Annotated in this window: 153 protein-coding genes and 4 tRNA genes (1 of these 157 running past the window's edge); 95 read left to right on the top strand and 62 right to left on the bottom strand. The window is 45.6% G+C overall.

Annotation, left to right across the window (positions count from 1 at the left end; genetic code table 11):
• From BIW15_RS05630 to dinB, 8 genes are all read left to right on the top strand, one after another.
• A protein-coding gene (locus tag BIW15_RS05630) for a Na(+)-translocating NADH-quinone reductase subunit C (RefSeq protein ID WP_005456526.1) crosses the window boundary here: on the top strand, window positions 1–342 show its end. Its footprint begins 444 nt before the window's first position; the window shows 342 of its 786 coding nt (coding positions 445–786); its start codon lies beyond the left edge, outside the window; it ends in the stop codon at window positions 340–342.
• Window positions 342–974, top strand: coding sequence for an NADH:ubiquinone reductase (Na(+)-transporting) subunit D (locus tag BIW15_RS05635; protein ID WP_005456515.1), 633 nt, complete (start codon window positions 342–344; stop codon window positions 972–974). The genes BIW15_RS05630 and BIW15_RS05635 overlap by 1 nt, the downstream gene beginning before the upstream one ends.
• A 7-nt stretch (window positions 975–981) precedes the next feature.
• Window positions 982–1,578, top strand: coding sequence for an NADH:ubiquinone reductase (Na(+)-transporting) subunit E (gene nqrE, locus BIW15_RS05640; protein WP_005436652.1), 597 nt, complete (start codon window positions 982–984; stop codon window positions 1,576–1,578).
• Window positions 1,579–1,611: 33 nt separating this feature from the next.
• Complete coding sequence (gene nqrF / locus BIW15_RS05645; RefSeq protein ID WP_005456545.1) at window positions 1,612–2,835, top strand: NADH:ubiquinone reductase (Na(+)-transporting) subunit F; 1,224 nt, start codon at window positions 1,612–1,614, stop codon at window positions 2,833–2,835.
• Window positions 2,836–2,990: 155 nt separating this feature from the next.
• Complete coding sequence (locus tag BIW15_RS05650) at window positions 2,991–3,995, top strand: FAD:protein FMN transferase (RefSeq protein ID WP_005494217.1); 1,005 nt, start codon at window positions 2,991–2,993, stop codon at window positions 3,993–3,995.
• Between the two features lie 22 nt (window positions 3,996–4,017).
• Window positions 4,018–4,251 (top strand): (Na+)-NQR maturation NqrM, encoded by a 234-nt coding sequence (nqrM, locus tag BIW15_RS05655; RefSeq protein WP_005436655.1) that lies wholly within the window; start codon window positions 4,018–4,020, stop codon window positions 4,249–4,251.
• A 176-nt stretch (window positions 4,252–4,427) separates the two neighbouring features.
• A complete protein-coding gene (locus BIW15_RS05660) occupies window positions 4,428–4,661 on the top strand; it encodes a DUF2789 domain-containing protein (RefSeq protein WP_005456658.1) in 234 nt (77 codons plus the stop codon).
• A gap of 122 nt (window positions 4,662–4,783) precedes the next feature.
• The gene (gene dinB / locus BIW15_RS05665; RefSeq protein ID WP_020841182.1) at window positions 4,784–5,848 is read left to right on the top strand and encodes a DNA polymerase IV; all 1,065 of its coding nucleotides are present in this window, start codon (window positions 4,784–4,786) and stop codon (window positions 5,846–5,848) included.
• A gap of 1 nt (window position 5,849) precedes the next feature.
• On the opposite strand, the gene BIW15_RS05670 is transcribed toward dinB, so the two are convergent.
• The gene (locus tag BIW15_RS05670) at window positions 5,850–7,775 is read right to left on the bottom strand and encodes an ATP-dependent DNA helicase RecQ (protein ID WP_179115238.1); all 1,926 of its coding nucleotides are present in this window, start codon (window positions 7,773–7,775) and stop codon (window positions 5,850–5,852) included.
• 76 nt (window positions 7,776–7,851) lie between these two features.
• Here BIW15_RS05670 and BIW15_RS05675 point away from each other — a divergent pair, with 76 nt between their 5' ends.
• Both BIW15_RS05675 and BIW15_RS05680 read left to right on the top strand, forming a co-directional pair.
• Window positions 7,852–8,331, top strand: coding sequence for a GreA/GreB family elongation factor (locus BIW15_RS05675; protein ID WP_179115229.1), 480 nt, complete (start codon window positions 7,852–7,854; stop codon window positions 8,329–8,331).
• 61 nt (window positions 8,332–8,392) lie between these two features.
• Window positions 8,393–9,136, top strand: coding sequence for a YggN family protein (locus tag BIW15_RS05680; RefSeq protein WP_021449939.1), 744 nt, complete (start codon window positions 8,393–8,395; stop codon window positions 9,134–9,136).
• 141 nt (window positions 9,137–9,277) lie between these two features.
• Here the strand turns inward: BIW15_RS05680 and BIW15_RS05685 are convergent, their stop codons facing one another.
• A complete protein-coding gene (locus BIW15_RS05685; RefSeq protein WP_021449938.1) occupies window positions 9,278–11,824 on the bottom strand; it encodes an Ig-like domain-containing protein in 2,547 nt (848 codons plus the stop codon).
• Between the two features lie 388 nt (window positions 11,825–12,212).
• Between BIW15_RS05685 and BIW15_RS05690 the strand changes: the two genes are divergently transcribed.
• Window positions 12,213–13,577, top strand: a complete 1,365-nt coding sequence (locus BIW15_RS05690) for a sodium-dependent transporter (protein ID WP_021447683.1) — start codon at window positions 12,213–12,215, stop codon at window positions 13,575–13,577.
• A gap of 86 nt (window positions 13,578–13,663) precedes the next feature.
• Here BIW15_RS05690 and BIW15_RS05695 read toward each other — a convergent pair whose 3' ends face one another.
• From BIW15_RS05695 to tsaA, 5 genes are all read right to left on the bottom strand, one after another.
• Window positions 13,664–13,855 (bottom strand): DUF4250 domain-containing protein, encoded by a 192-nt coding sequence (locus BIW15_RS05695; protein ID WP_005456636.1) that lies wholly within the window; start codon window positions 13,853–13,855, stop codon window positions 13,664–13,666.
• The gene (locus BIW15_RS05700) at window positions 13,855–14,061 is read right to left on the bottom strand and encodes a YaeP family protein (RefSeq protein WP_005391765.1); all 207 of its coding nucleotides are present in this window, start codon (window positions 14,059–14,061) and stop codon (window positions 13,855–13,857) included. The genes BIW15_RS05695 and BIW15_RS05700 overlap by 1 nt, the downstream gene beginning before the upstream one ends.
• Before the next feature lie 111 nt (window positions 14,062–14,172).
• Window positions 14,173–14,841, bottom strand: a complete 669-nt coding sequence (locus tag BIW15_RS05705) for a tellurite resistance TerB family protein (RefSeq protein ID WP_021449937.1) — start codon at window positions 14,839–14,841, stop codon at window positions 14,173–14,175.
• A gap of 163 nt (window positions 14,842–15,004) precedes the next feature.
• Window positions 15,005–16,720, bottom strand: a complete 1,716-nt coding sequence (locus BIW15_RS05710) for a proline--tRNA ligase (protein WP_005479053.1) — start codon at window positions 16,718–16,720, stop codon at window positions 15,005–15,007.
• A gap of 111 nt (window positions 16,721–16,831) precedes the next feature.
• The gene (gene tsaA, locus BIW15_RS05715) at window positions 16,832–17,527 is read right to left on the bottom strand and encodes a tRNA (N6-threonylcarbamoyladenosine(37)-N6)-methyltransferase TrmO (protein WP_005456640.1); all 696 of its coding nucleotides are present in this window, start codon (window positions 17,525–17,527) and stop codon (window positions 16,832–16,834) included.
• Window positions 17,528–17,649: 122 nt separating this feature from the next.
• On the opposite strand from tsaA, the gene BIW15_RS05720 reads away from it, so the two are divergent.
• The 3 genes from BIW15_RS05720 (at window position 17,650) to BIW15_RS05735 (ending at window position 20,120) form a co-directional block, all read left to right on the top strand.
• On the top strand, window positions 17,650–17,910 hold the full coding sequence (locus BIW15_RS05720) for a type B 50S ribosomal protein L31 (RefSeq protein ID WP_005479047.1): 261 nt from the start codon (window positions 17,650–17,652) through the stop codon (window positions 17,908–17,910).
• Window positions 17,911–17,913: 3 nt separating this feature from the next.
• Window positions 17,914–18,039 (top strand): type B 50S ribosomal protein L36, encoded by a 126-nt coding sequence (ykgO, locus tag BIW15_RS05725; RefSeq protein WP_005380299.1) that lies wholly within the window; start codon window positions 17,914–17,916, stop codon window positions 18,037–18,039.
• Window positions 18,040–18,533: 494 nt separating this feature from the next.
• Window positions 18,534–20,120, top strand: coding sequence for an AbgT family transporter (locus BIW15_RS05735; protein ID WP_005484923.1), 1,587 nt, complete (start codon window positions 18,534–18,536; stop codon window positions 20,118–20,120).
• 130 nt (window positions 20,121–20,250) lie between these two features.
• Here the strand turns inward: BIW15_RS05735 and BIW15_RS05740 are convergent, their stop codons facing one another.
• Window positions 20,251–20,694, bottom strand: coding sequence for a YaiI/YqxD family protein (locus BIW15_RS05740; RefSeq protein WP_005456606.1), 444 nt, complete (start codon window positions 20,692–20,694; stop codon window positions 20,251–20,253).
• Between the two features lie 2 nt (window positions 20,695–20,696).
• The gene (locus BIW15_RS05745; protein ID WP_015297146.1) at window positions 20,697–20,984 is read right to left on the bottom strand and encodes a hypothetical protein; all 288 of its coding nucleotides are present in this window, start codon (window positions 20,982–20,984) and stop codon (window positions 20,697–20,699) included.
• A gap of 895 nt (window positions 20,985–21,879) precedes the next feature.
• On the opposite strand from BIW15_RS05745, the gene BIW15_RS05750 reads away from it, so the two are divergent.
• Window positions 21,880–22,365 carry a GNAT family N-acetyltransferase gene (locus BIW15_RS05750; RefSeq protein ID WP_021452994.1) on the top strand — a complete coding sequence of 162 codons (486 nt, stop codon included), beginning with the start codon at window positions 21,880–21,882 and terminating at the stop codon, window positions 22,363–22,365.
• On the opposite strand, the gene BIW15_RS05755 is transcribed toward BIW15_RS05750, so the two are convergent.
• The gene (locus BIW15_RS05755) at window positions 22,325–22,624 is read right to left on the bottom strand and encodes a DUF3301 domain-containing protein (RefSeq protein WP_005494258.1); all 300 of its coding nucleotides are present in this window, start codon (window positions 22,622–22,624) and stop codon (window positions 22,325–22,327) included. The two genes, BIW15_RS05750 and BIW15_RS05755, sit on opposite strands and share 41 nt — an antisense overlap.
• A gap of 13 nt (window positions 22,625–22,637) precedes the next feature.
• Entirely contained in the window at window positions 22,638–23,675 is a 1,038-nt protein-coding gene (locus BIW15_RS05760) for a DUF3549 family protein (RefSeq protein WP_029842165.1), read from the bottom strand.
• 79 nt (window positions 23,676–23,754) lie between these two features.
• On the opposite strand from BIW15_RS05760, the gene BIW15_RS05765 reads away from it, so the two are divergent.
• A complete protein-coding gene (locus BIW15_RS05765) occupies window positions 23,755–24,069 on the top strand; it encodes a YqcC family protein (protein ID WP_023584124.1) in 315 nt (104 codons plus the stop codon).
• 5 nt (window positions 24,070–24,074) lie between these two features.
• Window positions 24,075–24,842, top strand: a complete 768-nt coding sequence (truC, locus tag BIW15_RS05770) for a tRNA pseudouridine(65) synthase TruC (RefSeq protein WP_005456757.1) — start codon at window positions 24,075–24,077, stop codon at window positions 24,840–24,842.
• An 82-nt stretch (window positions 24,843–24,924) separates the two neighbouring features.
• On the opposite strand, the gene BIW15_RS05775 is transcribed toward truC, so the two are convergent.
• The 3 genes from BIW15_RS05775 to map form a co-directional block, all read right to left on the bottom strand.
• Window positions 24,925–25,308, bottom strand: a complete 384-nt coding sequence (locus BIW15_RS05775; RefSeq protein ID WP_005456756.1) for a DUF3461 family protein — start codon at window positions 25,306–25,308, stop codon at window positions 24,925–24,927.
• Between the two features lie 142 nt (window positions 25,309–25,450).
• Complete coding sequence (gene glnD / locus BIW15_RS05780; RefSeq protein ID WP_077280675.1) at window positions 25,451–28,075, bottom strand: bifunctional uridylyltransferase/uridylyl-removing protein GlnD; 2,625 nt, start codon at window positions 28,073–28,075, stop codon at window positions 25,451–25,453.
• Window positions 28,076–28,188: 113 nt separating this feature from the next.
• The gene (gene map, locus BIW15_RS05785) at window positions 28,189–29,067 is read right to left on the bottom strand and encodes a type I methionyl aminopeptidase (protein ID WP_005456732.1); all 879 of its coding nucleotides are present in this window, start codon (window positions 29,065–29,067) and stop codon (window positions 28,189–28,191) included.
• A 397-nt stretch (window positions 29,068–29,464) separates the two neighbouring features.
• Between map and rpsB the strand changes: the two genes are divergently transcribed.
• From rpsB to BIW15_RS05890, 21 genes are all read left to right on the top strand, one after another.
• The gene (rpsB, locus tag BIW15_RS05790) at window positions 29,465–30,193 is read left to right on the top strand and encodes a 30S ribosomal protein S2 (protein WP_005456727.1); all 729 of its coding nucleotides are present in this window, start codon (window positions 29,465–29,467) and stop codon (window positions 30,191–30,193) included.
• A gap of 131 nt (window positions 30,194–30,324) precedes the next feature.
• The gene (gene tsf / locus BIW15_RS05795) at window positions 30,325–31,170 is read left to right on the top strand and encodes a translation elongation factor Ts (RefSeq protein ID WP_005456729.1); all 846 of its coding nucleotides are present in this window, start codon (window positions 30,325–30,327) and stop codon (window positions 31,168–31,170) included.
• A 148-nt stretch (window positions 31,171–31,318) separates the two neighbouring features.
• Window positions 31,319–32,050, top strand: a complete 732-nt coding sequence (gene pyrH, locus BIW15_RS05800; RefSeq protein WP_077280676.1) for a UMP kinase — start codon at window positions 31,319–31,321, stop codon at window positions 32,048–32,050.
• Window positions 32,051–32,146: 96 nt separating this feature from the next.
• Window positions 32,147–32,704, top strand: a complete 558-nt coding sequence (gene frr, locus BIW15_RS05805; RefSeq protein WP_005456723.1) for a ribosome recycling factor — start codon at window positions 32,147–32,149, stop codon at window positions 32,702–32,704.
• A 96-nt stretch (window positions 32,705–32,800) separates the two neighbouring features.
• A complete protein-coding gene (locus BIW15_RS05810) occupies window positions 32,801–33,556 on the top strand; it encodes an isoprenyl transferase (RefSeq protein WP_005480970.1) in 756 nt (251 codons plus the stop codon).
• 12 nt (window positions 33,557–33,568) lie between these two features.
• Window positions 33,569–34,411 (top strand): phosphatidate cytidylyltransferase, encoded by an 843-nt coding sequence (locus tag BIW15_RS05815; RefSeq protein ID WP_005480977.1) that lies wholly within the window; start codon window positions 33,569–33,571, stop codon window positions 34,409–34,411.
• 51 nt (window positions 34,412–34,462) lie between these two features.
• Window positions 34,463–35,668, top strand: coding sequence for a 1-deoxy-D-xylulose-5-phosphate reductoisomerase (gene ispC, locus BIW15_RS05820; RefSeq protein ID WP_005456710.1), 1,206 nt, complete (start codon window positions 34,463–34,465; stop codon window positions 35,666–35,668).
• On the top strand, window positions 35,668–37,026 hold the full coding sequence (gene rseP, locus BIW15_RS05825; protein ID WP_005456697.1) for a sigma E protease regulator RseP: 1,359 nt from the start codon (window positions 35,668–35,670) through the stop codon (window positions 37,024–37,026). The genes ispC and rseP overlap by 1 nt, the downstream gene beginning before the upstream one ends.
• 44 nt (window positions 37,027–37,070) lie before the next feature.
• Entirely contained in the window at window positions 37,071–39,485 is a 2,415-nt protein-coding gene (bamA, locus tag BIW15_RS05830; protein ID WP_077280677.1) for an outer membrane protein assembly factor BamA, read from the top strand.
• A 13-nt stretch (window positions 39,486–39,498) separates the two neighbouring features.
• Window positions 39,499–40,008: an OmpH family outer membrane protein gene (locus BIW15_RS05835; RefSeq protein WP_005456715.1), complete on the top strand. Its 510-nt coding sequence runs from the start codon at window positions 39,499–39,501 to the stop codon at window positions 40,006–40,008.
• 6 nt (window positions 40,009–40,014) lie between these two features.
• On the top strand, window positions 40,015–41,046 hold the full coding sequence (gene lpxD, locus BIW15_RS05840; protein ID WP_015297139.1) for a UDP-3-O-(3-hydroxymyristoyl)glucosamine N-acyltransferase: 1,032 nt from the start codon (window positions 40,015–40,017) through the stop codon (window positions 41,044–41,046).
• A 171-nt stretch (window positions 41,047–41,217) separates the two neighbouring features.
• On the top strand, window positions 41,218–41,670 hold the full coding sequence (gene fabZ / locus BIW15_RS05845; RefSeq protein WP_005456699.1) for a 3-hydroxyacyl-ACP dehydratase FabZ: 453 nt from the start codon (window positions 41,218–41,220) through the stop codon (window positions 41,668–41,670).
• Between the two features lies 1 nt (window position 41,671).
• Window positions 41,672–42,460, top strand: coding sequence for an acyl-ACP--UDP-N-acetylglucosamine O-acyltransferase (gene lpxA, locus BIW15_RS05850; protein WP_005456706.1), 789 nt, complete (start codon window positions 41,672–41,674; stop codon window positions 42,458–42,460).
• 110 nt (window positions 42,461–42,570) lie between these two features.
• Window positions 42,571–43,710, top strand: a complete 1,140-nt coding sequence (gene lpxB, locus BIW15_RS05855) for a lipid-A-disaccharide synthase (protein WP_025524355.1) — start codon at window positions 42,571–42,573, stop codon at window positions 43,708–43,710.
• Between the two features lie 9 nt (window positions 43,711–43,719).
• On the top strand, window positions 43,720–44,355 hold the full coding sequence (gene rnhB / locus BIW15_RS05860; protein WP_005487228.1) for a ribonuclease HII: 636 nt from the start codon (window positions 43,720–43,722) through the stop codon (window positions 44,353–44,355).
• A gap of 82 nt (window positions 44,356–44,437) precedes the next feature.
• Window positions 44,438–47,917 carry a DNA polymerase III subunit alpha gene (gene dnaE / locus BIW15_RS05865; protein ID WP_005480973.1) on the top strand — a complete coding sequence of 1,160 codons (3,480 nt, stop codon included), beginning with the start codon at window positions 44,438–44,440 and terminating at the stop codon, window positions 47,915–47,917.
• Between the two features lie 47 nt (window positions 47,918–47,964).
• Window positions 47,965–48,924 (top strand): acetyl-CoA carboxylase carboxyl transferase subunit alpha, encoded by a 960-nt coding sequence (accA, locus tag BIW15_RS05870; RefSeq protein ID WP_005480969.1) that lies wholly within the window; start codon window positions 47,965–47,967, stop codon window positions 48,922–48,924.
• A 75-nt stretch (window positions 48,925–48,999) separates the two neighbouring features.
• Window positions 49,000–50,316 carry a tRNA lysidine(34) synthetase TilS gene (gene tilS, locus BIW15_RS05875; RefSeq protein WP_021449923.1) on the top strand — a complete coding sequence of 439 codons (1,317 nt, stop codon included), beginning with the start codon at window positions 49,000–49,002 and terminating at the stop codon, window positions 50,314–50,316.
• Between the two features lie 56 nt (window positions 50,317–50,372).
• Window positions 50,373–50,684, top strand: a complete 312-nt coding sequence (locus tag BIW15_RS05880; RefSeq protein ID WP_077280678.1) for a cytochrome c — start codon at window positions 50,373–50,375, stop codon at window positions 50,682–50,684.
• Window positions 50,685–50,873: 189 nt separating this feature from the next.
• Complete coding sequence (glnB, locus tag BIW15_RS05885; RefSeq protein WP_005436810.1) at window positions 50,874–51,212, top strand: nitrogen regulatory protein P-II; 339 nt, start codon at window positions 50,874–50,876, stop codon at window positions 51,210–51,212.
• Window positions 51,213–51,298: 86 nt separating this feature from the next.
• Window positions 51,299–52,144 carry an endonuclease/exonuclease/phosphatase family protein gene (locus BIW15_RS05890; RefSeq protein WP_021486826.1) on the top strand — a complete coding sequence of 282 codons (846 nt, stop codon included), beginning with the start codon at window positions 51,299–51,301 and terminating at the stop codon, window positions 52,142–52,144.
• Between the two features lie 11 nt (window positions 52,145–52,155).
• Here BIW15_RS05890 and BIW15_RS05895 read toward each other — a convergent pair whose 3' ends face one another.
• The 3 genes from BIW15_RS05895 to gloB form a co-directional block, all read right to left on the bottom strand.
• The gene (locus tag BIW15_RS05895) at window positions 52,156–52,842 is read right to left on the bottom strand and encodes a YIP1 family protein (protein ID WP_075984161.1); all 687 of its coding nucleotides are present in this window, start codon (window positions 52,840–52,842) and stop codon (window positions 52,156–52,158) included.
• Entirely contained in the window at window positions 52,839–54,425 is a 1,587-nt protein-coding gene (locus BIW15_RS05900; RefSeq protein WP_020838643.1) for a LysM peptidoglycan-binding domain-containing protein, read from the bottom strand. The genes BIW15_RS05895 and BIW15_RS05900 overlap by 4 nt, the downstream gene beginning before the upstream one ends.
• A gap of 258 nt (window positions 54,426–54,683) precedes the next feature.
• Window positions 54,684–55,442, bottom strand: coding sequence for a hydroxyacylglutathione hydrolase (gene gloB / locus BIW15_RS05905; RefSeq protein ID WP_005456739.1), 759 nt, complete (start codon window positions 55,440–55,442; stop codon window positions 54,684–54,686).
• 38 nt (window positions 55,443–55,480) lie between these two features.
• Between gloB and BIW15_RS05910 the strand changes: the two genes are divergently transcribed.
• On the top strand, window positions 55,481–56,236 hold the full coding sequence (locus BIW15_RS05910) for a class I SAM-dependent methyltransferase (RefSeq protein WP_005481108.1): 756 nt from the start codon (window positions 55,481–55,483) through the stop codon (window positions 56,234–56,236).
• 4 nt (window positions 56,237–56,240) lie between these two features.
• Here BIW15_RS05910 and rnhA read toward each other — a convergent pair whose 3' ends face one another.
• On the bottom strand, window positions 56,241–56,705 hold the full coding sequence (gene rnhA, locus BIW15_RS05915; protein ID WP_005484436.1) for a ribonuclease HI: 465 nt from the start codon (window positions 56,703–56,705) through the stop codon (window positions 56,241–56,243).
• 58 nt (window positions 56,706–56,763) lie between these two features.
• Here rnhA and dnaQ point away from each other — a divergent pair, with 58 nt between their 5' ends.
• From dnaQ to BIW15_RS05940, 5 genes are all read left to right on the top strand, one after another.
• On the top strand, window positions 56,764–57,486 hold the full coding sequence (dnaQ, locus tag BIW15_RS05920; protein WP_025788949.1) for a DNA polymerase III subunit epsilon: 723 nt from the start codon (window positions 56,764–56,766) through the stop codon (window positions 57,484–57,486).
• Between the two features lie 8 nt (window positions 57,487–57,494).
• Entirely contained in the window at window positions 57,495–58,745 is a 1,251-nt protein-coding gene (locus tag BIW15_RS05925; RefSeq protein WP_015297131.1) for a TIGR03503 family protein, read from the top strand.
• A 211-nt stretch (window positions 58,746–58,956) separates the two neighbouring features.
• Entirely contained in the window at window positions 58,957–59,508 is a 552-nt protein-coding gene (locus BIW15_RS05930; protein ID WP_042765537.1) for a hypothetical protein, read from the top strand.
• 46 nt (window positions 59,509–59,554) lie between these two features.
• Window positions 59,555–59,824 (top strand): hypothetical protein, encoded by a 270-nt coding sequence (locus BIW15_RS05935; RefSeq protein WP_238986442.1) that lies wholly within the window; start codon window positions 59,555–59,557, stop codon window positions 59,822–59,824.
• A gap of 209 nt (window positions 59,825–60,033) precedes the next feature.
• A complete protein-coding gene (locus BIW15_RS05940) occupies window positions 60,034–60,444 on the top strand; it encodes a GNAT family N-acetyltransferase (protein WP_021485203.1) in 411 nt (136 codons plus the stop codon).
• Between the two features lie 77 nt (window positions 60,445–60,521).
• Here BIW15_RS05940 and BIW15_RS05945 read toward each other — a convergent pair whose 3' ends face one another.
• Both BIW15_RS05945 and fadE read right to left on the bottom strand, forming a co-directional pair.
• Window positions 60,522–62,297 (bottom strand): SulP family inorganic anion transporter, encoded by a 1,776-nt coding sequence (locus BIW15_RS05945; protein ID WP_005457639.1) that lies wholly within the window; start codon window positions 62,295–62,297, stop codon window positions 60,522–60,524.
• A 213-nt stretch (window positions 62,298–62,510) separates the two neighbouring features.
• Window positions 62,511–64,955 (bottom strand): acyl-CoA dehydrogenase FadE, encoded by a 2,445-nt coding sequence (fadE, locus tag BIW15_RS05950; protein WP_025631478.1) that lies wholly within the window; start codon window positions 64,953–64,955, stop codon window positions 62,511–62,513.
• 356 nt (window positions 64,956–65,311) lie between these two features.
• Here fadE and lpcA point away from each other — a divergent pair, with 356 nt between their 5' ends.
• Together lpcA and BIW15_RS05960 are read left to right on the top strand one after the other, a co-directional pair.
• Entirely contained in the window at window positions 65,312–65,887 is a 576-nt protein-coding gene (lpcA, locus tag BIW15_RS05955; RefSeq protein WP_005494304.1) for a D-sedoheptulose 7-phosphate isomerase, read from the top strand.
• Between the two features lie 52 nt (window positions 65,888–65,939).
• Window positions 65,940–66,785, top strand: a complete 846-nt coding sequence (locus BIW15_RS05960; protein ID WP_005481076.1) for a class II glutamine amidotransferase — start codon at window positions 65,940–65,942, stop codon at window positions 66,783–66,785.
• Between the two features lie 153 nt (window positions 66,786–66,938).
• On the opposite strand, the gene znuB is transcribed toward BIW15_RS05960, so the two are convergent.
• Window positions 66,939–67,724: a zinc ABC transporter permease subunit ZnuB gene (gene znuB, locus BIW15_RS05965; protein ID WP_021823123.1), complete on the bottom strand. Its 786-nt coding sequence runs from the start codon at window positions 67,722–67,724 to the stop codon at window positions 66,939–66,941.
• Complete coding sequence (gene znuC / locus BIW15_RS05970) at window positions 67,717–68,505, bottom strand: zinc ABC transporter ATP-binding protein ZnuC (RefSeq protein WP_017448743.1); 789 nt, start codon at window positions 68,503–68,505, stop codon at window positions 67,717–67,719. Before znuC ends, znuB begins: the two co-directional genes overlap by 8 nt.
• Window positions 68,506–68,583: 78 nt before the next feature.
• Here znuC and znuA point away from each other — a divergent pair, with 78 nt between their 5' ends.
• From znuA to BIW15_RS06000, 5 genes are all read left to right on the top strand, one after another.
• Window positions 68,584–69,462, top strand: a complete 879-nt coding sequence (gene znuA, locus BIW15_RS05975) for a zinc ABC transporter substrate-binding protein ZnuA (protein ID WP_077280679.1) — start codon at window positions 68,584–68,586, stop codon at window positions 69,460–69,462.
• 210 nt (window positions 69,463–69,672) lie between these two features.
• Entirely contained in the window at window positions 69,673–73,044 is a 3,372-nt protein-coding gene (locus tag BIW15_RS05980) for an AraC family transcriptional regulator (RefSeq protein WP_179115230.1), read from the top strand.
• 878 nt (window positions 73,045–73,922) lie between these two features.
• Window positions 73,923–74,150 (top strand): FeoA family protein, encoded by a 228-nt coding sequence (locus BIW15_RS05990; protein WP_005455496.1) that lies wholly within the window; start codon window positions 73,923–73,925, stop codon window positions 74,148–74,150.
• Window positions 74,150–76,426, top strand: coding sequence for a Fe(2+) transporter permease subunit FeoB (gene feoB, locus BIW15_RS05995; protein WP_005486014.1), 2,277 nt, complete (start codon window positions 74,150–74,152; stop codon window positions 76,424–76,426). The genes BIW15_RS05990 and feoB overlap by 1 nt, the downstream gene beginning before the upstream one ends.
• Window positions 76,423–76,653 (top strand): FeoC-like transcriptional regulator, encoded by a 231-nt coding sequence (locus BIW15_RS06000; protein ID WP_077280681.1) that lies wholly within the window; start codon window positions 76,423–76,425, stop codon window positions 76,651–76,653. Before feoB ends, BIW15_RS06000 begins: the two co-directional genes overlap by 4 nt.
• Before the next feature lie 117 nt (window positions 76,654–76,770).
• Here the strand turns inward: BIW15_RS06000 and BIW15_RS06005 are convergent, their stop codons facing one another.
• Complete coding sequence (locus BIW15_RS06005) at window positions 76,771–77,199, bottom strand: HIT domain-containing protein (RefSeq protein WP_005455485.1); 429 nt, start codon at window positions 77,197–77,199, stop codon at window positions 76,771–76,773.
• 125 nt (window positions 77,200–77,324) lie between these two features.
• Entirely contained in the window at window positions 77,325–79,058 is a 1,734-nt protein-coding gene (gene argS / locus BIW15_RS06010) for an arginine--tRNA ligase (protein ID WP_025554393.1), read from the bottom strand.
• Between the two features lie 220 nt (window positions 79,059–79,278).
• Here argS and BIW15_RS06015 point away from each other — a divergent pair, with 220 nt between their 5' ends.
• A complete protein-coding gene (locus BIW15_RS06015; protein ID WP_025625776.1) occupies window positions 79,279–79,875 on the top strand; it encodes a VOC family protein in 597 nt (198 codons plus the stop codon).
• Between the two features lie 72 nt (window positions 79,876–79,947).
• Here BIW15_RS06015 and BIW15_RS06020 read toward each other — a convergent pair whose 3' ends face one another.
• The 3 genes from BIW15_RS06020 to purU form a co-directional block, all read right to left on the bottom strand.
• A complete protein-coding gene (locus BIW15_RS06020; RefSeq protein ID WP_025632307.1) occupies window positions 79,948–80,316 on the bottom strand; it encodes a hypothetical protein in 369 nt (122 codons plus the stop codon).
• Window positions 80,317–80,320: 4 nt separating this feature from the next.
• A complete protein-coding gene (locus tag BIW15_RS06025) occupies window positions 80,321–81,940 on the bottom strand; it encodes a trypsin-like serine protease (RefSeq protein WP_005382202.1) in 1,620 nt (539 codons plus the stop codon).
• Between the two features lie 206 nt (window positions 81,941–82,146).
• Window positions 82,147–82,980: a formyltetrahydrofolate deformylase gene (gene purU / locus BIW15_RS06030; RefSeq protein ID WP_005382206.1), complete on the bottom strand. Its 834-nt coding sequence runs from the start codon at window positions 82,978–82,980 to the stop codon at window positions 82,147–82,149.
• Between the two features lie 218 nt (window positions 82,981–83,198).
• Between purU and BIW15_RS06035 the strand changes: the two genes are divergently transcribed.
• From BIW15_RS06035 to rnd, 7 genes are all read left to right on the top strand, one after another.
• Entirely contained in the window at window positions 83,199–85,139 is a 1,941-nt protein-coding gene (locus BIW15_RS06035; RefSeq protein ID WP_005382210.1) for an ATP-dependent DNA helicase, read from the top strand.
• A gap of 29 nt (window positions 85,140–85,168) precedes the next feature.
• Window positions 85,169–85,870: a tRNA (adenosine(37)-N6)-threonylcarbamoyltransferase complex dimerization subunit type 1 TsaB gene (gene tsaB / locus BIW15_RS06040; protein ID WP_062907868.1), complete on the top strand. Its 702-nt coding sequence runs from the start codon at window positions 85,169–85,171 to the stop codon at window positions 85,868–85,870.
• Window positions 85,871–85,921: 51 nt separating this feature from the next.
• Window positions 85,922–86,227, top strand: a complete 306-nt coding sequence (locus BIW15_RS06045) for a hypothetical protein (RefSeq protein ID WP_062907867.1) — start codon at window positions 85,922–85,924, stop codon at window positions 86,225–86,227.
• 39 nt (window positions 86,228–86,266) lie between these two features.
• The gene (locus BIW15_RS06050) at window positions 86,267–86,824 is read left to right on the top strand and encodes a Slp family lipoprotein (protein ID WP_062907866.1); all 558 of its coding nucleotides are present in this window, start codon (window positions 86,267–86,269) and stop codon (window positions 86,822–86,824) included.
• 5 nt (window positions 86,825–86,829) lie between these two features.
• Window positions 86,830–87,684: an alpha/beta fold hydrolase gene (locus tag BIW15_RS06055; protein ID WP_062907865.1), complete on the top strand. Its 855-nt coding sequence runs from the start codon at window positions 86,830–86,832 to the stop codon at window positions 87,682–87,684.
• 106 nt (window positions 87,685–87,790) lie between these two features.
• Entirely contained in the window at window positions 87,791–89,482 is a 1,692-nt protein-coding gene (gene fadD / locus BIW15_RS06060) for a long-chain-fatty-acid--CoA ligase FadD (RefSeq protein ID WP_005455511.1), read from the top strand.
• 79 nt (window positions 89,483–89,561) lie between these two features.
• The gene (gene rnd / locus BIW15_RS06065) at window positions 89,562–90,680 is read left to right on the top strand and encodes a ribonuclease D (RefSeq protein ID WP_021447616.1); all 1,119 of its coding nucleotides are present in this window, start codon (window positions 89,562–89,564) and stop codon (window positions 90,678–90,680) included.
• 87 nt (window positions 90,681–90,767) lie between these two features.
• Here rnd and minE read toward each other — a convergent pair whose 3' ends face one another.
• Genes minE through minC form a run of 3 tightly spaced genes read right to left on the bottom strand, consistent with a single transcriptional unit; the run spans window position 90,768 to window position 92,526 of the window.
• Window positions 90,768–91,031: a cell division topological specificity factor MinE gene (minE, locus tag BIW15_RS06070; RefSeq protein WP_005458079.1), complete on the bottom strand. Its 264-nt coding sequence runs from the start codon at window positions 91,029–91,031 to the stop codon at window positions 90,768–90,770.
• A 2-nt stretch (window positions 91,032–91,033) separates the two neighbouring features.
• The gene (minD, locus tag BIW15_RS06075; protein ID WP_005458081.1) at window positions 91,034–91,846 is read right to left on the bottom strand and encodes a septum site-determining protein MinD; all 813 of its coding nucleotides are present in this window, start codon (window positions 91,844–91,846) and stop codon (window positions 91,034–91,036) included.
• Between the two features lie 17 nt (window positions 91,847–91,863).
• Window positions 91,864–92,526 carry a septum site-determining protein MinC gene (gene minC / locus BIW15_RS06080; protein ID WP_011105734.1) on the bottom strand — a complete coding sequence of 221 codons (663 nt, stop codon included), beginning with the start codon at window positions 92,524–92,526 and terminating at the stop codon, window positions 91,864–91,866.
• A gap of 197 nt (window positions 92,527–92,723) precedes the next feature.
• On the opposite strand from minC, the gene BIW15_RS06085 reads away from it, so the two are divergent.
• From BIW15_RS06085 to BIW15_RS06100, 4 genes are all read left to right on the top strand, one after another.
• Window positions 92,724–93,008 carry a YcgL domain-containing protein gene (locus BIW15_RS06085; protein WP_005460544.1) on the top strand — a complete coding sequence of 95 codons (285 nt, stop codon included), beginning with the start codon at window positions 92,724–92,726 and terminating at the stop codon, window positions 93,006–93,008.
• Window positions 93,009–93,052: 44 nt separating this feature from the next.
• Window positions 93,053–94,024 (top strand): lytic transglycosylase domain-containing protein, encoded by a 972-nt coding sequence (locus tag BIW15_RS06090; RefSeq protein WP_005479026.1) that lies wholly within the window; start codon window positions 93,053–93,055, stop codon window positions 94,022–94,024.
• A gap of 74 nt (window positions 94,025–94,098) precedes the next feature.
• On the top strand, window positions 94,099–95,043 hold the full coding sequence (locus BIW15_RS06095; RefSeq protein WP_005460577.1) for a LysR family transcriptional regulator: 945 nt from the start codon (window positions 94,099–94,101) through the stop codon (window positions 95,041–95,043).
• Window positions 95,044–95,348: 305 nt separating this feature from the next.
• Window positions 95,349–96,548: a NupC/NupG family nucleoside CNT transporter gene (locus tag BIW15_RS06100; RefSeq protein WP_005479028.1), complete on the top strand. Its 1,200-nt coding sequence runs from the start codon at window positions 95,349–95,351 to the stop codon at window positions 96,546–96,548.
• A 68-nt stretch (window positions 96,549–96,616) separates the two neighbouring features.
• On the opposite strand, the gene folD is transcribed toward BIW15_RS06100, so the two are convergent.
• Window positions 96,617–97,477: a bifunctional methylenetetrahydrofolate dehydrogenase/methenyltetrahydrofolate cyclohydrolase FolD gene (gene folD, locus BIW15_RS06105; RefSeq protein ID WP_005460545.1), complete on the bottom strand. Its 861-nt coding sequence runs from the start codon at window positions 97,475–97,477 to the stop codon at window positions 96,617–96,619.
• A gap of 203 nt (window positions 97,478–97,680) precedes the next feature.
• Here folD and BIW15_RS06110 point away from each other — a divergent pair.
• Window positions 97,681–97,757: transfer RNA gene (locus tag BIW15_RS06110), tRNA-Arg, on the top strand.
• A gap of 166 nt (window positions 97,758–97,923) precedes the next feature.
• The gene (locus BIW15_RS06115; RefSeq protein ID WP_077280682.1) at window positions 97,924–99,618 is read left to right on the top strand and encodes a class I SAM-dependent methyltransferase; all 1,695 of its coding nucleotides are present in this window, start codon (window positions 97,924–97,926) and stop codon (window positions 99,616–99,618) included.
• A gap of 84 nt (window positions 99,619–99,702) precedes the next feature.
• Here the strand turns inward: BIW15_RS06115 and BIW15_RS06120 are convergent, their stop codons facing one another.
• Genes BIW15_RS06120 through BIW15_RS06200 form a run of 17 tightly spaced genes read right to left on the bottom strand, consistent with a single transcriptional unit; the run spans window position 99,703 to window position 114,917 of the window.
• Window positions 99,703–100,926: a beta-ketoacyl-ACP synthase gene (locus BIW15_RS06120; RefSeq protein ID WP_077280683.1), complete on the bottom strand. Its 1,224-nt coding sequence runs from the start codon at window positions 100,924–100,926 to the stop codon at window positions 99,703–99,705.
• Complete coding sequence (gene fabG, locus BIW15_RS06125; protein WP_015296414.1) at window positions 100,923–101,648, bottom strand: 3-oxoacyl-ACP reductase FabG; 726 nt, start codon at window positions 101,646–101,648, stop codon at window positions 100,923–100,925. The genes BIW15_RS06120 and fabG overlap by 4 nt, the downstream gene beginning before the upstream one ends.
• A complete protein-coding gene (locus BIW15_RS06130; protein WP_077280684.1) occupies window positions 101,645–102,109 on the bottom strand; it encodes a hotdog family protein in 465 nt (154 codons plus the stop codon). The genes fabG and BIW15_RS06130 overlap by 4 nt, the downstream gene beginning before the upstream one ends.
• Window positions 102,102–103,289 carry a beta-ketoacyl-[acyl-carrier-protein] synthase family protein gene (locus tag BIW15_RS06135; RefSeq protein ID WP_077280685.1) on the bottom strand — a complete coding sequence of 396 codons (1,188 nt, stop codon included), beginning with the start codon at window positions 103,287–103,289 and terminating at the stop codon, window positions 102,102–102,104. The genes BIW15_RS06130 and BIW15_RS06135 overlap by 8 nt, the downstream gene beginning before the upstream one ends.
• A 20-nt stretch (window positions 103,290–103,309) precedes the next feature.
• The gene (locus BIW15_RS06140) at window positions 103,310–103,921 is read right to left on the bottom strand and encodes a DUF3261 domain-containing protein (RefSeq protein WP_005460563.1); all 612 of its coding nucleotides are present in this window, start codon (window positions 103,919–103,921) and stop codon (window positions 103,310–103,312) included.
• On the bottom strand, window positions 103,918–106,260 hold the full coding sequence (locus BIW15_RS06145; RefSeq protein ID WP_077280686.1) for an MMPL family transporter: 2,343 nt from the start codon (window positions 106,258–106,260) through the stop codon (window positions 103,918–103,920). Before BIW15_RS06145 ends, BIW15_RS06140 begins: the two co-directional genes overlap by 4 nt.
• A complete protein-coding gene (locus tag BIW15_RS06150) occupies window positions 106,232–106,852 on the bottom strand; it encodes an outer membrane lipoprotein carrier protein LolA (protein ID WP_025520460.1) in 621 nt (206 codons plus the stop codon). The genes BIW15_RS06145 and BIW15_RS06150 overlap by 29 nt, the downstream gene beginning before the upstream one ends.
• Window positions 106,852–107,298 (bottom strand): thioesterase family protein, encoded by a 447-nt coding sequence (locus BIW15_RS06155; protein WP_005460557.1) that lies wholly within the window; start codon window positions 107,296–107,298, stop codon window positions 106,852–106,854. Before BIW15_RS06155 ends, BIW15_RS06150 begins: the two co-directional genes overlap by 1 nt.
• On the bottom strand, window positions 107,298–108,851 hold the full coding sequence (gene hutH, locus BIW15_RS06160) for a histidine ammonia-lyase (RefSeq protein WP_017448720.1): 1,554 nt from the start codon (window positions 108,849–108,851) through the stop codon (window positions 107,298–107,300). Before hutH ends, BIW15_RS06155 begins: the two co-directional genes overlap by 1 nt.
• Entirely contained in the window at window positions 108,835–110,541 is a 1,707-nt protein-coding gene (locus BIW15_RS06165) for a glycosyltransferase (RefSeq protein WP_179115231.1), read from the bottom strand. The genes hutH and BIW15_RS06165 overlap by 17 nt, the downstream gene beginning before the upstream one ends.
• Window positions 110,534–110,902 (bottom strand): 3-hydroxyacyl-ACP dehydratase, encoded by a 369-nt coding sequence (locus BIW15_RS06170; RefSeq protein ID WP_005460551.1) that lies wholly within the window; start codon window positions 110,900–110,902, stop codon window positions 110,534–110,536. The genes BIW15_RS06165 and BIW15_RS06170 overlap by 8 nt, the downstream gene beginning before the upstream one ends.
• A gap of 10 nt (window positions 110,903–110,912) precedes the next feature.
• The gene (locus BIW15_RS06175) at window positions 110,913–112,313 is read right to left on the bottom strand and encodes an AMP-binding protein (protein ID WP_179115232.1); all 1,401 of its coding nucleotides are present in this window, start codon (window positions 112,311–112,313) and stop codon (window positions 110,913–110,915) included.
• Between the two features lie 4 nt (window positions 112,314–112,317).
• Window positions 112,318–112,878 (bottom strand): hypothetical protein, encoded by a 561-nt coding sequence (locus BIW15_RS06180; protein WP_005460553.1) that lies wholly within the window; start codon window positions 112,876–112,878, stop codon window positions 112,318–112,320.
• Window positions 112,878–113,135 (bottom strand): acyl carrier protein, encoded by a 258-nt coding sequence (locus BIW15_RS06185; RefSeq protein WP_005460583.1) that lies wholly within the window; start codon window positions 113,133–113,135, stop codon window positions 112,878–112,880. Before BIW15_RS06185 ends, BIW15_RS06180 begins: the two co-directional genes overlap by 1 nt.
• 15 nt (window positions 113,136–113,150) lie before the next feature.
• Window positions 113,151–113,411: a phosphopantetheine-binding protein gene (locus tag BIW15_RS06190; protein ID WP_005457487.1), complete on the bottom strand. Its 261-nt coding sequence runs from the start codon at window positions 113,409–113,411 to the stop codon at window positions 113,151–113,153.
• A gap of 13 nt (window positions 113,412–113,424) precedes the next feature.
• Window positions 113,425–114,192 (bottom strand): 1-acyl-sn-glycerol-3-phosphate acyltransferase, encoded by a 768-nt coding sequence (locus BIW15_RS06195; RefSeq protein WP_015296424.1) that lies wholly within the window; start codon window positions 114,190–114,192, stop codon window positions 113,425–113,427.
• Window positions 114,189–114,917: a beta-ketoacyl synthase chain length factor gene (locus tag BIW15_RS06200; RefSeq protein WP_015296425.1), complete on the bottom strand. Its 729-nt coding sequence runs from the start codon at window positions 114,915–114,917 to the stop codon at window positions 114,189–114,191. The genes BIW15_RS06195 and BIW15_RS06200 overlap by 4 nt, the downstream gene beginning before the upstream one ends.
• A 76-nt stretch (window positions 114,918–114,993) precedes the next feature.
• Between BIW15_RS06200 and BIW15_RS06205 the strand changes: the two genes are divergently transcribed.
• The 4 genes from BIW15_RS06205 to BIW15_RS06220 all read left to right on the top strand — a co-directional run bounded on the left by BIW15_RS06205 (window position 114,994) and on the right by BIW15_RS06220 (window position 118,673).
• A complete protein-coding gene (locus BIW15_RS06205; RefSeq protein WP_005460588.1) occupies window positions 114,994–115,392 on the top strand; it encodes a lipoprotein in 399 nt (132 codons plus the stop codon).
• Between the two features lie 10 nt (window positions 115,393–115,402).
• Entirely contained in the window at window positions 115,403–116,488 is a 1,086-nt protein-coding gene (locus BIW15_RS06210) for a methyltransferase (protein WP_011105739.1), read from the top strand.
• An 8-nt stretch (window positions 116,489–116,496) separates the two neighbouring features.
• Entirely contained in the window at window positions 116,497–117,741 is a 1,245-nt protein-coding gene (locus tag BIW15_RS06215; RefSeq protein WP_021453657.1) for an NAD(P)/FAD-dependent oxidoreductase, read from the top strand.
• Between the two features lie 191 nt (window positions 117,742–117,932).
• Entirely contained in the window at window positions 117,933–118,673 is a 741-nt protein-coding gene (locus BIW15_RS06220) for a transglycosylase SLT domain-containing protein (protein WP_077280688.1), read from the top strand.
• On the opposite strand, the gene BIW15_RS06225 is transcribed toward BIW15_RS06220, so the two are convergent.
• On the bottom strand, window positions 118,663–120,015 hold the full coding sequence (locus BIW15_RS06225; RefSeq protein WP_031821851.1) for a hemolysin family protein: 1,353 nt from the start codon (window positions 120,013–120,015) through the stop codon (window positions 118,663–118,665). The genes BIW15_RS06220 and BIW15_RS06225 overlap by 11 nt on opposite strands.
• A 184-nt stretch (window positions 120,016–120,199) precedes the next feature.
• On the opposite strand from BIW15_RS06225, the gene BIW15_RS06230 reads away from it, so the two are divergent.
• The 9 genes from BIW15_RS06230 to BIW15_RS06275 all read left to right on the top strand — a co-directional run bounded on the left by BIW15_RS06230 (window position 120,200) and on the right by BIW15_RS06275 (window position 132,958).
• Window positions 120,200–121,435, top strand: coding sequence for a DEAD/DEAH box helicase (locus tag BIW15_RS06230; RefSeq protein WP_077280689.1), 1,236 nt, complete (start codon window positions 120,200–120,202; stop codon window positions 121,433–121,435).
• A gap of 251 nt (window positions 121,436–121,686) precedes the next feature.
• A complete protein-coding gene (locus BIW15_RS06235; protein WP_005460581.1) occupies window positions 121,687–122,349 on the top strand; it encodes a TrkA family potassium uptake protein in 663 nt (220 codons plus the stop codon).
• Window positions 122,346–123,713, top strand: coding sequence for a TrkH family potassium uptake protein (locus BIW15_RS06240; protein ID WP_071651880.1), 1,368 nt, complete (start codon window positions 122,346–122,348; stop codon window positions 123,711–123,713). Before BIW15_RS06235 ends, BIW15_RS06240 begins: the two co-directional genes overlap by 4 nt.
• Window positions 123,714–124,008: 295 nt before the next feature.
• A complete protein-coding gene (locus tag BIW15_RS06250) occupies window positions 124,009–126,993 on the top strand; it encodes a M6 family metalloprotease domain-containing protein (protein ID WP_179115233.1) in 2,985 nt (994 codons plus the stop codon).
• A 175-nt stretch (window positions 126,994–127,168) separates the two neighbouring features.
• Entirely contained in the window at window positions 127,169–127,981 is an 813-nt protein-coding gene (locus BIW15_RS06255) for a hypothetical protein (RefSeq protein ID WP_020904057.1), read from the top strand.
• Window positions 127,982–128,159: 178 nt separating this feature from the next.
• Window positions 128,160–129,629 carry a protein adenylyltransferase SelO gene (locus BIW15_RS06260; protein WP_077280691.1) on the top strand — a complete coding sequence of 490 codons (1,470 nt, stop codon included), beginning with the start codon at window positions 128,160–128,162 and terminating at the stop codon, window positions 129,627–129,629.
• Between the two features lie 202 nt (window positions 129,630–129,831).
• Window positions 129,832–130,830, top strand: a complete 999-nt coding sequence (locus BIW15_RS06265) for a TRAP transporter substrate-binding protein (RefSeq protein ID WP_005479018.1) — start codon at window positions 129,832–129,834, stop codon at window positions 130,828–130,830.
• A gap of 88 nt (window positions 130,831–130,918) precedes the next feature.
• On the top strand, window positions 130,919–131,593 hold the full coding sequence (locus BIW15_RS06270; protein ID WP_025558003.1) for a TRAP transporter small permease: 675 nt from the start codon (window positions 130,919–130,921) through the stop codon (window positions 131,591–131,593).
• A 3-nt stretch (window positions 131,594–131,596) separates the two neighbouring features.
• Window positions 131,597–132,958 (top strand): TRAP transporter large permease, encoded by a 1,362-nt coding sequence (locus tag BIW15_RS06275; protein ID WP_005479029.1) that lies wholly within the window; start codon window positions 131,597–131,599, stop codon window positions 132,956–132,958.
• Window positions 132,959–133,005: 47 nt separating this feature from the next.
• Here BIW15_RS06275 and BIW15_RS25055 read toward each other — a convergent pair whose 3' ends face one another.
• The 3 genes from BIW15_RS25055 to BIW15_RS06290 form a co-directional block, all read right to left on the bottom strand.
• The gene (locus BIW15_RS25055) at window positions 133,006–133,188 is read right to left on the bottom strand and encodes a hypothetical protein (protein WP_021451574.1); all 183 of its coding nucleotides are present in this window, start codon (window positions 133,186–133,188) and stop codon (window positions 133,006–133,008) included.
• A gap of 76 nt (window positions 133,189–133,264) precedes the next feature.
• A complete protein-coding gene (locus tag BIW15_RS06285; protein ID WP_005487712.1) occupies window positions 133,265–134,602 on the bottom strand; it encodes a sigma-54 dependent transcriptional regulator in 1,338 nt (445 codons plus the stop codon).
• 4 nt (window positions 134,603–134,606) lie between these two features.
• On the bottom strand, window positions 134,607–136,409 hold the full coding sequence (locus tag BIW15_RS06290) for an ATP-binding protein (RefSeq protein WP_077280693.1): 1,803 nt from the start codon (window positions 136,407–136,409) through the stop codon (window positions 134,607–134,609).
• Window positions 136,410–136,455: 46 nt separating this feature from the next.
• Between BIW15_RS06290 and BIW15_RS25060 the strand changes: the two genes are divergently transcribed.
• The 8 genes from BIW15_RS25060 (at window position 136,456) to BIW15_RS06330 (ending at window position 145,765) form a co-directional block, all read left to right on the top strand.
• Entirely contained in the window at window positions 136,456–136,641 is a 186-nt protein-coding gene (locus tag BIW15_RS25060) for a hypothetical protein (protein ID WP_005482581.1), read from the top strand.
• A gap of 293 nt (window positions 136,642–136,934) precedes the next feature.
• Window positions 136,935–138,239 (top strand): trigger factor, encoded by a 1,305-nt coding sequence (tig, locus tag BIW15_RS06300; RefSeq protein ID WP_005460612.1) that lies wholly within the window; start codon window positions 136,935–136,937, stop codon window positions 138,237–138,239.
• Window positions 138,240–138,344: 105 nt separating this feature from the next.
• On the top strand, window positions 138,345–138,971 hold the full coding sequence (gene clpP, locus BIW15_RS06305; RefSeq protein ID WP_005460620.1) for an ATP-dependent Clp endopeptidase proteolytic subunit ClpP: 627 nt from the start codon (window positions 138,345–138,347) through the stop codon (window positions 138,969–138,971).
• A 71-nt stretch (window positions 138,972–139,042) separates the two neighbouring features.
• Window positions 139,043–140,323 (top strand): ATP-dependent protease ATP-binding subunit ClpX, encoded by a 1,281-nt coding sequence (gene clpX / locus BIW15_RS06310; protein ID WP_005460618.1) that lies wholly within the window; start codon window positions 139,043–139,045, stop codon window positions 140,321–140,323.
• 131 nt (window positions 140,324–140,454) lie between these two features.
• The gene (gene lon, locus BIW15_RS06315) at window positions 140,455–142,806 is read left to right on the top strand and encodes an endopeptidase La (RefSeq protein ID WP_005493728.1); all 2,352 of its coding nucleotides are present in this window, start codon (window positions 140,455–140,457) and stop codon (window positions 142,804–142,806) included.
• A gap of 192 nt (window positions 142,807–142,998) precedes the next feature.
• On the top strand, window positions 142,999–143,271 hold the full coding sequence (locus tag BIW15_RS06320) for an HU family DNA-binding protein (protein ID WP_005382341.1): 273 nt from the start codon (window positions 142,999–143,001) through the stop codon (window positions 143,269–143,271).
• 199 nt (window positions 143,272–143,470) lie between these two features.
• Window positions 143,471–145,330 carry a peptidylprolyl isomerase gene (ppiD, locus tag BIW15_RS06325; protein ID WP_005482527.1) on the top strand — a complete coding sequence of 620 codons (1,860 nt, stop codon included), beginning with the start codon at window positions 143,471–143,473 and terminating at the stop codon, window positions 145,328–145,330.
• 150 nt (window positions 145,331–145,480) lie between these two features.
• Window positions 145,481–145,765 carry a ComEA family DNA-binding protein gene (locus BIW15_RS06330; RefSeq protein ID WP_021449594.1) on the top strand — a complete coding sequence of 95 codons (285 nt, stop codon included), beginning with the start codon at window positions 145,481–145,483 and terminating at the stop codon, window positions 145,763–145,765.
• A gap of 90 nt (window positions 145,766–145,855) precedes the next feature.
• Here the strand turns inward: BIW15_RS06330 and rrtA are convergent, their stop codons facing one another.
• On the bottom strand, window positions 145,856–146,407 hold the full coding sequence (rrtA, locus tag BIW15_RS06335) for a rhombosortase (protein ID WP_005495980.1): 552 nt from the start codon (window positions 146,405–146,407) through the stop codon (window positions 145,856–145,858).
• A 3-nt stretch (window positions 146,408–146,410) separates the two neighbouring features.
• On the opposite strand from rrtA, the gene BIW15_RS06340 reads away from it, so the two are divergent.
• A complete protein-coding gene (locus tag BIW15_RS06340) occupies window positions 146,411–147,025 on the top strand; it encodes a tRNA-uridine aminocarboxypropyltransferase (RefSeq protein ID WP_005456903.1) in 615 nt (204 codons plus the stop codon).
• A 9-nt stretch (window positions 147,026–147,034) separates the two neighbouring features.
• On the opposite strand, the gene BIW15_RS06345 is transcribed toward BIW15_RS06340, so the two are convergent.
• The 3 genes from BIW15_RS06345 to BIW15_RS06355 form a co-directional block, all read right to left on the bottom strand.
• Window positions 147,035–148,369: an anti-phage deoxyguanosine triphosphatase gene (locus BIW15_RS06345; RefSeq protein WP_179115234.1), complete on the bottom strand. Its 1,335-nt coding sequence runs from the start codon at window positions 148,367–148,369 to the stop codon at window positions 147,035–147,037.
• Between the two features lie 12 nt (window positions 148,370–148,381).
• A complete protein-coding gene (gene yfbR, locus BIW15_RS06350) occupies window positions 148,382–148,966 on the bottom strand; it encodes a 5'-deoxynucleotidase (protein ID WP_005482513.1) in 585 nt (194 codons plus the stop codon).
• 91 nt (window positions 148,967–149,057) lie between these two features.
• The gene (locus BIW15_RS06355) at window positions 149,058–150,272 is read right to left on the bottom strand and encodes a pyridoxal phosphate-dependent aminotransferase (protein WP_005456922.1); all 1,215 of its coding nucleotides are present in this window, start codon (window positions 150,270–150,272) and stop codon (window positions 149,058–149,060) included.
• Window positions 150,273–150,488: 216 nt separating this feature from the next.
• On the opposite strand from BIW15_RS06355, the gene BIW15_RS06360 reads away from it, so the two are divergent.
• From BIW15_RS06360 to BIW15_RS25065, 7 genes are all read left to right on the top strand, one after another.
• The gene (locus BIW15_RS06360; protein ID WP_077280695.1) at window positions 150,489–151,796 is read left to right on the top strand and encodes an isochorismate synthase MenF; all 1,308 of its coding nucleotides are present in this window, start codon (window positions 150,489–150,491) and stop codon (window positions 151,794–151,796) included.
• The gene (gene menD, locus BIW15_RS06365; protein WP_077280696.1) at window positions 151,793–153,508 is read left to right on the top strand and encodes a 2-succinyl-5-enolpyruvyl-6-hydroxy-3-cyclohexene-1-carboxylic-acid synthase; all 1,716 of its coding nucleotides are present in this window, start codon (window positions 151,793–151,795) and stop codon (window positions 153,506–153,508) included. The genes BIW15_RS06360 and menD overlap by 4 nt, the downstream gene beginning before the upstream one ends.
• Complete coding sequence (menH, locus tag BIW15_RS06370; protein ID WP_077280697.1) at window positions 153,495–154,289, top strand: 2-succinyl-6-hydroxy-2,4-cyclohexadiene-1-carboxylate synthase; 795 nt, start codon at window positions 153,495–153,497, stop codon at window positions 154,287–154,289. Before menD ends, menH begins: the two co-directional genes overlap by 14 nt.
• Before the next feature lie 26 nt (window positions 154,290–154,315).
• Complete coding sequence (menB, locus tag BIW15_RS06375) at window positions 154,316–155,182, top strand: 1,4-dihydroxy-2-naphthoyl-CoA synthase (RefSeq protein ID WP_005482536.1); 867 nt, start codon at window positions 154,316–154,318, stop codon at window positions 155,180–155,182.
• 126 nt (window positions 155,183–155,308) lie between these two features.
• Entirely contained in the window at window positions 155,309–156,298 is a 990-nt protein-coding gene (menC, locus tag BIW15_RS06380) for an o-succinylbenzoate synthase (RefSeq protein ID WP_023624116.1), read from the top strand.
• Window positions 156,283–157,725 carry an o-succinylbenzoate--CoA ligase gene (menE, locus tag BIW15_RS06385; protein ID WP_077280698.1) on the top strand — a complete coding sequence of 481 codons (1,443 nt, stop codon included), beginning with the start codon at window positions 156,283–156,285 and terminating at the stop codon, window positions 157,723–157,725. The genes menC and menE overlap by 16 nt, the downstream gene beginning before the upstream one ends.
• Window positions 157,726–157,869: 144 nt before the next feature.
• On the top strand, window positions 157,870–158,058 hold the full coding sequence (locus tag BIW15_RS25065; RefSeq protein WP_025498671.1) for a hypothetical protein: 189 nt from the start codon (window positions 157,870–157,872) through the stop codon (window positions 158,056–158,058).
• Here the strand turns inward: BIW15_RS25065 and BIW15_RS06395 are convergent.
• From BIW15_RS06395 to BIW15_RS06405, 3 genes are all read right to left on the bottom strand, one after another.
• Window positions 158,051–158,983, bottom strand: coding sequence for a YeiH family protein (locus BIW15_RS06395; protein WP_017448694.1), 933 nt, complete (start codon window positions 158,981–158,983; stop codon window positions 158,051–158,053). The two genes, BIW15_RS25065 and BIW15_RS06395, sit on opposite strands and share 8 nt — an antisense overlap.
• A 128-nt stretch (window positions 158,984–159,111) precedes the next feature.
• A complete protein-coding gene (locus BIW15_RS06400; RefSeq protein WP_077280699.1) occupies window positions 159,112–160,986 on the bottom strand; it encodes an MFS transporter in 1,875 nt (624 codons plus the stop codon).
• A 17-nt stretch (window positions 160,987–161,003) separates the two neighbouring features.
• A complete protein-coding gene (locus tag BIW15_RS06405; RefSeq protein ID WP_005456899.1) occupies window positions 161,004–161,594 on the bottom strand; it encodes a TetR/AcrR family transcriptional regulator in 591 nt (196 codons plus the stop codon).
• A gap of 289 nt (window positions 161,595–161,883) precedes the next feature.
• Between BIW15_RS06405 and BIW15_RS06410 the strand changes: the two genes are divergently transcribed.
• Window positions 161,884–162,756 carry a Tim44 domain-containing protein gene (locus BIW15_RS06410; RefSeq protein ID WP_005495957.1) on the top strand — a complete coding sequence of 291 codons (873 nt, stop codon included), beginning with the start codon at window positions 161,884–161,886 and terminating at the stop codon, window positions 162,754–162,756.
• 473 nt (window positions 162,757–163,229) lie between these two features.
• Here the strand turns inward: BIW15_RS06410 and BIW15_RS06415 are convergent.
• The 3 genes from BIW15_RS06415 to BIW15_RS06425 form a co-directional block, all read right to left on the bottom strand.
• Window positions 163,230–163,314, bottom strand: a tRNA-Tyr gene (locus BIW15_RS06415).
• Between the two features lie 81 nt (window positions 163,315–163,395).
• A tRNA-Tyr gene (locus tag BIW15_RS06420) sits at window positions 163,396–163,480 on the bottom strand.
• Window positions 163,481–163,561: 81 nt separating this feature from the next.
• A tRNA-Tyr gene (locus tag BIW15_RS06425) sits at window positions 163,562–163,646 on the bottom strand.
• Between the last annotated feature and the right edge of the window lie 21 nt (window positions 163,647–163,667).

Here is a 163,667-nt window from a genome sequence, read left to right on the forward strand (position 1 = left end):
CTATGGTCGATGATGTACGCATTCGTTGCAGTTGAAACTGACGGTAACACTGTGTCTGGTATCACTTACTACGAGCAAGGTGAAACTCCTGGACTTGGTGGTGAAGTTGAGAACCCATCATGGCGTGCTCAATGGGTTGGTAAGAAACTGTTCGACGAAAACCACAAACCAGCAATCAAGGTTGTTAAAGGTGGTGCGCCAGCAGGTTCTGAACACGGCGTTGATGGCCTATCTGGTGCGACACTAACTGGTAACGGTGTTCAAGGTACATTCGACTTCTGGTTAGGTGACATGGGCTTTGGTCCTTTCCTAGCAAAAGTTCGTGACGGAGGTCTGAACTAATGTCTAGCGCACAAAACATTAAAAAGAGCATTATGGCGCCGGTGTTGGATAACAACCCGATCGCGCTACAAGTTCTTGGCGTATGTTCTGCTCTTGCAGTAACAACTAAACTAGAAACGGCGTTTGTAATGACACTAGCGGTAACATTCGTAACTGCTCTGTCTAACTTCTCTGTTTCTCTGATCCGTAACCACATTCCTAACAGTGTGCGTATCATCGTTCAAATGGCGATCATCGCATCTCTAGTAATAGTGGTAGACCAGGTGCTAAAAGCTTACCTATACGATATCTCTAAACAGCTATCAGTATTCGTTGGCCTGATCATCACCAACTGTATCGTAATGGGTCGTGCTGAAGCATTCGCAATGAAGTCTGCGCCAGTACCTTCTCTAATCGACGGTATTGGTAACGGTCTAGGTTACGGTTTCGTTCTTATCACTGTTGGTTTCTTCCGTGAGCTATTCGGCTCAGGCAAACTATTTGGTATGGAAGTACTACCTCTAGTGAGCAACGGTGGTTGGTACCAGCCTAACGGTCTAATGCTACTAGCACCATCTGCATTCTTCCTAATCGGCTTCCTGATCTGGGTAATCCGTGTGTTTAAACCAGAACAAGTAGAAGCGAAGGAGTAAGGGCGTCATGGAACATTACATCAGTCTGTTAGTTAAATCGATTTTCATCGAGAACATGGCACTGTCTTTCTTCCTAGGTATGTGTACTTTCCTTGCCGTATCTAAGAAAGTTAAGACCTCTTTCGGTCTAGGTGTTGCAGTTGTGGTAGTTTTGACTATCGCTGTTCCTGTGAACAACCTAGTTTACAACCTAGTTCTGAAAGAAAATGCGTTAGTTGAGGGCGTGGACCTTAGCTTCCTAAACTTCATCACCTTTATCGGTGTAATTGCAGCACTTGTACAGATCCTAGAGATGGTTCTTGACCGTTTCTTCCCACCTTTGTACAACGCGCTAGGCATCTTCCTACCGTTGATCACAGTAAACTGTGCGATCTTCGGTGGTGTATCTTTCATGGTACAACGTGACTACAACTTTGCTGAATCTGTTGTTTACGGTTTCGGTTCTGGTGTGGGTTGGATGCTAGCAATTGTTGCTCTTGCAGGTATCCGTGAGAAGATGAAGTACTCTGACGTACCTCCAGGTCTACGTGGTCTTGGCATCACATTCATCACTGTAGGTCTTATGGCGTTAGGCTTTATGTCTTTCTCTGGTGTTCAACTGTAAGTCGGGTAAACCGCAACAATTAAGGAATAGTCAATGGACATTATTCTTGGTGTAGTGATGTTTACTCTGATCGTACTTGCGCTAGTACTAGTGATTCTTTTCGCTAAGTCTAAGCTTGTACCAACAGGTGACATTACAATTTCTGTGAACGGTGACGCTGATAAAGCGATCGTTACACAACCAGGCGGTAAGCTACTGAGTGCTCTAGCTGGTGCTGGCGTATTCGTATCTTCTGCTTGTGGTGGCGGTGGCTCTTGTGGTCAGTGTCGCGTAAAAGTTAAATCTGGCGGTGGCGACATCCTACCAACTGAGCTTGATCACATCACGAAAGGTGAAGCTCGTGAAGGTGAGCGTCTAGCGTGTCAGGTGGCAGTGAAAACTGACATGGACATCGAACTACCAGAAGAAATCTTCGGCGTTAAGAAGTGGGAATGTACGGTTATCTCTAACGATAACAAAGCGACATTCATCAAAGAGCTTAAGCTGCAAATTCCAGATGGCGAATCAGTACCTTTCCGTGCTGGTGGTTACATCCAGATTGAAGCGCCAGCTCACCACGTTAAATACGCGGACTACGATATTCCTCAGGAATACCGTGAGGACTGGGAGAAGTTCAATCTTTTCCGTTACGAGTCTAAAGTTAATGAAGAAACAATTCGTGCATACTCAATGGCTAACTACCCTGAAGAGCACGGTATCATCATGCTTAACGTTCGTATCGCAACTCCGCCGCCGAACAACCCAGACGTACCACCGGGCATCATGTCTTCGTACATCTGGTCTTTGAAAGAAGGCGACAAGTGTACTATCTCTGGTCCATTTGGTGAGTTCTTCGCGAAAGACACTGACGCAGAAATGGTATTCATTGGTGGTGGTGCAGGTATGGCTCCAATGCGTTCTCATATCTTCGACCAGCTAAAACGTCTGCACTCTAAGCGTAAGATGTCATTCTGGTACGGCGCACGTTCTAAACGTGAAATGTTCTACGTTGAAGACTTCGATGGCCTAGCGGCTGAGAACGACAACTTCGTATGGCACTGTGCACTGTCAGATCCACTTCCAGAAGATAACTGGGATGGTTACACAGGCTTCATTCACAACGTTCTTTACGAGAACTACTTACGTGATCACGAAGCTCCAGAAGACTGTGAGTACTACATGTGTGGTCCACCTATGATGAACGCGGCTGTTATCGGCATGCTGAAAGACCTAGGTGTAGAGGATGAGAACATCCTACTAGATGACTTCGGTGGTTAATCCCTCCAAGTGATTGTATTTATGGCTAGCTCTCTAAGGGCTAGCCATTATTTTTTCTGAAATACAAAACCATATTCAACAGTTGCTATAGGAAATTGGATTGACGGACATGGTCCTATTTCCCATATCAATTCAACAACAATGGGAGTAAACAAGTGAAAAAGTGGCTTGTTGCATTCGCTTCTCTATTGATTTTGGCTGGTTGTGAACAGCCTGCTGATCAAATTCATCTAAGCGGTCCTACAATGGGGACTTCTTACAACATTAAATACATTGAGCAAGACGGCATTCCGACGCCGAAGGCTCTGCAAACGGAAATCGATCGACTGCTTGAAGAAGTCAACGATCAAATGTCGACTTACCGTGAAGACTCAGAGCTGAGTCGCTTTAACCAGCATCAAACAAGTGAGCCTTTCGAAGTGTCAGCGCAAACGGCAACCGTAGTAAAAGAAGCGGTTCGTCTCAATGGCCTAACTTTAGGTGCACTCGATGTAACGGTTGGTCCTCTGGTTAACCTTTGGGGCTTTGGCCCAGAAGCTCGCCCTGACGTAGTGCCTTCTGATGAAGAGTTAGCGGCTCGTAAGGCAAACACTGGGATTCACCACCTGACCGTTGATGGCAATAAACTGTCAAAGGACATTCCTAATTTGTATGTTGATCTGTCAACGATTGCAAAAGGTTGGGGGGTTGATGTGGTTGCTGATTACCTACAATCGGTAGGGATCAAAAACTACATGGTCGAAGTTGGTGGCGAAATGCGTTTGAAAGGTATCAACCGAGAAGGTGTGCCATGGCGAATCGCGATTGAGAAACCAACGGTTGATGAGCGATCTATTCAAGAGATCATCGAACCAGGTGACATGGCAATTGCAACAAGTGGTGACTACCGTAATTACTTTGAGAGCAATGGTGTGCGATACTCTCACATTATCAATCCGCAAACAGGCAAACCAATCCATCATAAAGTGGTGTCTGTGACAGTATTGGATAAATCGTCGATGACTGCTGACGGTCTAGCAACGGGTCTTATGGTGCTAGGCGAAGAAAAAGGCATGGAAATCGCGAACGAAAATAACATTCCTGTTTTCATGATTGTGAAAACGGAAGATGGTTTTAAAGAGCTGGCTTCGGAAGCATACAAGCCATTCATGAACAAATAACATCAGAAGTGAGCATGTTCTTATGAGTACATTTCTAATTACATTTGCAGTGTTTGTTGCGGTGATCGCAGCGATGGCAGTTGGCTACATCTTCCAGAAGAAAGTAGTGAAAGGCAGCTGTGGTGGTCTTGGCGCAGTCGGCATAGAGAAAGTATGTAACTGCCCAGAGCCATGTGACGCGCGCAAGAAGCGTGAAGCTCGCGAAGCTGCTCGTGCTGAAAAGCTAGCTGCGTGGGAAAAAGACCGTATCGCGTAACGCGCAAGCATAGAGTGCTTATCATTTTTCTATAACCCAGCTTCGGCTGGGTTATTTTTTGCGTGTATCAAAGCGCCGTGCTTTCTACATAGAGAGTGAAATATTAGTACTTTCACGGGCGCATAATTGGGTGAGGTATATACTCAAATAAAGGTTCATTCGAGTCGGAGGACACAATGGAATTACATCAACATGGCATGGCTGATCTTTTCAATCAGCTCGGGTTAGGGAGCTCTTCCAAAGAAATTAAAGATTTCGTCAATACGCATCGACATAAACGTGAATCAGCACCTTTACACGAAGCGAGTTTCTGGACACGTTCTCAGGCCGCATTTTTAAAACAAGCTATTGAAGAAGATGCTGATTGGGCTGAACTTGTGGATCAGCTCGATGTAATGTTGCGTGATTGAACCGCGATAAAAAAAAGATAATTCAACCCTTTAGAAAGTTCTCTGTGCGGTGGTTTTAATCTTTCATTTTCTTGCTTCGTTAATTGAATTATACTGTATTTTTAACCAGTATTTTGTCGGGTATGTCAGAGCGAATCAGAAAGATTATTCATGTCGATATGGATTGTTTTTATGCTGCCGTCGAGATGCGAGATAACCCAAATTATCGAGATATAGCGCTTGCGGTTGGCGGGCATGAAAAACAGCGCGGCGTCATTAGCACGTGTAACTACGAAGCACGCAAGTTTGGCGTACGTAGTGCCATGCCTACCGCTCGTGCGTTGCAGCTTTGCCCGCATTTGCTCGTTGTCCCCGGTCGAATGCATGTCTACAAACAAGTCTCACTGCAAATTCGAGCTATCTTCGAACGTTATACTTCCTTAATTGAACCTCTTTCTCTTGATGAGGCCTACCTAGATGTTACCGATGCGACAGCGTGCAGGGGCTCAGCAACCCTGATTGCGGAGTCTATCCGTAATGATATTCGAAACGAGTTGGGCCTGACGGCATCTGCTGGAATCGCGCCGATTAAGTTTCTCGCTAAAGTTGCTTCGGATATGAACAAACCCAATGGACAGTTTGTTATTCCTCCTGAGAAAGTTCAAGAAGTGGTCGATAAGCTACCACTAGAAAAAATCCCTGGAGTTGGTAAGGTCAGTCTAGAAAAGTTACATCAAGCGGGCTTTTATCTGTGTGAAGACATTAAAAATAGCGACTATCGAGAACTGTTACGCCAATTCGGTCGCCAAGGCGCATCATTGTGGAAACGCAGTCACGGTATCGATGATCGAGAAGTTGTAGTCGAGCGTGAGAGAAAGTCGGTTGGTGTTGAGCGAACGTTTAGCCAAAACATCTCTACTTATGATGAGTGCTGGCAAGTGATCGAAGAGAAACTTTATCCTGAACTGGAAAAGCGACTGGAGCGTGCCAGTCCAGATAAATCGATCATTAAGCAAGGCATTAAGGTAAAGTTCGCGGACTTCCAGCTCACTACCATTGAACACATTCATCCTCAGTTAGAACTTGAGGACTTTAAGTTGTTGCTAAAAGACATTCTAAAGCGTCAAAATGGTCGTGAAATTCGCCTCTTAGGCTTGAGCGTTATGCTCAAGCCAGAAGAGCAAGCTCGCCAACTCAGCTTCTTTTAATCTATTCCCGAACACTTTCAACTAATTGTAGTACCTGTTCGAAGGACACATTAGCCAATGCACCATACCCAGATAGCTTTGAGGCTTTAAGTTGGCTGATCAACGGCGTGCTGATGCCACATAAGAATCGGGCGATGGCTTCGTTACTGATTGCAGAAGGGGAAAGTTGGACAAACTCTGCAATCCAAGCGGAGGCGACTGCTGGTTCAGGTTGGTCGTAAATCCGAGGTGGGAACGCCGCTCTCTGTCCTCGACACACAGAACAATGACCGCAGTGAGCAGGGGCATTGTGGTCGGCAAAGTAACTGGCTAATTGATGACTTAAACAATCTGACGATTGGAACAATCCCAACATGGCGTGAATTCGGTCGATGTCTTTGCGCTCTTTAGACTGGAACAGCTCGTACAGATGCTGCGTGATGTCTTCGATATTCTGTGTCTCAGGTAAGACGGAATACACATCGGTTAGCTGCTTGCTTTCTAGTTCAACCCAACCATTCTGATGAAAGTAATCCAGAGCAGCGACAACGCGGCTACGTTCCGAGTGATAATGCATCCAAAGAGCATCGAGATCGACTTGGCACCATACTTTCGCTTTGGTCGAACAAGTGAAAATGGCTTCTACAAACTCGCGTCGTTCTCCTTGGAATTGGTTAACGATGAACTGCTGATCTTGTAGGAATTTGAATCGATATTCGGCAAAGTAGCTAAACTTAGCTTCGATCACTTTCGCAAGCTCTAAATACACCAACAGCGTCTTGAGTGGTAACTGGCGGATATTGCTCTCGCGAGACAAACGTAGTGGCACGACTTCCCACTGAGGTTGGTGCTCTTTGATTTGACCCAATACATAACTAATCGAAGAGCGCTCAGGCGTGTCGCCAAACACAAAGTTTTCTAATACAGTTAGCCCAGAAGTATTGCCAAGCAGAATGCATTCAGAGCGTTGTCCGTCGCGTCCTGCTCGACCTATTTCTTGTGCATAGTTTTCAATGGATTTAGGTAGATCAAAGTGAATTACTCGGCGAATGTCTGATTTGTCGACACCCATCCCAAAGGCAATCGTGGCCACAATGCAGTCAATTTGGCTCGCCATAAATTGCTGTTGTATTTGCTCACGAACTTCACTTTTCATTCCTGCATGATACGCATGAGCGTTAACGCCAATGTGGATCAATGACTTAGCCACTTGCTCTGCAGTTTGCTGTTGCGTTACGTAAACGATGGTTGGCAGTTTAGGGGCTGTGGCGACAATCGTGTTGAGTTGCGTTTGCTTTTCGGACTCTTCGCAAGGGATGACTGAAATATCGAGGTTCGAACGGTAAAAGCCAGTTACAGTAATGTGGTCACTCGCAATATCGAACTTATTTTTCATGTCCTCAATAACGGCGGGCGTTGCTGTGGCGGTCAGCAACAAGGTTTGGGGAATGTTCAGTTCTCGCTGATATTGCGGCAACTTGAGGTAATCCGGACGGAAGTTATGTCCCCACTCAGAGATACAGTGCGCTTCATCGACTACCATCAAAGAGATTGGCACTTGACGAATGAACTCGCGAAAGCGCTCGTTTTTGAGGCGTTCGACAGAAATCATCAAAATTTTGATTTCACCGTTTTTGACTCCAACCATTACGCGTTGCGCTTCTTCTCTGCTTTGGCTGCTATCGATAGAAGCGGCGGCGATCCCTTTGCTTTGCAAAAAGCTCAGCTGATCTTTCATTAGTGCCAGTAATGGCGAGATCACTAAAGTGAGGTTTGGCAGCATGGTGGCGGGGAGTTGATAACAAAGAGATTTGCCCGAGCCCGTTGGGAATATTGCTGCTGCAGAGTAACCATTCATGACCGATTCAATAACTGGTTGTTGGCCTTGGCGTAATGAGTCAAAACCAAACACGGATTGAAGCGTTTGTAGTAACTGGGTACTTTGCATGCTAGGGAAACCTTTCTTCGGTGATAGACTAGGGTACATTAACATATCCTGCCTACTGAGCGCGCCTTCAAAAAGTATGAACAAAGCTGAGTTAATCCAAATCATCATTCATCAATTGGAAGAAAAACTTCGAATTGCACACGCTTCCACCCAAAGAGCCATCGATGCCGCAACGGACGAAGAAACAGTGCCCGAGCATAAGTACGACACGCTTGCATTAGAGGCTTCTTATCTTGCTCACGGCCAAGCAATGCGAGTACGAGAGAGCGAGGACGAATTGCGTCAGTATCGCTCAATGGTTACTCGCGACTTTACGGATGCGCCAATAGGTGTAGGCGCGTATGTGGTTCTCGTCGATGAGAATAATATCGAAAAACGCTTTTTCATCGGTCCGTGCTCTGGTGGACTAACGGTGGCTTGGCAAGATCAGGAAGTCTTTGTCTTAACAGCGAAATCACCATTAGGACGAGCGTTACTTGGCAAAGAGGAAGGCGAAGAGTTTGAGATGAAAATTGGCGATAAAACAACTTGTTACGAAGTCGTGACGGTGTCCTGACATCAAATGTATAACTGAGTGTTATGTTTAACAGAAGTTATTTTGAAGATAAGAGAATGACATGAAGAAACTTTTTACACTTTCATTGCTGATGGTTAGTGCAACAGGCTATGCAGCGCAATGTCGTGTGGACATCCATAATGAAGTTCGTATGGATGGACAGAGTTTGGAAATTCGCCAGACTTCTGGTGATAAAGCCGTCGTGGACGAAGACAACAACTTGTTCATCAAAGGTGAGTTGATTGAACTCGATGCAGAGCAGAAAGCCGCGATTGAAGCATATCGCGAAAAAATGAATGCCTATATCCCTCAAGCTAAGCAGCTAGCGAGTGATGGCTTGGAACTCGCCAATGACATCATTGATGATGTGGCAGCGAGTTTGGATGCGCCGGGCGCGTTTGATAACGTAAAAGTTGCAGTTAAAGACTTCTTTGCTGATGTGCAATCTCGTTATTACAAAGATGGTGATTTTATTTTGCCTGCAGACAGCTTTGAATCGATGACGCAGGGCTGGACGAAAGATTTTGAAAAAGCGCAGGAGATTTTTAATAAAGAGTTTCTGGCTAGCGCGTTCGATGCTTTATCGAAAAAAATGAAAGAAGAGGGTGGTTTAAACCTGACAGCACTCTCTGAAAGCATGGCAGAATTAAGTGCGAAAGTTGAGCAGCGTCTGGCTGAACATTCGAAAGAGGTGGAGCAACAAGCGGAAGACTTATGTGAATCTCTGGACAATATGGCAGGGCAAGAAGACGATTTGTTGAAGAAAATTCCTGAGTTGAAAGACTATCGAGTCTTTACCATTTGATGAATCGCTTCGCGTAGAAACAACATCTAAAAATACAAAGAAAGAGAGCGCCGTTTGGCACTCTCTTTTCGTTTTAGTGGTTCCATCTTTTGGTCGAGTTGCGAGGGTTTGACCAAACGCACCTAACCGGCTTAAAGGCGCTTATTGCGCGTTCATCTGAGTTAACTTATCACCAACAGGTTTTGAGAAGTTAAAGCCATCATGCTGATCCCAGTTGATAGACCACGTCATTACACCAGCATAATTCGGGTAGTTAAACGCTGGTTTAACGGTGCCACAGGATGTGCCTTTCGTTAAACAGTCTAGTGCGTTGAGAATATTTTGTGTCGGAGCCTGACCTGAGTTTGCCGAGCTTGGGCCTGAAGGTAAACCGATCGCGACTTGATCATCACGCAATGGCGCAAACTGAGTGCCGTCGGCTAGTTCAAAACCTTCGATGAGCATCTTAGATTGAGCGACCATCATATCAACAGAGCCTTCTGGTGCAGAACCTGGTAGGTACGGGTTTGGTAGACCGCCGTTATTGTATAGCTGAACATGAAGCAAGTCGAGCGTGCTGCGAGTATCGTTGATCACGGGAATGTACGCTCCCCAAATTCCGCTGTAAGCGACGTAACCGCCTTGAACATAAGGGTGTTCAGGAGCCATGGTTAGGTACATATCGCTACCCATGTTTTGCTCAATTTTCAGCAAAGCACGACCAAGACGAGCTTGAATTTGTGAACCGTGTACTAGGTTAGATCCACTCTCTAAATCCACATCGAGACCATCAAAGCCCCATTCAGCGATAAGGCCAGTTAGACTAGAAACAAAGTTCGCTTCGTCTTGGTCAGTGTTTAGAGTGATAGTGCCTTCAGCGCCTCCAAGAGATAGAACGAACTTCTTACCTTTCGCCTGCAATGCTGCCATATCTTGTTTGAATTGCGTTGGGTCGAGTGCAGGACAATCACTGTAAATATCGCCAGAATACAGGTTGAAGTGCACTGTGCCATCGCTGTTTCGGTCGTTTTCAGCAAAGGCAATATCAATCACATCCCAAGCATCAGCCATGTCTGCCAGTCTGATTGGGCAACCCGCACCGTTCACGAAGTTGTGCCAGTAACCAATCAGTTTATGACGTTTTTCTGTCTGCTCTACAACTGTCACCGCTGCTGCGTCAGATAATGCGGTGCTTCCGGTAAGATCGACGGCTTGAGCGCTTACGGTAAACTGTCCGATTGCGGCTGGTGTCCAGTTCGCAGAGTAAGGTGCAGTCGTATCTGTGGCGACAACGGCGCCGTTGACCATAAAGTCAACTTGCTTAATGCCTGAAGTTAAAGACGTTGCATCGGCGCTTAATGCGAGATTTTTGCCTAAGCCAACCGTTTGACCTGCGCTAGGCGAAGTAAGAGAAATGACTAAATCTTTATCACTGACATTTACGTTCACAACAGATTCTGACGTATTGTTGTCGTTATCGGTTGCAACGGCTTTAAGCTGGTTAGCGCCAATAAGTGTGGCGTTCCAAGTTACGGAATATGGCGCTTGAGTAACGACACCTAAGCGATCGTTATTAGCGAAAAACTCCACTTGCGTAACCGTGCCATCTGAGTCGCTTGCGTTGGCTGTGATTTCGTTGTTGCTGCCTGCGAGCACGACTTGCCCATCAGTTGGGGCGGTAATGGTAACTTGAGGTGGTGTTGAGCACGCTCCTAGGCCAGTCCAAGCATCTTTCCAGTACAGGCCTTCACCTGGCTCGTAGGCCCATGTTGCGTCGGACGAACACCAACCTGCAACGTCACAACGATATTTTTGGTTAAGATTAGAAACCAGAGTACCTACTTCATAACGCGTGCCAGCAACGTAAGGTAGAGCATCAGCACACCCACCAGTGCCTGTTTCTGAATTCGTGACGACAAGCGCCACTTCTTGACTCATGGTAGAGAGATTAGAGTCATCTGTCGCTTGAGCTTTAAATGAGTGCGTGCCAACACTCGCTGTCCATTGGTATTCGTAAGGTGCACTGGTATCAATGGCGACAGATTGGTTGTTAACGAAGAACTCAACTTGAGTAACTACGCCATCAAAGTCATCAGCTTGAGCAGTGACGGTTAGGTTATCCCCCACACTCAGTGTTTCCGTACCTGTTGGGCTAGTGAGAGTAATGCTAGGTGGCGGCAGCTCTACTTGAGGCTGAACGACGATAGCAACCGTTGTGGAGGTTACTGCGCCTTCATTGTCTGTCGCAATCGCGGTGAGTTGAGAAACGCTTTGGGCTGCGGTCCAAGAAGCCTCAAATGGCGCTTGGGTGACGATAGCAACGGTTTGGTCACCCGCTAAAAACTCCACTTGTGTGACCTGTCCGTCCTCGTCGGACGCATTGGCTAACAGAGTAATGGCGCTGCCTTCAGGAATTTGCGCGTTGTTCGTTGGAGAAGAGAAGGACACCGTTGGCGACAGATTACTGTTTCCTCCATCACATTGACCTAATGCCTTCCACGCTTCCCATGAGCCTGAGTTGGTGACGGGGTCGTTACCTTGTGTCCAATAAGCGGCCTCATAGGCGGCGCCTTGAGTTTTCACTTGAGTGCCTGAGGTGTAGATCGCAGTGCTATCCCAATCAGGCAGGCTTTGACAGTTGTAGGCTTGAGCTTGATAGCTAACACTGAGTGCAGCAACCACAGCTCCGTGAAGTAGAGTGACCTTCATTTTTCTCTCCTTGAGTCATGGATATAAATGAGAACAGAGTAATAACTAGCTGATAAATAGACATAAGGGGGAAAAAGCGAAGAACAATATTCTGCTTTTCGACACAATATCACGAGGAACTATTCGCCTCTTACAGTCGAGCTCATTATTTTTCGGCTCACTTCACGATGAATGAATCAGTGGTTTTTGCGTGGTGATACAGTCGATTTGATGGCAAATAACGGTTTGATGATGGGATGATGAATATGAGATGTATGTAAAAATTTACAAACTGAATGTCTGCCATTTGTATCGTTTGTCGAGTATTTGACCTGCTTGCTCTTGTTGATTAGTTAATATTGCTATAGTGTACTAGTTAGCTAGTTCATTGATATTTTGTGTGAGTGGTATGACACAACAAACTTCTTCTCAGCCTCGCGAGCATTTTGGCTCTCGTCTCGGATTCATCTTAGCCGCCGCCGGCGCTGCGGTTGGTCTGGGTAATATTTGGGGCTTCCCAACACAAGCAGCAAGTAATGGTGGTGGAGCCTTCTTGCTGGTTTATTTAGTGATGATTCTTATCGTTGCTTTTCCTATGCTGGTGGTTGAAATGGCGATTGGTCGTCATGGTCAAGCCAACCCAGTAGACAGCATGCGTGCATTAACCAATCACCCGACTGGCAAAAAGCTTGGCGGTATTGTGGGCTGGATTGGTTTGAGTGTACCAAGTGCAGTCTTAGCGTTTTATTCCATTGTTGGCGGTTGGTTGATCTGCTTTTTGCTAGGTGCGGTTACCGACATCATGGGAATGGAAGCGGTGACTCAATGGTTAAAAGGTTTTAGTGTAGAGCGCAACTTGTTCGGTACGATTACATTTTATGTACTTACCATTTTGATCGTGCAAGGTGGCGTTAAACAAGGCATCGAGAAATGGTCAACACGTCTAATGCCTGCGTTGTTCGTGTTATTCGGTTTGTTGTTTGTTTACATCATGACGCAAAACGGCGCGATGGAAGGTCTGAAGCATTACTTGGTGCCTGATTTCGAGAAAGTATGGGACCGTAAACTAATTCTTGCTGCAATGGGGCAGGGCTTCTTCTCACTGACGATTGGTGGTTGTTCAATGCTGATCTACGGCTCTTACTTGAGCAAGAAAGAGAACCTTCCCAAGATGGCAATGAATGTGACCTTGGTCGATACGGCTGTTGCCTTTATTGCAGGGTTAGTGGTGATGCCAGCGATGTTTGTTGCGATGCAAAAAGGTGTCCAAATCTACGCTGAAGACGGTTCTCTACTGAGCTCAGACACCTTGGTATTTACCGTATTGCCACTGATGTTTGATAGCTTAGGTTTACTTGGCCAACTGTTCTCAATCGTGTTTTTCTTATTGCTGACGATTGCGGCGCTGACGTCTTCCATCTCAATGTTAGAGTGTCCTGTGGCGTTAGTGAGTGAACGTTTCAATACTAAGCGCAGTGCGACTAGCTGGGTGCTAGGTGGTCTTATTGCTCTGTTCAGCGTAGTGATTGTGTACAACTTTGGCGCGTTGTTTGGCATGGTTGCGACGGTTGCAACTCAGTATTTACAGCCAACGGCGGCACTACTGTTCTGCTTGTTTGGTGGTTGGGTATGGAATCGTAACTCTAAAATTAAAGAGCTTGAGCAGGGCTGTCCTGAATTCACACAAGGCTGGTTTGGTAAATTGTGGCCTGCGTATGTGAAGTTTGTGTGCCCTGTATTAGTTGCAACGGTGATCTGGGCTTCATTCGGTTAACAAGCAAAGATACAGCATAAACGAAAAGGGCTTGATGTATACATCAAGCCCTTTTTCATGAATTTCGTTGGGGGTTGCCGTCGTGATTAACGGAACTGACCTGCTTCGGGTAAGAAATCAAACCCTGCCGTAGCCAATTTTGCTTCAAGCGCCGCGCGGTCTATATCAAAAAAAGCAACCAGCTTATCCAGATCACCGCCGAAGTCGTCACGTAGCTTCATGTTGACGATGCTCATCAGCATGACTGGGTCCATCGATTCAAAGTTCGCTAAGTTCATTACTTGTCCTCAAAATCTGAAATCAGTAGGTTTGCAGCCGCAAACGCCGCTTTCTCACGTACTTCTTTTGGCAAAGATTCATCCGCCGCAACATCGTTTAGCGCTTTTACTGCACAAGAAATTGCTTGAGGGATGTAGGCTTGATCGCCGCTACCAATTTGAGCATAAAGCTCACGAACTAATTCACAACAGCCGTATACTTGCATGTTTTCTTTCCACTAAATGATAACTTATCTCAATATACACATAGCGGATTTGAAACTCAAAGCTGAGAGTTGTTTTGGCTCAAGTTGAAGTGCATCTTGGACAAGCTTTAATCACTGCATCTGCGCTTCTAATTGATACGTCACTTCAGGAGAAAGCTGAAGCTGCTTAGCCAGCTCTTGTAAGTAAGCTTTTTCCATGAAGTTTTGTTCATCGGCAACAATGAGTGACGCTAAATAGATCTCAGAAGCTTGCTGTGGTGTCGACGCTTGGCTTGCGATTTCTACTGGATCAAGTGGCTTATGCAACTCTTGCTGAACCAACTGACGAACGTGTTCATCTGCCCCCATTTCTGTAAGGGCTTGTTCAATTCGGGCCATTTCCACATCATCGACATGACCATCTGCTTTGGCTGCACCAATCATGGCTTTTAAAATTAATACGCTGTGTTTGCTATCTTGTGGATCGAAGGGTTCATGGACGCCTTGATCACTCTGATTAGCTTGCCAATCGTTATACACTTTGTAGGCAAGTGCACCGAGTGCTGCCGCTCCACCGACTTTAAGCGCGCCAGAACCCATTTTCTTCGCCATCTTTTTGCTTTTCTTTGAGCCCATAAGCATGCCAATCAATCCACCACCGATGGCTCCTGCGCCGAGAGTTTTGAACTGGCTAGAGCTGGATGATGATTTGATGTTTTGAGTTTGCTTACCCAGGGCGTCAGCACCTTGTTTGAGTAAATCAGAGTTGAGCGCTTGGTTTAGAAGACTTTTTAAATCCATAACTGACCTCCTGTAAATGTTGAGATCAGTGTACAAACAACAAGCTGAACCAAAGATTAACGAAATGAATAGTAAAGAAATTAGGGGCAGTGTCATTTCTGAGGACAATAGAAAAGGGTTGACCGAAGCCAACCCTTTTATTTAATCGAAACCTTTTAGGCGTTTATTTAAGTTGAGATTTAACGTGCTCAACAATATCCGCCATCGCTACTGGAGTTTTCTCGCCAGTACGACGGTTTTTGTATTCGAAGTTACCTTCATCCATGCTGCGATCGCCAATCACGATAGTGTGAGGGATACCGATCAACTCGATGTCAGAGAACATTACACCTGGGCGTTCTTTACGGTCATCAAATAGAACTTCGATGCCCATAGCAGTTAGTTCCGCGTATAGCTTCTCTGCTGCTTCTTTTACGCGCTCAGATTTGTGCATGTTCATTGGCACGATTGCTACTTGGAAAGGTGCAATTGCGTCTGGCCAAATGATTCCGTATTTGTCGTGGTTCTGTTCAATCGCAGAAGCAACAACACGCGATACACCGATGCCGTAACAACCCATCTCTAGGATTACGTTTTTACCGTCAGGGCCAAGAACGCTACAGTTCATTGCTTCTGAGTAAACGTTACCAAGTTGGAAGATATGACCAACTTCGATACCACGTTTCAGCATTAGCGTACCTTTACCACATGGGCTTGGATCGCCTTCTACTACGTTACGTAGATCTTCTACTTGACCCAGTTCAACGTCACGACCCCAGTTAATACCGAAGTAGTGTTTACCGTCGATGTTTGCGCCAGCGCCAAAGTCGCTCATGACTGCTACGCTGCGGTCAACGATGAATGGCAGTTCAAGGCCTACAGGGCCAAGAGAACCAGGGCCAGCACCGATCAGTTCACGAATTTCTTCTTCTGATGCCATCTCTAGTGGAGAAGCCACTTGAGGTAGGTTTTCTGCTTTCACTTCGTTTAGCTCGTGGTCACCACGAACGATCAACGCAATGATTGGTGCATCGATTTCGTCAGACGCCTTAACAAATAGCGTTTTAACGGTTTTCTCGATAGGTAGACCGTGTTGCTCAACCAACTCTGCGATTGTTTTCGCGTTTGGAGTATCAACTAGTGTCATTTCTTGAGTTGGTTCTGCGCGTTCTACCGCAGGCGCTAACGCTTCTGCTTTTTCGATGTTCGCTGCGTAATCAGACTCAGTAGAGAATGCAATTAGATCTTCGCCGCTGTCTGCAAGTACGTGGAACTCTTGAGAGCCGCTACCACCGATAGCGCCTGAGTCCGCAAGTACTGGACGGTACTCAAGACCCATACGGTCAAATGCTTTACAGTAAGCATCGTGCATTGCTTGGTAAGATTTCTCTAGACCTGCTTTGTCGATGTCGAAGCTGTATGCATCCATCATGCAGAATTCGCGTGCACGCATTACGCCGAAACGTGGACGACGTTCGTCACGGAATTTAGTTTGGATTTGGTACAGGTTTAGCGGAAGCTGTTTGTAAGAGCTCACTTCATTACGCACAAGGCTAGTGATCACTTCTTCAGCTGTTGGGCTAAGTACAAACGGACGAACATGACGGTCAGTAAAGCGAAGTAGCTCAGGACCCATCTTCTCGCTGCGGCCTGTCTCTTCCCATAGTTCAAACGGCTGAACAACGGGCATCAAAGTTTCGACTGCACCTGCATTGTCGATTTCTTGACGAACGATGTTTTCGACTTTACGCAGCACACGTAGACCAGTAGGCAGCCAGGTGTAAAGACCTGAAGCCAGCTTACGGATCATACCTGCACGTAGCATGAGCTGGTGGCTCACTACTTCTGCGTCGTTTGGAGTCTCCTTCAGAGTAGAAAGAAGATAATTACTGGTACGCATTAAATTTATCCGTTTATTAAAGTTAGTTACTCAAGCCAGAATGGACAGGAGTATGAAGGTCCCAAGAAGGGAAAATTGTTAGCCGTCTATAATATCAGCCAATTGGCTTTGTCAAAAGCTTTCAATCGCCGTAACTGTTATTAAGTTGCTATTCACGCTGAACTTAACGTTCAGATCGAACAAATTTACCGCATATTCCTTGGTATCCGGTTTGTTCTTCTTGTATGCAGGACGTGGATCCTGCGCCAGAACTTGTTCGATCACCGATTGTACATATTGAGTATCGGATCGCTTTGCTAGCATCGCCAATGCTTGAGACGAAAAGGTGACGTTCGATTTTTCAGGCTCCTCACCAGCGTAGCCGCCAATCGCTTCAGGAATGGCATCTGAGTAAGGAATATAAGGTTTGATGTCGACAATCGGTGTGCCATCGACCAAATCAACACTGCCAAGATCAATATATATTTGATCACCTTTCTTCGTGATGCCTTTCATTTCGACTGCCGACATTCCAATGCCATTTGGTCGAAAGGTAGAGCGTGAAGCAAACACGCCAATACGCTCATTGCCACCCAAACGAGGAGGCCGTACGGTTGGTTTCCATCCTGCCTCCAAATTTTGGTCAAACAGAAACAATAACCAGACGTGAGAGAACTGTTCTAATCCGCGCACCGCTTCTGGGCTATTTGCCTCGCCTAACAGTTTTACTCGCGCTTTAGCGGCTGGAATTAGGCGCGGTTGGCGAGGGACGGCAAACTTCTCTTTGTAAGGGGTTTCAATGATGCCAATCGGCTCAATCGAATACATAGCAAATTTCTTCAAGATTCATTTAAGTGAAAAAGTATCACAAATTTCTCTTGCATTTCTTATTGGGAATGATTATTAATTAAAATGTTATAACATAACAATTTAATTTGAAGGAAATTGAAATGAAACCAGGAATCCATCCTGACTATCGTCCAGTGGTGTTTCATGACACAAGTGTGGATGAATACTTTGTTGTCGGCTCAACATTGAAAACCGATCGCACCATTGAGTGGAAAGACGGAAAAACATACCCGTACTTCACATTGGATGTGTCGTCGTCTTCTCATCCGTTTTACACAGGTAAGCAACGCGTGGTTCAAGCGGAAGGGCGTATTGCTAACTTCAACCGTCGTTTTGGTCAATTTACTAGTGAGAAGGAATAAGTCATGAAAGTTGTGAAATCACTTAAAAGCGCGAAGAGCCGTCATCCTGACTGTCAGATAGTGAAAAGAAGAGGGCGCTTGTACGTTATTTGTAAGACAAATCCGAGGTTCAAAGCTGTACAAAAATAACAGTAGAAACGAACAACAAAGGGGTGTGTAGCGAAATTGAAGGTATTTTCGTCCATGACAACGGATGATTGCCTCAGCAGCTCTGAATCTACACGCCCACCTAATACTCGCCAAGTGCCAACGTTTATTCGCTCGTGCTTGGCATGGTTTTTACTGGCACGACTTCATCGTTATTCAAGTCAAAATTGAACGTTTGCCAGACTGCTCGGCTCTTTGAGCTTACACCACACACTATCTTTGCATTCGACTTTATATAGGGATTAGGCATTCCTGCATATCTAATGGTTATAGCTTTGTTTGATTTATAATGTTGGTTAATTTGTTTTATATGGATGAAATATCTACATTTATGCAAATAACTGGTTATAAATTTGCCATTGATTTACAATTTGTAACGTTTTTGGCTTTTAATTGACTCTTTACTCAAGTACCCTTCGCTCGCTTTGTGACATTTTTTTCACAATTGCACAGGAATAAAAACAAGGAGGGAACAGATGAGTTCATCTGCTTCAATTAAACAAAACTCACCTAAGAAGCCGTTGTTTACGCGCTTTTTGGATACTGTCGAATATTTGGGGAACCTGTTGCCCCACCCGATCACACTATTTGCCATTTTCTGTTTAGCCATTTTGGTGATGTCGGGTATAGCTGGTTACTTCGAAGTATCGGTTGTCGATCCTCGTCCTGAGGGAGCAAAAGGTCGTGCTGCAGACGGCATGATTCAAGTGGTCAGCTTACTTAACGCTGACGGTCTAGAGCTTATTGTTACCAATCTAGTGAAAAACTTTGTTGGTTTCGCACCGTTAGGCACGGTATTGGTTGCGATGCTTGGTGTTGCAATTGCGGAATACTCGGGCCTACTTTCAGCAGCAATGCGTGGCCTAGTAATGGGCGCGTCACAACGTATGGTGACGGTTACGGTTGTTTTTGCTGGTATCATTTCAAATACCGCTTCTGAGCTTGGCTACGTGGTTCTTATCCCACTTGCTGCAATGCTTTTCCATTCCCTTGGTCGTCATCCTCTTGCTGGTCTTGCGGCAGCATTTGCTGGTGTATCGGGCGGTTACTCAGCAAACCTTCTAATTGGTACGGTTGACCCACTGCTTTCAGGTATTACTGAGACAGCAGCTCAAATGATTGACCCGACTTACACTGTTGGACCAGAAGTAAACTGGTACTTCATGTTTGTGTCGACGTTCTTCATCGCGGGTATGGGTGCATTCGTTACAGAGAAAATCGTTGAGCCGAAACTTGGCAAGTACAACGAAGAAGAAGCGGCTGAAGATTTGTCTAACGACAAAATGGGCAACCTAACTGACCTTGAGAAGAAAGGTCTGAAAGTTGCTGGTCTTGCTGTGTTGGTTGTGTCTGCTTTGTTGGCCTGGACGATTGTTCCAGAAGACGGCATCCTACGTTCAGACGCTGGCACTGTTGCAGGATCCCCATTCCTGAAAAGTATCGTAGCTTTCATCTTCGTATTCTTTGCTATCCCTGGCTTTGTATACGGTAAAGTCGTTGGCACGATGAAAACCGACCGTGATGTTATCGATGCGATGTCTAAATCAATGTCTTCGATGGGCATGTACATCGTGTTGGTGTTCTTCGCTGCGCAGTTTGTTGCTTTCTTTAAGTGGACGAACTTTGGCCAAGTATTTGCCGTTGCAGGTGCTGACTTCCTGCAAAGTATCGGTCTGACTGGCCCTATGTTGTTCTTCGCATTCATTCTGATGTGTGGCTTCATTAACCTGATGATCGGTTCTGCATCGGCGCAGTGGGCCGTGACAGCTCCTATCTTCGTACCAATGCTAATGCTAGTGGGTTATGCTCCAGAAACCATTCAAGCGGCTTACCGTATCGGTGATTCAACCACGAACATCATCACACCGATGATGAGCTACTTTGGTTTGATTTTGGCGGTAGCGACTCGCTACATGAAGAATCTAGGTATCGGTACGCTGATCGCGACCATGCTGCCTTACTCAATCTGCTTTATCGTAGGTTGGAGCCTGCTGTTCTACCTATGGGTATTCGTATTTGGTCTACCAGTCGGCCCGGGCGCTGCAACGTATTACACACCGTAATACTTAGGGCACCTCACATAGCTCCAAAAAAAGCCTGCGATATTCGCAGGCTTTTTTGCATGTTTTAAGTACGAACTCTGTTGAGTCTTATTTCATCGATGGATCATTTCAATGCTTGAATGAAAGCCCTTTATCGCTTCGCGAGGATTCTATCCAGATGGTTTGCAAACTCTCGGCGTTCGGTTTGCGAAAGTGCCGCAGGCCCGCCAGTTTGAATACCGCTTGAGCGCATGGTTTCCATAAAGTCACGAATATTAAGACGCGCTTTGATGGTGTCTTTGGTGTAAAGCTCGCCACGAGAGCTCAACGCTAGAGCGCCTTTAGTGATGACTTCATCGGCAAGTGGGATATCGGATGTGATGACCAAATCATTTGGCTCCACACGACGAACAATTTCGTTGTCAGCAATATCAAAACCTGCAGGGACTTGAAGTGAGTGAATGTTGGCTCTTTTTGGCACTGGTACAACGTGATTAGCGACAAAGGTGCACTCTACACCGGTTCGTTCTGCGGCACGCACGATGGTCTCACGGATCACTTTAGGACAAGCGTCTGCATCTACCCATAACTTCATTCTTATTTCTCACCCAGTTTTGCTTCTAGCTCTTCAATACGAGCGGTTAATTTTGCGACTGTGTTTTCAAGTGCCGTTAGGCGATCTTCTTCTTTCGATAGTGGCGCAGTGACTTCTACTTTTGGGACATGATTCGCGCTCTTCCAGCTTTTGATAACAGTAATGAGTGCAGGCATTGGGACTGGTGTCTTCATACGTGCTTTCACTAGTGCAACCGTTGGCTCTTTCCCTTCTCGTTGCAGCTGCTCCATCACAGCTTCCAGCTCTTTCGTGACGTCTTGAGTTAACATTTTCAATCCTTAATAACGATATAGTTGTCATCATACTTTGAGAGGTGGGATTTAGCGAATAGCAATTTCGGTAGTGGGTTGTGAGAGATCTCTTACATAGCGTGTAAGAGAAAACGATTTCGTCATCAGTTTTACAGAAGGGATTCAATGTAAGCTTTTGATAATTAATGGTTTAACATTTTATTAACCGTTACGAATAAAAAAAATTGTTTTAGGGTAGATTGTGAAAGCTAAGGAAAAGCGTAAATTTAACCTTGTCAGCAGGAAGCAGACACGGAACAGGAAAGCACCAAGGATTTGGTTATCGTCAGGAAGACGATTTGGTTAATCAGGATGATTGATCAAGCATGGAGCGCAGGACATTGTAAGGAAACAATCATCAATAGGATGTTGATGACTAAGGATAGACAATGGACCCCTCATAGGATTGAGGTTATGGACAGCATCAGGAAGATGCAAGGGACACCGCTCAAGGAACAAGTGATGTGCGCTAACGGGGAATGTTAGCTATCAGGATGATAAGGACACCGCTAGGACGGCGACGTAAGGACTGAGCTGACGGAATCAGCCACTATTATGGATGATGCATGGAGCACTATTTAGTAGCCGGACTGCTGCGAGTAAGACCATGACCCCGATACATTCGTGTCGGGGTCTTTCTTATTTTCGATGGTAAAACCGTCAATATCACAAAATTTATAAAATCCTAATAACACTTAATAAAAAACAATCCAGATCAATATCCTTTCCAATCAGTTGGTTTAACTTTCGGCTTCTCTACAAGGCGTTATCTCCCGCAGTCACTTGGCAGGCTCAGCTTCGCTTAGCTTGTGATATGCGGATTAATTAAGTTTGCTGTAATCAAGGAACAGATGTGGCCATAGTAACCAGAAGAATGCTTCTTCTACCCTACAATGAGTCGTTGCAACTAGAATTCGTTATGCTTAATTGCTGCGCGAAAAACCGTGCCGAAATGAATGGTCCTCATACAGTAGCCTCTGCCAAACAATTGTTTGAGAAAATACTGGATGACGAAAATATTTATAGTATGGCGGTACTTGAGAGTACGAGCCGTGACTATATGGGGCATGTATTCATTTCCCATCTCGATTCCGAACCCGAGTTAGGTTTTATTTTTGATAAGGCGTATTGGGGTAAAGGGCTAGCGACAGAAGCGCTAAAAGCGTTTTTCCCTAAAGCGTGCCGCGAATTGGAACTACATAAGGTGAAAGCGAATGTAAACAGCAATCACCAAGCATCAATGGCGGTATTGGAAAAACTGGGATTTGTTAAAACAAGAGAAAGTAAGGACTTATTCGGCCCTTACTTTGAAATGGAATTTACAAGCGATGTGGCGGTAGGTGAAAGCTCTGCGGCCTGAATCCAACCATTGTCAATTGGCCTTGATAGCAGTCATCGCCAAGAGATGAAAACTCAAATTGATACACTGTATGCCAACGCCAGACTCCGTCTGGCGTTTTCAGTTTGTGTGCTCCAAAAGCGATGCTAACGAGCTGAAGATCTAATTGCTCGCATTTTCGTGAGATGGCAACTTTGGCTAACTCAGATTGACGTCGTTGTTGCCAAAATAGAAAACAGAAAAAGCACAGTCCAAGTATTGCCAGTAGATCTCCTATCATCCTTAATCCTTTCTTATCCCTTTGTGGCTTGCTGCAATTTGATGAGTGCAGTGGCTAGCTCTTCCGATGGGCTAGAGTGCAGCAAAGGTAGCAATACCATTCTTAGTTCTGGCAGCATAACTAAATCGGCAAATAATTGATTGAACAGGGTTTGATTGCCTGTTTGTGCGAGTCGCAGCAAAAATTGTTCAGCGATTTTTGCATCAGAAAGAAGATGCCATGCTCGTCCCGCAATACCGATCAGTACTTCTTGGTGACTTAAACGAGGGCTTTGCAAAATCGCTTCTAGTACTGGCAAAGAGATTTCAGTTGGAGCGCCTGCTAACGCTCGAGTTAATGCCGATAGCAAGAACAAATCTGGTTCTGTGCTGTGAATCTCTTGCTGCGCTTTTTCTGCGATACGCTGCGCTAGTCGTTCTTGTAAGTCGACATGCTCAAGAGTACCAAGCAGTGCGTATAGAGGCTCGTTAGGTAAATGATTGAGAGCTTTACGCAGAGTGACCGCATTTTGCTCTTTACCAAGGCGTGCGGCGATATCGGTGATTCCTTGCAGGCCAACCGTCTGCCAGTTTTCCCAGCCTAGGCCGCCTGTGAAGTAGTGCTGTGTATGTTCGTAATATTGGCTGGTGGGTAGACCCAAATTTGCTCGAACTTGGCTGTGGAATACCGCCATTTTGTCTTCAGAAGGTTTGAACGTGTATGGATTATTGGAGAGTTTTTGTTGTTGCTCTTCAGACATCTCTTCGCTTAGACGAGTGCCCATGGCTTCAACTACGTATTTAATGAAGTTGCCAATATCAGATTGCTTGAGTAAGCCGCGCTCATCCAGTTCAAACTTTAAAAACCAAATCCAAGGTTGTTTTTGTTCATTCCAATAAGCAATCGCTAAATGTGCTTTACGCTGCATTGGGTATGGGTAAGGGCACTGACCTTTTTCAACATCGGCGAACAATTGTGAATCGATCGTTTTGATGCGTCGGCCAAGGTCGAAGATTTGATATTCACAATGACTGTTTTTCAGTAACTGGGTGAGGGTTTGAATGTTTTCCATTAAATACGACGTCCTAACGTTCTTTTGACAAGAAATGGTATCATTCTCGGCTAATTCAAGGTTCGAGATGTAAAAGTTAATGACTACAAGCACAAAACTGGTGGAATTACTGTACCAACTTGAAGCACAACTTCAAAAGCACGAGCTATGGCAACAAACCATGCCGTCGCCAGAAGCGTTGCAAAGTGTGGAGCCTTTCGCGATAGATACGCTTGATCCACATGAATGGTTGCAGTGGATTTTTATTGCTCGAATGCACGCTTTAGTAGAAAGTAGCCAACCTTTGCCAAGAGGTTTCTCTATTGAACCTTATTTTGCAGAAGCGTGGAAGCAAGAGCCGCAGTACGCAGAGCTTTTGAACACGATTCGAACTATCGACGAACTATGTAAGTAACTTCAATGTCAGAACAAGAAACATCACAAACCGTGGCTCCAGTAGAGTTGGAGATTGTTTATCAAGATGAGTATTTTGTTGCGGTGAACAAGCCCGCCGGCATGTTGGTTCATCGCAGTTGGCTAGATAAACACGAAACTCAGTTTGTCATGCAGACTCTGCGAGACCAAATTGGTCAGCATGTCTTTCCGTTGCATCGCTTGGATCGTCCGACTTCTGGCGTTTTGGTGTTTGCGCTCTCCAGTGAAGTGGCTTCTCAAGTGATGCCTATGTTTGCTGAGCACAAAATGGAGAAGACCTATCACGCGATTGTCCGTGGTTGGATTGAGGAAGAGGGCGTTTTAGATTACGCGTTAAAAGTCGAATTAGACAAAATTGCAGATAAGTTCGCCTCACAAGAAAAAGAAGCTCAAGAGGCCGTAACCGCTTACAAACCACTGGCGAAAGTGGAAGTGCCTTATTCGACGGGCAAGTTCCCAACAACGCGCTACTGTTTGATGGAAATGAAGCCCAAGACTGGTCGCAAGCACCAATTGCGTCGTCACATGGCCCACCTACGTCACCCAATTGTGGGGGACACATCGCACGGTGATGGTAAACACAACAAATTGTTCCGTAACGAATTTGATTCACACCGCTTGCTGTTACATGCTTCGGAGCTGCGTTTTGTGCATCCGTTTACAAATGAAGAGCTGGTGATGAAAGCGAGTATCGACGATACGTGGCAGCAATTGTTTACTCGATTTGAGTGGGACGAAGAGCTCGTTAAGTAAAGAGGCTGTGCTCTCGCGAAGAGAAATAGAAAAGGGTTGGCATGTTTACCAACCCTTTTTGTTGTTTACCGATTCTTAAAGGCTATTTGAGTTTTTCTAGATCCGCTTCGATCTCGGCGATCTTGCTAGAAACGACTTTTTCTAAATGGCGAAGATCAGAAAGAATCTTTTGTTTTACATCCAATTCAGACACTTTCGCTGGTTTTGTGATCTTGTTGAGTTCGTCGATAACCAAAGTAAGGTTACGGTTGATTTCCGTTACTTCCTTGTATTTATGACTACCGCTATCAACTAAGACATTTTTTACTTGGCGTGGGTATTTGAATTTGACGCTTTTGGCAAAGAACTCGCCTTTTTGCTTATGGAAGTAGATTTTGAGCACGTCTTTATGTGCTTCTTGACGTAGGGAATAACGTTCAATCTGCTTGGGATCATGAATACCCAAACCAGTGAGGTGGGGATACATAGGCTACCTCTATTACATCTAATTGATATTGATATAACTGTAGCAGCCTATGTATGAGCTAGATAGCTGATATTTAGCCAAATTGCTCAACTTGTGGACAAGATCGCCCTCACTCTGAACCGGATGTTTTGGCAGTTTCGAATTAGGCAGTGACGGCGTCAGATAACTTCTCGATCAGTTTGTCTCTCAATTCATTTTGCTGTTCTTCGCTGAGTCTACCGCCAGCTTCGCTAGTGAGAATAAATAAGTCCTCTGCTCGTTCGCCGATGGTCGTGATCTTTGCGCCGTGGAGGTTGATATTTAAATCGGCAAAAGTACGTCCGACTTTGGCTAGTAGTCCCGGAGTATCAAGTGCTACAAACTCCATCAAGGTGTGTTTCTTCCCTTTTGTTGGTAAGAAATCGACTTTGGTTTTCACATTGAAGTGTTGAAGTTTATTTGGGGTGCGGCGCGTTTTAATCTTCGTCGGACGACCCGCTTCCAGTACGTGAGTGAGGTGTTTAATCACGGCTGCATGTCGAGATTCGTCAATGGCTTCTCCATGTTGATCGAGCACCATGAAGGTATCAATCACGTGGCCGTCTTTGCTGGTCATGATTTGGGCGTCATGAACGTTAAAGTTACGACGGTCGAGCTCCGCCACCACGGTAGCAAACAACGCTGGTTGATCTTTGGTGTAAACGAACACTTCTGTTCCACCGCGCGTAGCCTTTTTGCTGATAAGTACCAGCGGCTTGTTTGGATCATCCATACGCAGCAAATGCGCACAATGCCAAGCGATTTGAGTGTGAGTATGGCGCAAGAAATAGTCGGCTTTGAATCGTTGCCACAACACTTCGATTTGGCGCGCAGAAAACCCTTCTTTGCGCAGCAATGCGGAAGCCATCTGTTGGTTATGGCGAATACGCTCACGCACATCAACCGGATTTTCTAATCCGCGACGCAGTGCGCGTTGCGTTGAGTAGAAGAGCTCGGCAAGCAGCGTGCGTTTCCAAGCATTCCACAACTCTGGATTGGTTGCGCAAATATCCGCAACCGTGAGACACACTAAATACTCAAGAGATTCTTCGTCACGAACTTGTTTCGCAAACTCTGTAATGACGTCAGGATCGTAAATATCGCGTCGTTGTGCGGTGACTGACATGAGAAGGTGATGCCTCACCAGCCAGCCCACTAACTTAGCTTCTGGCTTCGACAGCCCGTGTTCAATACAGAAATCGTACGCTTCACCTTCACCAATCACTGAGTGATCACCACCGCGACCTTTACCAATATCATGGAAGATTGCTGCGATGATCAGCAGTTCTTTCTTTTGCATGCGAGGGTATATGTCGCAACAAATCGGATGCTTCGCGTGGTTGTCTGGATTGTTAAAGGTATTGATGTGTTTGAGTAGGCGAATGCTGTGCTCGTCGACCGTGTAAGCGTGGAACAGGTCGAACTGCATCTGACCAACAATCTGGCTCCATTGCGGTAAATATGCGGCCATGACCCCAAGTCTATGCATCAAACTGAACGCTTTATGAAGTGCATTTGGGTGTCGACATAACGCTAAGAATTTTTCACGAGCCGCTGGAATCGTGTGCAAAAATTTGTTTAAGCGGCGACGTGCAGTACGCAGTTGGCGCAGGGTTGGAGGGCTTACCCCCTCAATGGTTGAGTCGTTCGCGATATGCAAAAACATATCAAGAATAGTTTCAGGTCTGGCTTGGAATAGCGCGGGTTTTCTGGCTTCGATTAACGATCCACGGCGTTGAAAATCTGCATCCAAAATTTCTGCGTTTTCAGTCGCGCCACCATTGATGATGGCTTGATCAAACAGTTTGAGCAGCATTTTGTTTAATTCTGCGACGCGACGAAGTGTGCGATAAAACTCTTTCATCATCATCTCGACGCCGCGATTGCCTTCACCAACATAACCGAGGTTTTCGGCCACTTGTGCTTGATGTGCGAAGGTCAAACGGTTGTCGTATCGGCGAAGTTCAATGTGCAGTGCAAAGCGGATACGCCACAAGAAGTCCTGACACTCCACCAGTTCGCGGTATTCCGCATCGGTGAGAAAGCCGTAACGGCTCATCTCTAGCAGAGATGTGGCGCCAAAGTGACGACGCGCTACCCAGCTCAAAGTGTGAATATCGCGAAGACCTCCTGGGGTCGATTTGATATCGGGCTCTAAGTTATAGGTCGTATCGTGGTAGCGAGCATGACGTTCGCGTTGTTCTTGGATTTTTGCGCGGTAGAAGGTTTCGCTCGGCCAGAAAGAGTCGGATAGCACGACCTTTTTTAGAGCTTGGAATGTGTCTTCGCTGCCACAAAGCAGACGTGCTTCTTGTAGGTTAGTGGCAACCGTTAGATCGTCACGACCGATTTGTGCACATTCATTGACAGTGCGAACCGCATGGCCAACTTCCAGTTTTAAGTCCCATAGTAAGGTAATAAATTCGCTGATTTTCGCTTCTAACGCAGTCGGCAGTTTGTTGTTAGAAAGAACGAGAATGTCTATGTCGGACAACGGATGCAGTTCACCGCGACCATATCCGCCCACGGCCACTAATGAGATGTTGTAAATGTCATTAAAACCGAAGTATTGCCATAAACGCGTCAGCAACAAGTCCATGTACTCTGCGCGAGCCAATACTAAGCTGGTCACAGGGTGATGATTAAGAAACTCTTGTTTTTGGGTTGAGCTGAATTTTTCTAACTCTTGTTTTAGTTCGCCGATATTGATTTGTTCGTCGGAAAACGTAAGAGGGGACTGAAGTGGCATATTTGCTATCCGTGCAAGCTAAAAGTAAAGATCTACAAACCTTTCTAATTTAACAAATCTCGCGGAGATAAAAAATATCCCCGCATGAGCGGGGATATTGAAGTCATTCTTGGTTACGCATTTTTCATTAGGCGAGGAATCGTATCATCACTGCGTAGCGTTAATACTTCACAACCATCTTTGGTTACCACGATAGTGTGTTCCCATTGCGCTGAGTTTTTACCGTCACCTGTGTATACAGTCCAGTCGTCTTGTGCGTCAACAGTACAACCGAATTTACCTGCGTTGATCATTGGTTCAATAGTGAAACACATGCCTTCTTTAAGTACGCGGCGGTCTTTGTTCTTGTAGTGAACCACTTGTGGTTCTTCGTGGAACTCATCACCTATACCGTGACCACAGAAGTCTTTAACAATAGAGAACTTATTGCGAGGGTTGTTCTTATTGTTTTCTTTGATGTATTTCTCGATAGCTGTACCGATATCACCAACAGTTGAACCTGGTTTAACGGTACGCATACCGACATAAAGTGCTTCTTGAGCAACCATGCATAGACGTTTGTTGGCTGGTGAAACATCACCGACTAGGAACATTTTAGATGTGTCACCGTGGTAGCCTTGAGGGCGTACACTTAGGTCTGCATTCTCATCGTTCGGGATGATCACAGTGATATCAACGTTAAGAATGTCGCCATCTTTTAGTACCGCCGGCTTCATTTGGCCGTTGCTACCAATCTCGTCTTTTTCAGCAGGAATACCGTGACAAACAATATGGTTGATAGACGTACAAATCGACTTAGGGAAACCATGGTAATCAAGCGGTGCAGAGTATGCGCCTTTTTCTAGAGCGTATTCATGACAGATTTTGTTCAGTTCGTCTGTCGTAACTCCCACCTGAATATGTGGTTCGATCATTTCTAGAATTTCTGCGGCCAGCTTGCCCGCAATGCGCATGCGTTCGATTTCTTCAGCAGTTTTAATCTTGATTGACATTGGCTTTCTCTACTTATTCGTAAGCACGTAAACGTGCGAATGGCCGCATTCTATCAGACATCTGGCGGTTAACCCAAGCCAGTTAAGAATATGAGTCATTCTTACTTGAAGTGTAGTAATAGAATCTGGCCGAGAGTAGGGTAGCATTCCTGCTAATGTGACAAGTATAAGAAACAATTTTTACTAGCCATCTTGAGCTAAAATATGATATAAAGCGCGCCGGAATAGAGGACTGTTCTCTTCGCTCTGCAAAAGCTAAGCGGCGAAGCAAGCTTCATCCGATTAACCTTTTTATCTTTAAATCACACACATTCCGTCACATGTTCCGGGGTGCTGAGCAGAAGCTTGGTCGGAATTATGGGGGATGTGGAGGCCTAACCCCATAGAGGATTTTAAAATGGCAACTGTATCAATGCGCGATATGCTGAAAGCTGGTGTTCACTTCGGTCACCAAACTCGTTACTGGAACCCAAAAATGAAGCCATTCATCTTTGGTGCTCGTAACCGCGTTCACATCATCAACCTAGAAAAAACTGTACCAATGTTCAACGAAGCTCTAGCTGAACTAGCTAAAGTTGGCGAGAAAAAAGGTAAAGTTCTATTCGTAGGTACTAAGCGCGCTGCATCTGAAGCTGTTAAAGAAGCTGCAATCGCTAGCAACCAGTTCTACGTGAACAACCGCTGGTTGGGCGGTATGCTAACGAACTACAAAACTGTTCGTCAGTCAATCAAGCGTCTAAAAGAACTTGAGATTCAATCTCAAGACGGTACTTTCGACAAACTAACTAAGAAAGAAGCTCTAATGCGCACTCGTGAAATGGAGAAGCTAGAGAAATCTCTTGGTGGTATCAAAGACATGGGCGGCCTACCAGACGCTCTATTCGTAATCGACGCTGATCACGAACACATTGCAATCAAAGAAGCTAACAACCTAGGTATTCCAGTATACGCTGTGGTAGATACTAACTCTAACCCAGACGGCGTTGACTACATCATCCCAGGTAACGACGACGCGATCCGCGCAGTTCAACTATACCTAAACGCTGCTGCATCTGCAGTAACTGAAGGTCGCAACAAAGACGTTGCAGTAGTTGCTGAAAAAGACGGCTTCGTAGAAGCTGAATAATAGCGGCTCTGTGTCACACTTAGTTTATGTGAAACCTTGTTGTAGCATAGACTGAGTTATAGTTAGCATCGGGGGCCGACAATGTAGGCCCCTGTTTTTTACCTTATTTCGAATCAAACGAGGAATAGAGAATGGCAACTGTAACTGCTGCTCTAGTTAAAGAACTTCGCGAGCGCACTGGCGCTGGCATGATGGAATGTAAGAAAGCGCTTGTAGAAGCAAACGCTGACATCGAACTAGCAATTGAAAACATGCGTAAATCTGGCGCAGCGAAAGCAGCTAAGAAAGCTGGTAACGTTGCAGCTGAAGGTGCGATCATCATCAAAGAAGAAAACGGTTCAGCTGTTCTTCTTGAAGTTAACTGCCAAACTGACTTCGTTGCTAAAGACGGTAACTTCACTGCGTTTGCACAAGAAGTTGCAGCTGCAGCGCTAGCTTCAAAAGCTACAGTTGAAGAACTACAAGCGCAATTCGAAGAAGCTCGCGTTGCTCTAGTTGCTAAAATCGGCGAGAACATCAACATCCGTCGCGTACAATACGTTGAAGGTACTGCAATCGCTTCTTACCGTCACGGTGAGAAAATCGGTGTAGTTGTTGCTGGTGAAGGCGACGCTGAAACTCTTAAGCACGTAGCAATGCACGTTGCTGCTTCTAAGCCAGAGTACGTAAACCCAGAAGATGTACCAGCTGACGTAGTTGCTAAAGAGAAAGAAGTTCAAGTTGAAATCGCTATGAACGAAGGCAAGCCAGCTGAGATCGCTGAGAAGATGGTTGTTGGCCGCATGAAGAAATTCACAGGCGAAATCTCTCTAACTGGTCAAGCATTCATCATGGAACCTAAGAAAACTGTAGGTGAAATGCTGAAAGAAAAAGGTGCTTCAGTTGCTACATTCGTTCGCCTAGAAGTTGGTGAAGGTATCGAGAAAGCAGAAGGCCTAAGCTTCGCTGAAGAAGTTGCACTAGCTCAAAAAGGTTAATCCTTAGAGACTTGTGTAAAGATTAGACCGTGGCCTTGGCTGCGGTCTTTTTATGAGCAGTAGACGATTAGCCGTGATGAATAACCATAAGCAAGCTTGTGATTATTCATGACTGTTAATCAACAACTCTCTTTGGAAGGTAAACTCCATGACTACGAACCCTAAACCAGCGTATCAACGTATTCTATTAAAACTGAGTGGTGAAGCTCTTCAAGGTGAAGACGGTTTTGGTATTGATCCTGCGATCCTTGATCGTATGGCACAAGAAGTTAAAGAACTTGTTGAACTGGGTGTTCAGGTTGGTGTAGTTATCGGTGGCGGTAACCTGTTCCGTGGCGCTGGTCTTGCAGAAGCTGGTATGAACCGTGTAGTGGGTGACCACATGGGTATGCTTGCTACAGTAATGAACGGCCTTGCGATGCGTGACGCTCTTCACCGTGCATACGTAAATGCGCGCGTAATGTCTGCAATTCCTCTTAAAGGCGTATGTGATGACTACAATTGGGCTGATGCAATTCGCGAACTTCGTCAAGGCCGCGTTGTAATCTTCTCAGCAGGTACTGGTAACCCATTCTTCACAACAGACTCTGCTGCGTGTCTACGTGGTATCGAAATCGAAGCTGACGTAGTTCTAAAAGCAACGAAAGTTGATGGCGTATTTACTGCTGACCCAGTAGCAAACCCAGACGCAGAGCTGTATGATAAGCTATCTTACGCAGAAGTTCTGGATAAAGAGCTTAAAGTAATGGATTTGGCTGCGTTCACACTTGCTCGTGACCACAAAATGCCTATCCGCGTATTTAACATGAACAAGCCAGGCGCACTACGTCGCGTGGTGATGGGCGAAGCAGAAGGCACGCTGATCAACTCTAACGCATAATTCTAATACGCCATCCAAACAACGTTGGATGGCGTTTCGCTTTGCTCAACCCTTTTAAGCTTTCTTCAGGAAAGATGACATTTTTAAGGTGAAACCGTGATTAACGAAATCAAAAAAGACGCGCAAGAGCGCATGGACAAAAGCGTTGAAGCGCTAAAGAACAACCTTTCTAAAGTTCGTACTGGTCGTGCACACCCAAGCCTACTATCTGGTATCTCTGTTGAGTACTACGGTGCTGCTACTCCTCTTAATCAAGTAGCGAACGTTGTAGCTGAAGACGCACGTACACTAGCAATCACAGTTTTCGACAAAGAACTAACTCAAAAAGTTGAAAAAGCGATCATGATGTCTGACCTTGGTCTAAACCCAATGTCTGCTGGTACTATCATTCGCGTTCCACTTCCACCGCTAACAGAAGAGCGTCGTAAAGACCTAGTTAAGATCGTTCGTGGTGAAGCTGAAGGTGGTCGTGTTGCAGTACGTAACATCCGTCGTGACGCAAACAACGATCTAAAAGCGCTTCTAAAAGATAAAGAAATCTCTGAAGACGAAGATCGTAAAGCACAAGAAGAGATCCAAAAGCTGACTGACGTAGCAGTTAAGAAGATCGACGAAGTTCTTGCTGCAAAAGAAAAAGAGTTGATGGAAGTTTAATACTCCCACCTACATCACTGTTGGAAAACGCTGTGCTCACAGTGCAGCGTTTTTTTGTGTTAATCTATCCAACTGATGGAACTCAATTAACTCCCTATGCAAAATTCTCAAGCCTTCTCTGACTCCCTCCCTAAGCATATTGCCATCATAATGGACGGTAATGGTCGCTGGGCTAAGTCCAAAGGAAAACCTCGCGTATTTGGCCATAAAAAAGGCGTTAATGCCGTTCGTAAGACCGTTGCTGCGGCTTCCAAACTTGGCATTAAAGCGATGACATTATTTGCTTTTAGTAGTGAAAACTGGCGTCGTCCGGAGGAAGAAGTTGGTCTTTTGATGGAACTGTTCATCACAGTCCTGTCTAGTGAAGTAAAAAAGCTACATAAAAACAACTTACAGTTACGTGTTATTGGTGACACAAGCCGCTTTAGTGAGCGCCTACAAAAGAAAATTGTAGAAGCGGAAAATCTAACGGCAAGCAACACTGGTATGGTGATTAACATTGCGGCCAATTATGGTGGTAAATGGGACATCACAGAAGCGGCTAAAGCACTAGCGCTTAAAGCTCGTAACGGTGAAATTCGTGTAGAGGATATTAATGAGCAGTTAATCACTGAGCATTTGACCATGGCAGACCTACCAGAGGTGGATCTTTTGATCCGTACTAGTGGCGAATGCCGCATCAGCAACTTCATGCTGTGGCAAATGGCTTATGCTGAAATGTACTTTACGCCAGAGTTTTGGCCAGAGTTTGACGAAGACAGCTTAGTTGAAGCTGTGACGTGGTTTATTAACCGTGAGCGTCGTTTTGGCTGTACTGGTGAACAAGTAAAGGCATTGATGACGGCTCAATAAGGACTAATTAGTTTGAAACAGAGAATAATAACAGCACTAATTTTAGCTCCCCTGGTTATTTTAGGTATTTTTAAGTTACCCCTAATGGGCTTTATTATCGCGTTGACGGCGATAACTCTGTTAGGTTTTTGGGAGTGGACACAATTTACAGAAAGCAATTCTCGCATTGCTGCACTGATTCCGGCAGCCGTTGTTACCGGACTTAGTTTTCTCTTTATCTCACCTGACGCACATAGCTTAAACCATTTAAGTACACCTCATTATGTTGTGTTAGGGCTTGGTTTTGTGTGGTGGATTATTGCGAGCTTGATGGCAATTACTTACCCGAAAACCACAAAATCTTGGCAAGGCAATCTTGTTTTACGACATGTTTTTGGTTTTCTGACATTACTCCCTTTTCTTTGGAGTGTAATCATTCTAAGAGCCTCAGACATTTCGGTAGATCCATACCACGGTGCAAAGCTCGTAATGTACGTTTGCTTCTTGGTATGGGCTGCAGACAGCGGTGCTTACTTCGCTGGTAAAAGTTTAGGCAAGCGCAAGATGGCACCACATGTTAGCCCAAACAAAACGATTGAAGGTCTTATTGGCGGTATCATCGCGGCACTGATTGTTGGCTGGTTGTTCGCCGATTGGTTCAATATCCAGTTCACGAGCCCAATTCATATGATCATCATTACGTTGATCACGGTCGTGATTTCTGTATTAGGTGATTTAGTCGAAAGCATGTTTAAGCGTGTTTCTGGCATCAAAGACAGCAGTAACATCATTCCAGGCCACGGTGGCGTATTAGATCGCATCGATAGCCTGACTGCTGCATTTCCAGTCTTTGCTCTTCTATACTACGTATTCTAATTTATCGGGAGCGGCTTCATCGCTCCTGAATTTTTCTAACGGTCTTACATCATGCAAAAGTTAACGATTCTTGGTGCAACAGGCTCAATAGGTGCAAGCACCTTAAAAGTGGTTGAACAAAACCCAGAGCTGTTTTCTGTGGTCGCACTGGCGGCTGGCACTAACGTTGAAAAGATGGTGGCACTTTGTCGCCAATGGCAGCCTAAATTCGCGGTAATGGCGGATAAGGCTGCGGCTGTTGCTCTGCAATCAGAAATCCACACCATTTCACCAAATACAGAAGTGTTAGGTGGTGTTGATGCACTTTGTCATGTGGCTTCATTAGAAGAAGTAGATAGCGTAATGGCCGCCATCGTTGGTGCAGCGGGTTTGTTGCCAACCATGGCGGCCGTTAAAGCGGGCAAGCGCGTATTGCTGGCGAATAAAGAAGCGCTTGTCATGTCTGGGCAGTTGTTTATTGATGCCGTTGAACAATACGGGGCAGAGTTGCTGCCAGTAGACAGTGAACATAATGCTATTTTCCAGTGCCTACCACAGCAAGTTCAAACCAATCTTGGCCGCTGTAACTTAGATGAGCATGGCATTTCTAGTATTCTGTTAACCGGATCTGGCGGTCCATTCCGTTACGCTGACATTGCCGATCTCGACAGCGTAACGCCAGCACAGGCAATCGCGCACCCTAACTGGTCTATGGGGCCAAAGATTTCGGTCGATTCTGCGACTATGATGAATAAAGGTCTTGAGTACATTGAAGCAAAATGGCTATTCAATGCGGCTCGTGACCAGTTAAAAGTGATTATTCACCCGCAATCCGTGATCCATTCAATGGTTCAGTATCGTGATGGTTCGGTACTGGCGCAAATGGGAGAGCCAGATATGGCAACACCAATTGCGCTGACAATGTCTTATCCTTCTCGTGTTGATGCCGGTGTAAAACCGCTAGACTTTACTCAAGTAGGTGAATTGACATTCTTGCAACCAGACTTTGCTCGTTATCCTTGTTTGAAGCTTGCGATTGACGCGTGTTACGAAGGGCAACATGCGACTACTGCTCTAAATGCAGCCAATGAAGTTGCTGTTGATGCGTTTCTAAATAATCGCCTTGGTTTTACAGACATAGCTCGCATCAATGAATTGGTTTTGCATAAAATCACCGCAAGCTGCAAACCTGAGAATGCGAATAGCTTGGAAAGCTTGCTAGAGCTAGATAGAATGTCTCGAACTATCGCCCTAGAAATTATACGCGAGCGTAGCTAATGACTGGTATTTTGTGGAATCTTGTTTCTTTTATCGTTGCACTGGGCATTCTCGTTGCCGTGCATGAGTTTGGGCACTTTTGGGTTGCTCGTCGTTGTGGCGTGAAGGTTGAAAGATTTTCCATCGGTTTTGGTAAGTCTATTTGGCGAAAAGTTGGTCAAGATGGAACCGAATACACTATCTCAATGATTCCTCTTGGTGGATACGTCAAAATGGTAGATAGCCGTGTTGACGATGTGCCAGAAAGTGAAAAACATTTAGCCTTTGATCAAAAGCCGCTTTGGAAACGAACGTCTATTGTTGCAGCTGGCCCTATCTTTAATTTCTTATTTGCTATTTTTGCTTATTGGTTGGTTTTCCTGATTGGTGTACCAGCGGTAAAACCCGTAATTGGTGAAGTTACGCCCAATTCGATTGTTGCTGAGGCAGGAATTGAATCTGGAATGGAACTAAAAGCAGTATCAGGCATCAAAACTCCGGATTGGGAATCAGTTAATATGGGATTAATTTCTCATATTGGTGATGACGCTATGACGCTAACACTGACGTCAGACTCAGAAGTTGGCGCTGAAGTGACGAAAACGCTGGACCTTCGTGACTGGAAATTTGATCCAGAAACCGAATCTGCGATGCATTCACTTGGTTTTGCTCCATATACACCAGAAATCTATCGCGTTATTAAGCAAGTTTCTGAAGACGGTGCAGCCGCGAAAGCAGGTGTGCTTCCAGAAGATGAAATCATCGCGATTGGTGGTGAGCCTATCAATGACTGGAAACAAGTCGTAGATGCTGTACGCTCAAATCCAAATACTCCAATCGAGTTGACGGTATTACGCCGAGGCATTGAGCAATCACTAACATTAACACCAGACAGTCGTGAGCTGGCTAACAAACAAGTGGTTGGCTTCGCAGGTATCGCACCTGAAGTCGCAGAATGGCCAGAAAGTTATCGCTTCGAGCTGCAGTTTGGTGTATTCGAATCAATTGGTAAAGCGGTTGATAAGACAGGCCAAGTGATTGGTTTGACCGTCAGCATGTTGAAAAAACTGATTGTTGGTGATGTTGGTCTTAACAATCTGAGCGGCCCAATTTCGATTGCAAAAGGTGCGGGTGCGACGGCGGACTACGGTCTAGTTTACTTTTTAGGTTTTCTCGCTCTAATTAGTGTTAACCTAGGTATTATTAACCTCGTTCCGTTACCTATGTTGGATGGTGGTCATTTATTGTTCTTCGCAATTGAAGCCGTTATCCGACGCCCAGTCCCAGAAAAAGTACAGGAAATGGGCTTTAGAATTGGTGGTGCAATCATCTTCTCGCTCATGGCGTTAGCGCTATTTAATGATTTTACTCGTCTGTGATAGTTCAGAGACAAAAGCAGTAGCAAGGAATAATTAGAACAAGTATGGCGATTAAGCGAATTCTGTTTGCAAGTTTACTGGCGACCAGTGTATCTGCAAACGGAGCAGAGAACTTCGTAGTTCAAGATATTGAAATCGATGGATTGCAGCGTGTAGCACTTGGTGCGGCGTTGCTAAAAATGCCTGTACGTGTCGGTGATACCATTGACCAAGGCGATGTTGCAGAGATTATCCGCGCACTGTACGCATCTGGTAACTTCGAAGATGTAAAAGTGCTGCGTGATGGTGGCGTGTTGATGGTTCAAGTGAAAGAGCGTCCAACTATCGCAAGCATCTCATTCTCAGGCAACAAAGCGATCAAGGACGAGCAGCTACAAGAAAACCTGAATGCATCTGGCGTTCGTGAAGGTGAAGCGCTTGACCGTACTACGCTAAGTAACATCGAAAAAGGCTTGGAAGATTTTTACTACAGTGTTGGTAAGTACAACGCAACAGTGAAAGCGGTTGTGACTCCATTGCCACGTAACCGTTCTGACTTGAAATTTGTCTTCACGGAAGGCGTGTCGGCAAAAATTCAGCAAATCAACTTTATCGGTAATGAAGTCTTTTCGGATGAAGAACTTCTTTCTCGTTTCAACTTGAACGTTGATGTGCCTTGGTGGAATTTCCTCGCGGACGAAAAATACCAAAAGCAAGTGCTTGCTGGTGATATCGAAGCGCTGAAGTCATTCTATCTTGACCGCGGCTACCTGAAATTTAACGTTGATTCTACACAAGTTGCGATCTCTCCTGACAAGAAAGGGGTATACATTACTCTTGGCTTGGAAGAGGGCAAAGTGTACACCGTTAAAGATGTAAAATTCCGCGGTGACCTGATTGGTGAAGAAGCGACCTTCGAACGACTCGTTCCATTCGAAGACAATGAAACGTACAACGGTTCTCTTGTGACTTCGATGGAAGAAGGCATCAAGCGTGTGCTTGGTGAATCTGGCTACGCTTACCCTCAAGTAAACACCATCCCTGAATTTGACGATGAAAACAAACAAGTCTCCTTGGTTGTGAATGTTGATCCAGGTAATCGAATTTACGTTCGCGACATTCGTTTTACTGGTAATAACTCAACGAAAGATGAAGTGCTGCGTCGTGAAATGCGCCAAATGGAAGGCAGCTGGCTAAACTCCAAGTCGATTGAAACTGGTAAGACACGTCTTAACCGTCTTGGCTATTTTGAAAACGTAGAAGTACAAACGGTTCGTGTACCAGGTAGTGATGATCAAGTTGATCTGGTTTACTCGGTTAAAGAAGCGAACTCAGGCAGTGTAAACTTTGGTGTTGGCTACGGTACCGAATCGGGCGTCAGCTTCCAAGTTGGTCTGCAACAAGACAACTTCTTAGGTAGCGGTAACCGCGTTGGTATCAACGCTATGATGAACGACTATCAAAAGAACGTGAGCTTAGACTACCGCGACCCATACTGGAACCTTGATGGTGTAAGCTTGGGCGGTAAGATTTTCTACGATGAATTTGAAGCATCGGAAGCGGGTATCGTTGACTATACCAACCAAAGTTATGGTGCAAGTTTGACATGGGGTTTCCCATTTGACGAACTGAACCGTTTTGAATTCGGCGTTGGTTATACCCACAACAAGATCGGTAACTTGTCACCTTACTTGCAGGTAGAGCAATTCTTGCAAGCTCAAGCAGACAATATCGACTCAAGCGGTGCGTTAAACACCAACGACTTTGATTTCAACATCTCTTGGACTCGTAACAACCTGAACCGAGGTTATTTCCCGACAGCGGGTAACCACCAACGTGCATTCTACAAGATGACCGTACCTGGCTCTGACGTTCAATACTTCAAAATGCAGTACGATGTGCGTCAGTACGTGCCTTTGACTAAGAAGCATGAGTTCACGCTCTTGTTCCGTGGTCGCTTAGGTTATGGTAACGGTTACGGTCAGACGGATGGCAACGATAACTTGTTCCCATTCTACGAAAACTATTACGCAGGTGGCTTTACGACACTACGTGGTTTCGGCTCTAACAGCGTAGGTCCGAAAGCGGTTTATCGTGATTACTCTGGCTCGAACAATGGTGCTGATACTGCTACAGACGATTCTGTTGGTGGTAACGCAGTAGCGCTAGCAAGTATCGAGCTGATTGTTCCTACACCATTTGCGTCGGACGAAGTTCGCAACCAAATTCGAACCAGTATTTTCTTCGATATGGCAAGTATTTGGGATACCGAGTTTGACTATCGCGACTCTGGTGCAGAATATGGTGACCGTTACTACTACGATTACTCAGATCCAACCAACTACCGTTCATCTTATGGTGCGGCGTTGCAGTGGATGTCTCCAATGGGGCCTCTAGTCTTCTCACTAGCGAAACCAATTAAGAAATTTGATGGCGATGATGAAGAGTTCTTCACATTCACTATCGGTAGAACTTTCTAAAGAGGAAAATATTTTGAATAAAATGATCAAAGCGGCTGGGATTGGCCTTCTTGTACTGAGCTCTTCAATGTTTGCAAACGCAGCCGAAGCTGCACAGAAAATCGCTTACGTAAACACTGCTCAAGTTTTCCAAGCTCTTCCTCAACGTGAAGTCGTTCTACAAAAAATGCAGAAAGACTTTAAGAGCAAAGCTGATGAGCTGAAATCAATTCAAGCGCAAGCTAAAACCAAGATTGAAAAACTACAACGTGATGGTGAGCTTCTAGGTCAGGAAGAAATTGAGAAATTGCGTATCGACATCGCTAAGCTAGACAGCGAATACAAAGTAAAAGCTCAAGCTCTAGAGAAAGCAAGCGCTCGTCGTGAAGCAGAAGAGAAAGCGAAGCTATTCAAAACAATCCAAGATGCTGTGAAGAAAGTAGCAGACAAAAAAGGTTACGACCTAGTTATTGATATTTCTGCACTGCAATACGGCAAACCAGAATACAATATCTCAGAAGACGTAATTAAAGCTCTAAAATAAGAAGTTATGAAAAAATTGACATTAGCCGAGTTGGCGACAATTACCGGGGGTGAGCTATTTGGTGACGAGTCACTCGTCGTTGGCCGTGTAGCTCCAATGGATAAAGCGCAAGAAGGTGACGTGACTTTCTTGTCTAACCCAAAATACGCAAAGCATCTATCTGAATGTAAAGCAACAGTGGTGATGGTGAAGGCAGAGCATAAGGACCAGTGTGCAGGTAATGCACTCGTCGTTGCTGACCCTTATGTTGCATTCGCTCGTGTTGTTCAGGCTATGGATACCACACCAAAACCTGCTGAAGACATTGCACCGAGTGCAGTGATTGCATCCGATGTGAAGATGGGTGAAAACGTTGCAATTGGTGCAAACGCGGTTATTGAAACGGGGGTTGAACTGGGTGATAACGTTGTTATCGGCGCAGGTTGCTTTATCGGTAAAAACGCGAAGCTGGGGAACAACACCAAGCTTTGGGCTAATGTGACAATTTATCATGAAGTATCATTAGGCGATGACTGTCTGGTTCAATCTGGCACAGTCATTGGCTCTGACGGTTTTGGTTATGCGAACGATAAGGGCGAGTGGATTAAAATTCCTCAGCTTGGTTCTGTGCGCATTGGTAACCGCGTCGAGATTGGTGCATGTACTACGATTGACCGTGGCGCACTTGAAGACACCATTATTGAAGACAATGTGATTCTTGATAACCAACTTCAAATCGCACATAACGTGCAGATCGGATATGGTACCGTGATGCCAGGTGGTACTATTGTCGCCGGCAGTACTAAAATTGGTAAGTACTGTCAGATCGGCGGCGCGTCGGTTCTAAATGGCCACATCACTATCGCAGATGGTGTTGCCATCACCGGTATGGGCATGGTAATGCGCAGTATCGAAGAAAAGGGTCTTTATTCATCAGGTATCCCATTACAGACGAACCGAGAATGGCGCAAGACGGCAACTCGTGTTCACCGTATTGACGAGATGAACAAACGCTTGAAAGCTGTTGAAAAACAGCTGGAGCAGAAAGAAGAATCTTAGTTCCATATTCTGAACAAAGACTCGCGAAATGCGGGTCTTTTTCTTCTATAATGACGCGCTATTAGTAGATTTATTATCAAGCTGGTATACACTTTGCAGGCATTTCCCAGTTTGCGGCCTTTGCCGCTGCCTTGCCATCTTGGTTAAGAGAATTGATATAGGAAGACGACTTTGACTACTGAAAAGAAAACGATGAACATCTCTGAAATTCAAGAGCTACTACCTCATCGCTACCCATTCTTATTGATCGACCGAGTGATTGACTTCCAAGAAGCGAAGTACCTTCACGCAATTAAAAATGTGTCGGTTAACGAACCTCAGTTCACAGGTCACTTTCCTCAACTACCAGTATTCCCAGGTGTGTTGATTCTGGAAGCTATGGCTCAGGCTACTGGCCTACTAGCATTTAAATCATTTGGTGCACCGACAGAAAACGAGTTGTACTACTTTGCGAGTGTAGACGGCGCGAAATTCCGTAAACCTGTGGTTCCTGGTGACCAAATGGTTATTGAAGTTGAATTTCTAAAAGAGCGTCGTGGCATTGCTGCATTTAGCGGTGTAGCAAAAGTTGACGGCGAAGTAGTGTGTTCAGCAGAGCTGAAGTGTGCTCGTCGAGAGTTTTAATATGATTCATGAAACCGCTAAAATCCACCCAGCTGCGGTGGTAGAAGAAGGCGCAAAAATTGGCGCTAACGTGACGGTTGGTCCTTTTACCTACATCACCTCAACGGTGGAGATTGGTGAAGGTACTGAAGTCATGTCTCACGTAGTAATTAAAGGCCATACCAAAATTGGTAAAGATAACCGTATTTTCCCACATGCAGTGATTGGTGAAGAAAACCAAGACAAGAAGTATGGTGGCGAAGATACAACCGTGGTTATCGGTGACCGTAATGTGATTCGCGAAGCGGTTCAGGTTCATCGTGGTACTGTGCAAGACAAAGCGACAACAGTGATTGGCGACGACAACCTACTTTGCGTGAATGCGCACATCGCGCATGACGTCGTAGTAGGCAACCATACTCACATTGGTAACAATGCGATTTTGGGTGGCCATGTAACAGTAGAAGATCACGCTGGTGTAATGGCACTTTCTGCCATTCACCCATTCTGTACGGTAGGCGCTTATGCATACGTTGGTGGTTGTTCTGCGGTTGTTCAGGACGTACCTGCTTACGTACTTGCTCAAGGTAACCATGCTACGCCGTTTGGTTTGAACCTAGTTGGTTTGAAACGTAATGGTTTTGAGAAACCAGAAATTCGAGCACTACAAAAAGCGTACAAAGAAATTTACCGCTCTGGTAAAACGCTAGAAGAAGTGAAACCGATTCTTGCAGAAATGGCACAAGAATGGCCAGCGGTGAAGCGTTTTTCTGACATTCTAGAAACAACGGAACGTGGTATCATTCGTTAATTCGCGAATGAATCAATAAGTGGAAAAGATCGCGCCCAATTAGGGCTGCGGTCTTTTTGTGTTTTATGGATAAGGAATCCCTTATCCATAGTACATAGGGCGAAATCGATATGGAAAAACCATTACGTATTGGCATCATTGCTGGCGAGTTATCTGGTGACACGCTAGGGGAAGGCTTTATCAAGGCAGTGAAAGAACGATACCCGAATGCAGAGTTCGTTGGCATCGGTGGGCCAAAGATGATCGCGCAAGGCTGTGAATCTCTTTTTGATATGGAAGAGTTAGCTGTAATGGGTTTAGTTGAAGTGCTTGGACGATTACCTCGTTTGTTAAAAGTAAAAGCTGAGCTTGTTAAGTACTTCACCCAGAACCCGCCAGATGTTTTTGTCGGTATTGATGCGCCAGATTTTAACTTGCGTCTAGAGTTAGATTTAAAGCAAGCAGGCATTAAAACCGTGCACTACGTGAGCCCTTCAGTATGGGCGTGGCGTCAAAAGCGTATCTTCAAAATCGAGGCTGCGACCAACCTGGTACTGGCTTTTCTACCGTTTGAAAAGGCGTTTTACGATAAATTTAACGTGCCTTGTGAGTTTATCGGCCACACCTTAGCGGATGCTATTCCTTTGCAATCTGAGCAAGCGCCTGCGCGAGATCTGCTAGGACTTGAACAAGACAAAAAATGGTTAGCAGTTTTACCGGGTAGCCGTGGTAGTGAGCTCAAGATGCTCTCTCAACCATTCATTGAGACGTGCAAGCTTCTGCACCAAAAATACCCAGGTTTGGGCTTTGTAGTTGCGCTAGTTAATCAAAAACGTCGAGAGCAATTTGAGCAAGCGTGGAAAGAGCATGCTCCCGAGCTTGATTTCAAATTGGTGGATGATACGGCTCGCAATGTTATTACAGCCTCTGATGCGGTGATGCTAGCATCTGGAACGGTAGCGTTAGAGTGCATGTTGCTTAAGCGTCCTATGGTTGTTGGCTATCGCGTCAATGCCTTTACCGCCTTTCTGGCCAAGCGCCTATTGAAAACTAAGTACGTGTCACTACCCAATATTCTCGCAGATGACGAACTGGTTAAAGAGTATCTTCAAGACGATTGCACACCAGACAACTTGTTCAATGAAGTTTCTCGTTTGCTAGAGAGTGATAATAAGTCAATGCTTGATAAGTTCACCGAAATGCATCATTGGATTCGTAAAGACGCGGATCAACAAGCTGCGAATGCAGTATTGAAATTGATTGAAAAATAGAGAAGTACCATGGTCGCGAAAGCAAAAACGACAAAAGCAAAAGTAGAGCTCCTTCCGTTTGAATACCCTCAAGGTTACCAATTGATCGCCGGAGTCGATGAAGTTGGACGCGGCCCTTTGGTTGGAGATGTCGTCACCGCTGCAGTTATCCTCGATCCCAATAACCCAATCGAAGGCTTGAATGACTCTAAGAAGCTGAGCGAGAAAAAGCGTCTGGCACTGCTTCCTGAAATCAAAGAAAAAGCGCTAGCGTGGGCGGTAGGCCGTTGCTCTCCCGAAGAGATTGATGAACTGAATATTCTGCAAGCTACCATGGTTGCTATGCAACGTGCGATTGCGGGACTGAAGGTACAGCCAGATTTAGTGCTGATCGATGGTAATCGTTGCCCTGAGCTACCGATGGATTCTCAAGCTGTGGTGAAAGGCGATTTAAGAGTGGCTGAAATCAGTGCCGCTTCCATCATTGCTAAAGTTGTGCGCGACCAAGAGATGGAAGAGCTGGATAAACAATATCCGCAATTCGGCTTTGCGAAGCACAAAGGTTATCCAACCAAAGCGCACTTTGAAGCAATTGAGCAACATGGTGTGATAAGCGAGCACCGTAAGAGCTTCAAACCAGTAAAGAAAGCTTTAGGCTTAGATTAATAAATTGGGCGGATTGGTGTTATAAACCCAGCCCCCTTTAGGTTAGAATCCCAAACAAAATAGAGTTACACGGTACCTGTTAATGTCAGATCCCAAGTTCGTCCACCTTCGTATTCACAGCGATTTCTCGATGGTGGATGGTATCAATAAAGTTCCACCGATAGTCAAGAAAGTCGCCGAGCTTGGTATGCCTGCCATGGCTTTGACTGACTTCACCAACTTATGTGGTTTGGTGAAGTTTTATGGCACAGCGCATGGCTCCGGCGTTAAACCGATCATCGGTGCAGATTTCAAAATGCAATCTGATGAATTTGGTGAAGAACTGACCCAGCTGACAGTACTTGCTGCCGACAATGCAGGTTACAAGAACCTCACGTTACTGATTTCCAAAGCGTACTTACGTGGCCACGTTCAGCACCAACCTGTGATTGATAGGGCGTGGCTGGCCGAGATGTCAGAAGGCTTAATCGTTCTATCTGGTGCTAAAAATGGCGATATCGGCAAAGCGCTGCTTAAAGGTAACCGTAAACTGGTTGAAAGCTGTGTAGAGTTTTACAAACAGCATTTCCAGGACCGTTTCTATCTAGAATTGATTCGTACAGGCCGTCCGGATGAAGAGACGTACTTGCATTTTGCCATCGATCTCGCTGAGCAACATGACTTGCCCGTGGTCGCGACAAACGAAGTGGTTTTCCTAAGTGCAGACCTTTTCGATGCGCACGAGATTCGTGTTGCGATTCATGATGGTTACACATTAGAAGATCCACGCCGACCAAAAAATTACAGCCCGCAGCAGTACCTTCGCACTGAAGAGGAAATGTGTGAGCTGTTTGCTGATATTCCAGAAGCGCTAGAAAACAGTGTCGAGATCGCTAAGCGTTGTAACGTGACCGTTCGTTTGGGTGAATACTTCTTGCCAGCCTTCCCAACAGAAGGGATGGAAGAAACTGAATTCTTGGTCATGAAGTCGCGAGAAGGTTTGGAAGAGCGTCTAGAGTTCCTATTCCCTAATGAAGAAGAACGCAAAAAGCGCCGTCCAGAATACGACGAGCGTTTACAAATCGAACTCGACGTAATCAACCAAATGGGGTTCCCAGGCTACTTCTTGATCGTAATGGAGTTCATCCAGTGGTCGAAAGACAACGCGATTCCAGTCGGTCCTGGTCGTGGTTCGGGTGCCGGTTCTTTGGTGGCCTACGCGCTGAAAATCACCGATCTTGATCCGCTTGAATATGACTTGCTCTTCGAACGTTTCTTGAACCCAGAACGTGTATCCATGCCCGATTTCGACGTCGACTTTTGTATGGATAAGCGTGACCAAGTGATTGATCACGTTGCCGAAATGTACGGTCGCGATGCCGTATCTCAGATCATCACATTCGGTACGATGGCGGCGAAAGCGGTAATCCGTGACGTTGGTCGTGTTCTTGGTCACCCATTTGGTTTCGTTGACCGTATTTCGAAACTGGTTCCGCCAGATCCGGGTATGACGCTAGAAAAAGCGTTTAAAGCCGAGCCTGCTCTGCCTGAGCTTTATGAGGCCGATGAAGAAGTTAAAGAACTCATCGATATGTGTCGCCTATTAGAAGGTTGTACACGTAACGCCGGTAAGCACGCGGGTGGTGTTGTAATTTCACCAACCACGATTACAGACTTTGCGCCAATTTATGCGGATGCGGAAGGGCATTTCCCCGTAACTCAGTTTGATAAGAACGACGTAGAAACTGCTGGTCTGGTTAAGTTTGACTTCTTGGGCCTACGTACTCTAACCATTATCGACTGGGCATTAGGGTTGATTAACCCGCGCTTGGAGAAGGAAGGTAAACCTCCTGTTCGTATCGAGTCGATACCTTTGGAAGATCCGGCTTCGTTTCGTTTACTCCAAAACTCAGAGACCACTGCGGTATTCCAGCTTGAATCGCGTGGTATGAAAGAGCTGATCAAACGACTTCAGCCTGACTGTTTTGAAGACATCATCGCATTGGTGGCCTTGTTCCGTCCGGGTCCGTTGCAATCGGGCATGGTAGATAACTTTATCGACCGTAAACATGGCCGAGAAGCGATCTCTTACCCCGATGAAAAGTGGCAACACGAGTCACTAAAAGAAATCCTCGATCCGACGTACGGCATCATTCTGTATCAAGAACAGGTAATGCAGATTGCGCAGGTTTTGTCTGGCTACACCCTTGGTGGTGCGGACATGCTGCGTCGTGCGATGGGTAAGAAAAAGCCGGAAGAAATGGCCAAGCAGCGTGCAACCTTCGAAGAAGGGGCAGTGAAGAACGGTGTTGATGGCGAGTTGGCGATGAAAATCTTCGACTTGGTAGAAAAGTTCGCAGGTTACGGTTTTAACAAATCGCACTCAGCGGCTTACGCACTGGTGTCTTACCAAACGTTGTGGCTTAAAACGCACTATCCAGCTGAATTCATGGCGGCGGTAATGACTGCCGATATGGATAACACCGAAAAAGTAGTTGGTCTGGTGGACGAATGCTTCCGCATGAAACTCACCGTGTTGCCGCCAGACATCAACTCCGGTTTATACCGTTTCAACGTTGATGAAAACGGTGCGATTGTATACGGTATCGGCGCAATCAAAGGTGTGGGTGAAGGCCCTATCGATGCGATACTAGAAGCGCGAAACAAAGGTGGTCACTTTAAAGACCTATTTGATTTCTGTGCTCGTATCGATCTCAAACGTGTTAACAAACGCGTCATCGAAAAGCTGATTTATGCAGGTGCACTTGACCGACTTGGTCCTCATCGAGCGGCGATGATGGCGTCACTGAACGATGCCGTTAAAGCGGCCAGCCAACATCACCAAGCAGAGGCCTTTGGCCAAGGCGATATGTTTGGTGTGTTGACCGATGCACCAGAAGAAGTTGAGAATAAATACACGCAAGTGCCACCATGGCCAGAAAAGGTTTGGCTAGAGGGTGAGCGTGAAACACTCGGTTTATATTTGACCGGGCACCCCATTAACGCGTATTTAAAGGAACTAAACAAATACACCAGTTGTCGACTAAAAGACGCGACCCCAACACGTCGCGATCAATCGGTAACGGTAGCAGGTTTAGTGATTGCTGCGCGAGTGATGACAACCAAGCGAGGTACTCGCATTGGTATCATGACGTTGGACGACCGAAGTGGTCGAATGGAAGTAATGCTGTTCTCCGATGCACTTGATCGGTATGCTGAACTTCTCGAAAAAGACAGAATTTTGGTGGTTTCGGGACAGGTCAGCTTTGATGACTTCAACGGTGGCCTTAAAATGTCGGCGCGTGAAGTTATGGATCTCGGCAGCGCGCGCGAAAAATACGCACGTGGTCTGTCGGTATCAATTGATGCTAACCAGATCAATGATCAATTCTTTGAGCAGTTTAGTCGTATTTTAGAACCGCACAAAGCCGGAACCGTACCCGTCAATGTATACTACCAGCGTGCCGACGCCAGAGCGCGGTTAACATTGGGCACCGAATGGCGAGTAACGCCAAGTGATACATTAATAGACGATTTAAAACAGTTGCTTGGCAAAAGCCAGGTAGAACTCGAATTTAACTAAAAAATTCAGCGCAATATGTCAGACGCTGAGTCAACAAGGATTCATAGATGAGCCTAAACTTTCTTGAATTTGAAAAGCCAATTGCAGAACTAGAAGCGAAAATCGAAGCACTACGTGACGTATCACGTCATGGTGGTGATTCTGCAATTGACCTGGATAAAGAAATCGAACAGCTTGAGAAGAAGAGCCTAGAACTTAAGAAGAAGATCTTCAGCGACTTAGGTGCATGGGAAACGGCTCAACTGGCTCGTCACCCACTACGTCCGTACACGCTTGATTACGTTCAACACGTATTTGAAGAGTTTGACGAACTCGCGGGTGACCGCGCATTCGCAGACGACAAAGCGATTGTCGGTGGTATTGCACGTCTTGAAGGTCGTCCTGTGATGATCATTGGTCACCAAAAAGGCCGTGAGACAAAAGAAAAAGTAAGACGTAACTTTGGCATGCCAAAGCCAGAAGGTTACCGCAAAGCATTACGTTTGATGGAAATGGCTGAGCGTTTCAACATGCCAATCATCACATTCATCGACACAGCTGGCGCATACCCAGGTGTTGGTGCAGAAGAGCGTGGTCAATCTGAAGCTATCGCGAAAAACCTAAAAGTGATGTCTGGTCTTAAAGTTCCAGTAATCTGTAACGTTGTAGGTGAAGGTGGTTCAGGCGGTGCACTAGCTATTGGTGTAGGCGACTACGTGAACATGCTTCAGTACTCTACGTACTCAGTAATTTCTCCAGAAGGTTGTGCTTCAATCCTATGGCGTGATTCTGACAAAGCGCCTCAAGCAGCAGAAGCAATGGGTCTAACTGCTCCTCGCCTTAAAGAACTTGAGCTAATTGATGAGATCATCGAAGAGCCACTAGGTGGCGCGCACCGCGATCACGTTAAAATGGCTGAAAACATGAAAGCGACGCTACTTCGTCAGCTAGAAGATCTTGAGCAGCTAGATGAAGAATCGCTACGTGAACGCCGTTACCAACGTCTAATGAACTACGGTTACTGCTGATATCTCGCGAGATAACGGATAAAATAGAAAGGGTTGGACAATGTCTAACCCTTTTTTGTACCTATCGGATCGCTTATGGAATCGCTTTACCAGCAGTTTTCTCATGTATTGAACACCTATTATCAACCTCAAACGAAGGTCGTTGTCGCGTTTAGTGGTGGTGTGGACTCGCGCTTGTTACTTGAGTTACTTCGCCGTTATCGAGAAGAAAACTCCCTCTCTTGCCACGCGGTTTATGTTCATCATGGTTTGAGTGAAAATGCGGACATTTGGGCCGATAAGTGTCAAGTATGGGCGAAACAAGCAGGTATTTCGTGCTCGGTAGAGCGTGTGAACCTAGATACCAATAGTGGTGAGAGCATTGAATCGCTGGCACGTGAAGCGCGCTATGAAGCTCTGGCTCGTCATATCAATCGTGGCGACTTATTGCTAACAGGTCAGCATGCCGACGACCAAGTCGAAACCTTTTTACTCGCGTTGAAACGTGGAAGTGGACCTAAGGGTTTATCTTCGATGGCAGAAACTATGCCGTTTGCTGGTGGCACATTAGTTCGTCCGCTACTTAACATCAAGCGCGAGCAGATAGAAGCGACGGCGAAGAACATTGGTTTGGAATGGGTAGAAGACGAAAGTAACCAAGACACGCGCTACGATAGAAATTTTTTACGTCATCGTATCGTCCCTGAGTTGTCTGAGCGTTGGCCGAGTATTCATCAAGCGGTGCAACGAAGCGCAAGCTTATGTGCTCAACAAGAAGCGTTATTGGATGAGCTCCTAGGTTCGGTGTTTGCGCGTGCTCTACAGGCGGATTTGAGCTTAAGTATTGATGAGTTAGCTATCCATAGTGAATTAGCTCAAGCGCGTTTGATTCGTATGTGGTTGAGTAAATTGAATGCCAATATGCCGAGTCAAACTCAATTGCGCTTGATTTGGCAAGAAGTGGCATTGGCGCAACAAGATGCCAATCCAAAGCTTAAACTCAAACAAGGAGAGATCCGACGCTTCCAAAACAAATTGTACTGGGTTACGCCTCATGCCGATGTGACGAGTTGGCAAGGCCATATCCAAATCGATGAGCCACTGATTTTACCAGAGAGTCTGGGGACGTTAACGCTTAGTTCGGGTTCTCATCAGCCAAATATTTCGCTGCCATCACACCCCGAGTTATTGAGGGTTACTTTCAATCCCGAAGGTTTGTCGGCACACCCCACAACACGTAGTCGCAGTCGTAAACTGAAAAAGTTATTCCAAGAATACAATGTGCCAAGCTGGTTACGTCGTCAGATCCCGATTTTGATGTACAAAGACCAAGTTGTTGCAGTCGCAGACTTGTTTGTGGATCAAACATTTAGTGGCCAAGACTGTGAACTCATTTGGCGCAAGCCTTTGTAATTCATGTCACAATATCGACCATAACTATCTCAAATAAAAAACGATTAGGTGAAGCAATGAAGAGAGTAATGATCGGTGCAGTGGCTGCACTAACCATATTGAGTGGCCAAGCTCTGGCGGGTGATGCCGCTGCGGGACAAGCTAAAGCTGCAGTATGTGCGGCATGTCATGGCGCAGACGGTAACGCAACGATTCCAGGCTACCCAAATTTGAAAGGGCAAAACGAGCAGTACATCGTGAGCTCAATCAAAGCTTACAAAAACAAAGAACGTAACGGTGGTCTTGCTGCGGTAATGCAGGCTCAAGCGTCGCTGCTTTCTGATGACGATATTGCAAACCTTGCCGCTTACTACTCAAGTTTGAAGTAAGTAAAAAGTGCATTAACACGTCGTTATCTTATTTCTACAAAACCAGAGCATTGCTCTGGTTTTGTTTTATCTCGAGTTAATAAACCTTATTGAGCTCAGGATTTTAGCCGATGAAGCAGAGACAAACATTGAATGTTATGAGACGCTAAACGATAATATGCGCAAACGATTGAAGCTCAAGGGATGAACATGAAAAAGATTGAAGCGATTATCAAGCCATTTAAATTGGATGATGTTCGAGAAGCACTTGCTGAAGTAGGCATCACAGGGATGACGGTTTCTGAAGTGAAAGGTTTTGGTCGTCAGAAAGGCCACACTGAGCTATACCGCGGTGCGGAATACATGGTGGACTTCCTACCGAAAGTGAAACTGGAAATTGTTGTTACTGAAGATGTAGCAGACAAATGCGTAGAAACCATCATCGAAACCGCGCAAACAGGTAAGATTGGCGATGGTAAAATTTTCGTAACGGATGTTGAGCGTGTGGTTCGTATCCGTACTGGTGAAGAAGACGAAGACGCGATTTAAGATTTCACTACAATTGCATTTTTGATTAAGCTAAAAGGGAGCCCAATAAGGCTCCTTTTTTATTTCATGCATTCAGGTACGCTCTCATGTTTAAGCGTTTTGTTCTCTCTTTAGCCTTTCTAATCATGGCTGCGGTAGTGAGTTTTCAAGTCATCTTTACCGTGCCAGAACACCCACAGATCATCACACAAACTGGTTCTGAAATTACCGAAGATATTCGATGTATAGAGTTTAGCGGAGCAAAAGCTCTGGACGATAACGGTGAACTCAACCTTTTAGTTTGGAACATCTACAAGCAAAATCGCGCTAACTGGCAATCTGAGCTGGAGTTGTTCTCGGCAGATAAGCAATTGTTATTGCTGCAAGAAGCCAGCATGACAGACAGTTTTAAACAATGGTTGGTAGATGGCAGCTGGGTCAGCAACCAAGTCAGCGCGTTTAAAGCGTTAGGCAGCGGAGCTGGCGTGATTAGTATTGCTCAAAAGCAGCCAGTTAAAGCATGCGCGTACACGTCAAAAGAACCGTGGTTGCGTTTGCCAAAATCGGCGTTGTACAGCCAGTATCGTTTAAGTAATGGTGAGAGCTTGGCCGTTATCAATGTGCATGCGATCAACTTTACCGTTGGAACGGAAGAATATACTTCGCAACTTTCTGCGCTTGAGACGCTACTTAAACAACACAGCGGGCCAATCGTATTTGCTGGTGATTTTAATAGTTGGAGCGAATATCGGATTACGGCCATGAAGCAGGCCCTGAGGGAAGCAAATTTGAGAGAAGTACAGTTCTCGCCAGATCATCGTACGCAGTTTATTACGGGCTTGCCGCTAGACCATGTGTTCTACCGCGGATTAACGCTGAAAAATGCGAAAGCGCCGCAGAGCGACGCTTCCGATCATAATCCATTACTGGTGTCGTTTACGCTTAACGATTAGCGTTAGTCAGCTTAAGCGATAACGATGTACAACGCCCAAATCACGTAAAACGCGATCCAAGGCAGGCTCGAAATCACCAGAGCCTGTCCGCGTTCAAATTCAGTCCACGTTAATACCACGCCGTAACCTAGAACAATGTACCAAGGCAACAGAAGTGGCAGTGAGCTAGCAAAGTGAGACCATTCGTTGGTGAGTGGCAACTTCAGTAAGCCATTGAGACTGTTGAGATCCGCCGCATAGGTCATTACCTGACCATGTTTCAATAGTAAGCTTGCGTAGCTTGCAATGTCGCCCAATACCGCTGGAAACAAAATGGCGCACGATGCCGCAAACCATTTCCAATAACCGTATTGTTGTTTACTTGCTTTAGTCGCAAGGAAGAACCAAAACGCAAGCAACAAAAGCGTCGCAAAGCGATTGAACACGTCATTAATGATCGCACTTGCCATCAACGTGTTTGGTTCCAATAGCTCAATCTGCTGTGGGTCGATTTGTTGGAACTGTACAGTGAGTTGGTCACTTAACCACGTAAAATCAACGTTCGAAAAGTACGCGCCCCAAAATAGGAATGGGCTTAGCATCAAAAAGATGAAAGGTTGCCATCCCCAACCACCACGCTGATAAAGCGCAAGAAAACAAGAGGTTGGAGAACGGAATATATCCAACAACATTACGAGTGGGTTATTTGACGGGTTCATACACTTACCTTAGTTACATCTACGTACAGCTTAAGTTTTTGACCCGGTTTTAGGTACTTCTGCTTATGCAGCGAGTTCCATTTTACGATGTCGTTGCTCTTCACCTTGAATTTGCTTGCGATGCCACTGATGGTGTCGCCAGAGCGAACGTTGTAGAACACGGTACGAATCACGGCGCCTTGGTCTGATTTTTTCCAAATCACCAGCTTTTGACCGACGCGCAGGGTATCTTTTGGTCCCATGCCGTTCCATTTTGCTAGCGATTTGTGTGAAACCTTGTTGTCACGAGCGATAGACCACAAACTTTCACCCGATTGCACAACGTGTGACAGTTTCAGCTGGCCACGAGCTTGCGATTGCGTTTTGTTCAAACGGTTTTGCGCTGTAAGTGCGTACTTTGAATCGTCTTTGGTTGACGTCGGAATAAGTAAGTACTGACCAATGCGAATGTTGTTGTTCGACAGGCCGTTAGCACGACGAATCACTTTTGAGGTCGTACCGTATTTCTTTGCCAACATACTCAACGAGTCGCCAGATTTGACTTTGTAACGCGCGACTTTCATGCCTTTACCGCGATTGCTCTCAACTTGAGTTAAGAACGCATCCTTCTTCTCCACAGGAATAAGAAGCTGATGAGGCCCTTCTGGTGCGGTGGACCATTGGTTGTAGGCAGGGTTGTAGCTTTGCAGCTCTTTTACCCCGATGCCCGCGTAATCAGCAGCGATAGCGAGATCCAGTTGTTCTTTCGGATCGACTAACGTCAGCACTGGTTTGTTTGGGATAGATGGAATGTCGATACCGTACTTTTCTTGGTTTGCCACCACGTCCGCAAGAGCGAGAAGTTTTGGCACGTAGCTACTGGTCTCTTTTGGCAGATCTAAAGAGAAAAAGTCGACAGGTTTACCCAATTTTTTGTTCTTACGGATAGCGCTAGATACACGACCGCCGCCACTATTGTAGGCTGCGATTGCGTGTTCCCAGTTTCCGTCAAAACGTTCATTTAATTGAACAAGATAATCCAATGCAGCATCGGTAGAGGCAGCGACATCGCGACGCCCGTCATACCAGTAGTTTTGTTCAAGCCCCATCATTTTCCCGGTGCCTGGCACAAACTGCCACAAACCTGCTGCGCTACCGTGCGAGTAGGCGAAAGCGTCAAATGAGCTTTCCACAACCGGTAGAAGAGCAAGCTCCATTGGCAATCCACGTTCTTCGATACGTTGCGTGATCATGTAAAGAAATGGCGCTGCACGTTTAGATACCGTGTACAGGTGGTTTGGGTGTTTCAAATACCACGTACGGTAATAATCCACTTTCTTGTTGTTTGGGATGTCCATTTCAAGCTGCATAGCAATACGTTGCCACACATCTTCTTGTTCCTGAGGGGAGAGAACTTTTGGCGTATCCTTGGCAGAATCTTTCGCCAAAGATTGTTTGTTTTTAGATTTAGTCTTAGTGGCATTCTGTTTAGCAGTTTGCTCTGACTTGTTGGTTTCTGGAGTTGGAGTAGTGGACGAATTTGGCTGAGTCAATTGACAGCCAGATAATAACAACACCAACGCCCAGCTATACTTCAAACGCATGGGTTCAGCCTATTTAGGGCCTTTTTATCTTCTCCTGCCTGTCGCGCAGCCTAAGTTGCGTGGCAGTCGTGAGATAATAGACATCTTTTAACACTAACTAATATTCAATAGAGGCGGAGAGCTTCTAAAATTATGCATGGGAGCGACATTCAAGTTGATTTATATCGACCCCAAACGTAAGAGAAGCGCCAGTGGCGCTTCCCAAAAAATCAGCCCCTGATAATACTGGGGTCTTGCAAACTTACAAGCAGAAAATGGTTAAAATTCGTTCTTCCACTCACGCAAAGCAGTAAAAACCGAGCATGGATCGCTATTTTTAATGCGGTTCGCGACAGACTTAACAACGTCTGGATTGGTGGTACGCAAGAATGGATTAATCCACTTTTCTTTTCGCAGCGTTGTAGGAAGGGTAGGAATGTTTAGTGCACGAAGTCGGTTCACATCGTCTCGGTATTGACGTAGTTGCTCGTTATCAGGTTCCACTGCCAGCGCAAAGGCAACGTTACTCGCTGTATATTCATGCGCGCAGAACACTTGTGTTTCTTCTGGAAGCGCTGCAATTTTGCTCAGGGACTCAAACATCTGCTCTGGTGTACCCTCGAAAATACGACCGCAACCAGCAGAAAATAGCACGTCACCACAGAATAGCTTGCTATCGCCTACATACCCTATATGACCGAGCGTGTGCCCCGGCAAACCGAGCACCAAGAAGATTTCGCCGAACAGCTCAAGCTTATCGCCTTCTTCCATAGGAGTTGTTAAGGTCGGAATTGGCTCCGCTTTCGGGCCGACAACGGTGACGTGAGGAAATGCACGAACTAAATCTGGAACACCGCCAATGTGATCGTTGTGGTGGTGTGTAACTAAGATCGCTTCTAAAGTTAATTCGTTAGCCTGCAAATAATCTAATACTGGCTGTGCATCGCCTGGATCGACCACGGCGCAACGCTTGTCGCTATTTTGTATCAGCCAGATGTAATTATCATTAAATGCGGGTATGCTTTTGATCTCTAACACGATTCGTTCTCCGTCACCCTTTTTAAGTCAGGTGGTTAATGAAACCAGCACTCAGCAACAAAACTTTACCGCACCCATCGACTTGGTCAGCGATGAACAATGGGCCTTGGGTGCTTGAGTCAATCCAGACCCGACTTGATGAATGGTGTCCGAAATTGTTCGGCTACCATATGCTCAAACTGGGCGGGTTGAGCTGTGAGCTAACCAGCTGTAATTGTAACATTCAACACCAAGTCAACGTAGATATCCAGAACCCGTTACACAATGTTATCGCAGATGGTTACGAATTGCCCTTTTTGGAAAAAAGCTTTGATGTCGTGATACTTGCCCATCAGCTTGATTATGCAAGTGATCCACATCGTCTGCTGCGAGAAGTCGACAGAGTGATGATGGATGATGGCTGCTTGATCATTACGGGTTTTAACCCAATTAGCTTTACTGGTTTAGCGAGTTTGTTCCCATGGCGTAAAAATAACTTGCCGTGGAGTGGACGAATGTTTACTTCGAGCCGAATCAATGACTGGTTGGGGTTACTCAATTACCAAGTAATTCATTGTGATCGTTATGCGCTGTTTCCTATGACACGTTATCGCACCATGTGGACTTGGTTAGAAAACAGCTTGGGGGATTGGGCTTCTCCGGCGGGGAGCTTGTACTATATCGTCGCTCGTAAACGAACGTACCCTCTCAAGCCAATCAAACCACATTGGCGTCTAAAGAAAAAACTGACGCCGCTTGGCGTGATGAACCGAGAGGGATTTGGTGTGAAGAGAGTGTCGAGCCAGCGCTACTAGCGTATTAAGATGGCTGGTAGCCTGTATCTTCTTCTGTTGGGTTTTCTGCTGCTGTGCGGGCGAGTTCATCACAGATTTCGTTTTCTCTGTGTCCAGCATGGCCTTTAACCCAATGCCAATCCACTTGGTGGCGTGCCGTTTCTTTATCCAGTGCTTGCCATAAATCGGCGTTCTTCACGGGCTTTTTATCTGCGGTTTTCCAGCCGCGTTTTTTCCAGTTGTGAATCCACTGCGTGATCCCTTGGCGCACGTACTGACTGTCGGTCGTCAGCGTGACACGGCACGGCTCTTTCAGTGTTTGCAGGGCGACAACTGCGGCTAACATTTCCATGCGATTGTTGGTGGTGAGGGTGTAGCCTTTGGAGAGCGTCTTTTCTACGTCTTTGTAGCGTAAGACGATGCCGTAGCCACCAGGGCCTGGATTTCCTAAACAAGATCCGTCTGTGAAAATCTCAACGTGTTTGGTCATATTTTTGGTACTATTAGCCGAAACATTTAATAAAGCATAGTCTGACATACATAACCTTATGAATACCAGCAGCAATTCTGAACATAATCGCATTGTCGTTCTCGATACCGAAACCACAGGTATGAACCAAGAAGGTGGTCCGCACTACTTAGGTCACCGCATCATCGAAATCGGTGCCGTGGAGATCATCAACCGTAAGCTGACTGGTCGTCATTTCCATGTGTACATTAAGCCCGATCGTGAAATTCAACCTGAGGCGATACAAGTACACGGTATTACCGATGAATTCTTGATAGATAAACCGGAATACGCGAGTGTCCACCAAGAGTTTCTTGATTTTATCAAAGGCGCAGAACTGGTTGCGCATAACGCGCCCTTCGATACTGGCTTCATGGATTATGAGTTTGAAAAACTCGATCCAACAATTGGTAAAACCGACGATTACTGCAAGGTGACGGATACGCTTGCCATGGCGAAGAAAATCTTCCCGGGCAAGCGCAACAACCTCGACGTATTATGTGAACGTTACGGCATTGATAACTCGCACCGTACACTCCACGGGGCATTGCTCGATGCGGAGATTCTAGCCGACGTTTACCTACTGATGACTGGTGGGCAAACGAGTCTAGAATTTAACGCCAACAAACAAGAAGGCGGGGTAGAAACCATTCGCCGCATTGAAGGAAGAAAAGCACTAAAGGTTTTGCGTGCAACTGCCGATGAATTAGAAGCGCACCAGAAAAGATTAGAACTGGTAAACGACTGTATTTGGCACCAATAGGAGAAGCTATGTTGAGGGCTTTGTCGGTCGCTATTTTAGCGATCTGGAGTTGTTTCGCATTTGCCGCGAGCGAGTCCGCCATGTCTTTGTTGGATAACCGTTTTCGTGTCGACCCGACCATCGAACAGATTACTTTTCTGGTTTATCGTGAACAAAGTTCTCAACCTGTTGTGTTAGTTCGTCCAGATGGTAAAAAATATTACGCGTGGGGCTCTTACGACAACGTTCGTTGGTATCAAGAACCATCACTCGACATCATTTCAGTCGACAACCCAATGCCCGGCCCTTGGCAAGCTGTGGGGAAAGTAACCCCAAAAAACAACATCCGCTTAATTTCACATCTCAAGCTCAGTACCGACGTATTCCCTAACCGTCTCTATAACGGAGAAGCGCTCAAGTTCACCGCGCGTTTAACTTCAGACGATAAGCCACTTGTCCTGCGAGACTTTCTCGACCGTGTCAACTTGCGAGTCACCTTCACTAAGTTTGTCGAAAATGAAGACGAACTGATAAAAGAAGCACGTCCAGTGCCGATGATCATTGGCGAATTTTCTGATGATGGTCGCGGTCTGGATGAACAAGCGGGCGATGGTGTATTCACCGTTCAATTACCTATCGAAGTGGAACCGGGCAAGTACCGCGCACGAATCACTTCTGGAAACGGCGTATTTTTGCGTGCGCAAGAACAGGTGATTTTGGTGTACCCAAACCCAGTCTCACGTACGTTTATTCAATCTCGTAGCCCAGAGAAACCACACCAGCTGGTGGTTAGCGGTGAGCAAGGTATGATTGCTCCCGGCTCTATCGCGGTAAACGTCGAGCAAAATGCACCTGATGGCTTCATTACCTACAGCCAAGGGCAAGTGTCACAGGATGGTATGAAAACCACCTTGAACTTGGATAACGATCCTGAACTAGGCAAGTACTCATGGCGCGGAGAAATCTTTGCAACGGATTTCGCAACCCAGCGTGCACTGGTGTTTCCTATTCAAGAACAAACCTTCAGTGTCGTTGATGAAGTGGATTTAGAAGCCGCCCGCATCGCCAAAGAAGCAGAGCTGGCCGAGCAACGCCGTATTGAGATGGAAAAACGCATCATTGCAGAGCGCGAAGCAGAGCGTAAACGCAGCATGATCATCATTGCGGTCGGCAACGTAGTGATGCTTTTGATTGCTATTGTGGCTTGGATTGTGTGGCGCAAGTTAAAAGCGAAACGACAAGCCATGCCTGAAATGCAATTGGAAGTGCCAAAGAAATAAGGCAGAAGAGTTAGAGAAAGAACGGAGCCCATCGGCTCCGTTTTTTTTTCCTAGGTTTTTTTCCATGAATGCTAGGGATCTTCTGTTTGTCCAAATAAGTAAATGTGAGAACTAACTATTTGATTTTTAATTGAAGCGTGCCGATAAAGCTCGCATTATAGACTCTTAGTATTAGTCTGTTCGTACAAGCTATAAGGAGAGAGCTTTGAAAATGGAAAAGTTAAATCTAGATCATTTGCCTTTACAGAAGGCATTGGTGGAGTCGGCATACAACGCCTTTGTCAATGAAGAGAATGTTATTGCCGCGGTATTGCTAGGTTCATTGTCTTCAGGAAAGGGAGACCGAGTATCGGATGCGGATGTTGTTGCTTTCACCAAAAACAATTTCCATAAAAATGCTGAGCCTTGTTTTGCTCAGTTTGAAGCTGACAGAGAGATCTTCTATCGCTTAGAAGGTGATCATAATGAGATGGCACACTTCAAAAAATATATCTTCAACGATCTAACTAGTGCTGAGATTCATTGCTTAGATTTGAGTGAACCTTTTAAGCTTTCTAAGCCCTTCATAATCCTATTCGATAAAGATGAATTTATTAATGAACTGGTTACCAACGAACCGGCACCCAAGCATGAAGATTTTCCTGTTTATACTATTGGCGACCAAGGTCTGATTTGGGAATTGTTTGACTGTATAAAATGGCTTAGCCGCGATAATAATGAATTAGCCAAAAGCTATTTAAAGAAACTCGCAGACAAACTATAGACTCGGTATTTCAAATCAAAAGAAGCGAGGTGCTTAAGAGGCCTCTATGACGTACAAAAAACGTCGGAAGTACAAGTGTCATCTTCATTCAGAAGATCAGGTTGAAAGCGGTATTTATCTTGGTGTGCCTTTTGAAAGTCCCTATCTTAGCTTAAGTGAACAAGGCTTATTGACGATTAAGAAAGGTTATTCGTGGGATGGTGTAAGTGGTCCTGCAACTGATACCAGAAGAAATCTCATTCTGGCGTCTTTAGTGCATGACGAACTTTATCAACTTATGAGAGAAGAATTGCCGCCTCAAAGTAACCGAGCATAAGCGGATGGGCTATTGCGGACGATCTGTCTTGAAGAATGCAGTTCTCCTTGTGTGCGAATTATATCTATTACGGAGCCAAAATTTTTGGTGGCTGCTTCTCAAAGCCGGATGTTTTATCTGCCTGAGAGGATTCCTTTTTATTTTTATGTATGTTTATTTATACAGTGTTGTTATGTATGCTTCGTTGGTAATTAAAGGAGTAGTACGCAATGACAATAAAATACGAAGAGTTCGTTCCAAGCCCAGAAGAATACTGTGAGATGCGTGTCAAAGCAGGTTTGTCTCCAAAGTCTCTGCAAGCGGCGGAAATTGGCTTACCCAACTCTCTTTACGGAGTGTCCATCCGAGATGAGGGGGCTCTTATAGCAATGGGCCGGGTTGTTGGTGACGGGGCGTGTAACTTCGAAATTGTCGACGTTGCCGTTGACCCTGATTATCAAGGTAACGGATTAGGTAGAAAAGTCATGGAATACATCGACGGTTATCTTTCTTCTGTTGCACTTGAAGGCTCTTACGTTTCTATGATTGCTGACGAGCCATTCTTTTATGAGAATCTTGGTTACAAGCTAGTGGCTCCTAAAAGCCAAGGAATGACGAAAAAATTTAAACCGCAAGCATAAAGCCGAGCCGATTAAACAGATAAAATGAACAATAAAAAACAGGAGAAGATGCTCCTGTTTTTACTTTAGATTATCGCTTAAGCCACTTCTGGAATTGGCTTTGGTGGTTGTTCCAAGTCGGGTTCTTTTTGCACGGTCGGAACAATCCCTTCACCGACAGCACTGAGGTAGCTACCACTGAGTTTGATCGCAAGGTACATATCGGCACGCAGCAAAATCCCGCCTTCGCTGGTGCTTATTCCCGTTAACTCACACCATTGACGCAAGCGGCGTTTTCTTCCCGCGAGGACTAATCGTATTCCTCTTTTCTTGAGCACTTCGTGAATGTCGGCCAATGTTGCCATGACACTCAAATCTAGGTGAGTAAAGCTTGATACGGCATCGACTACGACACAGCTGACATCTTTGTTTTGCTCTGCGTGCTCTAGCAAACGACGCTTAAAGTACGGCGCATTAAAGTAGGTCAACGGTGAGTTGAAGCGATAAATCACCATTCCCGGAATTGGAGACGCTTTTCCGGTTTCATCAATGGTGCGAATGGTGCCTTTTTCATCCAGACCCAGTAGTTGGTCACTTGGTCGCATGACGATGCGTAAAAACTGAAATAGACCTAATAGAACTGCCAGTGTGATACCCGGAATAACCCCAATCACTAGCACGGAAATAAAGGTAATGATGGCAAGGTAAAAGGCATCTTTGTCACGTGTTTTCAGTATCCATATGGCTTTGAGGTCAAGCAGCGACAGTGACGCGATGATGAGTACCACGCCGAGTGACGCAATAGGGATGAACTGTAACGGCTCGTAAATAAAGACCGCGATAATAGCAATGGTGATGGCAGCCACAATCGATACCAATTGCGATTTTCCCCCATTGGCGTCGTTAACGGCGGTACGAGAATCTGCGCCGCTGATGGCAAAGCCTTGCGAGAAGGCAGAAGCAATATTGGCAAACCCCAATGCCTGAAACTCTTTATTGGCGTCAATGTCGTAGCCGTTCTTCGCTGCGAAGCTGCGCGCGGTCAGCATCATGCTGACAAAGCTAACGATCGCTAAGTTTAACGCTGGCACGACGAGCTCACGCACTTCGCCAAGCTCAAATTGTGGGGCTTGAAATTGAGGGAAACCACCTTGAGTTAAGCCGACTACGGCCACGTCCATTTCTTGTAAGTGCAGTAGCCAAACCGATGCTGTAGTAACCAGTATGGCAAGCATTGCTGCAGGCCAAGTAGGACGGTAGCGTTTGGTTACCAAATAGACCACCACAGTCGCTACACTTAACGCAACGGTTGGCCAATGAAGTTCTGCCAAGCGTTGTGGAGCTTCCCATAATCGTTCAAGTAGATAGCGTTGTTCGTATTTCAAACCCACGACTTTCGCAAACTGACCGACAATGATGGTCAACGCCACGCCGTTGAGTAGCCCTAAGAGGATTGGGCGGGAAAGGAAGTCAGCAAAAATTCCCAGTTTGAAACGGCTGGCCAGTACACACCAAATACCTGTCATAGCTGTCATGGTCATGACGAGCTGCCAGTGTTTGGTTGGGTCGCCAGCGGCAATTGGGGTAACGACGGCGGCGATGACGGCACAGGTTGCGGCGTCCGGGCCAACAATGAGTTGTCGGGAAGTGCCCATTAAAGCGTAAACCAGCATCGGCAGCACGCATGAGTAGAGGCCGACGATAGCAGAAACGCCAGTTAGCTGTGCATAAGCAATAGCAACAGGTAGTGCAACAGCAACGACAGAAAATGCGGCTCTAAAGTCGTTCACGAGCCATTCTTTTTGATAGTTTTTAAGTTGAATGAGTCCTGGGAACCACTGAGCGAATAAGAGTCTAGCCAACAGATTTTCCATATATGTGGTTGAGATACGGTAAAGTATACATCGTTAATGGGTAAGGTCTGTGAGCTATTTATCACTCATATCGCGATCAATTGGTTTGGCTGTGGTTACAACGGTTGTCTGAGAGTGAGCATCGGATGCGTCGAAAGGGAGGGGGCGTTATTTGGATTCAGAGCACAAGAAAACGGGAGCCAAAGCTCCCGTTTTTGTCTTTCTTATTGGCTTTTAAGCAACGCTATCCATTTGAGGGTAAAGAGGCTTTGCTGCCAATAGTTCCGGTTCAAAATCGTCAACGTTAATGGTATCGAGACGATGTTGCTCGGCTTCTCTCAGCAGTTCTGCTTCTTCTTGAGTGATCACGCCTTGCTCTAGACCTTCTTGAGCAATCATATCCAAGCGGAGGAATGGACGACGTTTACCTTGCGCTTTACAAACTTTGTCGAACACAGGCTCAGCTTGAAGAATCACAGACAGTGCTAACTCAATCTTACCTGCTGGGTTGTGCTCTGTTGGCTCTAGGTACTGGCCACGGCCAATGCGCGAACGTGTTGCACTTGGGGTTTGTAGAATACGTGCCACTTTGCTGTCTAACTTGTCACTTGGTGCTTTGCGTACACGACCGAATGGCATAATCAGAACGCGAAGTGTGCGGCCAATGACTTTGTTCGGGAAGTTTGCTAGGAACTCATCAACGGCGATTTCTGCTTGTTTTAAGCTATCTTGTAGACCCCAGTGAACCAAAGCCAAATCTTCAGCTGGACGACCATCTTGTTCAAAACGTTTTAGCGTCGCGGAGCTTAGGTATAGCTGACTGAGAATGTCACCTAAACGCGCAGATAAGCGCTCTTTACGTTTCAACGAACCACCAAGTACCGCCATTGAGATATCAGACAGAAGCGCTAGGTTGGCACTGTAACGGTTTAGCTGTTGGTAGTAGCGTTTCGTTGCATCTTTAGTCGGTGCCGATGAACCTAGGCCATCGCTTAAACCAAACCAAATACTGCGAACGAGGTTACTCATGGTAAAGCTCACGTGGCCAGCTAGCGCTTTGTCGAATTTCTCAACCGCGTCGCTCGCTTCTGAGTAAGCGGCGTTCATTTCTTCAAGCACGTATGGGTGACAACGAATCGCACCTTGACCGAAGATGATCATCGAACGAGTCAGAATGTTTGCACCTTCTACCGTTACGGCGATTGGAGATCCTTGGTAGCCACGAGCGAGGAAGTTCGAAGGGCCTAAACAAATGCCTTTACCGCCGACAATGTCCATCGCGTCGATGATGCTTTGTTGACCGCGGTGGGTACAGTGGTACTTCACGATTGCAGAAATAACCGATGGCTTTTCACCTAGGTCGATACCTGCAACAGTTAGGTTGCTGGCCGCATCCATGACGTATGCATTACCGCCAAGACGTGCCAATGGCTCTTCAACGCCTTCCATGTGACCGATTGGTTGTTTGAACTGACGACGAATGCGAGAGTATGCACCCGTTGCCATAGCGGCCGATTTGATACCACCCGTTGAGTTAGAAGGTAGCGTAATGCCACGGCCGACCGACAGACATTCCACCAGCATGCGCCAGCCTTGCCCTGCCATTTTTTCACCACCGATGATGAAATCGATAGGAACGAAAATGTCTTTACCACGGGTTGGACCGTTCTGGAATGGTACGTTCAGTGGGAAGTGACGGTTACCGATTTCTACACCTTTCACATCCGTTGGGATCAGCGCACATGTGATACCAAGATCTTCTTTATCACCAAGCAGGCCTTCTGGGTCACGCAGTTTGAATGCAAGGCCAAGTACCGTCGCAACAGGCGCAAGCGTGATGTAGCGTTTGTTCCACGTTAGACGCATACCCAACACTTCTTTGCCTTCCCATTCTCCTTTACAAACGACGCCGTAATCTGGGATTGAACCTGCGTCTGAGCCCGCTTCTGGGCTAGTTAGTGCGAAACATGGGATTTCTTTACCTTCAGCTAGGCGAGGTAAGTAATAGTTTTTCTGATCTTCTGTACCGTAGTGTTGCAAGAGTTCGCCTGGGCCTAATGAGTTAGGCACACCAACGGTAGAAGAAAGTACGCCAGAAACACCCGTCAGCTTTTGCAGTACCAAAGATTGAGCGTATGCAGAGAACTCTAGACCACCGTACTTTTTCTTGATGATCATGGCGAAGAATTTGTTGTCTTTCAGATACTGCCAAACTTCAGGTGGTAAATCCGCGAGTTCATGCGTTACTTGGAAGTCGCTGACCATAGCACACACTTCGTTTACTGGGCCGTCTAAGAACGCTTGCTCTTCAGCGCTAAGTTTTGGCGCTTGAATTGCGTGTAATTTTTCCCATTCAGGTTTACCTTTGAATAGCTCAGCTTCCCACCATACTGTACCAGCATCGAGAGCTTCTTTTTCAGTTTGAGACATCGCAGGTAGCACAGTCTTAAACAACGCCAGTGCCTTACGGCTAATAAGCGATTGGCGGATACCAGAAACGGCAAAGACCGCGATTGCAAGCACATACAGTGTCCAGCCAATAACGCCAACTGAGCCTGTGATAGTCAGCACTAGCATGGCAGCAGTTAGTAGGCTGACGGATTTAACGAGTGACATTCTGTGGTAAAGCGTAATGCCTAACACAACAGCCATCGCAACGATAGAGAGCAAGATGTCCATATAATTTTTCCTTTTCAGACTTTATAAATGTTGTACGTCTGTATTTTGGTAAGAGGTCTAACCAGTTGGTATAAGTGTAATCAAAATATTAAAGAAATGTAAAACACAAGATTGAGTAAAAAGTGATCTAAGTAGAGTTAAAATTCTAAAGTTGCGAATTGAGTGATGGTTTCGTAAGCAAGTTGACAAGTTTATTACTGTCACCAATCCAAATCTGGAGGTTCACTATCGACACTAATTCTCGTTTGTGGGTAAACTCAGTGTTATGAAATGTCCGGTGCTAAAATGGCATCAGAACCATTTACTAAGGCGAAGCGAATGCGCATTTACGCCCGAAATAATAAAGAGAACGTCTTATGTACCAAGATCTGATTAGAAGTGAATTGAACGAAGCTGCTGAAGTGCTCAACAAATTTTTAAGCGATGACCATAACATTGCTCAAATCGAAGCGGCAGCGAAGATGATTGCCGATTCTTTTAAGCAAGATGGTAAGGTGCTGTCGTGCGGTAACGGTGGTTCGCACTGTGATGCAATGCACTTCGCAGAAGAGCTAACGGGGCGTTACCGTGATAATCGCCCAGGATACGCTGGTATTGCGATTTCAGATCCAAGCCACCTTTCTTGTGTCAGTAACGATTTTGGTTACGACTTTGTCTTTTCTCGTTACGTTGAAGCGGTAGGCCGCAAAGGTGATGTTCTGTTTGGTTTGTCGACATCTGGCAACTCAGGCAATATTCTTAAAGCGATTGAAGCTGCGAAAGCGAAAGGCATGAAGACCATCGCACTGACGGGTAAAGATGGCGGTAAAATGGCTGGTCTTGCTGATGTTGAAATTCGTGTACCACACTTTGGTTATGCAGACCGTATTCAAGAAGTACATATTAAGATTATTCACATCATCATTCAGTTGATTGAAAAAGAGATGGAATAATTTTCTGCAGCCACTTTTTCGGCTGTGGTTTAGGTAAGGAGTTCGTTAAACGATGTGTGAATTGCTCGGCATGAGCGCCAATGTTCCAACGGATATCTGCTTCAGCTTTACAGGGCTGATGCAGCGTGGAGGTCGTACTGGCCCGCACCGTGATGGTTGGGGAATTACTTTTTATGAAGGTAAAGGTTTTCGAACCTTTAAAGACCCAAAACCAAGCTGTGAGTCCCAAATCGCTGAATTGGTGCAAAACTATCCGATCAAAAGTCGTGCGGTTGTGAGTCATATTCGCCAAGCAAACCGTGGCGGAGTGAATTTAGAAAATACGCACCCATTCACACGTGAGTTGTGGGGCAAGTATTGGACCTTTGCTCACAATGGCCAGCTGTCTGATTACCAAGATCTGTACACTGGGCGCCATCGTCCTGTTGGTCAAACAGACAGTGAGCTCGCGTTTTGTTGGCTGCTAAAGCAGATGGAAGATCGATATCCAGAGCCTCCTCAGGACATGGAATCTGTTTTTCTCTACATTGCTAAGTGTTGCGATCAGCTCAAAGAAAAAGGCGTGTTCAATATGTTGCTCAGCGACGGCGAGTTTGTCATGACGTATTGTACTAATCACTTGTATTGGATTACGCGTCGCGCACCGTTTGGCAAGGCCGCTTTGCTAGATGAAGATGTGGAGATCAACTTCCAAGAAGAAACAACACCAAACGATGTTGTTTCTGTCATTGCAACTCAGCCTTTAACCGGCAATGAGACTTGGCATCGAATGAAGCCTGGTGAATATGGTTTGTTTCACCTTGGTGAACTGATCCAAAACAATGCATCTGATTTGAAAGATGTGCCATTTGCAGCGCCCAAACCGGGTAATCAAGCTCCGACCGAACCGTTGGAATAACGACGTTTCTAGACATCAAGTTTTCCAAATAACAAAAAGGCAGTCACTCGACTGCCTTTTTTGATGCGATTTTGTATTGATTTTGTATGTAAGCCAGCAATAGCACTGAGAATTCTTAATCATCAGATCCGTTTGCTTAACTTGTGCTTATAACTAAGCTTTCCGCTGAATCAGTTGGCTCAGCATAAACAAAGAAGTCGCACTGATCACCACTGATGGGCCTGCTGGCGTGTCGAAGTGCCAAGACAGACTCAGTCCCATTAGAACTGAAATCGCACCTATGCTGGATGCGAAGAATGCCATTTGTTCTGGTGTAGAAGACAACTTACGCGCTGTTGCTGCAGGGATGATCAACAGTGAAGTCATGATAAGGGCACCGACAAACTTCATACCTACCGCAATCACTACGCCCACCATCAGCATCAAGACCAGACGAATTAAATCTGTGTTCACACCTTCTACAGCGGCTAGCTCTTCGCTGACGGTACTTGATAATAACGGTCGCCAGAATATGTACAAACATGCACTAACGGCAATTACGCCGGCATAAATAAACATCAAATCTTCTGGTGATACAGCTAATAAATCACCAAATAGGTAACTCATTAGATCGACACGAACATTGTCCAAAAAGCTTACTGACACCAAACCGATAGACAAAGAGCTGTGAGCCAGAATTCCGAGTAGGGTATCTGTGGCCACCAGTTGCTGCCTTTGCAGTGTTACAAGGAGTACCGCTAATGCTAAACAGCAGACTAGCAGCGCAAGATAGAGGTTAACGTTCAGTAAGAACCCGAGAGCGAGCCCCATTAACGATGCATGGGCAAGAGTGTCACCGAAGTAGGCCATTTTGCGCCATACAACAAAAGACCCAAGTGGACCTGCGATGATTGCAATACCAATACCAGCGAGAATAGAAGGTAGAAGAAACTCAATCATGGTGATGATGTCCGTGGCTATGGTTAGAGCATGAGGTAGCGTCGCCCGATACTGGAGAGCCAGACAAATCGTGATGGTGATGCTCGTGGTCGTGATGATAAAACGCGAGTGATTCTCTCGCTGCGTTACCAAACAATGCTATGTAAGAAGGATGCTGAGTGATCGTTGCTGGTGATCCCGAACAACAAACGTGGTGGTGCAAACAAATCACATCGTCTGTTTTTGCCATGACCAAGTGCAAATCATGAGATACCATAAACACAGCGCAATCGAAGCGGTGACGGATGCTTTCAATCAAATCGTATAGATCGATTTGTCCCTGAACATCAACACCTTGAGCTGGTTCATCAAGAACCAACAAGTCAGGGCGTTGTAGCAGCGCGCGGGCGAGTAGGACACGTTGGTTTTCACCACCAGATAGGCGGTGCATGTTGCTCTTAATTAAGTGCTCGGCACCAACCAGTCTTAATGCATCAAGGCATTCTTGTTTGCTGTACTTTCCTGCTAAATTTAAGAAACGGATAACGTTTAGCGGCAAAGAGTCGTTGAGTTTCAGTTTCTGAGGCACATAACCAATTTTTAGCCTTTTCGCTTTAACCAATTTTCCGCTAGTTGGCTTTTGAAGCCCTAAAATGACTTTAACTAACGTGGATTTTCCCGCTCCGTTGGGACCGATTAGGGTTGTGATTTTGCCCTTTTCTAATTCCATGCTGATGTTATCGAGAACTCTGCGATCATCGAACTCGACGCACAATCGTTCAAGACTGACTAATGAAGACATGAATGAAACTCATTTGCAAAACTATAATGTTATAATGTAACATTATCGCACTTTCTATGCCATATCCCAAGTAAAACTATGAAAAGAGCTTTAATTCTTGCTGCTTCAGCAATGTTAACCTTGCCAGTGCAGGCGATAACAGTACTTACAAGCATTAAACCGATCCAACTGATGGTGACTGAACTGACTGAAGGCGTCACTACTCCTGAAGTGCTAGTTCAGTCAAACGCATCACCACATGATTATTCGCTGCGACCTTCTGATGTAAAAAAAGTCGCGTCTGCGGATTTTGTGATTTGGTATGGTCATGATTTGGAACCGTTTCTTGAAAAAGTCGTATCAAATAGAGCTAGTACACTGACGTTAAGCGAAATACCAAATCTAGCGCTTCGTGAGTTTGATAGTGAGCATTCGCATGATCACGACGGTCATAACCACGGTAGCCACGACCCGCACTTTTGGTTGGGTATTAAACCGGTTAAACAGGTCGCCCAAGCTGTTGTGAACAAATTGGCGGAAATCGATCCAGCTAATGCGAAAACGTACAGCAACAATCTTGTGAAATTTGAAGAACAGCTTGCGGCTAAAGATAAGGAAATAGAGCAGCAGTTAGCACCAGTGAAGAACCAAGGATACTTCGTTTTCCATGATGCGTACGGTTATTTTGAAGAGCGCTATCAATTAAATAATCTAGGACACTTTACGGTGACTCCCGATCGAAAGCCGGGTGCCAAGACGCTGATTCAGATCAGAAAAACACTGGGATCAGGTAACGTGGCTTGTGTGTTTTCTGAGCCTCAATTTACACCAGCCGTTGTCGAGAGTGTGATGCGTGGCAGCAATGTGGCCAAAGGCGAGCTTGACCCATTAGGCAGCACGATCAAAGTGGAGCCAGGCAGTTACTTTAATTTGTTAGGCAACATGGCTGACAGCTTTGAGCAATGTTTGGCTAAATAAGGGTAATTAGTTGTAGTTTTGCGGATGAAATGTCTCTTTTACGTGATCTAGCAGTAAGAATTACAACCTTTGGCAAGACGAACCTTTTCTATAAAAGGAATTGAGATATCATTATCAATAATTAGCGGCTCAAAATAACCCTAATCACAAGAGCTACGGAAGGCCTATAGGGAGTTGAGTTGATATAAATTGATATATAAGGTTTTCGTCTTGCTTCGCCAACTTGTCCTGATTTTCTGGGGACTCTTCATATCATCTCACGCATTTGCGCTGAACAACGCAAATGCCATCTTTTACCCTTTGCCTACTCAGGTTAAGGGCACTTTTATTGCTGCGAAAAAATTGTTCTTGGGCGAGCAAGGTGGGCTATGGATTCATGATGTACATGGCCGCGTTCTTTTTTATGATGGCCAAAATGTTCTGCCAAAATCAGGCAGTTTTTTGCAAATGACCGCAAAGCAGCTTGCGTATCATCAAGGGTCATTCTGGACCTTTGTCGAAAATGAGGTTTATCAGACCTACCCAAACAAAGAAAGGCAGTTGGTCTTTAGCCTTAACCCCGGGTCGCAAATTAGAAAAATAGGTTCATCAGGTGATTATATTTGGGTCAGTGATGGCGCACATTTTTATACCTACAACATCAAAACCAATGAACTTGATTCATTTTCACTGCTTCAACTTTATCAACATAGCAATAATAGTTATGTGTACATCAATGATGCGATTCTGATCGAAACCAAATGGGCGTTGGCTACAACATCTGGTGTCTATCTCTCTGAAGGTAATAAATTTGATCATGTGATTTCATCCGGTCAAAACTACATTGAAAAAGTGTACTACTCGCATACGAGACGCGAGATATTGGTTGGCACCTTAAAAGGCGCGTTGATCTTCAATATTTACGAGCCGAACAAAGAGATCGTCAAAATTGGTGGCTCCCACGTACTGACGTTTTCAGAGACCAATCAAGAGTATTGGGTTGGTACTGAGCACGGTTTGTATCTCTACTCGTTTTTAACAGGTGAAGTTACTGAAGTTGAGCCTGCGAGCTTCTTAGAGTTAGAACTCGATAGCACTAAAATTTATTCCTTACTTAGCGACAACATGGGCGGAATGTGGATAGCGACAAACCAAGGCATTCGTTATTACTCTTTGTTCAGCAAAAAATTTGAGCGAGTCACCTTTAGTAGTTATGACTCGCAAACCTTATCTGGTCGTATCAGACAAACGGTAACAGGGCCAGATGGTGTGCTTTGGTTTGCCGATGACCGCAAACTGTATCGTTCTGGCGCGGAAGGGATTGTAAAAGTCTTAGAATTAGATTCTCAAATTAACGAATTTGCGTTCCAACGAGGCATGTTATGGCTTGCCACTTCAAAAGGTTTGGAGATATTCCAATTGGAGGGGCTGAAAAAGGTTAGCTTCCCTTATTTACAAGTAATGGCTGGGCATGCTGTTGAGCATATTGCTCTAGACGACACAAACCGTTTGTGGGTATCCAGCGGTTACCAACTTTACAACGTTGATATCGACAAGCAATCCGTCAGAAACTTTGGTAGCGAATGGATCGTGAGTCAGTACTTACCAGCTAAAGTGACGCGCTTATATGATACCGAAGATAAACTTTTTATTGGTACGGATCACGGCATTTATGAATACGATGATGAACGTATTCGTTTCAATCGTTTCTCGGAAAAATATGGCGAGTCGCTAGATATAGTGACAGCGGCGGATGGCTCTCAGTGGTTTGCCTCTTCCTATGGGTTGTTTAAAACAGTGGCTGGTGGCGAAGCCAAGCAAGTCTTGGAGATGAGTGTTGCGAATGCTCGTCCGGCGTGTTTGATCAGTGATGCGAAAGGTGTGTGGCTCGCATCTTCTGTTGGGTTGAGTTACTACCGATTGTCCGGTGAGTTAGTTAAACATTATTCATCTGCATCGGGCTTGATTAATAATGAGTTTATTCCTGGGATATGTAGCGTAGTGAAACGCACAGAAGATGGTGAACGTGAACTTGTTTTAGGCTCAAAATATGGATTAGTTAAAGCGGAGGCTTCAAAACTATTGGTGTCAAACCCGCCAGAATCCCGCTTTATTGTTAGCCAAGTGATGCTTGAAAACGATGTAATCCAAGTGGGGAGTTCCGACCTTGATGGGATTAAGCTGCCTTATGGTTCTTCGCTGAGTTTTCTCTTTGGCATCATGCCTAAACCGGATAGCCAGAACCTGTACTACCGCTTAAACGAAGACGATCGATGGCAGACCTTAGAAGGGGGTCAGTTAACCTTAGAGCACCTCAACTCTGGGGAATACCACCTTCAAGTGAGTAACGAGTCACAGGTAACGGCGGGCGTTGTTGGTTTAGAGTCTCGTTTTGAAGTGCTCAAACCATGGTATCTATCCCAGCTTGCGATATTAGGCTTTCTCGTCTCAATTTCTACGCTTATCGGCCTTATCATGTACTGGCGTTCACGATATGTTATGCAAGCAAACCGAGAGCTTGCTGCTCAGGTCACTCTAAAGACCAACCAACTAAGGCATCAAAGCCGCGTATTATTGACGAGTAACCAACAGTTAAGAAAGCAAATTCAGGTTAGAAATCTATTAGTTGACCATGTTGCTCAGTCTATAAAAACCAGCGTCGATTATATCTCGTCAAAATTGCCAGTGGAGAGAGACTCCATCACAGAGGATCACGTATCAAAAACTTACTGGCAGCTGAATGAGCTTAAAAGTGCTCCTGGTGATGCGAGTAACGGCAGTCAAAACTACAACCTAAGCCAAATTACGCAATCTGTGGTGGATGTGTGGCGAGACGATTTCGCCAAAGCGGGGATCTCTGTGGAGTTAGAGGATGAGAACAAGTCTAGCCGTATTGCTCTAGAGAGTTTTAATCTGGATGTTATCTTCAACAGTATCTTTGCCAACATCATCAAGCGCTCTTTCCGAGGTCAGGCCGTTAAAGTGATGTTAGAAGAGGGGCGGGACATTGTCTCACTCAGCTTTTTGGATTACGGAACGCAATTGCCAAATAAACTTTCTCTAAGTCGTCCTGCTAATAACAATGTGGACTTGAGTATAGACAATCTTTCGCAGTTGGTTACGGTGAGTGGAGGGCACTTAGCGGTGTTCACTTCTGATGCGCAGAATAAAATTGAGATTACTTGGCCGATGGCAAAAGAGTTGAGCCATGTCGAGGAAGTTTTACCAGAATTTGTGCCAGAAAACATCGCCGAAGAAAAAGCCAGTCCAGAGAATGAGTGGCTACAAAAGGTCTATCAGTTAGTTGCTGAGCATTACCATGACCCTGATTTTGGTACTGCGACAGCGGCTAAGATGTTATTTATGTCTGAACGTAGTTTACAACGCCGCTTTAAGTCGGCCTCGTCAAGAACGTTAAAAGATTATTTAACGGAGGTACGGTTAGAAACTGCTTGCGAACAGTTACTCGCAGGTGAAAAAATCAGTGAAGTGGCTTTCAATTGCGGTTTCAATGATCCCTCTTACTTCAGCCAGAAGTTCAAGTTGCACTTTGGTTTACCTCCATCAAAGTTCGCGATGGAACAAGACAGTCACGCAAATTAGTCTCCAATCTTTCGAGCATCGTTAATAGTTACAGCATGGATGTTATCTAAATCACCTCCTCACGTTTAGCGGCGTGATTCGTTCTGATACTGCAACTAAACCATTCTAGTCGCCTCGGGTTACGCAGCGTTCTGTTTTTTGAGTTGTTCTGAGTAAGTAAAGCATCTGTACTTTCTTATGTAGTTCGCAGCACCAAAGAGCTGCAATGCCTTTGTGTTGTTAGGCTAGAGTTTTTTTGCCTAATTTAGGCGTTGTGATAGGTAAGTGAAACATCAATGCACAGCGTTGTAGCAGTTTGTTTTCGCCAAACAGCACATATAAATAGGATATAGAAAGCTTAACTAAAGTGCTTCTAGTTACAGGAGGTTGGTTGTTAAAGGTTTAAATCGGGAGTAGAAAAGAAGTGAAAAAAAATATCGTGGTATAGCCGGGGGGACTATACCACGGGTGTCAATGACACCTTCGCTTGCTGCCGGAGTGACATGTTGCCATGCCACCTCTGGAATTCTTTTAAGAGGTTGCCCTCTCGATGGAATAACTATACGAGACCTTACTTATTTTTCTTATAAAAATAACGACAGGTTGATATGAGAAAAGCGACAATGTTGATTTTTTATTTTAAGTCATTGATTTTAAATTGAAATATTTATTCTGCTTAGACGGTATTAAGTTTTTGTTTCTTTTTTATGGTTTTCAAAATGTCGATTTTGACGAAAATGACGAGGTGAAACTTAACGGAGTTAACGTTCAAAATATGAAAGGCAATTATGGAATCTTTGATTTCACACAATGAATGGAAGGGTATAGAGGAGTATTATCGCAGCCTAAATACTCTTAAATAATAATATTTATCATTAGCAATACTCTTAAGGGCCACTATGAAATTATCAGAAATTAAACCTGGCGATACGGTGACAATTCGTTTGTTAGATGGTCTTTCATCAGATATTAGAAAAAAGCTTATGGTAATGGGGCTACTTCCGAACACAGAAGTTAAGGTGATCAGACGCGCGCCGATGGGAGACCCGCTACAAGTTGAGGTACGCGGTGTATCTGTTGCATTAAGAGAAACCATTGCTCAAAAAATTGAAGTGGAGCGAGTGTAATGCAGTATCAAGTTCTTACTGTAGGTAACCCAAACAGCGGTAAAACTACTCTTTTTAATGGTTTGACTGGTGCCAAACAGCAAGTCGGTAACTGGGCTGGCGTGACTGTTGAGAAAAAAACGGGTCAATTTAAGCACGCGGGTGATGAGTTTTTACTGACGGACTTGCCGGGCATTTATTCTCTGGATAGCGGTAACGATAGTAACAGTATCGATGAATCCATCGCTTCTCGTGCGGTGTTGACGCACCCAGCTGATTTGATCATCAACGTGATTGATGCCACCAGCTTAGAGCGCAGTCTATATATGACGCTGCAACTTCGTGAGCTTGGTCGTCCGATGGTTGTTGTTCTCAACAAAATGGATGCGTTAAAGCGTGAACGTCAGATGATCAACATTGCTGAGTTAGAAAAGACGCTAGGTTGCCCAGTGATCAGTTTGTCTGCCACTAATAAAGCACAAGTTGCTGAGTTTAAAGAAAAGCTCCACAAAGCCATAGTTCAGGGTGTTGCGCTAAAAGACCGCTCTTTGAATTACGGCGATAAGATGGAAGCAGCGATCGAGCATATTTCTTCTCTATTTAACGATCAAACCGTTTCTCATCGTGCATTAGCGATCCGTGCTCTAGAAAAAGACACGATGGTTCTCAATAGCCTTTCCGATCTTGATAGAAGCAAAGTACTGGAAGCGATTGCGACTTTAGATTTGGATATTGATTTACACGTTGCGGATACCAAATACACTCATCTGCACGAACAATGCAAAAAAGTTCGCCGCAGTGAAGGCAAACTCAGCCGCAGTGTTACCGAAAAACTTGATCAGTTTATTTTGAACAAGTGGGTGGGGATTCCATTCTTCTTTGTTGTGATGTACCTAATGTTTATGTTCTCGATTAACATTGGTAGTGCATTTATCGATTTCTTTGATATCGGCGTTGGCGCACTTTTGGTTGATGGCGGTCATCACCTATTGGATGGTCATTTGCCAGTTTGGCTTGTGACGGTTATTGCCGATGGTATTGGTGGCGGTATCCAAACGGTAGCGACCTTTATTCCTGTCATTGCGTGTTTGTATTTGTTCCTAGCTGTGCTTGAGAGTTCGGGTTATATGGCTCGCGCTGCGTTTGTACTCGATAAAGTGATGCAGAAAATCGGCTTGCCGGGTAAAGCGTTTGTGCCGTTGGTTCTTGGTTTTGGTTGTAACGTGCCGTCAATCATGGCAACACGCACTCTAGACCAAGAACGTGAGCGTAAGTTAGCGGCATCGATGGCGCCATTTATGTCATGTGGTGCTCGTTTGCCTGTATATGCACTGTTTGCTGCGGCGTTCTTTCCTGGTTCTGGTCAAAACATTGTCTTTGCACTTTATTTATTAGGTATTGTGGCTGCGATCTTCACCGGTCTTTTCTTAAAGCACACTCTTTACCCTGGCAGCAGCGATAGCTTAGTTATGGAAATGCCAGACTACGAATTGCCAACATTGCAAAACGTCGTGATCAAAACTTGGCAAAAGCTTAAGCGCTTCGTACTGGGTGCAGGTAAAACCATCGTTGTGGTTGTTGCTATCCTGAGTTTCCTAAACTCGTTGGGTACAGATGGCAGCTTTGGTAATGAAGACAGTGAAAACTCTGTACTTTCTAAAGCGGCACAAGTGGTAACGCCAGTGTTTGCGCCAATTGGCATTCAAGAAGATAACTGGCCAGCAACGGTTGGTATTATTACCGGTATTTTCGCCAAAGAGGCGGTCGTTGGTACGCTAAACAGTTTGTACACGTCGCCAAGTGACGGTGAAGAAGCAGAGTTCGATCTGATGGGTAGCCTAAAAGATGCGGTAATGAGTATTCCTGAGAACCTTGCGGGCTTGAGTTACTCTGATCCATTAGGCATTGAAGTGGGTGACCTAACAGATTCAAATGCGGTCGCAGAAGAACAAGAAGTGGATGCGTCTATCTTCGGCAACATTAAGTCTCAGTTTGTTTCTGGTCATGCAGCGTTTGCTTACTTGATCTTCATCTTGTTGTACACACCATGTGTTGCTGCGATGGGGGCGTATGTACGTGAATTTGGCCATAACTTCGCACGTTTTATTGCGGTTTGGACGATGGGTTTAGCTTACCTATGTGCAACGTTCTACAATCAGTTGACGCATTTCTCTGAAAGCCCAATTACCAGCGGTGTCTGGATGGCAATTATTGTTGCAATCTTCATCGGAACTTATCACGTATTCAAACGTATTGGTAAAAAACAACATGGTGCGTTAGAGGCGCAAGTCGCATGATTTTAAATGAGCTTTATCAATATATTGCAGACAAAGGGACGGTCTCACAGTCTGAGCTGGCTAAGCAGTTTGGAATGAGTGAAGATGGTGCGGATGCAATGTTAAGCGTGTGGATCAAGAGGGGGAAAATTAGCCGTTTGGTTGATACCAATAAAGCTCGAGATGTGATGCGTGTGCGTTATGCCGTGACAAAACAAGATGGGTTGTCACTCACTGTTACTATGTAGTGGTTTATCAACCAAAGTTTACAAATAATAAAGCCGTGTCATTTCTGATGCGGCTTTTTCTTTTCTAATCAATAGCCTTGTCGATGGCAAGCAAATCTCATAGCGGCTGAATATTAATTAAGCTTTATGGAAGATCGAGCTTAGCGACAATACATTTCCAATACGTTTGAGAATCTCATCTTGTTCTTCTTCGCTACGAAACTCGCCGCTTGTGTTTCCCCAAATCGGCCCTGGCCATGCAACGTCGTCCTTAAAGCGTGCGATATGATGAATGTGTAGCTGCGGCACCATGTTACCGAGTGCGCCAAGATTCAACTTGTCAGGACGGAAAGTCGCTTCGAGCGCTTGGCTTACCGCTTGTGATTCAAGTAAAAACTGTTGCTGCTCTTTCATCGGTAAGTGGTGCAATTCTTTTAAGTTGGCACGTTTAGGAACTAAGATGACCCACGGCACTGCATTATCTTTATGTAGAAGTGCAACGCAAAGAGGGAAGTGGCCGATTACTGTGGTGTCTTTTGCCAATTGAGGGTGCAGTTCAAAACTCATTGTGGATATCCGATTCATTTCAATTTGAATTAGTATACGTCAGATAAAACAAAAGGTTGACGCTTTCACGTCAACCTTTGCAATCATTCAGCTTGTGCTACTTAAGTTATCAACTTAAAAGCGGCTTACATGCGCTCTAGCGTTTCGATACCTAGTAGCGATAAACCTTGCTTGATGGTTTTCGCTGTTAGGGCTGCCAATTTTAGACGGCTTTGCTTAACGGCTTCATCTTCTGCTACTAGAATTGGGCATGCTTCGTAGAAGCTTGAGAATTGACCCGCTAGTTCAAATAGGTAGCTACACATGATGTGCGGTTGGCCTTCACGAGCAACAGATTGAACGGCTTCTTCAAATTGTAGAAGTTTAGCGATAAGCGCTTTTTCTTTTTCGTCAGTGATTTGGATATCACCTTGAAGTTCATCCATCGCTACACCAGCTTTAGCAAAGATAGAGGCAACGCGAGTGTATGCGTATTGCATGTACGGCGCTGTGTTACCTTCAAATGCTAGCATATTGTCCCAATCGAACACGTAGTCAGTAGTGCGGTGTTTAGATAGGTCAGAATATTTAACCGCTGCCATCGCCACTGTTTTAGAGATCTTCTCTTTCTCTTCAGCATCTAGCTCTGGGTTCTTAGATTCGATCAACTGTGCAGCACGAACTTCGGCTTCATCAAGAAGGTCCGCCAAACGAACCGTACCGCCCGCACGAGTCTTGAATGGTTTACCGTCTTTACCAAGCATCATGCCGAAAGCGTGGTGCTCAAGAGATACAGACTCAGGTACGTAGCCTGCTTTACGAACGATAGTCCAAGCTTGCATTAGGTGCTGGTGCTGGCGAGAGTCGATGAAGTAAAGTACGCGGTCTGCGCCTAGCTCTTCGTAACGGTATTTCGCACATGCGATATCCGTTGTTGTGTATAGGAAGCCGCCGTCGCGTTTCTGAACGATAACGCCCATCGCTTCGCCGTCTTTGTTTTTGAATTCTTCTAGAAATACAACTTGCGCGCCATCATCTTCAACCGCAAGACCTTGTGCTTTTAGGTCCGCTACGATCTTAGGTAGCATGTCGTTGTACATGCTTTCGCCCATTACGTCATCACGAGTTAGAGATACGTTTAGACGATCGTAGTTGCGTTGGTTTTGGATCATGGTTACGTCAACCAGCTTCTTCCACATTTCTGCGCAGAATTCATCGCCGCTTTGCAGTTTCACTACGTAGTTACGTGCTTTCACCGCAAATTCTTCATCTTCGTCGTACAGCTTTTTAGATTCACGGTAGAAGCCTTCAAGGTCCGCCAGTTCCATAGAAACTTCGCCAGACTCTTGTTGTACACGCTCAAGGTTTGCGATAAGCATACCGAACTGAGTACCCCAGTCGCCGATGTGGTTCGCGCGGATCACTTTGTGACCTAGAAACTCAAGCGTACGTACTACCGCATCACCGATGATGGTTGAACGTAGGTGACCAACGTGCATTTCTTTTGCAACGTTTGGTGCTGAGTAGTCAGCAACGATAGTTTGAGCTTCGTCTGCTGCAACGCCAAGACGTGAGTCAGCTAGTGCTGCGTCAGCTTGTTTCGCAAGGAACTCTTCGCTTAGGAAAATGTTGATGAAACCAGGGCCAGCGATTTCTGTTTTGCTCGCAATACCATCTAGGTCTAGAACATCCAGTACTTTCTGTGCAAATTCTCGAGGGTTAGTACCCAGTTTTTTAGCAACGCCCATTACGCCGTTTGCTTGGTAGTCACCAAATTGTGGCTTTGCTGATTGACGAACAGCAGCAGGGCTTCCTGCAGGTGCGCCAGCGGCTTCTAGAGCCTGAGATACTTTGTCATTAATAAGTGCTTGGATATTCACACGCGTTTCCTTCAATTCAAGGACGAAGAACTCGGCAAAATAGGCGCCGAGTTCTGTTGGAGTTCACAAAAATGGGGCTAATGATAACAACTTTATTGCTTTTCATACAGAGAGGATTTGGGGAAATTTTTACTTTTTCGATTGAATGGAAATGTCACTTTGTTTGCGTTTACTATTGCGCTCAGAGTAAAGAGATAAATCGCCCCAAAAGAGAGCCACAATGACTATTCAACTTGTTGAAAAACGCCTTACGCCTGAACTAATGCTCCAAGACTTAGATGTCTTCATGGGCAAGATTGAAGAGCTTGCAACCCTGTTAAAACTGGATCTGAGCTTTGCTCAAGCTGACCATATTGCATTGCGTATTAATGACCCTGAAACGGCAAAAGCTGCGCATGAGGCATGGAATCAATACGGCAAGGTGATTTCACAAGCGAAAATCAACGGTCGTCCAATTATCGTCATCGAATTCGACACAGCACTCGAAAGCCGCGGCTGGAAGATTGAGTGTCTGGAATTGCCATACCCAGCCGAAGGGAAAACCTATCCAACCGAAAGTTGGGAGCACGTGGAGTTTGTGATTCCATCTCATGCGGAAACCGCAGACGAGTTTTTGGCGGACTTGAAACACACTTATCCAGCGTTTGGCGCGCGTTTTGATGAGTTAGAAGAATTGGGTGTGAAGATCAAACTATCGAGTCCGAAAGGGGAAGGTGAACGCTTGAACAACCCAACCGTGGCGTTTAAGTACCAAGGTATTTGTATCAAGCTGCACCCGCATTCACTTAAGCGTATTGTGGAGTCTGAGCAGGCGTAAAACGCTAGGGTGAGAATTGCTGAGTTGCGATAGGCAAAAAGGGAGCCGAGGCTCCCTTTCGTAAGCGAATCACTATTTAGCCAGTGACTTGCTTTTTGGGTTGGTAATGGAAAGTTTTTTGCCTTTCAACTCTTCATCTAAAGGCAGTGTAAAAGTTTTGGCAAACGGCATTCGTTTACAATGATCCGCCTTGTCTCTAACGATAGTAATAAGAGCTTCTGTCTGTGAGCTTTGCTCTATTTTTAGGCTAAAATCATCGTTCTTACTGCAGCCGTTAGACTCTGTGATAAATGAAATTTGACTCTCACTTGTCCTATAAGTCTCTACCATCATTGCTTGGTGCTCAGACGTCTGGTTTGTTTGCAGTCCTGCGTTTGCTGAACATGCAGTTAAACTGATAGTGCTCAAACCAAGTAGGAATATCTTGAGTCTATGTTTCATCTCGTTACCTTTTTTTGCGTCGTACGAATGAACCTGCAGCCATTAACACCAGTAGGCCAATAGATAAACTGCCGCCTGAACTAGACTTTTTATTAACGTCGTTACCAGCATCGCCCGTATTATCTGTGCTGACTGACATATTTATGTTGCGAACAAATGCTTGCGCGCTGTAAATGCCACTTGAAAACGGGTGTTGGACGTATTCAAACGTTATCGTATTAGATGCTTTGTAAAGATCGATCTGGATCTCTTTATAATCGAGGAGTTGGTTGGTGCTATCGTAAATTTCACCATTAACTAAGATGAACAAGTAATCAAAACCATCGGACATTACTTTGAGATCCATGGTAAGTTTGCCCTTCGGAAGATCGGTCAAAACCAGCTCAGATACACCAGGATAAGCTCCCATATCCGCTGATTGCAGTTCACCATTTTCAGCCGTCCAAGCGTTTTGACCGGTATAAACATTTGCGTCTGCTAGCGGAATGGCATTACGCACTGATCTGCTTGCTTTATCTACACCTGAATACTCGAAAGTTGTTGTGAGTCTGGACAGTTTCGGATGATCGGTAAAGAGCTCTATCGTTGTTTCTGATCCCGAATAGCTAGGTTGGTAGCCGACGGTAATTTGACAGCTTTGCGAAGGCTTTAAGGTACCAGTACAAGTGCTTTTCTCGATGGTACTTCCGTATGATATTGTGCTTTGGTAGATGTTGAATGGGATAGTATCGTCATTACGAATAGTAAAGGTCTCTTGCTGCGCTTTTCGCTCAACGAAACGAAGATCTCGGTACTTAGTGAAGCTGATAGTATTGCGATGGCTATCTATCCATCCATTGTGTTGAAAATGAGCGACGTTGGCGTAAACACCATAAGCGTTTGGTTGAGCACATCCATCCCCCCAGCTGACCACGCCTAGCAATTTGTTGATACCGTTATCATCAACGATGAGTGGACCGCCGCTATCTCCTTGGCAGCTATCTTTACCTCCCCAATAGTATCCGGCGCAAATACCGTCATCTGATACATTAGAGTAGTTTCCTGGTAGGTTTTGGCAGGTAGCTCGATCTACGTATTCCAAATCTACTTGTTGTAAAACGGTTGGGTATATTCGGTCTGTCGTGGACGTATTTCCCCATCCAGCCACGTGCAACTTGTCTCCTACGCGTACGCTATCTAAAAGTTCTGGCGTTGCCAGGTCAATAGTTGCGCTATCGATATTGCGTTCTAATTCAATAAGAGCGATGTCATTGTTCGTTGTTATGTTGTTATATTCATCATGTGAATAGATATTTTTAATGGCGATGCGCTGTGCTTGAGACTCTCTGTTTTTGTCATAAAGACCAAGAACGATATCCAGATCGTCCGCATTAAGACCTTCCACACAGTGCGCAGCAGTTAATACGTATTTTCCACCTAGGAAACTGCCACCACAAAAGTGACCAATAGATGTAGGTTGTCCTTTACGTACCAGTGAAGCAATAAATTTCCAGTCGGAAGTGTTGGCAGGTTCGCCGCCGATAATGCGAGTGGATACATCATTCTGAACAGGCTCAAGAGTATCTGCGATTGTGGTTGCTGGTAAAGTCAGCCCAATCAGAAAAGCCACTAACGTTTTTTTCATTTTAATTCCGTAATATTAACGTGGTTTATTATAAGGAGGGCAAATGATAAACGGAATCATTCTCTCAGTAAATAGTTGTGGAGAAATGAAAAATTATAACGTATCGGTTTAACTTTGATGGTTAGAATTGGAGGGGGGATCTTCTGAAAAGATGAAACCCGCCAAGTTGGACGGGTTTCACTATCGTTGTAACTAGTACGGAGGGATTACAGGATCACTGTCTTATTCCCATAAACAAAGACGTGGTCATTGATCACTTTATTCAAAGCCTTACTCAATACGTTCTTCTCTACATCGCGTCCCGCTTGCGCCATATCTTGGGCATTGAATGTATGGTCGACAGGAATTACGTCTTGCTTGATGATCGGCCCTTCATCTAAATCATTAGTCACGAAGTGTGCTGTTGCACCGATGATTTTCACACCGCGATCGTAAGCTTGTTGATATGGCTTCGCGCCAATAAAAGCAGGTAAGAAGCTGTGATGAATATTAATGATTTTGTGGTGATATTTCTCAACAAACGTCGGCGTTAATACGCGCATGTATTTAGCTAGCACCAAAAAGTCAGCATCGTATTGATCGATCACTTCTAGCATCTTCTGCTCGTGTTCTTCACGGCTAAGGTTTTCATGGGTCACATGGTGGTAAGGAATGTCGAAGCGTTCAGTGAGAGTTTGCAGTTTGTCGTAATTCCCCACCACAGCGGCGATCTCAACATCTAGGCTTCCATCGTAGGTTTTCATCAGAATATCGCCTAAACAATGCGCTTCTTTTGTGACGAGAATGACGATGCGCTTACGGCGAGAGCCAACCAATTTACGCTTAGCACCTTGCGGGAGAGCTTGGTCCAAGTCGGCAAGAAACGTTTGATCGTTGAAGTACCCCTCCAACTCCGTTCTCATGAAAAAGTGGCCACTGGTATTATCAACAAATTCGTTATTGTGAACGATGTTGAGTTGGTGCTTGTAACAGATATTAGTAATTTTCGAGATGAGACCCGGGGCGTCAGAACAGTGGGTCAACAGTGTTTTCTTTTCCATAAATCAGGTACTTCCATGCATTAATATTTTAGCGTACGAATTTGTTATTATTCCCTGGCGGGTGTAACTGTACTGCCATGTTTCACCATAAATAATCTATTCTTACGTTGGTTTCAACAAAATATCCGCGTGTCGCCGCAAGCTGGTCAGATTGTGGGCTGATGTCACTCCTATTCCTCTGATATACTCTCGATAATTTTTCAAACTCAATACCAAGCATGATCGCAAAAACTTTTTCCTCTGATGGCGCGTTAGGTAAGGCCATTCCTGGCTTTCAAGCTCGTCAGCCACAAATCGATATGGCGGAAGCCGTCAGCAGTGCGATCAAAGATCAAACCCAGTTGGTGGTGGAGGCAGGAACCGGAACCGGTAAAACATTTGCTTATCTTGTTCCAGCGTTGTTGAGTGGCAAGAAAGTCATCATCAGTACTGGCTCGAAAAACTTGCAAGAGCAGTTGTACCATCGGGACTTACCGCTCATGGTCAATGCGCTTGGTTTTTATGGTCAAGTGGCGTTATTAAAAGGGCGTTCTAATTATCTGTGTTTGGATCGTTTGAGCCGCCAAATGGTCGAAAGCCACACTAATGAATCTGACCCGACGTTATTAACTCAACTGGTTAAAGTGCGTGCTTGGTCATCAGAAACCAAAACAGGTGACCTTGGGGATTGTGATGATCTGCCAGAAGACAGCATGATCATTCCGACCATCACCTCAACCAATGATAACTGTTTAGGTAAAGAATGTCCGAGCTACACTGATTGCTTTGTATTGAAAGCGCGTAAGCGAGCCATGGATTCCGACATTGTTGTGGTGAACCATCACTTGTTTCTTGCTGATTTAGCGATTAAAGAAACAGGATTTGGTGAACTGATTCCAGAAGCCGATGTGTTTATTTTTGATGAAGCTCATCAGTTGCCAGATATTGCGAGCGAATATTTCGGCCAGTCAGTTTCAAGCCGCCAAATTCACGATCTTGCCAAAGACATTGAAATAGCCTATCGCACCGAAGCCAAAGATATGCGTCAATTGCAAAAAGTGGGCGACAAACTCATGCAAAGCGCAATGGACATGCGGATTGTATTGGGTGAGCCAGGCTTTCGTGGCAACTGGCGTGAGGCGTTGCAATCAGGTTCTATTAAGCGAGAATTATTGCGCTTAACTGACAGCCTCGAATTGGCGATTGATGTACTCAAAATAGCCTTAGGGCGCAGTCAATTACTGGATACCGCCTTTGAACGAGCCAATTTGATCAAAGGCCGTATCGACCGGGTATGTGATGTCGATATTACCGGTTACTCATACTGGTACGATACCTCGCCTCGTCATTTCGCTCTGCACATTACGCCTCTTTCTGTCGCGGACAAGTTCCATGAGCAAATAGAGATTAAACAAGGTGCGTGGATTTTCACGTCAGCAACCCTAGCTGTATCGGGCGACTTCAAGCACTTTACTGAGCGCCTTGGCCTCAAGCCTACAAAGCAATTTTCTCTGCCGTCCCCCTTTGATTATCAAAAACAAGCGCGCCTTTGTGTGCCAAGGTATTTGCCAGAGCCAAACAGTAACGGCTTGGCGGATAAGTTAGTCCGAATGCTTGCTCCGGTGATTGAAGAAAATGATGGTCGCTGCTTCTTTTTATGTACCTCGCACAGCATGATGCGTGAACTAGGTGAGAAGTTCCGAGAAGTACTTGAGCTGCCTGTGTTAATGCAAGGGGAGATGAGTAAGCAGAAAACCTTGGCGGAGTTTATGGAACTGGGTAACGCTTTACTCGTGGCGACGGGCGCTTTCTGGGAAGGGATTGATGTTAGAGGTGATGCGCTGAGCTGTGTTATTATCGACAAATTACCGTTTACCGCCCCTGACGATCCGTTACTCAAAGCCCGTATCGAGGATTGTCGATTACGTGGCGGTGAACCATTTGCCGAAGTACAAATCCCGGATGCAGTGATTACGTTAAAGCAGGGAGTAGGGCGATTAATTCGAGATCAGAAGGATCACGGTGCGTTGATCATTTGTGATAATCGCCTCGTCACGCGAGACTATGGTGGTATTTTCCTCGGAAGCCTACCACCTATCCCAAGGACGCGAGACTTAGATGGAATCAAAGCATTCCTGAAAGCAGAACAATCTGTCACAGACGCAAGTGCTGAGGCATAACCCAATAAATGAAAGTTGTAGAGAGTTAAATGAGCGCAAAAATTCTTGCTATCGATACAGCGACTGAAAACTGTTCAGTTGCGTTGTTGGCTAATGATCAAGTGATTTCACGTAGCGCGGTTGCACCACGCGATCACACCAAAAAAGTACTGCCAATGGTTGATGAAGTACTCAAAGAAGCTGGCCTGACTCTACAAGAGCTGGATGCGTTAGCGTTTGGACGTGGTCCAGGTAGCTTTACTGGCGTTCGTATCGGTATTGGTATCGCACAAGGTTTGGCGTTCGGTGCTGACTTACCTATGATCGGCGTTTCAACGCTGGCTGCAATGGCTCAAGGTAGCTATCGCTTACATGGTGTGACCGATGTCGCTGTGGCCATTGATGCACGTATGGGTGAAGTTTACTGGGCACGTTACACTCGCCAAGCAAACGGTGAGTGGGCAGAGATGGATGCAGAGTGCGTAATTCCACCAGCACGTCTCGTTGAAGAAGCACAAGCAGACGACAAAACGTGGACGACAGCAGGTACTGGTTGGGATGCTTACCAAGAAGTATTAGCAGACCTACCGTTTAATTTGACGCATGGTGACGTTCTGTACCCTGACTCACAAGACATTGTGATTTTAGCTAAGCAAGAACTAGAAAAAGGCAATACGGTTCCTGTTGAAGAATCTAGCCCAGTTTACCTGCGTGATAACGTGACTTGGAAGAAGCTTCCAGGCCGCGAATAATTAGGAAACAAATAAAGACGGGGCGGTAGCCCTGTCTTTTTATGGAGCGTTATGGCGTCGATTAATGGTTTACCTCCTTCACTGATACCCGGTACCAACCGTACCAATAAAGTGGGTAAAAAAAGGCAGGTAAAGAAAGCTCAAAATAAGCAGTCCGTTGGTCAACCTTCAAAGGTGGCAAACGCAGTCGCGCATTCCATAAAACAAGTTGATGAGTCCCAAATTCATCGTGCTCAAGTACAATATGATTTGCCGGAAGGTAATGCTCGCAAAGCCATGGAGCAGTACATGGATGTCATGAATCGAGCAAAAAAAGAGGAACTGGCTCAGCTACTGGGTGTCGATATCTATGTATGAATTTCCTCGAATTGGTATTAGTAGATTAAAGGGTGGTTTATGAAGGTTTTTGGACGGTTGTTTTTGGTTTTGGTTGCCGCTTTTGGCTTGTCTGCATGCAGCTCTTTTCCTGAAGAGTTGAACGCTAGTACAGAGCAAGTCGTTACCGACTATAAGGCCTTTGCTGAGTCTCAAGGAGAGGTCACGAATGATGTTCGCCTTGGTGGTATCATTGCGAAAGTGGACAACTTCAAAGACAAAACACGCCTAGAGATCGTCAATCTACCTATCAATAAATCGGGCAAACCTGATATTGACCAAGAGCCTACGGGTCGTTTCGCCGTGTATTTTGATGGCTACTTAGAACCCGTTGCATTTAGCCAAGGCCGTTTGGTGACCATTGTGGGCAAAGGGGCCGGTGAAGAAGAAGGCAAAATCGGAGAGCATGAGTACGTATTCCCATTAGTAAAAGGGCAGGGGTATCGCCTATGGAAGATTGAAGAACGAGTGAGAATGTATGACTCTCCTACGTATTTCTATCCATGTTATTCCATCAACTGCCGCATGCTGCGTAATGATTTTCCACAAGATGGTAAAGTAATCAAACAGGTGAAATAAACCAGATGCATGAGCGCCGATTTACTCTCCCAACGGGAGAAATGGCTGCCCTTGAAATAGGTAATGAAAAAACGGCTGACTTGTCAGTCGTTTTTCTTCATGGGTGGCTAGATAATGCCGGAAGCTTCAAAGCGTTGATGGAGCAAATTCATCAATTGAACCCGAAGCTGCATTTGTTAGCTGTCGACCATTTTGGCCACGGCTTATCCAGTCACAAATCCCGCGACAATTATTACCCTTTTCATGATTACATTGCCGATATGTATCGGTTATTGGACGAATTATCGCCAAACAGACTCATGTTAGTGGGGCATTCTCTTGGTGCTTTAATCGCAAGTTGCTATAGTGCAGCGTTTCCTGAACAGGTCGAAGCATTAGTGCAGATTGAAGGTACGGGCCCTTTAACGGAATCTCCTTCAAATAGTTTACAGCGTCTTCGCAATGGTGTGTTAAGTCGAATCCGACAGCAAAACAAACCAGAGCGTGCGTTGGCATCTTTCGATCTGGCGTTAAAATTGCGCATGCAAGCCAACCCATTGAGTGCTGATCAGCTTTTGCCCATTGTGGAGCGAGGGACTGAGTATCGCGACAACAAATGGTACTGGCGACATGATGCCAAGTTAAAGTGTGATTCACTTTACCGCATGGCTCGCGAGCATGCGAATTCGATCACCAGTCAAATACGTTGTCCTCATCTGATCGTATTAGGCGATCAAGGATTTCAGCATTTACCATCTAACCAAGTTGATTGGGGAGAGAATCCACCGCAAGTGGTTTCTGTCGCAGGTGGTCATCACTGCCATTTAGAGCAAATACTCGAAGTCGCAAAGCGAATTCTTGGTGTAGTTAACAAAATTTAAACAAGTGTTTGAGAGTTGCGTGCTCAAGCACGTTCGCTGTGCTGTAATAGCCCTCAAAATAAAAAGGACGCTATTTTTTAGCCAGTTATAAACGAGGAGTAACATCGTGGATAAACCATGGCTTTCACGTTATCCAAGTGACGTACCTGAAACCATCAATCCAGAGCAATATGAGTCTTTGGTAGAAATGTTCGAACAGTCTGTACAAAAGTATGCAGACCAGCCAGCATTCATGAACATGGGCTCGGTAATGACCTTCCGCAAGTTGGAAGAGCGTAGCCGCGCATTTGCCGCTTACCTGCAAAACGAACTGAAATTGCAAAAGGGTGACCGTGTTGCTCTGATGATGCCAAACCTACTTCAATACCCAGTAGCGTTATTTGGTATTTTGCGTGCAGGCTGTATCGCTGTAAACGTAAACCCTCTCTACACTCCTCGTGAACTTGAACACCAATTGAACGACTCTGGTGCCACGACGATTGTGATTGTGTCTAACTTTGCCAATACACTAGAGCAAATCGTAGATAACACACCTGTGAAACACGTGGTGCTAACTAGCCTTGGCCAAATGCTGCCACGTGCGAAAGGTACGATTGTCGATTTCGTGGTGAAATACGTAAAAGGCATGGTTCCTAAGTACGATCTACCGGGCGCAATTTCAATGCGCAAAGCACTGCGCAAAGGTCGTCGTCTGCAATACGTGAAGCCGTTTATGTCTGGTGATGATATTGCATTTCTGCAATACACTGGTGGTACTACGGGTGTCGCAAAAGGTGCAATCCTAACGCATCGCAATATGATTGCGAACGTGCTTCAGGCGAAAGGGGCTTACGGTCCAGTACTTTCTCCAGGTCGTGAATTAGTGGTCACCGCATTGCCGCTTTACCACGTTTTCGCACTGACAGTGAACTGTTTGCTGTTTATCGAAATGGGCGGTCGTAACTTACTGATTACCAACCCGCGTGATATTCCTGGCTTTGTAAAAGAGCTGCAAAAATACCAATTCACAGCGATCACAGGTGTGAATACCTTATTCAATGCGCTAGTGAACAATGAAGATTTCCATGAGTTGGACTTCAGTAACCTTCGCTTGGCTGTTGGTGGCGGTATGGCAGTTCAACGTGCTGTTGCTGAGAAATGGCTGAAGACCACAGGCTGCTACCTGCTTGAAGGCTATGGACTTACTGAGTGTTCACCGTTAGTTGCGGCTTACCCGCATGACTTGGTTGAGTACAACGGTTCTATCGGTCTGCCAGTTCCTTCGACAGAAGTTCGTATGGTTGATGAAGAAGGCAATGTACTGCCAAATACTGGTACAGGTGAGCTACAAGTTCGCGGCCCTCAAGTCATGCAAGGTTACTGGCAACGTCCGGAAGCAACTAAAGACACCATTAACGAAGACGGTTGGCTATCAACGGGTGACATCGTTAAGTTTGATGATGAAGGCTTCCTGCACATTGTTGACCGTAAGAAAGACATGATATTGGTTTCTGGCTTCAACGTTTACCCGAATGAAATCGAAGACGTTGTCGCTCTGCACGGCAAAGTTCTTGAAGTGGCTGCTATTGGTCAACCGCATGAAGTGTCTGGTGAGTTGGTGAAGATCTACGTTGTAAAACGTGACCCGAGCTTAACCAAAGAAGAAGTGATTGCACACTGTCGTCAGCATCTAACGGGCTACAAGGTTCCAAAACTGGTTGAGTTCCGTGAAGACTTACCGAAGACCAACGTAGGTAAGATCTTACGTCGTGTACTTCGTGAAGAGAACGACGCAGAACTGGCAAAGAAAAGCGCGTAAGCCGATTTCGTTGAGTCGCCAGAATTAAAAAATGATAGAATGCCAGCGTTTTGCTGGCATTTTTTATAGCGAGAAGCATGTGAATTATCAGATTATTACTAAAAACAAAGACCTAGAACAAGTTTGTGCTCAAGCAAGAGACGCAGATGTCGTAATGCTGGATACCGAGTTCGTACGTATCAGGACTTTTTATCCGCAACTAGGTTTGATTCAGCTTTTCGACGGCAAGCACTTGTCCCTTATCGATCCGACAGAATTAACGGACATGACATCTTTCATCGAACTATTGAAAGATGCATCGGTACTTAAAGTGCTTCACGCCTGTGGCGAAGATTTAGAAGTATTCCAAAATGCATTTGGTTGTACGCCATTTCCAATGGTCGATACACAGTTAATGGCGGCGTTTCTTGGCCACGGGCTGTCAACAGGTTTCGCAACGCTGGTGGAAGAATATTTAGGTGTTGCGTTGGACAAGAGTGAATCTCGCACCGACTGGATGGCTCGTCCTCTTACGCAAAAGCAACTTGATTATGCTGCGGCAGACGTTCACTACTTGTTGCCACTTTACGAAAAATTGCTCGATAAAGTCACTGAAGCTGGTTGGTGGGAAGCGGTGCAGCAAGAGAGCGACTTGTTGGTTTCCAAACGCATTCGCGAAACCAACGAAGAAAATGCGTACCTTGATATTAAAGGAGCGTGGCAACTTAAACCGTCAGAGTTAGCTGTGTTAAAGCCGCTAGCGACTTGGCGTTATCGTGAAGCAATCAAGCGCGACTTAGCACTAAACTTCATCTTCAAAGAGGGTGATTTGCTAACGGTTGCTCGTTTAGGTTTAACAAGCTTTAAAAAGATGGAAGCGGAAGGGATGGATAGCCGCGCGGTCAATCGTCACGGTACTAAAATTGCGGCCATCGTGAAAAAGGCTAAGCAAACGCCACCAGAAGAATACCCAGCTAAAATTGATCGCCTGATGGATTACCCTGGCTATAAGCAGGTTTTCAAAAACATGAAAGATGTCGTGAAAAGTGCTGCGCAAAAATCAGGGTTAGCGACCGAGTTTTTAGCATCGAAAAAGCAGATTAACCAGCTCATCAGTTGGGTGTGGAAGAAGGATCGTGACCCTGCGCGCTTGCCTGATGTTATGCAAGGTTGGCGTCTAGAGTTATTGGGCGAAAAAATGAATAAGGCGTTGAAATAAGCGCAAACTAAAAAGGTTGACCAAATGGTCAACCTTTTTTCGACACGTACATTGTTGTGCGCTGCGTATTGCGTTGAGAATAAAGCCTTACTTCTCGTCGTCAGGCAGTTTCACGTTGAGCTCAAGTACAGAAATGTCGTCATCCTTGTGCTCAAAGGTTAAATCAACCATGTTCGGGTCAATGTCTACGTATTTACTGATCACCTTCAGAATGTCTTCTTTAAGCTGAGGTAAGTACGAAGGCGCAGGGTCATTTTGGCTGCGGCGTTCAGCCACGATGATTTGTAAGCGCTCTTTCGCCAGACTTGCAGACGTTTTTTTCTGCGGGCGGAAAAATTCTAATAATGACATGTCTAGCCTCCGAACAGTCGTTTAAAGAGTCCTTTCTTCTCCTCAGTAAGGAAACGAAATTCAACTTGATTGCCTAGTAAGCGATCAACGGTGTCAGAGTACGCCATGCCCGCATCGGTGTTTTCGTCGAATGTGACCGGCACACCTTTGTTTGATGCGTTAAGTACCGCTTGGCTTTCAGGAATCACACCCAATAGTGGGATGTGTAGGATTTCTTCCACGTCTTCCACACTCAACATTTCACCTTGGTTTACACGCGTAGGGTTGTAACGTGTCAGTAGAAGGTGTTGCTTCACTGGCTCTAGCCCTTGTTCAGCGCGTAGAGACTTAGAATCTAGGATACCTAGAATGCGGTCTGAATCGCGTACTGAAGATACTTCAGGGTTAGTCGTTACAATCGCTTCATCTGCGTAGTACAACGCCATGAGCGCGCCTTGCTCGATACCTGCTGGTGAGTCACAGATGATGAAATCAAAGCCCATTTCATCTAGCTCAGTGAAAACTCGTTGCACGCCGTCTTTCGTTAGCGCATCTTTGTCACGAGTTTGGGATGCTGGAAGAATGAAAAGATTGTCTGTGCGCTTATCTTTGATTAGCGCTTGGTTTAATGTCGCTTCGCCGTTAATGACATTCACAAAGTCATAAACTACACGGCGCTCACAACCCATGATTAGGTCGAGGTTACGCAAGCCGATATCGAAATCGATCACCGCGGTCTTATTCCCTTTCAGAGCAAGACCAGAGGCGATGGCTGCGCTTGAAGTGGTTTTACCAACGCCACCTTTACCAGACGTTACTACAATAATGCGTGCCATTTTTTTTCCTTTTTAGACTAAATCGCGAGTACTTCTAAATGTAATGATTCTTCGGCTTTACTGATCATCACTTTCTTTTGCCAGTACTCACTCTCAATTTGATCGCTTAACCAGTAATCGCCCGCAATGGAGACCAGTTCAGCTTGTAAATCGTGGCAAATAATACGCGCTTCCTGCTGACCACTTGCGCCTGCAATAGCACGGCCGCGCAAGGTGCCATGAATATGAATAGAGCCATCTGCAATCACTTCTGCGCCAGCGCTTACGTGCGCCAGTACGACTAAATCACCGTCTTTTGCGTAAATTTGCTGACCAGAACGAACTGGCGTACGCACAACTTTAGTCGGCGCCATTTTCGCTGGAGCTTGGCTAGGTGATTTACTTGCAGACATGATGGCGAAGCCAGCTTCTGAGGCAAGGTTTTGTACACGTTTGTCTTTACTGCCCGTTATACCGACTGGAATAAACCCAGCATCTGCGATGCCTTGTTTAAGCGCAGGGAAATCAATGTCGCCTTGTACTTTTGCTATATTGATTACCAAAGGCGCGGATGCGAAGAAAGAAGGTGCTTGAGAAACTTTTTCTTGCAAAAATTCGACAGTATTTGCGATCTCATTGTCAGAAAGGTGTAAAACTGACAAAGTAAAACTGCTACCTTTAAGGTCTGGTGAATGGGTCATCGTGGACTTCTTGCCTCTGTTGAAAGAGCGTTGCCTTAAACTAGGTCTGTCATGTTATATTTCATCCTTTGACGCAGCAAGTTCTCTAGCAGGCAAATAGGCGAATTAATCTCAAATTTGCAATTAAGTTTGCGAGAATTTTACGTTTTCAACTCAATCCGCATTCAAAGCGGGTAAATCAGCATAAAAGGCGTGTCATGCTTTGTTCTATTTATAAAAGCTCGAAAAAAGAAGGTACTTATCTCTATATCCCGAAAAAGGATGATTTTTCACAGGTTCCTGACACCTTAATGCAGATGTTCGGTAAGCCTATTCCTGTCATGACGATTAAACTTGATGGTCGTAAATTGGCACAAGTAGATATCGAAAAAGTGAAGGCTTCATTACAAAATGATGGCTTCTTTCTGCAGGTTCCTCCACCGCCGGAAAACCTATTAGAAAAGTACAAAGAACAAAAAGCTCAGCAAAAGAACGAACAGTAACTCGGCTTCTTTCTGAGACTTCTGCCTTGCTCAAGGAGGGCAATATGAAAAAAATACTGGCTACAATGCTTAGCGTTGGCGTATGTACCTCAGCCTTTGCAAGTAGCGAGGGTTTTGAAGAATACTTAGATAAATTGCGTGCAGAAGCGCGTAACCAAGGTATCTCAGAGCAGGTAATCAGTGCCGCTTTCGCAAATGTTGAATACAAGCCGAGAGCAGTAACAGCAGACCGCAACCAACCAGAGAAAAAACTGACGTTGGATGAATACATTCCTCGTGCAGTCCCTGAGTGGAAAGTAAAGCAAGCCAAAGCACTATACAAAGAGCACTATGCAGAGCTTAAGCGCATAGGCGATCAATACGGCGTGCAACCTCGCTTTATTGTTGCGCTCTGGGGTGTAGAAAGTAACTTTGGCAAGTTTACAGGTAACTTCCGCGTAATTGATGCGTTGTCGACGATGGCATTTGAAGGTCGTCGTGAAGAATTTTTCCGCAAAGAGACCATGGCGGCGTTGCAAATCCTTGATCAAGGCCATATCGAGCTAGATAATTTTAAAGGTTCTTGGGCTGGTGCGATGGGACAGTGCCAATTTATGCCAAGCTCTTTCCTACGTTTTGCCGCCGATGGTAACGGAGACGGAAAAAAAGACATCTGGCAATCAGAAGCGGATGTGTTTGCATCTACGGCTAACTACTTGAGCGAGTCTGGCTGGGACGATAAGTTTACTTGGGGGCGCCAAGTGAAAGTGCCGAAAGGGATTGATCGTAGCCTAGAAGGACGCGGGGCAGAAAAAGGCAAATATCTTCAGGAGTGGAGTAAACTTGGCATCACGAAGTACGATGGCAGTCCATTACCTAAACTGAATGAAGATATCCAAGCATGGCTTATCATGCCTGACGATGAAAACGGTCGTACTTATCTGGTTTACAATAACTATAACGTACTGATGAAGTGGAACCGCTCTTACTACTTCGCGCTTGCCGTCAGCCATCTTGCTGATCGCATTTCATTCTAGTTCGTTAGTAAATACTGTTTTATAAGGGCTCTTCGGAGCCCTTTGTTTTTCCCACATTCTTATCGAGGTACTGCGTGTTATCTGAACGTGCTGCGCAAATGGTGATCTTTTCTGCATTGATCAAACATAAAAACTTTACTGCGGCGGCGAAAAGCCTTGGAGTGTCAGTATCTCACGTCAGCAAACAGCTTAGTCAGTTAGAGGAATCTCTTGGTATCAAGCTTGTTCAACGCACCACGCGTAGTTTTACGCCTACCGAAGCGGGAAAAACGTTTTATCATCATTGTGAACAAGTGGTGCAGGCGGTGAGTAGTGCGACGTTAGAAATGGAAAGCCAAAGGGATGAAGTGGCTGGGCTGGTTCGCCTCGGGTTATCTCAATCATTTGGAACGCTGCACATCATTCCTGCGATTCAAGAGCTGCGTGAGTTGTATCCACAGCTTCAAGTGGAAGTGCATTTGTTTGACTACAAGGTCGATATGCTGGCGGAAGGGCTCGATCTGTGGGTAACAAACAATGAGCACCTACCAGAGGGCTACATTGCGCAGCGTTTGACAGACTGCCAGTTTGTGGTGGCAGCATCGCCAGATTATTTGCTTAAGTATGATACTCCGACTGAGCCGAACGACTTGTCTTTGCACAACTGCTTGATCTATCGCAGTTGGGAGCGTGATTACACAGGATGGGCATTTACCAAGGGACAACAAGAGCTAAACGTCAAAGTCTCCGGCAACTACTCTGTCGATTTAGCAGAAGCTGTCCGCGACGCCGCGATTGCTGGATGGGGGATTGCGTATCTCGCTACGTATTTGCTTGGTGATGAGTTCAGAACGGGTAAGTTGATTCAACTATTGCCAGACTGGAAAGCGAGCCAGTCGATGCCATTTTATGCGGTGTACCCGAGTCGTCAGCACATGCCGAAAAAAATATCAGCCGTTATCAACTTTATTAAACAGAAAATTGGCAACCCGTGTCACTGGGATCAGCGCCTCGCACCTTACATCTCTATTCCCAAGTAGATTCATTAATAACGTTCAAGAGGTGTTTCTAGTCGATTTTCTCTAAGCAAAACATTTTTCGACTATTCAGTGGTTGTATAAGGTGATTTGTCTCACAAAATTTTTCCAAATCTAGAAACATCTTTTCCATATGGAAACAATAAAAACAAGCAAACGTTTATCTATAATAAATTCAATTAGTTATTTGTGTGGTCAATTATTGCTCGCTTGAACTTTTCACACTGTTAACATCCTCAACTTGCGCCATTTTGAGTCCGCTATACAATCCGGTGCCTTCCATATCCCCCTTCTGTCGGATTCATTTTATGAACTCAATTATTGGTATCGTAGCCATACTATTCGTAGCATGGCTACTTTCTACAAATAGAAAAAATATAAAGCTGAGAACAGTGGCGTTTGCGTTTGCTTTACAGGTGCTGTTTGCATTGTTGGTTTTATATGTACCAGCAGGACGAGATGCGCTGAATTCAGTAAGCAGCGTCGTGTCGAATTTGATCAACTACGGTCAAGAAGGCATCGCGTTTTTATTCGGTAATTTGGCGACAGGGGGCTTCACCTTTGCGATCAATGTACTGGGTATCATCGTTTTCTTCTCCTCTCTTATCTCCGGTCTTTATCACATTGGTGTGATGCCAAAAGTTATCAACTTCATTGGTGGTGGTATTCAAAAGCTTCTTGGCATTGGTCGTGCTGAGTCTTTGTCTGCAACGGCAAACATTTTTGTCGGCACTATCGAAGCGCCACTAATGGTGAAACCCTACCTAAAACACATGACCGATTCGCAGTTCTTTGCGGTAATGACAGGTGGTTTGGCATCAGTAGCTGGTGGTACGTTGGTAGGTTATGCCTCGTTGGGTGTTGATCTTAACTACCTTATCGCTGCTGCCTTTATGTCTGCGCCCGCAGGCTTGTTGATGGCAAAAATTCTCATGCCAGAAGATGTGAACAAAGCACCAGATATCGACATTAGCCAAGTGGAAATTCCACGCGCAACTAACGTGGTTGAAGCGTTAGCCGATGGCGCAATGGCGGGTGTTCGTATTGCTGTGTCTGTAGGTGGTACGTTGTTAGCGTTCATCAGCGTAATCGCGTTGCTGAACGGCATGCTAGGTTGGGTTGGAGACCTTATTGGTACGCCACTAAGCTTTGAGCTTATCTTAGGCTACGTATTTGCACCTGTCGCATGGTTGTTAGGTGTGCCATGGGAAGAGGCGATTACGGCGGGCTCGCTTATCGGTAACAAGATCGTGGTGAACGAGTTTGTTGCTTTCATCCAACTAGCAGAAGTGAAATCTCAGCTAAGTGCTCACTCTCAAGCTATCGTGACTTTCGCACTGTGTGGTTTTGCAAACATCTCTAGTATGGCAATGCTGATCGGCGGATTGGGTTCTTTGGTTCCAGAGAAGCGTGCATTTGTTTCTAAGCATGGTTTCCGCGCGATTATTGCCGGCGTTATGGCGAACTTAATGAGTGCTTCTATTGCGGGTGTGATTTTAAGTCTGTAATTGAAATAGATATCTAAAATTAGCAAAAAGGCTCCTTGCGGAGCCTTTTTCGTATCTCAATATTGATGTTATTGTTCAGTATGGAACTGCTCGCAAGCCAACATCGTGTTCTCAATCAAGCTTGCTACGGTCATTGGGCCAACACCACCAGGAACCGGAGTAATGAAGCTCGCGCTTTCGCGTGCTTTGTCGTATTCCACATCGCCCACTAGCTTGCCTGAATCAAGACGGTTAATGCCTACATCGACAACCACTGCGCCTTTTTTAATCCACTCGCCAGGGATGAAGTTTGGCTTACCTACCGCGACCACAACAACGTCAGCTTGACGTACGTGGCTTTCTAGATCTTTGGTAAAGCGGTGGCATGTCGTTGTTGTACAACCAGCAAGCAGCAGCTCAAGTGTCATTGGACGACCAACAATGTTTGATGCGCCAACCACAACCGCATGTTTACCACGAAGCTCGATGTTGTAACGGTCGAGTAGGGTAATGATGCCTTTAGGCGTACAAGAGCGAAGCTTAGGAATACGTTGCGCAAGACGACCAACGTTGTAAGGGTGGAAGCCATCCACGTCTTTTTCTGGATGAATACGCTCTAGAACGTGTGTGGTATCAATACCAGCAGGAAGTGGCAACTGAACTAAAATGCCGTCAATTTCGTTGTCGTTGTTCAACTCATCAATAAGAGCAAGCAGCTCCTCTTCAGATGTTGAAGCCGGAAGGTCAAACGACTTGGATACAAAGCCAACTTCTTCACAAGCGCGGCGTTTGCTGCCCACGTAAACTTGAGATGCTGGGTCTTCACCAACCAGAACAACTGCTAGGCCAGGAGCGCGTAAACCTGCTGCGACGCGAGCTTTAACACGTGCTGCAACTTCGGATCGAACAGTTTGGGAAATGAGAGTTCCGTCTATATTTTGAGCAGTCATGACTTTCCTTATAAATTAAGAAGGCAAATTATCTGCGGCGCATTGTCGCAGAAATTCTAATTAACATCCATACGCAAACGTTTGCCTTGTGGTGTTTTTGAACATTAAACGTTTTAATGGACTTTTTTTAGGCATTCAGATCAGAATGTTATGAAAACCCGTTGATTTACCCGTTTGAACTCGTATAATCCTGTCCCTGTAGCGCGCCCTTAGCTCAGCTGGATAGAGCACGTCCCTTCTAAGGATGTGGTCATTGGTTCGAATCCAATAGGGCGTGCCATTTATTATAAAAAGCCCCGATAACTCTTTGAGTTGTCGGGGCTTTTGCGTTTTAGAACATTCGATATTAATCGCTACGTCACCTACAACTTTTGACTGAGATTATAGCTATTGCAATCTCTAGCAATTAACATGAGCTCATATTAGTTGCTTTCCTGTTTATCTTTATGCCTTCCACGTCTAGATTTTATGAACAACACGCAGATTGTTTAGCGGAGCAATACACTTCGCTCAAGTTTGAGGATGTCCACGCGAGCTGGAGAGCTTTCTGGCCTCAAGCCAGAGATCGCGTCTTAGATGTTGGGGCTGGCTCTGGTCGAGACGCTAAATGGATGGCTGAACATGGGTGTGAAGTTATTGCGATTGAACCTGCTCAAGCGCTTTTGAGATTTGGTAAGTCTTACTGTGGTGATTCAGTTACTTGGCTTGAAGATGGGTTACCTAAGCTTGAGAAAGTCATTAATCTTGACTTTCGCTTCGATTTAATTCTTGTTAGTGCGGTATGGATGCATCTTGCGCCTACGTACCGTGAACGCGCATTTCGCAAACTTGCGAATTTGCTAGCGCCCAATGGTCGATTGGTGATTAGCCTTCGTCACGGTGACTTTTCTGACGGTCGTAAAGCTTATCCGGTATCGGTTGAAGAGCTTGAAAAGTTTGCAAAGAATAGCGCGTTAATGGTGAGAAACGTATCTCTCGATGATGACCAGTTACAGCGAACAGGTGTATCTTGGCAAACTGTAGTTATGTCTTTGCCTGATGATGGTTCTGGTGATCTGAATAAGGTTCGTCACATTATCGTGAATGATTCCAAATCGGCTACCTATAAACTCGCACTACTGCGTACTTTACTACGAATTGCAGATGCTCATTCTGGTGCAGTGGTTGATCGTAGTGACGGTAAAGTTGCCATCCCATTAGGATTAGTCGGCTTATATTGGATTCGTCAATTTAAGCGTTTAATCGATAAAGAGAACATCCAGCAGAACTCGAACTCGTCTAAAGGACTAGGATTTATCAAGCCGGAAGGTTGGGGCAGACTTTCCCATTTAAGCCCTGATGATCTTGCTATAGGCGCGACATTTTTTGGCGAAGACGCAGTGGCGCTGGATAAAGCAATAAAAGATAGCTTAAAAACCTTAAAAGATGGCCCCGTCGCCTTTACCTATCAGGGCGATAAATCAAACCCTTATTTTGAAATGATTCGTTCAGCTAAAAAGCCTAATAAAGGCTCAATTGTTGTGGATAGTGAGTTTCTCGAAAGCTATGGGCTGTTTGTGTTGGATGAAAGCCTTTGGGATTGTTTTCGATTGTATAACTCTTGGATTGAGCCGCTGGTGGTCAACCAGTGGATTATGGAAATGCAACGATTTCGGTCTAATCAAGAGCGGGGTATTCCACTGCAAACGTATCACGATTGTTTGGTCTGGATTGATAAAGACCATGATACGCGAGTGGTGCGAAAGAGAATTGAACAGTTGAAGCTCAGCCACTCCGACATTGTCAGTGTATGGAGTGGAAGCAAATTACGAAATGAGTATCACGTTGATCACTGTTTGCCTTTTGCTTATTGGCCTAACAATGATAAGTGGAACTTGCTACCAACTTCTAAGGCTGAAAACCTGAACAAACGTGATCGTATTCCTGCTAGCTATCGATTAAACGCATCTAAGCCGCGAATTTTGGATTGGTGGCAGCTAGCTTGGGGAGAGACGGATAGTTTGAGTCGGACATTTTTTACCGAGGCTTCATTGTCGCTACCTAATGTGCCAGCATCTTGCCTAGATTTTGAGCATGTCTTTGAAGCGATGGGATTACAAATTCGTGGTGTTAAAAGTCGCCTGTGTATCGCGGAATGGTAATATCTCGTTTGCTATTACCTCGTGATAAATGGTAACTAACAAAAAAGCGCTGGTTAACCAGCGCTTTTGCATTTACTAAGGGCATTACATCTTTTTAAAGATGATGGAGGTGTTGATGCCGCCAAAGGCGAAGTTGTTACTCATCAAATATTTCACGTCCAGCTCTCGGCCTTGTCCGGCAATGTAGTCTAAATCGCCACATTGCTCGTCGAGGTTTTCTAGGTTGAGCGTTGGGTTGAACCAACCCGTGTGCATCATTTCTAAACCTAGCCACGCTTCAATCGCGCCACACGCGCCTAGTGTGTGGCCAAAGTAACTCTTGAGTGAGCTGATTGGCACTTTGCCCAGAGCATTCGCTGTTGCGTTGCTTTCTGCAATATCACCGCGGTCGGTGGCAGTGCCGTGAGCAGATACATAGTCGATCTTCTCAGCAGGAATGCCCGCGTTTTGCAAAGCCATTTCCATACAGATTTGCATGGTTTCCATCTGTGGTTGAGTGACGTGTGCGGCATCACAGTTGCTGGCAAAACCGATGATTTCTGCATAGATTTTCGCGCCACGAGCGACGGCGTGTTCGTACTCTTCCAGAACCAGCGTTCCCGCACCTTCACCAATCACCAAACCATCGCGATCGGAGTCATAAGGTCTTGGTGTGCTTTTCGGGTCTTCATTCTTCAGACTGGTGGCAAAAAGGGTATCGAAGACAGCGGATTCCGTTGGGCACAATTCTTCAGCGCCACCAGCAACCATGACCGTTTGGTAGCTGTGTTTGATCGCTTCGTAGGCGTAGCCGATTGCTTGGCTGCCGGAGGTACATGCACTACTGGTTGGGATCACTCGGCCTTTCAAACCGAAAAATAGACCAACGTTCACTGCCGTCGTATGCGGCATCATCTGCACGTAAGTCGTTGCGGTGATCGCTTTAGTGGTTTTCTCATTCAGCATGACACCAAATGCGCCGATTGCGTCAGTACTGCCTGTTGATGAGCCGTATGCGATACCCGTTTGGCCATTGGTGAGTACGTCGTTACCAATCAAACCTGCTTGGCTCAGTGCGTTTTCTGTTGCGACGGTCGCCAATTTAGAAACACGCCCCATGCCGCGTACTTGCTTGCGCTTGTAGTGCTTTGGCAGTTCAAAATCTAAAATTGGTGCCGCGAGCTTGGTGTTCAAACCATCATACTGTTCGTAAGAAGGCATGTATTGCGTCGCGTTCTGGCAGTCCCGCAGTTTTGGCTCGACAGATTGCCAATCGTTACCAAACGCAGTCACGCCCGACATTCCGGTTACAACGACTCGACGGTTCATACTAGGCCTCCGTTTACCGAAATGACTTGGCGAGTTACATAGCCTGCGATGTCGGACATAAGGTAACTGACTAAACCAGCGACTTCTTCTGGTTCTCCCATGCGGCGTAAAGGAATTTGCGGCATCGCGTGTTCTTTTACGTGTTCGTCTACCATGCCTGTGTCGATAAGTCCCGGTGCAACGCAGTTAACGGTGATTTTGCGTTTTGCCAGTTCAAGTGCGAGTGATTTTGTCGCACCAATTACGCCCGCTTTTGCTGCGCTGTAGTTGGTTTGACCACGGTTACCCATCAGGCCAGATACTGATGCAAGGGTAACAATTCGACCGCCTTTGCGCTTTTGCACCATAGGCATAACACAAGGGTGAAGAACGTTGTAGAAGCTATCTAGGTTGGTATGAATCACGCCATCCCATTCTTCTTCTGTCATCGCAGGGAAAGCGGTATCTTTTGTGATGCCAGCGTTGTTCACGACGCCATAGTAAGCACCGTGTTCGGCGATATCGGCTTCTAGTTTCTCTCGGCAATCTGCGCGGTCACTGATGTCGAATTGGATAAGACGACCGTTACCCCCATGCTGTTCGATGGTGTCTAGGGTATCTTGCGCGCCTTGTTGATCGCCCATGTAATGGACAATGATTTGGAAACCATCTTTGGCTAACTGAACGGCAATGGCTTTACCGATGCCTTTGCTTGCACCTGTAACGAGGACTTGTCGGGTCATTGTTGACTCCTGATTTTCATTTCTTGTAATTTTTCTTCTGATGGAACGTAAACGTTCAATTGGCAAGTCGCTACAACAGTTCCTTGTAGCTCAATACGGGCAGAAAATACCGCCATACCGTTATCTTCCATGACTTTTTCGGCATATACATCGAGCATTTGTCCGCGAGAAAACGCATCGCATTCAGACGTGTATCGACGGCTACCAAGTAAAAAGCCAATCGGTGGCGCTTGTTCTTTCATTAATGCGTGGTAACCAGACCACGCCGCGACAGATTGCGCCATAAACTCAATGCCAACGTAAGCTGGCACGGTGTGTGATGCCAAGTCGAAGAACGGGTTGTGTTCTGCGATATCAACCTGACAATGAATCGTATCTTGTTGAACATCTATAGCACGATCAACCAAGATCATTGGTTTGTCGTGTGGCAAAAGTTGTTCGATGGGAGGAAGTTTAGTCATGAGCGTAACCAAAAATAAGACTAATATTGTTGCCACCAAAAGCAAAAGAGTTGCTGAGAATCGCTTTGTTGCCAAGTTTGGTTGGCGTCTCAACTAACGATATATGGATATCGTCTGCCTTGGTTTCGCAGTGTTGCATTGGCAAGTCAAGGTTGTACTTGAGAATATGCCAAGCGATAGCGGCTTCCGTTGCACTTGCTGCGCCTAATGTGTGTCCGGTAAGTGGCTTTGTCGAGCTAATAGGAACGGAGTCACCAAAGCAGCGGTGAATGGCTTTGCTTTCCATCGCATCGTTTAACGGCGTTGCTGTGCCATGCGCGTTGATGTAACCAATGTCTTGTGCTGTTAGTCCTGCATTGGCCAACGCTTTTTTCATCGCTTCTTCTGCGCCTACCCCTTCTGGATGTGGTGCGGAAATGTGGTGCGCGTCTGAGCTATCGCCAACTCCGAGAAGGGCAACAGGCGCGGGTGTTTTGCTTAGCAACATTAATGCTGCGGCTTCGCCGATATTGATGCCGTTACGATGTTGGTCAAACGGTTTACAAAGAGTATCGGATAGGGCTTCTAAACCGTTAAAGCCGTTTAGCGTTAGGCGACAAATGGTATCCACGCCACCCACAATGACGGCATCAACAATGCCCGAGCGAATCAGGCGTTGCGCGGTTAAAAAGACACGACCACTAGAAGAACAGGCGGTTGAAACTGAGTAATGTGGGCCGCTCAAATCAAAGTAGGCGGCAATAAAATCGCTGCAGTTGCCAAGCTCTTGTTTGGTGTAATGGTAGTCGGCAGGAAACTCGCCGTTTGCCAGCTTCTCTCCAAACGCGATTTCGCCATCTGAAATGCCAGATGTGCTGGTGCCGATCACGACTGCGATACGGTCACGACCATATTCAGCAATGGCGTTATACACGTCGCTTTCGATTTGCTGCAAAGCCGAAAGTGCGAGGCGGTTGTTTCTCGTATCAAACCGGCTGAAAGCTGATGGTAATTGCAGTAACGGCTGTGCAATTCGACCGATTACTGTTTGTCGGCCTGAATTCAAAATGTCTTGGTCAACCACCATGTTGGATGGTTTCGCTCCCGATAAACACTGGTGGATGATGGCGTCATCTTGTCCCATTGCGGAGTGGAAACCACAGGCCTGAATATACAAAGGTTGAGGAGAGCGATTAGGCATATTGTTGTTCTAAATTGTTCTTAGTTAATCTGATGTTGCAGTGTCTGAATAGAAATTGAAAACTGATGCTTGAGGTGGTGAAAATCAATCTTACCCTCTAATTTGTTAGAAGAACTGTATTGAATCTCAATGATCTTTTCACCGTCGCTATCAAAGATGGCGCGAGAATTATTTTTATCAATCATTTGCCACCTTACCTCATTTAACGATCCTTCCCAAGCGGAACTCGGCCAGAGCGTGATCATCAGGTTAAATAATACCTGTTCTGGCTGCGGTAGCGTACCTTGCAAACCGTTGAGTACTTCGGTTTGGATTTGTTCTCCATCGTAAGACAACGAGAGCACTCGCGTCCCCCAAGATGAGAAGCCTGCCAGTACCACTTCGTTGCTAGTCACTTGCAGTTGCACCGGAAGTTGCTCAGATGTGGGTTTGCCGTCAATTACCCAAGAGGCCGTAATCAATTGGCTGGCCGTCAACTGATAGCCCAAGCTGGCTGGAGTCGGTAAGTTAACTTGGGTGTTCTCAGCAATATCGACTTGAGGTGTCGATTGGTGAGGTACCAAGCTGCATGCACTTAAAAACAGACTCAGTACGATTAACGTCGCGCAGCGAAAAGCATGGTTAAAAATCATGACGTCGTTTCCTCTGTTTTAATCGCAATCGGAGAGAGCAGCCAAGCAACAAAAATACCACTTAACACCGTAATGCCGAAACTGTGAATCGCGTGAGTTTGGCTTAGTGACAGCAACCCAAATGACAGCACAGTGGTTATTGCCGAAAGGGTGATCGCCAATAGTGTGCTCACGCTGCGCGCTTTCTCGGCAAAGAAAAGAGTGTAATCGATTCCGATACCAAGAATGAGCACCAAGCCAAGCAAGTTGAACAGGTTTAATGTTGTTCCCATCGCGACAGCAGTTGCCAGACCGCACGCACAAGCAATCAATGATGGCAGTAAAACTCGCCAACTGTGTTGCAGACCGTACCGCTTGATTAACACCAGAAAGATCATAGTACTGGCGGCTGCCAACAGCTCCATGATTTTGATTCGGTATTCACCAAATAGGGCGGAAATTTCTTCTGCTTTGTTTAGGTAGACAACGTCAGGCAGCGATTTGGCAAAAGACTTAACAACGGCGGAGTCTTGCAATTGGTTTAACACCACTACCGTTGCCGATTTTCCTTTAATTTTACCCAAATGGAGAAAACGCACAGGCGCTGATACTGGGTTTTGCAAGTACTGATCAACCGTGACAGGGATAAAGTCGGCGTCCATTTTCGGCTTTTTATTTAAGCGCAGTCCGGATGCAAGTGGGCTGGATTGTGTCGCGTAAAGATCGCGAATCAATTGATAGTCTTGTTGCTGACGCTCCACTGAGCTCAAGTAGCGGCTCAGACTCTGGTAGCTTTCGATGGTGCTGTCCGCTTTCCACGCTTCTAATGTTGGCGTCAAAGACTCCAGTTTTTTCATTAGGTTTTCGTCATAGTCGGCGGTAACGACCAACATTTGCTGCGAAGATTGCATGCCACTGAGCGTCGTAATCAAGGTTTCTTGCTGCTTGAGATCTTTCGGCATCGTTTGCAGCAGACGAATGTCGTCATCGTAGTTCAATTGCAGCAAGAAAAAGCCACTCGCAACCACACATAACATCGGTAATCCGACTTTAATTCGAGGTTGATTCCAAAGCGTTAACCATTTCGCCAACAGTGATTGTCCCGGTAAAGTCGAAATGGTGCGCGATGGGTTACGAGCCAGTATCGGATACCAAGCCACCACGGTGATGTAAGCGGCAATCAGACCAATGGATGAAAACAGCGCAAGCTGCTGCAAACCAGGAAACGGTGCCACTAACATGCCCAAATAGCCGATCAAACTGGTGATTAAGCCAAGTGTGATAGCGATGAAAATATGCTTTAACCCTTGCTCGCTATCCCATTCATTTCCCGCCGCAAGACGTTCCGTTAGGTAGTGGAATGCGTAGTCGATAGACACACCGATTAAACTTGCGCCAAACACTAAGCTGAACAGATGGACTTTTCCAAAAATCCACGTCGTAACGGACAGCGCAACGAGCAAACCAATGGTGATGGAAAGCAGTGCCAGAGACAGTGGCATCACACTACGAAAGACCAACACGAACAATGCAATGATACCGAGCAGAGAGAACACACCGATGGTACTGATCTCCGATTTGGCACTTTGCGTACCAAAGTCGGCGTAAAATAGAACGCCAGTATGTGAGACTTCAGCTCCATATTTCTGCGCGACGCTTTGTTCTAGCGATTGAATATCAGGGACTGCAAGCTGCCCAGTTAGGCTATAAGGCGAGTCTTTTAGCTCAGCAGTAATAAGCAAGTATTGAGCATCGTCTTTTTCGACGGACAGATAGCCGTTATCCAATCGGAAAGAGGACGATTGCTGGGTAACTTGGCTCAAATAATCACGAAATAGCAAGAACGGGTCATTTTGTAACTCTTGCCCAGTCACCCCAGAAAACGGGTTGTACAGAGACTGAATCACATGCTGCACTTGCTGTTCTGGATTTTGGCTTAAACGCTCTCGTTGTTCAGGCGTCAGCAATTGGAAGCGGTGCTTAAAGTAGTAACTCGCCCAAGCTTGCTGTTCTTGAGGTGAGATTTTTCCTACCACATCGCGAAAATGATTACTTTGGCGTAACCCCTTATCAAACTCTGCAGCCGCTGCAAAAAGGGCATTTTTGTCCGGCGCTGTGATCACGAAAATGACTTTGTCGCTCATACTTGCCGAGACCGACTCAAAGGCTTGCTCAGCCACCGGGTTTTGTTGGTTCTTCGGCAACAGTTTTAAAATGTTGGTCTCAATCGGAGATTCTGCACTCCAAACCCATTGTTTGAGTAGCAACGCGCCCGCTAAAACAACGAGATTGAGCCAAACAATAGCAAAGGTGTGAGTGCCGAGACTGAGTTTAGAAACGGAATTGAGCGTCTTCGACATCCGTGAGTTCCTGAGGTAGAGAGGTCTGGTTCGTAAACGTGATTTCGGTCTTATCGCCACGCAGCTCTTGCAAGGTTAGGCGATCAATGTGCGTTTTACCGGAAAGAGTGATGGATTGAAACACCGCATTTAATGGCGACTGTTTTGGCACTAAAACGAGCTGCCACTGATTGTTCTCAACTGAAAAATCGAGTGTGAATTGTTCTTGCAGTGCAGAAGTATCCCCGTGGAACACGGATAAAAATACATGGCTAAAGTAGAACGCCATTGGGTTTTCTTCTGCAGAGATCGTTTTCGGTGCTTGGTCGGCAAAAGTCTGACGAAGTTTGTTTTCCGTCAATACCAAATTGACTGCGAAAGGTTCTGTTTGTTGCCACAACAAGCCATGTGTTTTGCTCAGTGTGAACTGACCTTTAGAGGTTAAAGGTTGACTAAACATTTCCAGATGACGCTGCTGCGTAAAATCTCCGCGTACGATTTCATGCTGAGACAACTGCTGTTGAAGCGATGCCAAATCCGTTACATTTACTGTCGGTGTTGCCAGTGCTGAAACAGAAAATATTAGCAAAAAAGAGAGTAACCACTTTTGCATTAGTTCAGGCTCCCATGGTTGTGCCATCGCTCTACTTTATCTAAAAAGACTGCTGGAGAAACAAAGCACATCTCTTGCTTTTCAATGGATACGGCGACTTGCGTTGTATGCGCTTTGCACATACGTTGATTCGTTTCGGCGTCGTAAATCACGTAATCCACACGTAAGCGGTTTTCCCACTCCGTGAGTTGCGCGGTAATACGAATGGTGTGATTAAACGGAATCGCCTTCACGTATTTAACGCGCGTGTCGATGATCGGCCACATGTACCCAGAGTCTTGCATATCGCGATAGCTGTATTGGATCTTCTCCATCAGCACACGACGCGCTTCTTCAAAATATCGAAAGAAGTTGCCGTGATAAATCACGCCCATCGGGTCAGCATCTTGGAATGAGGTGACCATAGTCACCTCCGCTTCTAATGGGTAGAGAACCTGCTCTTGCATTATACCTCCGCGTAGAGTGGCCAATGACGTTGCTGAATGCGTTCAATGAAATGACGTAAATCTTGTTCTAACGGGCGATCTTCAATCACAAATTCAAACTCGCTCAGTACGGCGTCACGAATTACTCGCAAACTCTGACTCATGTGGTGTTCGTCCAATTCGTTATGACGGCGACGAATCTCAACCGCTTGAACGCTTGCTAGGAGTGAAGCCGCAGCAACTTGCTCTGTTAACTCAAGTACGCGTAAGCAATCACGAGCCGCAATGGTGCCCATGCTCACTTTGTCTTGGTTGTGACACTCGGTTGAGCGAGAAAAAACGCTCGCTGGCATGGTGTTTTTCAACGCTTCTGCCGTCCAAGCTGAGATACCAATCTGAACCGCTTTAAAGCCGTGGTTGATCGGTTTACGCTCGCCTTCTGCACCGGTTAAGTTAAACGGCAGGCCGTTATTGAACTTGTAATCCATCAGTTGCGCCATCTGACGGTCCAGCAAATCAGCTAAGTTGGCAATGTTCACTTTCAACGTATCCATCGCCATTGCTATATGACCACCGTAGAAGTGACCGCCGTGCAGAACGCGCTCGTTGTCGCCATCGATGATTGGATTGTCGTTGGCACTATTTAGTTCATTCTCAATCAATTGACGTAGCCAAGGCAGTGAGTCTTGCACCATGCCAATCACGTGTGGCGCACAACGCAGCGAGTAACGATCTTGCAGTCGGTCGCTATTGCGTGGCGGACGTTCAGCATTGAGATCATCACGCAGCCAAGCCGCAACTTGCTGTTGACCAGGGTGAGGTTTTACCGCAAACAACGCTTCATCAAAGTGGAAGTCATTACCTTGCATACCCACAGAGACCATCGCGGTAATCTTGGTGCAAAGCTGCGCTAGATATTCTGCGCGTTTGTAGGCAAGACAGGCGAGGGCAGTCATCACGGATGTACCGTTCATTAACGCCAAACCTTCTTTTGGTTTTAGGCGAATTGGCTCTATGCCCAGCTCTGCAAACACTTCTTGTGTTGGTCGCACATCACCTTTGTAAAGCACTTCACGCTCGCCAATTAAGGTCGCCGCTAGGTAAGACAGAGGCGTTAAATCGCCGCTTGCGCCCACCGAGCCTTCTTGTGGAATACGCGGCGCAATATCGTGATTGATAAGCGTAACGATTTGGTTCAACAGATCGTGAGACACGCCAGATACGCCTTGCGACAATGAACATAAACGGGTTGCCAGCACCGCGCGAGCTTGCTCATGAGAAAGGATTTGACCTAAGCCACAGCCATGGAAGCGCGTAAGGTGCAACGGAAGTTCATCCACAAGAGCGGGTGGAATCGCCACAGTACATGAATCGCCGTAGCCCGTAGTCACGCCGTAAATAACGCCTTCTTCTTTCAGTAATCGTTCCAGAAACGCCACGCCACGATCAATTTTCGCGGTAAATTCTGGCGAGGTGTTCATGTTTGCCTTTGCACCTTGAGCAATGGCAACGACATCTTCGATGGTTAAAGATTGGGCACCAAAAGTGATGTTGTGATTATTGTTGTTTGTCATGTGGCTGATTACTTAAAGTCCAGAAGTTAAAAAAGTTGTACCACTGTAACGGCGCTTGCAGTGTGTGGTGTTCTAATCTGTGTGCGTACTGTTGAACAACGTGTTCTAGTGCCTGCTGACGCTCCTTGCGCGGTAGCGTGATTTGGTCACTAAAGTGTTCAAAGTACACATTAAAATGCGGAGTGTTTGCTTCGTCGTCGCGTAGGCCGAAGAGTAGGTAAACCGGCGCTTTTAATACCGAGGCTAGCATGAATGGGCCTTGCGGGAATGGTGCAGGTTTACCAAGAAAATCTGCCCAAACGACACGATTTTCTTTGCTGGTGGAAGTGCGATCGCCAACGATCACCACCCATTCGCCTTGCTCGATTTTTTGTTGAAGTAGAATCGCGGTGTCTGGGCCCATTGAGCTGACTTGAATCAGATTCAGTTCCGAATTTGGGTTTACCGCCTTCATTACCGCATTAAATTGTTCAGCGTGTTGGGTAAATACCAAGGCATTAATTTTGACATGAGAGTGTCGACGACCAAGCGCGCGGCAGAGTTCGATATTGCCAAGGTGCGAGCCTAAAATGAGCACGCCTTGTTTTTTTTGCGCCATCTCTTCGAAATGATGTTGGCCGTGAATGGTTAGGTTATCGACGTTAAAGTCACCTTGCCATGCTGCCAGTTTGTCGAGCATGGTTTGCCCAAAAGAAAGCAGATGATGATAGCTGTCCAACTGTTTTGGCAGTGCGATGTTCTGCTGCGCTGCGTAGTGCTGTAAGTTGTTCAGGTAAATCTCAGACGCTTCGCGGGCAGATTTACCCGTGAAGTGGTAGTAGCGCATGACTAGCTTTAAAATCAGGTCGAACGCTTTTCTGCCGAACAAGCGGTAAACCGCGAGCAAGGTTTTGATGCCTAAAATCGTGCCTTGTTCTTTTCGTTTCGACCAGTGGGCATTGCTGTCGTCTGTATGACGGCGCTTTCTGGCGAGTAGTGAAGGAATGCGCGGCAACATGCCAAAAAATAGGCGAGTGTGCATCCAGCTTATCTTGACGTTATCCCACAATGCGTCGAAGTGGGAAATGCCACCTTCAGGGTAGATCACGCGCGTTGGAACAAAATCAATATCGACGCCTTCCCAGTACATTCGCACCAGAACTTCGATATCAAAATCCATGCGTTTGCCGATGTTGTACTTGTTCAACACGGCGACCGTTTTCGCCACTGGGTAGGCGCGGAAACCGCACATGCTGTCTTTGATAGACAGTGACAAGGTTTCTATCCACACCCAAATGTGCGTAGCGTAGCGACCATACAGACGGGCTTTAGGTACGCTCTCGTCATATATCGGTTGACCAGAAATCAGGTTATCTGGTTTTGTTTCGCTGGCGCTGAGCAATTTGGGTAGTGCTTCTAGGTCGTGTTGACCGTCTGCGTCGATTTGAATGGTGTGCGTAAAACCAAGCTGGTGAGCTTGATGTAGGCCAGCCATCACCGCGCCACCTTTGCCTTGGTTTTCACTCAGACTAATCAGTTTTATCAGCCCTTGCTCACTCAATGCTGAAAGCGCTTGTTTGGTGTCTTCATTGCTGCCGTCGTCCACGACCAGCACTGGCAAATCGAAAGCGGATAACGACGCAACTACGTCTGCAATTGTGCTGCCGTGGTTGTAGCAAGGAATTAAAAAGCAGGGACGGTAATCACTCACGTGACTCACCCAGTTTCATTTTGCCTGAAGAGTGAGTCACCAAGGTTTCACCGTTTTTCGATGTGTACTTAAAGGTCAATTTCTCGCGCTCATTGTCCCAAGAGAGTGAGAGACAAACGTCGGCGTTTGGCAGAATCGGCTCTTGAAATTTGATGACTTCCATTCCTTTAAATACCTTGGGAGTGTTCAAATATTGAACGGCGTAGAACAACGCCCAGTCAATTTGAGTGACGCCGGGTAAAAGAGGAAAGTGACTGAAATGACCTTGGAAATCTAAGATGTCAGCATCCACACGCAGCGATAGCTCCGCGGTGTGGTCGCTCACTTCAATATTCTGAATAGTTGGTTTTCTTTTTTCCATGTTACTAGCTTTATTGGAATAGTTTTTCAATTTCAGCAACTTGGCGTTTGCCTTGGCTGTTCAATGGAATTTCGTCGACCACTCTGAATTTTCTCGGGATAGCGATCGGCTCTAGCCAATTGCGCAGAGCCTTGCGAAGCTCAAGCCAAAATTTGCCTTTACCAAGTTCATTAAGCACATCGCTGCCTTTATCGTTAAGTACGATGATCGAGACTAACGTGAGGCGACCAGATTCTTCCATTGGGATCACCACGCTTTCTTGAACCCACGGCAATTGCTCTAAACGTTTTTCCACTTCGACAAGGGAAATACGCTTTTCTTCGACTTTGACGATTCGGTCAGTGCGTCCACGCAATTCAAAAGAAATACTATCATGGAAATAGCATTCATCCGCAGTTTGGTACCAAGTGTTTTCATCAATGTGTGGCGAGCGGAGCTTTAAACAATGTTCATGGTTAAGCTCGGCTTCAACACCAGGGAATAACGTCCAAGGAGTGCAGGCTACGTGCTGCTGACGGTAAGCGATGCCGCCGGTTTCTGTGCTGCCAAAAACTTCAATAGGAAGTGACCCAAACAACAGCTGGCTGTGTTGCGCGGCTTGGTTTGGCAGGGGGCCACCAGAAGAAAATACGCACCGAATCGCAACCGGATTATGCTCTTCACTGAGTCGTTTTAGTAACGCAGGGCTGCTTACTAGCGTGGTGTCAGCATCGGCGTGATGGACAATTTGCTCAGGGAATTCGAGGTTGTGTGCTGAAAATGGACGTGCAGAGCACAAAGGCCACAATACACGAAACAGCAAGCCGTAAATGTGTTGATGAGAGACGGTGCTTTCAACGCGTGTGTTGGCAACCGTGTCGCCCCACAGGTTGTCTAGAATAGCAACTTCGATATCGAGCTGTTTCAGCGTTTTTGCAATGGCTTTTGGTTTGCCGCTTGAACCAGAAGTAAATAGCGTTACTGGTATTTTTGCCAGATTCAATTCGCGCCAAACAAAAGGTTGGTCTACCTGTTGCTCGTGAATCAAGGTGATGTCTACCGATGATTGAGCTTTTATTAGGAGTGAACTCACCTGTTCTGGAACAGAGACATCGGCATCATGCAACAATAAATCGTAGTGCTCGCTGAGTTCTTTGAGTGCTTCTAGTTGGTAGTTACCAGGCAATACAATGGATTTTCCTGCGTGACAACAAGCAAAAAAGCCAACGGCAAATAGGTAGCTGTTGCCAAAACACAACGCAATGTTTTGCGTTGGCTGGGTTTCTAACTGCTGAGCAAGCGTTGCGACGTGCTTCTGGAAATCACCCCAAGTGATAACTGTGTCGCGATCGTAAGAGACAGGGGATTGCTCATACCTCTTTGTGCTAAGCAATGTCGCCAGTGAGGTAAAGCTCGAATACGTTGTATTCATACGATTAGTGTTCCTTTCGAACAAATTGACGCACGATCCACTCTCCGGCGAACAAGCTACCAGCAAGTAAGTAGCTAATCAGACCGTTATACAGCGTCCATATTTTTACTGGCAGGAAACAGGTATAGAGGGCAAAAGCGGCATTCAGTACAAAAAAAACGCACCAAACCATCGTCACTTTGCGAGTGTAAGCAACGCCGCTTGGCGGTAGTTCTGGTTCTTGTAAACGCGCGAGCCTTTCAATGATCGATTGAGGCTGTTTGAGACTAAATGCGAACACGCACAACATGCATACGTTCACAACCACAGGGTAAAACTTAAGCCACCCGTGTTGTTTAAACACCATGCCAAGCGCAACAAGAAGAATACCGACTGCGCCCGTGGTGAGCGCTAGGAATTTAAACTCTTTAAGTGGGGTCTTATTTGCGACGAATAAACGCAAAAGCAACGCAGCAATTAACAAGCCCCCAACTAAGTTCAAGCCAAATTTATCTATACCGAAGTAAACGGCGAAGGGGTAGGCAAACAGTACAATTGCAGACAGACCAGTCAGCAATTGGCGCATTAACTTTCCTTCAATAGCTCAGTGACTGCGTTAACGACATCGTCAACGGTTCTTACTGTACTAAATTCAGCAGGTTTGATTTTTTTACCAGTGACATTCTGTAGGTGCACGACCAAATCAACCGCGTCAATGCTATCTAGATCGAGATCTTGATATAAGTGCGCGTCAGGTTGGATGTCGTCTGCGTCGATTTCGAACAGCTCAACAAGCGCATCTTTAACTTGTTCAAATACTTGATCTTTATTTACATCAGTCATGAATATACCTACAACTTATTCATTAGTTTGAGAAGAAACGTATTTCGCTAGGTTTGCTACAGAAGCAAAGTGTTCGCGCGTATTTGAGTCGTCAGCATCGATGACGATGTTGTATTGCTTTTTAATTGCTAATCCAAGCTCAAGTGCGTCGATAGAGTCTAAGCCAAGTCCATCACCAAAAAGTGGCGCATCCGTTTCAATATCGTCTACGGTTAAATCTTCAAGGTTCAAAGCATTAATAATAAGTTGCTTAATATCGTTGTGTAACTGTTCCACTGGGACCTGCTTATCAATAAAAGTTTTCTGGAAAAATGTTGTCAGCTAAGTGCTGTTGTAAGCGTCGAGCCGCTATCGTTGGTGACGTAGTTTGCTTTATAAAGGGCTCAATCTCAACTTTATCCTTAACTTCAATTTTGAAAAAGGGCTTTGTTGTTGGCACCTGATACCATTTTTTCTCTTTTGTGAGAAAGCTCGGTGTCACCGTAATATGTACGACTCTTAAATCTCGTTCTGTTCTTACTGCAATTTGCGCCGCGCCACGTTGCAACTTAGGTTTTATGCCTGGTGTTGTTCTTGTGCCTTCCGGAAATATAAGCAACACGTTGCCTTTATTAAATCGTTCTTCACAAAGTGCTAATAAATCATCTGGCGCTTCGTTTGGAATATATCCGGCCGCTTTTACAATATGCTTCATAAAAGGATTCGACCAAATTGCCGACTTTACTAAACAATCACAGCGATTTAATTGTGAGGCGATTAAAACGTAATCAATTAAACTCGGATGATTGGCAACAATTAAACAATTTCGGTCTTGTTGAAGAAGGTCTGCGCCAATAATTTCATAATCAATCGCCCCGCTGAACTTCATTAATTTACAGAATGTGTTGAAAGAATATTGAATCGCGCCTTGAACTTTATATTCACGTTCGGTTTGGTCAGAGACAAAGATACGAATAGTTGGAATTACGATAAAGCTAAGCGCTAAACCACCCAAACCAAATACCGAAAAACAGAAACCCGTGGCGAGCACGCGCCAATACTGATTTAAGCGATTCATTGTTTGCGCCATTCCCAAGATTGCTGTGGGGCATGGATGGTCCACTGAGTTTTGTCTGACAAGTAGTGCTGCAAAAACGCTAAGCCTTGTGGCAAAAGGTGGCCTTGTGTTTCTACGCTGTGGCTGCTGCGCAACGTAAAATCATCACCGTTTGATAGCACCAAACCTAAGCCAAAGCCCGGATATTGCTGCTGTTCAAATTCGGCGTAGGATTCAGGTAAAGGTTCATCAAAGTCGACAAGCAGAACTTTCTTATCTGGATTGTCTGCTAAAAATAGCCACGCTTCTAATATCGCGCTTTGGAATGTATTTTCCGATGCCGCAATCGAAGTGAGAGGGATTGGCTGCTTGGTTGCGATGGTCGCTAAACCTGCCGCGGTATTGTGCACTGATTGAGAGAACGCCATTGGAGAGGCTTCTTCGCCACTGATGATGTCTGCAACCAGCGCGACACTGCGATGCAGTTCGCCATGACGGCTAGAAAACACCAGATAGTCGACCTGATGTTGCTTTAATAATTCGATGGCCGTTTGCACTGCAAGTTTACTTAATGGACTCATTCTTCTGCGCATCATTGCAGGAATATCCGCCACATTTACTTTGCCATCTTGTGGCCAATTTCCGCTTGCAGCCCATTCTTTCCATTCATCAGGTTGAGATAAACCCAGTGAATTCGCTGTCCACGCATCAATATTGAACGAAATTTTGATCTTCGAGTTTGGCATATTTGGTTAAATTGTTTATTTTACAGCTCGATACAATTTGGGCTTCACCCGAATTCATAATAAAAAGGAAATTCTTATGTCGCGCTTTAAGCTGTACATCTCATTATTATTAACTTTGCTTCTTGTCGGTTGTGGACGTGTACAACCTGTATTGAGTGTGGAGGATACTCCAGTTGCGTATGATCTTCAAAATAAACAAGTAAAAATGGCGATTGTGCAATCCGCAACTAACCGTGGTTGGACGATTGAAGAAGTTAGTCCGGGTGTATTAATTGCGAAAATTCACGTTCGTACACACTCTGCTGAAGTAAAAATTCCATACAACAACAAATATTATTCAATTATTTATCTCAACTCAGTAAATCTCAAAGCAAGTGATGGCAAAATTCACCGCAATTACAATCGTTGGGTAAACAATTTAAATGTTGATATTCAACGAGCACTTGCGTTGTTGGGCACTCAGTCTCAGCAATAAAAATTATTAAATGCAGTTAGGTTTTTTCGTGTTAAATCAAAATAATGATCCTTTTAATGCTTTTGAAGCAAAAACAGAAGCTCAAAAATTATCTTTTGCCCCTATCGTTTTCCATACCGCGAGAACGCTCAGAGATTTGGGTATATTAGCGGCGCTCGATAGCGCTGGTTCAAAAGGCATGAGCGCCATTGATATCGCCGAAAAAACAGGCGTGTCAGAATATGGTGTCAAAGTGCTGCTAGACATGGCGATAAGTGCGCACATTGTTTTGTGGGAAAAACCTAACTACTCACTGGCCAACCTCGGGTTCTACTTGTTGTACGATGGCATGACCCAAGCAAACATGGATTTCACGGCCGACGTTTGTTATGCCGCGATGATGCACCTGACTGAAGCAATCAAAGACGGCAAACCTGCTGGATTGAAAGAGCTGGGCGATTGGGAAACCATCTATCAAGGGTTGTCGACATTACCTGAGCAAGCTAAGCAGAGCTGGTTTAAGTTTGATCACTTCTATTCGGATCGTTCTTTCCCATTGCTGCTTAAAGAAGTGTTTGCCAATGAGCCAAAACATATTGTCGATATCGGTGGCAATACGGGTAAATGGGCAATGCAGTGCTGCAACTACGATAAAGATGTGCATGTGACCATTGTTGATTTGCCGCAGCAATTGGAAGTCGCAATGTCTAACGTGGCAGAGAATCAGCTCAGCGAGCGCGTGCATCCGTATCCTGCCAATATGCTTGATAAAGCCCAAACATTGCCTGATCATGCCGATATTTGGTGGATGAGCCAGTTCTTAGATTGTTTCTCTCCAATTGAAATTTTAAATATTTTGAAGAAAGTAAAGGCGCAGTTGAGCGCGGGCGATACCGTTTACGTTCTCGAACTGTTTTGGGATGCGCAGAAATATGCGGGTGCGTCATACAGCTTAAATGCCACCTCGCTTTACTTTACCTGCCTAGCCAATGGTAATAGCCGTTTCTACCGTAGTGATGATTTCCTAGAAATTGTTGAAGCAGCAGGTCTCTCTGTTGTGGAAAGAACGGACAACATTGGCCTCGGACATACCTTATTAAAACTCCAAGCAAGCTAGTATAAAGAATGAAAACAGAGCACAAGCAAGTTGTCGTCGTTGGCGCAGGTCCTTCGGGTTCCACCGTTTCTGCGTTGCTAAAATCTCGTGGTATTGATGTTGTCGTGATCGAAAAAGCGACGTTCCCTCGTTTCTCAATTGGCGAAAGCTTACTTCCAGCTTGTATGGAGGTGGTTGAACTTGCCGGAATGACAGAGGCGGTGAAGCAGCATGGCTTCCAATTCAAAGATGGTGCGGCGTTCCGTCGTAACGGGGTCTACACCCACTTTGATTTCACTGACAAATTTACCGCAGGACCAGGCACCACATTTCAGGTTCAACGCGCCAGCTTTGATAAAGTGCTCGCTGACAGCGCCGCAGAGCAGGGCGTCGATATTCGTTATCAGCATGAGCTGGTTAGCTTGGCGTTTGAAGGCAAAAAATCGCGCTTAGAAGTGGTTGGGCCGGATAAGCAGGCGTACCAAATCGAAGCCGATTTTGTTTTGGATGCGAGTGGTTTTGGCCGAGTGCTGCCGCGTTTGCTGGATCTGGAAGAACCTTCTTGCCTTCCACCAAGAAAAGCGATCTTTACGCATATCGAAGATCATATTTCACCACAAGAGCCAGAGTACGATCGCAACAAAATTCTGATTTCAGTCCATCCTGAAAATCACGACGTATGGTACTGGCTCATTCCATTCTCGAATGGTACGTGTTCGTTTGGTGTGGTGGGTGAGCCTGAGTTTTTCGAGCAATACCCTGAAGATAAGCTTGCAGCTTTGCAGCAGTTGGCTAATGAAGAGCCGGGTTTGGCATCTTTATTGCGAAACGCGAAGTACCCAAATCCTGCAGGAGAGTTGGGTGGCTATTCAGCGAACGTCAAACGCTTAGCCACAGAACACTACGCGCTGCTTGGTAACGCGGGCGAATTTTTGGATCCGGTATTCTCATCGGGTGTCACTATCGCGATGAAGTCGGCTCAATTTGCTGCTGATTGCGTTGTGCGTCAATTGAACGGCGAAGTGGTTGATTGGCAAGAAGAGTACTCAGAACGCTTGATGGTTGGTGTCAACACGTTCCGCACTTATGTGGAAGGATGGTACAACGGCACGCTTCAAGACGTGATTTTTTACCAAGCTCCAAATCCACGTATTAAACAGATGATCAGTGCAATATTGGCTGGTTACGCGTGGGATACCGAGAACCCATACGTTAAGCAAAGTGAACAACGCTTGTCGACGCTGGCTGAGTTAGTGCGTGGCGAAGGTTTTTAAATTACTCAGAAAAACCATTAAAAACATCTCATTAGCCCCATCTGTGATTCATAGATGGGGCTTTTTATTGCCTTGATTTTAATAAGGTTATTCATTTTTTGGTGGGTTATTGAACGTTGAAATTGTTCTAAAGGTGACTTTAGTCACATAAATGTTTGTTGTAGCTGATATTTCTATAAAACTTGTAGGAAATGGATTACATTTTGGGAGTGTTCCCTCAACTTGGTTATGTCGTGAAAAAGGTATCTAAGCGACTGTATAGATTAGTAAAGTTTAAAAAACGGCAGCCACTCAAAGCTGTACTGTTTTCCTTTACTTCCAAGTTGAAGGGCAGGCAACAGCGCCTCATTAAAAAGCTTCCTTTTTATCCTCAACGTTCCCATCGATGTATTTTTTCTCCCGAGCCATTTCAAGAGCCTTCTGAGCATGTTTTGGCGTGGGGACAGCGAGTTAGCCCAGTATTCAAAAGCAAAGTGGTCGAAATTTGCTCTGAGCTAGAAATCAACCCGAATCATCTAATGGCTTGTATGGCCTTTGAGACGGCTGAAACGTTCAGCCCTAGCATTAGAAACGGCTCTGGGAGTGGTGCGACAGGTCTGATTCAGTTCATGCCCGCAACCGCGAAAAACTTGGGGACGAGCACTAAGCATCTCGCCATGATGAGCGCCGTTGAACAGCTCGATTATGTGAAAGCTTACTTTTGGCCTTATCGACACCGAATGTCTTCGTTGGAAGATGTTTACATGGCGATTCTCTACCCCGCGGCAATCGGGAAGTCACCCTCACACGTGCTGTTCAAACAAGGTTCGATCGCTTACCGACAAAATGCAGGCATCGATCGTCACAACAAAGGGAACATTACGTTGAGTGATGTTTCTTATAAAGTTAGGCAGAAGCTGGCGAAAGGTTTGCAGCCTAACTTTATGGGTTAGCGTCGCCATCGTTGGTGTCGGTGGTTGTTTCCGACTCTGTCTCTCGGCTCACTTTAACTTGCACAATCCGGTGATGTTTGACGTTTAACACCTCAAACTGCCAGCCCTCATAGTCGACCAACTCTCCTGCATGTGGAAGGCGTCCTAGCCACCAAGTTAAAAAGCCATTGAGGGTTTGAAAACCTTCACTCTCTTCGCCTTCAATTGTGGTCAATCCCAGTTTGTATTTGAGTTCGTTGAGAGGAATCAGCGCATCCATCAACCAACTGCCGTCTTTTTGCTGCTTCGCCCAGATTTGTTCTGGTGCCATTCCTAATTCGCCAGCGATGGACTTGAGCAAATCGTATAAGGTGACTAAGCCTTGCACGTCGCCATATTCATCAACAATAAATACCATCTCTGCGCTGGTTTGCTGCATGTAGTTCAGTAGAGGCAAGCCTTTCATCGATTCCGGTACAAAGCGCGGATGTTTGAGCAATTTACCGAGTCTCGAAACAGACAGGTGGTCGTACTCATCAAGCAATACTTTTGAGGAGATGGTACCGATGATGTTATCTAAACCACCTTTGCACACTGGCCAAACTGAGTGTTGAGTTTGACGTAGGTGTTTGAGAATCGCATCCAGCGGCAAGTTGGTGTCCAAAAAATGGATGTCGCAGCGCGGCGTCATTAAAGACAGGGCTAAACGATCATTGAGGTGCAGCAGCTTGCGGATCATCAGTTGTTCTTGCGGTTCGATGGCTCCTGATTCCGAACCTTCATTGACGACGGCAAAGATGTCTTCTTCTGTGACGATTTCGCCTTGGTTTTCGTTTTGGCGCAGAAGTTTAAGTAACGCATCTGTCGACACGGTAAGTAAGAACACAAAAGGTCTGGCAAGTTTGGCTAACCAATGAATCGGATAGGCGACCACAATTGCGATGCTTTCCGCGTTGTTTTGCGCAAAACGTTTTGGTACGAGCTCGCCGATGATGATCGCGAAGTAAGTGATCAAAATAACAACGCTGGTAGTCGCAAGAATGGTGGCGACTTCGCGCTCTAGCCCTTGGGCAACGAGCCAGTGTTCAAAAGGAATGGACAGCGTCGCTTCACCAAAAATGCCACTGAGTAGACCGATGGCAGTAATGCCGATTTGGATAGTCGAAAGAAACTGGGTAGGGTTGTTTTTTAGTTCTAAAGCGAGCGCAGCAGGTGCGTTGTCTTCGGCCATCATTTTTAGTCGGCCGCTTTTCGCCGCGACTAACGCAATCTCAGACATAGCGAAAATGCCGTTTAGTGCGATCAATCCAACAAGCAATAAAATGTCCATGGAGCCTTCCAGTAATGCACACGTTAGCAGCATAACGAGATTCTTACGCGAGAAACGTGAGGTTGTGAATAATTCAACGCGTCATGCCAACAGAATGTCTTATTAAAAGGATAGAGTTCATTTGTTGAATGTGGTTTTCGCGTCCAGACGAATGATTCTGTTACTTGACTGGGATTCTGATAAACTACGCGCCCATTTCCTCTTTAGAGACGTTTCTATGCCATTTTCTAAGCTTGGTTTAAGCGCACCAATTACGGATGCCGTAACGGCGCTGGGTTACGAAAAACCGACTTCTATCCAACAAAAAGCGATTCCAATTGTGCTGCGTGGCAGCAACTTGATCGCGGCTGCGCAAACAGGCACGGGTAAAACCGCCAGCTTTGTGTTGCCAATCTTAGAAAAGCTCAGCCAAGGTGAGACGCAACGTAAAAAGCGCGCTCGTGCCATCATTCTTACGCCAACGCGCGAACTGGCTCTGCAAGTGCATCAAAGTATTGAAGCGTACGGGAAGAACTTGCCACTGCGCTCAATGGCGATGTTTGGTGGCGTGGAATATGCGCCGCAGAAACAAGCGCTGATTGAAGGCGTAGATATTGTGGTGAGCACACCAGGACGTCTGATTGATTTATACGGCCAGCGTGCGATCCATTTTGATGAAGTGGAAATGCTGGTATTGGACGAAGCCGATAAGATGCTTGATATGGGCTTTATCGACTCGATCGATAAGATCATCGATTGCATGCCAGAAGATGTTCAAAGCTTGCTGTTCTCGGCTACGTTGTCGAACCCAGTTCGTGATTTGGCCAAAAACGCGATTGTTGATCCTGAAGAGATTACGATTGCAAAACACAGCGCATCTAAGTCGAACATCAAGCAGTGGATCACCACCGTCGATAAAGACATGAAGTCATCGCTTTTGAGCCACATGCTGAATGAAAACGACTGGTCGCAAGTGCTGATCTTTATTGAAACAAAACACGGCGCGGCTAAATTGGTTAGCCAGCTTGAGAAGCGCGGCATTGTGGCTGAAGCGTTCCACAGTGGTCGCAATCAGCGTGTTCGTCAGGAACTGATTGAGAAGTTCAAAGCGGGTGAAATTCAGTATCTGGTTGCAACTGGCGTTGCCGCGCGTGGTATTGATATCGACAACTTACCTGTAGTAATTAACTACGATTTGCCATTCCCTGCGGATGAGTACGTACACCGTATCGGGCGTACTGGCCGTGCTGGCGCGCAAGGTGAAGCGATCTCTTTGGTATCGAAGGATGATTTCAAAAATCTGTGCATGATTGAAAGCCGTCTGGGCCACTTGCTTGAGCGTGTTGAAATCGAAGGTTTTGCTCCAAGAAAGCCCGTGCCGATTTCGATTTTGAATTACGTACCTAAGAATAAGCGTAAACCGCAAGACAATCGTCCGCGTCGTGAGCATTCTGAACAACGTGACTCAAAATAGTCTGCTGACACATTGAAAGCAAAGCCGCATTCGTGCGGCTTTTTTGCGTTTAGAACCGTCGAAAATACAATGGATTTTGTCTGGTTTGTCGGTCGTGATGAGGAAAAAAGTTAAATCGTGTCATACGCTTAACACTCAAAATGCAAATAACTGCGTAAATGTTTTGTCAAATTTCTGTCCTCATATTTGCAGAAGGGCAGGAATAGGCGCAGACTTTCGCGCTTGCTAATGAATGCATAAATGAGGCACGAATGAAAACAGGTGATAAGCAATTCGCTGTTATTGGTCTTGGCCGATTTGGTTTGGCTGTATGTAAAGAATTACAAGATTCTGGGTCACAAGTCTTAGCGGTCGACATCAATGAAGATCGAGTGAAAGAAGCCGCAGGTTTTGTGAGTCAGGCCATTGTGGCAAATTGTACTCATGAAGAAACGGTCGCAGAGCTCAAGCTCGATGATTACGACATGGTGATGATTGCCATTGGTGCAGACGTGAATGCCAGTATTCTTGCTACTCTGATAGCAAAAGAGGCGGGTGTAAAATCGGTATGGGTAAAAGCTAACGACCGATTCCAAGCTCGCGTTCTGCAAAAAATTGGCGCAGACCACATCATCATGCCAGAGCGCGATATGGGCATTCGTGTGGCGCGCAAAATGCTGGATAAACGCGTACTCGAATTTCATCCATTGGGCAGCGGATTAGCGATGACAGAGTTTGTTGTTGGCTCGCGTTTGATGGGTAAAACGTTAAGCGATTTGGCGCTGTGCAAGGTCGAAGGCGTGCAAGTGTTGGGCTTTAAACGTGGCCCTGAAATCATCAAAGCGCCTGATATGAGTACCACGCTTGAAATCGGCGATCTCATTATTGTGGTTGGCCCGCAAGACAAGTTGGCAAACAAGCTGAAATCATTATGACGCAATTTCATCAGAGAGGCGTTTTTTACGTCCCAGACGGCAAACGAGATAAAGCGAAAGGTGGCGAACCGCGCATTATATTGCTGAGCTTTCTCGGAGTGTTATTGCCTTCTGCTGTTCTGCTTACGCTACCGGTTTTTTCGGTTTCTGGTCTGTCTATTACTGACGCGTTGTTTACCGCGACTTCAGCCATCAGTGTGACTGGGTTGGGTGTGGTCGATACCGGCCAACATTTTACGCTCGCGGGTAAAATTCTTCTGATGTGTTTGATGCAGATCGGCGGCTTAGGGCAAATGACCTTATCTGCGGTGCTGCTCTATATGTTTGGGGTGCGCTTGAGTCTACGTCAGCAAGCGTTAGCCAAAGAAGCACTTGGCCAAGAAAGGCAAGTCAACCTGCGTCGTTTGGTGAAAAAGATCGTCACATTTGCGCTGGTGGCAGAGGCGATTGGTTTTGTCTTCCTCTCGTATCGTTGGGTGCCAGAAATGGGGTGGCAGACGGGCATGTTCTATGCGCTGTTTCATTCTATTTCGGCTTTCAACAATGCTGGCTTCGCTCTCTTTTCTGACAGCATGATGAGTTTTGTCAACGATCCGTTAGTGAGTTTCACCTTATCTGGTCTGTTTATCTTTGGCGGCTTGGGTTTCACTGTGATTGGTGACGTTTGGCGACATTGGCGTAAAGGTTTCCACTTCTTACATATTCACACCAAAATCATGTTGATTGCCACGCCGTTACTGCTGTTGGTGGGAACGGTGCTGTTTTGGCTTTTGGAACGTCACAACCCCAACACCATGGGGTCGCTCACTACTGGCGGGCAATGGTTGGCTGCTTTCTTCCAATCAGCCAGTGCGCGGACAGCGGGTTTTAACAGTGTTGATTTAACGCAGTTCACGCAACCGGCATTACTCATCATGATCGTTTTGATGTTGATTGGTGCGGGTTCGACCTCTACGGGGGGTGGTATCAAGGTGTCTACTTTTGCTGTCGCGTTTATGGCGACGTGGACGTTCTTGCGTCAAAAGAAGCACGTGGTGATGTTTAAGAGAACGGTAAACTGGCCAACGGTAACGAAGTCACTGGCAATCATTGTGGTGAGCGGAGCAATTCTCACCACCGCGATGTTTTTGTTGATGCTGACGGAGAAAGCTTCTTTTGACAAAGTGATGTTCGAAACGATTTCTGCTTTTGCAACGGTTGGGCTTACTGCAGGTTTGACGGCGGAGCTTTCAGAACCAGGTAAGTACATCATGATCGTCGTGATGATTATTGGCCGTATTGGGCCTTTGACGCTCGCATATATGTTGGCGAGACCAGAACCAACCTTGATTAAGTACCCAGAAGACACGGTTCTTACTGGATGATTTGTCAGTAATAAGCAAAATGAACGTAAAATAACGCTTTGAATTTAAAGTGATATTTTGACTTTTTTGAGCGCCGATTGGTCATCGGCGCTCAAACATTTATAAATAACGTGGTCTTCTGCTCAAATTTTCTTTTTGATCCCCTTGTCAGCATTCCCTTATCCTTTCATTTCTGTACCATTCATTCACTTAATTTATATCTAATGCGTAAATAACCATCAGGTAACCGCTCATTAAATTGATGGGTATCTGAGTTCGTTTTACGCATGGTGAATTGAAAAGATGGAGCCGTACTTTGAAATTCCACACCCTTGCCTTGACCATGCTGACTGCACTTGTTGCCGGAAACAGTATGGCAACGACACCACCATCGCCAATTTGGCATCCGATCACGCTGAGTGACGGAAGCAATAGCGAGGCGATTTTACGCGGAACTGCTGATTTCCATTGGTTTGAAGACAAACAAGGCAATGCCTTGATTCAGGAAGATGGTGTTTGGTTTTTTGCTCAGATCCAGCGTAATTCAGACTCCCCTGAGTTGCTCTCGACTGGTATTGAGAAAACCCAATCCAGTGATGCGCCTGATTCAGCGAAGTTTCGTCCTGACGTGCAAGTTAAGCCGGAGCTGTCTTCGTTAAAAGCGATTGAACCTATGGCTCGCCAAAACTTATTGCGCACGGCACAAGGTTATCAGGCGATGAGCAGCTCGAGCGTGAAGCAGCAGCCTCTGTTGGTTGTGCAGGTTTCTTTTAACGATCAAGCGATGGTGCACAATTTCGAGCAACGTGTTTTCGACACGAATGGCCAAAGCGTTGTGGATTACTTTGATAAAAACTCTCAAGGTAAATTCAAAGTCGTCCCAGCTATCGAGAGTTACGGCACCGCGAATGATGGTGTGATCAATGTGTCCGTGGCACAAAGCCACCCAAATTGTCACTCTAGTTCTAGCGACACCACATGTACGGCCAAGCTGAACGCCGTGTTTACAGAGGCCTACCAAAAACTGGATCCGTACTTCAATCTTTCTGCTTACGACAGTAACCAAGATGGAACCGTTGAACCTTCAGAGTTGTCAGTGATGTTTATCTTTGCTGGTGGCGACCGTTCAACCGGATTCCTTGACCGTCCTGCTATCTGGCCACACAAATTCTCTCACAATGATGTCACGCTAGATGGCAAAAAGATCACTGACTACTGCGTGTTTGCTGACTACCAAGTTGATCATCAAGCGACGTTGGGTGTGATCGTACATGAGCTTGGCCACTTAATGCTTGGCTTGCCGGACTTGTACGCAAGGAACAGTGACGCTTCGATCGGTTCTTGGGGCGTGATGGGTGCTGGTTCATGGGCGAAGAAACCGGGTGATTCGTACTCAGGTGATACGCCCGTTAACATGAGCGCATGGAGCAAACACGCGGCTGGTTTCGTTGTACCAACGATCACTCATGAAAGCCCGACGCCTATTTCCGTGAATAACGACGACGTCAAATTGGTGTATCTCGACCCATACTTAAAAGAGTTTGGCCCACGCGTGTATTTGGAAAACCGTACCTTTAGCGGTTACGACCGAGCATTGGCGGCAGAAGGGGTATTGGCGACGTCTGTGAACGTCCAGAACCGCTTTAACGATGTTGGCGCGATGCAAGTTCAAATCATGCAGGCTGATGGTCTGAATGAGTTAGAAAATGATGGAAGTAGTGATGCCGGCGATTTGTATCCTAACGGTGGCACTGAGATTTCCGACACTTCTAATCCAGGACTTCAAGCAATTGCTGGGTTTGAAACTGGTGTTCGTATTTCTAACATTGCTAGCGGTACGAATGGCGGCAGTTTCTCCCTTGAGCAAGCGAGCGAGCCAAACAAATCGGCTTGGCTGAACTCTCTCTATCAAGGTTATGTGTTTGCTAGTAGCACAAATACGCTGGCGGTTTCACTAGATTTAAATAACGCTACAGAACTGGATGGTATTCAGCTGTACGCGCAAAGAAGCAGCCTTCAAAGTGACATGACTTACCGAGTATGGCGATTCCCATTCTCAGGCAATGCGGGTTACCGTTTGGTGTTAGACCAAGACAGCGCTGAACTGCTACAACAAGGTTCTTTCCAAAAATCATCACGAATCTTATTCCCTCAGCCAAGCCAACTAAGTGCGGGTCAGCATCTGTTGGTGGTGGAATTGGAAGGCGGTGAGTTTGAAGCGAACTTTGATTTCGGTCGTGTTCTAAAATCAGAAAAATCCTCTTTACCTGTGATGTGGACAGGCAGCAATAGCGACATGTACACATTTGGTTTGAATCAGACAGGCTTCTCTTTCGTGCCGTTTGCCGCGCTGCTGAATGTGGATGCGAGTCATGTCGTTGAGGCAAAAGCAGACTCATTGCAAACCGATAAGAACAAGTCAATCGAGTTGAACTTGATGGACAATGACTTTATGGCCGTTGGTTATCAGTTCAATGTGGACATCGTTCAACAACCAGAACATGGCACCATTTCGGGTAATCAGTACCAACCTGACATGAACTTTGTTGGTTTGGATCGTTTTCAATATCGTTTGTTGTCGATTGATGGTGCCTACTCATCTTCAATCGTGAATGTTCAGGTGGAAGTGCTTGGCAGCAACGAAGTGCCAGTGGCCGTGATTAATGTTGATAATCAAGACATGACGGTTGGGCAGCGAGTCACGTTGTCTGCATTAAATAGTACGGATGCTGATGGTGATGTGTTGAGTTATCGATGGGAGCAGTTGGCTGGCACTTCAGTTTCTCTTGGCAATGCAACCAGTGTTAGCGCAAGCTTTACGGTGCCTCAAGGTGCAAAAGCGGGTGAGGTTCTGACATTCCGTCTTACGGTTGAGGATCCAAGTAACGAAACTTCCAGTGCGACCATCGATTTAACCGTGCAAAACTCAGCTCCAATTACGCTAGCGGATACGGCGACAGTCGCCGTCGGTGAAAGCATTGTGATTGATGCTGCGGGCAATGATTCGGACGTGAACGGCGATAAACTGGTTGTACAAAGTGTACAAAACTTAACGGGCGTAGGAATCGCGAGTGTAGAGAACGGAAAAATCCGTTTTCAAGCACCGGATAGTCCGGCTGACGGCATCAAGCTGCAGTACACGGTTTCGGATGGCAAAGGCGCTACTGCAACGGGGCAAGTGACCGTGACGGTTGTTGCTTCTTTGAAAACAACGACGTTTAAAAACTCGGAGGGTGGCGGCAGCGTTTCTTATTGGGCTCTGATGTTACTCGCTGTATTGGGCTGGCGACGCCGCGTCTAAAACGGTATTAAATTTACGGTATAAGCCACTCGCATCGAGTGGCTTATTTTTTGTGTCTTATTTATTTCGACTTTGCTCTCATTATCTTATGAGATGTGTTTCTCATTATTTTTAAAGCGATTTTTCTACTCTGCGGTTACCCTAGGGGCAGATTTTTACAAATTAAGGATGTTGTATGTCAACCGAGGACTTTTCTGTTTCGGCAATATGCCGAGAAGCGGCAGTGATGGTCAGAAGGAACCTACTCGCAATTGTCATTGCGTGTATTCCATTAATCATCGTGCACTCAATTTTTGTGTTTATGTATCCTGAAATGACGGGGCAAGATCAAGCGAGCGTCCAAGAAGGAAACATCACGGGATTTTATTTCGTCACAATCGTTTTATACCCACTTGTTGCTGCGATGGCTGCTGTGCGTGTGCACCGGATTTATTTGGTTGGCGATTACATGCACTCGGCGTTGGATGTGTTTCGTTTATCGGCCCGAGAATTTCGTTTCATTGGCTGGTGGATATTGTTTGGACTGATGATGATACTCGTCATTGGTATCCCAATCTTTGTGCTGTCGTTTATCTACATTGCAGAAAGCGGTGAACCCGACTTTGTCGCCATGGCGTTTATCACAACAATTGCAAGCATTCCTGGCTATTGGGTCATGGCGCGTTGGTCGTTTGTGCTGCCTGCGACCGCAATGGATCATCAGCCGCGCAGTTTGCGTCGTTCATGGAACCAAAGCAGACCATACAACAAGCAAGTATTCATTTTGATGGGATTAATTCCATTAGGTGCCGGCTTGCTCAGTCAGCTTATCTTTAGCCACTTTACGAATTTCTTCATGCTGAGTTTTGTTGGTGTGGCCTATGGTATTTTCGGCGCGTACCAGCTGGCATTGTTATCGTTGAGCTATAAAACGGTAGTGGATATCGAACGCGCTCGTTTTGATACGCCACCAGCGCCACCAAAAACGGGTGAAGAATTTTCCGCTTAATCAATTTGATCGTTTTTACATACCATCTCCGTTTGTGAGGTGGTATGTAGCGGGTGAATACCTTTCCTGCCGTCTTCGCGTTATTCACGCAAAATACCCATGCCCATTTCATGGCTGAATGACAGTGACGTTCACACGTATACTGACAACAGTACTTCTTTTTATTAAGGAACCCCACATGTCCATTTGGCAACGGGTCAGTTTCACCCATCGATTTAGTCAATTACCGTCAGCTTTCTATACTTTGGTTGAGCCACAACCCTTGGATAATACTCGCTGGGTTGCTTGGAATGGTGAGTTTGCGCAGCAGTTTGGTTTACCAGCAGAGCAAAACGATGAGCTATTGGCGGTTTTTTCTGGGCAAAGCGAATTCGAACCGTTTCGTCCTCTGGCGATGAAATACGCAGGGCATCAGTTCGGCGTCTACAACCCAGACTTGGGCGATGGACGTGGATTGCTGTTGGCGGAAATTGAGCATCAAAATGGCACTTGGTTTGATATTCACCTTAAAGGCGCGGGGCTAACACCCTACTCGCGAATGGGGGACGGCAGGGCAGTGTTGCGCTCAACCATTCGTGAGTATCTATGTAGCGAAGCCATGGCGGGGCTTGGGATCCCGACGACTCGTGCTCTTGGCATGATGGTCAGTGACACGCCTGTTTATCGCGAGAAAACAGAATTCGGCGCAATGTTGATTCGTATGGCGGAGACCCACGTGCGTTTTGGCCATTTCGAGCACCTTTTCTATACCAATCAATTGGCAGAGCAAAAGTTGCTGGCGGACAAAGTCATCGAGTGGCACTTTGCTGATTGTGCGTCGGCAGAGAAGCCATACGCTGCAATGTTTGGTGAAATTGTTCAAAAAACAGCAGACATGATTGCTTACTGGCAAGCGTATGGGTTTGCTCATGGCGTGATGAACACCGATAACATGTCAATTCTCGGGCAAACCTTTGATTACGGGCCATTTGGTTTTCTCGACGATTATGAACCGGGGTACATTTGTAACCATTCTGATTATCAGGGGCGTTATGCGTTCGAGCAGCAACCGCGAATTGCCCTGTGGAATCTTTCTGCTTTGGCACATGCCTTATCACCGCTCGTCGAACGAGAAGATTTAGAACAGGCACTGAGCCAATTTGAAGGGCGCTTAAGCCAGCAGTTTAGCTGCTTGATGCGCAGCAAGCTGGGTTTGAAAACAAAAATTGCAGAAGACGGACGTTTGTTTGAGTCGATGTTTGAACTGCTTAATCAGAATCATACCGACTACACGCGATTCTTTAGAGCGTTGTCCAACCTCGATAAACAGCCAGCGCAAGAGGTCATCGATTTGTTTATTGACCGGGAAGCCGCCCAAGCGTGGCTTGATTTGTATTTGGCTCGATGTGAGCTGGAGGTAGATGAAATTGGTGAGCTGATTTCAGCCGAGCAGCGTTGTGAACAGATGCGCCAAGCCAACCCGAAATACATTCTTCGCAACTACCTTGCGCAATTGGCTATCGATAAAGCTGAGGAAGGTGATTTCAGCGAAGTTCACCGTCTTGCTGAGATACTTCGCCATCCATACGATTCGCAACCAGAGTTTGAAGCGTATGCCAAACTGCCGCCAGAGTGGGGGAAAAAGATGGAGATCAGCTGCTCCTCATAAATGGGTCATTTCCCACCCATATCCTTTAGGTTTGTGGGTGGATTTCCCTCCTTTTGGCTCTCGCTTGTCAACTTTAATATTTTAATGGATTGATTTTAAATAAAAAAATAGTTGGTCTGTTAATTGCTCTTTGATGAACATCCGTACCCATCACCTTAACTTCATGGACGGGATGGGATGTGATTTATCAAGGAGAATAATAATGTTAAAGCCTCTAACCCTACTATCTGTCTCTGCTCTTGCTGTTACCAGTTTTAATGCCGCTGCGAATTGTGACCCAGGTGAAACGGTCATCAAATTCAGCCACGTGACTAATGCGGACAAACACCCAAAAGGCATTGCTGCTTCGTTGCTTGAAAAACGTGTCAACGAAGAAATGAACGGAAAAGTGTGCATGCAGGTGTTTCCAAACTCAACGCTTTACGATGATGACAAAGTGTTGGAAGCTCTTCTAAATGGTGATGTTCAACTCGCTGCTCCTTCTCTTTCTAAGTTTGAGAAATTCACCAAGAAGTATCGCCTTTTCGATCTGCCTTTCTTGTTTGATGATGTCGCTGCTGTTGACCGCTTCCAAAACTCTGAAGCGGGAGAGAAGCTGAAAAACTCAATGAAACGTCGTGGTCTACAAGGCATTGCGTTCTGGCACAACGGTATGAAGCAAATGTCTGCCAATAAACCTCTGATGGTGCCAAGCGATGCGAAAGGACTTAAGTTCCGCGTTCAAGCTTCTGACGTTCTTGTTGCCCAGTTCGAGCAACTTGGCGCAAACCCTCAAAAAATGTCCTTCAAAGAAGTTTACGGCGGTCTACAAACGAAGGTTATCGATGGTCAAGAGAACACTTGGTCAAACATCTACGGTAAGAAGTTCTTCGAAGTTCAAGATGGCATCACGGAAACCAACCACGGTATTTTGGATTACCTCGTTGTGACATCGAACGATTTTTGGCAGAAGCTACCAGAAGATCAGCGTGAACAGCTCAATACCATCATTCAAGAAGTGACTGTTGAGCGTAACGCGGAATCGACCAAAGTGAACTTGGCGAATAAAAACAACATCATCGAAGCGGGTGGTGTGGTTCGTACGCTAACGCCAGAGCAGCGTCAAGAGTGGGTGACGGCTCTGCAACCAGTGTGGAAAAAGTTTGAGAAAGACATTGGTTCTGACCTGATTGAAGCGGCTTTGGCTTCAAACCAACAATAACAAAAACGATATCCATTCGCCCTCGGACTCTCTCTAAGCCGAGCTGAGGATGAGGGCTTTTTCCCTTTACTGATGACGTGATGTAATTATGGAACCGACTTTTTTTGCCAAGGCTGGACGAATCACCGATGCCATTGAAGAAACCTTGATTGCTTTCTTCTTAGGTGCGATGACATTGCTGACGTTTGCTAATGTCATTTTTCGCTATGTCTTTAACGATAATATTCTCTGGGCGTTAGAGCTCACCGTATTCATGTTCGCGTGGATGGTTTTAGTTGGCGCTTCGTACGGTGTGAAAAAACACTTTCACATTGGCGTGGATGTCATCATCAATATCGTGCCTGAAGGGCGCCGTAAATTCCTTGCGCTAGTCGCAGCGGCTTGCTGTCTAACCTTTTCGATTCTGCTTTTGATTGGTGCTTGGAATTATTGGTATCCCTTTGCGACAGAGCGCGCATGGTATGAAACCGACGATATCCCAATGCCTGAGTTTTTACAGTTCTTAGCGGATTGGCTTAATGAAGGCGAGCGCTACGAAAAACTGCCACGCTTTATTCCTTATTTCGCTTTGCCGCTTGGTATGGCGATGCTCACTTTCCGTTTTTTACAAGTCACTTGGCAGATCGCTACAGGCAAGCTGGATCGCTTGATTGCAGGTCATGAGGCTGAGGAAGAACTGGAAGCCTTAAAAGAAGAAATGAGTGAAGCTGGCGATGCCATGACTCCTCGTTCCTCGAGCGATTCTGAGCACAAGGAGCGCTAAGCCATGGATATTTTACTACTGTTTTTAATGGTGATTGGCTTCATGCTCATTGGTGTGCCAATCGCAATTTCTCTGGGTCTTTCCAGTGTTCTTTTCTTAATGCTGCATTCCGATGCCTCTTTGGCGTCAGTTGCTCAAACGCTGTTTAATGCCTTTGCTGGTCACTACACATTGTTGGCGATACCTTTCTTCATTTTGGCCTCAAGTTTTATGTCGACAGGTGGCGTTGCAAAGCGAATCATCCGATTTGCGATTGCCATCGTCGGTTGGTTCCGTGGTGGTCTCGCCATGGCTTCCGTTGTGGCATGTATGATGTTTGCAGCACTGTCCGGATCTTCACCAGCAACCGTGGTCGCTATCGGTAGTATCGTCATTGCGGGGATGATCAAAAACGGTTACTCGAAAGAGTTTGCTGCGGGTGTTATCTGTAACGCAGGTACTTTGGGGATCTTGATTCCGCCATCGATCGTGATGGTGGTGTATGCGGCTGCGACCGATGTGTCAGTCGGGCGTATGTTCCTTGGGGGTGTGATCCCGGGCTTGCTGGCTGGCGTGATGTTGATGATCGCTATCTACATTGCGGCGAGGATTAAGAATCTACCTAAGCAACCATTCGTGGGATGGAAAGAAACGTTTGATGCAGCCAAAGATGCGAGTTGGGGCTTGTTGCTGGTGGTGATCATCCTTGGCGGTATCTATGGCGGCATTTTCACACCAACAGAGGCTGCGGCAGTTGCGGCGGTGTACTCATTCTTGATCGCGAACTTTATATATAAAGACATGGGACCATTTGCTGATAAGCAAAACACCAAACCAGCGATCGTCAAAGTGATTCAGACCTTTGTGCATGAAGACACTAAGCATACCTTGTATGAAGCAGGCAAGCTTACCATCATGCTGCTGTTTATCATTGCTAATGCACTGATCTTAAAACACGTACTGACTGAAGAACGTATCCCTCAGATGATCACGGAATCGATGCTGTCTGCGGGGCTTGGGCCAATTACGTTCTTGATAGTTGTAAACTTGTTGCTCCTGATCGGTGGTCAGTTTATGGAGCCTTCGGGCTTATTGATCATCGTTGCTCCTTTGGTGTTCCCAATTGCCATTGCGCTGGGCATCGACCCAATTCACCTCGGTATCATGATGGTGGTGAACATGGAAATCGGCATGATAACGCCACCAGTCGGGTTGAATCTGTTTGTAACGGCTGGGGTGGCAAGAATGTCGATGATGAATGTTGTAAAAGCGGCATTGCCATGGGTGGGCGTCATGTTCTTGTTCTTGATAATTGTGACTTATGTACCTTGGGTATCAACTTGGTTACCTACGACCTTGATGGGGCCAGAAATAATCACTAAATAACACATTTTCCGAATTACATTCACGCAACCAAAAAGAGGTGTGAGCTATCACACCTCTTCGTCTATGGATTTAAAATCTTGTTTTCTCGGATCGGGATGGACTCTGCGCTCATAGCCGTGCCACTTCTTTTTGTTTTTACGTCGGTCTTCACCGGAGCGTCTTTCTTCTTGATACTGGCCGTCTACCATCACTGTATCGGTAATGATCGGTATCCTCACTTTTTCATTCATATCCATATGAGCCCAATAATTGCCTTAGCAAAATTATGATTCAAGTTGGATATAATACCAATCGTGCGAACCGGTTTTATTTATAGAGCTCTTTATCTATCTGATAGCGTTGCATTTTGTCATACAGCGTTTTTCGAGGCACATTCAACTGTTCCATCGTTTGTTTGATGCTGCCATTGTTTTCCAGTAGCGCATTTTCTATCGCTGCCTTTTCAAACTCCGCCACTTGCTCTGCAAGGCTACTGGTTGAGGCGGGGATGGAACTTGGTTCACCTAATTGGATGAGTTTACCTAATAAAACGAAACGCTCTGCTGCATTGCGCAGTTCTCGGACATTTCCCGGCCAATCGTGAGCCATTAGCTGAGCCAAATCTTGTGCTGAAAGGCTTGGCGAACTTTTACCATAGCGTGACGCCGCGACTAAAAGAAAATGGTGGAAAAGGGCAGGGATGTCTTCCTTGCGTTCACGTAAGGGAGGCAAATCTAGCGTAACCACGTTGAGGCGGTAGTAGAGGTCTTGACGAAATGTACCTTGTTCCGCCGCACGTTTAAGATCCACTTTCGTTGCCGCGACAACGCGAATGTCGAGAGGTAAAAGTTCGTTTGAGCCAACGCGTTCAATCACGCGCTCTTGCAGGACGCGCAACAAACGAATTTGTGCCTGAATTGGCATCGATTCGATTTCATCTAAGAAGAGTGTGCCGCCCTGCGCAAATTCAAACTTACCAATACGCCGACTGTCTGCACCAGTAAATGCGCCTTTTTCGTGACCATAGAGTTCGCTTTCAATTAAGTTTTCTGGCACCGCGCCACAGTTCACCGCCACAAAGTTATTGTTTCTACGAGAACTTTGTTCGTGCAGTGAGCGGGCGATAAGCTCTTTACCTGTACCTGTTTCGCCAAACAGCAGAATATCGGCATCTGTATCAGCAATGTGGGTGATGGTTTCTCGCAGCGTTTGGATGCTGGTGGTTTCACCGATGATTCGGGGACCAAGCGTTTGGCTCGCTTTGAGTGATTGACGAAGTTTCTCATTTTCGTTCGTCAGTTGGCGTCTTTCAATGGCGCGTTTTACGGTTTCAACCAAGTGTTCTGGCGCAAAAGGTTTCTCTATAAAATCGTAGGCCCCTTGGTGTAACGCATTTACGGCCATTGAGATGTCACCATGGCCTGTAATCATGATGACTGGCAGGTTTGGGTCGCGTTGAACTAACGTGGTTAACAGGTCCATGCCTGAAATACCGGGTAAACAAATGTCGGTCACAATTACGCCAGCTTCGTCGCTTTGTTTCATGGCTAACAAGGCGGACTCCGCATCGGAAAAAAAAGTCGCTTCGATATCGGCTAGCTCAAACGTTTGTTCTATTGCTAATCGAAGGTCGGCTTCATCATCAATAAAAAACACCTGACACATTATCTTATCCTTCTGATTGTTCGGTGCGTTGGCATATTGGTAAACACAATGAGAATCGAGCGCCACCTTGGGCTCGGTTGTGAGCACTCAAGCTGCCGTTCATGCCAGCCAATATTTGCTGAGATATAGAAAGTCCTAATCCCAATCCATTCTTTTTAGTTGTTAAAAACGGTTCGCAAAGTTCGGACAGTGTGTGCGAACCAAGCCCAGGGCCATTGTCATCGACATGAATCATCACTTTGTTTTCATCCGTATCCGTTTCAACGAGCAACCACACTTGTTTATCTTGTTGTTCTTTTACGGCTTCAATTGCGTTTGTCAGCAAGTTAACCAGAACTTGCTCCAATTGAATTGTATTGATTTGAACCCCGATGTCGTCAGTAGGAAGTTCGGTAGCAAGTAGAACACGAGCAGATTTAAAAGCGGGTTTCATGAGCTCTTTTGATGAGGCTATCACGGGCAACAGGCGTGTTTGGGTAAGCTCATTGCCGCTGGCCTTTTTGGCAAACGAACGCAATTGCTGGCTGATGTTTGCCATTCTGTCTGTGAGGGCTGAAATGCGAGTGAGATTATCTTCCACTCGATCATACTTTTCTTTCTGAAGGAACAATTTTCCATTCTCAGCAAAGCTACGAATGGCTGCCAACGGATTATTCAGCTCATGGCTGATGCTCGCTGACATTTGACCGAGAACTGCCAGCTTAGCCGCTTGAATCAACTCATCTTGGGTCAAACGCAGTGTTTGCTCCGTTTCGGTTCGCTGCGCAATTTCAGCCTGTAACTCTGCTGTTCTCGCCATGACTTGAAATTCTAACTTCTGATTCGCTTCTTGTTGGATTCGTTCTAACTGCAAATGACGTTGTTGGCGGTGATAAATCAACTGGCCAATCAAGAACAAAACCGTAAAGGCCAACGTAAGCACAACGATATAGCCCATCGTAACCCAAACGATGGATTGTTTTGGCGAAAGCACACGAATCGTTAGCTTTAACTCAGGTAAAGGCAGTGAAGAGACAACCAGTGTCCCTTTATTGTAGGGGTAGCCTTGTTTCAGTTCAGAATTTGGTGCATTCAAGTTGCCGACAAAGCCCAATGTCGGAATCGGTGTGTCGAGATATTGTCTACTCGTCCAAACTTGCTTTTTATCTGCATCACTTAACGGTTGTAGGCTTTTGAATAGCCAATCCTGCCGGCTGCTCATAAAGACAATATTGTGAGGGTCGCTGGCCACGAACACGCTGTCAGGTTGTTGCCAGTTATCTTCAATTTTACTCAAATCCATTTTTACGACCACGATGCCCAACACGCCGCCAGCATAAATTATTGGATATGAGTAGTAATAGCCACGTTGGCCGGATGTTGAGCCCAGAGCGTAATATTGGCTGCTTTCACCGCTGATGGCTTGTTTAAAGTAAGGTCTAAAAGCAAAGTTGCGTCCAATAAAAGAGCGCTTTTTACGCCAGTTACTTGCTGCAATGGTCGTGCCCCATTGATCAATCAAATAAGTATCTGCCGCTTCAATAACGTTGTTCACCGATTCTAGATAGCGATTGGTGATTTCGAGTTGAGCGCTATTTGAAGGATTCAGTAGAGCTTCAAAAAGAGGATCATCTTTGGCTAAAAGATTGGGTATATGGGCGTATTTATCGAGCTTATTTTTGATGTGGCTAGAAAATTGTTCGAGCTGTGATTGGTGTTTATCTAGCAAAGATTGATAGCTGTGTTGCCACACCCAGCGCCCGCCCACAATGGCGCACAGGAAATATAAGGCGAAAAAAATCAGTAAAATACGATTTCGTTGAGACATCCTTGCATTCCTATTACACGTCCTTTTTATGCCTTTAGAAATGTTAATGGGTTGTAGGGATGATGGGGGATTTAGTTTTCAACTCTGTGGAGTAAAACAAGAGCAAGATCTCTTTTTACGCTTTTCAATAAAAAAAGCAGTCGATTCTCTTGAAAAAGTCGCTATTGTCCCCATTCTAGATATGCTGACGCGCTCATTGGGTGTTTTAATCCCATTTTTGGCAAAAAAATGAGTCAGCTTTCGAGAATTTAGCGCAGACAATGTCCACATAGTGGCTATTGGCTCGACAGGGTTGCGACAGATCGCTAGAATGTCGCGTCTAAAAATTCTGTCCTGAGGCTAATAGGAGATACCTTTGATATTTCTGTCGAAGATATCACTGATTAGTCTGGTGCTGAGAATCAGCATCAATACTCGATTTTAAATTAGGTGTTCGGACAGAACACTACACAAGGATGAAGCGTTAACTTAAAGAGTTACGCTCATACGCTCGGATAACCGAGCCACTTTAGAGGTTTATAAATAATGCAAGTTACTGTTGAAACGCTAGAGGGCCTAGAGCGCCGTCTAAACATTACTGTTCCAGCTGCAAACATCGAAGATGCTGTAACAGCTGAACTACGCAACATCGCTAAAAACCGTCGTTTCGATGGTTTCCGTAAGGGTAAAGTGCCTCTAAAAATGGTTGCTAAGATGTACGGCAAAGCAGTACGTCAAGACGTTCTTGGTGAAGTTATGCAACGTCACTTCATCGAAGCGATCGTAAAAGAGAAAATCAACCCAGCTGGCGCTCCAACTTTCGCTCCTGTAGAAAACAAAGAAGGTGCAGACCTAGTTTTCACAGCAACTTTTGAAGTTTACCCAGAAGTTGAACTAAAAGGCCTAGAAAACATCACTGTTGAGAAGCCTCTAACTGAAGTTAAAGAAGCAGACGTAGAAGAGATGATCGAAACTCTACGTAAGCAACAAGCAACTTGGGTTGAAGTTGAAGAAGCAGCAGAAGCTGGCAAACGCGTAAGCATCGATTTCGTTGGTTCTATCGACGGCGAAGAGTTTGAAGGCGGTAAAGCAGAGAACTTCCCACTAGAAATGGGCGCTGGTCGCATGATCCCTGGTTTCGAAGACGGTATTGCAGGTAAAACTGCTGGTATGGAATTCGACATCGACGTAACTTTCCCAGAAGATTACCACGCTGAAAACCTAAAAGGTAAAGCGGCTAAGTTTGCAATCAAAGTGAACAAAGTTGAAGCTCGTGAACTTCCAGAACTAAACGACGAATTCGTTGCTAAGTTCGGTGTTGCTGAAGGCGGTGTAGACGCACTTAAAGCTGAAGTACGTAAGAACATGGAACGCGAACTTAAGCAAGCTGTTAAGACTCGCATCAAAGAGCAAGCAATCGAAGGTCTAGTTAAAGAAAACGAAATCGACGTTCCTGCTGCACTTATCGAGCAAGAGATCCACGTTCTACGTCAACAAGCGGCACAACGCTTCGGTGGTAACCCAGAAGCAGCTGCACAGCTTCCACGTGAACTGTTCGAAGAACAAGCTAAGCGTCGCGTAGTTGTTGGTCTTCTACTAGGTGAAGTAATCAAGTCTGAAGAGCTAAAAGCGGACGACGAGAAAGTTAAAGCTCTAATCGAAGAAATGGCTACTGCATACGAAGATCCATCAGAAGTTATTGCTTACTACGAGCAAAACGAGCAAATGATGAACAACATGCGTAACGTAGCTCTAGAAGAGCAAGCAATCGACGCGATCATCGCTAAAGCACAGGTTACTGAGAAAGAAGTAGGCTTCAACGAGCTACTTAACCAACAACCTGCTGCTTAATAAGCAATATCTTGCGTAGAAGGTTGACTTAACGTTAACTATTCTGCTAACAATGGTCCGTATGATAGTCATCATCCGGGCCATTTATTTTAGGGACATAAGAATATGAGCTACCAAGAAAAAAATGCAATGTCGCCAATTATGGACGCACTAGTACCAATGGTGGTTGAGCAAACTTCCCGAGGCGAGCGTTCTTACGACATCTACTCACGTCTACTTAAAGAGCGCGTGATTTTTTTAACTGGTCAAGTGGAAGACCACATGGCAAACCTTGTCGTGGCTCAGCTACTTTTCCTAGAATCTGAAAATCCAGATAAAGACATTTTCCTATACATCAACTCTCCAGGCGGCAGCGTAACTGCAGGTATGTCAATTTACGACACAATGCAGTTTATTAAACCCAATGTAAGCACTGTATGTATGGGTCAAGCTTGTTCTATGGGCGCATTCCTGCTTGCAGGTGGTGCTGCTGGTAAACGTTACGTTCTTCCTAACTCACGTGTGATGATCCACCAACCACTAGGTGGTTTCCAGGGTCAAGCTTCTGATATCCAAATCCATGCTCAGGAAATCCTGACCATTAAACAGAAGCTAAACAACCTGTTAGCAGAACATACTGGCCAGCCTCTTGAAGTGATTGAACGCGATACCGATCGTGACAACTTCATGTCAGCAGAGCAGGCTGTGGAATACGGTATCGTGGATGCAGTGTTGAGCCATCGCGGCGCGTAATTTAGCCAGCGCATTTTGGCAAAAATTGATATACACTCATTCATGAAGAGTAAAGGCTAAGAGGTTAGCGAATGACAGATAAAAGCAAAGAAAGTGGCAGCGGTAAATTGCTGTACTGTTCTTTCTGCGGCAAAAGTCAGCACGAAGTTCGCAAGCTAATCGCAGGTCCGTCAGTTTACATTTGCGACGAGTGTGTCGACCTATGTAACGATATTATTCGCGAAGAAATCAAGGATGTTCTCCCTAAGAAAGAATCTGAAGCGTTACCAACGCCAAAACAGATCCGTGAACACCTTGACGACTATGTGATCGGACAAGATTACGCGAAAAAAGTGCTCGCAGTTGCGGTATATAACCACTACAAGCGTTTACGCAATGGTGATACAACGAGCGAAGGTGTGGAGCTTGGTAAAAGTAACATCCTTCTAATTGGTCCTACAGGTAGTGGTAAAACGCTGCTTGCTGAGACGCTAGCTCGATTCTTGGATGTGCCATTCACAATGGCAGACGCAACCACACTAACCGAAGCTGGTTATGTGGGTGAAGACGTTGAAAACATCATCCAAAAGCTTCTGCAAAAATGTGATTATGATGTAGCGAAGGCTGAACGCGGCATTGTTTACATTGACGAAATTGACAAAATTTCTCGCAAAGCTGAAAACCCATCAATTACGCGTGACGTATCTGGTGAGGGTGTTCAGCAAGCGCTATTGAAACTTATCGAAGGTACGGTTGCTTCAGTTCCACCTCAAGGTGGTCGTAAGCATCCACAGCAAGAATTCCTGCAAGTGGACACGTCTAAGATCCTGTTCATCTGTGGTGGTGCATTTGCTGGTTTAGATAAAGTTATCGAACAGCGTGTAGCTACGGGTACTGGTATCGGCTTTGGTGCAGAAGTGCGCTCGAAGAACGAAACCAAAACCGTCGGCGAACTGTTTACTCAGGTTGAGCCAGAAGATCTAGTGAAGTATGGTTTGATTCCAGAATTCATTGGTCGTCTTCCTGTGACAACAACACTGACAGAGCTTGATGAAGAAGCGTTGATTCAGATCCTATGTGAACCGAAAAACGCACTGACCAAGCAGTACGCAGCATTGTTTGAGCTAGAAAACGCAGAGCTTGAATTCCGTGAAGATGCCCTTCGTGCTATCGCGAAGAAAGCAATGGAACGTAAGACAGGTGCTCGTGGTTTGCGTTCAATTCTGGAAAGTGTTCTGCTTGAAACCATGTACGAACTGCCATCTGCGACAGATGTAAGTAAAGTCGTGATTGATGAATCCGTCATCAATGGTGAGTCAGAACCACTGCTTATTTACAGCAATGCTGACAATCAGGCAGCTGGAGCAGAATAAATTCAGCCATGAATGAAAAAGGAGGTAAGTAATTACCTCCTTTTTTTATTTCTCTTATTGAATCCAAACAATTAGCCCCCATATACTGCCTTAAGTAATACGTTAAACGTGAAAGCGGAAGAGAGAATTATATGAACTTGGAACGTTCCGAGCGTATCGAGATCCCGGTATTACCTCTACGTGACGTAGTGGTCTACCCGCACATGGTGATTCCATTGTTTGTTGGTCGTGAGAAATCGATTAGCTGTCTAGAAACGGCGATGGAAACAAACAAACAAGTTCTGCTTGTGGCTCAAAAACAAGCTGACACTGATGAACCAACGGTTGATGACCTATTCGAAGTGGGTACGGTAGCTACCATTCTTCAACTTCTAAAGCTCCCTGATGGCACAGTAAAAGTACTGGTTGAAGGTCAGCAGCGCGCAAAAATTAATCATTTCAAAGAAAGTGATTTCTTCTTAGCTGAGGCGGAATTCATCGTAACACCAGAATTGGATGAACGTGAGCAAGAAGTGATTGTTCGCAGCGCAATCAACCAATTCGAAGGCTTCATTAAGTTAAACAAAAAGATTCCACCAGAAGTGCTAACGTCACTGAATGGTATCGATGAAGCGGCACGCCTAGCTGATACGATTGCGGCACATATGCCTCTTAAACTTGTTGACAAGCAACAAGTACTTGAAATTATTGATGTTACTGAGCGTCTAGAGTTCCTAATGGGCCAGATGGAATCAGAGATCGATTTGCTACAAGTTGAGAAACGCATTCGTGGTCGCGTGAAAAAGCAAATGGAGAAGTCTCAGCGTGAGTACTATCTGAATGAGCAAATGAAAGCGATTCAGAAAGAGCTGGGTGAGATGGAAGACGCTCCTGATGAGTTTGAGACTCTGCAAAAGAAGATCGACGAATCAAAAATGCCGCAAGAAGCACGTGAAAAGACAGAGCAAGAGCTGCAAAAGCTTAAGATGATGTCTCCAATGTCCGCAGAAGCGACCGTGGTTCGTAGCTACATCGACTGGATGGTAAGTGTACCTTGGACTAAGCGTTCTAAAGTGAAGAAAAATCTTGCGAAAGCGGAAGAGATTCTGAACGAAGACCATTATGGTCTAGAGCGCGTGAAAGAGCGTATTCTGGAATACTTGGCAGTTCAAAACCGCATTAACAAGCTAAAAGGTCCAATCCTTTGTCTTGTTGGTCCTCCAGGCGTGGGTAAAACATCGCTTGGCCGCTCAATTGCATCTGCTACTGGCCGTAAATACGTACGTATGGCCCTAGGTGGCGTGCGTGATGAAGCAGAGATTCGAGGCCACCGTCGTACTTACATTGGTTCATTGCCAGGTAAGCTGATTCAGAAAATGTCGAAAGTTGGTGTGAAAAACCCTCTCTTCCTTCTGGATGAAATCGACAAAATGTCTTCAGACATGCGTGGTGACCCGGCTTCAGCGTTGCTTGAAGTATTAGACCCTGAACAAAACAACTCATTCAACGACCACTACCTAGAAGTGGATTACGACTTGTCTGATGTGATGTTTGTTGCAACGTCTAACTCGATGAATATTCCTGGTCCGTTACTTGATCGTATGGAAGTGATTCGTCTATCCGGTTACACCGAAGATGAAAAACTAAACATTGCGAAGCGTCACCTTGTTGAAAAACAAGTGCAACGTAATGGCTTGAAACCAAACGAGATAGTCATCGAAGATTCAGCAATCATCGGTATTATCCGTTACTACACTCGTGAAGCGGGTGTGCGTGGTCTTGAGCGTGAGATTTCTAAGATCTGCCGCAAAGCAGTGAAGAACATCCTGCTAGATAAAGACATCAAATCAGTGACGGTAACGATGGACAACCTAAAAGAATACTTGGGTGTTCAACGTTTCGATTACGGGAAAGCTGATGAAAGCAACCGAATTGGTCAAGTTACTGGTCTAGCTTGGACTGAAGTGGGTGGCGATCTATTAACGATTGAAACTCAATCTATGCCAGGTAAAGGCAAGCTTACTCAAACAGGTTCACTGGGCGACGTAATGCAAGAGTCTATCCAAGCTGCAATGACCGTGGTGCGCTCTCGTGCAGATAAACTGGGCATTAACTCAGATTTCTACGAGAAAAAAGACATCCACGTTCACGTGCCTGAAGGTGCGACGCCGAAAGATGGCCCAAGTGCGGGTACAGCAATGTGTACTGCTTTGGTATCGGCTCTTACAGGTAACCCGGTAAAAGCTGAAGTTGCGATGACGGGTGAGATCACCCTACGTGGTGAAGTATTACCAATCGGTGGCTTAAAAGAGAAGTTACTTGCGGCACACCGTGGCGGCATAAAGACAGTGCTTATCCCGAAAGATAACGAGCGTGATCTGGAAGAGATTCCTGAGAATGTTATCGCAGATCTGCAAGTTATCCCTGTTCAGTGGATTGATGAAGTACTTAAAGTTGCACTAGAGCGAGACCCGACAGGCGTTGAGTTTGAAGCTAAAAAATAGTGATGTGCAGCAAAAATAAGTAAAAGTTTGCGCTGATAAGCCTAAAAAGGCTTGTCAGCGTTTTTTTTGGGCGCTAAGTTAGTTTCGATAGCTGCCAGCCCTTGAAAAATAAGGGTTGGAGCATATTTTCTTAACTATGGAACGAAAAGTCATCACAAAAATAATCACAGATGGCACAAAGGGGAAATCACAGTGAATAAAACTCAATTAGTAGAACAAATCGCAGAAAATGCAGACATCTCTAAAGCGTCAGCGGGTCGTGCTCTAGATGCATTCATCGAAGCAGTAAGTGGCACACTTCAGTCTGGTGATCAAGTTGCTCTAGTTGGCTTCGGTACATTTAGTGTTCGCACTCGTGCTGCACGTACTGGTCGTAACCCAAAAACTGGTGAAGAAATCCAAATCGCAGAAGCAAAAGTACCAGCTTTCAAAGCAGGTAAAGCACTGAAAGACGCTTGTAACTAATTAAAGCGTGATTCTGTTGCCGGCCATTTGAATAACTTTTGCTCAAACAATAAGTTTCGAACAAAAATTTACAAACTTCGAGCCGAACTTTTTTAAATTATGCGCATCATACTGATGCGCATTTCTTTTTCTGATATTATCGCGTCATTATATTTTCTATTAGAAGCCGTACGCTTCAATTGTGGAGAGCAGTTAAATTATGATGGATCGACTACGCGAAGGCGTGAATAGCATCGCGGTCAAAATTATCCTTGGACTTATCATCCTGTCTTTCGTATTTGCCGGTGTAGGTAGCTACCTAGTGAATGGCAGCAACAATTCAGCAGCGAAAGTAGGTAACACCGAGATTCCTCGTGGTGAGTTCGAGATGGCTTACCAAAATGAGCGCAATCGCATGCAAGCTCAATTGGGTGACTACTTCTCTCAAATGTTGGCTGACCCTGCATACGTTGAATCTTTCCGCAAATCAGTGCTTGATCGTATGATTAATGACGTATTGCTTGACCAACAAGCTGAAGCACTTGGCTTACGAATCAGCGATGCTCAAGTTCGTAGCATGATTCTTGAAATGCCTCAGTTCCAATCTAACGGTCAGTTTGATCAAGAAATTTACCAAGCATCGCTACGTCGTGCAGGTTTCTCTCCTGATTCTTTTGCTGAGTACATGCGTCGTGAATTGGTGCGTGAGCAGCTTCTAACAGCGCTTCAAAGCAGTGAGTTTACTCTTCCAGGCGAAGTTCAATCTCAGGGTAAACTGTTTACCCAAACACGCGACATCCGCACTGTAACCATCGATTTGGCAGAGTTTGCGAAGAAAGTTGAGTTAACTGACGAAGAAATTCAAGCTTACTACAAAGCAAACCCAGATAACTTCACTCGTCCAGAGCAAGTGAAAGTGTCTTACGTTGAGTTGTCTGCTGAAGCACTTAAGAAGCAGATTCAAGTAACAGATGAAGACGTTAAGAAATACTACGACGAGCATCTAGACAAATACTCTTCAGAAGAGCAACGCCGAGTGGCGCACATTCTTGTTGAAGGTGATGATGAAGCAAAAGCACAAGCTATCTTAGATGAATTGAACGCAGGTGCAGATTTTGCTGCGGTAGCGCAAGAGAAATCTGATGATTTCGGTAGTGCTGAAAACGGCGGTGACTTAGGTTGGATCGAACGTGATGTTATGGATCCTGCTTTTGAAGAAGCTGCGTTTGCACTTAAGAACCCAGGTGACATGTCTGGTCTAGTAAAATCTGACTTTGGCTACCACATTATCAAGCTAGAAGAGCTGAAAGATGCCGTTGCAAAACCATTTGATGAAGTGGCTGCGGAGATTAAGCAAGAGCTAGTAGACCAAAAAGCGGTGGATCAATTCTACGAGTTACAAAATGAGCTTGAGCGTGTTGCTTTTGAGTACCCTGATTCACTAGATGATGCTTCTAAAGCCATTAACCAAGAAGTGAAGACAACAGACTTCATCTCTCAAGTTGATGCTCCTGAGGTTCTACGCAACCAAGCCGTTATGCAAGCACTACTGAGCCCAGAAGTGAAAGAAGACGGTCTGAACTCTGAAGCGATTGAAGTTGCGCCTGAGCACATTATTGTTGTTCGTGTTGAAGATTCTCGTGACGAAACAGTGCTTCCATTAGCTGAAGTGAAAGACCAAGTTGTGGCGGAACTATCTCGCGTTAAAGGTGAGCAAGGTGCCCTAGAGCTAGGTACAAAAGTGGTAGCTGCTCTGAATGAAGGCAATACGGCTGTTCTTGCGGAAAACAACCTAACATTTGGTGAGCAAGAGACCGTTGACCGTCGTTCGCCACTAGCAACTACCGTCTTTGCAATGGCGAAGCCAGTAGATGGCAAACCTGTCTACGGTCAGTCGAAAGACCTTGAAGGCAACATCGTAGTGATTGAACTGGATGCTGTGAAAGCGGAACTAGATAGTTCGCTAGAAGATCAAGTTGCGATGCAAATGCAACGTGCATCATCTCAGCAGGATCTATCTTCTGTTCTCGCTGTATTGCGTGCTAACACAGACATTGAGTACTTTGTTGTGAGCAACTAAGCACTAATTATGTAATTTGCATGTTAACTAAAACGGGTCGCGTAAGCGGCCCGTTTTATTTTTGTTTAAACAAACTTCAATGACGATGAGTGTTTGCCTACATTAGGGCGGATTATTTCAGAGCGTTAATTTGGAGTGTATATGTTCAATATGAAATGGATTTTAACCTTGTGTTTAGTGGTGTTCGCACCACTCAGTTTGGCCGCTGATACCAAGGCTGATAAATATGAAGGAATTGAAATTACGGTCAATATCAATACTGCTTCTGCAGAAGAGATAGCAACGATGCTGAAAGGTATTGGCGAAAAGAAAGCGCAAAGCATAGTTGACTACCGTACCGAGCACGGCCCATTTAAAACAGCAGCTGATTTAACCAATGTAAAAGGAATTGGTGAAGCAACCATCAAGAAAAACGAAGACCGCATTCTTCTATAAACGCGGGCTTCGACCACTGTATTCTTAATGAGTTTTCGTTTCCGGTTACTGCTTTCCCGAACCAAACCCTCTTTCGTGGTTCGGGATTTTTTATCCAAATATACGGCGATGGAATCCTTTCTCTACTAATGCCATACCTAAGCCTCCCATTGCACCAAACAGATGTGCATCAACAGCAACACGAGCGCCTATCATTGCAGCAGTGCTGGTTGAAGGGCCATAAAATTGCTCCCATGCGATTTTCGCAATAAGTCCGGCGACTAAGAGTAGGCTACTTCTTCTGTTTTCAAACACTTCTCTGAGAGCCCAAAAACCAAACAAACCGTGTAAGACGCCAGACAAGCCGACATAGACTGACATGCTAGTCAGTAAGTTCATTGCGCCGACAAAGGCACAAAGCAAAAGAAAAACAATCGAGAAGTTGCGTGCACTAGGACGGAATATAAACGCGATAACCCATAATCCTGCCAAGTTCATTCCAAGGTGGGCAAAGTTGGTATGCGTGAGATTTCCTGTTACGATTCGCCACCATTCACCATGACGTATGTTGTAAGCGTGCCATTCAGTGAGGCTCGCCATTGGTTCGAATTGTAGTACTAAGCAGATAACGCTGATGATGGTCAGCAATGTATAAAGGTTCACTCTATGTCTCGTTATTGTTCTCAGTGTGGAAAATCGCGCAAAGCCTGTATTTGCCAATGGATTGTACCGCTAGCAAGCGGGGTTGAACTTATCATTCTTCAGCATACGAGTGAAGCGCATCGTCCACTTGGTACGGCACGGATTCTCAATTTGAGTTTAAAGAACTGTACTTGTTTGATTGGCGAGGATTTTTCTGACGACGCACAGTTAAACGCGTTACTCACCGATGAAGCGTATCAGCATTTTATCCTTTATCCGTCGGAGCAATCACAGTGCCTTTCAGACATTGCGTGTACCGAGAGCGAGCGCACAAGAAAAACACGCCTAATTTTGCTCGATGGCACGTGGAAAAAAGCCTATAAAATGTGGCAGCTTTCCACCAACTTGCACGCTTTAACCACAGTAAAGCTTCCCGAGGATTTACAAGGTCACTATACAATTCGTAAAGCGCCTTCAGACAACAGTCTTTCGACAGTGGAAGCAGGGTTTTATGCGTTGAGTTTATTGGAGCCGGATAACGACTTCTCGCCGCTACTTAATGCTTTTGACAGGATGATTGAATTTCAAATCGCCCAGATGCCTCCGGGCGTATTTGAAAAAAATTATTTGAACAAGTAGAACAACGTTCTACAACACAATCGAAGAGAACAATTGGCGGTGTAGCTTTTGCGCATGACCATCGGTCATTGCGGATATGTAATCGGCAATGACTCGCATTTTGCCACTATCGCTAGTTGCACTCTGCCAAAGCTCTTTTGTGTGTATTGGCAACAATCGTTCAGGATCGGCACTTAGTGCTTCGAATATATCCATGATGATTTGTTGCCCTTTGTATTCGACAATCTGTACCTGCGGCACTTGAATGACATACTGACTGACGAAATGTTTAAGCACATCTAGCGCTTTCGCCATATGCGGTTCTAAACAAGCATTCCATGCCAGTAAAGGGTTTTGGAATGGTTCATCAACCACTTTAATAGAGATGCTTGTAAGTAGGGCATTGACCATACCGCCAATCGCATCTTTGCGTTGGTGATGTTTACCGCTAAACAGCATTTGTCCAATAGAGCCGATATGTTCTTCAAACCAAGGATCACCGCAATCGGCTAACTGACTTGCTGCACCTTCTTGCCATTGCTGACGTGTGACCATACCCAGCACAATGGCATCTTCTAAGTCGTGCACGCCATACGCAATATCATCGGCGAGCTCCATAATGGAGCAGTCGAGGGATTTAAAGCGCGTTTTGCTGTGCTCTAAATCGGAGTCTGGTCGATAGCGCATTTGGCTCAACAGGCTTTTGTCATTCTCGCTGAGTGGAGCGATAACCCAATCAAACAGATCTTTATCACAATCGTAGATGCCTTTCGCTGGGCTCCATTCTTTGGCTTTTAATCGGCGTTGATGTTCTGCAGGGTTTGGCAGCTTGACTGAACGAGTCTGACTGATGAGTGCTGGGTATTTGATCAAACCTAACAAAGTTCGGCGCGATAGATTCATCCCGAAGTGCTCAGTGTATGGCTCCAATTTGGTCACAATACGAAAAGTCTGCGCATTGCCTTCAAAGCCACCATGGTTACGCATCATATAGTTCAATGCGACTTCGCCACCGTGTCCGTATGGTGGGTGGCCGATATCGTGCGCGAGACACAGAGAGTCAATCAAACTGTCCGAGGGCAATAGTTCTTTAAATTCAGACTGTTTCTTTTTGAGTTGCGCGACAATCCCCGTGCCTAATTGGGCCGCTTCTAACGAGTGGGTAAGTCGACTTCTATGAAAGTCTTCCAAGCTGTTGCCATGAACTTGAGTTTTCGCTTGCAGGCGTCGAAATGCCGCAGAGTGCAGGATTCTCGCTCTATCACGTTGATAGGGGCTGCGATGGTCATCACGGCGGATTTTATGCTCATCATCGTGGCGCTCTTGCCACAAAGAGTGTAATTCAAACGACACGTTTATCTCCATAAACTAAACTGGCTAACTGATTTCATCCAGCGATAGCTCAAAGCTTGGGGCGAATGTATTAAGGAAGTATTCCATTTCTGGCGTTTTACGTTCTTGTAAAGTGACGTCTAGGCGCTTTTTTGCTAAGGCAAACTCATGGTTACCTGCGCTTAGTTCTTCCAAACATTTTAAGTACGCACAGATGGAGTCGGCCTGTTTTACTATCTGAGAGTCTTCTTCGTGAGACGAATGAGAAAGTAGAAATGGGGCAAAATCTTCCTGAAATTCTTCCGGTAACATAGAAAGTAATTTGTGCTCGGCAGCGGCTTCTATCTTCTTATATTCTTTTGCGATTTCGGGATTGTAGTACTTAACGGGAGTTGGCAAATCGCCAGTGAGCACTTCACTTGAATCGTGATACATCGCGAGAAGAGCAATGCGTTCAGGATTAAGCGTGCCGCCGAACTTTTTGTTTTTAATTAACGCGAGTGCGTGAGCGACAAATGCGACTTGTAAGCTGTGTTCCGAAACGTTTTCTGGTGATACAGAGCGCATCAAAGGCCAGCGTTGGATAAGCTTCATTCGTGCCAAGTGGGCGAAAAAATGGCTTTCTTTCATGGCTTTCTCCGTTTCTGGTATAAAAAAAGGAACTTACTAGGAGTTCCTCTAAGCATATGAGAGATCAACACTAATTACTACCAGTGATTCTTTACTGGCTGTAGGTTGATAGGAATCGCTCGAAGCGTCCGATTGCGGTTTCCAGATCTTCAACATGTGGCAAAGTCACAATGCGGAAATGGTCTGGTTTTGGCCAGTTAAAACCTGAGCCTTGTACTAGCAGTACTTTTTCCTGTTTCAAGAAATCGAGCACCATCTGTTGGTCATTCTTGATGTTGTACATCTTGGTATCGATTTTAGGGAATAAGTACATGGCACCTTTGGGTTTCACACAAGATACCCCTGGGATCTGGTTGATCAGCTCGAACGCGCGATTACGCTGCTCTAGCAATCGGCCACCAGGTAAGATCAACTCATTGATACTTTGGTAGCCACCTAGCGCGGTTTGAATCGCATGTTGCATCGGCACGTTGGCACAAAGACGCATAGAAGAGAGCAACTCTAGACCGTTAACGTAGCCTTGTGCTAAGTGTTTTGGACCAGTTAAGAACATCCACCCACCGCGGAAACCACATACCCGGTAAGCTTTCGACAACCCGTTGAAGGTCATCACAAGTACGTCTTCCGTTAGCGTCGCAACAGAAGTGTGTGTTGCGCCATCGTAAAGCACTTTGTCGTAAATCTCGTCAGCGAAAATGATCAGCTTGTGCTGGCGAGCAATCTCAATCACCTCTAGCAAGAAGTCACGACTATATACAGCACCTGTTGGGTTGTTCGGGTTGATCAGAACAATACCGCGGGTCTTCGGCGTGATTTTCTTTTTGATGTCATCAAGGTCTGGATACCAATCCGATTGTTCATCACACAAATAATGAACGGGGTTGCCACCAGACAACGCTACTGATGCCGTCCACAATGGGTAGTCAGGCGCAGGGATGAGCATTTCATCGCCGTTGTTTAGCAACGCTTGCATTGCCATCACGATCAGCTCCGACACGCCATTACCGACGTACACATCTTCTACGTCTAAAGAACGAATGCCTTTGCGTTGGTAATGTTGAACCACCGCTTTACGCGCAGAGTAAATGCCTTTGGAATCACAGTAGCCTTGAGAGGTCGGTAGATTACGAATTACATCTACAAGAATCTCATCAGGGGCGTCAAAACCAAATGGGGCAGGGTTACCAATGTTCAACTTTAGGATTTTATGCCCTTCTTCCTCCATGCGCTTAGCATGTTTGAGTACAGGACCCCTAATGTCGTAGCAGACATTGTCGAGTTTTGACGACATCCCGATATTTTGCATTGTATAATTCCTAAAAATTCGTTAATTTCTTTATTAAAATACAATAATTTGTTTTTTATTAGAATATAAATCTGTAAATTATCCGTTTGCAGGCTAACTTTTGCTCGCTTGCTATCACAGGATTTTGCAAAAGATCGCATACGACCTTGATTTGCTTTGGGTCTAAACTTAGAGTAGCCGTCAGTTACCTTTATCCTCACATACTTCGAGGTTGATTTGTCAGAGTTCCATCAAGCCGTAAAAAGAATTATCGAGCGAGTTCAGCACACGGAAGGCAATCAAGTACGTCTGGTCGAGCCCCTCAGCGAAAAACCGAATTTCGCATTTATTGATTGGCTTGATGCACAACCACTTTTCCCCAAGTTTTATTGGCAATCCCGTGATACTCGTGAAGAGGTCGTCGCGCTAGGACAGCTGCACTCTTTTGTTGAGCCGGGTCCTGCCTATACCATTCTTGGTGAAGGGCAGCGAGTATGGGGCGGGCGATCGTTTGATGGCCAGCACGAAAAAAATCGCCGTTGCATGCCTTCTTTTTTCTTTTTGCCTCAAATTGAACTGATTCGATTTGATCAGCAGTGGTCACTCGCGGTTAACCTAACTGAAGACAAAGCGCGCACGCTTGCAGGCTTGAGAAAGCTTATTTGCGATGTCGCCGCTTTACCTCCGATCTCGTCACACATTCGCTCGATTGTTCATACTCCTATCAAATCTGAGTGGGATGCGCTGGTACATAAAGTTCTGACTGGGATTGAGAATGATGAGTTTAAAAAAGTTGTGTTGGCTCGCCGTTCTACTGTCCAACTGGATAACACGTTGAGCGCTGCACAACTGCTTAAAGCGAGCTATTTGAACAACCATCACAGCTTTCATTTCTTGCTGAGTTTAGACAGCAAACACAGTTTTATGGGTTCTACGCCAGAGCGTTTGTATTCTCGTGTTGGACATGAACTTCATACCGAGGCTTTAGCGGGCACTATTGGCCGCGGCGACAATGCCACTCATGATATGGAATTGGCGAATTGGTTATCTCAGGATTCAAAAAACTTAAACGAAAACCAGTACGTCGTGGACGATATCGTGGAACGCCTTTCTCCTCATTCTGAAATAGTAGAAGTAGAAACCGAACCGAGATTGGTGCGTTTACGTAAGGTGCAGCACCTCAAACGTAATATTCATGCAAGCTTAAAAACAGGCACAAATGGCGTACAACTGCTTTCTGCATTGCAGCCGACGGCCGCAGTGGCAGGTTTGCCTCGTAAAGAGTCGATGCAGTTCATCCTTGATAACGAGCCGTTTGCTCGTGGCTGGTATGCCGGCTCTATGGGTTATATCAGCCATGAACGCGCAGAGTTTTGTGTGGCAATAAGAAGTGCATTGGTGCTTGGCGAGCAAGTTCAGCTGTTTGCTGGAGCGGGTATTGTTCCTGGATCAGTTGCTGAACACGAATGGGCTGAGTTAGATAAAAAGATGTCGACGCTGTTAACGTTGATTTCCGATCATCCGCCACTTGGAGTGGCATCATGAGTTACGATCAAGCGGTTCTCAATCGAATTTGGTCAGAGACCATTTTGACTGAGCTTCACCGATTTGGTGTGAAGCATGTTTGTATCGCGCCGGGGTCGCGTTCGACTCCTTTGACTTTAGAAGCGGCGGAACAGCCAAATTTTTCCATTCATACTCATTTTGATGAGCGTGGATTAGGTTTTATGGCGCTTGGCTTGGCGAAAGCGAGCCAAGAGCCGGTAGCCGTTATCGTGACTTCTGGCACTGCGGTCGCAAACTTGTTGCCTGCGGTATCAGAAGCTAAATTAACGGGCGAAAAACTGGTTTTGCTTACCGCTGATCGCCCTGTTGAACTCGTCGGTTGTGGCGCAAACCAAGCAATTAATCAGCTTGGGATTTTTTCACAGCATGTATCGGCAAATTTGAACTTGCCAAGTCCGACCTTAAATACGCCGCTCAACTGGTTACTCACTTCGGTTGATGAGGTGATGTTTAACCAGCAGTTACATGGCAGCGCGGTTCACATTAACTGCGCCTTTCCTGAGCCGCTGTATTCTGACGGGGAAAAAAGCGCTTACCAAAGCTACCTGAACAGTGTCGAAGCGTGGCGCAAAGGCGGTCAAACATATACTCAACGATTCGTCAGTCCATCATTCCGTGACATTCCATTTTGTGCTGATAGAAAAGGAGTGGTTGTTATTGGCAGCTTACCTGCTGATCACGCGCAAGCGGCAAAAGCGTTTGCACAGCAAATGGGGTGGCCTGTATTGGCGGATCCGCAAAGTGGAGTTAGCTCCGATTGGTCACATTATGATTTGTGGTTACAACAGCCTAAGTTGGCCAGCCAACTCGACGAATGTGATTTGGTGCTCCAGTTTGGTAGCCGCATCATATCTAAGCGATTGAACCAATGGATTAATAAACAGGTGTCGCAAAGCCAACAAGGCCGAGATGTTCAGTACTGGTTTATCTCGCCAAGTTTAAGCCGAGATAACCAAACACACCTTCCGCAATTGCATTGGGCTGCATCACCTAAAAGTTGGGTCGAGCGTGTTGATGTTAAGAGCTCAAGTACTCAAGGGTGGGCTGATGGATTGCTGACCGATATAGCCCATGTTCGCGCTCACATTCGCGATGAGTTTCTGTCTTCATCAGCTTCAACGCTTAATGAAATCGCGTTAGCGGCTGACATTGAAGAGCGAACGCAGAACGTCGATGTCTTTCTCGGTAACAGCTTGTTTGTTCGATTGGTCGATATGTTTGGCCGATTAAATACTGAGGTGTTTACCAATCGCGGAGCGTCGGGTATTGATGGTCTATTTGCCACAGCTTCGGGTGTTCAGCGTTCGCGAGGCAAGCCGCTATTGATGTACATCGGTGATACATCGGCGCTTTATGACCTCAACTCGCTCGCGCTGTTTTCTCGTAATGATCTGCCATCAGTACTTGTGGTCACAAACAATGATGGTGGTGCGATTTTCGATATGTTGCCAGTGCCTCAGGAGCATCGCACTGCGTACTACCAAATGCCCCACGGTTATCAGTTTGAACATGCAGCTAAGCAGTTTGGCTTAAAGTATGAAAAGCCAACTACATTAGAAATGTATCAAGCAGTGGTTGCCGAGCACTTGTCGAGCGGCCAAGGCACAATGCTGGTGGAAGTTCAAACCCTACCAAGCCAAGCCGCAGAGTTGATAAAGGCATTTAATAAGAGCCTGCATGCTTCACTCTGAGCGTCTCTCTCCAACTGAAAAACACCAAAGTGGTGATCTTCCCACTCTGGTGTTTTTGCATGGTCTTTTAGGAAGTGGTGCTGATTGGCAAGCTTGTTTGGATGAGCTGACTCAGTTTGAACGAGTCGTTATAGACCTTCCTGGTCATGGTCGCAGCCAGTTTACAAAGTGCAACGATCTCGATGATTGCTGCAAACTTCTTAATTCCACACTATCTTTATTATTTCCTCCGCAACAACCACTTATTTTGATTGGCTACTCAATGGGTGGAAGAATCGCAATGCACGGTCTTGCTGGTGAGTGCTTCTCAGATCTCAATATTGTCGGCGCGATTGTGGAAGGGGGAAACTTCGGGCTTCAAACAGAGTCAGAGATACAGTCAAGATTGCACAACGACCAAAAATGGGCACTGCGCTTCGAGAGTGAACCACTTGGACGTGTTTTGAGCGATTGGTATCAACAAGCGGTGTTTTCTTCACTAAACCATGAGCAAAGACAAACATTAATTGCCAAGCGAAGTGCTAATCTTGGCTCGGCAATTGCGAACATGTTGATGGCAACATCGTTAGCCAAGCAGGCGTATTTACTGCCCGCACTGCAACAACAGCGCATATCCATTTATTATGTGTGTGGCGCGAAAGACAAAAAATTTAGCCAACTGGCACAAACAAGCGGGTTGGCGTATCGACAAATTGAAGGCGCAGGACATAACGTTCATCAAGAGCAGCCAAAGCAGTTTGCGATGCACATTAAGCAAATAATTCATTCTCACTTTCAGTGAGAGCAACGAGAACAATGGGAATCACCATGGCTAAAACAGTAGGCATTTCTGAAGAAGAACTTTACGCTCCGGTTCAATGGAAAGATTGCGGCGAGAAATACGAGGATATTCATTACCACAAGTCTGAAGATGGTATCGCGAAAATTACCATTGCACGCCCTCAAGTGCGTAACGCGTTCCGCCCTCAAACGGTAAAAGAGATGATTGATGCGTTGGCAGATGCACGCTACGACTCAGGTGTTGGCGTTATCATCCTAACTGGTTTGGGTGAAGATGCATTCTGTTCTGGTGGTGACCAGAAGATTCGTGGCGATTACGGCGGTTACAAAGATGACCAAGGTACACATCACCTAAACGTATTGGATTTCCAACGTGATATTCGTACATGTCCAAAACCTGTTATTGCTTCCGTAGCGGGTTGGGCTGTTGGCGGCGGTCATGTACTGCACATGATGTGTGACCTAACAATTGCAGCGGACAACGCGCAGTTTGGTCAAACGGGCCCTAAAGTGGGTTCATTTGATGGTGGTTGGGGCGCGTCTTACATGGCCCGTATCGTAGGCCAGAAGAAAGCGCGCGAAATCTGGTTCCTATGTCGTTTCTACAACGCGCAAGAAGCGTTAGACATGGGCTTGGTCAACACGGTTGTGCCTCTAGAAGATCTAGAGAAAGAAACCGTTCGATGGTGTCGTGAAGTTCTTCAGCATAGCCCAATGGCGCTACGCTGCCTGAAAGCGGCATTGAACGCCGATTGTGATGGTCAAGCTGGTCTTCAAGAGCTTGCGGGTAACGCAACGATGATGTTCTACATGACAGATGAAGGACAAGAAGGTCGTAACGCATTCAACGAGAAACGTCGCCCAGACTTCGACAAGTTCCCTCGTAACCCATAATCCGTAAATAAAGAGGAGCCAGAGTGCTCCTCTGCTTCGTTTTTAGTCCCGAGCGCCTCGCCCTCAGGGAGGATGGTTCGTTCTTATAGCCAGCAAGCTTGGGTTGTACGTAATAGGACAGGAATTATGCGTAAAGCAAAGATTTACCGTTACTGCCTTCCAATGGACAGTGGCGTAATACTGCGTGATAACAAGCTGACGGAACGCATCGGCTACATTGTTGAGCTATCTGATGGCGAGAACATGGGATTAGGTGAAGTCGCACCGCTTTTTGGTTTTAGCTTGGAAAGTACCGAAGAGGCTGGCATTCAGTTACAAGAACAGGCTGAACGCTGGGTCGCGGGTATACCGGTTGATTATGCCAATATGTATCCTTCAGTTGCGTTTGGCTTATCTATGGCTCAATTGGAGTTAGAAGGTGGTTTGCCGACGCAAGGCAAATATCAAACTGCTCCACTGTGTACGGGCGATCCCGATGAGTTGATTCCAAAACTCAACGAGATGGAAGGCGAGAAAGTGGCAAAAGTGAAAGTGGGTCTGTATGAGCCCATTCGCGACGGCATGCTTGTGAATCTCTTCCTTGAATCTATCCCTCAATTAACGCTTCGACTGGATGCGAACCGCGCTTGGACTCCCGAAAAAGCGCAGCAGTTTGCTAAGTACATTACACCGTCTCTTCGCCAACGAATTACGTTTTTGGAAGAGCCATGCCGAGCTCCAGGCGACAGCATGTCTTTTGCCATTAATACTGGTATCGCGATTGCTTGGGATGAAACGCTGCAAGATGCCGTTCGTCGAGAAGACTTTAGCCTTGAAGATCTGACAGGCGTGAAAGCGATCATTATCAAACCGACATTAATCGGCTCCGTCGACTTCTGCATTAAATTGATCGAAAAAGCAAAAGCGTTAGGTATGAAAGCGGTGATCAGCTCAAGCATTGAGTCGAGCCTTGGTTTGAACCAATTAGCACGTTTGGCGCAATGGCAGTTGCCTGATGAAGTTCCTGGTTTGGACACTATCGGGTTGTTCAAAGCGCAGCTAGAGCAAGGTTGGCCAAAGTGCGAACTTCCTGTGCTTCCTTTGTCTGAGCAGGAGTTAGTGTGGCATTCAGCATAGAGCCATTCTCTACAGAAAATAGTGCGATTCCACCTTGGAAGTATTGGGCTCAAACGAGCCCTTTTTCTATTGCACTCGCAACACCTCAAGAAACATTGAATTGGCAACAGCTCTCGCTTCGTGTTACTCAATACGCGCAATCGCTCTTGCAGCAAGGTGTTACGCGCGATGATGTGGTGACTCTGGTAGGGAAGAACCAAGTTGAAACAGTATTGTTTTATTTAGCGGCGCAACAGTTAGGCGCCATCACCGCGTTGACTATGCCTCAGCCAATCGAGGCGCTACAAGGTAAGCTCTGCACACTGTACGGCGATCATCAAACGCGTTTTGTTTGGTTAACTCCGGAGTGTGAGTTCGCTTACTCTAGCGAAGATAAAGCAGCATTAAATGCGATTTTTCTCATTTTGCCTACGGTAGATACCGTGGTTGAAAACACTGAGGACGACTATCAGCATGACAGGTTGGCTTCGATCGTGTTTACCTCAGGCTCAACGGAGGCACCGAAAGCGGTGGTACATACGCATCGACAGCACCTCGCTTCGGCAGAGGGGTTACTATGTGAGTTCACCTTCCACCAACAAGATACTTGGTTGTTGTCGCTCCCACTTTATCATGTTTCCGGCCTTGCGATTGTCTATCGCTGGTTGTTTGTTGGCGCAACGTTGAAAATCGGCACGGGAAGACTGGCAGACGATATCCTCGCGGTTTCACACGCCTCTTTAGTGGCGACTCAACTTAAACGCTTGCTAGATGATGATGTTGAACTGTCACTGACGCACGTTTTGCTGGGGGGCAGCCATGTGGCTCTTGAGTTGGCGGTAAGAGCCACAGAAAAAGGCATCGAAACGTGGCTAGGTTATGGTATGACCGAGGCTGCATCTACCGTTACGGCAAAACAGATCAATGACGTAAGCAATGCTGGGCATTTACTAAAAAATCGTAAGATTAAGTTGGTTGATGAGCGCATTTACATTGGTGGACAAACGCTAGCTTCAGGCTATTTTCACCAAGGTCAAGTGACGGCATTCGTGGACGAGGATGGTTGGTTCGACAGTAAGGATCTCGGTACTTGGCAAGGAGATGAGTTAAAGATCATCGGTCGGGCCGATAATCAATTTATCTCAGGTGGAGAAAACGTTCACTGTGAGGAAATAGAAGCAGTATTGAACCAAATCCCAAGCGTCATTCAGAGCATTGTCGTGCCAGTCGAAGATGCTGAGTTCGGTCATCGTCCTATAGCCGTTATTCAATCCGAAGCGTTACTGAGCCAACAGGAATTCGAGCAATACTTGCGGAAAAAGCTTGAGAAGTTTAAATGTCCAATCGCTTACTATTTGATGCCACAAGCCTTGTTAGAAGGTGGGATTAAAGTCTCGCGTAAAGCGGTAAAAGAGTGGTTGCTGTATGAGTTAGATAATCAACGTTAAATAGCTGGCGCTCATTTGCCCTGCTGAAATGAGGCGAAGATTAGTCAATTTTGCTATGTGTTAGTCGGAAAGGGAATTTCGTAACCTTATAACTCTGAATCATAATTATGTCTCAACGTAGAGCAGAAAGGCATAAGCTTCAGAATGGTGAAATTGGTTTTATTGATAGCAGTGGTATTACAAATTGGCATCGCAATCAGCAGTGAAGGGCTCACTCGCTCGTTAGCTGAATTGACGGCGTTTTTAATCGCTATCGCGTTGGTGTTTGCGCTCAAGAGTGACAAACAAGAGTCAACCTCCGACCAACGCGATAAGTCGACAACGATTATCTAAGTACTAGCCAGCTTAGTGACGTGGTGGAAATTAATACCCATAAAGTCACACCAAACAACAGCGGTTTAGGACCCGAAGATTTCAGTTTCGAAATCGAAATACTACATCCTATCAAGAATAAGCACACCACCAGAGCTTGCTTCGCAATGGTAAAAATACCGTGATACACCACCTCAAATTGTGGAAAGAAATCACTAAAGGCGATGGCCGCGCAATACCAGAAAATGAAGTAAGGAATCACTAACTTTTTCGAACCGTTCTCTTTGTTCCCACGTGAGAAAATCACGGCGCTAATCAAAGCAACAGGAATGATCCACAAGGCTCGCGCCAGTTTGAGCGTGGTTGCAGTTGTCAGTGCCTCTTCACCGTAGGCAGAGGCAGCGCCAACAACAGACGAAGTATCATGAATCGCAATTGCCGCCCACGTCCCAAAGGTGTGTTGGTCTAGGTTTAACGCATGACCAATGACGGGGAAGATGAACAACGCTAGAGAGTTGAGTACAAAAACGGTAGCGAGTGCCAAACCTATTTGTTCATCTTTGGCTCTGATTGCTGGTGCGACCGCAGCAATTGCGCTGCCACCACATATCGCAGTTCCGGATGAAATGAGATACGCAGTCGTCGTTTCGAGTTTGATTACTTTGGCGATGAGTGAGCCAATGACGAGTGTGCCGACAATCGTAGCGATAATTAGCCCGATACCATCTGACGTGACAGACAATGCCTGTTCAAAATTGATACCAAACCCTAAACCGATAATAGAATAAGAAAGCAGTTTTTTGGTGAAAGAGGCGATGGGTAACTCAGTAGGAACTAAGCCAAAGCTGGCAAGTAAGAAGCCAATAACAAGTGCAATAGGGGATGACACAAAAGGAGTTAAGCAAAAAAGCAGTGCCAGTCCAAAGGGGATGTACTTTCTGTTCAAGATTTATGATTCATTGTCGTTAGTGAAAGCGAGAGTATATCGCACTGTATCTGGTCAGTTTGTCTTAATGATTTGAACACACGTTCAGATAATCTAAACGTGTGCTCAAATAATTCTCAACGTTTTGTTTATCGCCAATCTCCGCGCAATGCGTGTACTTTTTCGAACATAGTTTGTGCGGTGGCTGAGCTAGGATCTACCGGTTCGCCAGCTTCAATTTCCAATTTGGACCAGAAGCGAGTCGGGAACCCTCTGCATGCTCGTCCTTTAGCGCGGCTAAAATAACTACCCCACAATCCTTTCAATGCCATCGGAATCACAGGTACTGGGCTTCGACGCAGAATAATGTCGATGCCACGCATGAAGTCGTTCATTTCGCCATCGGAGGTCAATCGCCCTTCAGGGAAGATACAGACAATATGGCCTTCATTGAGAGCTTCTTCGACGTCGTTAAATGCTCGACGAATAGAACTTCGGTTGCTAGCAGAAATTGGTATCACGCCAGCACGGCGTAAAAAGCGTCTTAGCGGCGGCAGGTTGGCGTAATCTTCTTCCATCACAAAGCGAATCAAACGAGGGCATACGGCACTCAGTAACAGGGCATCCATGTAGCTCACATGATTGCACACAATCAATGCACCACCATGCTCAGGTAAGTTGTGCAGATTTTTGTGTTTAACACGATAGATGGTGTGCGTGAGCATCCACATTGCAAAGCGAACCACAAAAATCGGGATTTGTAGAAAGATATATGCCGCGACTAAGAAATTAAGCACTGCAAGAAGCGCAAACAATTGTGGAATACTCATCTCTACTACGCTTAGGCATATAATGCCAAGGATCGCGCTGCCCACCATAAATAGTGAGTTAAAGATATTCAGACCTGCTATCACTTGCGCACGTTCAGTCTCCTTCGCTCGGTGTTGCATTAAGGCGTACAGTGGGACGATAAATAATCCGCCCGATGCTCCTATCATGAGCAGATAGAAAAACAGAGGCCAGAAAGGCTCGAAACGAACAAATTCAATGAAGTTTGCGAACTCAGGTAGCTCAGTTGGTACTGATGTCGCCATTAAGTAACCGAAGATGGTGATGCCTAAGGCACCGATTGGCACGATGCCCACTTCGATTCGATGATTTGATATCCAGTTGCAAGCCAGTGAGCCTAGAGCAATCCCTACTGAGAAGAGTGCAAGTAAGAAAGATACGGCGCTTTCTGCACCGTTCAGGTAGACCTTGGTGAAGTTTGGGAACTGAGTAAGATATGCAGCACCGAGAAACCAAAACCAACTGATGGCCATGATGCATTGAAATACGATGCGATCGGATTTCGCGATCGCCAGTGTGTGCTTAGTTTGCTGATAAGGTCGCCAACGGAATTTAAGTTCAGGGGCACTTGCCGCAGCAAATGGAATCGAGCGACTGGATAAGTAACCGAGCAGGGCAAATAGAACCACGCAGAAAGCGGCCAGATATTTCGCGTTGTCAGCAGAAGCAATAATGCCTGCACCGAGCGTGCCGATAAGAATGGCGATAAATGTCCCGGCTTCAACCAAGGCATTGCCCGGTACCAGTTCCTTAGCGTTTAATTCCTGAGGAAGAAGCGCGTACTTGACGGGGCCGAAGAACGCGGATTGCGTACCCATTAAGAAAAGCAGCAGAAGTAAGACACCATAGCTTTCTGTTATAAAGCCAACGGCGCCTAGCAGCATGATAGCGATTTCAAACAGTTTTACTTTGCGAATAAACCACGATTTCTCGTATTTATCCGCCAAAACTCCAGCAGAGGCAGAAAAAAGGAAGAATGGAAGAATGAATAAGCCAGCTGCTAAGTTTATGAATAAGTTACTAGAAATGGGTAATGCGCTAGAACCAGCGAAAGCGACAAACAGCAACAAAACGTTTTTAAAAATGTTGTCGTTGAAAGCGCCAAAAAACTGAGTAACAAAATAGGGCAGGAACTTTCTTTGCGTAAGCAAGGACGGCTGTCTGTCGGATGACATGGATAATCCTTTGTTTGTTACCAGTTCATGATGTAGTTAGAAAGCAAGTTACTGATTAACTCTTTACCATCTACAGGCTCACTTGAGAAAAACTTGTCATCAACGCTTAGAAGAGTAATGCCGTGTACGCCAGCCCATAGTACGCGACTCGCTTGAATGACTTCGGACTCTGTACGTTGAGGAGCGATTTGTGCGAGTAATGATTCGAGCATGCCTGTCATGCCATCAATACGTTTCGCATGCCATTCTGGAAGTTCGGCACCGTTCATGTTGTGTTCGAAAACCAATTGCCAACGGTAAGGATGTTTTTGCGCGAAATCGTGGTAGCAGTATGCAAGTTCAAAAAGTGCTTGATGAGCATCTTTACTGCTTTTTGTTGCATTTAGCGCTTCTTGCGATAACTCATCTAAAGTTTGAGCCACGGCATGAAGTAGCAACAAATTATAGTTACCAAAAATATTCACCAATGTGCTTGGCACGTAACCAATCATGTTAGCGATCTTACGAAGGCTAAGTTCGTGGTAAGAGTTCTCATCTAAAAAATTTTTGACCGTCGTTAAGGTCAAGTTAATCAACTCTTCTCTGGTGTGATCGTTTCTGCGCGCCATACTCTCAAACTGCTTTATTGAACAACGTTCAATATGATAGACAGCTACTTAATGAGCGTCAACCGCGCAATCACGTCAGAAGGCGACATGTTTGGCAATATTCTGATACATGTCGGACTCTTTAGATTGTTTTCATACGGTGACATACGGAGTATGATGAACTAACAATCATCTTTGGCGTGCTACTGCTTGTATGTACAAGGTTTGGAGCACAATCTGAGATGTACCCAAACGGCTTCTTTTACCTGAGGTTGCGTGGGTATAACAATCGTCAACTTTAAGGATAACGATGAAACGTTTATTTTCTATTGTTGCTCTATTAATGTTTACCGTTGCTGTCACTCCTATCGCAGAAGCGAAGAAGTTTGGTGGTGGTAAGTCTTTTGGTAAGAGCTACAAAACAGCACCTGCGCCTAAACAGCAGCAACAAAACACCAATACGATCGGTAAAGAGCAAACGACCAAATCTTCTAGCAAGAAAGGTTTGATGGGCGGTCTATTAGGTGGCCTTCTAGCTGGTGGTCTGCTTGCTGCGTTCTTCGGTGGTGCTTTTGAAGGTATCCAGTTTATGGATATCCTAATCATTGGTTTAATTGCCTTTATTATCTTTAAGCTTATGCGCGGAATGTTAGGTGCGAAGCAGGGCAGTATGAACCAGCAACGTCAACAACCGGCATTTGGTGGTAACGCGTCAAAGTTTGAACAACCAAACATGCAGAACTTTGAACAACAACCAAATACTAACGCAGGCGGTTTCACCGGTTTTGGTGCTCAAACAGATGTACCACACAATTACCCACCGGGTTTCGATCAAGCTGCGTTTATTAACGGTTCTCGTGAGCACTACCGCATTTTGCAAGGTGCGTGGAACCACAACCAACTAGACACTATTGAAGAATATGTTTCTCCAAGTCTATTTGAAGATCTGAAAGCTGAGCGCGCGAAGCTAGAAGGTGAGCAGCACACTGATGTGATGTATGTAGATGCAGAGATCGTTCGTGCTGAATACGATGCGAACAAAGCACAATTAAGTTTGCAATTTAGTGGCCGTTACCGTGATGCTGCAGAAGGTGTCGAGGAAGATATTGAAGATATCTGGCACCTCGAGCGCGACCTAACAGTACCGAATGCACCTTGGTTGATTGTTGGTATTCAAGGTTAATCACCAAGCTCGTTCACTTTAGTCTTAATTAAATCCCGCTATTTAGCGGGATTTTTTGTATCTGTTAATTGTTGGATGAGCGGAGAGAGCTCTACAGGTAAAAGCGAAAGGCAATGCTCCGTAGCTATGCACAATACAACTCAGTCGTTTTATGATTTAGCAGTCTAATGACTTAACCATCTGGTATCTGGGATAGCTCAGTTAGTATTTTGTTGTGTCTATTCTTGAGAGATTTAGAAAGTTAATACTATTCAGCGTCTTATCGAAGAACTCTTACCTGTTAAAAGATCGGTTCTAACGTTGAGTTTGGCTTAAAGCAATGTGTCGGTATTGGTTGAAGATCTTAGCTACATTAGGAGTTCGTAGAACATGAATGCGACACTATGGGGTGAGCGAGAGATTGTTAGAATGGGTGTTGATCTTACGATGTATAGAACGAAAAAAGCCAGCTCGATGAGCTGGCTTTTTCAATATGGTGGAGGGGGACGGATTCGAACCATCGAAGGCGGAGCCGGCAGATTTACAGTCTGCTCCCTTTGGCCACTCGGGAACCCCTCCAGGGTGTTTTTATACTTAGAAAGTGTTTTCCCAACACAGCTTTCCAAGTGTTTTCTTATGACATAATCATAAGAAAGAATATGGTGGAGGGGGACGGATTCGAACCATCGAAGGCGGAGCCGGCAGATTTACAGTCTGCTCCCTTTGGCCACTCGGGAACCCCTCCAGGGTATTTTTATACTTAGAAAGTGTTTTCCCAACACGGCTTTCCAAGTGTTTTCTTATGACATAATCACAAGAAAGAATATGGTGGAGGGGGACGGATTCGAACCATCGAAGGCGGAGCCGGCAGATTTACAGTCTGCTCCCTTTGGCCACTCGGGAACCCCTCCGGGGTATTTTTATACTTAGAA

Origin of the sequence: Vibrio sp. SALL6 (assembly GCF_002002385.1) — a bacterium.
Taxonomy (GTDB): domain Bacteria; phylum Pseudomonadota; class Gammaproteobacteria; order Enterobacterales; family Vibrionaceae; genus Vibrio; species Vibrio parahaemolyticus.

Excerpts from the sequence above, each read along its gene's own strand:
- BIW15_RS05700 (WP_005391765.1), bottom strand. The coding sequence starts at position 14,061 with ATGCAAGTATACGGCTGTTGTGAATTAGTTCGTGAGCTTTATGCTCAA.
- BIW15_RS06225 (WP_031821851.1), bottom strand. The coding sequence starts at position 120,015 with ATGCTGCTAACGTGTGCATTACTGGAAGGCTCCATGGACATTTTATTG.
- BIW15_RS06035 (WP_005382210.1), top strand. The coding sequence starts at position 83,199 with ATGATCGCAAAAACTTTTTCCTCTGATGGCGCGTTAGGTAAGGCCATT.
- BIW15_RS05945 (WP_005457639.1), bottom strand. The coding sequence starts at position 62,297 with ATGGAAAATCTGTTGGCTAGACTCTTATTCGCTCAGTGGTTCCCAGGA.
- BIW15_RS06045 (WP_062907867.1), top strand. The coding sequence starts at position 85,922 with ATGGCGTCGATTAATGGTTTACCTCCTTCACTGATACCCGGTACCAAC.
- ykgO (WP_005380299.1), top strand. The coding sequence starts at position 17,914 with ATGAAAGTTGTGAAATCACTTAAAAGCGCGAAGAGCCGTCATCCTGAC.
- BIW15_RS06220 (WP_077280688.1), top strand. The coding sequence starts at position 117,933 with ATGGATTACATTTTGGGAGTGTTCCCTCAACTTGGTTATGTCGTGAAA.
- menB (WP_005482536.1), top strand. The coding sequence starts at position 154,316 with ATGGCTAAAACAGTAGGCATTTCTGAAGAAGAACTTTACGCTCCGGTT.
- BIW15_RS06015 (WP_025625776.1), top strand. The coding sequence starts at position 79,279 with ATGACTATTCAACTTGTTGAAAAACGCCTTACGCCTGAACTAATGCTC.
- BIW15_RS05685 (WP_021449938.1), bottom strand. The coding sequence starts at position 11,824 with ATGAAGGTCACTCTACTTCACGGAGCTGTGGTTGCTGCACTCAGTGTT.
- lon (WP_005493728.1), top strand. The coding sequence starts at position 140,455 with ATGAACTTGGAACGTTCCGAGCGTATCGAGATCCCGGTATTACCTCTA.
- znuC (WP_017448743.1), bottom strand. The coding sequence starts at position 68,505 with ATGTCTTCATTAGTCAGTCTTGAACGATTGTGCGTCGAGTTCGATGAT.
- BIW15_RS05775 (WP_005456756.1), bottom strand. The coding sequence starts at position 25,308 with ATGTATCCCCACCTCACTGGTTTGGGTATTCATGATCCCAAGCAGATT.
- BIW15_RS06145 (WP_077280686.1), bottom strand. The coding sequence starts at position 106,260 with ATGTCGAAGACGCTCAATTCCGTTTCTAAACTCAGTCTCGGCACTCAC.
- BIW15_RS05750 (WP_021452994.1), top strand. The coding sequence starts at position 21,880 with ATGCTTCTTCTACCCTACAATGAGTCGTTGCAACTAGAATTCGTTATG.
- BIW15_RS06215 (WP_021453657.1), top strand. The coding sequence starts at position 116,497 with ATGAAAACAGAGCACAAGCAAGTTGTCGTCGTTGGCGCAGGTCCTTCG.
- rnhB (WP_005487228.1), top strand. The coding sequence starts at position 43,720 with ATGGTCGCGAAAGCAAAAACGACAAAAGCAAAAGTAGAGCTCCTTCCG.
- BIW15_RS06290 (WP_077280693.1), bottom strand. The coding sequence starts at position 136,409 with ATGTCTCAACGAAATCGTATTTTACTGATTTTTTTCGCCTTATATTTC.
- accA (WP_005480969.1), top strand. The coding sequence starts at position 47,965 with ATGAGCCTAAACTTTCTTGAATTTGAAAAGCCAATTGCAGAACTAGAA.
- BIW15_RS06130 (WP_077280684.1), bottom strand. The coding sequence starts at position 102,109 with ATGACTAAACTTCCTCCCATCGAACAACTTTTGCCACACGACAAACCA.
- bamA (WP_077280677.1), top strand. The coding sequence starts at position 37,071 with ATGGCGATTAAGCGAATTCTGTTTGCAAGTTTACTGGCGACCAGTGTA.
- BIW15_RS05990 (WP_005455496.1), top strand. The coding sequence starts at position 73,923 with ATGAAATTATCAGAAATTAAACCTGGCGATACGGTGACAATTCGTTTG.
- BIW15_RS06205 (WP_005460588.1), top strand. The coding sequence starts at position 114,994 with ATGTCGCGCTTTAAGCTGTACATCTCATTATTATTAACTTTGCTTCTT.
- BIW15_RS05765 (WP_023584124.1), top strand. The coding sequence starts at position 23,755 with ATGACTACAAGCACAAAACTGGTGGAATTACTGTACCAACTTGAAGCA.
- BIW15_RS06400 (WP_077280699.1), bottom strand. The coding sequence starts at position 160,986 with ATGTCATCCGACAGACAGCCGTCCTTGCTTACGCAAAGAAAGTTCCTG.
- BIW15_RS06355 (WP_005456922.1), bottom strand. The coding sequence starts at position 150,272 with ATGCAAAATATCGGGATGTCGTCAAAACTCGACAATGTCTGCTACGAC.
- BIW15_RS06240 (WP_071651880.1), top strand. The coding sequence starts at position 122,346 with ATGACGCAATTTCATCAGAGAGGCGTTTTTTACGTCCCAGACGGCAAA.
- rpsB (WP_005456727.1), top strand. The coding sequence starts at position 29,465 with ATGGCAACTGTATCAATGCGCGATATGCTGAAAGCTGGTGTTCACTTC.
- lpxB (WP_025524355.1), top strand. The coding sequence starts at position 42,571 with ATGGAAAAACCATTACGTATTGGCATCATTGCTGGCGAGTTATCTGGT.
- glnB (WP_005436810.1), top strand. The coding sequence starts at position 50,874 with ATGAAAAAGATTGAAGCGATTATCAAGCCATTTAAATTGGATGATGTT.
- BIW15_RS05925 (WP_015297131.1), top strand. The coding sequence starts at position 57,495 with ATGTTGAGGGCTTTGTCGGTCGCTATTTTAGCGATCTGGAGTTGTTTC.
- BIW15_RS06020 (WP_025632307.1), bottom strand. The coding sequence starts at position 80,316 with ATGAAACATAGACTCAAGATATTCCTACTTGGTTTGAGCACTATCAGT.
- BIW15_RS05675 (WP_179115229.1), top strand. The coding sequence starts at position 7,852 with ATGAACAAAGCTGAGTTAATCCAAATCATCATTCATCAATTGGAAGAA.
- BIW15_RS06135 (WP_077280685.1), bottom strand. The coding sequence starts at position 103,289 with ATGCCTAATCGCTCTCCTCAACCTTTGTATATTCAGGCCTGTGGTTTC.
- BIW15_RS05880 (WP_077280678.1), top strand. The coding sequence starts at position 50,373 with ATGAAGAGAGTAATGATCGGTGCAGTGGCTGCACTAACCATATTGAGT.
- BIW15_RS06115 (WP_077280682.1), top strand. The coding sequence starts at position 97,924 with ATGCCTTCCACGTCTAGATTTTATGAACAACACGCAGATTGTTTAGCG.
- BIW15_RS06285 (WP_005487712.1), bottom strand. The coding sequence starts at position 134,602 with ATGTGTCAGGTGTTTTTTATTGATGATGAAGCCGACCTTCGATTAGCA.
- znuB (WP_021823123.1), bottom strand. The coding sequence starts at position 67,724 with ATGATTGAGTTTCTTCTACCTTCTATTCTCGCTGGTATTGGTATTGCA.
- nqrM (WP_005436655.1), top strand. The coding sequence starts at position 4,018 with ATGAGTACATTTCTAATTACATTTGCAGTGTTTGTTGCGGTGATCGCA.
- BIW15_RS05690 (WP_021447683.1), top strand. The coding sequence starts at position 12,213 with ATGACACAACAAACTTCTTCTCAGCCTCGCGAGCATTTTGGCTCTCGT.
- BIW15_RS06175 (WP_179115232.1), bottom strand. The coding sequence starts at position 112,313 with ATGAATACAACGTATTCGAGCTTTACCTCACTGGCGACATTGCTTAGC.
- purU (WP_005382206.1), bottom strand. The coding sequence starts at position 82,980 with ATGGAAAAGAAAACACTGTTGACCCACTGTTCTGACGCCCCGGGTCTC.
- BIW15_RS06140 (WP_005460563.1), bottom strand. The coding sequence starts at position 103,921 with ATGATTTTTAACCATGCTTTTCGCTGCGCGACGTTAATCGTACTGAGT.
- BIW15_RS06195 (WP_015296424.1), bottom strand. The coding sequence starts at position 114,192 with ATGAATCGCTTAAATCAGTATTGGCGCGTGCTCGCCACGGGTTTCTGT.
- BIW15_RS06085 (WP_005460544.1), top strand. The coding sequence starts at position 92,724 with ATGCTTTGTTCTATTTATAAAAGCTCGAAAAAAGAAGGTACTTATCTC.
- dnaQ (WP_025788949.1), top strand. The coding sequence starts at position 56,764 with ATGAATACCAGCAGCAATTCTGAACATAATCGCATTGTCGTTCTCGAT.
- minC (WP_011105734.1), bottom strand. The coding sequence starts at position 92,526 with ATGACCCATTCACCAGACCTTAAAGGTAGCAGTTTTACTTTGTCAGTT.
- BIW15_RS05705 (WP_021449937.1), bottom strand. The coding sequence starts at position 14,841 with ATGGATTTAAAAAGTCTTCTAAACCAAGCGCTCAACTCTGATTTACTC.
- BIW15_RS05735 (WP_005484923.1), top strand. The coding sequence starts at position 18,534 with ATGAGTTCATCTGCTTCAATTAAACAAAACTCACCTAAGAAGCCGTTG.
- BIW15_RS05720 (WP_005479047.1), top strand. The coding sequence starts at position 17,650 with ATGAAACCAGGAATCCATCCTGACTATCGTCCAGTGGTGTTTCATGAC.
- BIW15_RS06270 (WP_025558003.1), top strand. The coding sequence starts at position 130,919 with ATGGAACCGACTTTTTTTGCCAAGGCTGGACGAATCACCGATGCCATT.
- feoB (WP_005486014.1), top strand. The coding sequence starts at position 74,150 with ATGCAGTATCAAGTTCTTACTGTAGGTAACCCAAACAGCGGTAAAACT.
- BIW15_RS05740 (WP_005456606.1), bottom strand. The coding sequence starts at position 20,694 with ATGAAGTTATGGGTAGATGCAGACGCTTGTCCTAAAGTGATCCGTGAG.
- fadE (WP_025631478.1), bottom strand. The coding sequence starts at position 64,955 with ATGGACATCTTGCTCTCTATCGTTGCGATGGCTGTTGTGTTAGGCATT.
- BIW15_RS06210 (WP_011105739.1), top strand. The coding sequence starts at position 115,403 with ATGCAGTTAGGTTTTTTCGTGTTAAATCAAAATAATGATCCTTTTAAT.
- BIW15_RS06235 (WP_005460581.1), top strand. The coding sequence starts at position 121,687 with ATGAAAACAGGTGATAAGCAATTCGCTGTTATTGGTCTTGGCCGATTT.
- fabG (WP_015296414.1), bottom strand. The coding sequence starts at position 101,648 with ATGACCCGACAAGTCCTCGTTACAGGTGCAAGCAAAGGCATCGGTAAA.
- minE (WP_005458079.1), bottom strand. The coding sequence starts at position 91,031 with ATGTCATTATTAGAATTTTTCCGCCCGCAGAAAAAAACGTCTGCAAGT.
- BIW15_RS06055 (WP_062907865.1), top strand. The coding sequence starts at position 86,830 with ATGCATGAGCGCCGATTTACTCTCCCAACGGGAGAAATGGCTGCCCTT.
- lpxA (WP_005456706.1), top strand. The coding sequence starts at position 41,672 with ATGATTCATGAAACCGCTAAAATCCACCCAGCTGCGGTGGTAGAAGAA.
- BIW15_RS05900 (WP_020838643.1), bottom strand. The coding sequence starts at position 54,425 with ATGCGTTTGAAGTATAGCTGGGCGTTGGTGTTGTTATTATCTGGCTGT.
- BIW15_RS06005 (WP_005455485.1), bottom strand. The coding sequence starts at position 77,199 with ATGAGTTTTGAACTGCACCCTCAATTGGCAAAAGACACCACAGTAATC.
- tsf (WP_005456729.1), top strand. The coding sequence starts at position 30,325 with ATGGCAACTGTAACTGCTGCTCTAGTTAAAGAACTTCGCGAGCGCACT.
- glnD (WP_077280675.1), bottom strand. The coding sequence starts at position 28,075 with ATGCCACTTCAGTCCCCTCTTACGTTTTCCGACGAACAAATCAATATC.
- BIW15_RS25055 (WP_021451574.1), bottom strand. The coding sequence starts at position 133,188 with ATGAATGAAAAAGTGAGGATACCGATCATTACCGATACAGTGATGGTA.
- BIW15_RS06000 (WP_077280681.1), top strand. The coding sequence starts at position 76,423 with ATGATTTTAAATGAGCTTTATCAATATATTGCAGACAAAGGGACGGTC.
- BIW15_RS05910 (WP_005481108.1), top strand. The coding sequence starts at position 55,481 with ATGAAACCAGCACTCAGCAACAAAACTTTACCGCACCCATCGACTTGG.
- BIW15_RS05695 (WP_005456636.1), bottom strand. The coding sequence starts at position 13,855 with ATGAACTTAGCGAACTTTGAATCGATGGACCCAGTCATGCTGATGAGC.
- BIW15_RS05930 (WP_042765537.1), top strand. The coding sequence starts at position 58,957 with ATGGAAAAGTTAAATCTAGATCATTTGCCTTTACAGAAGGCATTGGTG.
- pyrH (WP_077280676.1), top strand. The coding sequence starts at position 31,319 with ATGACTACGAACCCTAAACCAGCGTATCAACGTATTCTATTAAAACTG.
- BIW15_RS05890 (WP_021486826.1), top strand. The coding sequence starts at position 51,299 with ATGTTTAAGCGTTTTGTTCTCTCTTTAGCCTTTCTAATCATGGCTGCG.
- znuA (WP_077280679.1), top strand. The coding sequence starts at position 68,584 with ATGAAAAGAGCTTTAATTCTTGCTGCTTCAGCAATGTTAACCTTGCCA.
- BIW15_RS06330 (WP_021449594.1), top strand. The coding sequence starts at position 145,481 with ATGAAATGGATTTTAACCTTGTGTTTAGTGGTGTTCGCACCACTCAGT.
- hutH (WP_017448720.1), bottom strand. The coding sequence starts at position 108,851 with ATGACAAACAACAATAATCACAACATCACTTTTGGTGCCCAATCTTTA.
- BIW15_RS05760 (WP_029842165.1), bottom strand. The coding sequence starts at position 23,675 with ATGGAAAACATTCAAACCCTCACCCAGTTACTGAAAAACAGTCATTGT.
- BIW15_RS06120 (WP_077280683.1), bottom strand. The coding sequence starts at position 100,926 with ATGAACCGTCGAGTCGTTGTAACCGGAATGTCGGGCGTGACTGCGTTT.
- rseP (WP_005456697.1), top strand. The coding sequence starts at position 35,668 with ATGACTGGTATTTTGTGGAATCTTGTTTCTTTTATCGTTGCACTGGGC.
- BIW15_RS05940 (WP_021485203.1), top strand. The coding sequence starts at position 60,034 with ATGACAATAAAATACGAAGAGTTCGTTCCAAGCCCAGAAGAATACTGT.
- folD (WP_005460545.1), bottom strand. The coding sequence starts at position 97,477 with ATGACTGCTCAAAATATAGACGGAACTCTCATTTCCCAAACTGTTCGA.
- BIW15_RS05660 (WP_005456658.1), top strand. The coding sequence starts at position 4,428 with ATGGAATTACATCAACATGGCATGGCTGATCTTTTCAATCAGCTCGGG.
- BIW15_RS05680 (WP_021449939.1), top strand. The coding sequence starts at position 8,393 with ATGAAGAAACTTTTTACACTTTCATTGCTGATGGTTAGTGCAACAGGC.
- lpxD (WP_015297139.1), top strand. The coding sequence starts at position 40,015 with ATGAAAAAATTGACATTAGCCGAGTTGGCGACAATTACCGGGGGTGAG.
- BIW15_RS06230 (WP_077280689.1), top strand. The coding sequence starts at position 120,200 with ATGCCATTTTCTAAGCTTGGTTTAAGCGCACCAATTACGGATGCCGTA.
- ispC (WP_005456710.1), top strand. The coding sequence starts at position 34,463 with ATGCAAAAGTTAACGATTCTTGGTGCAACAGGCTCAATAGGTGCAAGC.
- yfbR (WP_005482513.1), bottom strand. The coding sequence starts at position 148,966 with ATGAAAGAAAGCCATTTTTTCGCCCACTTGGCACGAATGAAGCTTATC.
- BIW15_RS05635 (WP_005456515.1), top strand. The coding sequence starts at position 342 with ATGTCTAGCGCACAAAACATTAAAAAGAGCATTATGGCGCCGGTGTTG.
- minD (WP_005458081.1), bottom strand. The coding sequence starts at position 91,846 with ATGGCACGCATTATTGTAGTAACGTCTGGTAAAGGTGGCGTTGGTAAA.
- BIW15_RS06405 (WP_005456899.1), bottom strand. The coding sequence starts at position 161,594 with ATGGCGCGCAGAAACGATCACACCAGAGAAGAGTTGATTAACTTGACC.
- BIW15_RS05755 (WP_005494258.1), bottom strand. The coding sequence starts at position 22,624 with ATGATAGGAGATCTACTGGCAATACTTGGACTGTGCTTTTTCTGTTTT.
- BIW15_RS06340 (WP_005456903.1), top strand. The coding sequence starts at position 146,411 with ATGTCTCGTTATTGTTCTCAGTGTGGAAAATCGCGCAAAGCCTGTATT.
- BIW15_RS05895 (WP_075984161.1), bottom strand. The coding sequence starts at position 52,842 with ATGAACCCGTCAAATAACCCACTCGTAATGTTGTTGGATATATTCCGT.
- BIW15_RS05960 (WP_005481076.1), top strand. The coding sequence starts at position 65,940 with ATGTGTGAATTGCTCGGCATGAGCGCCAATGTTCCAACGGATATCTGC.
- tsaA (WP_005456640.1), bottom strand. The coding sequence starts at position 17,527 with ATGTATTCGATTGAGCCGATTGGCATCATTGAAACCCCTTACAAAGAG.
- BIW15_RS05670 (WP_179115238.1), bottom strand. The coding sequence starts at position 7,775 with ATGCAAAGTACCCAGTTACTACAAACGCTTCAATCCGTGTTTGGTTTT.
- menH (WP_077280697.1), top strand. The coding sequence starts at position 153,495 with ATGCTTCACTCTGAGCGTCTCTCTCCAACTGAAAAACACCAAAGTGGT.
- lpcA (WP_005494304.1), top strand. The coding sequence starts at position 65,312 with ATGTACCAAGATCTGATTAGAAGTGAATTGAACGAAGCTGCTGAAGTG.
- BIW15_RS06410 (WP_005495957.1), top strand. The coding sequence starts at position 161,884 with ATGAAACGTTTATTTTCTATTGTTGCTCTATTAATGTTTACCGTTGCT.
- tig (WP_005460612.1), top strand. The coding sequence starts at position 136,935 with ATGCAAGTTACTGTTGAAACGCTAGAGGGCCTAGAGCGCCGTCTAAAC.
- BIW15_RS06185 (WP_005460583.1), bottom strand. The coding sequence starts at position 113,135 with ATGACTGATGTAAATAAAGATCAAGTATTTGAACAAGTTAAAGATGCG.
- BIW15_RS06170 (WP_005460551.1), bottom strand. The coding sequence starts at position 110,902 with ATGGAAAAAAGAAAACCAACTATTCAGAATATTGAAGTGAGCGACCAC.
- BIW15_RS05710 (WP_005479053.1), bottom strand. The coding sequence starts at position 16,720 with ATGCGTACCAGTAATTATCTTCTTTCTACTCTGAAGGAGACTCCAAAC.
- nqrE (WP_005436652.1), top strand. The coding sequence starts at position 982 with ATGGAACATTACATCAGTCTGTTAGTTAAATCGATTTTCATCGAGAAC.
- dnaE (WP_005480973.1), top strand. The coding sequence starts at position 44,438 with ATGTCAGATCCCAAGTTCGTCCACCTTCGTATTCACAGCGATTTCTCG.
- clpP (WP_005460620.1), top strand. The coding sequence starts at position 138,345 with ATGAGCTACCAAGAAAAAAATGCAATGTCGCCAATTATGGACGCACTA.
- BIW15_RS06200 (WP_015296425.1), bottom strand. The coding sequence starts at position 114,917 with ATGCCAAACTCGAAGATCAAAATTTCGTTCAATATTGATGCGTGGACA.
- BIW15_RS06265 (WP_005479018.1), top strand. The coding sequence starts at position 129,832 with ATGTTAAAGCCTCTAACCCTACTATCTGTCTCTGCTCTTGCTGTTACC.
- BIW15_RS06260 (WP_077280691.1), top strand. The coding sequence starts at position 128,160 with ATGTCCATTTGGCAACGGGTCAGTTTCACCCATCGATTTAGTCAATTA.
- map (WP_005456732.1), bottom strand. The coding sequence starts at position 29,067 with ATGTCAATCAAGATTAAAACTGCTGAAGAAATCGAACGCATGCGCATT.
- BIW15_RS06275 (WP_005479029.1), top strand. The coding sequence starts at position 131,597 with ATGGATATTTTACTACTGTTTTTAATGGTGATTGGCTTCATGCTCATT.
- BIW15_RS06155 (WP_005460557.1), bottom strand. The coding sequence starts at position 107,298 with ATGCAAGAGCAGGTTCTCTACCCATTAGAAGCGGAGGTGACTATGGTC.
- BIW15_RS05810 (WP_005480970.1), top strand. The coding sequence starts at position 32,801 with ATGCAAAATTCTCAAGCCTTCTCTGACTCCCTCCCTAAGCATATTGCC.
- BIW15_RS06100 (WP_005479028.1), top strand. The coding sequence starts at position 95,349 with ATGAACTCAATTATTGGTATCGTAGCCATACTATTCGTAGCATGGCTA.
- truC (WP_005456757.1), top strand. The coding sequence starts at position 24,075 with ATGTCAGAACAAGAAACATCACAAACCGTGGCTCCAGTAGAGTTGGAG.
- ppiD (WP_005482527.1), top strand. The coding sequence starts at position 143,471 with ATGATGGATCGACTACGCGAAGGCGTGAATAGCATCGCGGTCAAAATT.
- BIW15_RS25065 (WP_025498671.1), top strand. The coding sequence starts at position 157,870 with ATGGTGAAATTGGTTTTATTGATAGCAGTGGTATTACAAATTGGCATC.
- BIW15_RS06025 (WP_005382202.1), bottom strand. The coding sequence starts at position 81,940 with ATGAAAAAAACGTTAGTGGCTTTTCTGATTGGGCTGACTTTACCAGCA.
- nqrF (WP_005456545.1), top strand. The coding sequence starts at position 1,612 with ATGGACATTATTCTTGGTGTAGTGATGTTTACTCTGATCGTACTTGCG.
- rnhA (WP_005484436.1), bottom strand. The coding sequence starts at position 56,705 with ATGACCAAACACGTTGAGATTTTCACAGACGGATCTTGTTTAGGAAAT.
- BIW15_RS06180 (WP_005460553.1), bottom strand. The coding sequence starts at position 112,878 with ATGCGCCAATTGCTGACTGGTCTGTCTGCAATTGTACTGTTTGCCTAC.
- BIW15_RS06090 (WP_005479026.1), top strand. The coding sequence starts at position 93,053 with ATGAAAAAAATACTGGCTACAATGCTTAGCGTTGGCGTATGTACCTCA.
- BIW15_RS06255 (WP_020904057.1), top strand. The coding sequence starts at position 127,169 with ATGTCAACCGAGGACTTTTCTGTTTCGGCAATATGCCGAGAAGCGGCA.
- menC (WP_023624116.1), top strand. The coding sequence starts at position 155,309 with ATGCGTAAAGCAAAGATTTACCGTTACTGCCTTCCAATGGACAGTGGC.
- BIW15_RS05745 (WP_015297146.1), bottom strand. The coding sequence starts at position 20,984 with ATGTTAACTCAAGACGTCACGAAAGAGCTGGAAGCTGTGATGGAGCAG.
- BIW15_RS06050 (WP_062907866.1), top strand. The coding sequence starts at position 86,267 with ATGAAGGTTTTTGGACGGTTGTTTTTGGTTTTGGTTGCCGCTTTTGGC.
- tsaB (WP_062907868.1), top strand. The coding sequence starts at position 85,169 with ATGAGCGCAAAAATTCTTGCTATCGATACAGCGACTGAAAACTGTTCA.
- BIW15_RS06150 (WP_025520460.1), bottom strand. The coding sequence starts at position 106,852 with ATGCAAAAGTGGTTACTCTCTTTTTTGCTAATATTTTCTGTTTCAGCA.
- tilS (WP_021449923.1), top strand. The coding sequence starts at position 49,000 with ATGGAATCGCTTTACCAGCAGTTTTCTCATGTATTGAACACCTATTAT.
- BIW15_RS06345 (WP_179115234.1), bottom strand. The coding sequence starts at position 148,369 with ATGGAGATAAACGTGTCGTTTGAATTACACTCTTTGTGGCAAGAGCGC.
- dinB (WP_020841182.1), top strand. The coding sequence starts at position 4,784 with ATGTCAGAGCGAATCAGAAAGATTATTCATGTCGATATGGATTGTTTT.
- menD (WP_077280696.1), top strand. The coding sequence starts at position 151,793 with ATGAGTTACGATCAAGCGGTTCTCAATCGAATTTGGTCAGAGACCATT.
- BIW15_RS25060 (WP_005482581.1), top strand. The coding sequence starts at position 136,456 with ATGGGTTGTAGGGATGATGGGGGATTTAGTTTTCAACTCTGTGGAGTA.
- clpX (WP_005460618.1), top strand. The coding sequence starts at position 139,043 with ATGACAGATAAAAGCAAAGAAAGTGGCAGCGGTAAATTGCTGTACTGT.
- BIW15_RS05935 (WP_238986442.1), top strand. The coding sequence starts at position 59,555 with ATGACGTACAAAAAACGTCGGAAGTACAAGTGTCATCTTCATTCAGAA.